Origin of the sequence: Aeromonas sp. FDAARGOS 1402 (assembly GCF_019046925.1) — a bacterium.
In the GTDB taxonomy this organism is placed as follows: Bacteria; Pseudomonadota; Gammaproteobacteria; order Enterobacterales; family Aeromonadaceae; genus Aeromonas; species Aeromonas caviae.
The window spans coordinates 3694780-3925465 of the sequence record NZ_CP077201.1 but is presented as its reverse complement, the minus strand read 5'-3'; the positions used below and the strand labels follow the sequence as shown (position 1 = coordinate 3925465).

The window sequence follows — 230686 nt, the reverse complement described above, 5'->3', positions numbered from 1 at the left end:
TTCCTGAATGACGGCGTCACCATCGGGGCTGGCCAGAATGCCGTTGCGGCGAATGCGCTCCACATAGCAGCCTGTGTGGGGATAGATGCCGGTTTCGCGCAGGGTGCGACCGCCGATCCAGGCGGCGAGCTCCGGGCCGACCCGATAGGCGCGGATGATGGGCAGATAGGTCTTGCGGCTCTCGCTGTCGGAGAGCCCCCGCTCGCGGGCGATCTTCTGGGCCTCGGTGTTGAGATCCAGCCTGGCCAGGGAAGGAAGGTAGCGTACCACCAGCATCAGGCCCACCAGTCCCACCAGGTAGGTCAGGGCGTAGCCTATCCCCATGTTGTCGAGCACCGACTGCATGTCGGTCTGGTGGGGCAGGTTGAGCAATCCGCTTCGCAGGGCGTCCTGGGCTCCCACCAGGGCCGGCGTGGAGGTGAGGGAACCTGCCAGAATGCCGGCGGCCATGCCGGGCCCCAGATTGAAGAACTTGGCGAGCCCCACGGTCAGCAGCAGGGCCGACAGCAGGATCACCAGGGTCAGGGTGATGTAGTGGATGCCGTCGCGAAGGAAGACGCTGAAAAAGTGCGGCCCCGCTTCAATCCCCACGCAGAAGATGAACAGCATGAAGCCGACGTTTTCAGTGGAGGTGGAAAACTGGAATCCCATCTGGCCAAACAGCAGGGCGGTGAAGAGCACGCCTATGGTGTTGCCTATCTGGAAGTTGCCGATGCGTACCTTGCCCAGCAGCAGCCCGAAGGCCAGTACTACGAACAGCAGCAGGGAGTCGCTTTGATGTAGCAGTGTCACGAAATCTATGGTCATGCCCGGAAAAACCGAGGAAAAAAGTGGGGCCGATATTGTGCCGGATCCTGTATCAAGAAAGAAGCGCCAAAGCGGATTAACAGCCAGTTAAGTGCTGGTCTCTTTGGTGAAGGTAGGGATGCGAGGGCGGGCTGGGGAAAACACCTCTATTTTACGCTGCAAGGCCCGCTGTCAATGAGTGAAATATGCTGTCGAGCAGGGAGAGGATTACGCTCCTGTGGACAATTTATTACCTGCTGCATGGGGAGCAAACGGGCACGTTTTTCAGCATTTTCCACTGAGGAAATTGAAGGGTGACAAAAGAGACTCATGACTCATCCGGCAAGGGCTGACCCGCAGGACGCGGCATAGCGAAAAAAAATCTCCCGCAGGCAGCACCGCGAGTCGATTCATCCCATTTAGGGGGGAAGGGAAAAACAGCAGAAAATGGGGAAGAGCGGGGGCAGCCAGCGCAAACCGGGGACAATGGCTGCCAGCCCAGATGAACCGTGGCTTTGGTCAAGTTACCCACAGAAACTGTGGATAACCCTGTTCATGAAACTTGGCGATCAGGCTGAAAGCCGCGCCAATACTGGGCTGCAAGGACTGTTCAAAAAATACCTGCAATAAATTGTTTCTATAAAAATCAAATAGTTATGCGCAGCAGAACAAAACGCTGCTGGTCAGTAACGGGAGATCAAAAGGGAGTCAGGCCGCAGGGAAGGGCTTGTGCATTAAAATAGGAAGAGGAAAGCACTAAAGTGGATAACTTGCACCGAGATGGTGAGGAATTGGCTCCCCCGACTGGACTTGAACCAGTGACATACGGATTAACAGTCCGCCGTTCTACCGACTGAACTACGGGGGAACATCAGGCAAGGAGGTGCATCATACAGAGGTCGTATTTCGGGGTCAATAGCCATCAGGGAGGGTGAGCGGATACCCAGCTCCTTCAACTCGGGGTACACTGCTCCCTTGCCGTTTTTTGCCGGGAGTCGTCATGAGCAAGTTATTCCAGTTGGCCAGCCAGTTTCAACCCGCCGGGGATCAGCCGAGGGCCATCGCCCAGCTGCTTGATGGCATCGAGTCGGGACTGGCCCATCAGACCCTGCTCGGGGTGACCGGTTCGGGCAAGACCTTTACCATGGCCAACGTCATCGCGACCCTCAATCGTCCCACCATGATCCTGGCCCCCAACAAGACCCTGGCGGCTCAGCTTTACGGGGAGATGAAGGAGTTCTTCCCCGACAACGCGGTGGAGTATTTCGTCTCTTATTACGACTACTACCAGCCCGAAGCCTATGTGCCGACCACGGACACCTTCATCGAGAAGGATGCCTCCATCAACGATCACATCGAGCAGATGCGGCTGTCAGCCACCAAGGCGCTGCTGGAGCGGCGTGACGTGGTGATCGTCGCCTCGGTGTCGGCCATCTATGGTCTGGGGGATCCCCAGGCCTACCTCAGCATGATGCTGCACCTCAAAGTGGGGGACGTGATCAATCAGCGGGATATCCTGCGCCGCCTCGCCGAACTGCAGTACACCCGCAACGACATGGCCTTCCAGCGCGGCACCTTCCGGGTGCGGGGGGAGGTGATCGACATCTACCCCGCCGAGTCTGACAAGCTGGCCCTGCGGGTGGAACTGTTTGATGAAGAGGTAGAACGCCTCTCCCTGTTCGATCCCCTGACCGGTGCCATCGAGCAGACGGTGGTGCGCTACACCATCTACCCCAAGACCCACTACGCCACCCCGCGGGAAACCATCCTGGGGGCCATCGATCACATCAAGGAGGAGCTCAAGGGGCGGCGTGAGCAGCTGATGAGCCTCAACAAGCTGGTGGAGGAGCAGCGCATCAGCCAGCGCACCCAGTTCGACATGGAGATGATGCAGGAGCTGGGCTACTGCTCCGGTATCGAGAACTACAGCCGCTACCTCTCCGGTCGCGCGCCGGGTGAGCCGCCGCCCACCCTGTTTGACTACCTGCCGGGGGACGGCCTGCTCATCATCGACGAATCCCACGTCACGGTGCCGCAGATCGGCGCCATGTTCAAAGGGGACAGATCCCGCAAGGAGACCCTGGTGGAGTACGGCTTCCGGCTTCCCTCGGCGCTGGACAACCGGCCCCTCAAGTTCGACGAGTTCGAGGCGCTGATGCCCCAGACGGTGTTCGTCTCGGCGACCCCGGGCCCCTACGAGCTGGAAAAGTCCGGCGGTGACGTGGTGCAGCAGGTGGTGCGTCCCACCGGCCTGCTCGATCCCGAGGTGGAAGTGCGGCCGGTCAGCACCCAGGTGGACGATCTGCTCTCCGAGATCCGCAAGCGGGTCGCCGTGGAGGAGCGGGTGCTGGTCACGACACTGACCAAGCGGATGGCGGAGGACTTGACCGAATACCTGGCGGATCACGAGGTACGGGTGCGCTATCTGCACTCGGACATTGATACCGTGGAGCGGGTGGAGATCATCCGCGACCTGCGCCTTGGCAAGTTCGATGTGCTGGTGGGCATCAACCTGCTGCGCGAAGGCCTCGACATGCCGGAAGTCTCCCTGGTGGCCATTCTGGATGCGGATAAAGAGGGCTTCCTGCGATCCACCCGCTCCCTCATTCAGACCATCGGCCGGGCGGCACGAAACCTCAACGGCAAGGTGATCCTCTACGGCGATACCATCACCAACTCCATGAAGGTCGCGATTGAAGAGACCGAGCGGCGCCGCGCCCTGCAACACGCCCACAACCTGGAACACGGCATCGTGCCGAAGGGGCTCAACAAGGCCATCGGCGATGTGATGGACATGGGGGGCAGCCGCACGGCGGGCAAGGCCGGCAAGGGGAGTCGCAAGGCTGCCGAACCGCAAGGGGAGTACCATGCCCGCTCTGCCAGCGAGATCAGCAAGGAGATCAAGCGGATGGAAGAGCAGATGTTCCAGCATGCGCGGGATCTGGAGTTCGAACAGGCGGCGGCGCTGCGGGATCAGATCCAACGGCTGCGCGGCGAGCTGATCGCGTCATGAGCGCCAGACGCTGGCTCATCTGGCGGCGTTTGCGCCGCCTCTATCAGGGCTTTCGCCACCCAGGCACACCCTGGTGGGCGAAGGGGCTGGTGATCCTTATCCTGCTCTATGGCATCAGCCCGGTGGACGTTGTCCCCGATGTGGTGCCTCTCCTTGGCTGGCTCGACGACGCGACCCTGTTGCTGCTCCTCTTGTGGGGCTGGGAGAAATGCCTGCCCGGCGAGGTGCTGGCCGCTCTGGACAAGGCCGAGTGAGCAGAACCCTACGTTCAGGGAAAGGGGAAAAGAAGGGGGGATTGAATGACTCCCTTCATGGGGTTCGAAAAAGGGGACCATGGGGAGATTGTGAGCCAGGTCTCATTGGCGTAGACTCCACGCCGTTCACTTCATGGGTACCAAAAAATGGATCTGATCCTCTTTGCCATCGACTTTATTCTGCACGTTGACGTACATCTGAAAGAGCTGTTCGAGAACTATGGTGTCTGGGTATACGCCATTCTGTTTCTCATCATCTTCTGCGAGACCGGGCTGGTGGTGACCCCCTTCCTGCCGGGGGACTCCCTGCTGTTTGCGGCAGGTGCCCTCACAGTGGGCAGCGTACTGGACGTGCACACCCTGGCCGCCGTGCTGATCATCGCCGCGGTGCTCGGCAACGTGGTGAACTACACCATAGGCCACTTCTTCGGTGAGCAGCTGTTTCGCAACCCCGATTCCAAAATCTTTCGCCGGGACTATCTGGTCAAGACCCATGCCTTCTATGCCAAGCATGGCGGCAAGACCATCATCATCACCCGCTTCCTGCCCATAGTGCGCACCTTCGCCCCCTTCGTGGCGGGCATGGGGGCCATGACCTATCCCCGCTTCCTGGCGTTCAACCTGGTGGGGGGGCTCTTGTGGGTGCTCTCCTTCGTCTATGCCGGCCACTTCTTTGGCAATCTGCCGGTAGTGCGCCACAACTTTACCCTGCTCATCTTCGGCATCATCGCGGTCTCCTTGTTGCCCATGGTGATCGGCATGGTGAAGGCCAGGAGAAGTGCCAGCAAGGCTACCTCCGAAGGCGCGTGACATCGCCGTGCACGACATGAAAGAAGGGAGCCGATGGCTCCCTTGTTGTTGGTAGGTCGAGTGGCAGGTCGCTGCTGCGCCCTTTGACCCGCTTGTGGCCTGTTACGATGATGCACACCCGCAGGCAGCCACTTCATTTTCATTGGCAGAACAGGTAGAAGGGGACCCGGCCCCCTGGGCATGGGGTCGTGAGGCGATAAAGAGGAGATAAAAAGGGAGCCATGGGCTCCCTTTTTAGGGTCGAGTGACGAACTAGTTGCAGCAGCGCCCTTTTATCAGGTTGCCAGCAGCCACGATGACGAACACCAGCAGGTAGGCGGCAAAGATGACCACGAGCCACTGCGGCATGGAGAAACCGAGGAACTGCCAGCTGATCTCGCTGCAGTCGCCGTCCGGGTAGAACATCCAGGGAACCCATTTATCCAGTGGTGCCCAGGCAGGGAAGTCAACAAACCCTTCGCATACGTTGAAGGGGGAGGGGTTCATCTGGTAATCCACGTGCTTGAGCGCCAGTTTCAGGCCCCAGAAGGCGCTGTAACCCCACAGGAGCATGGCACTCCAGCGCAGGTACCAGCGCTCTGGCGCGACCATGCCGAGGAGCCCGGCGGTGAGCACGCCGAGGAGGGCGATACGTTCATAGATGCACATCACGCAAGGGTGCAAACCCAGCACGTGCTGGAAGAAGAGGGCGCAGAGTTCCAGCGCGAAAGCGGAGGCTGCCAGCAATCCCCAGGCCAGGCGATGACTGGCAATGCGGCGAAGATACTCGATCATCTGATTGATCTCTCAGAGAAAAATAGTGGCTGAATTAGAGCAGAGCCCCATCTGAAAAGAAAGGGGCCGAACAGCCCCTTTCATGATCAGTGTGTGGACGGGGTGGGCAGTGGCAGTGCCCCATGATCCAGCAACCACCCTGCCTGATAGAACCATTCGGTTACAGGACCGAGGAGCAGTTCCACGGAGAAAAAGCCGACAAGCCCCAGCACCAGGGTATAGGGCAGCGCCATCCAGACCATGCGGCCATAAGAGAGGCGCAGCAGGGGAGCGAGGGCCGAGGTGAGCATGAAGAGGAATGCGGCCTGGCCATTGGGGGTGGCGACCGACGGCAGGTTGGTGCCGGTGTTGATGGCCACGGCCAGCAGATCAAAATGCTCGCGGCTGATGGCGCCGTTGATCAGGGCGGTCTTCACCTCGTTGATGTAGACGGTGCCGACGAAGACGTTGTCACTGACCATGGAGAGCAGACCGTTTGCCAGGTAGAAGAGGGCAAGCTGATCCTCCGGCTTGGCCGCCAGTACCCACTGGATCACCGGCTTGAACAGCTGTTGATCGATGATGACCGCCACCACGCTGAAAAAGACGGTGAGCAGGGCGGTGAATGGCAAAGCCTCCTGGAATGCCTTGCCAAGCGCGTGTTCTTCGGTCACGCCGGTGAACGCCGTCGCGAGCACGATGACCGTCAGGCCGATCAGCCCAACTGCAGCCAGATGGAGGGCAAGACCCGTGATAAGCCAGGTGGCAATCAGCGCCTGGACGATCAGCTTGGCCTTGTCCTGCGGGGTACGTTGTGCGTCCTCGTCGCGTTCGTAGGATTCCATGATGTGACGCACGGGCTCGGGCAAGCGGGCGCCATAACCGAACCAGCGGAATTTTTCGACCAGGATGCAGGTCAGCAGGCCGCAGATGAAGACCGGAATGGTGACTGGTGCCATGCGAATGGCAAATTCACCGAAGTGCCACCCGGCCTGTTCACCGATGATGAGGTTCTGGGGTTCGCCGACCAGGGTGCAGACGCCCCCCAGGGCGGTACCGATGGCGGCGTGCATCATCAGGCTGCGCAGGAAGGCACGAAATTCGTTCAGATGCTGGCGGGAGAGCTCGTCAATCTCTTCGTCATCATGATGCAGATTGCCGGACTCATCCCGGGAGGCCACCTTGTGGTAGATGGCGTAGAAGCCGGTTGCGACGCTGATGACCACGGCGATCACGGTCAGGGCATCAAGGAACGCGGAGAGGAATGCAGACACCAGGCAGAAGGCGAGAGAAAGCAACGTTTTGGAGTGGATGCGCACCAGCATCTTGGTAAAGACGTAGAGCAGCAACTGCTTCATGAAGTAGATGCCGGCCACCATGAAGACCAGCAGCAGAAGCACTTCGATATTGGCCACCAGCTCATGTTTTATCTGGTTGGCGGAGGTCATGCCGATGAGCACGGCTTCGATGGCCAGGAGTCCGCCCGGTTGCAGCGGATAGCACTTGAGGGCCATGGCCAGGGTGAAAATAAACTCGACAACCAGCAGCCAGCCGGCCAAGAAGGGATCAACGTAGAAAATGATCGGGTTGATCAGCAGGAATAGAACGATGGCAATTTTGTACCATCGCGGAGCATTGCCCAAAAAGTTCTTTGTAAACGCGCGCCCTAGGCTGATTGGCATAATGATGGTTCTCTGTTCTGTTGTTGATATCTGCGTCTATGCAGTCGAGCCCGACCCGAGCCGAACATCCGGATATTCACCTGTATCAGATTGATTGCACATGATTTTAATCAAGGGAGCGATAACTATAAATAAGGTCGCTGAACTTGCCCAGCGAGCAAACGCTTATATTCCCATCATTTGGTGTTGGTTGACTCCTCACTTGTCGTCGCATACATATTTTTAACAAAAAGATCGGGGTAATGTGAGCAGAGGACCGACCTTCTGCTTGCCAGCATGACCGGCTTTGCTATTATTCGGGGGCCTTTTTACGCACTACAACAGAGTCATTACATGGTCATTAAAGCGCAAAGCCCTGCCGGGTTTGCCGAGGAATACATCATCGAGTCCATCTGGAACAATCGCTTTCCTCCTGGATCCATTCTGCCGGCGGAGCGCGAGCTGTCCGAATTGATCGGCGTGACTCGCACTACCTTGCGTGAAGTGTTGCAGCGCCTTGCCCGTGATGGCTGGCTCACCATCCAGCATGGCAAACCGACCAAGGTCAACAATTTCTGGGAAACCTCCGGTCTCAACATCCTGGAGACCCTGGCGCGTCTCGATCAGGACAAGGTGCCTGATCTGGTGGCACAACTGCTCTCCGCCCGGACCAACATCTGCACCATCTTCATCCGTGGCGCCATTCGCAACAACCCGGAACAGGCCGCCGAGATCTTGCGGGGTGCCGATGATGTGGAGAACACGGCCGAGGCCTATGCGGACTTCGACTACCGTTTGCATCACCAGCTTTCGTTTGCCTCTGGCAACCCCATCTATGCCTTGATCCTCAACGGTTTCAAGGGCTTGTACAGCCGGGTTGGCCGCTACTACTTCTCGGACAAGCAGGCGCGGGAAACCGCAGATGCCTACTACAAGACGCTGCGCAAGCTGGCCGAAACCAAGGATCACGAAGCCGTGTTCATGACGGTACGCCAGTACGGTATCGAGTCTGGCAAGCTTTGGACCCGTCTGCGTCAGGACATGCCAAGCAACCTGTGTGACAATTGATTGCCCTGATCCAAGAAAAACGCGCCTGATGGCGCGTTTTTTTATGCCCGGCACTGACGTCAGGTCATGCTCTTGCGGTCCGGACAACGGCCGATGATATCTGCGGATAGCTCGCCATTGTCCTGCTCCAGCACCACATCGAAGCCCCACAGCTGATGAAGATGCTTTAGCACCTCGTGGCGTGACTCGCCAAGGGGGATGCGGTTGTGGGGAACATAGCGCAGGGTCAGGGAGCGATCGCCTTTCACTGCCACGTTGTAGACCTGAATGTTGGGCTCCAGGTTGCTCAGGTTGTATTGAGCGGACAGGGTGCTACGCACCAGCCGGTAGCCCTCTTCATTGTGAATGGCGGACACCTTGAGGTAGTTCTTCAGATCGTCGTCATCGATGGCAAAGAGCTTCATGTCTCGCATCACCTTGGGACTGAGGAACTGGCTGATGAAGCTTTCGTCCTTGAAGTTCTGCATGGCGAAATGCAATGTCTCGACCCAGTTGGTGCCAGCGTAATCGGGGAACCAGTATCTGTCCTCCTCGGTCGGGTGTTCGCAGATGCGACGCAGGTCCGTGAACATGGCAAAGCCAAGGGCGTAGGGGTTGATCCCCGAGTAATACCGGCTGTTGTAGGGGGGCTGATAGACCACGTTGGTGTGGCTGTGCAGCACCTCCAGCATGAAGCGATCGCTGATTTTTCCCTCGTCATAGAGGTGGTTGAGAATGGTGTAGTGCCAGAAGGTGGCCCAGCCCTCGTTCATCACCTGCGTCTGCTTCTGCGGGTAGAAGTACTGACTGATCTTGCGCACGATACGTACCACCTCGCGCTGCCAGGGCTCGAGCAGGGGGGCATTCTTTTCGATGAAATAGAGGATGTTCTCCTGAGGCTCGGCAGGATAGCGCCTGTCTTCCACCCCGGCAATCTTGTGCTGCTTGGGCAGGGTACGCCACAGCTCATTGACCTGGGTTTGCAGATAATCTTCCCGCGCCTTCTGGCGTCGCTTCTCCTCGGCCAGAGAAATCTTCTGGGGCCGCTTGTAACGATCCACCCCGAAGTTCATCAGGGCATGGCAGGAGTCGAGCAGTTTCTCCACCGCATCGATGCCGTGTTTTTCCTCGCACTCGGTGATGTAGTTCTTGGCAAACAACAGGTAGTCGATGATGGAGGAGGCATCGGTCCAGGCCTTGAACAGATAGTTGTTCTTGAAGAAGGAGTTGTGACCATAGCAGGCGTGGGCCATGACCAGCGCCTGCATCGGCATGGTGTTCTCTTCCATCAGATAGGCGATGCAGGGGTCCGAGTTGATGACGATCTCGTAGGCCAGTCCCATCTGGCCGCGCTTGTAGTTGCGTTCGGTGTGGATAAAGCGCTTGCCGAATGACCAGTGTTGATAACCGATGGGCATGCCCACGCTGGAGTAGGCATCCATCATCTGCTCTGCAGTGATCACCTCGATCTGGTTGGGATAGGTGTCGAGCCGATAGAATTTGGCGACCCGGGCTATCTCCTGGTGATAAAGCTCCAGCAGATCGAAGTTCCAGTCAGGACCATCGTCCAGTGGCGCTATCTTTCTTGCGGTTTCTACCATATGTGATCCCTCAAGCCGCTTGCTTCTTGAACAATTCCCGGAACACCGGATAAATGTCCTCGACCTTGCGAATGTGCTCCATGGCGAAGTGGGCGTATTGCTCTGCCACCGCCTCATATTCGTGCCACAGGGTCTGGTGGGCGCGGGTAGTGATCTCGATGTAGGAGTAGTAACGCACCCGCGGCATGATGTCGCGCATCAGGATCTCCCTGCACTGGGGTGAGTCATCGGCCCAGTTGTCACCATCAGAGGCCTGCGCCGCATAGATGTTCCACTGGTTGGCGGGATAACGTTCGTTGATGATGTCGTTCATCATCTTGAGCGCACTGGAGACGATGGTGCCGCCGGTCTCCTGGGAGTAGAAGAACTCGTGCTCGTCCACCTCCTTGGCCTGGGTGTGGTGGCGAATGTAGACCACCTCGACATTCTTGTAAGTCCGGCTCAGGAATAGATAAAGCAGGATATAGAAACGCTTGGCCATCTCTTTGGTGGCCTGATCCATGGAGCCGGAAACGTCCATCAGGCAGAACATGACCGCCTGGCTCGAGGGGACGGGCCGTTTGACAAAGTTGTTGAATTTGAGGTCGAAGGTGTCGATAAAGGGGACTGCATCGATCCGCCGCTTCAGCTCCCTGATCTCTTTTTCAAGTTGCGCCATTTCGGCGAAATGGTCGTTGGGCTCGCAGGCCAGCCGAGCCAGGCGCTCCTCCAGTTCACGCAACTGACGCTTCTTGCCTGCCTGCAGCGCTATGCGCCGCGCCAGCGAATTTTGCAGGGAGCGCACCACGTTGATGTTGGCAGGCACCCCGTTGGAGGTGTAGCCGGCCCGGTAGGTCTTCATCTCCATCAGCTGGTTGAGCTGGGTCTTTTGCAGCCGCGGCAGCTCCAGATCCTCGAACAGCAAGTCCAGGTACTCGTCCTTGGAGATCTGGAAGACGAAATCATCGACGCCCTCTCCTTGATCCGAGGCCTGGCCCTCGCCACTCCCCTGGCCGCCGCCACCCCCTTTGGGCCGGTCAATCTTGTCACCAGATACGAACTGGTCGTTGCCCGGATGCACCATCTCCCGTTTGCCGCCATGACCCTGATGAAAATGGGGTTCCCCGATGTCCTTGGTCGGGATGCTGATGCTCTCACCCTTGTCCACGTCCTGAATGCTGCGCTTGGAGACAGCATCCGAGACCGCTTGTTTTATCTGCTTCTTGTAGCGGCGGATGAAGCGCTGCCGATTGACAGCGCTTTTGTTTTTGCCGTTGAGCCTGCGGTCGATAAAATGCGCCATAACTCCCCCTTGAACACGGCAGGGTCAGGATGACTTGCGTACCCTGAGATACCATTCGGAGAGCAGTCGCACCTGTTTGCGGGTGTAGCCTTTCTCCATCATCCGTTCGACAAAGTTATCGTGCTTCTTCTGCTCCTCGGCCGAGGTTTTGCTGTTGAAGGAGATAACCGGCAGCAGCTCTTCCGTGTTGGAGAACATCTTCTTCTCGATCACGGTGCGCAGCTTCTCGTAACTGGTCCAGTTGGGGTTACGGCCTGCATTGTTGGCCCGGGCCCGCAGCACGAAGTTGACGATTTCGTTGCGGAAATCTTTCGGGTTGCTGATCCCGGCAGGTTTTTCAATTTTCTCCAGCTCGCTGTTGAGAGACGCTCTGTCAAACAGCTGGCCGGTTTCGGGGTCACGATACTCCTGATCCTGGATCCAGAAGTCGGCGTAGGTGACGTAGCGATCGAAGATGTTCTGACCGTACTCTGAATACGACTCGAGGTAGGCGGTCTGGATCTCCTTGCCGATGAACTCGACGTAGCGCGGAGTCAGGTAACCCTTGATGAACTCCAGATAGCGATCGTGCAGCTCTTGCGGGAACTGCTCGCGCTCTATCTGCTGCTCCAGCACATAGAAGAGGTGCACCGGGTTGGCTGCCACTTCCGCGTGGTCGAAGTTGAAGACACGGGAGAGGATCTTGAACGCGAAACGGGTGGAAAGGCCGTTCATGCCCTCGTCAACCCCCGCATAATCCCGGTACTCCTGATAGCTTTTCGCCTTGGGGTCCGTGTCTTTAAGACTCTCGCCGTCATAGACTCGCATTTTGGAGTAGAGGCTGGAGTTTTCCGGCTCTTTGAGTCGCGACAGCACCGAGAACTGACCCAGCAGCTCCAAAGTACCTGGCGCGCATTTGGCCTCGGTCAGCTCGCTGTTGAACAGCAGTTTTTCGTAGATCTTCACCTCTTCCGACACCCGCAGGCAGTAGGGCACCTTGACGATGTAAACCCGGTCTAGGAAGGCCTCGTTGTTCTTGTTGTTGCGGAACTGCTGCCACTCGGATTCGTTGGAGTGGGCCAGCAGGATGCCGTCGAAGGGGAGGGCGGAGAGTCCCTCGGTACCGTTGTAGTTCCCCTCTTGTGTCGCCGTCAGCAGCGGGTGCAGCACCTTGATGGGGGCCTTGAACATCTCGACGAACTCCATCATCCCCTGGTTTGCCTTGCATAGCGCACCGGAGTAGGAGTAAGCATCGGCATCATCCTGGGCGAAGTGTTCCAGCATGCGGATATCGACCTTGCCGACCAGGGAGGAGATGTCCTGGTTGTTGTCGTCCCCCGGTTCGGTTTTGGCGATGGCGATCTGATCGAGGATGGAGGGGTTCACCTTCTCCACCTTGAATTTGGTGATGTCGCCACCAAACTCGTGAAGGCGCTTGGCGACCCAGGGAGACATGATGGGGCGCAGATAACGGCGAGGGATGCCGTACTCCTTCTCGAGGATTTCGCCATCTTCGTCGATGTCAAACAGGCAGAAGGGGTGATCGTTCACCGGTGAGCCCTTGATGCGATAGATGGGCACTTTTTGCATCAGGGATTTGAGTTTCTCTGCCAGCGAGGATTTACCGCCGCCAACCGGTCCGAGCAGATAGAGGATCTGTTTCTTCTCTTCCAGGCCCTGAGCGGAATGTTTGAGGTAGGAGACAATCTGTTCGATGGCTTCTTCCATGCCATAGAAGTCTTTGAAAGCGGGATAACGCGCGACGACGCGGTTGGAAAAGAGACGGCTGAGACGTGGATTGGTCGAGGTGTCGATCATTTCCGGCTCGCCGATGGCGGTCAGCAGACGTTCGGCGGCAGAGGCGTAGCAGGATTTGTCCTGTTTGCACATATCCAGAAACTCCTGGATGCTGTACTCCTCCTCTCTGGCCTTCTCATACCGCTGTTGATAGTGCTCGAAGATGCCCATAACTTAGCCCTCGTTATAGTCGCTTGCCCTGAAAAAGAGTGGATCACTACTTTTGTTCTGTTTACCTCTTAAGCCTAGTCAACAGCCCCCAGTAATCCATCGCCATCATTGGTTTAAGTTTGTGCGGGAGCTTCCCGATCCTCGTGCGGGAAGAAGCAGTAAGTGACATACCTATGTTACTGACTGTTAAATTATTTTTGCCACGACAGTGATGCAAATGTCAAAGACATAAAAAATAAATCTTTGTGTGCCAGAGGGAGAAAATGGTGACGCTCTGTTTTGTCAGGGGGCGGTGCCAGCAAGGGCAAGGGCGGCAGGGAATCGAGGGCGAAAAGACGTGTCGCTTACGTCAACGTAATGTTATTTTTTTGGTGTTTTTGCTCTAATTTTTACATTGACGCTACATTCTAGCTGCTCTAGATTGGCCCTGTGTCGAGCAGTCATCGCTTTAGCAAGAGAGTGGGTGATTGTGCAGATACTAAGCTCTGTTTAAGCACGTTTCCGTTGGCTTGACCCTCGCATCCGCGAGGGTCTTATTTTTTCAGCGCCTGAACGCGCGCCAAACCTGCAAGCTCAGGATCCGGCGGGATAGAGGGCTGACACCGCCGCCAGCACCTCGGCGAAGGGATGGTCCGCCAACTGGCCAAAACCGGCCAGATCCCTGGCCTTGAGACGGGTCGTCAGCGGGGTGGCGATGCCACACAGGAAACGGGTCAGGATCCTGGGATGGCGCTGATGGCAGAGGGCGATCAGCGGGTCGCACCAGGCGCGCAAACCGTGCTCGTTGGGCAAGCCCGGTGATGGCAACGGCGGCAACACGGCGATCTCTCCCCGGCAGACGGAACAGTGCCCGCACCGCTCGGGGGCCGCGTCGTCGGCAAAATAGCGGGCAAGCTCATGGCTGAGGCAGGTGGTCGAGGTGAAAAAGGCCAGCAGCGCCTGAAGGCGGGCCAGCTCGCTCTGCTCTTTCTTTTCAAACAATCCATGCAGCTCTTCGGCCAGGGTCGCGGTATCGATTTGCTGGCTCAGCACCCGATAGACCTCGGTCATCTGCTTGCTTTCAAGCTCGATCCAACCCTGCTGCTGCAGGTAGTCCAGCGCCGTCGCGGCGCGCTGGCGTTCCCCCTGGTATCCCTGCCACAGCGCTTCGAAGTCCATGGTGCACCAGGTGCGCGCCTGTGGCGCGCAGGCAAAGACCTGCTCCAGGAACTGGCGGCGTTCGGAATTGAAACGAGCGAGGATCGCCTGTTTTTCCAGTACGAACCTGAAACGGTACTCGGCAAAGTAGCTGTAGGCCGGTGCAATGACCCCCGCCATCTCCAGATAGACCAGCAGGGTCTTGAGGGGCAGTTGGCGAATGTTGGTCTCGTTGGAGAGGCGCAGCAGGCTGAATTCCCACTCGGCGCCGCTCTGGCGCACGATATCGAGCAAGTACGCGATGGCGTCCCTGTCCGGTGTATCCCCATAAACGAAGTTTTCCAGTACCGGCAACTGGGCGCGGCTCGCCAGCACGGTGCAGCGGGAGGGAAGCCCGTCACGTCCGGCGCGGCCTATCTCCTGACTGTAGTTCTCGATGGACTTGGGCAGGTCGTAGTGAATGACCCGGCGAATGTCGGCCTTGTCGATGCCCATGCCAAAGGCGATGGTGGCCACGATGCAGTCGAGTCTGCCAGCCATGAAGTCGTGCTGGATCTGGCTGCGCAGGGCGGGAGCGAGCCCCGCATGGTAGGCGCATGCCCGGATGCCGCTGGCCTGTAGCTGCGCGGCGCACTGTTCTGCGCTGTGTTGCAGAGTCACGTAGACGATGGTGGGGGCGGCCGGATCCCGGTGCAGCTCCTCGCGCAGCCAGGTATCGCGGGCACTGCCGGCCAGCGGGAGGACGGCCAGATCCAGATTGGGTCTGTAGAAACCGGTGACCACCAGATCGTCCCGGTCGATGGCAAATTTTGCCTGCATGTCCGCCATGACGGCCGGGGTGGCGGTGGCGGTCAGCAACAGCACCTGGGGAATGGCCAGTTCACGGCGATGATCCGGCAGCTTGAGGTAGTCGGGGCGAAAGTTGTGGCCCCACTCCGAGATGCAGTGGGCCTCGTCCACCACCAGCAGTGACAGGGGGATGTGGGCGATGAAGCGGCGAAAGCGCTCATTTTTGAGGCGCTCCACCGAAATCATCAGGATCTTGAGCTGGCCATCGCTGGCCTGCTGCATCACGCGCCGGCTCTCTTCCGCTGTCTGGCTGGAATCCAGAGTGGCGGCGGCGATCCCCTTGCTGCGCAAAAAGGCGAGCTGATCGTGCATCAGGGCCAGCAGGGGAGAGATGACCAGGGTCAGGTGGGGCAGTGCGAGGGCGGGCAATTGATAACAGAGGGATTTCCCCGCGCCAGTCGGGAAGATGGCTGCGGCGCTCTTGCCGGCCAGCAGACGACTGATCACTGCTTCCTGCCCGGGCCGCAAGCGATCAAAGCCGAAGTGTCGGGTCAATAAAGAGGTGATCATGGCAAGGCTCCCTGAAAAAGGGCGTCATCATATCACTTCTGGCCCAGTGGTGGCCGATGATCGGACTGGTTTGGTGACATTTTGACCGTGGTTGATATTGTGTTATCACATTGTTGTAGATTTTTTGTGAGGTAACCCTGATATTTTTCAGTGATTATGTGGAAAAAAACCATGGCAGATGGGATATTCCTGTCCGCAACCCCACGCGAACGGGACAGATCCACCAGAAGAGCTGCCCACGGCGTCACCGTTAACGGACCGGTGCCAATGCGCGGGGCTGGTTGCCAACAGGACTAATGATTCACGCACCATGAGTGCACAGGGACTACTTGATGACACAACAACACCCCCTCATTCGACTGGTCAACAGCACCAGTCTGGTTAGCCAGATCCTGGTCGGTCTGGTATTCGGTATCCTTCTTGCGATGTTCATGCCCGAGTGGGCCAAGGCGGCGGGTCTGCTCGGCAGCCTGTTCGTCGGCGCCCTGAAGGCCGTGGCGCCGCTGCTGGTCTTCGTGCTGGTGATGTCGGCGATCATCGGCCACAAGCAGGGCCAGAAGACCAACATGAAACCGATCCTGCTGCTCTATGTGCTGGGTACCTTCCTGGCGGCTGCCGTGGCAGTGGTGGCGAGCTTCCTCTTCCCCTCCAACCTGCATCTGGTGGCAGGCGCTACCGAGATCACGCCGCCGGGGGGCATCACGGAAGTGCTGCAGACCCTGCTGTTCAACGTGGTGACCAACCCGGTGAAAGCACTGCTGGAAGCCAACTATATCGGCATCCTGGCCTGGGCCATCGGCCTTGGTATCGCCATGCGTCACGCCAATGAGAGCACCAAATCACTGATTTCCGATGTGTCTCACGGGGTTTCCGCCATCGTCAAGGCCGTGATCCGTTGCGCTCCGCTCGGCATCCTGGGTCTGGTTGCCTCCACCCTGGCTGAAACCGGCTTCGATGCGCTGTTTGGCTATGCCCAGCTGCTGGTGGTACTGATCGGCTGCATGCTGTTCATCGCCTTCGTGGTCAATCCGCTCATCGTCTTCTGGAAGATCAAGCGCAACCCCTATCCCCTGGTGCTGACCTGCCTGAAAGAGAGCGGTGTGACCGCCTTCTTCACCCGCAGCTCCGCCGCCAACATTCCGGTCAACATGGCCCTGGCCGAGAGGCTGCGCCTGCCGGAAGACACCTATGCGGTCTCCATCCCGCTGGGGGCCACCATCAACATGGCCGGCGCCGCCATCACCATTACCGTGCTCTCCATGGCGGCGGTGCATACCCTGGGGATGGAAGTGGACATGGCGACCGCCATTCTGCTCTCCGTCGTCGCCACCATCAGTGCCTGTGGCGCTTCCGGTGTGGCGGGCGGCTCCCTGCTGCTGATCCCGCTGGCGTGCAGCCTGTTCGGTATCAGCAACGACATCGCCATGCAGGTGGTGGCCGTTGGCTTCATCATCGGGGTGTTGCAGGATTCCGCCGAAACGGCCCTCAACAGCTCCACCGACGTGCTGTTCACTGCGGCGGCCTGCATGGCCGAGGATGAGAGCCTGCTGGATGCCGCCCCGGTCCCCAGCCGCGAAGCCTGATCCCCTCAGACGTTCCGCTCTGCACATGCGCCCTCTTCGGAGGGCGCTTTTTATTTGCGCGCGCGTCAGGCGCCCTGCACCTTCTCGCCGTGTCATGGCACTGACAGTGCTCGGATCCCCCTGTGTGATTTCCCGGGAGGGGCCCGTTGGCCGCCTTACGTGTTCTCGCCACCGCCAACAAGCCATTCCCTGTACCCGCGTGCCCGGCACTGCATTCGGCAGGGCATATCGGGCTGTTTGTGCTGTCAGCATGGCGGCCTGTGGCATCCCCTCTGGTGACCGAAGGGGTCATCTGCTCTTCGGACGCTGTACGGGAAGCCCGGTCAAGGCCCTCTCGGCGGTTTGCCTGCGCCCTGTGGCCGGTACTTTCCCTGAGTGCCTCGAAGAAAGGCTCCATTGGGTGGGGGTGTCGGCTCTCTGGGCTAAACCTCGAAGAGAGGGCGTTCCTGGCAAGGACAAGGGCTCTGGTGTTCTGCCTGGCAAGGCCGATGGCGTGCGGCAGATGACGGGATAACGCAGCACGCCTTGGTCGTGTGCCATGGGGAAAGGAATATGAGCGGCAAGCTGTCACCAAGGGGAAAGAGAGTGGGTGAAAGGGCTGTCTCTGATCTGAGGACTCTGATCATCTGAGCTCAGTGCCTGATGATCATAACGAACACAGCCCGGCAGAGAAGATCTGCCGGGCTGTGGGAGGCGTCGGGCCAGATGCTGGTCCGACGGTATCGCAGGAAGGCTTAGCCGACCAGTTGATAGAGGATGGCGGAGATGGCGATGAGGCCCATGGTCGCCACGAAGACGTTGCTGATCTGGCCCTGGTATTTCGCCATGGCCGGAACGCGCTTGATGGCGTACATGGGCATGAGGAACAGGATGGTGGCGATGATGGGGCCACCCAGGGATTCGATCATCCCGAGGATGGAGGGGTTGATCACGGCCACGCCCCACAGGGTCAGGATGAAGAAGGCGATGATGAACAGCTCCACCTTCTTGTGGTTCGGTGCCTTGCCGGAGTTGCGCATGTTCTGGACGATCATCCCTTTCAGACCTTCACGGGCACCCAGATAGTGGCCGAAGAAGGAGGAGACGATGGCCACGAAGGCAACCAGCGGACCGAAGTAGGAGATGATGGGGCTCGCATGCTGGTTGGCCAGGTAGGAGAGCACGGCGATGTTCTGGGACTTGGCTTCTGCCAGCTGGGCCGGCGTCAGGCTCATCACGCAGGAGAAGACGAAGAACATCACGAAGCCCAGCAGGATGATGGCGGTGCGCTTGAGGATGGCGTCGGACTTGGCGACGGCATGCTCACCGTGATCACGGCGCTGGGCCAGGGCGAAGCTGGAGATGGCCGGGCTGTGGTTGAAGGAGAACACCAGCACCGGGATGGTCAGCCACAGGGTGGTGGCGAAGTCCTTGGTGCTCGGCATTTGATTCAGGGCCGCACCGGTCCAGTCCGGGATCAGGTACAGGGAGATGCCCGCCAGAATGGCGATGAGCGGATAGACCAGGAACTCGGTCACTTTCAGCATCAGCTTCTCGCCAGCCAGCATCACGGACATCATGGCCATGATGAGCACGATGGAGAGGATCCAGCGCGGGGGCGGCGTCATCTGCAACTGGTTGACCAGGAAGCTTTCCACCGTGTTGGTGATGCCCACGCCGTAGATCAGCACGATGGGGTAGATGGCGAAGAAGTAGAGCAGGGTGATCAATTTACCGGCACCCACGCCGAAGTGCTCTTCCACCACCTGGGTGATGTCGGCATTGGGCTGCTTGGAGGAAAGCACGAAGCGCGCCAGACCACGGTGGGCCAGGTAGGTCATGGGGCCGACCAGCAGCGCCATCACCACCAGCGGCCAGAAGCCACCCATGCCGGCGTTGATGGGCAGGAACAGGATGCCTGCACCGACGGCGGTACCGAACAGGCTGATCACCCAGGTGGTGTCTTGTTTACTCCAACCGCGAGATTGGACCGAGCTGATTCCTTGCTCCTGTGCGGCTGCAACATCCTGTGCGCCAGTGACAGTATTGGACATGTGTCTCACCCCGAATGTGTGGTTTTAATTAGTCGGCGCAAGAATACTTTCTTTTTAATCAAAAATGTTGATCAAATTCACCTTTGTGCGGCTGAAACCCGTACTTTCTTGTAGAAATGTGATCAAAAGAATAAAAAATCAAAATTTATTTATCAAATGCAGTGTTATTTGAATGTTAACTGGATAATTTCCCACCTCATCATGTTGTCAAAATGTTATGTCGAGATGTGCTGGGCAAGCTGGCGGATCATGCTGGCAGTGGCTCCCCAGATGAAAGATTGCTCCCAAGGGATCCAATAGATGGTGTGACGTCCGTCCGCCCTTGGCAGGCTCAGGGCTATGTGCTGCCCCGGATCCAGCACGTGAGCGAGGGGGACTTCGAAGGCCTGGGCCACCTCGTCCTGGCTCAGGGTCAGCCCGTAGCCTGGGTCGAGCATGGCGAGGACCGGCAGCACATCGTAGCGCGAGACGGTATTGAGAGGGGTGAGGCTGCCGATGATCCGGATCTGGGAGGGGGGAATGCCAAGCTCCTCCTCGGTTTCCCTGAGCGCGGTGTGAATGAGGTCCCGGTCTTCCGGGTCCTGGCGCCCGCCGGGAAAGCTGATCTGTCCCGGGTGGTGGCGCAGGGCGGTGCTGCGGCGCGTCAGCAGCAGATACAGGCCCTCGGGGCGCTCCACAAGGGGGATCAACACGGCGGCAGGTTTGAGCCCGGCCAGTGCCAGGCGATGGGCGGGGGCGGGGCGCTGCAGCAAAAAGCGGGTCAGCAGCTCGGCACTCGTCATCTCCATGGGTCTCCTTGTGTCGGCCCCGCAGGGCCGGATGGGATCAAAGGGTATCGAGCAGTGGCAGGATGCGGGCCACCTTGTCGTAGGTTTCCTGATATTCGGCGTCGGGATCGGAGTCGGCGATGATGCCGCCCCCCGCCCAGCAGTGCAGCTGACCGGCTTCGGCGATCAGGGTACGGATGCAGATGCTGGTATCCATCCTTCCGTGCTGACTCAGATAACCGATGCTGCCGCAGTAGGCATTGCGCCGCACCGGCTCCAGCTCCTCGATGATCTCCATCGCCCGGATCTTGGGAGCCCCTGTGATGGAGCCGCCGGGGAAGCAGGCCCGCAGCAGATCCACTTCTTGCCAGCGCGCATCCAGCTCTCCGTGAATGGTGGAGACCAGGTGATGCACCGCCGGGAAGGATTCCACGGCAAAGAGATGCGGCACAGTGACCGATCCCGGCCGGCTCACCCGGCCGATGTCGTTGCGCAGCAGATCGACGATCATCAGGTTCTCCGATCTGTCCTTGTCGGCGTTGGCGAGTGACTCGGCCACCCTGGCATCCTGGGCGGGATCCGGGTGGCGAGGCCGGGTGCCCTTGATGGGCTTGGTCTCGATATGGCGCTTGTCGAGCAGCAGGAAACGCTCCGGGGAGAGGCTCAGAATGGCGCTGTGCGGCAGGCGGATAAAGGCGGAGAACGGCGCCTTGTTGGCGGCGCTCAGGGCGAGATAGGCGGACCATTCATCCCCCTGATAAGGGGCGCTGAAGCGCTGGGTCAGGTTGATCTGGTAACAATCCCCCGCCGCCAGATAGGCCTGGATACGGGCAAACTTGTCTCCGTATTCGGCCCGCGTCATGTTGCTCTGCCAGGGGCCGGTCAGGCGAAGGGGGAGGGGGGGTCGTTCGCGCTGCGCCATCAGCCAGTCGAGCCTGCGGGCGAGGCCGGCGTCATCACCCCAGTGGGCCAGTTGCCAGTGTCCCGTCGCGACATTTCGCAGCAGCGCCCAGTCGTAGATCCCGACCGCCATGTCGGGCACCTGGATGTCCTGTTGCGCCACTGCGGGTAGACGCTCGAATCGTCGGCCCAGATCGTAGCCAAAGAGTCCCAGGGCACCCCCGATGAACGGCAATCCCGAGTCATCCTCAACGCGCTCCCCAAGCAGGGCTCGCTGGGTCTTGGCGAGCAGGGCGAGGGGATCGCCGTCATGATGGTGCTGGTGGTTATCCCGGGTGAGGCAGGTGCTGGTACCCCGGGTTTCCAGGGTGGCAAGCGGATCGGCGCTGATGATGTCAAAACCGTTGTCAGCCCCCAGGGGGCCGGCGGATTCCAGCAGGATGGCCCAGGGTTGGTGTTGCAGGCAGGCGAACCAGGTGTGGAGCGAGGCCTGCGGGTCGAAATGGTGGATATTCAGTCTTGGTTTCATTTTTTGTTACATAGGCAACAGTTTGCGCCCGGCTCCCTAGCCGGTTCGGGTGGTCAAGCGTATCATGGCCGCCGGCATTTTTAAGAAAAACACCGTTATAAAAACACGCCGCAGTCTGCCGGCTCCAGGTGCATTTGCCACCTGCCGAAGGCCCGGCTCATATGGAAGCCCTTGCTCGCGCAAGCGATAACAAGGACCAGTGAGGATGATATGAGCATCATTAGAAAACAGGACTTTATCGATTCCATTGCTGACGCCCTGCAGTACATCTCCTTCTACCACCCCCTCGATTTCGTGCAGGCCGCCAAGGCCGCCTATGACCGCGAGATCAACCCGGCCGCCAAGGATGCCCTGGCCCAGATCCTGATCAACTCCCGCATGTCTGCCGAAGGTCATCGCCCGCTCTGTCAGGATACCGGTATCGTCACCTGCTTCGTCAAGATCGGCATGCAGGTACAGTGGGACAGCGACATGACGGTCCAGGAGATGGTGGATGAGGGCACCCGCCGCGCCTATACCAATCCGGACAACCCGCTGCGCGCCTCCGTGCTGGCGGATCCGGCCGGCAGCCGCAAGAACACCAAAGACAATGCCCCCGCTGTCGTGCACATCGACATGATCCCGGGCAACAAGGTGGAAGTGAGTATCGCGGCCAAGGGCGGCGGCTCCGAAAACAAATCGAAGATGGTGATGCTCAATCCCTCCGACGACATCGTGGAGTGGGTGCTCAAGACGGTGCCGACCATGGGGGCTGGCTGGTGCCCGCCCGGCATGCTCGGCATCGGCATCGGCGGCACCGCCGAGAAGGCGGCGGTGCTCGCCAAGGAAGCTCTGATGGAGCACATCGACATCCAGGAGCTGATTGCCCGTGGTCCCGAGACCACCGAAGAGAAGCTGAGGGTCGAGCTCTATGACAAGGTCAACAAGCTCGGGATCGGTGCCCAGGGGCTGGGCGGCCTGACCACGGTGCTGGATGTGAAGGTGAAATCCGCACCGACTCACGCCGCCTCCAAGCCCGTGGTGATGATCCCCAACTGCGCCGCCACCCGTCACGTGCATTTCGAACTCGATGGCTCCGGCCCGGCGGAGCTGACACCCCCCAGGCTGGAAGACTGGCCGGAGATCACCCGTGAGTCCGGTGGCAATGTGCGCCGGGTCAACGTGGATGGTATCACCAAGGCAGAGCTTGCCAGCTGGAAGAGCGGCGATACCGTGCTGCTCTCCGGCAAGATCCTGACCGGCCGCGACGCCGCCCACAAGCGCATCGCCGACATGCTGAAAAAAGGTGAAGGACTGCCCGAAGGGGTCGATTTCACCAACCGCTTCATCTATTACGTGGGCCCGGTCGATGCGGTACGTGACGAGGTGGTCGGCCCGGCTGGCCCCACCACGTCCACCCGGATGGACAAATTCACCGACATGATGCTGGGAGAAACCGGCCTCATCGGCATGATCGGCAAGTCCGAGCGCGGCCCCAAGACGGTCGAGAGCATCAAGCAGCACCAGGCTGTCTACCTGATGGCGGTGGGCGGCGCCGCCTATCTGGTGGCGAAAGCCATCAAGAAGGCGCGCGTGGTGGCCTTTGCCGATCTGGGGATGGAGGCCATCTACGAGTTCGAGGTGGAAGACATGCCGGTCACCGTGGCGGTCGATTCCCAGGGCAACAACATCCACGAGACCGGCCCGGCCTACTGGTCCGCCAAGATTGCCGAGCTGGAGACCAAGCTGGCTTGATCAATCGGGCTTCGATGCAAACGCAGAGCGATTAGCCCCCGTACAGCAGCATGTTGAAAGGCGACCCTCGGGTCGCCTTTTTTGCGGGTCCATTTGACGGTCTGGGCCTGAGCAAATTTACTGCTGCTGTGCTGCTGTGCTGCTGTGCTGCTGTGCTGCTGTGCTGCTGTGCTGCTGTGCTGCTGTGCTGCTGTGCTGCTGTGCTGCTGTGCTGCTGTGCTGCTGTGCTGCTTTGTCTTTGTCGTCATGGCATCCCGGGTCGGAAGCCTGGATAACCCGGTGGGCAATGCCGGCGCATTGGCTGTTACGCCGAAGGGGCGATCAGTGGTTCAGGTAGATATCCTGGCCGCCGTAGCTCAGTGCCCCACCCAGAGGGGTTGCGGGCTCGAAGAAGCGGGTCAGGACACCGGCACGCTGGCCCAGGGTGCTCAATGTGCTCCGGTCCAGAGCGACCTGTTCGGGCAGCCAGGTCAGCACGGCGGCACAGTGACCATTCATCAGGCTCTGCTCCAGCAGGCGCTGCCAATTCTTGATCTTGGGGGCGTGCACGACAAGCACCCTGGCAGGATTGATCCCTCTGGCCTGCAATTGCTCGGCGGCGGGCAGACCTGGCGGGGCGACGAGCAGGATCCAGCCACTGTCAGACTGACTCAGTTGCCCCAGGGCATCCAGCAGCGGCGCTTCCTGATGGAGAGGGCCGCGCCGCTGCTCTTGTCCCATCTTGCTCTGATGGCGAGTGGGCCAGGTGGTGATCAGACCGGCAGAGGAGGAAGGGGGGCAAAGATTCAGGGGCTGGCTCATATGTCGTTCCTGTATGAATAACCATGCTGTATGTGTATACAGTAGTTCTGTTCGCAAGGAGTGACAAGTCATTTGTGGCTAAAAATGTGAGCCGATTAACAGGGGATGATTTTAACTACATGATTAAAAAGGATATTTATATCTTCCTTATACAGGGTGTTTTTTAACCTGTAGACAAACTTCGGGTCGGCGCTCATGGTTATACAGTCCTGTATAGGGAGAGGAGGGAGCGAGATGGACGTCAGTACCTTGCAACGACTGGATGCGAACATTCTGCTCGGGATCATCAACGAGAAGCTGCGGTTGGAGTGTGATGGTCTGGAAGAGCTGCTGGCTTACTACGACATGACAGAAGATCAGCTGGCTACCCGTCTGCAACAGATCGGGTATCACTACGACCCCATGAGCAATCAGTTCAAGGCGCATGGTTAATTGAAATCAAAGGGTGCTCCGATTGGGGCATCCTTTTTATTACCTGACGAGGAGGTGTGAATTGAAAACGCTTTCAATTTCTCCCTAGTCGGCGGTTATTTTCACGTATTTTCAGTCACAGGCAATCATTGAAAACCTATTCATAAAACTATCTTTTTTGTTTTCATGTATCACCATGATTTAAAACGAAATTTATATTTCATTCAGACTGGCTCAAGGAAAGGGTTTTCATGGTGAAACTGTCATTTTTATGCGTTAAAGTGTGACTCACGTTAACTTTTAAACCCTTGGCTTTAGCTAGTATGCCCCCGCCGGAGCATATTCTGAGATAACAACAGCGCCGGTCCCCCCGATGGGATGACATTTTTTATTTGTAACGAAGGAAAATGGTTTATGGCTACCAAGAAGAAGACAGACCAGGATCTCCAACTGGATAAAGATCAGCTCAAGGCGAGTATCGTGCGTCACCTGCGTTCTACCTTGGGTACAAGCGAACAGAAAGCCTCTCCGGATGCCTGGTGGAAAGCGACCGCTGCCGCCGTCAATGAACAGGTGTACGAGCGCCTGACCCGTACTCAGCAGACTCACTTCAAGAAAGATACTCGTGCGATTCACTATCTCTCTGCTGAATTTTTGATGGGGCGTTTGACCTCCAACAACCTGCACAACCTCTCCCTCTACAAAGTCTGTGAAGAGGCGCTGGGTGAACTCGGTCTGGAACTGACCGATCTGTGTGAACAAGAGCCTGACATGGCCCTTGGCAACGGCGGCCTGGGTCGTCTGGCTGCCTGTTTCATCGATTCCCTGGCCACTCTGAACTACCCGGCGGTGGGCTATGGCATCCACTACGAGCACGGCCTGTTCCGTCAGGAAATTCAGGATGGCCGTCAGATCGAGCGTCCGGACTCCTGGCGCGAATATGGCAACCCCTGGGAGATCTGCCGCCCGGAATCGGTGCAGGAGATCCCGCTCTACGGCTACGTGGAGACCGTCTTTGGTGACAAGGGTGGCCTGAAGAAGGTGTGGCACGCCGGTCGCAAGATCAAAGGGGTGCCCTGGGACATTCCGGTGGTCGGCTTCGGTGGTCACACCGTCAACATCCTGCGTCTGTGGGAATCCCGCGCCTCCGAGTTCTTCGACTGGGACGTGTTCAACGCCGGTGGTTATATCGACTCCCAGGCCGAAAAGGCCCAGGCCGAGACCATCTCCAAGGTGCTCTACCCGAACGATGAGACCGACGCCGGCAAGGAGCTGCGCCTTATCCAGCAGTACTTCTTCTGCGCCTGCTCCATCAAGGACATCATGCGTCGCTACAAGCGGGTGCATGGCAGTGACTTCAGCAACTTTGCCGCGCAAATCGCCATCCAGCTCAACGATACCCACCCCACCGTGGCCATCCCCGAGCTGATGCGCGTGCTGGTGGACGAAGAGGGGCTGAACTGGGATACCGCCTGGGGCATCTGCTATCAGGTCTTCTCCTACACCAACCACACCCTGCTGCCGGAAGCGCTGGAGAAGTGGTCCGTCAGCCTGTTCGAGAAGGTACTGCCGCGCCATCTCGAGATCATTTACGAAATCAACGCCCGTTTCCTGAACGAGCTGGTGGAGCCCAAGTGGCCGGGCAACGATGCCATCAAGGCCAAGCTCTCCATCATCGAAGAGGGTGACGTGCGCAAGGTGCGCATGGGCAACCTGTGCGTCATCGGCTCCTCCAAGGTGAACGGTGTGGCCGAGATCCACTCCAAGCTGGTAAAGGAAGATCTCTTCCCCGAGTATGCCGAGCTGTGGCCCGAGAAGATGTGCAACGTCACCAACGGCGTGACTCCCCGTCGCTGGCTGCTGGCCTGCAACCCGGAACTGGCCGAACTCTACAACGAGGTGGTGGGCAAGGAGTGGCCGCTGCAACTGGACAAGCTGCGCAGCGTGGTGAAGTTTGCCGACGACAAGGCGTTCCAGCAGCAGTTCATGACCATCAAGCGCCACAACAAAGAGAAGCTGGTCAAGGTCATCAAGGCGGAAACCGGCATCGACGTGAGCGCGGAGGCGATCTTCGACGTCCAGATCAAGCGTCTGCATGAGTACAAGCGCCAGCAGCTGAACCTCATCCACATCATGGCGCTCTACCGTCGCCTGCTGGCGAACCCGGACTATGACATGCATCCGCGGGTGTTCATCTTCGGCTCCAAGGCGGCGCCCGGTTACAAGCTGGCCAAGGACATCATCTACGCCATCAACAAGCTGGCGGAGCGGGTCAACAACGACGCCCGTATCCAGGGCAAGCTGAAAGTGGTGTTCATGCCGAACTACCGCGTGAGCCTTGCCGAGAAGCTGATCCCGGCGGCGGATGTCTCCGAGCAGATCTCCACCGCAGGTTACGAAGCATCCGGTACCGGCAACATGAAGATGGCGCTGAACGGTGCCATCACCATCGGGACGCTGGATGGAGCCAACATCGAGATCGCCGAAGAGGCGGGTGCCGAGAACTGCGCCATCTTCGGTCTGAACGTGGACGAGGTGAAGTCCCTGAAGTCGCGCGGCTACAACCCGTATGACTTCTACTACGCCAACTCCGAACTGAAAGCCGTGCTGGACTGGTTTGATACCGACTACTTCACGCCGGGTCGCCCGGGGGAGCTCTCCTCCATCAAGCGTTCCCTGCTGGAAGGGGGAGACCCTTACCTGACCCTGGCCGATTTCGAGTCCTACTCCGAGGCGCACAAGCTGATCGACGCCTGGTACCGGGATCCGGCCCTGTGGGCGAAGAAAGCCATCATCAACTCGGCCACCATGGGCAAGTTCAACTCCGACCGCTCCATCCAGGATTACGTAGACCGGATCTGGAAATTGACGAGCTGCAACGTCGGCTGATGTCTGCTCCTGTGAAAAACCCCGCGATGCGGGGTTTTTTTTCATCTGTCGGGTTGAGGGAGGCTCAGGGCATGTCGACCACCCGGGTGTCCGCCGGCACCCGTTTCTTGCCGGTGATCATCGCCCTGACGAGATCGCCCCGTACCAGACGATCCAGGGCGATGACGGCCAGTACATGGACGAAGATGGCCACCTGCAGCCCCTTGGCAAAGAACTCGTGGATCTCTTCCATGCGATGGGTGCCGGAGAGCGGCCCGTATTCGGTCATGATCCCGCTGGCGGCGGTGCCGACAAGGCAGGTCAACAGCAGCAGTATCATCAAGGACCCCAAAGGATTGTGACCGGCGTAGTAGGGATGGCGCCCCTTGATCGTCTCCTTGAGATAGGTGATGACGCCGGTCGGTGTCGGCAGCCACTGGGCGAAGCGGGCATGATAGGAGCCGATGAAACCCCATACGATGCGCAGTACCAGCAGTCCGGCCAGCGCATATCCCGCATAGCGGTGGTTGCGCGCTCCCTCTTCAAGGATGAAGAGATTCAGCACGCACAACAGCACAGTGGCCCAGTGAAATCCCCTGACCACCGGATCCCATACCTTGATTTCACGGTTGTTCTGCATCGTCTCACCCATGAGGTGATCCCTTTGTCGTGATGTCCATGATCATCGCCATCGTCAGCCATGGCTGCGTGATGGCCGTTGTCAGCATCATGGAGGCGATTTCTTAAGTGCGAGTTAATGTCGCCGTGATGTCACGGGTAGGGAGAGCGGTGGTGTCGGGGCGAGAAAAAGCCCCGGCGATGCGGGGCTTGGAGGGGCATTAGGGGGCGAACCTCAGTGGAGGATATCCCCCATGAAATAGGCCAGCATGGTCAGGATGACGGTGAACACCAGGTTCAGTACCAGGCCGGCCCGCATCATCTCCCGCTGCTGGATATGGCCGCTGGCGAAGACGATAGCGTTGGGGGGCGTGGCCACCGGCAGCATGAAGGCACAGGAGGCGCCGACGGCGATCAGCACGGAGACCACGATGGGGGAGACCCCCAGTGCCTCGGCCACCCCGGCGAACAGCGGCACCAGCAGCGCGGCGGTGGCGGTGTTGGAGACCAGCTCGGTCAGGAACACCACGAAGGCGGCCAGGCAGAGCAGGATCACGAAGATGGGCATGGAGGAGAGCCCGCTGGAGAGGTGCTCCGCCAGGAAGGCGTTGGCCCCGGTCTGCTTGAGGATGGCGCTCAAGGTGAGACCACCCCCGAACAGCAGCAGCACGCCCCAGTCGGTGTTCTGGTTGATGTCATCCCAGCTGGCGACCCGGCTGACGGCGATGGCCAGGATGGCGCCCATGGCGATCAGGGTATCGAACTGGGGAATGCCGCCCAGTGCCTTGGCAAGAGGCTGGGATCCAATCCACAGCAGCACCGTGGTCAGGAAGATGGCCAGGGTCACTTTGCGCTGACCTGTCCACTCGATGGTGACCTGCTCGGTGCTCACCTGGTGGGAGAGATTGGGACGGGTCACCCAGTAGAGCAGGCCGATGCCCACCGGCATGAAGATGATCACCACGGGGATGCCGAACTCCAGCCAGTCGGTGAAGCCCAAGCCCATCTGGGCGGCGGCGATGGCATTGGGGGGGCTGCCCACCAGTGTGCCGATGCCACCGATGCTGGCGCTATAGGCGACGCCAAGCAGCACGAAGACCAGGGTGCGGCGCTCCTTGTGAACGTCCAGCCCCTTCAGCATGCCGAGGGCCAGCGGCATCATCATGGCCGCGGTGGCGGTGTTGCTGATCCACATGGAGAGGGCGGCCGTGATGGTGAAGAGCACGATGGAAGCCCAGCCCAGGTGTCCCTTGGCGAGCTGCATCACCTTGCCGGCGATCTGGGTGTCGAGTCCCTGCTTGAAGAGGGCTGCCGCGAGGGCAAAGCCGCCAAAAAAGAGGAACAGGACGGGGTTGGCAAAGTCGGTCAGCGACTTGCTCATGTCGAACACCCCGAGCAGGGTGGCGAGCACCGGGATGGAGATGGCGGTGATGGTGATGTTCACCGCCTCGGTCAGCCAGAGGATGGCGATGAAGATCAGGATGGCCAGCCCCTTGTTGACCATGGGGTCAAACGGGAGCCATGCCAGCATGGCGCAGAGCAGGAGCAGATCCAGGATGACGATCCCGGACTTGATGTCCAGCCAGCGTGAGGGGGGAGTCGTAGGTACAGCCGATGTGTGCATAACGTTCTCTCGGTTAATTTATGGTTGTTGTTGTGATGCCGAGGTTACATTTATCCCCCTGTTTGAAACAGGGGGATATGGTCAAATCATGTGGCGACTCACAGAGTCAAGTGAAAATGGATCTTCAATCAAACAGAAATGAAACATTTTGTTTTCATTTGACGGGGGAGGTGAAGGAGAGCAGCCACTCCTTGAACAGGCTCTTGGGCAGGGCGCCGCTGCGCTGTGCCAGGATCTCCCCCCGCTGGAAGACCATGAGGGTAGGAATGCTGCGGATGCCATAGCGACCTGCGATGGCGGCCTCCTGCTCGGTGTCGAGTTTCACGAAGCGAAGGCGGGGCTCAAGCTCCCGGGCGACCTCCTGAAAGACGGGGGCAAACTGCAGGCAGGGGCCACACCAGCTTGCCCAAAAGTCCACCACCACCGGGATGTCGGACTGGATCAGGGCATCGAAGCTGGCCTGACGCCCTGCCACCGGGGTTTGTTCGAAGAGGGCGTGACGGCAGCGGCCGCACTTCGCATTTGAGTCTGCTTTTTCAACAGGCAGGCGGTTGCGGGTAAAGCATTGGCTACAATAGGTGGTGACAAGTGACATAATTGCTTCCTTATTTCATGGCCCGGCAACATCTTTATTGCAATCAGAGCGCCGACTAACGGTAACATAGCACTCAGTGGTTTTTCACAGTTGGCCTCCGGCCGTGACCTGATGTCACCGGATGGCCGACCATGACATGAGAATCGAGACGGGATGAAGAGTGTTGCACGGGCCAATCGTGTTGTCTTTGGCCTTATCATCGTATCGCTGGTGGGCTTTTCTGCCTATTGCTGGCAGTTGCTCAGCCAGCAGCAGCGTGCCTTCGATTTGAGCGTGGCGGCTGAGATGGTGCTCAATCGGGTCAATACCGATACCGTCTATCTGCTGGGGCGCGAGAAGGCCAGCGATGGCAGCGTACAGCAACGCCTGAGCCTGCTTTCCAGTCACCTGGACAGGTTCGTCAGGCTGGTGCACGAGGATCCGGAGTCGGTGGACGACCCCGGCTCCCAGGCGTTGCAGCGGGACATCGACGGTTATCTGCTGGATCTCGCCAGGCTCTACACCATGGAGATGACCATCGAGTATCTGGCTCCCCGCTTCCAGGGCCAGCTCAAGGCGTTGCAAGGCACCCTGCCGGTCGGTGAGGCGCAGTACCGCGACCTGACCGAACTCATGCGCCTGCACCACTACCTCAGACGCAGCTGGGATCAGAACGAGCAGCGGCAACTGTTGCAACTCCAGCAGCACCTGCTTGACCGCTATGGCGAGCAGCCGAGGGTCGCGGCCCTCGTTCGGCTGGGCCAGGAGTTCAATCAGCAGGTGATGGAGTACCATCGCCTGCGCAATCAGGTGGTGGAGATGAAGGGGCTGAGCTCGCTGCCCGCCTGGAAGCAGAGCAAGCTGGAGCGGGCCTCCTCCCTCAAGAGCCGCTTCTACCTGATGGTGCTGGGGGGGGCGCTGCTCTGCTTCTCGCTGGTGGCCGCGACCCTGTGGCGCCGCAACCAGAAGCTGAGCGAGCTCTCACGCCATGCCGCGCTGCTGGCCCAGGCCAAGAGCGACTTCCTGGCCAACATGAGCCACGAGATCCGCACCCCCATGAATGCCATCATCGGCTTCAGCGCCCTGGCACTGCAAACCAGCCTGGATCCCCAGCAGCGGGACTATCTCAACAAGATCAAATCCTCGTCGGATACCTTGCTGCTGCTCATCAACGACATCCTGGATCTCACCAAGGTGGAGTCCGGCAAGCTGACCCTGGAGGAGATCGACTTCGATCTCAGCGAGCAGCTCGACTCCCTCGCCGCCATGTTCGCGGATCTGGCGGAGCGCAAGCACATCGAGGTCATCATCAACAAGTCCCCCGCCGTGCCCGACTTCCTGCGCGGGGATCCGCTGCGCCTCGGTCAGGTACTGGTCAATCTGGTGAACAATGCCATCAAGTTCACCGAGCGGGGCGAGGTGGAGGTGGCCATCACCCTCACCAGCCAGCATCCCATGCGGGTCTGTTTCAGCGTGCGGGATACCGGCATCGGCATCGCCCCGGAGAAACAGGCCCAGCTGTTCCAGCCCTTTACCCAGCTGGAGGCGGGCAATACCCGCAAATATGGCGGCTCCGGGCTTGGCCTCAACATCTCCCAGCGCCTGGTGGGGCTGATGGGCGGGGAGATCACCGTGCAGAGCAAGCCCGGGGTGGGCTCCACCTTCCTGTTCGAGATCCCCATCTCCCAGGCGGTGTACGGGGTCTCGGGGCGCAGGGTCTTCTTCGATCACCAGCCCCTGATCCTGATGATGGATGACAACGAGCTGGTGCTGGAACTGGCCAAGGACATCCTGGGGCGGGCGGGGGCGTCCGTCATCACGGTCAACAGCCTCTCCCGCGCCCGTCAGGTGCTGCGGGAAGAGGGGCATCACATCCGCCTCGCCATCCTCGACTGGCGCATGGGTCAGGAGGATGGCCTGGACTTGGCCCTCGAGATGTACCAGCACAGCCAGTGGCGGCGCCTGCCTGTCCTGATGACCAGCGCCTGGTCCAGGGAGGGGCTGCACGGACGCATGGAGAGCATGGGACTGACCCATTTCCTGGCCAAACCCATGACCGAAAACGCCTTGCTGGCCAAGGTGGACGAACTGCTCAACGGCAGCTCCCATGACAGCAAGGTCCGCCAGGCGGAGGCCCAGGGGGATCAGCAGCAGTTCCGGGAGCTGCTGCGCGGTACCCGGGTGCTGCTGGCCGAGGACAACCGGGTCAACCAGCAGCTCATTCTGGAGTACCTGCGCCGGGTGGAGGCCAAGGTCACCGTGGTGGATAACGGCCGCGAGGCGGTGGAGCAGGTAGCGGAGCAGCCGTTCGACGTCATCCTGATGGATCTGCAGATGCCGGTGCTGGACGGGCTGGATGCCACCCGCCAGATCCGCAAGATGGTGGACAAGCACGATGTGCCCATCATCGCCCTCACCGCCAGCGCCATGCCGGGGGACAGGGAGCGCTGCCTTGGCGTCGGCATGAACGGCTATGTCACCAAGCCGGTGAGCAAGCTTGATCTCTACAACAACCTGCTGCAATGGGTGAAGAGCAGCGGCGGGGAGCCCAAGGTGCCCATCGAGGTCAAGCCACCTGCCCTCATGGGCGTGCTGGATCTGGAGGATGCCCTGCGCCGGCTGGAGCATGACAGGGAGGCGCTGCAGATCCTCTTCAAGCTGTTCCTCTCCGAGCACAAGGACGATCTGTGGGACATCCGCACCGCCCTGCGTCGCCAGCAGCCCGAAGTGGCGTGCCGGTTGCTGCATACCCTGAAGGGGGTCTCGGCCAACATCTCCGCTTCCCGCCTGCAACTGCTGGCCGGGGAGCTGGAGTGGCGGCTGCGGCTGCAGGAGGAGCTGAGCGAGGGGGAGCTCAACCAGTTGCAGCAGGTCTTTACCCAGACCCGGGAGGAAGTCTCCCACTTCCTGCTCACCGGGGAGCAGCAGGAGTCGGTCGCCTTCCCGTTCTCGCCCCCCGACAAGCGGCTCTGAGGGAGGGGAAGATAGCAATCGTTCTCAAGTCACCCGCTTCAGGCTATGATGACCCACTCGTTCGCCCCCGCCAGGGGGCGATTGTATTGAGCTTCTCTTCACGATCACGCGGCAGCGCGCCGCGACCAAGGACTTCTCTGTGAGCGTATTTTTGCGGCTTGGCTGGTTTTTCAAGGATCAGTGGCGGCGTTATCTGGTGGCCATCTCCCTGCTGATGCTGGTGGCCCTGTTGACCGTGATCCCTCCCAAGGTGGTGGGCTGGGTGGTGGATGGCATCGCCAAGGGTGACCTGGACAGCGGCACCCTGACCGGCTATCTGGCGGGGCTTTTTGGCCTGGGACTGCTTATCTACCTGCTGCGCTATGTGTGGCGGGTCATGCTGTTCGGTGCCTCCTACCGGCTCGCCTACGTGCTGCGCAACCGGCTGTTCAGCCACTTCACCCGCATGAGCCCGGATTTCTACCAGCGCCACCGCACCGGTGATCTGATGGCCCACGCCACCAACGACATCCAGGCGGTCGAGATGACCGCAGGGGAAGGGGTGCTGACCCTGGTGGACTCCTTCATCGTCGGCATCCTGGTGCTCTCCATCATGTGCAGCCAGTACTCCTGGCAGCTGACCCTGCTCTCCCTGTTGCCCCTGCCGGTGATGGCCTTCTTCATGAACCGCTTCGGGACCCAGATCTACAAGGAGTTCAAGGCGGCTCAGGGGGCCTTCTCCCGCCTCAACAACAAGACCCAGGAGGCCCTCTCCGGGGTGCGGGTGCTCAAATCCTACGCGGTCGAATCCCTGGAGGACGAGGGCTTTGCCGAGCTGACCCGTCAGGCGGGGGAGCGCAACATGGCGGTGGCCCGCATCGACGCCAAGTTCGACCCCGTGATTTACCTGTGCATCGGCTGCTCCTATTTTCTGGCGGTCGCAGGGGGCAGCGCCCTGGTGCTGCAAGACAAGCTGACTCTGGGGGAGCTCACCAGCTTCACCATGTACCTCGGCCAGCTCATCTGGCCCATGTTCGCCATCGCCTGGCTGTTCAACATCATCGAGCGGGGCAGCGCCGCCTACTCGCGCATCGAAAGCCTGCTGGGGGAGCGCAGCGACATCGAGGAGCCGGCCCATCCCGTGGCGCTGGCCTCGGCCTTTCCCCTGCGGGTGCAGGGGCTGGGCTACCGGCTGGAGCAGCGCACCCTGTTGCAGGGGGTGGATGTCACCCTGCAGGCTGGCGCCATGCTGGGGATAGTGGGACGCACCGGGGCAGGCAAGAGCTCCCTGCTCAAGCTGCTGATGCGCCTGGCCAACCCCACGGCCGGGGAGATCCGCATGGGAGAGGTGCCCATCTCGCAACTGTCGCTGGGTGAGCTGCGCAGCCAGTTTGCCTATGTGCCCCAGGAGCCGTTTCTGTTCTCCACCACCATCGCGGCCAACATCGCCCTGGGCCGCCCCGAGGCGAGTCGGGAGGAGATTGAGCGGGTGGCGCGCATCGCCTGCGTGCACGACGACATCAGTCGCTTCCCCAAAGGGTATGAAACCGAGGTGGGGGAGAAGGGGGTGACCCTCTCCGGCGGTCAGAAGCAGCGTCTGGCCATCGCCCGCGCCCTGCTGCTGGATGCCCCTATCCTGGTGCTGGATGACGCCCTCTCGGCGGTGGATGCCCATACAGAGCAGCAGATCCTGCTGGCCCTCAAGGTCCACAAACGCACCCTGGTGCTGGTGAGCCACCGCATGACGGCGGTGGAGCAGGCGGACGAGATCCTGGTGCTGGAGCAGGGAGCGATCAGCGAGCGGGGCCGTCACGAGGCCCTGATGGCCAGGAACGGCTGGTACGCGGACATGGTCCGCTACCAGCGCCTGGAGCAGGACGTGGAGGAGAGCCTGTGAACAGGATGACAAGACCCCTGGTTTCCTTCACCCCCCGCCCGACTCCCGCGAGCGGAGAGGGGAGCAAAGAGAGTCAATTCCCGTGGAACCTTGCGCTGGAGGCAAGTCTGTGAATCCAACCATCAAACGGCTGCTCGCCTACTGCGCCAGCTACCCCCGCTGGCTGGTGCAGGCGGGCATCTGCCTGCTGCTCGCCACCGGCGCCGAGGTGGCGGGCCCCTTGCTCATCAAGCTCTTCATCGATGACTACCTGGCGCCGCGCCGGCTGGAGTGGGGCATCATTGCCGCCCTTGCCGCCGGTTATCTGGGGTTGCAGGTGTTGTCGGCGGCCGGCTTCTACCTGCAATCCCTGCGCTTCAACCGCATCGCCCAGGCGGTGGTGCAGCGTCTGCGCGAGCAGGTGTTCGCCACCGCCATCCGCCTGCCTGCCCGCTATTTCGACAAGCACCGCTCGGGCTCCCTCATCTCCCGCATCACCAACGACACCGAGGCGATCATGAACCTCTATGTCCAGGTGATAGGGCTCCTGGTGCAAAAAGTGGTGCTCCTGTGCGGCATCCTGCTCTCCATGGCGCTGTTGGACTTGCGCCTGATGCTGGTGTGCGCCACCCTGCTGCCGGCGGTGGGGGCCGTGATGTGGCTCTATCAGAAACTGAGCGTGCCCGTGGTGCGGGCGACCCGATCCTTGCTCTCCGACATCAACAGCCGCCTCAACGAGTCGTTGCAGGGGATGCCGGTGATCCAGGCCATGGTGCAGGAGCGCCACTTCGCCAACGCCTTTGCCGGGGTGAACCAGCAGCACTGGCAGGCGCGGATCAAGAGCCTCAAGATCAACGGCATCCTGCTGCGCCCCCTCATCGATCTCTTCTACATGATGGTGCTCATCGGTCTGCTGGCCCTGTTTGCCCACGAGGGGCTGAGCACGGCGGGGGCCATCCAGGTGGGGGTGCTTTACGCCTTTATCAGCTATCTGGGGCGGATGATCGAGCCCCTCATCGAGATGACCAACCAGCTCAACCAGTTGCAGCAGGCCATGGTGGCGGGGGAGCGGGTGTTCACCCTGCTCGATGAAACCCGCGAGAGCACCGACGGGGAGGTGCGCCCCCTGAAGGGACGGGTACGCTTCGACGGGGTGGGCTTCTCCTACGACGGGGAGCAGCAGGTGCTGCAAGATGTGAGCTTTGCCACCCGGCCGGGCCAGATGCTGGCGCTGGTGGGCCACACCGGTAGCGGCAAGTCCACCATCATCAGCCTGCTGATGGGTTTCTACCCCCTGGATCGGGGGAGCATCCACTTCGATGATCACCCCATGAACGGCCTGGCCCTCTCGGCGGTGCGCCGCAGCATCGGCCTGGTGCAGCAGGATCCTTTCATCTTCGTCGGCACCCTGGCCGAGAACCTGCGCCTTGGGCGTGACGGCATCGAGGATAGCCGGCTCTGGCAGGCTCTGGAGGAGGTGCAGCTGGCCGATTTCGTGCGCCGCCTGCCCGATGGCCTGGCCACCCTGATGGAGGAGGGGGGCAAGAACCTCTCCGCCGGCCAGCGCCAGCTGCTCTCCTTTGCCCGCGCCCTGGTGGGGGATCCGCGCATCCTCATCCTGGACGAGGCGACCGCGAGCGTGGACTCCCAGACCGAGCTCGCCCTCTCCCAGGCGCTCTCGGCGGCGCGCCGTGGCCGCACCACCATCGCCATCGCCCACCGTCTCTCCACCATTGTGGATGCCGATGAAATCCTGTTGCTCTCCCGCGGGTGGGTGAGCGAGCGCGGCACCCACGGCGAGCTGATGGCGCTGGGGGGGCATTATGCCCAGCTGTTCGAGATGCAGAGCCAGGGGGCCTGGCTTGAAGAGAAACGGGCCTGAGGCCCACCTAAAAAAACAGCCGGCATCTGCCGGCTGTTTTTTTGACTGGCGGGGTTACACCGTGACCTTGCTGCGGCTGACCAGCTTGGGCTCCAGGGGCGGGAAGTCATCGTTGAAGAAGGTATCCGCTTCTTCAATTTGTGCCTTGCGCTGCTTCTGGATGAAGCTGTCGAAGTCGCGCTTGATCTCGGGATCCTTGAGCGCCTCGTAGTCGAACACGTTGGCGGCATAGAGGTAGTTGAAGTAGATGTCGACGAACTCGGCGCTGGCACAGGCGGAGGTGAACTTGCTGTTCTGGCGGTCGAAGTTGACGCGGTACTGCTTGATCTTCGGCACATAGACCAGCTCGTTGCCCACCTTGAACACTTCCACCGTGACCCCCACCGTGATGGTCTTGTAGAAGTCCTTGTTGTTCTCCACCCCGAAGCGGATGGCATCCCCCTGCTTTTGCAGGAACTTGTTGAAGCTGGCCAGCGCCGTGGTGCCCTGGCTCACCACCACGTCCATGATGAAGTTGATGAAGTCGGTGGCGATGCTGAGCCCCTTGATGTGGCGGCTGTAGCTCTGCTGATCGATCTTGCTCGGCCCCATCAGAGGGATCTTGGAGAGGGCCCTGGCCCAGAGATCCGCGTCCGTCTTGTACTGCTCGCCATAGGCTTCGGCGTAACGGTTGATGTAGGCGGTGACCACGGAGGTGATGGCGATGAGGTAGGCCTTCTGTTCCGCCAGCTTGGCCATGACGGCGGGATCGTCCAGCAGCTCGTTGGCCACGATGAACTCCACCAGGCCGTCCTTGTCGGCATAGGGATCAGCGCCCACTGCCCGGACGGTGTCGGGCAGATTGACGTCGTTGAAGAAGGCCTCGGCCTCGGCGAACTGATCATGGTTGCTCAGGCGGTTGGCCGGTGCCTCGCGCACCAGCTGGCAGAGCACCAGCTCGGCCTCGTAGTCCGACTCGCGCCACAGGGGGGCCTGCAACTGGTTGCCGAAGGTCTTCTTGTAGGCGAGGTTGAAGTCAAACAGCACCGAACTGCAGCCGCAATCCATGGCGAAGTCGACGGTGTAGCTCAGCGGCCCGGTGGGCAGGGGCTTGCTCATCTTCCCCTTGGCGCTGAGGTTGGCATAGCACTTGAGGTACTCCCGGCCAAACAGCTCGTAGGCACGGTTGTTGTTGAAGTTGAGCTGGAAAGTACCGGCGCTCTCGCCCCCGTTGAACAACTGTTGCACGTGACTCATCTCTCTATCCTTATGGTGAGATTGGTAGACGGGTTGACCCGGTGCCGAGTGGCTACTTCCGGGCCAGCAACAGCCTAGCGAGGGAGTGGGGGTTTGGTTACTGCGAATAATCCCAGTGGCGGGGGCGGGATCCTGGGCTAGCCCCCTGACGGGGAGTATTTCTCGTTGTGTTTCATTCGGATATGGCTGTCATGGTCCCGTCATCCGGGGCGGGACCTTGAAAAAATCCGGAAAAAGGGGAAAGAGAGGGGCGACCCGGGGTCAGGAAAGGTCGGTTTTATCATTTGCCAGGCAAATAGAACCTGCCATTGCATGAATTTTGCAAATACCCTTTGGGGGCCCGCTCACAGGGATGGCACGGGAGGCTTGTCTATCGGGAAGCAGGCTGGCAACATTTGCGTCACATTCACTCATCGGATCAGTTTGCAATGGACCTGCAACGCCTCAAAGCCAACCTCGCCCTGCGTCTGTTCGCCTGGCGCTACATTCCCGTCATTGGTTTTTGTGCCCCCGTCATCGAGCAGATGGACGCCAGGGCGCTGCGCATCCGCATTCCGCTGGGCTGGCGTACCCGCAACCACCTGGGCAGCATGTATTTCGGGGCGCTCGCCACCGGCGCCGACCTGGTGGGAGGGCTCCTGGTCATGGAGAAGGGGCGGGCGCGGCGCAAGAAGGTGCATTTTGCCTTCAAGGATGTGCAGGGAGAGTTTTTGAAGCGCCCGGAGGGGGACGTGCAGTTTGATTGCGCGGCGGGGGAGCTTATCGATGCCATGATCGACGAGTCCCTGGCGAGCGGCCAGCGCATCAACCGTCCCATCCAGGTGGTAGCCACCTGCCCGTCGCGCAACGGCGACGAGGCCATGGCCCGCTTCGTGCTGACCCTCTCCATCAAGGCCAGCTGAAGGCCAGAGGGCGCTTGGCGCCCTTGTTCAAGCCGGGATCAGAGGATCTCGGGGCTGCTCCCTTCCTTCACGACCACCTTCATGCCGTTGAAGTTGACCATCCGCTCGGCCACTGTGCTGGGAAGCGCTTGCGTGGCAGGGCGTCAGGAGCAGAGGATCTCGGGGCTGACGCCTTCTTTCACGACCACCTTCATGCCGTTGAAGTTGACCACCTGCTCGGCCACTGTGCTGGGTAGCGCTTGCGTGGCAGGGCGTCAGGATCAGAGGATCTCGGGGCTGACGCCTTCCTTCACGACTACCTTCATACCGTTGAAGTTGACCACCTGCTCGGCCACTGTGCTGGGTAGCGCTTGCGTGGCAGGGCGTCAGGATCAGAGGATCTCGGGGCTGACGCCTTCCTTCACCACGACCTTCATGCCGTTGAAGTTGACCACCTGCTCGGCGACTATCTTGCAGCGTTTGCGGGTCTCGACCTGACCGTCCACTTCCACCAGGCCCTCGGCGACCAGCGCCTTGGCGGCACCGCCACAATCGGCCCAACCCTGATGCTTGATCAGGTCACACAAGGCAACGAAGGGGTGACCTTCGAGCAGAAACGTCTCCATGGGAAATCCTCTAGCTGGATGAATGGCTGAAACAGCGGGGGCTCATTCTAGGCAGTTAGGCGGGGCAGGGAAAGGGCCCGGGCCGAATTGCCCCGAAAAAGGGGCGAGCACAGGCAAAAAAACCAGCCCGACCGGGCTGGTTGTGTCTCTGGGGGCCACTGGCGCTCAAGGGAGTTTCACCACCGCTTCCCCCGTCACGGCGAGGGCGCCGCCCTGGGTGAAGATGCGGGTGGCCAGGGTGGCGATGGGCTTGTCGCTTCGAAAGGCAATCACCTCCACCTCCGCCGTTACCTCGTCCCCCACGAACACCGGGAGCGTGAAGGAGAGGCTCTGGTCCAGGTAGATGCTCCCTTTCCCGGGCAGTTGCTGCCCGAGCAGCCCGGAGAAGAGGCTCGCCAGCAGCATGCCGTGGACGATGGGGCGCTCGAACACCGTCGTGGCGGCGAAGTCCGGGTCCAGGTGCAGGGGATTGAAATCCTCCGAGAGGCCAGCGAAGGCCGCCACCTCGGCCGGGCCGAAGCGCTTGGTCAGGCTGGCTTTCATGCCCACGGCAAAGGGTTGTGTACTCATGCGGGTTCCTCTTCTTGCTTCCTGACGCCGGCAAACACCGGATTGAGCCGTACCTTGACGTAGCTGCCGGGGGCCGCCTCCAACCCCTCGGCAGGCTGCCGGGCAGGGACGGGCTCTGCCTCGTCACGGTCTTTGATAAAGCGCATAATCTCGGGCCACCAGGAGCCGCCCTGGTGGGTCGCCCCCGCCAGCCACTGCGCCGGGCTGTCCGCCTCGGCCTCGCTCTGCCAGAAGCCGTACTTGTTGGCATCCGGTGGATTGATGATGCCGGCGATGTGCCCGGATTCGGCCAGAATGAAGCGCCGCTCGCCCCCGAACAGCGCCATGCCCTGCCAGGTCCCCTGCCAGAGGGCGATGTGATCGTCCACGGCGGACACCAGCAGCACCGGGGTCTTCACCTTGGCGAGCTCGATGCGGGTGTGGCGGATCCGAAGTTCCCCCTTCACCAGCTGGTTTTCCAGGTAGAGTCGGCGCAGCAGGCTGTTGTGGGTCTTGCCCGCCACGTTGGTGCTGTCGCTGTTCCAGTGCAGCAGATCGAACGCCACCGGGCTCTGGCCCTTGAGGTAGCTGTCGATGTAGTAGTTCCAGTAGAGGCTGTTCTCCCGTAGCAGACTGAAGGAGACCGCCAGCTGGCGCCCGTCCATGATGCCCCTGGCCTCGTTCTGCGCCTCCAGCGCCGCGATGATGGGCTCGTGGATGAAGATGCCAAGCTCCCCGGGCTGGGAGAAGTCCAGCAGGGTGGTGAACAAGGTGGCGCTGCGCACCCGCTGCTTCTGGCGCCGCGCCGCCAGCCAGCCCATGGCGAGTGACAATGCGGTGCCACCGATGCAGTAGCCGATGCCGTGCACCTCCCGCTCGCCGGTGGCCGCCTCCACGGCGTCCAGGGCGGCGATGACCCCGTCCACCACGTAGTCGTCGAGATCGACCTGCCCCTGTGCCACCCCCGGGTTGCGCCAGGAGATCATGAAGACCGTCTGTCCCTGGGCGACCAGCCAGGCCACCAGGGAGTTCTGGGGGCGCATGTCCATGATGTAGTACTTGTTGATGAAGGGGGGCACGACCAGCACCGGGGTCTTGCCCACCGTCGCCGTGGTCGGGCTGTACTGGATGAGCTCAAAGAGCTCGGTGCGCAGCACTACCCGGCCCGGGGTGGTCGCCAGATCCCGGCCGAGCTCGAAGGCGGACTCGTCGGTCAGGCGGATGTTGAGGTGATCGGCGCTGCGCTCCAGATCTTCGGCCAGGAGCGCGAGGCCGCGCACCAGATTCTGGCCGTCGGACTCCAGGGTGAGCTTGAGCAGCTCCGGGTTGGTGGCCAGGAAGTTGCTGGGAGCCATGGCGTTGACGTACTGGCGGGTGAAAAAGCGCAGTCGCTCCCGGCTCTTCTCGGGCACGCCCTCCAGGGCATCTACCGCCGCCAGCAGGTGTCTTGCGGTCAGCAGATAGGATTGCTTGAGGTAGTCATAAAGGGGTTGCTCGCTCCAGGCGTCGGCCTTGAAGCGGCGATCGCTGCGATCCGGGGTGATCACCGGCTCGCTCGGCTGGCCTGCACTCTTGAGCAGGGTGTGCTGCATCAGCTTGAGCTGATCCTGCCACCAGTTCATCTGGGACTGGATCAGCTGCCAGGGCTGCTGGCTGCCCTGCTCCAGCACCTTGCCCAGATCGTCCAGACTGGTCTGCAGCAGGGCCTGGGCGGTGCGCTCTGTCTGGGCTCTGGCCATGGCCAGCAGCTTGTCGTTGTAGTGGGCCAGGGCCTCGAACAGCGGGCCGTAAGATGATTGGCTCATGTGTTCTCCTTCACCCACACCCGGGGCGGGCACTTGCCCGTTCTGTCGAGTCGTGGGGAGATGTGGCTGCCCGCAAGACGGGCAGCCAGGGGTTATCAGGCCTTGCCCGTGCTCTTCTTGATGCCATCTGCGGTCAGGGCATCCAGCTCTTCCTTGAACTGCTGGCCGAGGGCGCTGAGCTTCTGGATGTCATCCAGCATCTGGCGGGAGAGCTGGCTGGCGCTCTCCAGCTGCACGGTGCCGAGGGCCGCCAGGCTCTGGGCATCCTGCACCTTGCCGACGGCCTGCAACTGGTTGAGCCCCAGTTCGGCGTAGGCATTGGCGGACGCCAGTTGCAACCGGGTCAGCTGTTCGATGTTGCTGGCCAGCAGCTGGTTGTAGCGGGTGAGGGGGGCGGCAAAGCCTTGCATCTGCTCGGTAAAGCTCTTGATCACGTCCATATTCATCATGGGTCTCCGGTTCGGCAGAACACTGTTTTTGCGGGTCAATCGACCCTTCTTGCGGGTACAGCACGTCATCCCTGTGTTACGTGTTGTTTGCTCTGTTCAAACACACGTTTGAGCATTCTGCAACCAATCCACCTTTGGTGTAAATGACATAAATGTTAGTTTCTGTTTGAATTTTCCAATCCGCCGAGAGAGCCATCCCCGGATTCAGACGAGAGGTGACGCAGGGAAAGGGCCGAGACCTCGTCCCCTGGCGCCTGCGCTGGTACCCTTGAGCCACACCCTCTTCACAAGGAATCCCCGATGAAACCGTTCGCCCTGCTGCTCGGCTGTGGTGCCCTGACCCTCGCCGGTGTCGCCCAGGCCAGCACGCCGGTCCAGATCTCCCTGCCCGGTGTCAACCTGCCCTCGTCCAATCAGGTGGAAGGAGCACGGGCTTCCTTCCTCTACGGCCGCACCGGCCAGGTAAAGGGGATCGATCTGCCGGTGTTCGCCCTCTCCGATGTGGATCAGTTCACCGGCCTGCAGCTTGGTGTGTTCTTTGGCGCGAGCCGGGTGCGCCACCAGTTTGGCGGGGTCGCCATCAACGCCGTCAACTGGCACGAAGGGCAGGATACCGGCCTCAATCTGGGCTTCGTCAACCTGACCAACAATGTGAAGGGGCTCAACTGGGGGGCGGTCAACATCGCCCAGGGCAATGCCCTGGCCAACGTCGGCTTCGTCAACTATGCCGAACGCACCACCTTCCAGCTGGGGTTCGTCAATGCCACCAAGCACCTGGACGGCTTGCAGATTGGCCTGGCCAACTACGCCGAGAACGGCATCTTCCCCATTCTGCCCCTGATCAACTTCAAGAAATCCTTCTAGGGGCCAACTTGCCCTTGCTTTAGGAGGGGCAGCCATTACCCTGTGCTCCATCAAGGCTGCACAGAGGTAACAGGGGCATGACAACGGAACACATGGACGCCATCGGCATCGGCTGGGATGTGAGGGGTTGGCAGGGCAATGCCCAGGCGGTGGCGGTGGTGGGTTGGCAGGCCCGGGAGTCCCGTCTGCACTGGCTCGGGATCTCCCCCCTGTTTCGGCTGAGCTCCCGGGTCACGCCGGATCTGGATGCCCTGCTGCGCCCGGCCCTGCAAGACGAGGTGGCGCTGATGCAGGTGCTGGCCTGCCCGCGCCTTGCTCTCGGCATCGATGCGCCCCTGGCCTTTCCCCGCGCCCTCGCCGATCTGCTGGCGGGGCGGGGGAGCGGCTTTCCCGTGCCCCAGCGGGAGATTGACAACCCTTACGCCTACCGGGATTGCGAGCGCTGGCTCCATCAGCATTATGGCAAGAAGCCCCTCTCCGCCACCTTCGACAGGCTCGGCAACAACGCCACCCTGGCCCTCTCCATGCTGCCGCGTCTCGGGGATCTGCAACTGGTGCCAAAACAGGCGAGGGCTGCCGGGCGCGCGGTGCTGGAGGTCTATCCCGCCCTGGCCAAAATGGGGGGCAAAGCCTCTGCGGTGCGGCCCGAGCTGCAACCCCACCTGCCGGCGTCCCTCATCCCTGGAACGGATCCCTATGATGCCGCGCTCTGCGCCCTGATGGCCCTGCAATATGCGGCCGAAGGGGCCGTCACCTCGCTGCCTGCCCTGGTGGACCTGCCGGAGGAGATGGCACCGGACGAAGGCTGGGTCTACCACTTCGCCCGGGATTGAGACGCCCAAGGGCACCGCGCTCCCTCTGATGACTGCTGGCGACTTGCTGTCGCCACTTCGTATGGCTTGCCGTTGCCACGGTGTCAGGCAAGGGCAGGCCGCGTTCGTCCTTGTGATCTTCCGACGTCCCCTTGACCCTTGCCCTTGTTGCCTTATTTTGCGACTGCCGACTGCCGACTGCCGACTGCCGACTGCCGACTGCCGACTGGCGCCTTTTCATCGGACCTCATCCTTGATCCCGACTGTTCATGGTTGATTGAAAAACCACCTTGTATGCCATCAGACAAGAGGCGTACAAATACATTTATCACCCCGCAGCCGCGGGCAGATGGCTCCAGGGTTGTGCAGAAACAGGGTAGCGGCGGTCAAATATGCGGCAGGTTAGGCCTGCAGAAGCATAAATAGGGAGTCAGGGCGTTAATTGCTGGAAGAGCCGTCTCTTCATCCGATATATTGCCTCTTTTCCTCAGGTTTCTTGTGCGGTGGTGTCGATGAAACGCATTCTCTCTATCCAGTCCCACGTGGTGTTTGGCTGTGCCGGCAACAGCGCCGCCGTGTTCCCCATGCGCCGTCTCGGCATGGAGGTGTGGCCCATCAATACGGTGCAGTTCTCCAACCACACCCAGTACGAGGCGGGTTGGCAGGGAATGGCAATGCCGGCGGGCCACATTGCCGCCCTGTGCCAGGGGCTTTGCAATATCGAGGTGCTGGCGCGCTGCGATGCGGTGCTGAGCGGCTATCTGGGCTCGGCGGAGCAGGGGGACGAGATCCTGGCGGTGGTGGCGGCGGTGAAACGAGCCAATCCGGCGGCCCTCTATTTCTGCGATCCCGTGATGGGGCATCCGGAGAAGGGGTGTATCGTCGCCCCGGGCGTCACCCGCTTTCTCACCGAGCAGGCCCTGCCGGTGGCGGACATCATGGCCCCCAATCTGCTGGAGCTGGAGACCCTGTGCGATGTCCATCTGACAACCCTGGCCCAGACCCGGGTCGCCGCACACCAGTTGCTGGAGAAGGGGGTGAAGATGGTGCTGGTCAAGCACCTGGGTCGCGCCGCCAGCGTCCCCGGCCGCTTCGAGATGCTGCTTGCCACCCCCGAGGGAGACTATCTGATCGCCCGTCCCCTTTACGATTTCGCGCGCCAACCGGTGGGCGTGGGGGATCTCATCAGCGCCCTGATGCTGGCCAACCTGCAGGCGGGGTATGAGGGGGTGAGTGCCTTCGAGCGCACCAACGCCGCGGTGGATGCGGTGCTGAGACAGACCTGGGAGGCGAATGCCTACGAGCTGCAGCTCATCGCGGCCCAGAGCGCCTTTGCCGATCCGCAGATTGCCCACAGGGCCGAGCGACTGGCCTGACGCCATTGATCAGCCCGTGACGGGACGAGCTGATCAAGGTTCAGCTTGCGGCGCTGATCGGTGTTGCATCCTGAAAATGTTCGACCCTGGGGAAGGGGTCGTAGAAGTGGTGCAGCAGGGCCTTCCACTCCTGGTACTGGGGTGAGCCCCTGAACCCCCGGGTGTGATCTTCCAGCCGCGCCCACTGCACCAGCAGCAGGTAGTGATGGGGATCGTCCAGGGCACGCTGCAACTGGTGGCCCAGGTAGCCGGGCATGGCGCTGATGATGTGCTGGGCCCGGGCGAAGGCCTGCTCGAAGTCAGTGGCCTTGCCGGGAATGATCTGCAGATGGGCGACTTCCAATATCATGATGGCTCCTTGCCGATGAGTCTGATTGAACCAAAAACCTATGTGCGCCGAGCCTTGGAGGGGGCAAGATCGGCACGCTGTCCGGTCTTGCCAGGCCGTCTGCCTCAGAGCTGCTTGTAGAAGAACTGGGTGGCGGCGAGGGTGCCGTCCCCATTGCGGGCGAAGTCCGGGATCTGGCCGGCCTCCTGATAGCCGAGCTGGCGATAGAGGCTGGAGGCAACGTCGCCGACCCGGGTATCCAGCACCAGCAAGGTGCGCCTGGCGTCACGGGCCCCTTGCTCCATGGCGTTCATCAGGGCGCGGCCCACCCCCTTGCCACGGGCCTGGCTGTGGACCATCAGCTTTTCCACTTCGGCCCTGTGGCCCCCGTTGGCCTTGGTGCACAGGGAGAGCTGCAGGGCGCCCACCAGATGGTGCTGATCGAACGCCACCCAGAGCTTGCGCACTCCATCCGCCAGCTCCCCCTCGATGCCTTGCCAGTACGCCAGCCCCTGCTCTTCCTGCAGGGGAGGCAGAAAGCCCACCGAGGCACCACTGGCCACGCAATCTTGCAGCAGGGCGATCAGCGCCGGTTTGATGCCTCTGGTGCTCTCGACCTCAAGGATCTCCATTGAATGTCCTCATCTTCTCTCTTGGCCCACGTGGGGGATTAACGTCTCGGGCGCGGACTCTCCTGCCGGTGCCATCATCATCCGGTCAGGTGCGCCGTCTCTTAATGGATCAGTCCCTGCGCTGCCAGCCACTGGAACAGCAGGCGGGAGACGGGGGAGACCTCGGCCAGGTGGCGGCTGTCCAGCCAGCGCAGCTCGGCGATCTCCGCCGAGGCGACGGGCGTGCCGTCGGCGTCCCCCGTGTAGCAACGCAGATTGACATTCACCCCTTGCGGCTTGCCGTCCGCCTGGGCGCTGAACTCGCAGGTGAACGCCAGGGTGTCGGGTTTCAGGGTGACCGCGAGCTCTTCCTCGATTTCACGAATGAGGGCCGCCTCGTCGCTCTCGCCCGGCTCGCGCTTGCCCCCCGGAATGTAGTAGATGTCCTTGCCGTGGGAGCGGGCGCACAGCAGTTGTCCCTCCTTGAAGGTCAACCAGGCGAGTTTGTCGATCATGGGTAGATTCCTCTTGTTGCCGCTTGTCAAAGGGGGGCTCGCTGCTCGCACAGGGTGCGATAGGAGCGGGTTTCCCGCATCTCGGGCGCCAGTCCCAGCCGGCTAACCAGCGCCAGCAGTTGTGCGCGGTAGGCGGGCAGGGCGGCCTCGTCGTCAGTCATGATGGCGAGCTCGGCAAAATCACCGACGCCTGCCAGGTGATCCACCGTGACGTGGAAGGCCCCCAGAAAATAGATGCTGCGCCGCTTGTCGATGGCCAGCACCGGCTGGTAGCCCAGGGTGCGCACCATGCTGGCCGCCTTGTCCGCATCGGTGATGTTGACCGCCTCGCAGCGATCTGGTCCGGGGCCTTTGACTATCCAGAGCCGGATGCCGCTGGGGGCCATGGTGCGGATGATCAGGCTCTTCTCTGCCCGAGCCAGGGCGCCGTCTGCCGTGTCGAAGTAGCAGTCCTGCTCATGATTGTCCGCCACCATCACCTCGGGGCCGAGGGCCGTGAGGGTATGCACAAAGGCGGCGCTGTCCGTCAGGCGGTATTTGAACTCCACCTCGAAGCGCCCCTGAAAGTGGGTGGTCATGGCCTTGCGACGGCTCCCGAACGGCAAATGAATAGGGCAGCCTAGCAAAAGTGTCGGGCTCTCCCAAGCATCGGGATCACAGCTTCGCATCGACTGCCGACTTTATGACCAGATGGTGAGGGAAAATCCGCCCTGGTGCACAGCTTGTGGCCCGGTGGCTGGGCGCCGTACGGGGGCTGTGCTCTAATAAGCTCCCTCTTTGGCGGTATTGCCGCCCTGAACAACGACAACGAGGCGGCGGCCCCGGCCGCGCCAGTGGAGCCACAGATGCAGATCACCTCACAGACCCCCTTTATCGGACTGGGCGTGGCGGGCAACTTCGCCGGTCACCTGGAACAGGCAGGGGAGGCGGCGGACTTCGTCGCCGTCAAGGTTGACGACAAGGTCGCCCCCAAGGCGCTGTTCCCCTTCTATGTGCCGAATCATCCCGGCCAGCTCGGGGTCTTTCCCCTGAGCGGCGAGGCCATCTTCCTGCCGGAGGCGGCGGTGAGCGGGGACGAAAAGGTGCAGATTGAACCCGAGGTGGCACTGTGGTGCGAGCTGGAGTACGCGGGGGAGCAGGTGGTGGCCATCCATCCCAAGGCGTTTGGCGCCTACAACGACTGCTCCATCCGTCGCCCCAATGCCAACAAGATCAGCGAGAAGAAGAACTGGGGTGAAGAGAGCAAGGGGCTGGCCGCGAACCTGCTGCCCCTGACCCACTTTGCCGCAGGATGCGAGCTCGATGACTACCGCATCGCCTGCTACCTGGAGCGCGGCGGTGAGCTGCATCCCTACGGGATCGACAGCGCGGCGGTGGATTACAGTTATTTCCACGGTCAGTTGCTGGCGTGGGCCATCGACAAGTTCAACCATCAGCAGGACGAAGGCCCGGCCGAGCATATCCAGGGGCTGCTGGCCCAGGCGGGATGCCCGGCCCATGCGCTCATCAGCATTGGCGCCACCCGCTACACCCCCTTTGGCGAGACCCACTTCCTCGCTCCCGGTGATACCGCCTGCGTGGTGGTCTACCCCGCCAGTCGCTACGACGAGCAGGATATCCAGGAGGCCATCCGAGCCCGCCGCTTCGGGCCGGCTGTCTCCGTGCTGCTGCAGGCGGTCAAGACCCGCTAATCCTGTCGTCAGGCCCGCTTCGGCGGGCCTGACTGTTTTTAAGCACAGCGCAGCCCGTTCCCTGTCGGCTTTCTACCCCCTGTTTGCATACCCTCTATACCTACCGCACGCCATGCCAAGCGCATGATGTTCCTCGATCCTGTTCGCGCTCCGCCATCTGCCTCCCGTGCCCTGAACCGTGCACCTCGAAAGCCGATTGCAGTGGCTGGATATAACAGTATGATTTGCCACAAGAAGTCCATTCTGCCTGCAAGGATCCCGAGTATTCATGGTTGAACTCAAGACCCTGGCCCTGTTTCTGGTGACTGCGGTTGCCGAGATCCTGGGCTGTTATCTCCCTTATCTCTGGCTGACCCAGGGCAAGAGCGCCTGGCTGCTGCTGCCCGCGGCCCTGAGCCTGGCCCTGTTCGCCTGGCTGCTCTCATTGCACCCGACCGCCGCTGGCCGCGTCTATGCCGCCTATGGCGGCGTCTACATCTTCGTGGCCATTCTCTGGCTCTGGGCCGTGGATGGCATCAAACCCAGCCTGTGGGATCTGGTGGGGGCCGGGGTGGCCCTGATCGGCATGGCCATCATCATGTTTGCCCCAAGACCCGCCTGATATCGATGCCAAGGGATATCAGCATGATGACGACAGTGGTGATAAGAGAGTGTGAGGCGCAGGACTTGGCCGGGCTGCTGGCCCTTTATCAGGAACTCAGGCCTCAGGACCCCGTGCTCGACGAGCAAGGGGCCCGCGAGGGATTGGCGGCGATGCTTGATCTGCCCCATACCCGCATCATGGTGGCCCTGGTGGAGGGCCAGCTGGCCTCCAGCTGCCAGCTCGGGGTGATCCCGACCCTCACCAACGGCGGCCGACCCTTCGGCATCATAGAGCATGTGATCACGGGTGCAGCGTTTCGCCGCCAGGGGCTCAGCCATCAGTTGCTGGAGCATACCCTGGCGCTGGCCTGGGAGCTGGATTGCTACAAGGTGATGCTGCTCTCAGGGGAGGGGCGGGAGGCCGCTCATCGCCTCTATGAGGGACTCGGTTTCAAGGCCGGTATCGAGAAAGGGTTTGTTATCAAGGCGCCGCAATAAGTCCCATGGACTGCTGCATCATCAAAGGCGTGGGCTGTTATCCGCAACATATTGAGGTAGCGATGAAAATTGACGCCGCACAAAAGTGCGATCACCCAACCCTTATCACCATCTGGGAGGCCTCGGTGCGCGCCAGCCACCACTTCCTGCAAGAAGCCGACATAGCGGCCCTGAGGCCCTTGATCCTGGAGCACTATTTCGATGCCGTGACGCTGAACTGTGCCAGAGTAGACAATGGCGTGATCGTCGGTTTTATCGGGGTGGCTGAGGGCAATATCGAGATGCTATTCATCGCTCCCGAGGCGAGAGGGGGCGGGGTCGGCCGCCAGCTGGTGGACCACGCCATCCGTTGTCTGGGGGCGACTCGCGTGGACGTCAACGAACAGAATGCCCAGGCTGTCGGCTTCTACCAGCACCTGGGCTTCGAGGTGACGGGGCGCTCCCCCCTGGATGGCCAGGGCAAGCCCTATCCCCTGCTGCACATGGCCTTGGCCGCCGGTTAAGGGCGCCAGAGCATAAAAAAAGGTTCATCGCGGCTTTCCGGGGAAGGCCGCCTTGATTTTCAGAAAAAAGTATTCTGAGTCCCTAAATCCATATGCCATACGCTTTATCACTTTGATCTTGTTGTTCACCCCTTCCAGCACACTCGTGTGCATCGGGTAGTTTGCACTCGCCAGGATCCCCCGCATATATTTCGATAAATTTCGACCAAATCGTTGCAGCGGCGCTAGCCCGCTTTCCTTCACCTGCCGCATCCAGCTCCGCCATCGTCGCCATCCTTCCCACACGCTCGGCGCATACCAGATGCCCTTCAACGCCTCTTTCAGCACGTACACCATCGCCAGCGGTTGATTCGCCGCCAACAGCTCCTGCAACTTCACATCCTGTTTTTCACTCAGCTTCGCCCGATTACGTAGCAGCAACCAACGCGCACTTTTGACCACTTTTCGCGCCGGTTTATCGCTTTTCAGTGCATTCGCCTGCTCCACTCGCACCCGGTCCACCACCTCTCGGCCATAGCGAGCCACCACGTGGAACAGGTCGTAGACCACCTCCGCCTGCGGGCAGTGTTGCTTCACCTCCAGGTCGAACGCCGTGTTCATGTCCATCGCCACCGCCTCAATCTGCTGGCATCGCTCGCCGAGCTGCTCGAAGAAGGGACGGATAGCGGCCCGGCTGTTGCCGTGCCCCACCCACAGGACGCGGGTTCGCTCGGCATCCATGATCACGGTGGCATAGCGGTGTCCCTTGTGCAGGGCAAACTCATCCATCACCAGCCGCCGCACCTCCCCAAGTTCGATGGTGCCCACACTGGTCTGCAAACGGCGCTTGTCGATCTCCTTGATGGTGTGCCAACCGACCCCGGTGAGCTGGCTGACATGGCGGATGGGGAGGTACTGAACGAGCGCTTCAATCCAGCACTGCATGCGCCGGGTGAGGCGGGAGCCAGAGGGGAGCCAGTCGATATGTTCACTGACGCGACCACAGCGCAGACAGTCGACGCGGCGAACAGGCAGTTGTAACCAGACTTGTCGGTCAAATAGGTCTCGCTCACGCACCCGGCGGATACGTTGGTCGTGGATCAATGGCGTGGGTTGCAGGCATCGGCGACAACGGGGCAACAGGTCGGCGCGAGGCTCAAGGGTAAACAGGGTGTGATGGTTGGCAGAAAGCGCTTGGGCGATGACGGTATAACCTGGCCAGAAGGAGGCAATATCAATATGATGCACGGCGACAGCAGGGTGATGGTGGTGGTGTGTTTGGAGACAGCCAGTTTACCAGCACCCTGTCTGTCAACTTCCACTTCCCCAAGATCCCGCGAAGAACCTAAAAAAACCGCCCTCGGGCGGTTTTTTGTTGTTCAGGACGCAGGGCTCGCACCGTCTCACTCCTCGTTGGAGTTGTCCTGATAGTCGCCCCGCTGGGCCTTGGGCAGACGGCGCATGGGGGCGAAACCGATGTCCTCGCCCACTACTTCCCGCTTGCGGGACTTGTTTTGCGCAGGCTGAGCCGGCTTCTTGGCGCCATCCCCCTTGCCTTTCCCGGCGGCGGGTTTGCCCTTGGCGTTGGCATGGCCACGGGCGCGGGGCGGGTTTTGCACCGGCTTGCTGCCCGGCAGGGTCTGACGACTCGGCTTGCCGCTCGGCTCGTACCCTTCCAGCATCTCCACGGTCAGGGATTGGCCGATCAGCGCCTCGATCTCCTTGAGCTGACCCAGCTCGTCCTGGCTCACCAGGGAGATGGCCTCGCCGCCGCGCCCGGCACGGCCGGTGCGGCCGATGCGGTGGATGTAATCCTCCGCCATCTGGGGCAGCTCGAAGTTGATCACGTGGGGCAGCTGATCGATGTCCAGACCCCGTGCGGCGATATCGGTGGCAACCAGCACCCGCACCTTGCCTTCACGAAAATCCGCCAGCGCCCGGTTGCGGGCCCCCTGGCTCTTGTCACCGTGGATGGCGACCGTATCCAGGCCATCTTTCTGCATCTGCTGGGCGAGCCTGTCGGCAATCTGCTTGGTGCGCACGAACACCAGCACCCGCTGCCAGTTGCCACGGCCAATCATGTGGGAGAGCATCTCCCGGCGGCGCTCCCGATCGACCTGGATGATGCGCTGGCTTACCTGCTCGGCGGCGGTGTTGCTGGGATCCACCTCGATGAGGGTGGGATCCTTGAGCAGATCGTCCGCCAGCGCCTTGATGTCATTGGAGAAGGTGGCGGAGAAGAGCAGGGTCTGACGCTCCTCCGGCAGGGCCTTCATGATGCGGCGAATGTCGGTGATGAACCCCATGTCGAGCATTCTGTCCGCTTCATCCAGCACCAGCACCTCGAGGGCGCTCAGGGTCAGGGCGCCCTGGGTCAGCAGATCCAGCAGGCGGCCCGGGGTGGCGACCAGGATGTCGACCCCGAGCTTGATGGCGTCCAGGTTCGGCTTGATGCTGACGCCGCCATAGGCGATCAGGGTACGAAACGGCAGGTGGTGGGCATATTTGATGATGCTTTCGCCCACCTGGGCGGCCAGCTCCCGGGTCGGGGTCAGCACCAGGGCTCGCACCTGGCGGCGACCGCCACGACCGTGGTTGGCCAGCAGCCGATGAAGCATGGGCAGGGTGAAACCGGCCGTCTTGCCCGTGCCTGTCTGGGCGCCGCCCAGCACGTCCTGCCCGGCCAGGATGGCGGGAATGGCTTGCTGCTGGATGGGGGTGGGTTGTTCGTAACCCAGCTCCTTGACGGCCCGCAGGATGTGCGGTGACAGACCCAGTTCATTGAATGACATGTTCGAGGGACACTCCGAGCCTTGGGCTCAACGGGTGACGGCAGCCTTGGTCCGTCACGACATGGAAAATAGGGTGGGCCGCCATCGAGGCTGGGCCTGAGCCCGGCAAAGCGACCGCACAAGAGACAGTGGGCGCGTAATATAGCAGATGCGAGGCGCACGCGCAGCAGCCGTGTCGCGAGCAGGGTTGCCACGGCCATCCCGGCAGGGAAAGGCCAGGGGGGCGCTAAGAGGGGCCCGCTTCGCCTCGGCGCACACCCGTCAGAGCAGTCCCTCGATGGCCTGCACCAGATCCTCCGGCCTGGTCTGGGGGGCGAAGCGGTCCACCACCCGGCCTTCACGGTCAATCAGGAACTTGGTGAAGTTCCACTTGATGGCCTCGCTGCCAAGGAGTCCGGGCTTTTGCTCCTTGAGCCAGCGATAGAGGGGGTGGGCACCGACGCCGTTGACCTCGCACTTGGCCATCAGGGGGAAGCTGACCGGGTAGTCGAGCGAGCAGAAGCGGGCGATCTCCTCGGCATCGCCCGGCTCCTGATGGCCGAACTGATCGCAGGGAAAGCCCAGGATCTCGAAGCCTTGGGGGCCGAACTGGCGATAGAGTGCCTCAAGCCCAGTGTATTGGGGGGTAAAACCGCAGCGGCTTGCCACGTTGACCACCAGCACGACACGGCCCTGCAGATCGGCGGTGGACCAGGGCGTGCCATCGAGTCGTTGCAGGGGGATGAGGGGCAGGGGCATGGTTTCTCCTGATGCAAGAGGGGCGACAAGGCGCCCGGGGACAATCCTTGCACGTTAACGGGCCGAGGGCCGGGGAGCAAGGGGGAGGGCGTCTGTGCCCCCCATACTCCTATTGATGGCGGGACTTCTCAAGAGAAGCAATCCGGTTTGTGCCGATGGTCCGAAGTCGCTACAAAGCGCACTCTCTCCCCTCGCTGCGAGCCTATCTTGGACTATCAAGCCGTCATGGATGCCATCTACACCCGGGGTTGGGTGATAGTGGATGATTTTTTAACCGCCGCCGAGGTGGATGCCCTCAAGGCCTGCCTGCCGGATGAGTGGCGACCGGCGGGGATCGGGCGCGAGACCCTGCATCAGGACAACCGCGATATCCGTCGGGATCAGATCCACTGGCTCGACGCCTCCCTCGGCGCCCCGGTGGCCGACTATCTGGCGAGGATGGAGGCACTGCGGCTGGCCGCCAACCAGATGTTGATGCTGGGGCTGTTCGACTACGAGGCCCACTTTGCCCGCTACCGTCAGGGGGACTTCTACGCCACCCATCGCGACGCCTTCGCCGGGCGATCCAACCGCCGCCTCACCTCGGTGTTCTACCTGAACAACGACTGGCAGCCAGAGGCGGGGGGAATATTGCGGGTCTATGACGACAGCGAGCAGTTTCTGATGGATGTCTCCCCCCGGGGCGGGCGGCTGGTGCTCTTCCTGTCTGAAGAGTTTCCCCACGAGGTGCTGCCCGCAAGCCGGGAGCGCTACAGCATTGCCGGCTGGTTTCGGGTCAACGGCAATGGCGCCGGGCGGGTCGATCCCCCCCGCTGAGCGCATTTCATCCTGTTTCTGACACAGGAAGAGACTTTTATCTGCCCGGGCAGGGGGAGGTGCGCCCCATCGGCTGACAAGGCTTCCCCTCCCTTGCTACACTGCCCGCACTTATGTTCGTTTCTGGCTTCGTCCGGTTTTCATGCGGTTGGGTTTGCCATGGTGATGACGAAGCCGCTTCTCCCAAGGGATCACATCTAATGAAGAACATGCATGTCTTGCTGCTGTGCGGCGGTGGCGGCTCCGAGCACGAAGTCTCGCTGCGCAGCGCCAATTTCCTCGAAAAACAGCTCGGGCTCCTGCCCGGTATCGAAGTGACCCGGGTCGAGATGTTTGCCGACCGCTGGCTCTCCGCCGACGGTCGCGAGTGCAAGCTGGGGCTGGACAAGCTGCTCTCGTTCGACAGCGTGGCCCGTCCGGTGGACTACGTGGTGCCCTGCATCCACGGCTATCCCGGTGAGACCGGCGATCTGCAATCCTTCCTCGAGCTGGCCGGCCTGCCTTATCTGGGTTGTGACGCCGAGGCGAGCAAGGTGTGCTTCAACAAGATCACCACCAAGCTGTGGCTCACCGCCATCGGCATCCCCAATACCCCCTACCTGTTCCTGACCGAGCAGGACGAGGCGAGCCTGATCGAGGCAAAAGCGGCGCTGGCCAAGTGGGGCAAGGTCTTCATCAAGGCGGCCTCCCAGGGCTCTTCCGTGGGTTGCTACTCCGCCAGCAACGAGTCAGACCTGGTGAAGGGCATTGCCGATGCCTTCGGTTACTCCGAGCAGGTATTGATCGAAAAAGCGGTCAAGCCCCGTGAGCTGGAAGTGGCGGTCTACCAGTATGGTGACGAGCTGGTGGCCACCTATCCGGGGGAGATCTGCGTACCCCAGGACAAGTTCTACACCTATGAAGAGAAGTACAGCAGCGCCAGTCACACCGAGACCGCGCTCAAGGCCGAGGGACTGACTCAGGCGCAGGCTGACGCCATTCACGAGTACGCGCTCAAGGCGTTCCGTCAGCTCAAGCTGACCCACCTGTCGCGCATCGACTTCTTCCTGACCGAAGAGGGGGAGATTTTGCTCAACGAGATCAACACCTTCCCGGGCATGACCTCCATCTCCATGTTCCCGAAACTGCTGGAGCACCATGGCCACAGCTTCGCGCACTATCTGGAGCAGATCCTGCGAAAGGCGGTCTGACATCGCCAGACCCGGTTGCAACGGATGGTGAGTAGGGGCCTCAGGGCCCCTTTTTCATGGGGGCGAGGCGGGCAGAATGCGGGGAGGGAAGGGGGCAGGGCGCCGCCCGGCAAGCCTTGCCGCCAGGAGGGCGCGCCGTTACAATCAGCCCCCTTTTGTCCCGCCACAGGCACCGTCAGAGCCGCGTTTCATGAAGCCCATCCCCGATCACGCCGTCAACCGCCTGCGCATCTGGCGCAAGAGCGTCTCGACCCGACCCTTTCTTGCCCGTGGCGGCAGCGTGCCACGCTGCGATGCCTGCCAGCTGCGCCACGACTGGTGTGCCTGCGACTGGCGCCCGGCGCTCAAGGCCGAGGCCGGGTTCTGCCTCATGATGTATGACAGCGAGCCCATGAAGCCCTCCAACACCGGGCGCCTCATCGCCGACGTGCTGCCGGACTCCACCTGGGCCTTTCTCTGGTCGCGTACCGAACCCCATCCCGAGCTGCTGGCCCTGCTGGCGGATCCCGCCTGGCAGCCCTACGTGGTCTTTCCCGCCTGCGAGAAAGCGCCCGACCGCCTGACCGGCGAGGTGGTACTGGCTCCCGGCAAGAAGCCGCTGTTCATCCTGCTGGACGGCACCTGGCCCGAGGCGCGCAAGATGTTCAACAAGAGTCCCTATCTGGACGGCTTCCCGGTGCTCGCCATCAAGCCGGATGCGCTCTCTACCTACGGCATGCGCGTTGCCCACAGCGACGAGCACCTGTGCACCGCCGAGGTGGCCGCCTGCGTGCTGGAAGTGGCCGGGGAGCTGCGGGCGGGACAGGCGCTGCAGCTCTGGTTCAATCTCTTCAGCAGCCGCTACATGGCTGGTCGAGTGAGCCGTGCGCCCGGCGAGGATGAAGCGCCCCTGCTGGAGGGGCTGGAGGCCATCAAGGGCCAGAACCGCGCTCTGGATTAATCCTCATCAGCAGCCGCTACATGGCTGGCCGGGTGAGCCGTGCACCCGGCGAGGATGAAGCGCCTCTGCTGGAGGGACTGGAGGCCATCAAGGGCCTGAGCCGCGCTCTGGATTAATCCTCATCAGCAGCCGCTAGATGGCTGGCCGGGTAAGCCGTGCTCCCGGCGCTGATGAAGCACCCCTGCTGCAGGGGCTGGCAGTTATCAAAGCACAGCCCCTCTCGCACGCTGATTGATGAAAATAAGGAATCAGTTGGCTGCCATTGTTTCGTTGGCTTCATGAGCCCGCCCTCGCTAGGATAGCGACCTGTTGACTCCTTCAGGCTCCAGGCCATGCCGGGCGCCGCCAATCACACGAGGTCTATGGATGGAACTGGAACTGCTCACCCTGGTTGCCCTGTTCGGGGTGGCCCTCATCGCCGGCTTTATCGACGCCATCGCCGGGGGCGGAGGGCTCTTGACGGTGCCGGCCCTGCTGGCCACCGGCATGCCGCCAGCCCTGGTGCTTGGCACCAACAAGTTGCAGAGCAGTTTCGGTTCTTTCTCCGCCACCTGGTTCTATGCCCGCAAGGGGCTCCTTGAGTGGGCCATCATCTGGCCGGCGGTCATCTGCACCTTCATCGGGGCGGCCATCGGCACCCTGGCGGTGCAGACCATCGATGCCGCCATTCTGGAGCGACTGCTCCCCTTCCTGCTGATGGCGTTTGCCTGCTATTTCTACTTCTCCCCCAGGGTGAGCGATGCGGAGAGCCAGCGCCGCCTCACCCCCATGGCGTTTGCCCTGCTGGTGGGCGGGGGCGTGGGCTTTTATGACGGCTTCTTCGGGCCGGGCACGGGGTCGTTTTTTGCCATCGGTTTCGTGGCCCTGGCGGGCTTTGGCATGGCGCGGGCCACCGCCCACACCAAGCTGCTCAACTTCACCTCCAACATCGCTTCCCTGCTCTTCTTCACCCTGGGGGGCAAGGTGGTGTGGAGCGTGGGGCTGTGCATGGCGCTGGGGCAGTTCATCGGGGCGCGCATGGGCTCCAAGCTGGTGCTCAAAAAAGGGGTGAAGCTCATCAAGCCGCTGCTGGTGACCGTCTCCCTGGTGATGTCCGCCAAGCTGGTGTGGAGCCAGTACCCCGAGCTCTTTGCCTGGCTGGGTTGAGCCGGTACCCCCCATGACGAGGGCCCGATCGCAGATCGGGCCCTCTTGCGTTTCAGCCCAGTGCCGTCAGTTGCCGGAAATGGGCTTGCAGCGCCTGCACCAGGCGGGCAATGCGATCGCGCTTGAGGCTGTTTGGCCGATAGACCAGGTGGAGCGGGCGGCCCAGTCCCGGCAGGGGGCGTGCCTGTGTCCCCTGCTCACCCACCAGCGCCAGCAGGCCGGCGGGCAGGAGCACGGGACCAATGCCTGCCTTGGCCAGTTCGATCCGCGCCAGGTAGGAGTCGAGCTCCATGGCGGGGATAAGCCCGAGGGCGGCCAGGGGCTCGCGCAGATAGCGGTTGGAGGGGTTCTCCAGATCCATGGTCAGGATCTTGCGCACCTTGCCCTGCATCCCCTTACTCACGTCGCCTTCAGTCAGTTGCTTGCTGGTCACAGTTTCTTGCAAGGCGCTCTGGTGATCCGGCTGCGCCGCCTCATCCAGAGCGTCCCCCACCAGATAGAAGGGCTCCTCCAACAGCCGTTCGGCACACAGCCCATGGCCCGGCGGCAGGCGACCGGCGCAGATCCCGAGCAGGGCGTCGCCGCCGCGCACCCGGGCCAGAATGACCGGGGTGTGGTGGGTAGAGAGGGCAATGTGGGGATCCCGTTCAAGGTAGGCGTGCATGAAACGGGAGAGGTAGCCCGCCAGCAGGGTTTCGGAGCAGGCGATGGACAGAGGGGTCTGATCCGTTAGGATCTGGCTGTCCGCCAGCACCCCCTTCATTTCGGCGAGGCTCGGGGCTACCCGGGCGAGCAGTTCACGGGCCTGGGGAGTGAGGCGGATATGACGGCCATCCGGCTCGATGAGCTTCTTGCCAAGGCGCTGCTCCAGCTGGGCGATGCGCTTGCTGACCGCCGACTGACTGATATAGAGGCGGCTTGCAACTTTGGCCATGGTGCCCTCGCTTGCCAGCAGGCAGAGTGTCTCCAGCCCTTCCAGTAACATGCGTCCTCCCTCCTCGTGTGTTGGACGCGGTTACCTTAGGGGCTGGTGGCATCAGGGGCAAGTACCGTTTGCGGCCCTTGATAGCGGCCAGCGCCACGCCTTGACGGGGGGAGCGAAGATCACCAGGTTGCCGATGAGGCTCACCACCACGCCGACGATGGAGACCGTCTGCCAGACAAAGCCTTCATAGAAGGTGGAGAGGGTGAGGGCCACCAAGGGGAAGAGCACGGTGGCGTAGGCCGCCTTGCTGGCACCGATGCGCCCCACCAGGGTGAGGTAGGCGGTGAAGGCGATGACGGAGCCGAAGATGGCCAGATAGACCATGGCGGCGAGGTAGCGCGGGTCGGTGGGCAGGGTGAGTGACTGACCGAGTACCGTGACCCAGCCCAGCAGCAGCGCCACGCCGTAGACCATGCCCCAGGGTACCATCTGCAATACGTGATAGCCCTGGCGCTGTCCCCGGGCGGAGACCAGGTTGCCCAGGGAGAAGCAGAGGGTGCCGGCGCAGGCAAAGAGCAAGCCCTTCCAGCCGTTTGCACCCAGTTGCGCATCCGCCAGCACCGGCCAGAAGAGCAGCAGGGTGCCAAGCAGCCCCAGCAACGATCCTTGCAGCCAGCGCAGGCCCGGTCGTTTACCCTCGAACAGCCAGAGATTGAGGCCGTTGAAGATGCTGGCGCTGGCGAAAATCACCGCCGACAGACCGCTCGGGATATAGAGGGTGGCGTGGTAGAAACAGAGGAAGTTGGTGGAAAAGAGCAACGCGCCGAGCAGGGCAGCATAACGCTGGCCCGCCCAGGGCAGGCGCGGAAACTTGCCGCTCACCGTGAGCAGGGCGAACAGGGCCAGGGCCGCCAGGGCGAAACGATAGAGCACCGAGACCTCGATGGGGATGGGGCCGAGCTGCCAGGCGATGGCAATCCAGGTGCTGCCCCAGATGAGGACGGTGGAAACATAGAGCATCAGATTCATGGTGTGATCCCATCAAGAGAAGATGATGTGATCAGCATGAACCGTGAGGCGGGGGGCCGGCTTGCACCATCTTGCGGTTTTTTCAACGGAGGCGCAGCCTTTGACCATGAGGCGCGATAAGATGGCGACAGGAAAGGGGCGGCAAGTGCCAGAGAGGGACGCAAGCGTGCAGCATGCCATGCAGCAGACAAGACAGGCGGGGGTCTTTGATGCCCTGGTGAGCACCGGTGCCAGACTGGAGGACTCCTGCTGGCTGGAGCCCGGGCTCGGGGTGGCGAGCTGGTGCAACCGCTACGATCAGACCCGCTACCACAAGCCGGGCAACCACACCATCAGCGTCTACCTGCAGGGGGGCGAGCAGACTGAGCGGCTGGACGGCCCCGGTGGCCATGGCGGTGCGGGCAAGGTGTGCATCATGCCGGATCACCACAGATCCGAGTGGCTGGTGCGCGAGGAGTTTCGCTTCTTCCACCTCTACTTCACCCCCGCCCACTTCACCCGTATCGCCGAGCAGGCGTGTGACAAGGAGGGGCGTCATCTGCAACTGGAAGACAAGACCTTCATCGACGATCCCCAGGCGGCGGCCCTGGTGCAGGGGCAATTGATGAAGCTGGACTGGCAGCACGGCATCGATCGCATGGCGCTCTCCCACGGTGCCTGGATGCTGATGCTGCACGCCTATCGCCATCACACCCGCGAGGCCCCGGTGCTGCCGGAGGTGCGCGGCGGTCTGGCACCCGCCGTGGTGCGCCGGGTACAGGAGTATCTGCAGGCTCACCTGGCCGAGCCGGTCACCCTGGGAGAGCTCGCCCGGGAGGCGGGTCTGAGCGAATACCACTTCGCCCGGATGTTCGGGCAGAGCCTGGGCTGTCCGCCCCACCGCTACCTGCTCGGGCTGCGGCTCAAGCGGGCCAAGCAGTTGCTGGCGGGAAGCGAGCCTCTGGCCAGCATCGCCGCCCAGTGCGGCTTCTCCTCCCAGGCCCATTTTGGCAACCGCTTTCGGGAGGCGTTCGGCCTGAGCCCGGGCCAGTGGCGAGCCCAGTTGTCATTCTCCTGTCACAGATAACCCTGAGACTCTGGGCAAAAGAGGTGTACCCTCTGTCTCTTGTCCATTGAAAGGAATGCCCATTGAATCATCGCAAACGTCAGACCCGTACTCGCCATCTCTGGTTCAACCACTGGAATGCCCCCCTCTATCGCGTCACCCAGCCGACGCCGCCCGAACCGCTCGTTCCTCACAGTTCCCGCTGAAAACGCCGTAACCCGATAGGATTTTTCCGGCAACTTTGCCACTATTGCGCCATCAGGATGGACTGGATATGGCCGCATGTTTCTGGAACGCATTGAAGTCAAAGGTTTTCGCGGAATAAATCGCCTCTCCCTCGGGCTGGACAACACCACTGTGCTCATCGGCGAAAACGCCTGGGGCAAATCCAGCCTGCTGCGGGCCCTCTGGTGCCTGCTGGGGGATGCCGAGCCCTATCAATTTGGTCAGGATGATTTTCACCGGCCCGAAGATCCCGAGCTCGAACCCTCGCGCACGCTGCAACTGGTGCTCACCTTCAGCGAGTATCGTCCCCAGATGTGCCAGCACTCCCGCCGTCTGGCCCGCCTCGGGGCGGCCTGGATCCCCCACAAGGACAAGTTCCACCGGGTGCATTATCGTGCCAGTGCCGAGTTGCAGGACGATGGCAGCGTGCTCACCACCCACGACTTTCTCGACGGTATCGGCAAGAGCCTGGCCATCGACAACAATGAAGCGCTGGTGCGTCTGCTCATTACCATGAACCCGGTGTTCAGGCTGCGGGATGCCCGTACCGCCCGGGATGGCATCGAGCGGCTGCCCTGGGGGGATCTGTGCGAGCAGCGGCTGGACGAGCTGGCCGGCAAGCTCACCGACGAGCCCCAGCGCATCGGCGAGCCTGAACTCAAGGAGGCGCTGCAGGCGGTGCAGCAGTTGATGGAGCACTACTTCAGCGCCCTGGCGCCCATCAAGCACAAGCCGCGCAGCCAGCGGGACATCGTCAATCGCCCCATGACCCTGCGCAATCCCGGCAACCTGCAGGTGCTGCTGCGCAATGCGGACAACCGGGCGCTGCAACTGGCCATGGCGGGCATGGCGGCCATGCTGCTCCACGCCCGGGGCAACCGGGAGCTGGAGGAGGGGGCCAGACCCATATTGATGCTGGAAGACCCAGAGAGCCGCCTGCATCCCACCATGCTGGCCCTGGCCTGGGGTCTGCTGGAGCAGTTGCCCGGCCAGAAGCTGCTCACCACCAACTCGGGGGACCTGCTCTCCTCCTTGCCCCTCAATCAGGTGCGTCGTCTGGTGCGCCGCCAGCAGGACATCCTCTGCCATCAGTTGGGAGGGGAGCGCTACAGCAGCGACGATCTGCGCAAGATTGCCTTCCATGTGCGCATCAACAGGCCCATGTCGATGTTTGCTCGCTGCTGGCTGCTGGTGGAAGGGGAGACCGAGATCTGGCTGCTCTCGGAGCTGGCCCAGATCTGCGGCTACAGCCTGCGGGCAGAGGGGGTGCGCATCATCGAGTTCGCCCAGTGCGGCCAGGCTCCTCTCATCAAGGTGGCCCGGGACTTTGGCATAGAGTGGCACCTGCTCACCGACGGTGACGAGGCGGGTGCCAAGTATGCGAGCTCCGCCCGCTCCCTGCTCAAGGGGGAGCGCGAGCGGGATCGGCTGACCCAGTTGCCGGCGGCAGACATAGAGCACTACCTCTACCAGAACGGGTTCGAGGGGGTGTTCCGGCGCGAGGCGGGGGTCGGGGGGCGCTCCACCCTCAACGCCGGGCGCATCATCGCCAAGGCGATCCACCATCGCAGCAAGCCAGGCATGGCCCTGGCGGTGGTGGAGGAGGCGGAGCGCCTCGGCAGCGAGCACATTCCCCCTGTGCTCAAGCAGATGTTTGCCCGGGTGGTTGCCCTTGCCCGGGGACAAAGCTGACCGGCGACGTTGGGAAGACGGGGGAGTTTGGATATACTCCCTGCCTCTTGTCCTTCCTTACCCTGTGACGGGTGCACCCGCACCCGGACTGCTGCCGGAGACCCTATGTTCGTCCAACTTCCTTTTTGGCTCTTTCCCCTGACCGGTCTGATGGCCCTGGGGGCCCTGATCGCCGTGGGGCTCGTCCTGTGGCGCGGGGATCTCTGCCCGGGCCAGCGCTCGCGGATCACTACCCAGCTCTTCTCGGTCTGGGTGATCACCGGGCTCTCTCTGATGCTGGCGGTGGAGGCCAAGGTTGCGGGCTGGCTCATCTGGAGCGGGGGGGCCGCCCTGGTGCTCGGTATCGTGCTCTCCCTGGTCCAGTCTCGCCTGGAGGGCAAGCGCGCCATCCCCGCCACCCTGCTGTGGTTGCCCGCGATGCCGCTCGCCCTCTACGGGCTGGGTCTGATGCAGATCCAGGGCTGGCTCGGCGGCCTGCTGCAGATGGTGCTGCTGGGGTCGGCCTTTGCCCACCTGATGCTGCTGCGTGCCCGCCACCGCCTGCAAGCCTTCAATCTGCTGCTGCCCCTGGCGGGGCTGGTCTCCGCCATCCTGAGTCTTATCTGGCTGGCGGTGCTGGTGGGTTGGCAGGGGAGCAGCGCAGGGCTCGACCCGCTGATCCCTGCAGTCTTGACCCAGGCCGGCCTGCTGGTCGCAGCCCTGCTGCTCTGGTTCAGCCCCATCTACCGTCAGCAGGAGACGGCCCCCGTGGTGGTCTCCGTGACCCTGTGCGGCCTCATCATCGCCCAGATTGCGGCGACCAGCGTGTTGCACCAGCTGGCCTGATCCCGGCGCATCCTCCCGCCCGCACCTTGTTGTGCGGGCTTTTTTTAGGTTCTTCGCGGGATCTTGGGGAAGTGGAAGTTGACAGACAGGGTGCTGGTAAACTGGCTGTCTCCAAACACACCACCACCATCACCCTGCTGTCGCCGTGCATCATATTGATATTGCCTCCTTCTGGCCAGGTTATACCGTCATCGCCCAAGCGCTTTCTGCCAACCATCACACCCTGTTTACCCTTGAGCCTCGCGCCGACCTGTTGCCCCGTTGTCGCCGATGCCTGCAACCCACGCCATTGATCCACGACCAACGTATCCGCCGGGTGCGTGAGCGAGACCTATTTGACCGACAAGTCTGGTTACAACTGCCTGTTCGCCGCGTCGACTGTCTGCGCTGTGGTCGCGTCAGTGAACATATCGACTGGCTCCCCTCTGGCTCCCGCCTCACCCGGCGCATGCAGTGCTGGATTGAAGCGCTCGTTCAGTACCTCCCCATCCGCCATGTCAGCCAGCTCACCGGGGTCGGTTGGCACACCATCAAGGAGATCGACAAGCGCCGTTTGCAGACCAGTGTGGGCACCATCGAACTTGGGGAGGTGCGGCGGCTGGTGATGGATGAGTTTGCCCTGCACAAGGGACACCGCTATGCCACCGTGATCATGGATGCCGAGCGAACCCGCGTCCTGTGGGTGGGGCACGGCAACAGCCGGGCCGCTATCCGTCCCTTCTTCGAGCAGCTCGGCGAGCGATGCCAGCAGATTGAGGCGGTGGCGATGGACATGAACACGGCGTTCGACCTGGAGGTGAAGCAACACTGCCCGCAGGCGGAGGTGGTCTACGACCTGTTCCACGTGGTGGCTCGCTATGGCCGAGAGGTGGTGGACCGGGTGCGAGTGGAGCAGGCGAATGCACTGAAAAGCGATAAACCGGCGCGAAAAGTGGTCAAAAGTGCGCGTTGGTTGCTGCTACGTAATCGGGCGAAGCTGAGTGAAAAACAGGATGTGAAGTTGCAGGAGCTGTTGGCGGCGAATCAACCGCTGGCGATGGTGTACGTGCTGAAAGAGGCGTTGAAGGGCATCTGGTATGCGCCGAGCGTGTGGGAAGGATGGCGACGATGGCGGAGCTGGATGCGGCAGGTGAAGGAAAGCGGGCTAGCGCCGCTGCAACGATTTGGTCGAAATTTATCGAAATATATGCGGGGGATCCTGGCGAGTGCAAACTACCCGATGCACACGAGTGTGCTGGAAGGGGTGAACAACAAGATCAAAGTGATAAAGCGTATGGCATATGGATTTAGGGACTCAGAATACTTTTTTCTGAAAATCAAGGCGGCCTTCCCCGGAAAGCCGCGATGAACCTTTTTTTATGGCAAATAGGGGCAAGTCGGGGGGCGCGCGGGGAGGGGCCTGAGGGGCGAGAGATCGCTAGCTGCCTGAAAAAACTGCGATTTGTTGCAAAAGAGCGCAGTATGTGACGGTTTAATCCCCGAATAAACTTTTTTTAGGATATTTACTTGCAATCTCAGCGTTGGCGCCTATTATGGGCGACCTCGGACGCGGGGTGGAGCAGCTCGGTAGCTCGTCGGGCTCATAACCCGAAGGTCGTCGGTTCAAATCCGGCCCCCGCAACCAACTATTTGTGTCCATGGCAAGCGCATAGCGCTGCGGTGGAGACGAAGACAGCAAGAAGCAACTGCTCTGCTTTTTGTGGTGGCAATACAATTCGGACGCGGGGTGGAGCAGCTCGGTAGCTCGTCGGGCTCATAACCCGAAGGTCGTCGGTTCAAATCCGGCCCCCGCAACCAACTATTTGTGTCCATGGCAAGCGCATAGCGCTGCGGTGGAGACGAAGACAGCAAGAAGCAACTGCTCTGCTTTTTGTGGTGGCAATACAATTCGGACGCGGGGTGGAGCAGCTCGGTAGCTCGTCGGGCTCATAACCCGAAGGTCGTCGGTTCAAATCCGGCCCCCGCAACCAACTATTTGTGTTCATGGCAAGCGCATAGCGCTGCGGTGGAGACGAAGACAGCAAGAAGCAACTGCTCTGCTTTTTGTGGTGGCAATACAATTCGGACGCGGGGTGGAGCAGCTCGGTAGCTCGTCGGGCTCATAACCCGAAGGTCGTCGGTTCAAATCCGGCCCCCGCAACCAACCATTTTATCCATGGCAAGCGCTAGCGCCTGTGGTGGAGACGAAGACAGCAAGAAGCAACTGCTCTGCTTTTTGTGGTGGCAATACAATTCGGACGCGGGGTGGAGCAGCTCGGTAGCTCGTCGGGCTCATAACCCGAAGGTCGTCGGTTCAAATCCGGCCCCCGCAACCAACTATTTGTGTCCATGGCAAGCGCATAGCGCTGCGGTGGAGACGAAGACAGCAAGAAGCAACTGCTCTGCTTTTTGTGGTGGCAATACAATTCGGACGCGGGGTGGAGCAGCTCGGTAGCTCGTCGGGCTCATAACCCGAAGGTCGTCGGTTCAAATCCGGCCCCCGCAACCAACTATTTGTATCCATGGCAAGCGCTAGCGCCTGTGGTGGAGACGAAGACAGCAAGAAGCAACTGCTCTGCTTTTTGTGGTGGCAATACAATTCGGACGCGGGGTGGAGCAGCTCGGTAGCTCGTCGGGCTCATAACCCGAAGGTCGTCGGTTCAAATCCGGCCCCCGCAACCAACTTCTGACTTATTTTCTTCTGCATTACCTCTCTGATCCCCTCCAGCATCTGTTGCTTGCACACAATAATGTGTGTTTTTCCGATCCCTCTCGCCATTTGTTCGGTATCATCCTGCTTTCTGTTCATGGATGAGGCCGCACCCTGTGATGACCCCTTTTAGCTATTCTTCTCCCCAAATCACGATGCAGAGCACCTCCCTCGCCGAAGTAATGGCAGGGCCGGCTGCCGTCAAACTCCTGCTCATTGCCGACTCAGCGCGCGATACCCTGCTGGCGACGCCTCCCTTTGCCGCCGTGGCAACCCAGATAGCCCTGGGTCAGAAGGCCCCCTATTCCCTTGACGACAGTCAGGGGCTGCAACGGGTGATCTTCATGGATGCCCGCCCGGCCCTGGATCATCGGCTCTACAAGCAGGTGCGCAGCTGGGTGGGCTCGCTGGCGGGCCTCAAGGCGACGCACCTGGCGCTCCATCTGGAGGGCTTTGACGATGAGCATCGCGCGCAACTGGCAAGGGTGGTGCTCGCCTGCCTGCTCGCCGCCGATGTGACCCTGCCGACCCAGAAACGGAGTGAGGCGACAAGACCGGGTTATCAGCAGTTGCAACTTTCCCCCCCTTGCGAGCTGGACATGGCCCGCCTGAGCGCAGAAACCGAAGGCAATGGTCTGGCTCGCCACCTGGCAGTGCTGCCAGCGTCCGAGCTCAATGCCCGTCATTACCGGGCCTATGCCCGGGAGCTGGCGCAGCAGGAGGGGTGGCAGTGGCAGGAGTTTGATGAGACGACCCTGGCACGGATGGGGGCTGGCGCCTTCCTGGCGGTGGCCCGTGGTTCGGCGGACGGTCAGGCCGCCATCGTCAGGCTCAGTTACTGTCCGGCCAACCCGCTGCGCCGCGTCGCGCTGGTGGGCAAGGGGATCTGCCACGACTCCGGTGGCTACAACCTGAAAGTCGGTGGCAGCATGTATGGCATGCACCTGGACATGGGGGGCAGCGCGGTGGCCCTTGGCACGCTGCTGGCCATCAGCCGGGCGAAACTCCCCGTTGAGGTGCATTGCTGGCTCGCCATCGCCGAGAACCACATCGGCCCGCAGGCCTTCCGGCCCGGTGAGGTGGTGACCGCCCTCAACGGCACCACCATCGAAGTGGTGGACACCGACGCCGAGGGTCGCATGGTGCTGGCGGATGCCCTGACCCTGGCGGCCGGGGACAAACCCGACTTGCTGATCGACTACGCCACCCTGACCGGCGCCTGCAAACGGGCGCTCGGCAGCCGTTACAGCGGCGCCTTCACCAACCGCCCCGAGTGGCTCACCACGCTGATAGCGCTGGGCCAGCAGAGCGGGGAGCGAGTCTGGCCCTTCCCCCTGGACGAGGATTACGATGACAACCTCGATAGCGAGTGGGCCGATCTGTTACAGTGCGCGCCGGGCGCCTCCCCGGATCACATCGATGCCGCCCGTTTTCTCACGCGCTTCGTGCCCGCCGAGCTTCCCTGGTTGCACCTCGACCTGAGTGGTTTTCGCAACAAGGGGGGCAATGGCGTGGTGGGCAGCGAGGTAACCGGCTTTGGTGTCAGGCTGACCCTGACCCTGCTCGACAGCCCTCTGGGGATGGGTGCGCCCGACGCATGACAACGTGGCCAAGCACAATCAATAAGGACAAGCGTGAAACAAACAAGCTATGACTGGGTGCTGTTCGATCTGGACGAAACCCTGCTCGATTTTCCGGTCGCCAGGGCGCTGGAGCGGACCCTGCAGATCTACGGCGTGGCGCCGACTCCCCCCAAGATGGCGGAGTACCATGCCCTCAACCAGCGGCTCTGGCAGCAGTACAACTCAGGGGAGATTGACGCCACCCACCTGCAGCAGACCCGTTTTTCGCTCTTTGCCGAGCAGGTCAACGTAGCACCCATGGCGATGAACGAGACCTTCCTGCAGCAGATCATCGCCCTGAGCGTGCCCCTGGAGGGGGTGGAGGAGACCCTGCAGGCCCTGAAGAGCAAGGTCAGAATGGGGATCATCACCAACGGCTTCAGCCTGCCCCAGCGCGGGCGCCTCGACAAACTGGGTTGGAACAGCTGGTTTGAGCCTCTCGTTATCTCTGACGAGGTGCAGGTGACCAAGCCGGCGGCGGCCATCTTCCAGCATGCCCTGGCGCAGATGGGTCAGCCGAGCCCGGCGCGGGTGTTGATGGTGGGGGACAATCCCAAGACCGACATCGCCGGTGCCGCCGCCCAGGGTCTTGCCACCTGCTGGTACAACCCGGGGCGGGAGACCGGTCCGTGCGAGGCGACCCACGAGATCCACCACTTCGCCCATCTCTGCGCGATCGTGCTGGGAGAGTAGGTCCCCTATGTCCGCAAGGGTGTAAAAAAACAAGGCAGCCCATGGGCTGCCTTGTTTGCATTCGGCGTCTGCTAGCGGCCGAGGCGGGCGAGCAGCCAGGCCTCCAGGAAGGCCACTCCGGGGGCCAGCACGGCTTCGTCGAAGTCGAACTCCGGATGATGGTGGGGGGCCGCGAGGTTGGCTCCCAGGATGAGATAGGCGGCTTCGCCGCCGTGCTGCTGTACCCGCTCGATGAGGAAACCGGCATCCTCGCTGGCCCCGAAGCGGCGGGTGTGGATGGTATCAAGGGAATTCCCCTCTGCGAGAGGCACGATTTCCTCGATGAGGGTTGGGCTGTTCTCGATGCCGATCGCTTCCCCCTGTTTGCGGATGTGGTAGGTCGCGCCCTGCATCAGGGCCGCCCCCTCCACAATCTGTTGCACCTGATTGAACATGTAGTCGTTGAGGGCCGGCGTCGCGCCACGGGTCTCCCCCATCAGGCGGGCATGGCCCGGGATGACGTTGCGTCCACTGCCGCCGTTGAGCTGCCCCACGTTGATGCGGGTCATGCCGTCCCGATGGCGGGGAATGCCGAGCATGGCGGTGGTGGCCATGCAGGCCGCCGCCAGGGCATTGTGGCCCGCGTTGGGCTCGAGCCCCGCATGGGCGGCTTGCCCCATGAACTCCACGTCGAATTTGGTTGAACAGAGAAACTCGGTGGGGTTGACCACCAGCTCACCGCTGCTCGCGTGAATGCCGATGTGCAGTGCCAGCAGGGCGTCCACATCGTCGAGCTGCCCCCCTGCCGCCAGCGCCTTGCCGCCTCGGCAGCCCTCTTCAGCCGGCTGGAAGAAGAGCTTGATGCGGCCAGTGAGGCGATCGGCGAGGGCCGCGATCCGCTCGGCCAGCACCAGCCCGATGGCGGTGTGACCATCGTGGGCACAGGCGTGCATCCAGCCCGGGTTGGCGGAGTGCCAGCCTCCCTGGCCGGGCAGGTGTGACGCCTCCTGGCTCTCTTCGACCTCCACCGCATCGATATCGAAGCGAAACGCCAGGGTGGGGCCGGGGCGCCCGCTCTCCCAGAGTCCCATCACGCCGGTGAGTGCGTCGATCCGCGTCAGCCACTCCGGATGCGCCCCCTGGTGCAGGGCACGGGCCTTCTGGGCCTCGACGTCTATTTCCCGTCCCATGATGAGGGTGCTGGCGAGCAGTTGATCCCCCAGCATGATGGAGAAACCGAGTTCACTGAGGTGTTGGGCGATGAGGGTGGTGGTGCGAAATTCACACCAGGCGGCTTCGGGGTGACGATGAAGGTCGCGGCGCCAGTGGCGCAAGGCATCCTGAGTCATGGTGGTTCCTGCGTGGCAAATCCAGCGGCCATTGTGACGGGCAGGGGGGCAAGAGTAAATCCCGCAGGGGGAGATGCGACAAGGGGAGCCCGGGCTCCCCTTGAAAGATGGCATGGATGTCGACGAGGTCGTTTTGTGTGCGCAGATCGCGCTCAATGATGGCTTGGCATCATCCTTTGCCAGAGCGCGTCAAAAACCCATGTTGCAGTCTTTTTTTTGAACCGCCCCTCTGGGGCAGAGGTGGCAGATGGCTGATTGACCGACTTAGAGCTGTGCCAGCGACGGCATGGAGACGGCAACCAGAGTGAAAAACACGGTGAAAACGGCGGTAACTACGAACTCTTTCATGATTTTATCTCCCTTGGTTGGCTCATGATGGAACCAAGATACCACAACAGAACGATAAAACAACGAAAAATGTAATTATGAGGCAAAAATGGTTTTGTAGTGGAATGCGGCTGCATTTTTCCAAGTTTAAGGGCGTTTTTTGTCCTGGGAAGAGTTTCATGGTGATACCAGTGAAAGGGGATGCATATAAAGTCTTTAAATACATTGAGTTATGTTGATTTTATGACTCTCTCCTTGTGGGTTCCGATTGGATTCTTTGTGGTGATCTCCATTTTTAGTCAGCAAAATGGCCTGCGGGATGCGCCGATTGGTGTCGCCATAGGGAGGTTGGTGGCTGTCAGCCAGGTTTTGTCATCCCATGTCATGTTTTCTCACGACTTGTGTCCCAACCCCAGTCTGCAAGGCTGTTGCCAGCCAGGGTTATCCGATGAAGGCTCAATTTTCTGCTCATCCCAAACAGGATGGGAGCAAAAAGAGTACGGAAAAACGACAAAACGGCCGCCAAAGAAGCATGGAAGGCAAGGGGGAAGGCGGGAAAATGGGGGGGCGATCTTCATGGGGCCTTGTGTGGCCGGAAGCCCCGTTTTTCGCTGTTTTCTTGGGGGGACGAGCCAGTGGGCCCGCGCGCAGGGGAAGCGGGCGATATCGTCGGCCCACCCGGGTGGCTATATGGCGCCAGTGTGATGGGATGAAGGACGGGGGAGGCCTGGCGCAGGGCCGTGGCACTGCGGCACCGAGGCCTTTATCCAGACCCGTCGCGAACAAGGTGAGCAAGCAGAAAAGCGGGGGAAAGAAGTTAAAGGAGAAGGTCGTGGGGTCAGAGGCTCAGGGCCGCCGGGCAAGGGGTAAGACATGGCGACAGTGGCCAGTGGATAGTCGGGCCCCCGTAGGGGGAGGAGGGGGTGAGGAGCCCGCATAAAAAAAGGTTCATCGCGGCTTTCCGGGGAAGGCCGCCTTGATTTTCAGAAAAAAGTATTCTGAGTCCCTAAATCCATATGCCATACGCTTTATCACTTTGATCTTGTTGTTCACCCCTTCCAGCACACTCGTGTGCATCGGGTAGTTTGCACTCGCCAGGATCCCCCGCATATATTTCGATAAATTTCGACCAAATCGTTGCAGCGGCGCTAGCCCGCTTTCCTTCACCTGCCGCATCCAGCTCCGCCATCGTCGCCATCCTTCCCACACGCTCGGCGCATACCAGATGCCCTTCAACGCCTCTTTCAGCACGTACACCATCGCCAGCGGTTGATTCGCCGCCAACAGCTCCTGCAACTTCACATCCTGTTTTTCACTCAGCTTCGCCCGATTACGTAGCAGCAACCAACGCGCACTTTTGACCACTTTTCGCGCCGGTTTATCGCTTTTCAGTGCATTCGCCTGCTCCACTCGCACCCGGTCCACCACCTCTCGGCCATAGCGAGCCACCACGTGGAACAGGTCGTAGACCACCTCCGCCTGCGGGCAGTGTTGCTTCACCTCCAGGTCGAACGCCGTGTTCATGTCCATCGCCACCGCCTCAATCTGCTGGCATCGCTCGCCGAGCTGCTCGAAGAAGGGACGGATAGCGGCCCGGCTGTTGCCGTGCCCCACCCACAGGACGCGGGTTCGCTCGGCATCCATGATCACGGTGGCATAGCGGTGTCCCTTGTGCAGGGCAAACTCATCCATCACCAGCCGCCGCACCTCCCCAAGTTCGATGGTGCCCACACTGGTCTGCAAACGGCGCTTGTCGATCTCCTTGATGGTGTGCCAACCGACCCCGGTGAGCTGGCTGACATGGCGGATGGGGAGGTACTGAACGAGCGCTTCAATCCAGCACTGCATGCGCCGGGTGAGGCGGGAGCCAGAGGGGAGCCAGTCGATATGTTCACTGACGCGACCACAGCGCAGACAGTCGACGCGGCGAACAGGCAGTTGTAACCAGACTTGTCGGTCAAATAGGTCTCGCTCACGCACCCGGCGGATACGTTGGTCGTGGATCAATGGCGTGGGTTGCAGGCATCGGCGACAACGGGGCAACAGGTCGGCGCGAGGCTCAAGGGTAAACAGGGTGTGATGGTTGGCAGAAAGCGCTTGGGCGATGACGGTATAACCTGGCCAGAAGGAGGCAATATCAATATGATGCACGGCGACAGCAGGGTGATGGTGGTGGTGTGTTTGGAGACAGCCAGTTTACCAGCACCCTGTCTGTCAACTTCCACTTCCCCAAGATCCCGCGAAGAACCTAAAAAAACCCTCCAGAGGAGGGTTTTTTGTCAGACCACAGCCTTTAGAACAGGGTGGTGGAGAGATCGTACAGCTCCTGGTTGAACGGGCGCTTCAGGTTCTCGATGCAGTCGATGATGTCGTGGTGCACCATCTCGTTGCCCTGAATGCCGACGCAGCGGCCACCCTGGCCCGCCAGCAGTTGCTCGACGGCGAAGGCACCCATGCGGCTGGACATGATACGGTCACGGGCAGTGGGAGAACCGCCACGCTGGATGTGACCCAGGATGGTGGCGCGGGTTTCGCGGCCGGTCATGGCCTCGATGTCTTTCGCCAGGGCGTTCACGTCGGTGACGTGCTCGCAGATGGTGATGATGGCGTGCTTCTTGCCCTTGGCTTCCCCTTCCTTGATCTGCTGCAGCAGCTTCTCCTTGTCGAAGGCCACTTCCGGCACGATCACGTACTCGGCACCACCGGCAACAGCGGCAGACATGGCCAGATCGCCGCAGTGGCGGCCCATGATCTCGACCACGGAGATGCGGTGGTGGGAGCTGCAGGTGTCGCGCAGGCGGTCAATGGCGTCCACGACCACGTTCAGGGCGGTGTCAAAGCCGATGGTGAAGTCGGTACCGGCGATGTCGTTGTCGATGGTGCCCGGCAGGCCGATGCAGGGGAAGCCCTCTTCGGTCAGCTTCTTGGCACCCATGTAGGAGCCGTCACCGCCGATGACCACCAGGGCATCGATGCCGTGTTTCTTCAGGTTTTCGACCGCTTCGGCACGGACTTTCGGATCCTTGAAGGCGGGGAAACGGGCGGAGCCCAGGAAAGTACCGCCACGGTTCACGACGTCGGAGACGCTGTGACGCTCGAGCTTGACGATACGGTCCTGGTGCAGACCGAGGTAGCCATCATAGATGCCGTAAACTTCCAGGCCATGATGCAGACCGGCGCGCACCACGGCGCGGATGGCTGCGTTCATACCCGGTGCGTCACCACCACTGGTCAAAACACCAATACGTTTGATTTGTTTGGTCATGAGTGCCTCTGGATCTGAGTTGTCGAAAATCAAGATTCTGAAAAATACGGCTGGCCGCTTTTACTATATCGGCTTTCCTATGGCGAGAGGGTCCATAGGAAAGCGATATGCAAAGAGGGGCGGGGCCCCTCTTTGCTTGGCGCTTACTTGGCGGCGCCAGCGATGATCTGGGAGAAGTCGTCCACTTTCAGGGACGCGCCACCCACCAGGCCACCGTCGATGTCCGGCTGGCCGAACAGGTCGGCAGCGGTGGCGCCAGTCACGGAGCCGCCGTACAGGATCTGTACCTTGGCAGCCACGGCTGCATCAAAACCGGCCAGGTATTGACGGATGTGAGCATGCACGGATTGTGCGATCTCCGGGGTGGCTGTCTTGCCGGTGCCGATGGCCCATACCGGCTCGTAAGCGATGACGGCGTTCTCGAAGGAGGCGATGCCGCAGCGATCGATCACGGCCTTGAGCTGGGTCTCGACCACCTGGTTGGTGGTACCGGCTTCGAACTGGGCCAGGGTTTCACCGATGCACAGCACGGGGATCAGGCCTCCCTTCTGAATGGCTTCGTACTTGGCAGCCACCACGTCGTCGGTCTCTGCGTGCAGGGTACGACGCTCGCTGTGACCGACCAGGGAGTAGGTGCAGCCGAAGGCTTTGAGCATGGAGGGGGCGTTTTCGCCGGTGAAGGCGCCGGACTCGTGAACGTCGGCGTTCTGGGCACCGTAGGCGATTTTGCTGCCGGCGGTCAGCTGTTCAACCAGACCCAAAAAGATAACCGGCGGGCAGACGGCCACTTGCACGGAAGGATGAGCGGCAGCGGCCGGGGTCAGTCCTTTGATCAGGGCTTCTACAGAAGCCTTGGTGCCGTTCAGTTTCCAGTTACCCATTACCAGGTGCTGTCTCATCTTCTATATCTCCTAGGCATTTGATTGCGCAACATTATATGAATTGAACCGAGCCCAAGATAGCTGACCCGGCGGCAAATGACGTAATTTTTTTTCGCTTTCCTGATCCAAATCAGGAATGCAAGGCGCGATTGCTCACTCGGTGACCTGCCCACGCAAACGGGCCCACCATACCCCAATCCACTCGTGAATGGCAGCCTCGGAATACATCAGATAACGCCCCTTGGGGAGGTAGCTGTAGAGGGGTTGCGGCTCCTGACTCTGCTTGGCGGTGTAATCGGTGGGAGCCGGCACCGCATCGAGTCCCTGACTGCGATAGAGGGCCATGGCCCGGGGCAGGTGGGTGGCCGAACTCACCAGCGCCACCCGCTTGCCGTTGAGGTGGGCGGCGATGCTGACCGCCTCGTCATGGGTGTCTTTGTTGTTTTCAAACAACGTCATGCGCGCACGCGGGATGCCAAGGCTTTCCGCCATGCGGGCGTTGACCTCGGCGTTCGACAGGGGATCCCCGGCCACGGCGCCGGAGAAAACCAGCTCGGCCTCTGGATAGGCCAGGGCCAGGCGAACCCCTTCCAGGGTGCGCGCCAGGGAGATGTTGTTTTGCCAGGCGCGCTCTGGGATGGCCGGATCGCTCACATGACCGTTGCCCAGCACGACGATGGCCTGGATGTCAGGATGCAGGCTCACCTCGAAGGGGGGATAGGTCTGCTCCAGGCTGCGGGCCAGCTCGTAGCTCACCGGCCGCGTCCCCATCAGGGCAATGATCACCAAGGAGAGGGTCGCCAGCAGCCTGCCGCTTTTTTGAAAGCGGGTGAACCAGAGCAGCACGAGCGCCAGCACCAACAAGGAGAGAGAGAAGGGGAGCGGCATCAGCAGATGGCCCAGCCATTTCTTGATGACAAAGAAGTTGAGCTCGAACACGACAGACACGTCCTTGAGTTTTCAGCAAATTCGGGATGTGACAGAATACCCCTCTTTTTTCCTGTGGCCCAATCCTGTGTGGTTCCTCCTGCGGCCCTCATGGCGGGGCGGTCGAAGATGAGTGTGTCTTGAAGCAAGATCAGAGTTTTGACGGGCGCGCGGACAAGTTCGCTCGCAACATTTACGACTCCACCAAGGGGAGCATTCGCACCACCATTGTCTGGAGTGACATCGAAGCCTGCCTGGCGCGCCTGGGCAACCGGCCGCTGCGTATCCTGGATGCCGGCGGCGGCTTTGGCTACTTCGCCCAGAAACTGGCGGCCATGGGCCACCAGGTGGAGCTGTGCGATTTGTCGGCAGAAATGCTGGATCTGGCCCGGGAGCAGATCGCCCAGAAGGGGTTGGAAGACAGAATTCGTCTCATCCATTGCCCCATTCAGGATCTCAAGCACCACGTGACCGGCACCTTCGATCTGGTGCTCTGTCACGCGGTACTGGAGTGGCTCGCCGAGCCGCGCCAGACCTTGCTGGGTCTGTTCCCTTTCGTCAAGGCTGGGGGCATACTGTCGCTGCTTTTTTACAATCGTCACGGCCTCCTGTTCCAGAGCCTGGTGGTGGGCAATTTCGACTATGTGCGCCTGGGCCTTCGCAAGAAACGCCAGACTGCCCTGACTCCCACCAATCCCCAGTTGCCCGAGCAGGTCTATGACTGGATAGGCCGGGGGGGATTGCGGATCATCGGCAAGACCGGGGTGCGCGTCATCCACGACTACATGCGCCACAAGCAGGATCAGGTCGAGAAGTTCGAGGACCTGCTCGCCATGGAGCAGCAATATTGCCGCCAGGAGCCCTTTGTTTCCCTGGGGCGCTACATCCATGTGATGGCCCAGAAACCGGCCGGTTGAGACACACCGGCGTGAACACGATGCGGGATCCAGCCGCCGGGGCGCCACCGACCCCGGCCTATATCACCACGGCGGGCGAAGACCTGCCGACTATAACAACGAGATGATAACGTCATGATGAGTACATCCCGTACCCTGCCAGAGACGGTGGGATGGGTCAGACAGGAGGGGTTGGCGCTGCACCTCCCCACCGACAGGCTGGCCTTTCTGATAGCGATCAAGACGCTCTCCGAGGACGAGTCTGATCTCTCGGAGGCCGCGCTGCACGATGCCTTTGGCTATGTCAGCAGTGCCTTCGGCCAGATGGACGAGACCCTCACCGGTCGCGCCAACAACGCCATCAACGATCTCATTCGTCAGCAACTGCTGTCGCGTTTCACCACCGACATGGTGGCGGGGGAGAGCCTCTACCGCCTGTCGCGCCTTGGCATGAGCATCGTCGATTTCTTCATGGATCAGCGCCAGGTGGACTCCATCAAGCTCTCCATCCTGCTCGAGCACCTGGCGGCCGAGCTCGACACCGCCCGCAAGGCGGCGCTCGAGACCAACACCCGGGAGCAGTGGGACGCCGAGGTGCTGCCGCGCCTCTCCTTCTCCCTGGAAGAGACGCTCGGGCGCATCGATCTCACCCAGCGCGCCATGGACGAGCAGCAAAACCAGGTCAAGAGCGAGATCGCGGCCCTGCTGACCCAGAACTGGGTCGATGCCATCCACAGCTGCGAGAAGCTCCTGCACGAGACCGGCCAGACCCTGCGCGAGTTGCAGGACACCCTGGACGCCGCCGGCCACCGCCTGCAGGCGGGGCTGCTCAACATTCAGGAAGCGGCCCAGGGGCGTGAGGATCTGTTCCACGTCGAGGAGCTGACCCACGCCCTGCAGGGGCGTCTGGATGTCATCACCGCCTGGGGCCAGCAGTGCATCGAGCTCTGGTCCCGTTATGACAGGCACGTCCACAAGTTCATCCGCAACGCCATCGACATGGACAAGAACCGCGCCTTCAGCCAGCGGCTGCGGGAATCCATCCGCAACTTCGAGCAGCACAGCTGGTTGTTGCGGGTGGCCGAAGAGCCCCGTTTGCTGGAGCTGCGGGATGAAACCATCGCCATCCACGACGAGGAGGTGACCGGCGAGGTGCCCCTCGAGATGGAGTACGTGGAGATGGTGGACATCAACCAGGAGCTGGCGGAGCGCATCGAGCGCTACCTGGCCCGCTACCCGGAGCAGGGAGATCGGCTGGATCTTGCCGACGTGCTGCGGGAATACCTGCTGGATTACCCGGCCCATGCCCACTTCGACGTGGCGCGCCTCCTGATCGATCAGGCCGTGCGTCTCGGCCATGCCAGCGGTGAGCGCGAGCACCACCGCCAACCCGCATGGAAACCCATCAACCAAGCTGGATCCAAGGTTCAGGCCTATGTCATCGATCAATACTGAATTCCCCTTGCCCCTGCGTCTCGCAGAGGCCATCGCCAACCCCTTGTTTCCGCGCATCGACACCGCCCTGCGCTCCGGTCGCCACATCAGTGCCGACGAATTCGAGCAGCACTCGGCCCTGGTGGAGTACCACCAGGAGCTGGAGATCTTCTACGGTCGCTATCAGGTGGAACTCATCAAGGCACCGGAAGGCTTCTTCTACCTGCGTCCGCGCCCGAGCGCCGACATCGGTACAACAGTGTTATCTGAGCTCGATATGCTGGTGGGCAAGGTGCTCTGCTACCTGTTCCTGAGCCCGGACAGGCTCGCCTCTGAAGGGGTGTTCGCCATGGGCGAGCTGCAAGAAGAGGTGCTGAGTCTGGCGGACGAGAAGCAACTGCTGCGCATGGTCAACAGCCGCTCCGGCGGCACGGATCTGGACAAGAAGAAGCTGCTCGAGAAGATCCGCACCTCCATGCGTCGCCTCAAGCGCCTCGGGATGATCACCCCCCTTGGCAACAGCGACAAATTCCGGGTCAACGAGTCCGTGTTCCGCTTCGCCGCCGATGTGCGCTCCGACGAGGATCCCCGCGCGGTGCAACTGCGGATGATCCAGGAAGGGGAGGCCATTTTCCACGATGACGAGATGCCGAGCAGCGATTCCCTGTTCGAGGATATCGAAGAGGATCTGGACGAAGAGCAGCTGGAGCTGGAGGTGGAAGATGATCTGCAACGTTAATGTGCCGGCACTGATGGTGTCTGCCGGTTTGATGGAGAGTGTGGCGTGAGAGGCAAATTCAAATCCCTGACCATGGTCAACTGGAACGGCTTCTTCGCCCGCACCTTCGATCTCGACCAGCTGGTCACGACCCTGTCCGGCGGCAACGGCGCGGGCAAGTCCACCACCATGGCGGCCTTTATCGCGGCCCTCATTCCCGACCAGTCACTGCTCCACTTCCGTAACACCACGGAGGCGGGTTCCAGCAGTGCCTCCCGCGACAAGGGGCTCTACGGCAAGCTGCAGCGTGGCCACTGCTATTCGCTGCTGGAAGTGATGAACAGCCGCGAGCAGCGGATCTGGGTCGGCGTCCACCTCGAACAGGTGGCCAACCGTGACAACAAGGTCAACATCACCCCGTTCGCCCTGGTGGATGTGCCCGAGCACCTGGCGCCCACGGATCTGCTGCTGGAGAAGCTCGACGATGGCAAGGGCCGGGTACGTGCCTTCGCCGATCTGAAGGGGGCGGCAGCGGAGCTTGGCGCCATCAAGGTCGCCAAGTTCAATACGGTGACCGATTATCACAACTTCATGTTCGAGTTCGGCATCACCCCGAAGAAACTGCGGGATCAAAAGGATCGCGGCAAGTTCTATCGCCTGATCGAAGCCTCCCTTTACGGCGGTATTTCGTCTTCCATCAGCCGCTCCTTGCGTGAATACCTGCTGCCGGAGAACTCCGGGGTGCGCAAGGCGTTCCAGGACATGGAGGCGGCCATCTACGAGAACCGCCGCACCCTGGAAGCCATCAAGGAGACCCAGGGTCAGCGGGATCTCTTCAAGAATCTCATCACCGAGACCACCCACTATGTGGCCGCGGAGTATGTGCGGGGCGCCGCCGAGAAGAGCCGTCTCTCCGAGCTGGCCCTCAAGGCACGCTCTGAGCTCGCCGGCAAACGCCGTCTGCTGGCCGAGGAGAAGCAGCGCGCCATCTATCTGGCGGACGAGGTGGATCAGCTCACCAACCGCGAGAAGCTCCTGACCGACGAGCTGGAGTCCGCCGCCGAGCACCTGGCCAAGGTGATGGCGGCCGTGGCCCTGCAAAAGAAGATTGCCCTCTATCGCGCCGATCTGGCGGAGCTCAACGACAAGCTCGAGCAGCAGCAGGCGGTGGTGGAAGAGATCCACGGCCAGTTGCTGGAAGTGGAGGAGCGCAAGGAGCTGGCCCAGGCAGAGGTGGACAGCCTCAAGACCCAGCTCGCCGACTATCAGCAGGCGCTCGATATCCAGCAGACCCGCGCCATCCAGTACCGTCAGGCGGTGCAGGCCCTGGAAAACGCCCGCGAGCAGTGCGAACTGCCGGGGCTCGAGCCTGCGCAGGCGAGCGACACCCTGCACCAGTTCCGCGCAGCCGAGCAGAACCTCACCAGCCGGGTGCTGGGGGCCGAGCAGCAGTTGGCGCTGGCCAAGGCGGCGGTGGCCGAACACGAAGCGGCGCTGGCGCTGCTGCTCAGCATCGCACCCGAGACAGTGCGCGAGGCTGCCTGGCCCACCGCGCAGGCGCTGCTCAAGCGCCACATCGAAGACAAGGCCCGCATTGCCCAGGGGCAGGGTCTGCGCGCCGCCCTGGCTCGCCTCGAGAAAGAGAGCGAAAGCCAGAAGACGCTCTTGCGGCTGCGAGACGAGCTGGCCCAGGCGTCTGGTCAGCACATTGCTAGTCAGGACGAGCTGGAGATCTTCCTCGAAGCCCAGCGCACCCGCCAGGAGGAGCTCTCCGAGCAGCAGGCAGAGGCCAATCAGCGCCGCGCCAGCCTCGAGCATCAGGGCACTCAGCTGGGTCGCGATATCGCGGAACTGACCAAGCTGGCCCCGCGCTGGCTCAAATCCTTTGAAAAACTCGAGCAACTGCGCGAGCAGAGTGGCTTGGCCTTGGCCACCGCCGAAGAACTCTCTTCCGGCATGCAGAGCGTGCTCGACAAGGAGCGGGAGTTTGAGCAGGAGAGCAACCGCATTCAGGGCCAGAAACAGGCGCTGGAGATGCAAATTCGCAACCTGCAGCTGGGTGCCGGCGAGGCGGATCCCCGTCTTGCCCGCATCGCCGAGCAGGTGGGGGGCGTGCTGCTCTCGGACGTATATGACGACATCTCCATCGACGATGCCCCTTACTACTCCGCGCTCTACGGCCCGGCTCGCAGCGCCCTGGTGGTGCTCGACCTCGAAGGCGCCATCGAGCGGCTGAAAAAGCTGGAAGATTGCCCGGAAGATATCTACCTCATTCAGGGCAACCCCGACTCCTTTGACGAGGATCTGGTGGAAGCCGACGAGCTGGGGGACGCCGTGCTGGTGCGCACCAGCAAGCGTCAGGTGCGCTTCTCCCGCTACCCCGAGCTGCCGCTGTTTGGCCGTGCCGCCCGGGAAAAACGCATCGAGCAGCTCGATCTTGAGCGCGAAGGGCTCATCGAGGGCTACGCCAAGGCCGCCTTCGAGCAGCAGAAGTACCACCGTCTCTACGGCCACTTCCGCGACTTTATCGGCCAGCATCTGGACATCGCCTTCCGCCCCGACCCCGAAGCGGAAGTGCAGGCCAAGCAGCACGAGCAGCGCAAGCTGCAAGAAACCATCGCCGAGTGCGACAAGCAGCTGAGTGATGCCAAAGCCGCCGCCGCCCAGCTGACCCGCCATATCCAGCTGGTGCAGGGGATGCTGCCCTTTGCCCACCTGTTTGCCGAGGCAGACCTGGTGGCCCGCCTCGAGGCGGCTCACGCCGACGTGGAGGCGCTTAAAACAGCCGAAGCCTTTATCGCCAAGCACGGCAAGGCGTTGGAAAAACTCGAGACCCAGGTGCAGGTGCTGCGTCAGGATCCGCAGGATCTGGCGGCCCTGCAGGCAGCCTTTGACGAGGTGAGCGACCTGCTGGCCGAGCAGAAGCGCCGTTGCTACGCCCTCGATCAGCTGGTGGCCCGTTTGCCGCACTTTGCCTATCAGGATGCGCAAGATCTGCTGGGCAAGGCGTCCGAGATGAGCGAGCGACTCAAAGAGAAGCTCAAGGCGGCAGAGCTTGCCGCCCGCACCGCCGGTGAGCAGCACAAGCAGATCACCCAGCGCCACACCGAGGCGCTGCAACTGCGCACGGCGCTCGATTCCAGCGCCTCGGCCAAGGGGCAGACCCTGGCGGAGTTCGAGCAGGAGCTGGCGGCCATGGGGCTGACCCTGTCGGATGACATGGAAGAGAAGGCCCGTGCCCACAAGAAAGAGATTGAAGAGCTGCTTATCCGCACCCGGACCCGCCGCACCAGCGCCGAGGCCCAGTTGCAGGTGTGCAAGCGCGAAATCGAGTCCCTTGGCGGTCGTCTCAAGCTCGAAGGCAAGGATTACTACAGCGCCCGCAAATCCCTGGTGGGTCACAAGGCGAGCTGGTCGCGGGTGGTGCGTCTGGCACGGGAGACCGACGTCGAGAAGCGTCTGAACAAGCGCGAGCTGGCTTATCTTGACAGCGACGAGCTGCGCTCCATGTCGGACAAGGCCCTCGGCGCCCTGCGGGTGGCGGTGGCCCACGACGAGGCCCTGCGCGATGCGCTTCGTCTGTCGGAAGGCAACCGCAGCACCGAGCAGAAGGTCGCCTTCTACGTGCAGGTCTACCGTTACCTGAAAGATCGCATCCGCAACGACATCATCCGCTCGGACGATCCGGTGGAAGCCATCGAGGAGATGGAGATCGAGCTGGCGCGCCTCGCCGATGAGCTCAAGCAGCGGGAAACCCATCTGTCCCTCTCCTCCCACGAGGTGGCGGCCAAGATCACCAACATCATCCGCCGGGAGCAGAACCGCATCCGGGTACTGAACCAGGGCCTGCAGAACATCGCCTTCGGTCTGGTGCGCGGGGTGCGTCTCAACGTCAATATCCGCGAGGCCCACACTCGCCTCCTGACCGCTCTCGCCGATCAGAGCGCCATGCACAACGATCTCTTCGCCGACAAGGAGCTCAGCTTCTCCGAGGCCATGGCCAAGCTCTTCCAGCGCCTGAACCCGCAGGTGGAGCAGGGAGAGCGCAACTATCAGGTGATGGGGGACGTGCTGCTGGATTATCGCAACTACCTGGAGCTGGAGATCGAGGTGCAGCGCGGGGCCGACGGCTGGCTGCGTGCCGAGAGCGGCGCCCTCTCCACCGGCGAGGCGATCGGCACCGGTCAGGCCATCCTCTTGATGGTGCTCATCAGCTGGGAGGAGGAGTCCCGCCGTCTGCGCGGCAAGGACATCGCCCCCTGCCGCCTGTTGTTCCTCGACGAAGCGGCGCGGCTTGATGGCAAATCCATCGCCACCCTGTTCGAGCTGTGCGAGCGCCAGGACATGCAGCTCCTCATCGCGGCGCCGGAGAACATCAGCCCCGAGAAGGGCACCACCTACAAGCTCATCCGCAAGGTGCAGGGCAAGCACGAACATGTGCATGTGGTGGGGCTGCGCGGCTTTGGCTTCGCCGACGACAAGCTCATCGCCTGACTCTGATGGGCAAATAGCAAGAGAAAAGGGAGGCATTCGCCTCCCTTTTTATTGGAAAAATATGGCAAAGTAGCGGCGCTGCCTGTGATGGAATAAGGCTACGGATGAACGGGCTTGCCCGGTTCTGGTTAATAAGTATCCCTCTTGTTGTGCTGGGTTGCGGACGCAGATCGGAGGGTGTTTGTGTGCGCGAGTTGGCAAACGCGAGCAGAGAAGTGGCACCTTGATTGTCTCTTGGCTGTAACAGTGGTGATTTAAAGCCTGTGTTTATTGCAACAATCGCGGCGACCACTGCGTTGGCAACTGGGCAGGGCCCCATGATGGCAAGGGGCCGCCTACATTGCGGTGGCTTGCCGGTATGGGGAGAATCTACCCGTTACTGCGACGCGATATGATCAGCCGGGCTATCTATCCGGCAAGGTGAGCGAGGAGAAGTAGATGCGCGGCATCGGGAGAGAAGGAGTGGTGCAATCGGCCTGCAAAGGGGGGCTGTTGCTTGTCTGCCTGCTGCTGGCAGCCTGTAGCAGCCGTTATGACGAGAGCCACGGCGGCAGCTGGCGCGGCTAAAGCGAGACCGGTTACGCCAGCTATTATGCCAACCGTTATCACGGTAAAAAGACCGCCAGCGGCGAGATCTATCTCAATAACCTCAGTAGCGCTGCCCATATGGAATTGCCCTTTGGCTCCATGGTGCGGCGGGTCACCAACCTCGCCAACGGCAAGAGCGTAGTGGTCAAGGTCAATGATCGCGGCGCCTTTAAAAGCGGGCGAATTATCGATCTCTCCAAATCCGCCTTCGGCTCCATCGGCAATATTCGCGAAGGTGTTATCAAGGTAAATGTTGAGGTGTTGTGACCACTTACGATGTCGCAGAGTCTGGTGGAATATGGTGGGCTCTGCAGATCGTAATGTCCTTGCAGCAGATGGCAGCTGGAAACATACACAGGGATGAATAAAGCATGGCTATGGACACTTTCGCGTTTCGCAAACAATGGCGCATGACGAAGGCGCGCATTCAAGCCACCTGGTTCTGGCGTGTGTTCGGCATCCGTGCCATGCAAAAGGGGTGGACCAAATTTCTGGTGGCGGTAGCCATCATGGCCGGCTTCTGGAGCGTGTTTTTTTACGTTGAATTGCTTAACCCCATCCTGCCGCTGGAACAGTTGACGAAAAATGAGGGGGTGCTTGTGCAGGTTTATAAGCCCCTCCGTACTGCACATAACTCCGCGATCAGGATCCTGACGGACTCGGGAGAGGAAATAGCCTATCGAGGTAGTATCTATAACGAAGCAGTGTTGCTTGCCGCAAAAGGAAAGCGGGTCACGGTCTGGAGTCAGCCTTATTACAGATTTTGGTGGCCCTTTTATTTCGAACAGGCGTGGCAGGTGCAGGAAGGTGAGCAGGTCTTGATAAGCTATGAGAATACGTACAAAGGCCGATTGCGATATAGGCTAAACAAAGAATGGCTGGCCCAGCACTTGTTGATATTGACCATCCTCTCCTTAGCTATTGTGGCTTTGGCTTGCCACAAGGGAGCGACAGCAGAGTAATTATTATTTTTAAATCGTTCATCGCCAGTGATGGGGAAATGATCTCTATGAATCACACAATGCTGGGTGAATTTATCCAGTTTTACGGGTAACCAGAGGGCGGTGCAGTTTTATGAGCGCCTTGGTTACAAGGTGGAGGAGGGGGATCAGGGATAAATACAGTATGACTATGGAATTTTTTGAATTACGCAAACAATGGCGCATGACGAAGGCGCGCATTCAAGCCACCTGATTCTGGCGTGTGTTCGGTGTCCGTGCCATGTAAAAGGGGTGGACCAAGTTTCTGGTGGCGGTAGCCATCGTGGCTGGCTTCTGGAGCCTTTTTTCATACGTTCAATCACTTAACCCAGCCTTACCGCTGGAACAGTTGACGAAAAATGAAGGGCTGATTGTGCATGTTTACCAGCCCCTTCGTACTGCACACGGCTCCACGATCAGGAGCCTAGCGGACTCAGGAGAGGTGTACAGATCTCGTTATCACCTGACAGGGGCTGACGGGTGAACACACAAACGGGAGGCCTGGGCCTCCCGTTTTCCATGGGAAATATGAGAGAGTAGGCCCCTGTTAACGGAAGCCAGACTGGCGATGCTGGTCGCTCTGTCCCATCGAGGAAGCAACGCATGACGACGCGACAAAAAGGGCTGCTGGCCTCCCTGTGCCTGCTGCTGGCGGCCTGCAGCAGCCAGCCTGATGCAGGCAGTGCGGGCAACTGGCGAGGCTATACCCAGACGGGGCTCGCCTCCTATTACGCCGATCGCTACCACAACAAGCGCACCGCCAGCGGGGAGCCTTACCAGCGCCACGCCAACACCGCCGCCCACATTGCCCTTCGGCGCCTTGGTCAGGGTCACCAACCTCGCCAACGGCAAGAGCGTGGTGGTGCGGGTCAACGACAGGGGCAATTTCCCCCGCGGGCGCATCATCGATCTCTCCAGGGCTGCGTTCAGCGCCATCGGCAATCCCCGATCTGGGCTTATCAAGGTCAGGATTGAGGTGCTCTAGTCACCGGGTCTGCATGTGCCGGTGCCCCTCCATACCCGGGCCGCTGGAAGAGGGCATTTCCCAGTGATCGCGGGCCATCTTCTTTATTCCATTGGTGAGGTCGCCAACGCGACTTCCCATTTTCCGGTGTGCTATTAAGATAGCCAAACGAAAATCAGGGCGTCTTTACCATCTGGCGGCAACCGGGCATGACATGGTGTGTGAGACACCCCTTCAACCCCCTGCCCATGTTTTGTCGCTAAGGAGCAGGCTATAAAGAGAGACGTCATTCACAGGGAGGATCAGAACATGACTGACAAACGCGCCATTCAGGCAATGGCCATCCCCGAGCACAAGGCAAAGTCCCTCGATCCGGAGCCCTTTGCTTCCCTGGTCAAGCACCGCACCCGGCGCAGGCTGGGGGATCATTTCGGCCTCGCCAATTTCGGGGTCAATCTGACGACCCTGGCACCGGGGGCCATCTCGGCGCTCAAGCACCATCACGGCCTGCAGGACGAGTTCGTCTATGTACTCTCGGGCAATCCCACCCTGCGCCACGGGGAGGAGGAGTACCGGATGTCGCCGGGGGAGTGCATCGGCTTCAAGGGGGGGAGCGGCCTGGCCCACCAGTTGCTCAACCACGGTGAGGTGGACGCCGTCTATCTCGAGGTGGGGGACAGGCAGCCAGGGGACACCGTCGACTATCCCGACGACGATCTGGCCCTGGTACAGGGTGCCGATGGCGCCTGGTCAGCCAGACACAAGGATGGCACCCCCTACTAGGGTGCCTCTTCGGGCAATGAGAGAGACCTCCATGGTGTTCAGCCCCTTTTCTGCTGTCAGGGCAGAGGATTTTCTGCCGCTGCTCAACGACGAGACGCTGCGAAAGCACCTGATCCCTCACCCGCTTTTCGATGTGGCCGGGGTGCGCGACTGGATGGCGTACAAGCTGGGAGTCGACGCCCGGCCAGGTTGTCGCGTGCGCGCCATCTTCCTCGACGGCACCCTGGCGGGGTGGTGCGGCATCCAGCCCGATGACGAGGGGGTGGAGCTTGCCATCGTGCTCGCCAGGGCCAGCTGGGGAAGCGGCGTGGCGATTTTCAACGAGATGATGGGGTGGGCGAGGGAGCTTGGCCATCGGACGATCCTCTTTCACCTGCTGGATACCCGCCCGCCTTATCGATCCCTCGCCAGACGGGCCATCTGGGTGAGGAAAACTCGCCTGGGCGAACACCCTTTCACCACCTATTGCCTTGACGTTGAACGTTGGTCTGCAGGCCCTTAGCCTGGACCAGGGGGCCGCAAGTCGTACCGCCTCCTGGCGGGTCCCGTTGCCACCCTTTGCGCCATGATCCCTCCCGCTCGTTTGTTCCTCCGTGCACGGCGTGGTTATCCACCCCGTTGAACACAGTGTTCATTCTGCCCCCCTATATGGCCTCCACCGTCCTGCCTACACTGGGCAACGTCTGATGGGGGCGCATCCGGCAGTATAAATCGCTGTCCAGGTTGCACTCTCTGGCGTGTTGACGATGTACAACGGAGAAAACTGGATGAAAAAAGAGACAGACAAACTGGTATCGATCGCGGTGCTCAAGGCCCGTGACGGCATGGGAGAGCGCCTTCGCGATGCCCTGCTTGCCTTGATTGGCCCCACTCGCCAGGAGCCGGGCAACCTCGATTACGTGCTGTTCGAGTTGAAGGATGAACCCGGCACCTTCTACATGCGGGAAGCCTTCGTGAGTCAGGCCGCCCTGAATGCCCACTGTGAGACCGCGTATTTCCAGGCTTTCGCTCGCCAGGCGGACGAACTGCTGGCCGAACCCCTTCGGCTTGTCTTCATGGAAGAAGTGAGCCCCTGATCCTTGCCGCAGAGCCCGATGATCCCCTCATCGGGCTTTTTGCCTTCAGCCTCGCTCCCGGCAATCGCATCTACCTGCTCGGCTGCGTGGCCATGGCCCTCAACCCCATCCTGATCAAGCGCTGCTACCGGGGGGAGTCCTTCCTCCACCTGACCGGCTGGACCCTCATCTGCGCCACTGTGCTGCTCACCGGCATGCTGACCGGGGAGACAATACACTGGGAACAGGTAGGCTGGGGGGTAGGGGGTGTGCTGCTGACCATGGTGGTCATGGTGCTGCTGCCCCTTCATGCTGGCAAACGGGGGGCGGTCTGAGGGGCTGCCTGTCGCCCTTATCAACCAGGGAGTGCGTCATGAGAAGAACCCTGATCCTGGTACGCCATGGCAAGTCGAGCTGGGAGGACGCATCTTTGTCTGACCGCGCTCGTCCGCTGGCGGCGCGCGGGCTGCGCGATGCGCCCCTGATGGGGGCTCGTCTGGCGCGCCTGGGGGTGAAGCCCGATCTCATCCTCTCGAGCCCCGCCTGCCGGGCTATGACAACCGCCCGGCTGCTTGCCGCAGAGTTGGGTTATTCCCCGAACCACATCGCCATCGACGAGGGCCTCTACGAGAGCGATGCCGGGACCCTTCTCGGGGTGGTGGGGGCGCCTTCAGATGATCTCGCCTGCGTACTGCTGGTGGGTCATGATCCTGCCTTCACCGACCTGGCTCATGGCTTTTCCTCCGGTATCACTCGCATGCCGACCTGCGCCGTCGCCCGCTTCATCTTCGACGCCCCCTCCTGGTCGGCGCTCCCGTTCTGCTCGCCGGTGGTGGCCGTGCTGGACTTCCCGAAGAAAGGGTAGAGGGGGGGCAAGCAGGCAGAAACGACAAGGGGAGCCGCGGCTCCCCTTGTCGTGATGGTGACGGGGTCATTTGGCCGCGATGGGCCCCTTGGTGCCCGCATCGTTGTCGACCCAGCCATCTTCTCCCTTGAGGCGGCGATCCCCCTGGATGGTGTAGATGACCATGCCCTCCTTGAACACCAGGGCGCCGTCGGATTTCCTGGCACTGACCTGCTTGTCGTTGACCCACACCTGATCCTTGTCATCGATGCGGATGTTCGCGACCGTGGCGCCCGTCTCGGGGAAGGTGGCGACCCAGTTGCCGGTGTAGGGGCTGGCGCTGGCCGCTGCGGGGGCGGCGCCAAATCCGGCGGCGGTGTTCTCGGCCTTGCTCTTGTTGATGTCACAGCCGCTAAGCTCGCTCACCTGGGTACAGCCTGAGCGCTCCAGCTTCTGCTCATAGCTCATGTTCAATCCGCCTTCGTCGGCCGGGGCGGCGGTGCCAAATCCTGCCTTGGCGTTTTCCGCCTTGCTCTTGTGAATATCGCAGCCCTGGGCTTCGGTCACCTGGGTGCAGCCGGAGTGTTCCAGCTGCTCGGCGTATTTGTGGTTGATGGCGTGAACCTGGGCGCTGCCCAACAGGGTGAGGGTCAGGATGAGCGCAGTCTGTCTGAACATGATCAATACCTCTGGCAATGGGTCATTCGGGCTTGCTGCTCCCTGGGCGGCAAGGGGCTTGCGTTGGCGAGCTGCAGCCCTCTCTCACCATAGCTGGAGGGAGCGAAAGACGATGTCTGCGTCAGCTCTGGGGGATGCGGACCCCCTTGTCGAGGTAGAGGCTGCTGTAGTGGGCTCGGTGGGTGACGAACATCACCTGATGGCGACTGCCATCGGAGAGAATGATGAAATCACCGGCCTGGGCCGGGCTTTGCAAGCGGATCTCGTGTTCGGGGGCCGTCAACTTGTCGGCCTCCTCCCGGAAGGTGAGGGTGTAGGAATACATATGGCGCTCCACCGCAGGCTCATATACAGACACGCCTACAACTCTAGCCCCGGTGGCCGGGATCCGCGGCGCCCAAGCGGCGCCGATGGTGCAGATAATGTCAGCAGCGGTGAGGCACAGGGATCAGGGACGACCACTGAGCAGGATGGCGCCGCCCAGGGTGATGAAAAGCCCGCCGGTGATGCGGCCAACGAGGCGCTCGCTGCGACCTGGTTTGAAGTAGCGACCGGCGCGCCTGGCCAGGGCGACATAGCACAGATGCACCAGGCTGACGATGGCGCAGATGGTCAGGTACATGGTGATGAACTGCAGCGTCAGCGGACTCTGGTGATCGAGGAACTGGGGCAGCAGGGCGCAGAGGAAGACGATGGTCTTGGGGTTGCTGGCGGAGACCAGAAAGGCTTCTCGCAACAAGGAGAGGGTGGTTCTGGTGCGTCCCCGAGCGGTGGAGGGAGAGAGCCCTTGGGCATTGGTATTGGCCGCGCGCAGCGCCTTGTAGCCCAGATACACCAGGTAGCCACCCCCCGCCAGCTTGAGGGCGACAAAGAGGGGAGGCAGGGTTTCCAGCAGGGCCCCCACCCCCATGGCGACCAGACCGATGAGGATGGCCTAGCACCCCAGGTTGCCGAGGATGCTGACAAGGGGGGCGCACCAGCCGTGTTGCAGACCGTTCTTGACCACCAGCAGCACATTGGGGCCAGGAGTCAGGGTCGCCAGCAGATAGGCTAGCGCAAACAGCATCCAGGTATTCGGGTTCATGAGCACGTCCTTGGCGTCAAAGCTGGCATGATGCCAGCCTCTTCGACGAGTCGTCCAGCGGCGTCTCCCCCGACCCCGAAGAGGATTCAGGGGAGGGCAATCCGGTGCAGCATGGTCTGCGGCAGGAAATGCAATAGGCAAGGATATGTATAAAAAAACCGCATGAAGGCAGTTTTTGATGATGCCTTCACATCGCAGATAAGCTGTCTTTTTTCTCGCCGGTCAACTAATGGCGTCGCAGCATACTGATTTCACCGATGTCGATGGATTGCCAATCGTAACCGCTGACCATCCTGCCACGAGCTTGTGGACGGGTGACGGTTTGAAAGAGCGACCTTCCTTTGGTGCGAGACAGGTCACGGTTGTGGACAGAAAGATCCCCTCTACTTGGCCATATGGAACCGCAATGAAAGAGGGGGGAGGATGTCACTTTTTGATGAGCGTCGTGTGCAGGATCTCTGTGCCCGCTTGCTGGCAGACACTAATAACCAGGGATATTCACTCGATAGCAAGCATGGCCGCGAGTTGAGAGATCTCCTGCAGGCTGTGGGTGGAGTCAAGCCAGTGGGACGAGGGGCTCGTCATGTGTTGACCGATGCTGGATGGAATTATCTCGCAGCACAGCTGGCACAGGTTGCACCAGTGATGCCGGACAGGCGTGACACGATAAGGGCTCTCGGGGTGGACCTGCCCGCACATCTAAACCAGGCCAGTTTTCATGCCCTCTGGCATGGGGACAGCAAGAGCGGGATAGATCCAGATAATGATGCTATCGACATCACGCTGACACAGGATGAAGTGATTCGACTTCGCACGCTGAGCCCGCTGTCACTCATCGACCAGGACGGACTGCGCCACGACATGAGGGCGCAACTGGCACTATTGGGAGAGCTGGTCTTACCGGAGCGCTGCTTGAGTAAGTTACATGGCATTGAGTGGCAGGGGCGGCAACTGGTCACGGTGGAGAACAAGGGAGCTTTCGTGGATTACCCGCTGCAAGTGGGGGAGTTGTTGCTCTATGTGCCTGGCCGCAATACCAAGTTGGCACGTCAGGTATTCCCGCTGTTGCCGGCTGCCGTACCCTGGGCCCATTTTGGCGATCTGGATCAGCGCGGATTGGATATCGCTAACGAGCTGGCCCATGCCCTTCGTCGTCCGTTGGCTCTTTGGCTACCCGACACCTTGATGGCCTATGTTCATCACTATGCCCGCACTCTGATCCGCCGTCTGGAGGGGCAACCGATCAGCAGAGGCAAGATCCCATGGTAGGAGGTCCCCGTGGTGAGTGAGCATGGCAAGCAACTGGAAGAGGTCCTTATATATCTGATCGAAAAGGGATTGTGGTTGGAACAGGAAGTATTGGTGCTAGCCGGAGGTTGGCAGTCATGGCCACTCGACGCGCCTTGCGGCCAACGCAGTAATGAAAAAACCGCCATCAGGCGGTTTTAATGGTTGTCAGCCCCTATTTCAGGACTTTTTTCAGCTTCTTGATCTTGCCTTCGTGCTTGGCGATTTTCGCCTGGCGGGCGGCGATCTTCTTCTTGATCTCTTTCTTGCTGGCCATGGGGCGGCTCCTTGGTCTCGTGGGCGCCATGGGGATCAGGGTGCCCGGGGTCTTTCCATGCGTGCCGGGAAGGCCCTCTCCATTGGCGCACTGACAGTCAGGGGAGGGGCATACCGCGGAACTGGTTTGCAGGATAGTCCAGTTTCCCGCGGGTGCCACCCGAACGGCAGGAAACAGAGGCAACAAAAAAGCGCCCCTGGGGGCGCTTCTGGCTTGAAGGGTCGGTATCAGGCCTTCTTCAGGTAGGCGGCCACCAGCACGATCTGCATGCCGTTGACCTTGCCCTCGATGTGCAGCGGGTTGTTGGTCAGGCGAATGCCCTTGACCAGGGTGCCGCGCTTGGCGGTGAAGCCGGCGCCCTTGACGTCCAGATCCTTGATCAGGGTGACGGAGTCCCCTTCCACCAGCACGGCGCCATTGGAGTCGACGGTCGGCACGCTGTCGTCATCGTCGCTGGTCACGCCGGCGTCTGCCCAGGCCTTGACCTCGTCTTCCATGTACATCATGTCCAGCATGTCCTGGGCCCAGAGCTCGCCCCGGGCGACGAGGGCCTTCAACTGGCGCCAGGCCATCACCTGCACCGCCGGCACCTGGCTCCACATGCTGTCACCCAGGCAGCGCCAGTGGTTCACCTCCGTGGTGTCCGGCTGCTCCAGCTGGCCGCGGCAGGTGGCGCAGAGGGCCACGCTGTGGTCGTCGTCGCTGGCGGGGGAGTGCGGCACCGGGAAGGCAGTCAGCGCATGTTCTGCGCCACACAGCTCGCATTTGGCATTTGCACGGGCTTGCAGGATGGCATTGATGGTCATGATTGGGTTCCGTTTATAGGGGTAAAGCGGCTCGCCGTGGCGGGCTGCGCGAATGAGGGGGCGGAATATAGCACAAATCCCTGCTTTTTGTCAGGCTACCAGCGCCGCACAGGCGAGTGCTTTTTGACGGCAGATCGCTAGAATGAGCCTCCCTTTTTGCGCCAAAGGACAGGTTCACCGTGCTGGCCCACCGTTTTCGACAACTGGACTGCTTGCTCACCGCCGAGCGACGCTGGTGGCAATACCAGCCCTATCACCACCTGGGGATCGCCTTTGCCCGCGAGGCGCCAGCCCTTGCGAAGTGCCTGGCAGCCCTGACCCTTGACGAGATAGCGCACCTCGACGGGGACATGGATGCGCTCTGCACCCTGCTCGCCCCCTGGATCCCGGCGGGGGCCGAGTTGCAGGCTCTCGGCGAGCTTGCCCCTTTCGCCCCCGAGCCCGTCCAGTGCGCCAGGGCCATGGCGATGTACATGCCGGGACGCAAGCAGGGGCAGATAGAGGCCTTCACCGGCTGCCTGCCCCCCCACCAAGGTCCCTATCTGGAGTGGTGCGCCGGCAAGGGGCATCTGGGGCGCCTGGTGTCGCTGCACCGTGGCGCGGAGATCCTTAGCCTGGAGTGGCAGGGGGCGCTCTGCGAGGAGGGGCGGCGGCTCGCCGCGCGCGACGGCGCCAACATGCGGTTCGTGGAGGCGGATGCCTTTGCCGCCGAGTCCGGGGCCCTCATCGCCCCGCACCATCACGCCATGGCGCTCCATGCCTGCGGCGATCTGCACACCCATCTGTTGACGCGGGTGGCCGAGGGGCGTGCCCAGGGGGTGACCCTCTCCCCGTGTTGCTACCACCTCATCAGAGGAGAGCACTACGCGCCCCTCTCCTGGGCCGCCAGGGCCAGTGCCCTGCGCCTTGGCAAGAGCGATTTGAAGCTGCCGCTGCAGGAGACGGTGACCGGCGGTGCCCGCATCGCCCGGCTGCGGGAGCGGGAGGTGGTGTGGCGCCTCGCCTTCGACTGCCTGCAGCGCCAGGTGCGCGGGGTGGATGAGTACCTGCCGGTGCCCAACCTGCAAAAGAGCCTGCTGACCGGGGGCTTCGAGGATTTCTGCCACTGGGCCGCCGAGCGCAAGGGGATGGGCTTGCCCGCGGGGCTCGACTACGCCGCCTTGCTGGCACAGGGGGAGCGCCGTTTTGGCGATGTCGCCCGCATGGAGCTGGTGCGCCACCTGTTTCGCCGCCCCCTGGAAATCTGGCTGCTGCTCGATCGCGCCCTTTTCCTCGAGGAGCAGGGCTACCGGGTGGAGGTGGGCACTTTCTGTCCCAAACCCATGACCCCGCGCAATCTGCTGATCCGGGCGGTGCGCGCAGGGGGGATCTGAGCAAGCGTCCGCACAGGTCGGATGGCTGCGCCAACAAGACCAGGGGCTGGATCCCCCTGCAAACGAGTGCCATCTGAGTGCAGGGAGGCATGGCTCACAATTTCGCCAAATTCTTAATTCTTGTCGTGAATTTAGTTGCCAGGATGCCTATGCTCGCCCTGACATTTTCAAGACAAGGATGGTTACCCATGTTCATGCTCACGCGCACCGCCTGCCTGGTTGCCCTCGTCTGGGCACTGCCCGGCCAGAGCGCCATGACAATCCAGCCCGATCCCCAGAACAGCGGTGGCTATGTGATGGCGGCGGCGGATCTTGCCAGTGCGGCCCAGGCCAAGACCGCCAACCCCATGTACGGGATCTGGTCCCACGCTCTGGCCACCCGGCCCAACACGGTGGTGGAGGCCATCGTGGCCCGCGCCCCCGGCAACCCGGACAACGTCAAGCGGGTCGAGCGGGTCTTCACCGAATCGGACTGGGAGTTCCTGACCCAGATGGCCGCCCCGGAGTACACCTACGAGCGCTTCCTGCGGGCGGTGGGCAAGTTCCCCGCCTTCTGCGGCGACTACACGGACGGGCGCAATGCGGACGCCATCTGCAAGAAGTCCATCATCACCGCCTTCGCCCACTTTGCCCAGGAGACCGGCGGCCACATTGCCAAGGAGAATGTCTCCGACAACCCCCTTGGGCTGGAGGAGTGGCAACAGGCCCTGGTGCACGTGCGGGAGATGGGTTGGTCTGAGGGGCAGACCGGCTACACCACGGGGTGTGGCCAGAGTGACTGGCAGAACCGGCGCTGGCCCTGCAGCACCGGTCAGGGCTATTTCGGTCGCGGTGCCAAGCAGCTCTCCTACCACTTCAACTACGGCGCCTTCTCCGAGGCCATGTTCGACGGCGACGCCACCGTGCTCCTCAACAACCCCGGGCTGGTGACGGACTCCTGGCTCAACCTCGCCTCCGCCATCTGGTTCTTCCTGACGCCCCAGGCTCCCAAACCCGCCATGCTGCACGTCATCGACCGGACCTGGGTGCCCTCCCAGCGTGAGCTGGCGGCGGGCATCGGCTACGGCTTTGGCACCACCATCAACATCATCAACGGTGGCATCGAGTGCGGCGAGCAGAACAAGAACAAGGGCCAGCCGGTCAACCGTATCCGCTCCTGGGAGGGGCTTGCGGCCCACTACGGGATCCCGCTGCTGGCGGACGAGAAGAACACCTGCTGGCAGCAGACCCCCTATGGCAGCCTCAACCTCAACGGCGCCACCGACGTGCTTTACACCAACTGGGACGGCAACTGGAAATACTACCCGGACAGACCCGGCGGCTACTCCTTCGAGTGCGATCTGGTGGGGTACCAGACCGCCTATTCGGCCCTGGTGCCGGGGGATTACGAGAAGTGCGTGACCAACTTCTACGGCTCCCACGCCAGCTGGCCCAAGGTACGGGTGGTGGCCACGCTGGATCCGGCCCCGGTCGACCCCGGCACGCCGCCGGTGGACGGGGTACCGGCCTGGGAGGCAGGCAAGGTCTACACCGCCGGCAACAAGGTGAGCCACAAGGGCGTGGTGTATCAGGCCAAGTGGTGGACCTAGGGCAACGAGCCGGGCAAGGGCGACCCCTGGGCACCGGTGACCTGAGAGTCAGTACAAGCGCAAGCACCCCGGGGAGGCCGCGCGCCTCCCTTGTTGATCGCAGCGCTGGCTTGTTGCGCCTCTTTTGGCGCTGATAGCCTGCGGGTTCACACCGAGGGAGGATGACCATGAACATCGCCATTCATTTTGAAATTCCGGTACAGGATCTGGAGAGAGCCATTCGCTTCTATGAGGGGGTCTTCGAGACGGTGCTGGAGCGGGTGCAGATCGATGGCAACGAGATGGCGCTCTTTCCCCTGGAAAGTGGCACGGCGGGCTGCTCCGGCGCCCTGGCGAAGGGGGAGAGCTATGTGCCGAGCCTGGATGGCACCCGGATCTATCTGCGGGTGGCTGACATCGAGGGGGCCATGGCCCGGGCACTGGCATCGGGCGGGGCCTGTCTCTATCCCGTCACCCGGGTCGGGGAGAGCCTCCGGGTGGCGGAGTGTCGGGATTGCGAGGGGAATCGCATCGCCTTGCAGGAGGGAACCTGACCATTATTTATCCGGTGCATGGGGTGTGTTGAGTCATTCATACGATGAATAAAGAGGGGGATTTTCCCGCTCCGGGAGCCTCAGCCTCGCGGTAAGGCCCCGGTATGGTCAGTTGTCGCCCCCCGGATCCCGTGCTACTTCATCTGGTGCGGCAAGAAGGCGAGCACCCGTTCGCCCGGTCTGTCGCCCCAACTCTCAGGAGGCATCATGGAAGGACATTGTCTGTGTGGCGGGATCACCGTGTCGAGCGGCGATCACAAGGAGGTCAACCTGTGTCACTGCGCCATGTGCCGGCGCTGGTCAGGGGGGCCCATGTTCGCGGTGCACGGGGGCAAGGGCGTGCGGTTCACCGGGATGGCCCCGGTGGCCTACCGCTCGTCGGAGTGGGCGGAGCGCGGATTCTGCCCCACCTGCGGCACCCATCTTTTCTACCATCTGTTGCCGACGGACGAGTACATCCTCTCCGCCGGCCTGTTTCAGGATCAGGGGTTCGAGCTCACCGGGCAGATCTTCATCGACGAGAAGCCCGACTTCTATGCCCTCAAGAACAACACCCCGACCCTGACCGGACAGCAGGTGTTCGAGCAGTTCGCCCCCAAACCCTGAGCCTGTACTCACCCCGAGGAGAAGCCATCATGGATGAACAACCGAAGGTGAAGGGGCCTGCCTCCTACTTTCCTGCCATCGAGCAGAAATACGGCCAGCCCATCGCCCACTGGCTGACCCTGCTGGCAGGGCGGGAGGAGCGCAAACACATGGCCCTGGTGGCCTGGCTCAAGGACGAACACGCCATGGGCCACGGCCATGCCAATGCCCTGGTGGCCCACTTTTTGGCGCAGCCCGATGCGCCCGGCGTGGCATGACAGTGCCACAGTGCAAAACGTGCAGGAAAGCCAGAGGATCAGAGAGATGAAGATAAGCGTCAGCGTCTGGGTTGCCAGGCCGATTGCCGATGTGTGGCAGGGCTGGAACACCCCCGCCAGCATCATGGCATGGAACGCCGCCTCCCCGCAGTGGCACTGCCCCCAAAGCCGGGTGGATCTGCGGGTGGGTGGGCGTTTTTGCCACCACATGGCGGCGCGGGATGGCAGCACGGGGTTTGATTTCGAGGGGACCTTCACCGAGGTCACAGCGCCGACGGGGCTCGGCTACGTCATGGACGATGGCCGCGAGGTGAGCGTGCGGTTCGTGGCAGAGCAGGGGGGCACCCGGGTGGAGGAGCGGTTCGATGCCGAGTCCCTGCACAGCGGCGAACAGCAGCGGGCGGGGTGGCAGAGCATCCTGGATAACTTCAAGCGACATATGGAAGCCGCCAGCTGACCCCTGTGGGGCGCCATAAAAAAACCACCGCAAGCTGGCGGTGGTTTTTTTATGGCGTTCGCCCGGGGCAAGGCGGGGCGGGGAAGGGGGTCACTCCTCGATGTCCAGCAGCACCAGGATGGCGCTCTCGCCCCCCCACTCCCGCGGCGCCTGGTGAAAGGCGCGCACAGCGGGGTGCTGGGCCAGCCAGCTCGGGATGCGCTGCTTGAGGATGTGCTTGCCGATGCCGTGCATCACCGAAGCGACGTGGATGTTCTCTTTTCGGCACAGGGTGAGCAGGGCCGCCAGCTCCTGCTTGGCCTGGTGCTGGTTCATGCCGTGCAGATCCAGATAAATCTCCGGCGGGTAGCTGCCGCGCTTGAGCTTTTTCAGCTCGAATTTTGACACGTCGTCGCGCACGTAACGGGTCGGCCCGTCCGCCTCGAGATGGGGCTGGTACTCGTCGCTGAAAAAGTAGTCAACCCCAAGCTTTTCGCGGCTCTCGCGCACTTCGCGTTTCTGCTTGACCGGGTTTGAGGAGGCCCTTATGGTATCTTGCTTAATTTTCCGGGTACCTTTGACAGCATCACGAAACAGCAGGCTTTCCTCGTCTGTGAGTGAGGGCGTATTTTTCATCAGGTACTCGTCTTGCTCGCTGTATAAAATTCTCGGGCCGGATATTACTCGACTTGGAGGTGGATTTGGACAAGATATTTATCGATGAGGTGGTTGCCGAAATGCACACCATCCAGGACATGTTGCGCTGGGCCATGAGTCGTTTCAACGACGCCGGGATCTTCTACGGACATGGTACCGACAACGCCTGGGATGAGGCCGTGCAACTGGTGCTGCCCGCGTTACATCTGCCGCCGGACGTGGATCCGGGCATGCGCCACTCCCGCCTGACCACCAGCGAGCGCCACCGCATCGCCGAGCTCATCATCCGCCGCGTGCAGGAGCGCATTCCGGCGCCTTACCTGACCAACAAGGCCTGGTATGCGGGCTGGGAATTCTACGTGGACGAACGGGTGCTCATTCCGCGCTCCCCCATCGCCGAGATGGTGGCCAACCGCTTCGCCCCCTTCCTGAAAGACGAACCGACCCGGATCATGGACCTGTGCACCGGCTCCGGCTGCATCGCCATCATCATGGCCCACGAGTTCCCCCATGCGGAAGTGGATGCCATCGACATCAGCGTCGATGCCCTCAACGTGGCCGAGCGCAACATCAACGATCACGGGCTGGAGCAGCAGGTTATCCCCATTCGCTCCGATCTGTTCCGGGATCTGCCGGCCGGTGACAAGTACGATCTCATCGTCTCCAACCCGCCCTATGTTGACTCCGAGGACATGTCGGATCTGCCGGAGGAGTTTCGCCACGAGCCGGAGCTGGCCCTGGCGTCGGGCTCCGACGGCCTCAAGCTCACCAAACGTCTGCTGGCCAATGCCGCCGACTTCCTGAAAGAGGATGGCGTGCTGGTGGTCGAGGTGGGCAACAGCATGATCCACCTGGAAGCCCAGTTCCCCGAGGTGCCCTTCACCTGGGTCGAGTTCGAAAACGGCGGCCACGGCGTCTTTGTGATGACCCGCGCAGAGCTCGAGCAGCACCAGGCCCATTTCGCCATTTACAAGAACTAAGCAGCAAGGAGCATTCATGGCAGGGAACAGTTTCGGCCAACTCTTTCGGGTCACCACTTTCGGCGAGAGCCACGGTCTGGCGCTGGGCGCCGTGGTCGACGGCTGCCCGCCGGGGCTGGAGATAAGCGAAGACGATTTGCAGGGGGATCTGGACAGGCGCAAGCCCGGTACGTCCCGCTACACCACTCAGCGCCGCGAGGCGGACGAGGTGAAGATCCTCTCCGGGGTGTTCGAGGGCAAGACCACGGGCACCTCCATCGGGCTGCTCATCGAGAACACCGATCAGCGCTCCAAGGACTACTCCGAGATCAAGGATCTGTTCCGTCCGGGTCACGCCGACTACACCTATCACCAGAAGTACGGCCAGCGTGACTACCGTGGCGGCGGCCGCTCCTCGGCCCGCGAGACCGCCATGCGGGTCGCGGCGGGGGCCATCGCCAAGAAGTACCTGAAACAGGTGCACGGCATCGAGATCGTGGGTTTTCTCTCCCAGCTCGGCCCCATCAAGGCGGAAGGGTTCGACGAGAGCCAGATCGAGCAGAACCCCTTCTTCTTCCCCGATGCGGGCAAGCTGGAGGCGCTGGATGAATACATGCGTGCCCTCAAGAAAGAGGGCAACAGCGTGGGGGCCAAGGTGTGTGTCGTGGCACGCAATGTGCCGGTGGGCCTGGGGGAGCCGGTGTTCGACCGCCTCGACGCCGACATCGCCCACGCCATGATGGGCATCAACGCGGTGAAGGGGGTGGAGATCGGTGACGGCTTCGCGGTGGTGGAGCAAAAAGGCTCCGAGCATCGGGACGAGATGACTCCGGCCGGCTTTGCCAGCAATCATGCGGGGGGCATCCTGGGGGGCATTTCGTCGGGTCAGGAGATCGTGGTGAGCATGGCCCTCAAGCCTACCTCCAGCATCACGGTGCCGGGCAAGACCATCACCACCAGCGGTGAGGCCACCGAGATGATCACCAAGGGTCGTCACGACCCCTGCGTCGGCATCCGTGCCGTGCCCATCGCCGAGGCCATGCTGGCCCTGGTGCTGATGGATCACCTGCTGCGCCACCGCGCCCAGAACCAGGGCGTGCACACCCAGACCCCGCAACTGCGCTGATCATGCTGCAGGCAGGGTGAGTGATCACCAAAAACCACAAGGCGACCCCAGGGTCGCCTTTTTCATGGTTTTTTGCCGGCGTCGGCGTCAGGGGGCCGATGGCGTCGAGAGCGATGACAGCCGGGTTGCGTCCAGGCGGCAGCGGGGCGGCGCAAAGGCGGGATCCGGTGAGGGCAGGGCGGCGATGGCGGAATCGATGCGGGCGAGCGAGTCCTCGTTCACGGCCTCTTTGGCAAACATCAGGCGCACCGGCTGCTGGTGCAAGAGCACCTGACACTGGATGGCATCGCTCGCCCCGAGCTGGCCGAGCCGGTAGCGGGCGTACTGCCACTCCATGATGACGCCGTCGAGGCGGCGCGCCAGCAAGAGGGTGAGCAGCCTGTCATCGCTGTTGTATTCGCTCGCCTGCCCGAGGGCGGGGCACTCCTCGCTCATCGGCAGGGGGCGGGTGCCCCGCAGCTTGCCAAGGCGCAGCCCCTTGGCCTGGCACAGGGTTGCCAGCTCCGTGATCTCTCGCCAGCCCTCGGGCTCCCCGGCCTGCGGGCGCTGGCTCAGCAGCACGAAGCTGGCGCGCCGATAGGGGGCGGAGAAGCGGGCGAACCGCTCCCGCTCGGGGGTTTTCAGGGCGCCCATGGCCACGTCCAGCTGCTGGCGCTCCATGAGGTAGAGGGCCCGGGCCCAGGGGAGGTTGCGAAAGGCGGGCTCCACGCCTGCCTTGCCCAGGATCTGGCGGGTCAGGGTCACGTCCAGTCCACCGAGGGTGCCGTCGGCAGCGATTTGACTGAAAGGGGGCCAGTGGCTCCAGGCCACCGACAGGGTCTCCCTGGCGGCGAGGGGCTGGGCGAAGAGCAGGGGCAGGACGAGGCCCAGCATGCGCCGGGCGGTGGGGGTGAACTTCCGTTTCAATCAAAACCTCCTGTTCCGTGTATCGCGCCGTCCCCGGCAGGCTGCGCAGGGGCATTGATACATACGGCGATTCGGGCCATTTTGTCCTGCCTTCGTCCCTATTTCCAGCCGTGCTGGGAGGCGCATCACATTTTCCTCGTCTAAGTGCGCCAACTCCGTTAGACTGCGCCTCTATTCTTTCCCCTTTGCTCTGCTCCCCGGGGAAATCGTTGTTTTCTCTATAGGCCCGGATCCTGTGAGATGGCATCGGCTCAGCAGAGGAGCCCCACCACGATCTTTGGCGCCCCTATCCCTAGCAGGTAACTATGAGTTTTACTTCCCTCGGTCTGGCCGAACCCTTGTTGCGTGCCGTTGCCGAGCAAGGCTACGACACCCCGTCTCCCATTCAGCAACAAGCGATCCCGGCGGTACTGGCTGGCCGTGATCTGATGGCCGCCGCTCAGACCGGGACCGGCAAGACCGCAGGTTTCACCCTGCCGATGCTGCAGCGTCTGATTGAAAGCAAGCGCAAGGTCTCCCCGAACCGCATCCGCGCCCTGGTGCTGACCCCGACCCGCGAGCTGGCCGCCCAGGTGGGCGAGAGCGTGCGCAACTACGGCAAGTACCTGCCGATCCGCAGCCACGTGGTATTTGGCGGCGTGAGCATCAACCCCCAGATGATGGCGACCCGCCGTGGTCTGGACGTGCTGGTGGCCTGCCCGGGCCGCCTGATGGATCTCTACAACCAGAACGCCGTCAAGTTCGACGAAGTGGAGATCCTGGTACTGGACGAAGCGGACCGCATGCTCGACATGGGCTTTATCCGCGACATCCGCCGCATCCTGGCCCTGCTGCCGAAGAAGCGCCAGAACCTGCTCTTCTCCGCCACCTTCGCCGACGAAATTCGCGAGCTGGCCACCGGTCTGCTGGACAACCCGGCGGTGATCGAAGTGACCCCGCGCAACAGCACCGCCGAGCGCATCGAGCAGCTGGTACACCCCTGCGACAAGGCCAACAAGATTGCCCTGCTGAGTCACCTGGTCACCAGCAACGACTGGCAGCAGGTGCTGGTGTTCACCCGTACCAAGCACATGGCCAACCGCGTTGCCGAGACCCTCGACAAGAACGGCGTCAGCGCCGCCGCCATCCACGGCAACAAGAGCCAGGGTGCCCGTACCCGTGCCCTGGCCGGTTTCAAGGATGGCAGCGTCAAGGTGCTGGTGGCGACCGACATCGCCGCCCGTGGCCTGGACATCGACAAACTGCCGCAGGTGGTCAACTTCGAGCTGCCGAACGTGGCGGAAGATTACGTGCACCGTATCGGTCGTACCGGCCGTGCCGGCGCCGCCGGTCACGCCATCTCCTTGGTCGCGGCCGATGAAGGCAAGCTCATCAAGGCCATCGAGCGCCTGACCAAGCAGAACATCCCCTGCGAGCAGGTGGCCGGCTTTGAAGCCTCCCGCGAGACCCTCGACAACATCGCCCGTGGTATCGGTGCGCCGCTTCGCAAAGAGCCGCGGGATCCGAGCGAGCAGCGCCGTGCGCCGCGTCCGCAAGGTCAAGGCCAGCGTCAGGGGGCCGGTCGCTCCGGCAATGGCGGCGGTGGTAACGGCGGTGGCAATCGCACTGGCAACGGCGGCAAGCCCAAGCCTCAGGGTGGTCAGCGTCCGGCTGATGGCGCCGCGAAGCCGGCCCAGGCCCGTCGTCCCCGTCGCGCCAGCCACAACCAGTAAGCGGTCAGGGAGCCAGGCTCCCCCACTGTTCGGTTGATACAAAAAGCCCCGCCAATCTGGCGGGGCTTTTTTTGTCCTGGTAGACGCTATTCACCGTAGAGGCGGATCTCCAGCACATGGGTGATGGCCTCGCCGCTCCAGTGGTACTCCAGATGACGGGCGTGGTCCACACGGCTGACCAGGCGGGGGCGATAGAGCACGTGACAGTCGTGACCGGGGTGGCGCACCGAGCGGTAGTGGATGCCGTCCGCCCCGGCGACCTTCTGCTCCCGGGCGAAGGCCTGGGCGGGGCCGTAATCGGTGGCGTGATAGAGGGGGCCTGGCAGAAACGCCGGGCCCGTGATGTCGATGAGGCTGGCGCTGAACTGCGCCTGGATCACCCGCATCTGCACCTTCTGGGCCGGCTCCCGGGTGTACCCGAAGATCCGCTCCCTGTGGTAGACCGTCTCCTTGATGCCGGTGTCGAGGGAGGGGGCACAATAGTAGCCGCCAAAGTTCCCCGTGGTGAAACGGGCACCCTCGGGATTGAGGTGAGTGAAGGCGGCCATCACATAGCTGCCGCCGGGCAGCCCCACCAGCCAGTCTTCCCTGGGCACCCGCATCAGCTCGCCCGCTTCTTCCCTCAGCCTGTCGTTGGTCAGGGCCTCGACGGCCCAGACCGCCTCCAGCTCGTCGGCGGTAGCGACGTCTTCATAGAGGCAGATGGGGGGAAAGCGGCTCGGAATGATGCGATAGGCGCAGGCATTGTGGAAGGCGCGCAAGGGCGGGGAGGACATCAGGCCATCTCCCCGCGCCAGGCGTGCAGCCGGGTGGCCACTTCGTAGAGATCGGCCACCCGCCCACCCTGCATGACCTCCATGGCGCTGCGCCCGGCAAAGAAGGGGTGGCTGTTGGGTTTGCGCACCCAGCCATAGATGCTCTCATCCAGGCTGAACAGTAGCCGCAGGCTCTTGTGGATGTTGAGCAAATAGCTCATCCGCTCCTGGAGATCGGCGCTCAGCCGAATGCCGCCGCTGGCCTCCTTGTACTTGTTCAGGGTGGAGCGGGAGGTAATGCCAAGCAGCCTGAGCTGTTCATCCGTGCTGCACTGCCATTTGTCCAGGATGCGAAACACCACGGGCAGGGCCTTGCTGGGATCGACGGCGGGCTGTTGCCGGGGAAGAGATGCGGTGGCGACCATGTTGCCTCCCGGGTTGGCGTGCCAGACGGGCACGGGATCATGAGTTGTCTGCTAAGCAGTGTAGGGCAGGGGCGCAGTCATGTACATATCTATACATGGTTGCACTCAAATGTTCATTATTGGATGGATTTCGCGAGGAGGGGCGTGGGTCGGCCAAGTGAGCCCGTGCCAATGAAACGCCCCGCCAACTGGGTTGGCGGGGCGTGTCTCTTTGCGGCGTTTCTGCTTGTCGGGTCGGGGAGATCAGAGGGCGGGCAGCAGCCCCATGCTGACGCTGACCTGCACCCCGACGATCAGTACCCCCATGGCACCGGCCAGACCCAGGGCCAGCACGCCACCCGGGACGCGGTAGTGGTCTGCCTCGGCCTGCTTGCGGCTCTGCCACACCAGGGCCACCGGCAGCAGCACCGCCAGCACCGCCAGCGCAATGGCGGCGTAACCCAGCGCCATGATGAAGCCTTGCGGAAAGTAGAGGGCGAACAGCAGGGGCGGCACGAAGGTGATGAGGCCGGTCTGGGTGCGGCCCTGCCAGTTGTCCTTGCGACGGGTCACCTTGGCCATGAAGTCGAACAGTCCCAGGGTCACCCCGAGGAAGGAGGTGGCGAGCGCAAGATCCGCAAACAGATGCATCGCCTGGTTGAAGGCGGGCCAGCTCACCAGGCCGCCGACGTTGGCCAGCAGGCTGTCCAGGGCGCCGCCGGTCTGGATCAGGGATTGCTGGCCCAGCAGCCCCAGGATGGCGACCTGCCACAGCACGTAGAGCACGAGTGGCAAGGCGGAGCCCCACACGAAGACCCGGCGCAACTGCCTGGGGTTGTCCCCGAGGTAGAGCATGACGCTCGGGATGGAGCCGTGGAAGCCGAAGGAGGTGAAGATGACCGGCAGGCCCGCCAGCAGCAGGCCTTCCCCGAGGGGCATGGAGAGCAGGTGCTGCCCCTGGGCGCGGGGCAGCAGCAGCGCCAGCACCGCCACCATGATCACCAGCTTCACGGTGAACATCAGGCGGTTGAGGTAATCCACCTGCCTGGTGCCGACGCACACCATGCCGCCAAACAGCAGGGTAAAGACCCAGGCCGCCTGCTCCTGGCCGAGGGGAAGGCCGGCATCGGCCAATGCCTGGGCCAGCAGGCTGCTGCCGCCGCTGATGTAGGCGGAGGCCAGGGCGTAGAACAGCATCAGGATGCAGAAGGAGGCGATGCCCTTGCCCCAGGGGCCGAGCAGGTGATCTGCCAGCTGGTGCAGGTACCACTTGCCGGTGCTGAGGCTGGCTTCCACCTGCAGCATGGCGGTGAAGGCCATCAGGGCCCAGAGGCCGATCATCAGCATCAGGGTGGCGGGGCCGCCCAGGGACGAGGAGGCCAGCGGCAGGGCCAGCATGCCGGCGCCTATGGTGGTGCCGGCAATCAACAGGGTACAACCCAGGGTCTTGGTATTCATGTCATCCATCCGAAAGTGAGGGGCGCTGTTGCAAACAAGAGAGAGCCAGTTGGCTGTGTCGGGAGACGCCTCCGGGGAAAAGCCGGAGGCTAGCAATATCGGTGTGGATACATCTGTACCTGAAACCTGTCAGTTGTAAAAATTGGTTGCCAAGTTAGCGGATTGAAATGGCGGAAACAACCCCTTAAAAGCGGATTTTGTGCTGTGGCAAGCCGAAGGGTGGCAATAAAAAGTGACACATTGCGCCATGCGCCGAAAAAATGCGCCCCTCAAGGGGAGGCCGCCCGTCAGGCTGCGTTGCGGGTCGACATCGAGAGCGCCCGCGTTGGCGGCAACAGGGCTTGCAGAGGGTAACACGGGGCCCTGGTGGTGCGACTGGCCTGATATAAGCAAACATCGGGTCATACTCCAAAAAGCCATCATTTTCACTTATATCGAGCCGAGGCGCCGATAAACGGGTCCTGGCGCGGGGTGGCCAACCCTGCCGGCGGGGTTGCCGCCCGGCAGATCACCTCAAAGCCAGAAGGCGCAGGGCAAAAGCTGAGACAACAGGGGAGAACACAAGCAGGTGTGGGGGAGGAGGCTCAGGGGCTGGCACGGCGGGCCGCCCCCGGGGTGGTGCGTCGTGGTCGGGTCAGCGGCGGCGTTTGAGGGTACGGCTCACATAGTGCAGGCCGCTCTGGTAGTCGCCATTGACCGCCTTGAGGGCCAGCGTCAGGGCCTGGCTTGCCAGGGCGTCGTGCTGCTGGGGCAGGGAGTTGATGCCAAAGGGGAGGAAATCGAGCAGGCGGTCATCCCCGAAGGTAGCCATGGCGAGCTGGCTCATGTCAGCCTCCTGCTCCAGCAGGTAGTCGAGCACCCCCTCCATCAGGATGTAGGAGGTGGTGATCAGCGCCTCGGGCAGTTGCCCGAGCTGCTGATGGAGCGTCTTGATCAGGCGATACCCTTCGGTGCGCGAGAAGTGGGCCCCTTCACACAGGTGGCGGGTCGCACTGTGACTGGCAATGGCCTGTTCGAAGCCCGCTTTTCGCTCCTGACTGATCGTCAGTTCCGGCAGTGCAGTGATCAAGGCGATATGACCGATGGCCGGGGTGAGCAGGGAGGTGGTGAGGTCCAGGCTCGCCTTCTGGTTTTCACTCGCCACGGTGACGAAGTGCTCGGTGGCCATGGCACGGTCGATGGCGAGGATCTGCACGCCCCTGGACTGCTGCTCCAGGTAGAAGGGATCCGCCGGGAGGAGGCAGCTTGCCACCAAGAGCGCGTCCACATGGCGGCTCACCAGCATCCGGGCCAGCTCCTTTTCGGTGTCCGGATCGTCCTCCGAGCAGACGATGAGCAACTGATATCCCTGGGTGCGGGCCCCTTGCTCCAGGCGCTTGGCGAGCTTGGCGTAACTGGCGTTTTCGAGGTCGGGCAGGATGAAGCCGAGGGTGCGGGTCTGGCCGCCGCGCAGGGAAGCGGCGCGGCTGTCCGGCTGATAGTTGTGGGCATGGACCACGGCCATCACCTTGTCGCGGGTTGCCTGGCTGATGCGGTATTGATCGGCCTTGCCATTGATCACATAGCTGGCGGTGGTGCGAGAGACACCGGCCAGCGCGGCGATTTCATCCAGTTTCATCATGTTGGCTCTGTTTGAGTTGCAAGGCCCGCGCCGGTTCCTGGTTGGGGCGCCGAAAAGTGTGCGCGGGATCATATCATTGAAACGTACTTTCTGCGGGATCTTGAACAATGCGCTGAAACGATTCAGTCTGAGTGTAAGTGAAACGATTCAGCTTGTCAGTAACGGATGATTATCTGCACTTGGAAATGGGTTCCGGCTCACCAAAGCGAGAGATCACCGTCTATTGTCAGCAGGCAAGTTACCCGAAAATCGAGTTGAGTTGAGCCGGTACGCCGCGAGGCGAAGCCGGACCTGATGGAGAATCTCTATGTTGAAGTTGGCGCGACAGCAAATCCTGCTGGGACAATCGGTGACGACCAAGGCGGACGCCATCGCCCTGCTGGCAAGCAAACTGACCGACGCCGGTCTGGTTGAAGCAGGTTACGTGGACGGCATGCTGGCGCGGGAAGCGCAGCACGCCACCTATCTTGGCAGCGGTATCGCCATTCCCCACGGCACCACGGACACCCGTCATCTGGTGAAGAGCACCGGCGTCATGGTGGCCCAGTTCCCCCACGGCATCGAGTGGGACGAGGGGCAGATTGCCTACGTCGCCATCGGCATCGCCGCCAAGTCCGACGAGCACCTGGGGATCTTGCGCCAGCTCACCCACGTGCTGGGTGACGAGCAGGCCGCAGCCCAGCTCAAGGGGGCGACCGACGAAGAGACCATCATCAATATCCTGACTGGCGCGACTGGTGCCAAAGAGGTGCAATACCTGACCCTGGCGGACTTCCCGGCCGACGACCAGGACCAGTTGCTGCTGGGGGCTGCGGCCCGCGCCAAATCCGCAGGCTGGGGAGACGCCGCCATGGTGAGCGCCCTCCTGGCCAGCCAGCCTGTTCACCTGGGGGAGGGCATCTGGCTGGCCCGTGCGCAAGCGGCCCAGACCGGTTGGGTGCTGGCCACTCCGAGCACCCCGCTGAACGTCGGTGAATTGCCGGTCAGCGCCCTGCTGCTGCTGTGTGCCGCAGATAGCTGCCATTTGCCGCAACTCGAGAATCTGGCCAAGCTGGCCGCCGCCGGCCAGCTGGCCACCCTTTCTGGCAGCGACGGTCTTGCCATGTTGCAGGCGGGTCCGGCGAGCGGGCTGTCCGAGACCTTCACTATCATCAACCCCCACGGTCTGCACGCCCGTCCGGGCGCCATGCTGGTCAAGGTGGCCAAGGAGTATGAATCCGACATCCGCGTTGCCAACCTCGATGGCAGCGGTGAAGCCGTCTCTGCCAAGAGCCTGATGAAGGTGATCGGGCTTGGGGTCAAGTGCGGTCATCGTCTGGCGTTTCGCGCCGAAGGAGCGGATGCCGAAGCAGCCCTCAAGGGCATTGGCGAAGCCATTGCCGCCGGCTTGGGCGAGGGGGCGCACTGATGGACATCGTCACCATCACCCTCAATCCCGCGCTCGATCTCACCACCCGTCTGGAGGCCATGCACCCTGGCGAGGTCAATCTGGTGAGCGAGGCCAACTTGCGCGCAGCGGGCAAGGGGATCAACGTCGCCATGGTCTTGAAAGATCTCGGCCGTGACGTAGGCCTGACCGGCTGGCTCGGTGAGGGCAACCAGCAGAGCTTCGTCTCCCTGTTCGAGGAACGTGCCCTTGCCGATCACTTCGTGCGCGTGGCGGGCGACACCCGGATCAACGTCAAGATCTCCGAACAATCCGGCCGGGTGACCGATCTCAATCTGCCGGGACTCGCCGTGCAGGAAGGCGATGTCAGCGCCCTGGAAGCGGCGCTGGAGCGACTGGCTCCCCACTCCGACTGGTTCGTGCTGGCGGGCAGCCTGCCCAAAGGGGTGGCCCCCGATTACTGCGCGCGCCTCATTCGCCTGCTCAAGGCTAAGGGCAAGCAGGTGATCTTCGATTGCAGCGGCGCGGCGTTGAGCGAAGGGATCAAGGCGGCGCCGACGCTGGTCAAACCCAACCTGGAAGAGCTGAGCCAGTGGGCCGGTCGCCCCGTGAAGACCCTGAGCGAGCAGGCCGAGTGCGCCCGCGCGCTGCAGGCCAGCGGGATCCCCAACGTGGTGATCTCCAATGGTGCCGACGGCCTCATCTGGTTTGCACCGGATGCCACCTGGCAGGCGATTCCGCCGCGCATGGAGGTGGTCAGCACCGTGGGTGCCGGCGACTCCCTGGTGGCGGGCCTGGTCCATGGCATGAGCCTGGACTGGACGCCGGAGCAGACCCTGCGTCTGGCCACCGCCGTCTCGGCACTGGCGGTGAGCCAGGTCGCGGTCGGCTTCAACGATATCAATGTGCTCAAACCGTTACTCGAGCAGGTGCGCGTACAGCGTCTGGATGATCTGGCACCGACTCAACCCCAACCCCATTTGATGGCTAACTCAGGAGATGCCCAATGAAAGCAATTCTGGTTACGGCTTGCCCGGCGGGCATTGCCACCAGCTTTCTCGCTGCAAAACGGATAGAACAGCAGGCCAAACTGGCTGGCTGGGAGCTCACCCTCGACGTCGAGTCCAGCGTGCAGCCCCGTCAGGTTCCCTCGAAAGAGCAGATTGCCGCCGCCGACCTGGTGCTGGTCGTTGCCAGCGCACCGGTGGATCTGGCCGCCTATGACGGCAAGTCGCTCTATCGGGGCGACATGGATCTGGCGCTCCAGGATCCCGCTGCCCTGCTGGAAGCCGCGCGAAGCGGTGCCAGCGTCTATCGCCATGAAGCGGCACCTGTGGTTGCCAAACTGGCCAGCGGTGCCAAGCGCATCGTGGCGGTGACGGCCTGTCCGACCGGGGTGGCCCACACCTTCATGTCGGCCGAGGCCCTGGAGACCATGGCCAAGCAGCTGGGTCACCAGATCCGCGTCGAAACCCAGGGCTCGGTCGGTGCCCAGAATGCCTTGACGGCGGACGAGATTGCCGCCGCCGATCTGGTGTTCCTCGCCACTGACATTGAGGTGGACATGGCGCGCTTTGATGGCAAGCCGGTCTATCGCACCAGCACGGGGGCGGCGCTCAAGAAAACCCGGGCCGAGCTCGACAAGGCCTGGACCGAGGCGAAGGTCTATCGCCACAGCGGCGCGGCTGCGGTCAAGAAAGAGGAAAAGGCGGGCCCCTACAAGCACCTGCTGACCGGTGTCTCCTTCATGCTGCCCATGGTGGTGGCGGGGGGCCTTATCATCGCGCTCTCCTTCATCTTCGGCATTGAAGCGTTCAAGGAAGAGGGGACGCTGGCCGCGGCCCTGATGAAGATCGGTGGCGGCTCCGCCTTCGCCCTGATGATCCCGGTGCTGGCAGGCTACATCGCCTACTCCATCGCCGACCGTCCGGGCCTGGCGCCCGGCATGATCGCCGGTATGCTGGCAAGCTCGCTCGGCGCCGGTTTCCTTGGCGGCATCGTCGGCGGCTTCCTCGCCGGTTACAGCGCCAAGTTCCTGAGTGACAAGGTGCGCCTGCCGGTCACCCTGGAAGCCCTCAAGCCCATCCTCATCATTCCGCTCTTTGCCAGCCTGTTCACCGGTCTGGTGATGATCTACGTGGTGGGTGGCCCGGTGGCGGGCATCATGAACGCCATGACCGAGTTCCTCAATAACATGGGCTCTGCCAACGCCGTGCTGCTGGGTGTCATCATCGGCGCCATGATGTGCTTCGACATGGGTGGCCCGGTCAACAAGGCGGCCTATGCCTTCGGTGTCGGCCTGCTCGCCTCCAAGACCTATGCCCCCATGGCAGCGGTCATGGCCGCCGGCATGGTGCCTGCACTGGGGATGGGGATCGCGACCTTCCTGGCCAGCAGAAAGTTCATCAAGGCGGAGCAGGAAGCGGGCAAGGCCTCCTTCGTGCTGGGTCTGTGCTTCATCTCCGAGGGTGCCATCCCGTTTGCCGCCAAGGATCCCATGCGTGTCATCCCGGCCTGCATGGCGGGCGGCGCCCTGACCGGTGCGCTCTCCATGCTGTTCGGCTGCGAGCTGGTGGCACCCCACGGTGGTCTGTTCGTGCTCTTCATCCCGAACGCCATCAGCCATGTGATGATGTACATCCTGGCGATCGCGGCCGGTTCTCTGGTGACCGGGGTGGCCTACGCCATGCTCAAGCGTGGCGAGGAGCAGGCCAAGCTGGCGACCGCCTGAGGACGTCACGGCGTGACACACCCTTCATGACAAGGCGGCCCTGGGGCCGCCTTTTTTGTTGAGGGGAGGGGCAAAGGGGGATTTAAAAATCCCAGCCCGGCGGGGGCGACGGATCGGCCGCCTCTGCGGCCTGCGCCTTGCGGCGAGCGGCCTCGACCCTGGCCTTGCGGCTGCGGCACAGGCGCATCACCTCCTGCTGCTGGGCAGGGGTCATGGCAAGCCAGTTGAAACGCTCCTCGCGGCTTCGCAGGCATCCCTTGCAATACCCCTTGTTGTTCAGTTCGCAGACCCCGACACAGGGGCTCTGGAGCGGGAAGATTTCGAGCTGTTCCATCCATGACCTCTCACACCTTGTCACCTTGTTATAACCCAGAAGATCACGGCAGGAGAAATCCGTCGTCAGGGGCGTGAAGGCGTTTGCTTTCCCCGGGCAATTTTGGCATCTTCCCCGCCGTGCAAGACACTCGGTGTTATATGAGGACATATGAATAGACATGCGTACTGGTTGGCCGCCGCCGTGGTGGGGCTGGCCGGTTGTGCGGGCAACCCTGAACCGGTCAAGGTGCCCCAGAAGAAGGCGGAATCCGGATGTTTTCTGAACTGCGAGATCCCTGTGAATCTGGGCAAGCAGTATCTGGATGGTGCCCTGCCGGGGGATCTGGTGCGGGTGGAGCGGGTCAACAGCCGCGCCCGCGCCGATTACAGCAAGTTCGGTCCCCAGAGCCGGCTGGTGATGGAACGCTCCGGCCGTATGGCGAGCCGCTATGGGGAGCTCTACCGTCAACTCTCACGCTGGGTCGCCAATGGGGGCAATCCCGCCCATATCACCCAGTACGGCATCAGCCTGGCCCAGCTTGGCGGTGCCGACCGCATGGGCAACGTGCTCTTCACCGGCTACTACTCGCCGGTGCTGGAGGTGCGCCATCGCCCGGACGCCCAGTACAAGTATCCCATCTATGCCATGCCCAACTGCGGCGGTCGCTGCCCGAGCCGGGCCGAGATCCACCGGGGGGCGCTGGCCAACCGGGGGCTGGAGCTGGGCTACAGCAAGTCCCTCATCGACAACTTCCTGATGGACGTGCAGGGTTCCGGTTTCGTTCACTACGGCGATGACGACCGGTTGCAGTACCTCGGTTACAGCGGCAAGAACGGCCACGGCTATGTCAGCATTGGCCGGGTGCTCATCGACCGTGGCGAAGTGCCCAAGGAGCAGATGTCCATGAAGGCCATCAAGGAGTGGGCCAACCGTCAGCCGGAAGAGAGCGTGAAGGAGCTGGTGGAGCAGAACCCCTCCTATGTCTTCTTCGAGCGCCGTCCCACCAACGACGTGGTGGGGGCCGCCGGCATTCCGCTCTTGCCGATGGCGGCGGTGGCTGCCGACAAGACTCTGCTGCCCATGGGCACCCCTATCCTCGCGGAAGTACCGCTGCTGGACAAAGAGGGAAACTGGACCGGCAAGCACCAGCTGCGGCTGCTGATTGCGCTGGATGTGGGGGGCGCGGTGAAGAAGGGCCACCTCGATCTCTACCACGGTATGGGTGAGAAGGCCGGTGTCGCGGCCGGTCACTATAAGCACTTTGGCCGGGTCTGGAAGCTGGGTCTGCACCACGGGCCGACCGCCGCCCCCTGGTTGTAACGCCCCCGGGTTGTAATGTAAGAGGGGCCATGGCCCCTCATTTCCCTCAAGAGACGGGACATTCCCATGAAAAAAGCCGCCGGAGCAATCCGGCGGCTTTTTGTTTGCGGGGCAGATCTGGCGACAAGGGCCGTCAGCCCTTTCGGATATCGAGCTTGATGGCGCCCACCGGCTGGCAGCAGCAGGGGAGGCACTCCCCCTGGGAGACAAAGGCGAGCGGGACGGCGGCGTAGTGAACCTTGCCCGCCAGCAGCGGGGTGCGGCAGGCGCCGCAATAGCCGCTGCGGCACTGGAACTCCACGTGATGGCCGTGGCGCTCCAGGGTCTCCAGCACGCTTTCGCCGGGATGGGGGTGCAGCACACCGTCCAGGGTCTGTACCTGGGGGGCTTGCCCCTCCGGCGCCGTGGTGGTGGTATGCAGGGACGCGTTCAGGGTGGCGGTGGCGTCACTCACGGACGTCGCTCCCCCGCATCATGGTCTGCCAGCAGAGGTCGCCTTGCATCACAGCTCGAAGTCACCCAGATCGTCGGCGTGCACTTCACTGTCGATCTGACCCACCAGATAGGAGCTTACTTCCACTTCCTGGGGCGCCACCTGCACGTTGTCGGAGGAGAGCCAGGTGTTGATCCAGGGGATGGGGTTCTGCTTGGTGCCGGCAAAGGCCGGTTGCAGGCCGACGGCCGCCATGCGCAGGTTGGTGATGTATTCCACGTACTGGCAGAGGATGTCCTTGTTCAGGCCGATCATGGAACCGTCCTGGAACAGGTACTCGGCCCACTCCTTCTCCTGCAGGGCCGCTTCCTTGAACAGCTCGAAGCAGGCCTGCTCGCACTCGACGGCGATCTCTGCCATGTCGGGGTCGTCGTTGCCGCTGCGCATCAGGTTCAGCATGTGCTGGGTGCCGGTCAGGTGCAGCGCTTCGTCACGGGCGATCATCTTGATGATCTTGGCATTGCCCTCCATCAGCTCGCGCTCGGCGAAGGCGAAGGAGCAGGCGAAGCTCACATAGAAGCGGATTGCTTCGAGGGCGTTGACGCTCATCAGGCACAGGTAGAGCTTCTTCTTGAGCTCCCGCAGGCTGATGGTGACTTCGCGATCCCCGATCCGGTGGGTTCCCTCACCGTGCAGGTGATAGACGGAGGTGGCCTCGATGAGATCGTCATAGAAGTGGCTGATGGAGCCGGCGCGCTTCAAGATCTGCTCGTTGGTTACAATGTCGTCGAACACCTGGCCCGGGTTGTTGACGATGTTGCGGATGATGTGGGTGTAGGAGCGAGAGTGGATGGTCTCGGAGAAGGCCCAGGTCTCGATCCAGGTCTCCAGCTCCGGGATGGAGACCAGGGGCAGCAGGGCCACGTTGGGGCTGCGGCCCTGAATGGAATCCAGCAGGGTCTGGTACTTCAGGTTGGAGATGAAGATGTGCTGCTCGTGGGGCGGCAGAGCCTGGAAGTCGATGCGGTCGTGGGAGACGTCCACCTCTTCCGGGCGCCAGAAGAAGGAGAGCTGTTTCTCGATAAGCCGCTCGAAGATGTCGTGCTTTTGCTGATCATAACGGGCCACGTTGACCGACTGGCCGAAGAACATCGGCTCCTTGAGCTGATCGTTTTGGGTCTGGCAAAAAGTAGAGTAAGCCATGGTTCGAATGCCGTGAAATAGGGAAAACAGGAGGGCGGGAGCTTGAAGCTCCCGCCCGGTTTATCAGTGCGTTTCGCGGTTAGATCTTGCAAGCCCCGCCGGCGCAGCCGTCATCTTGCAGATCGGTCTGGGTGTCGTCGGCACCATCACGGGTGTTGTGATAGTAGAGGGTCTTGAGACCGTATTTGTAGGCGGTCAGCAAGTCCTTGAGCAACTGCTTCATCGGCACCTTGTTGCCTTCGAAGCGGGCCGGGTCGTAGTTGGTGTTGGCGGAGATCGCCTGATCCACGAACTTCTGCATGATGCCGACCAGCTGCAGGTAACCGTCGACGCTCGGCTGTTTCCACAGCAGTTCGTACTGATCCTTCAGGCGGTGGTACTCCGGCACCACCTGCTTGAGGATGCCGTCCTTGGAGGCTTTCACCGACACCAGGCCGCGGGGCGGCTCGATGCCGTTGGTGGCGTTGGAGATCTGGCTGGAGGTCTCGCTCGGCATCAGGGCGGTCAGGGTGGAGTTGCGCAGACCCACGGTCTTGATCTCTTCGCGCAAGGTTTCCCAGTCCAGGTGCAGGGGTTCATTGCACAGGGTGTCCAGATCCTTTTTATAGGTATCGATGGGCAGAATACCCTGGGCATAGGTGGTCTCGTTGAAGGCCGGGCAGGGGCCGAACTCGCGGGCCAGTTGCACGGAGGCCTTCAGCAGGTAGTACTGGATCGCCTCGAAGGTGCGGTGGGTCAGGGCCAGACCGGAACCATCGGAGTAGCGGGCACCGTTTTTCGCCAGGTAGTAGGCGTAGTTGATGACGCCGATCCCCAGAGTGCGGCGGTTCATGCTGCCCTTCTTGGCGGCCTTGAGCGGGTAGTCCTGATAGTCGAGCAGGGCGTCCAGAGCGCGCACGGCCAGTTCGGCCATCTCTTCCAGATCTTCCAGCTTCTCGATGGCGCCCAGGTTAAAGGCGGAGAGGGTGCACAGGGCAATCTCGCCGTCCTCGTCATCCACGTTGTTGAGCGGCTTGGTGGGCAGCGCAATCTCGAGGCAGAGGTTGGACTGGCGCACCGGTGCCACGCTCGGGTCGAACGGGCTGTGGGTGTTGCAGTGATCCACGTTCTGGATGTAGATGCGACCGGTACCGGCGCGCTCCTGCATCATCAGGGAGAAGAGATCCACCGCCTTCAGGGTCTTCTTGCGAATGGCCGGATCCTGCTCGTACTTGACGTAGAGCTCTTCGAACTTGTCCTGGTCCGCGAAGAAGGCGTCATAGAGACCTGGTGCATCGGACGGGGAGAACAGGGTGATGTCACCGCCCTTGATGAGGCGCTGGTACATCAGCTTGTTGATCTGCACGCCGTAGTCCATGTGACGGACCCGGTTCTCTTCCACGCCGCGGTTGTTCTTCAGTACCAGCAGGCTCTCCACCTCGGTGTGCCACAGCGGGTAGAACAGGGTGGCCGCACCGCCGCGCACGCCGCCCTGGGAGCAGCACTTCACCGCAGTCTGGAAGTATTTGTAGAAGGGGATGCAGCCGGTGTGGAAGGCTTCGCCGCCACGGATGGGGCTGCCCAGACCACGGATGCGACCAGCGTTGATGCCGATGCCGGCGCGCTGGGAAACGTAGCGCACGATGGCGCTGGCGGTGGCATTGATGGAATCCAGGCTGTCGTCACACTCGATCAGCACGCAGGAGCTGAACTGGCGGGTCGGGGTGCGCACGCCGCTCATGATCGGGGTCGGCAGGGAGATCTTGAAGGTCGAGACCGCATCATAGAAGCGCTTGATGTAGTCCAGACGGGTATCTTTCGGATACTTGGAGAAGAGGCAGGCCGCTACCAGGATGTAGAGGAACTGCGGGCTCTCGTAGATCTCGCCGGTGACGCGGTTCTGTACCAGGTACTTGCCTTCGAGCTGCTTGACCGCCGCGTAGGAGAAGTCCATGTCGCGCCAGTGATCGAGGTAGCCGTTCAGCTCCTCAAATTCCGTCTGGGTGTAGTCTTCCAGCAGGTGCTTGTCGTACTTGCCCATGTCCACCAGTCTGGCGACGTGCTGATACAGGTGGGGCGGCTCGAACTGGCCGTAGGCCTTCTTGCGCAGGTGGAAGATGGCCAGACGGGCAGCCATGTACTGGTAGTCCGGGCTTTGCTCGGAGATGAGGTCAGCTGCAGCCTTGATGATGGTCTCGTGGATGTCGGCGGTACGGATACCGTCATAGAACTGGATGTGGGACTTGAGCTCCACCTGGGAGACCGACACGTTGTCGAGCTTCTCGGCAGCCCAGTCGAGCACACGGTGAATTTTATCCAGATCGATGGGTTCTTTGTGTCCGTTACGCTTCGTCACAAACAAGTTCATTGGCTGATGACCCCTTTCATTGATACCTGCCGGTATCGGTTGATTCCCGAAAAGCCATCGCACAATGGCGCAACCCGGCTCCGTCTGTCGAGGGAAACTGGGCAGGGATTGTGCGATGAATCACAAGATGTAGTGTTATTTTTAATGCGAACTACAAGATAGTGAGGTCGATGCGGTAATGCAATCTGTGGATAACGCATTAGCTGTGGATAAATTGTGGGTGTTGGGACGGGAGTTAGTGGACGCTCACAGCGAACGGGTTTTCATCCGTCCGATCCGTCAAATGCAAGTCCGGCGATCGAAGATGGAAAATTAAAATAACTTTTTTTGCTTGCGAAAGCAGGGTGTTTTTACTAGCAAATCCGGCCTGCTCATCCCTTGTGCAGTCAGGGTCAAAAGGTGTCCTGTTACGCCGTTCGGGGGGTTGCCAAGCCCGTAAAAAGAGGGATCGTCCGGGATCCCTCTGGTGTGCTGCGGGGGGAGCTGCGCGCCGGGGCAGATGCCCACATGGCCATGGGGACAACATCAAAGTTGCCCCGCAGATCCACCTCTATCCGGATGCCTTGTCGGTCATGGGCAATGAACGTGTCAGCTCAGCTCGTAACGCAGCCAGTGGTGCAGGGCCTGCACGGTATCAAAGTGAAGATCGGCGCCCCAGAGGGCGGGATCCTCGTCATCATTGAGATAACCCCAGCCAGCCACCGCGGTACGCATGCCGGCATTGCGGCCGGCCTCGATGTCGCGCACGTGATCCCCCACATAGAGACACTGGCTCGCCGCGATGCCGAGGCGCTCGCAGGCAAAGAACATGGGGGCGGGGTCGGGCTTGCGCACCGGCAGGGTGTCGGCGCTCACGGTCACGCCGCAACTGGCGAGTTCGGGCAGGGCTGCCAGGAGCGGTTCGGTGAGAAAACCCGGCTTGTTGGTGACAATGCCCCAGGGCAGCTTTTTTTCGTCGAGCCACTCGATGAGATCCACCATGCCTTCATAGGGGCGGGTGCCGACGCAGAGGTTGGCGGCGTAGTAGTCGAGCAGGGCGGTGCGAAGGCGGGTGGCCCCCAGCTCCTCCAGCAGCTCGTCCCCAAGACCGGCCCTGAGCAGCCCGAGAGCCCCGTGGGAGGTGGTCTGGCGGATGATGTCGTCAGAGAGCGGGGCAAAGCCTTCGCTTATCAGCACGTGATTGACGGCGGCGCCAAGGTCTGGGGCGGTGTCCAGCAGGGTGCCGTCCAGATCAAACAGCACGCAGCGCAGGGGCATCGGGTGAGGTGTGCTCATCAGCCTTGCTCCGGGCGCTCGAACGCCACCATGTAGTTGACGTCGACATTCTTGCCGAGCTTGAAGCTGTTGGAGAGCGGGGCGTAGTGAACGCCGCTCATGTCCCGCACCAGCAGGCCCGCCGCTTCCCCCATGCGACACAGTTCGGCGGGGGTGATGAACTTCTTGTGATCGTGAGTGCCCTTGGGGACCATCTTCAACAGGTACTCGGCCCCGAGGATCATCATCAGATAGGCTTTGGGGTTGCGGTTGATGGTGGAGACGAACACCTTGCCCCCCGGCCGTACCAGGGTGGCGATGGCGCGCAGCACCGAGGCCGGGTCCGGCACGTGCTCCAGCATCTCCATGCAGGTAACCACGTCATACTGGCCAGGCGCTTCATCGGCGTGGGCTTCGGCGGTGCTCTGGCGGTACTCGAGCTCCACACCTTGTTCCAGCGCGTGCAGGCGGGCGACGCCGAGGGGTTCCTTGCCCATGTCGATGCCGGTGACCCGGGCCCCCCGGCGGGCCATGCTCTCGGAGAGGATGCCGCCACCGCAGCCGATGTCGAGCACGCGCTTGCCAAACAGGCCGCCGCTCTTGTCGGTGATCCAGTCAAGGCGCACCGGGTTGATTTGATGCAGCGGCTTGAATTCGCCCTCCATGTCCCACCAGCGGGAGGCGATGGCTTCAAATTTGGCGATTTCTGTCAGATCGACATTGGCATCACTATTCATGTTTTGATGATCCTGTGGCAAGGCGCGCAGCGGGCTGGGCGCGCGCAATCTATTGTCCTGGCGCGCATTATAACGGACCGACCTCGTCGCACCAGCCCGATGTGCTCATCGGATTTGTGGCTTAATGTATTTGGCTCAGTGTGTTACCATGTCGCGCTGTTTAAGCCAAAGAACAACTAATTAGGGATTAAGGCTTTCTATGAGCGATCTGGCCAGAGAGATCACGCCGGTCAACATCGAAGAAGAGCTCAAGAGTTCCTATCTGGATTACGCCATGAGCGTGATCGTAGGACGAGCTCTGCCGGATGTGCGTGATGGCTTGAAACCGGTTCACCGCCGCGTTCTGTATGCAATGAACGAGCTGGGGAACGACTGGAACAAGCCCTATAAAAAATCGGCCCGTGTGGTCGGTGACGTAATCGGTAAATATCACCCGCATGGCGACATCGCCGTGTATAACACCATCGTCCGGATGGCGCAGGATTTCTCCATGCGCTACATGCTGGTCGACGGTCAGGGCAACTTCGGTTCGGTGGACGGCGACAACGCCGCGGCCATGCGTTACACCGAAGTGCGGATGGCGCGCATCTCCCACGAGCTGCTGGCCGATCTGGACAAAGAGACCGTGGACTGGGTGCCGAACTACGACGGTACCGAGATGATCCCGGCTGTCATGCCCACCAAGGTCCCCACCTTGCTGGTCAACGGCTCCTCCGGTATCGCGGTGGGCATGGCGACCAACATCCCGCCTCACAACCTCACCGAGATTGTCAACGGTTGCCTGGCGCTGATCGAAAACGGCGACCTCACCATTGACGAGCTGATGACCCATGTCACCGGCCCGGATTTCCCCACCGGCGGCATCATCAACGGCCGTTCCGGCATCGTGCAGGCGTACCGTACCGGTCGCGGCTCCGTCTATGTGCGGGCCAAGGCTGAAGTGGAGGTGGACGAGAAGACCAGTCGCGAGACCATCATCGTCCACGAGATCCCCTATCAGGTGAACAAGGCTCGCCTGATCGAAAAGATCGCCGAGCTGGTCAAAGAGAAGAAAATCGAGGGCATCAGCGCCCTGCGCGATGAGTCCGACAAGGACGGCATGCGCATCGTCATCGAGATCAAGCGCGGCGAGTCCGGCGAGATTGTGCTGAACAATCTCTACAAGCACACCCAGATGCAGACCACGTTCGGCATCAACATGGTGGCGCTGGACAACAACCAGCCCAAGGTGATGAACCTCAAAGAGATCCTGGATGCCTTCCTGCTGCACCGCCGTGAAGTGGTGACTCGCCGGACCGTGTTCGAGCTGCGCAAGGCGCGGGATCGGGCGCACATCCTGGAAGGGTTGGCGGTGGCATTGGCCAACATCGACCCCATCATCGAGCTCATTCGCCACAGTGCGACCCCGGCGGATGCGAAAGCCGCCCTGGTAGCCAAGGGCTGGGAGCTCGGCAACGTGGCCGCCATGCTGGAAAAAGCGGGCGACGACGCGGCTCGCCCCGAGTGGCTGGAGCCCGAGTTCGGCATCCGTGAAGGGCAGTACTTCCTGACAGAGATCCAGGCCCAGGCCATCCTTGACCTGCGTCTGCACAAGCTGACCGGCCTCGAGCACGAGAAGATCCTGGAAGAGTACCAATCTCTGCTGGATCTCATCGCCGAGCTGCTGCACATCCTGGCAAGCCCGGAACGCCTGATGGAAGTGATCCGTGACGAGCTGCTGGCCGTGCGCGAGCAGTACGGCGACGAGCGTCGCACCGAGATCAGCATGTCCAGTGCCGAGATCAACATCGAAGATCTGATCACCCCGGAAGACGTGGTCGTTACCTTGTCTCACCAGGGCTATGTGAAGTATCAGCCGCTCTCCGACTACGAGGCCCAGCGCCGCGGTGGTCGTGGCAAGTCGGCCACCCGGATCAAGGAAGAGGACTTTGTGGAGCGTCTGCTGGTGGCCAACACCCACGACACCATTCTGTGCTTCTCCACCCGTGGCAAGGTCTACTGGCTCAAGGTGTATCAGCTACCGGAAGCGTCCCGTGGCGCCCGCGGTCGTCCGATCATCAACCTGCTGCCGCTGGATGAGGGTGAGCGCATCACCGCCATCCTGCCGGTGAAAGAATATGACGCCGACAAGTATGTCTTCTTCGCCACCGCCAACGGCACCGTGAAGAAGACCAGCCTGTCTGACTTCAGCCGTCCGCTCTCCTCCGGTATCCGTGCCATCAACCTCAAAGAGGGTGATGAGCTGATCGGGGTGGACATCACCGATGGCAGCAACGAGATCATGCTCTTCTCCGATGCGGGCAAGGTGGTTCGCTTTGCGGAAGGCAGTGGTCGTGCCGATGCCGATGCCACTGACGAAGTCGACACCGACGACGACGCCGGCAACGACGATGACGGCAGCGACAACGGCGAAGGCACCGAAAGCAAAGGCACCTTCAAGGGCGTACGTCCCATGGGTCGTACCGCTGCCGGTGTGCGCGGCATCAAGCTGGGCGCCGGTGACAAGGTGGTCTCCCTCATCGTGCCCCGTGGTGATGGTGCCATCCTCACCGCCACCGAGAACGGTTACGGCAAGCGTACCGCGCTGGACGAGTACCCGACCAAGAGCCGGGGTACCCAGGGCGTCATCTCCATCAAGGTGGATGAGCGTAACGGCAAGGTGATCGATGCGATCCAGGTCGAAGATACCGACCAGATCATGCTGATCACCAACGGCGGTACCCTGGTTCGTACCCGGGTGTCCGAGGTGAGCGTCATCGGCCGCAACACCGGCGGTGTGCGTCTGATCCGTACCGGTGAAGACGAGACCGTGGTCGGCCTGCAGCGTGTTGCCGAGAGCGACGAAGAGGAAACCGAGGCCCTGGCTGTTGAAGGGGAGGTGTCTGAAGGCACCGACACCGCAGCGGACGCTGGCGCCGTCGATACCGGGGAGGCGAGCGACGAGTAATCGTCCCCCTTTGTCCGGTGCAAAAGAGCGACCTTGATGGTCGCTCTTTTTTTGTCCGCCTCACCGCAGGCTCTCCCCGTCCTTGTGCTTGCCCAGCAGCTCTCTTCTCTGGTGCCCGGCTCCGTCTGCCGTGCATGCAGCCCTGCCTGCCACGGCGTCATATTCCTGATATGCAGGGTTGACCCCATCGCATCAACACGATTCCTTCACTCGGCTGTCATGGCCCTGTCATGACGGCCAGCCATGCTGCCTGCGTTGAATGAGGCCACCACAGAGGCAGGCATCGCTTGCCAGGAGCACTGTTATGACGAGCTGGGTAATGTGGGAGATCTGGTGGAGCCGGATGTGGGGAGGGCAGGAGAAGGCGCGCCTTAGGGTGGATGAGGAGGAGGTGGCGCACGAGCCATCACGCCTGCCTGCGGAGCTGATTGCACAGCGCCACCCAGCGGGGAGCTGCCCGCCGAGAACACGGGGCTGACGGTGCTCAGAACAGACGCAACTGCTCGCCCGGGCGGATGAAGGCGGCTGTATTGAGTGCTATATGGCGCTTGCCCAGTTGCAGCCGCCTGCTGATCAGGCGAAAGCGCTGGGCGAGCAGGTCGGCAAACTGTCCTTCACCTCGCATGCGGCTACCAAAGGTGGCGCTGTTGAGTGCGCCACCCCGGCTTGCCCGCAGCTGGTTGAGGATCGCCTCTTTCTGGCCGGGATAGTACGTATCGAGCCAGTCGCAAAAGAGGGTGGTGAGCTCGTGGGGCAATCGCAGCAAGATGTAATCCGCACAGCCCGCCCCGGCGTCGACGGCGGCCTTGATGATCTGTTCCAGTTCCGGCTCGTTGAGCCTGGGGATCATGGGGGCGGCGAGCACGCCGACCGGCACACCGGCCTTGGCCAGTCGTTCGATCACCTTGATCCGCCCAACCCCCGTGCTGGCCCTGGGCTCCAGCTGTCGCCTCAGCGTCTCATTGAGGGTGGTGACCGACACCATCACCTGGCATAACCCTTCCCGGGCCAGCTCGGTCAGCAGATCGAGGTCGCGCAGGATCATGGCGCTCTTGGTGATGAGCCCTACCGGATGGCGATGAGCCAGCATCACCGTCAGGAGTTCGCGAGTCAGGCGATAGTGGTGCTCGATGGGTTGATAGGGATCGGTATTGGCCCCCAGCACGATGGTTTGTGGCTGATAGGCTGGCTTGGCAAACTCCCGTCGCAGCAGCTCGGCAGCATTGATTTTGGCAAACAGCTTGCTCTCGAAATCCAGCCCGGGGGAGAGCTCAAGGTAGGCGTGGCTGGGTCTGGCATAGCAGTAGATGCAGCCATGCTCGCACCCCTGATAGGGATTGATGGAGCGACCGAAGGGAAGATCCGGCGAATCGTTGTAGCTGATGATGCTGCGGGCGCTGATCTCCGTCACCTCGGTACGGGGAGCGCTGGCGGCAAATGCCGCGTCCCAGTCGCTCTGACTCCAGCCGTCGTCAACGGTTTCGATTTGCGGGCCGCTGAAGCGGTGCTCGACATTGTGGTTCGCGCCTCGTCCTGCCATCACATCACCAATGCACTGTTTATATATACAGTTATTTTGCTGTGTAGCCCGTCAAACTGCAAGTTCGCAAAGAGCGACCCCATGAAAGAGGGTGAACCCGGGTGATCTCCTGCTTGATCTGTTGCTACATTTCGTTTACATAGACGAAATGCGAACCAGATCACGGAAAATGTCATGCAACCTACTACTGCCCGCTGGCTCTTCATCGCCCTCATTGCGCTGGTCATCTGGCGTCTGATCCCGCTCTCCACCGATCAGGAGCTGGCGGCGGCCAACCGCGCCTGGCGGACAGGGCACTTTGATGAGGCGACCCGGATCTGGTCGCCGCTGGCGGAGCAGGGCCAGCCACGGGCACAGGCGCTGATGGGTTGGAGCCATGAAGTGGGGCAGGGGAGCGAGCAGGATATGGATCGCGCCATCCGACTCTATCGTCAGGCTGCGCAGGCGGGGGACGCTTTCGGCCAGTATCGGCTGGGAGAGGTCTATCTGCGCGGGGCCGGGGTGAAGCGGGATCTGCACGAGGCGTTTCGCTGGATGGAGCTGGCAGCCAGGAACGGTGATGTGCCCGCCATGCTGAAGGTGGGCATCCTGCACCTGATGGGGGTCAACGGGCGGGTTGAACTGGCCGAGGCGAAGCAGTGGCTCTATCAGGCCTCGCAAAAGGGCAACAAGATGGCACTCCAGGTGTTGCAGGAGATGGCGCTGGCCGAGGAGGGGCGCAGCGCCTTCGATTTCAATGGCCACTCTTTTCTGAACGCCGGTTAGGGATCAACGGCTGGCGGTGACTTTGCCGGGCGTCACTTCGGTGACATAGAGGGTACTGCGCTCGGCACTGTGGACGATGCTGCATACCTCCCGCTTGCTGCCATCACCCAGGATCACCAGCTCACCGATATGGACGGGACAGTGAGTCGTGAGAAGGTGATCCGGATGAACCAGCTTTTCTGCATGCTCCGGAAATGAAATGTCGTAGGTGTACATCATGCTCTCCTTGCTTTGGCTGACGCCTCAATCTGGTACAGGGTATGGCAGCAGAAGGGCGCCCTCGCAAGTACGACAGATTGACACCCGCGCTTAGGCGGTATGCAAAATCGCCAAGACAGCTTGTCTGGGTTGTCGCGTCTGATACAATCCCCCGCTGTACCTCTCAATGGATGGCCTTGCACACGCCATATGGTGTGCCACTGCCGTGTACCAACCGTATTGTGAACGGTGAAACTCGGGAGTGAACAGCTGGACATGAAAGGGTTTCTCCAACCTGCATGTGGCCTTTGGTAGGGGTCACCACTGTATAAGGAAACACCTAATGCCAATCATTACTCTGCCTGACGGCAGCCAACGTCAATTTGCCCACGCCGTTTCCGTCATGGATGTGGCCGCGGACATTGGTCCCGGTCTCGCCAAGGCGTGCATTGCCGGTCGGGTAAACGGTGAACTGGTGGATGCCTGTGAGCTGATCGAAACCGATGCCTCCCTGGCCATCATCACCGCCAAAGACGAAGAAGGTCTGGACATTCTGCGCCACTCCTGTGCTCACCTGCTGGGTCATGCCATCAAGCAACTCTGGCCCCAGACCAAGATGGCCATCGGTCCCGTCATCGATAACGGTTTCTACTATGACATCGATCTCGACCGCACCCTGACCGACGAAGATCTGGCTGCCCTGGAAGAGCGCATGCTGGCGCTGGCCGCCAAGGATTACGACGTCATCAAGAAGAAGGTCTCCTGGCAGGAAGCACGTGACGTGTTCGAAGCCCGTGGCGAGACCTATAAGGTCGAGATCCTGGATCAGAACATTGCCCGTGATGACCAGCCCGGTCTGTATCATCACGAAGAGTACATCGACATGTGTCGCGGCCCGCACGTGCCCAACATGCGTCATTGCCACCACTTCAAGTTGCAGAAGATGTCCGGCGCCTACTGGCGCGGCGACTCCAACAACAAGATGCTGCAGCGCATCTACGGCACCGCCTGGGCCGACAAGAAGCAGCTCAAGGCCTATTTGCAGCGTCTGGAAGAGGCCGCCAAGCGCGACCACCGCAAGATCGGCAAGCAGCTCGACCTGTACCACATGCAGGAAGAAGCGCCGGGCATGGTGTTCTGGCACAACGACGGCTGGACCATCTTCCGCGAGCTGGAAACTTTCATCCGCGGCAAGCTCAAAGAGTACGACTATCAGGAAGTGAAAGGCCCCTTCATGATGGATCGCGTGCTGTGGGAGCGTTCAGGTCACTGGGAGAAATACGCCCAGGCCATGTTCACCACCCAGTCCGAAAACCGCGAGTACGCCATCAAGCCGATGAACTGCCCGGGTCACGTGCAGATTTTCAACCAGGGTCTGAAATCCTACCGCGATCTGCCCCTGCGCATGGCCGAGTTCGGCTCCTGCCACCGCAACGAGCCGTCAGGCTCCCTGCACGGCCTGATGCGGGTACGGGGCTTCACTCAGGATGACGCCCACATCTTCTGTACCGAAGAGCAGATCATGGAAGAGGTGTCTGCGTGCATCCGCATGGTCTATGACGTCTACGGCACCTTCGGTTTCGAAAACATCGTGGTGAAGCTCTCGACCCGTCCGGAGCAGCGTATCGGCTCTGATGAAGCCTGGGATCGTGCCGAGGCCGCGCTGGCCGAGGCGCTGGAACTCAACGGCCTGAAGTACGACCTGCAACCGGGCGAGGGGGCTTTCTACGGTCCCAAGATCGAGTTTACCCTGCACGATTGCCTTGATCGTGCCTGGCAGTGTGGTACCGTGCAGCTCGACTTTGCCCTGCCGGGCCGTCTTGGCGCCACCTATGTGGGCGAAGATAACGAGCGTCACATCCCCGTGATGATCCACCGCGCCATTCTGGGTTCGCTGGAGCGCTTCATCGGGATCCTGACGGAAGAGTACGCCGGTCTGTTCCCGACCTGGCTGGCGCCGACCCAGGCCGTGGTCATGAATATCACGGATAACCAGGCCGATTATGCTGTGAAAGTTGCCAAGGCATTGAATGATGCGGGCCTTCGCGCAAAAGCGGACTTGAGAAATGAGAAGATTGGCTTTAAAATCCGCGAGCATACTTTGAAGCGGGTACCTTTCATGCTGGTCTGCGGCGACAAAGAAGTAGAAGCCGGCAAGATTGCAGTGCGTACTCGTAAAGGGGCTGACCTGGGCTCTTATCCTGTTGAAGAGCTGATTGCTCTGTTGACCCAGGAAGTTCAGACCCGCGGACAAAAGAAAGTGGAGGAATAAGCTATAAAAGGCGGAAAAAAACTGGGCAAGCAACCGCAAGCCCGCGCTCACCGGATCAATGAAGAGATCCGTCTGAAAGAAGTTCGTCTGACTGGTCTGGATGGTGAAGCCATTGGCATCACCTCCATTCAGGATGCGCTGAACTTGGCCCTTGAGGCTGGAGTGGATCTGGTCGAGATCAGTCCGAACGCTGAGCCGCCCGTTTGCCGGATCATGGATTACGGCAAATTCCTCTACGAAAAGAGCAAGACCACCAAAGAACAGAAGAAAAAGCAGAAAGTCGTCCAGGTCAAGGAAATCAAATTCCGTCCTGGCACCGACGAAGGCGACTATCAGGTAAAACTACGCAACCTGGTTCGCTTTCTGGAAGACGGGGACAAGGCAAAGGTCACCCTGCGCTTCCGTGGTCGTGAAATGGCCCACCAGGATCTTGGTATCAAGGTTCTCGAGCGCGTCAAGAACGATCTGGAAGAGCTGGCCGTAGTCGAATCGTTCCCGAAAGTCGAAGGCCGTCAAGCTGTGATGGTCCTCGCACCCAAGAAGAAATCTTAAGGCCCACAAGAAATTGACTCATGGGGCTGGCCCCATGAGTCGGTTCGCCTTGCGATTTTGTTGTCACTCACAATGCGGAGTATGAAATGCCGAAGATGAAAACCAACCGGGGCGCGGCAAAGCGCTTCAAGAAGACTGGCTCAGGTCGCTTCAAGTGCAAGCACAACCACCTGCGTCACATCCTGACCAAGAAGAGCAGCAAGCGTAAGCGTCAGCTGGGACCGAAGTTCTTTGTTTCCGCTGCCGACCACAAACGTGTTGTCGCTTGTCTGCCGTACGCATAAGGGGGGATGTGAAAAATGCCAAGAGTTAAACGTGGTGTGACCGCTCGCGCTCGTCACAAGAAAGTAATGAAAGCCGCCAAGGGTTACTACGGCGCCCGTTCCCGTGTCTACCGCGTAGCGGTACAAGCGGTAACCAAAGCTGGTCAGTATGCCTACCGTGACCGTCGCCAGAAGAAGCGTCAGTTCCGTCAACTGTGGATTGCACGTATCAACGCTGCAGCCCGTCAGAACGGCCTGTCCTACAGCCGTCTGATCGACGGTCTGAAGAAGGCTTCCATCGAGATCGATCGCAAGATCCTGTCCGATATCGCCGTTCACGACAAGCTGGCTTTCACCGCCCTGGTTGAAAAAGCTAAAGCAGCTCTGGTCTAATCCAGCTCTGTTATAAAAATAAAGGAGGCTCAGGCCTCCTTTTTTGTTGTCTGTTTTTGAGCGTTGGCAGGTAGCATGCTACGTTCATGAATGCTTTATCCTTCCATATGCCAACAAACTAGAACAAACGACGCTTGTCTCAATCCTGTTGCACTTGGCTTGTGGCTTTCTCCATATAACAAAATGATTTGCAGGGAGAAAAGCCCGTCATAACTATGGTCAGCCAAGGGGCTTTTTTTGTATTATTCCCCTCTTGACCTTATTTAGCCTAAAGGCTCCTGTTCCGGGAGTGGTGACGAGGAAGACATGCAACAGCTTGAAGAAGTAGTCGGCCAGGCCAAGGCCGAAATTGAGGGCGTAAGCGACATCGCCGCCCTCGACGAAATCCGGGTCAAATATCTGGGTAAAAAGGGCTTTTTCACCGAGCAGATGAAGGGCCTGGGCGCCCTGTCCGCTGAAGAGCGTCCCGCCGCGGGCGCCGTGATCAACCAGGCCAAACAGCAGGTTCAGGATGCCCTGAACGCGCGTCGTGAAGCCCTCGAAGTCGCCGTGCTGAACCAGAAGCTGGCCGCCGAGACCATCGACGTCAGTCTGCCGGGCCGCCGCATCGAGAATGGCGGTCTGCACCCGGTGACCCGTACCATCGAGCGCATCGAGCGCCTGTTTGGCGAAATGGGCTTCAAGGTTGCCCGTGGTCCCGAGATTGAAGATGGCTTCCACAACTTCGATGCGCTGAATATCCCGGCTCACCACCCGGCGCGTACCGATCACGACACTTTCTACTTCAATCCTGATCTGATGCTGCGTACCCACACCTCCGGTGTGCAAATCCGCACCATGGAACATCAGCAGCCGCCGATCCGCATCATCGCGCCGGGCCGCGTCTATCGTAACGACTACGACATGACCCACACCCCGATGTTCCACCAGGTCGAAGGCCTGCTGGTCGACGAGCATGCCAGCTTCACCGAGCTGAAAGGCATCCTGCACGACTTCCTGCGCAACTACTTCGAGGAAGACTTGACCATTCGCTTCCGTCCTTCCTATTTCCCGTTCACCGAGCCAAGCGCCGAAGTGGACGTGATGGGCAAGAACGGCAAATGGCTGGAAGTGCTGGGCTGTGGCATGGTGCACCCGAACGTGCTGCGTTCGGTCGGCATCGATCCGGAAAAATACTCCGGTTTTGCCTTCGGCATGGGCGTTGAGCGCCTGACCATGCTGCGTTACGGGGTCAACGACCTGCGTGCCTTCTTCGAAAACGACCTGCGCTTCCTCAAGCAGTTCAAGTAAGGGCGAGAGAACATGAAATTCAGTAAATCCTGGGTGATGGAGTGGGTCCGCACCGAGTTGAGTGACAATGCACTGGCCGAGCAGATCACCATGGCCGGTCTGGAAGTGGACGCCGTGGAAGCGGTGGCCGGCCAGTTCAACAATGTGGTCGTGGGTGAAGTGGTCGAGTGCGCCCAGCACCCGGACGCCGACAAGCTGCGGGTGACCAAGGTCAACGTGGGCGAGGCTGAGCTGCTGGACATCGTCTGCGGTGCGCCGAACTGCCGCGCCGGCCTCAAAGTGTGCGTGGCCAAGGTCGGGGCGACCCTGCCGGGTGATTTCACCATCAAGAAAGCCAAGCTGCGCGGCCAGCCGTCCCACGGCATGCTCTGCTCCTTCAGCGAGCTGGGCATCGACGTCGAGGCTGATGGCATCATCGAGCTGCCGCTGGATGCCCCCATCGGGACCGATATCCGTGAATACCTCGCGCTCAACGACGTCAGCATCGATGTGGATCTGACCCCAAACCGTGCCGATTGCCTCGGCATCGCGGGTCTTGCCCGTGAAATCGGCGTGCTCAACAGCGTGGACGTGGTCGAGCCGACCTGGGCGCCGGCTGTTGCCACCTGTGATGCCACCTTCCCGATCCGGGTTGAAGCGCCGGCAGATTGCCCCCGTTATCTGGGCCGTGTCATCAAGGGGCTGAACCTGCACGCCCAGAGCCCGCTCTGGATGCAGGAGAAGCTGCGCCGTGGCGGCATCCGTTCCATCGACGCCATCGTCGACATCACCAACTACCTGCTGCTGGAATACGGTCAGCCGATGCACGCCTTCGATCTGGCGACGCTTGAAGGGGAACTGGTGGTGCGCCGCGCCAAGGCCGACGAGCCGATGACTCTGCTCGATGGCAACGAAGTGAAGCTCAAAGAGACTACTCTGGTGATTGCCGATGCCAAAGGCCCTGCCTGCATGGCCGGCATCTTCGGCGGCGATCGCACCGGTGTCTCCGAGACCACCACCGACATCCTGCTGGAGTGCGCCTTCTTCGCGCCGCTCTCCATCACCGGCCGTGCCCGTGCCTACGGTCTGCATACCGATTCTTCCCACCGCTTCGAGCGCGGGGTGGATCCCGAGCTGCAGGCCAAGGTGATGGATCGTGCCACCCGTCTGCTGCTGGACATCTGCGGCGGTGAAGCGGGTCCGGTCATCGAAGTCAAATCCGATGCCCATCTGCCCAAGGCTGCCCCCATCAAGCTGCGCCGCACCAAGCTCGACAAGGTGATCGGCATCAGCGTGGCGGATGCGCAGGTGGTCGAAATTCTGACTCGTCTGGGCATGCAGGTAACCGTGGATACTGACGGCTGGACCGCGCTGGCTCCCTCCTGGCGTTTCGACATTGCCATCGAGGAAGACCTCATCGAGGAAGTGGCCCGCATCTACGGCTACAACAACATACCGAATCTCAAACCCGCCGCATCCCTCGCGATGGTGGAGCAGGCTGAAGGGCAGGTGACCCTGAAGCGGGTGCGCGACCTGCTGGTTGACCGCGGTTTCCAAGAAGCGATCACCTACAGCTTCGTGGATCCCAAGACCCAGCAAACCCTGTTCCCGCAGAGCGATGCCATCGTGCTGCCGAACCCGATCTCGGTCGAGATGTCCGCCATGCGCGTCTCTCTGTTCCCGGGTCTGGTGCAGGCGGTGGTCTACAACCAGAACCGTCAGCAGCCGCGCGTGCGCCTGTTCGAGCAGGGCCTGCGTTTCATCAAGGACGAGAATGCCGAGAACGGCATCCGTCAGGAGCCCATGCTGGCCGGCATCATCACCGGCAACCAGGGGGACGAGCACTGGGATGTCAAGGCCCGTCCCGTCGACTTCTTCGATCTGAAGGGTGACCTGGAAGCGGTACTGGATCTGACAGCTGAAGGGGCTACCTTCACCTTCGAGCGCACCGAGCACAGTGCCCTGCATCCGGGCCAGAGCGCAGCCATTCTGCGCAATGGCGTCGTGATCGGCCACATCGGCGTGATCCACCCGAGCCTCGAGAAGAAGCTGGGGCTCAAGAGCCGCGCTGTCATGTTCGAGCTGGAGCTGGACAAACTGACGCCGGCCAAGGTGCCGGTTGCTGCCGAAGTATCCAAGTTCCCGGCCAACCGTCGCGATATCGCCGTGGTGGTTGACAGACAGATCCTGGCAGGCGACGTTCTGGCAGTAATTAAAAAAGTTGGCGGAAATCAGTTAGTTGGAATAAACTTGTTCGACGTATACCAGGGCGCTGGTATGGCAGAGGACAAGAAGAGCCTGGCCATCAGCCTGGTGTTGCAAGACACCCAGCGCACCCTGGAGGAGAAAGAGATCGCCGAGACCGTGGACAATGTCGTGCGGGCCCTCGGTGAAGAGTTGAATGCATCCTTGAGGGATTGATCTATGGCGCTTACCAAAGCCGACATTGCAGAGCACCTGTTCACCCAGCTCGGGATGAGCAAGCGTGAAGCCAAAGATATGGTGGAAGCCTTCTTTGAGGAGATCAGACAGGCGCTCGAGCGTGGCGAACAGGTCAAGATTTCCGGCTTCGGTAACTTCGATCTTCGCGAGAAGAACCAGCGTCCCGGACGCAACCCCAAGACGGGGGAGGATATTCCCATCAGCGCCCGTCGTGTGGTGACCTTCCGGCCCGGCCAGAAGCTCAAGGCCAGGGTAGAAAATGTTGAACCCAACGAGTGACAAAAAGCCAGGCAATCGCCTGGCTTTTCCGTTCCGATGATAAAAATCCTTCTGTTGTCCGGCGCGCTGCTGGCCTTGCCACTGCGTGCCGCCATACTCCCGCTGTCACCGGATGCCCAGGCTTATGCCGATTCGCTCACCGGACTGACCTTCTGTTACCCGGCCCTGCAACGTCCTCCCTATCTGGAGGCGGAGGGGGGCCTGCTTATCGATCGCATGACGCGGCTGGCAGAGCTGTTGCCGGTACCGGTGCATGTCGAGAAGCGGCCGAGCTGGGCAGCCGTGACGCAGGATCTGCTGAACGGGCGCTGCGATCTCATTCCTCACGTCGGGCCTGCCCGGTCGAACTCGAGCGATACCGTCTTGAGCCGGGCCATGATGGAAGCGGAGTCCGCCATCCTCTATCGGGGTGAGCTCGATCATGCGCAGTTTCTGGTGTCACCCATCTGGCAGGCCCAGGAGACCCTGAAGCGTCTCTATCCTGGTTCATCCCAGCAACTGCTGACCGATGCCGAGAACTGGTATGGTGCCCTGGTGGCCGGCAAGGGCAGCGCCTATCTCGGCGATTATCTGCAACTGCGCTACCTGATGCGGGAATTCCCGGATGAAGGGCTGCGCCTTCGCCGTCTTCGCAGCGACGATCTGGTCATCAGCTACCGGCTGATGATGCGCAACCAGCCCGAGTTGCTGGAGCTGGTGGATACGGCCATCCGCTATTTGCCGCCGGGCAGTCTCTACCGGGATCTGGGCAAGTATCTGCCTCAGGGTGAGCAAGATGTGAATCCCCTGCATTTTACCGACAAGGAGCAGGCCTGGCTGGTCGGCAAGGCCCACACCATCAAGATGGTGGCGGATCCCGGTTTCATGCCATACAGCGGCGTCAACCAGCAGGGAGAGCTCATTGGCTGGAGTGCGGACGTCTTGCGGGAAGTGAGTCGGCAGACGGGACTGCGCTTCGAGCTGGTGCCCGCCGCTAGCCGGGAGGAGGCGTTGGCATTGCTGCGCAGTGGCGATGCCGCCATGATGGTCGGGCTGATGGAGTCCGCCGCCCTGAACAAGGAGTTCGACTTCACCAGGATGGTGGCGACCAGCCGCTATGCCCTGGTCAGTCGCAGCAAGAGGGGACCTGTCTCCCTCGCGGACGTGAGTGGCAAGGTGGTGGTCCCGAGAATGCTCTATGATCCCGGCCTGCTTGCCCGGTTCGGCCAGCATGAGTGGGAGGTGACAGACAACCTGCTGCAGGGATTGGCGGCGGTGCGGCATGGGGATGCCCAGGCCATGCTGGCGGAGTTGTACCAACTCCAATATCCCATTCGAAACAACCAGTTGAGCGAGCTGACCATCACGGAATTGCCGGAGCGTTTCGGCCTCGGCTTTGCCATCCGGCCGGAACAGACCAGCCTGGTAGGGGTACTGGATCAGAGCCTGATGACCCTCAATGATCGGCAGGTGGACGAGCTGGTGCAACGCTGGCGTCGCCTGGTGGTCAACCAGCAGGAAGGGGTCAGCTACGGTTTCTGGCTTGGCTCCGTGTTGCTGGCACTGCTGATCAGCATGGCGGTGATCTGGTCAGTCTGGCGATCCCGCCAGCAACTGGCCCAGGAGGCCCGCGAGCGTCACAAGGTAGAGCAGGCGCTGGCGCTGGAAAGCAAGTTCAGGGAGTCTCTCTTCCAGGCGCTCCCTGTTCCCGTGTTCTTGCGCAATGACAAAGGGGAGGTGATCAAGCGCAACAAGCGGGCCAAGCGCATGGAGGCGCGCTACGCCGCCGATCTGGTACTGCCCGCTCCCCAGTTGCAGGGCGCCGAAGGGGAGCTGGCGCTGCACGAGCAGGTCTACTCCTATGCCCAGATCCCTTTGCGACTGGGGCCCCAGGCACCGGCAGGGGATCTTATCGCTCTCTCCGACATCAGCGCTCTGCGCGAGCGTACCCGCCTGCTGCGGCAGGCGGAGCGGCGCCTGCGCGCCCTCACCAATACGGTGCCCGGTGTGGTGTTGCAATTCACCCTGCAGGGGGGAGCCATCACCCGTGTGGAGTTTGTGAGCCGGGGCAGTCACGAGCTGCTGGGGCTGGCGAGCCAGCAGATCCGGGTCAATCCCAACGAGACCCTGACCCGCATCTCCCACCAGGACAGGCGCGAGATGCGAGCCCCCATGCTGGCCATGCTGCAAGCCGGACGACCGTTCTCCCATCTGCTGCGCTATCAGCACCCCGCCAAGGGAACCCGCTGGCTGCAATTTTCCGGCAGGGGGCGCCGTCAGGGAGAGGGGTGGCGGATCTACGGGGTGGTGCAGGATGTGACGGCCAGGGTGGAGCAGGAGCACTCCCTGCAACTTTCCCACGAGCAGGCCCAGCAGGCCGTGCTTGCCAAGGGGCGCTTCCTGGCCGCCGTGAGCCACGAGATCCGCACCCCCATGAACGCCATGCTCGGCCTGCTGGAGTGGCTCGAGCAGACCGAACTCAATGCAGAGCAGGCCTCGGTTCTGGCCCATGTCAGGCAGGCGGGCAATGAACTGCTCGGACTGCTCAACGACGTGCTCGACTTCAGCCGCAACGAGACGCGCCAGTTGCGCCTCTCCGTGCAGCCCACGGATCTGGTGGAGCTGTGCGAGCACGTGGCGGCGGTGCACTGGTCCAAGGCGCGATCCCGCCATCTGCAGCTGCGCTTGGCGCTCGACCCGGCGCTGCCCGCCTTGATGGAGCTCGATCCCCACCGGGTGCAACAGGTGCTGCACAACCTGCTCTCCAACGCCATCAAGTTCAGCGAGCGGGGAGAGGTGGTACTCTGGGCCCGGCGGCAAGGGGAGTGGATTTTGTGCGGGGTGGATGACGAGGGGCCCGGGATCAGTGCCGAGCTGTTGCCCCGGTTGTTCCAGCCCTTCGAGCAAGGGGAGGAGCCTGGCCAGCCCAGAGCCCAGGGGACCGGGCTTGGGCTGGCCATCTGCCGCCAGCTGATGGAACAGATGGGGGGCGAGATCCGGGTTGAACCTCTGGCTCGCGGGGGCAGCCGTTTCCTCTGCTCGTTGCCCCTCAGGCATGCGCAGGAGAAGGCGCTCTGGCAACCGCGCGTCAAGACGGTCTCCCTGCAACTGTTGCCCGGGGAACTTGAATATATGCGGGCCTGGCTCTCAGCGTTTGGCGTGGCCGAGGACCCGGCTGCACCTTGCCTTGGGGCCATGCAGGACGATGGGGGCTTGCGCGCCTGGTACTGGCAGGGGGAACCCTGGATCCCGGGCTCCGTGGTCAGCCTGCTGCAACCCAGACTCGTCCGTGGCGCCGAGGAGATCACGGACCTGCCGGGGGCAGGCAGGCGGGTGTTGCTGGTGGAAGATCACGAAGTGAACAGAATGCTGATCAGCATGCAGCTGGGGCAGCTGGGTGCCCGGGTATTGAGCGCGGCCAATGGCCGTCTGGCACTGGAGATCCTGCAATCGGAGTCGGTGGATCTGGTGCTGACGGACCTGCAGATGCCGGTGATGGACGGCGCCGAGCTCTGCAGGCAATTGCACGCCGATGAACGCTGGCAGCATCTGCCCGTCTACGTCATCACCGCGGATCTCAGCGAGCAGGCGGCGCAGCGACTGGCGGAATGCGGCTGTCAGGGCCATCTGGACAAACCCGTCTTGCTCAGGGATCTGGCCGTACTGCTTCGTACCGTCTTTGGCCCCCATGACGGGGGGAAGGCACCGCAGCCAACGGCAGCCCTTTCCCTGCCCGTGTCCCTCAGCCCGGCCCTCGTTGACATCTATCTGGCATCGGTTCACCAGGATCTGGCCGACATTGAGCGGTGTGTCACACAAGGGGACGAGAAGGCCCTCAATACGGCTTTACACAAGATGAAGGGGGCCGCCAAAATGGTGGGGGCTACCCCCCTGGTAGAGGTGATCGACCGTTGGCAGGAGGCCCCCGGACATCCCCTTGGAGCCGCCTTGAGGCAGTGCGTGGAAGAGGTCTGCCGACAACTGGGCGAGAGAGCATGACATGATCATCACAGATGAAGAGTTGATGGCCTTGCTGGAGTCTGATGACAGCCAGGAGCCAACGTTTTACCCGGTCAGCGTCTATGCCCTGGACGCCGTCTCCCATCAGGCGGTCAAGGGGGCGGGCCTGCCGGCCTATGCCAATCTGCACCGCACCCGACCCGATGCCGGCTGGCAATGGGAAGGACTGTTTGCCGCCGGGGCCATCGCCCTGTTTGATCCTGCCTCTCATCAGGGGGCCGACTATCTGCCTCATCTGCTGGCTCCCGGGGCGGGGATCTATCGCCTCAGCGACCCCTGGCTCGAGGGGTTGCAGGCACGGGAACAGGGGTGGCGTGCCTGGCTCGCCCAGTGCCAGATCCTGCTGCTCGAAGATCACCCCTTCCAGGGAGCCTGCATTCAGCAGGAGATCCAGGGACTGGGGTTGCCCTGCCACTGGGTTCAGGATGGCGAAGGGTGCCTCAAGGCGCTGGAAGAGGGGGGCGTGAGATTGCTTATCTGTGATCTCAGCCTGGCGGAGCAGGATGCCATCAGCCTGCTGATGAGCCATCCCCAGTATCGCCACAGCGGTCTGCCCATCATCCTGCTCTCCGCTCATGATCAGACCCTGATAGACGGCGCCCGGCGTCTCCTGCACGATGCGGGTTTCAACGTGCTGGCCGCCCTGGCCAAGCCGCTGCAAAGCGACGATCTGCTGCGTCTGCTCAAGATACTCTATCTTGGCCCCCAGCGTCAGCGCAGGCTGGGCGGGCTCAAGCGCACCGTGCGTAGCTGGCAGGGAGAGGCGAGAGGACAGCTTGGGCTGCTGGCAGATGCGGCTTCCTGCACGCTGCCGATCTGGCTGAGCCTGAGCGGTCTTTCCCCTCACTGGGAGCCGCTCAAGCTCTGGCTCGAGCAGCATGGACGAGAAGCAAGCGAACTCACCCTGGTCATCCACCGACGGGATCACCTGCTGAGCCAGGCGGACCGTTTCGCCCTGGTGCTGCAGGCGAGCCTCGCGGGGGCCAGACTCGCGCTGCTGCTCGATCATGCCCAGCACCTGCCGTTTGATCTCATCGAGCGTCTGCCGTTGCAATCCTTGCTGCTCGGGCAACACCTGCTGCCCGAACTGGAGGCGATGGCTGCCGACTCCTTGCTGGCCCGCTTCATCCAGCGCTCCCGGGAGCTTGGCATCGCGCTCTACCTCGACGACCCCTTCAACCTGCAGGATGCCGCCCAGTGGCAGGATCGCGGCGTGGCAGGGCGCTGGTAAATGGCTCGCTATCTTTGCTGGCCGCTCGATGAGCCGCGCTTGTGGCAGGGAATGTCGGGTTGGACGGCTCCCGCCTCACGGGCCGCCTTGCCGATGACGATGGTGGTGGGGGGGCTGACTTGCCGCTTGCAGGAGCTGGCGGGCAGCGACCCGAAGCGAATAAGCGCGGCCTATGACGCCCTGAGCGAGCAGAGCGTCTATTTGCGCTTCATGCGGGCCAAGCAGCCTGCGACGGCCGAGCAGCTCGCCTTCTTTCTCGACTACCCCAGAGAACCCCAGATAGGATTGCTGCTGACCGACGAGCAGGGGGGGCCGCTTGCCATGGCCCAGTCCGTTCGCCGGCGCCTGCACCCGGACAGGGCCGAGTTCTCCTGCATCGTCGCGGATCATTTTCAGCATCGCGGCGCCGGGCGTCGCATCCTGCTGGCGCTTGCGCGGCTGGCATACGGGGAGGGGATCCGGGAGTGGACGGCGGAAGTGCTCGGCCAGAATCGCCCCATGCTGGCTCTGCTCAAGGGGCTCGGGTTGCCGCTTACCCTGGTGACAGGACGGGAGATGGTCTTTGCCAGGCTGGATCTCGCGCCCATGGCGAGCTTTGTGCTCCCATCGGCCTAAGACCAAGGGCGAATGGGCCGCCTCTTGCTCCTGTGCTAAGGTCAGCCTGTTACCCGTTGGAGGAGAACAACCATGGTGCAGTTAGCCAAACATATCGTGATCCTCACCGGTGCCGGCATCTCGGCCGAATCCGGTATCAAGACCTTCCGGGCCTGTGATGGCCTGTGGGAAGAGCACAGGGTGGAGGACGTGGCCACCCCTGAAGGCTATGCGCGGGATCCCGAACTGGTACAACGTTTCTACAATGCACGGCGCCATCAGTTGCAGCGCGCCGAGATCCACCCCAATCCGGCCCACTATGCATTGGCCCGTCTGGAGCGCCTGCTGCCGGGGCGCGTCACCTTGGTCACCCAGAACATCGACAACCTGCACGAGAGTGCCGGCAGCAAGAACCTCATCCACATGCACGGCGAGTTGCTCAAGGCCCGCTGCCCGGGCTCGGGTCAGGTGATCGAGTGGCGCGGGGATCTCCATCAGGAAGAGCTGTGTTCCTGCTGCCAGTTTCCCCACCCGCTGCGCCCCCATGTGGTCTGGTTCGGGGAGATGCCCCTCGGACTTGACCGCATCTACTCGGCCCTGGCTCAGTGCGATCTCTTCATCTCCATCGGGACCTCCGGGGCGGTCTACCCTGCCGCCGGATTCGTCCATGAGGCCGGCCTGAACGGTGCCCATACGGTGGAGCTCAATCTGGAGCCGAGCGAAGTGGGCAGCCAGTTTGATGAAAAACGTTATGGTCCGGCTTCCTTGCTGGTGCCCGCTTTTGTGGATGAACTCCTGCAAAGTTGCGGAGTGCATCAGCCTCTCTCCGTCGAGGGCCATAACTGGATGGAGATGCGGGGCCCCTAATTATTGATTTTTCACACAGTTGCATTGACCCACTGAAATCGCCACACTGGCACCTAACTTCAAGATGCAGTTGGCACAACATGTCATGAACTTTCCAACGCGCGGGATGGCCTCGCTCCTGCTGGTGCTTTTCTCGTTCGGTACCCAGGCTTCCTCCTCTTCGCTATTGCAACTGATCCTGCCGGACAAGCGGGAAATCACCCTGGATGAGGCGGCGTTGGCAGCCTTGCCACAAGTGGAGTTCGAGACGGCGACGCCCTGGACCCTCGGCACTCACCGCTATCGTGGACCGACCCTGAAGAGCGTGCTGGCGGCGCAGCAGGTGGATAGTGCCAGCGCCATCGATGTCGCCGCACTCAATGGCTACCAGCAGCGGGTCGATCTCTCCCTGTTTGCCAAGGTGCCGCTGACCCTGGTGCGTTACCAGGATGACAAACCGCTCACCCGTCGCAATAAAGGGCCGCTCTGGCTGCTGGTCCCCCTCTCGGCCCATCCCGACATGGATGTGTCCGCCATCCACAACAACATGGTCTGGCAGGTGATCCGCATCGAGGTTGTCCCGTGACGCGACGACAGCGAGATAACCTGCTGCTTGCAGCCATTTCCCTGCTGTTTCTCTTCTCGTCCCTCTGGGGGCTGCTGCTGCAGAGTCGGCACGAGCAGCTCGTTGACATGTTCTACCGCAACACCCACTGGAACATCAGCCAGGTAATGCAGGAGTCCCAGCGATTTCTCTATGATGTGCACCTCTACCGTGCCGGGGCGCTCGACATGGCGGCCCTGAGCCTGGATTACGACCTGCTGTGGAACCGGCTGGATGTGTTCCTGATCAGTACCGAGACCGCCGATGCGCGGGCGAGGCATGGGCTGGGGGAGGTGCTTGAACGGCTCTTTGACGAACTCAAGGGGCTGGATCCCCAGATGCAGTCCGGGGAGCTGAAGAGGGGGAAAGCCCTCGATCTTGCCCTCGTCCGGCTGACCGGCTTGACCCATCAGGTGGAGCAGATTGGGGATCAGATCCTCTCCGGCCAGGAGCGGGAAGCCTCCCTCAACCAGTTGCGCCAGAGCCTGTTCTGGATCCAGATCTGGCAGTTGATCCTGCTGGTGATGGGCTGTGTGCTGGTATTTGCCCTCATTCGGACCAATCTGCAGAATCGTCGCCTCTCCCTGCTCGATCCCATGACCCGGCTTGGCAACCGCCGGGCCTTGCAGGGACAGCTCAGGCAATCCCTGCTGCAAGATCGAGTCCAGGCGCTGGCGGTGCTGGATCTGAAGCGGTTCAAGCAGGTCAATGATCTGCTCGGATACCAGGTTGGTGATCGCCTGTTGCAGGCCGTTGCGGCCCGGTTGCGTCAGGCATGCCCCGGTCGTGCGTACCGGCTGGGGGGCGATGAGTTCGCCGTGGTGCTGGACGACGAAGAGGGAGATCTCGATGCCCGCATGGCCGCCCTTCTGCTGCTTGCTGGCACTTAAACTGGTTTGCTGTTCGGTGAGGAAAAGGGAGCGCAGGAGTGTCTGATCACCAGGTCCGGATCCACGGTGATCATGCGGTTTGCGATGGGCTCGCCGTTAATGCGCGCCAGCAGCCGGGTGACGGCGAGGCGGCCCAGCTCCTCTTTCGGTTGATTGACCGTGGTGAGCGGGGGGGACATGAACTGGGCCAGCGCCACGTTGTCATAGCCGACGATGGAGAGATCGCGGGGGATCTCCAGCCCCGCCTGATGGGCGGCACTGATGACCCCCATGGCCATCATGTCGTTGCAGACAAACAGCGCGGTGGGACGCTCTGGCAGTGCCAGCAGGCGGGTCATGGCGGCGGCACCGCTGGCGCAGTCAAAGTCTCCCTCCTGGATCCAGCCCGGATTGACGGTGAGCCCGGCCTCCTGCATTGCCTGCTCGAAACCCGCCTGGCGCTGGTTGGCCGGGGCGCGGCTGTGGGGCCCCGTGATGCAACCGATGGCAGTGTGACCCAGCCCCAGCAGGTGGCGGGTTGCCAGGTAGCCGCCGCGATGGGAGTTGTCGGCGATGAGATCCACCTCGCCGTTCTCCATGCCCCAGTCCATCACCACGACTGGCAGGCTCTTGAGCCAGTCGAGCTGGTTGAACACCTCCTGCTGCCCTTCACTACACATGATGAGCAGGCCGTCGACCCGTTTCCTGAGCATCATCTTGAGGTAGGAGAGCGCGGTCTCGGCCTGTCCTTCGGTGTTGCCCAGCATCAGGTTGTAACCCTGCTCGAAGCAGTAGCGCTCCACCCCGCGCACCACCTCGGCGAAGAAGGGGTTGCTGGAGGTGGTAACCAGCATGCCGATGCTGTTGGTCTCCTTTACCTTGAGGCTGCGGGCCACCAGGCTCGGGGCATAGTTGAGATCGCGCATGGCGGCGAAGACCCGCTCCCGGGTCTCTTCGGCCACGAAGCGGGTCTCGTTGATGACGTGGGAGACGGTGGTGGTCGACACCCCCGCCAGCGCGGCCACCTCCTTGATATTGGCCATCAGTGCCCCTGCGCAGTCTGTTCAAGGAGGAAGGTATCGACCTCCTGCTTGCTCGGGATGGAGCTCTGGGCACCAAACCGAGTGACGGAGAGTGCCGCCGCCCCGTGGGCAAAGCGTACGGCTGCGTCAAAGTCGGCGCCGGCGAGCTCGGCCGCCAGGAAGGCGCCGTTGAAGGTATCCCCGGCCGCCGTGGTATCCACTGCCTTGACCCGGAAACCCGGCATGAGCGCCTGTTGCTGCCCCTTGCTGCAATAGACCCCTTGAGACCCCAGGGTGATCATCACCTCACCGATGCCCATCTGGTGGAAGCGGGCTGCAGCCTCACGGGCGCTCGCTTCGTCCGTCACCTTGACGCCGGTCAGCAGCTCGGCCTCGGTCTGGTTGGGGGTGATGAGGTCCACCAGCGCCAGCAGATCCCTTGAGAGCGGGCGCGCGGGGGCGGGGTTGAGCACCACCCGGGTGCCGTGGGCACGAGCCAGACGGGCCGCTTCCTGCACGCTCTCCAGCGGCACTTCCAGTTGCAGCAGCAGGGTGTGGGCGGCGGCGATCATTGCCTCGTGACCTTGCACTACGGCCGGGGTGAGGGCGCCATTGGCTTCGGCGGAGATGCCGATGCTGTTCTCCCCCTCGTCGCTCACATAGATGATGGCGATGCCGGTGGGGAGCCTGGGGTCGAGTTCGACGGCGCTGACATCGATGCCGTCGTTGGCAAACCCGGTTTTCATCTGGTGGCCGATGGCATCATCACCGATGCGGGCGATGAAGGAGACAGGGGCGCCGAGGCGGGCGGCGGCCACCGCCTGATTGGCGCCCTTGCCGCCGGGAACGACCTGATAGCTGTGGCCGGTCAGGGTTTCACCGGGGCGGGGAAAGTGGGGGACGCGCAGCACATGATCCGCATTCACGCTGCCGAGGACTACGAGACGATTCATTCCTATCACCCTTGGTTGAGTACATCCTGGTCTGGGTGGACCCAGACCAGGCGGCACTGGCGGAAAAAGAGAGGGGAGGCGAACCTCCCCCCGTCAACTTACTTGTTGACGATTTGCAGCGGTACCGGGATGGATTTTTCCACCGGTTGACCCTTGAGCACCTTGTCGGCGGTTTCCACGCCGATGGCGCCGATGAGGGCAGGCTGCTGGGCCACGGTGGCGGCCAGTTTACCCTTGGCCACGGCGGCTTTGCCATCGTCGGTGCCGTCAAAGCCCACGATCATCACCTCTTTGCCAGCGGCCTGCACGGCGCGGATGGCACCCAGCGCCATCTCGTCGTTCTGGGCGAACACTGCCTGCACGGTCGGATGGGCGGCCAGCAGGTTCTCCATGACGTTCAGACCCTTGGTGCGATCAAAGTCGGCGGGCTGGGAGGCCAGCACCTGCAGCTTGTTGGCGGTGACTGCCAGGGCGAAGCCTTCGCCGCGATCACGGGCGGCGGAGGTACCTGCGATCCCTTCCAGCTGGATCACTTTGGCACCGCTGCCCAGCTTCTCGGCGATGAAGTCGCCAGCCAGCTTGCCACCGGCCACGTTGTCGGAGGCGATGTGGGCCTTGACGTCACCCTGGGCTGCGCCGCGGTCCAGGGTCAGCACCGGGATGTTCGCCTTGTTGGCCAGGCGAATGGCGTTGCCCACCGCTTCGGAGTCGGTCGGGTTGATCAGGATGGCGTTCACCTTGCGCACGGTGAGATCTTCCACGTTGGAGAGCTCCTTGGCCGGGTCGTTCTGGGAGTCCAGCACCACCAGCTCGTAGCCAAGCTCCTTGGCCTTGGCTTCGGCGCCCTCCTTCATGGTGACGAAGAAGGGGTTGTTGAGGGTGGAGACCACCATCGCCAGGGTGTGATCCGCGGCCTGGGCGGTGCCCAGCACGGACATGATGGCGGCAGCGAGCAGGGTATTGAGCTTTTTCATCATTTCATTCCTTGTGTGTGGCGTGGCTTGTTAACGGTTGCTTTTGTTATCGATCATCACGGCAAGCAAAATCACGCTGGCCTTGGCGATCATCTGGTAATAGGACGAGACGTCGAGCAGGTTGAGGGCATTGTTGAGGAAGCCGATGATGAGGGCACCGATCAGGGTACCCATGATACGGCCCTTGCCCCCCATCAGGCTGGTGCCCCCCAGCACCACGGCGGCGATGGCATCCAGCTCGTACCCCATGCCGGCGGTGGGCTGGGCGGAGGAGAGGCGGGATGTGACGATGAGCCCGGCCAGTGCCGACAGCATGCCGCACAGACCATACACCGCGAGCTTGACCCGATCCACATTGATACCGGAGAGGCGGGTAGCCGATTCGTTGCCGCCGAGGGCATAGATGTAGCGGCCCAGGCGAGTGTGGTTGAGCAGGTACCAGGCCAGCAGGAAGACGATGGCCATCAGCCAGATGGGCACCGGCAGACCCAGCAGGTAGCCGGTACCCAGCCAGGCGAAGTGATCGGCGCCGTCACTGAAGCCGGTGGAAATGGGGCGCCCCTCGGTGTAGACCATGGTGACGCCGCGCAGGGCGGTCATGGTGACCAGGGTGGCGATGAAGGCCTGTACCTTGCCCTTGGCGATGATGAGGCCGCTGACGCTGCCAAGCAGGGCGCCGGCCCCCAGGGTGAGGGGGATCACCAGGCCGATGGGCAGCTCCATGGCCACCATGGTGGCGGCCAGGGCGCCGCACAGGGCCAGTACAGAGCCGACCGACAGATCGATGCCGGCGGTGAGGATGACCAGCGTCATGCCGACCGCCATGATGGCGTTGACCGATGTCTGGCGCAGGATGTTGAGCAGGTTGTCGGCGGTGAAGAAGTTGGGGCTCAGGAAAGAGACCACGCCGATCAGCACCAGCAGCGCGACCAGGGACTTGTTCTCGATCCACCAGGCCTTGCTCATGACGCCGCGGCGGGAAAGGGTTTGGGTTGTCATTGTGCTGCCTCTTGCTCTGCTTGCCATTGTTTACCGACTGCCGCTGCCATCAGCTTCTCCTGATTGGCATCGCGGGTGTTGAATTCTGCGCTGATGCGCCCTTCGTGCATCACCATGATGCGATCACTCATGCCGAGCACTTCCGGCATTTCGGAGGAAACCAGGATGATGCTCATCCCCTCCTTCTTGAACTGGTTGATGAGCTGATAGATCTCCTTCTTGGCGCCGACATCGACGCCGCGGGTCGGCTCATCCAGGATCAGCACCTTGGGCCGGGTCAGCAGCCCCTTGGCGATGGCCACCTTCTGCTGGTTGCCGCCGGAGAGGAGCTTGATCAGCTGATCCTGACTCGGGGTCTTGATGTTGAACAGACGCACATAGTCCCCTACCGCCTGGCGCTCGGCCTTGCCGTCAATCTTGCCGCCACGAATGAACTCGCCGAGGGCGCACAGGCTCATGTTTTCGCGCACCGACAGCTCCAGCACCAGGCCGTCGCCTTTGCGATCCTCGGAGATATAGGCGATGCCGGCGGCCAGACCATCGGCCGGGCTTCTGGGTACCAGGGCGTGGCCATCCACCGTCACCTGGCCAGCGCTGATGGGGCTGGCGCCATAGATAAGCTTCATCAGCTCGGTGCGGCCGGAGCCCATCAGGCCGCTGAAGCCCAGAATTTCCCCCTGACGCAGGGAGAAGCTCACCCCGCGCACGCCGGGGCCAGCCAGATCCTTCACCTGCAGGCTGACCGGGCCGAGCTCGCGCACCAGGCGCGGGTACTGCTCTTCCAGCCGGCGGCCCACCATCATCTCGATGATCCTGTCTTCATCGAGATCGCTCACCGCCTGCTCGCCGATCCACTTGCCGTCCCGCAGCACGGTGACCCGATCGCAGATCTCGAAGATCTCTTTCAGGCGGTGGGAGATGTAGACGATGCCGCAGCCCTGCTCGCGCAGTTCGCGAATGACGGTGAAGAGCTGCTCGGTCTCGGTGTCGGTGAGGGCATCGGTGGGCTCGTCCATGATGATGACGCTGGCATCGAACGACAGCGCCTTGGCTATCTCCACCATCTGTTGCTCGCCGATGGAGAGACTTCCGAGTCGGGTATCCGGGCCGTGCTTGACGCCAAGCCGTGCCAGCAGACCGCTGGCACGCTCACGCAACTGCTTGTGGTCGATGCTGCCAAAACGGGTACGGGGTTCGCGGCCGAGGAAGATGTTGGCGGCAATCGACAATTCCGGCAGCAGGTTCAGCTCCTGGTGGATGATGCTGATCCCCTGATCCTGGGAGTCGCGGGGGCCCTTGAAGTGAACCGGCTGGCCGCGATAGCTGACGCTGCCCGAATCGGCCTGGTAGATGCCGGTCAGCACCTTCATCAGGGTCGACTTGCCAGCGCCATTTTCGCCGAGCAGGGCCATCACCTGGCCCGGATAGACCCGAAGACCCGCTTCGTCGAGGGCGCGTACCCCGGGGAAGGTCTTGACGATCCCGGTCAGCTCCAGAATGGGTGAGAGGGGGGAGGTTGTGCTCATTTGCAGCTTCCTTGAAGAGGCCTTCTTTGAAGAATTCAGAACGCCACACCGGCGCAGAGGATCAGGTTGGCGTAGGGAGTCACCTCGCCGCTGCGCACGATAGCCTTGCTCTGGTGGGAGCGAGCCTTGAACGCTTCGTGCAGGCAGTACTCGATGGCGATGGGCTTGCCTTGAGCCGCGGCGTGCGCCTCCAGCTGATCCACCAGCGCCTGATGGGTGGCGGGGCTGATCGCCTTGATCTCGCTTGCCATGATCACCTTCTCCACCACCAGGTCGGTGAGCAGGGCGGCCAGTACGGTTTCAAGGCTCGGCGTGCCCGCCATCAGCGCCAGATCGATGCGCTCGGGGCCTGCCGGAATGGGCAGGCCCGCATCGCAGACGGTGATCTCGTCGGTGTGGCCCATCTTCGCGACCAGCGCGCTTAAGGGAGCATTGAGCAGCTTGCCTCGTTTCATACAGCACCTCGGCGGCCTGGGACCGCATATGGATATTGAGTTGGGCAATCGGTTACGCAACCGGTTGCGTCATTAGGGCGAAAGATAGGTGTTAACCGTTAACGGGTCTAGGCAGTGATGACGAAAATGTGAAAACGATCTCAGTGACAGGGCAATTTCAGAAGAAACGGGTGCCAGAAGAGCACCCGTCTGAGAGGCGTCGCCGGATGTTGCCCGTACAAAAAGGCGTAACCGGCGCGAGGAGATCAGAGGGCGAGCGCCGCCTGCACTGCGGGGCGGGCCAGCATGCGCTGATAGTGATCCGCCACCTTGGGAAACTCGCTGATGGCTACCCCGTCGCTCTCGAGCCAGCCTGCAATCACGAAGAGGTAGATGTCGGCCAGGCTGAAGCGCTCCCCCAGTACCCAGGGGCCGGCCAGATAGTGGCGCTCAATCTGGTCAAAGCCATCGCGCATGTTCTGGGGCATCTTGGCCTGCATGGCAGCCATGGCCTGTTCATCGTTGGCCCAGCGGCCGGGACGGCGTCCGTGGGCATGGGCGACATGGACGGTGGAGACGAGGAAACTGTGTACCTCCTGCATCCTGGCCAGGAGGAAGGGGTCATCCAATGGGGCCAGCCCGGCGTTAGGAAAACGCTGGGCCACGTAGAGCAGCAGGGCTGGTGTTTCGGTCAGCACGCCATGCTCCGTCACCAGTGCCGGGACTCGCCCCTTGGGATTGATGGCGAGGTAGTCGGGGCTGCGCTGTTCACCAGCGGCCAGATCCAGGCGCTTGACAAGGTGAGGGGCACCGGCCTCCACCAGAGCGATGCGTACCGCCATGGCACAGGTACCCGGGGCAAGATAGAGCGTCAGTTCGGACATGACCGTTTTCCTTGTGTGAGAGAGAAGAGCCAGTGGACATCTCGTCCGCCAGCGCACGCCATCATCCTACTCCCGTTGGCCAGAGGGGCCAAGGGTGAGGGGAACCTCATCAAGAAGGGCTGCAAGGCCTTTGGTATCAATGGCTTTCTGAACGGAAGATAACAGGAAAAACGGCTACGCATGCCGGTTCAAACCGCTATAATGTGCCACCTTGGATCAGTCGTCAGTGAATGTTGGACAGTCAATTGAGTAATAGAATGCGGATCGGTGGAACCCTCGAACAGTCCCTCAGCCAGGGATATCGTCTGGACCTGCAAGGGGTGTTGAAAGAGGGGTGGCAACAGACTCGTCGCACCGGTTTCGGATTGGCGCTGGCCATCGCCGGGGTCATGGCAATCTGGATCCTGCTGAGCAATACCTTGCTGACGCCCTATGTCGCCCGTGAAGGAGGGGACATGGATATGGCCCTGATCCTGAGCCTGCTGGTCACGGTGATCATGTCACCCATGACCTCCTCCCTCGACATGCTGGGGTTGCAGCAGTCGGTGGGGGTGCGCGCCCGGCCGAGCCAGGTATTCGACTTCTTCCGCCACTTCCTGCGCCTGGGCAGCCTGAGTCTGCTCGGCAGCCTCATCACCAGCCTGTTTGGCCCCCTGTTCGAGCTGCTGGGCGTGCCGGTGATGCTGGCCTTCATCCCTTCCGCCCTGGTGGGCATGGGGCTGGTGTTTACCGTACCTCTGGTGCTGGAGCGCGGTCTTTCCCCGGCTCAGGCCATTCTGGTCTCCCTCAAGCTCTTTGCCCGGGGCTGGCCCAGCATAGTGCTGCTGCACGGGGTCATGCTGGCACTCTTCTTCCTGGCGCTCATCCCCATGGGGCTGGGACTTATCTGGGTGGCGCCGCTCTACTTCAACTGCAAGGGCATTCTCTACCGGGATCTGTGTGGGGTGGCAGTCGAAGTGACCGAGGTTGCCAGTGGCAACGACGGGCAGGGCCCGGATCATTTCAACGCATAACGGGATACCAGGGGTCAGCCGGTGTCGACCCGCCCGGAGCATGATGCAAAAGGATGGCATATGAACAAGCGATACGGGATGGCGGCGCTCCTGCTGGTACCCATGCTGGGACAGGCTGAGCCGTCCCTTGAACTTGACTACGGCACCTTCTACAGCCAGATGAAGACCTTCGCCAAGGGGGAATTTGGCCACGCCAGACTGGGCTTTTATCTGGCCAGTCAACAGAACGGTCGGCGATGCGGGCTCACCTCGGCCCGGGTCTCGACCCCGGACAGGGATGTGCCCGCCGAGGTCACGGTGGATGGCGAACTGCGTCTGCCCTATGACGATGATCTCAACCTCGACAAGGCGATCGTGGTGGTGGGGCTCACCGAGGCCCACGCTGCCTGCGATCTGTCGGTACAGGTGATGGCTGACGCCCCCGCCACACCCGAGGTGCCGCTGGCTGAGCTCGTCTCGCGCCAGCAGCAGATGCAGCGATTGCTCGACAAGATGGCCGGCATGGTCGGCCAGTATTTCCTGCCCAAGATGGAAGGGGTGAGGATCTCCATGGTGGCGCCCACAGGCACTGCCTACCTTGTGGAGGGTGCCCGTCAGGAGGCCGTCTCCTGGCAGCAGGGGCAACTGCTGCTCAGCAATGCGCAGCTGAAGGGGTTTGCCCAGGGCAAGCTGCAACTGCAAGGGGAGAGCCTGCGCCTGACCCCCTGGCTGCACAAGGAGTAGCGACCCGAGTCCGCAGATTGCCAGAATGAAAAAAGGAGCGCCTGGCGCTCCTTTTTTGTGGGTGACGGGGCTTAGCGCACCTCAATCACGTCCAGCATGTCCATCTCGTCGATGTCCAGCAGCGGCGCCTTGGGCAGCTCTGGCGGATCAAATGCCTTGTCGCCACCGTCGATGATGCCGGAGTCGCGGTTGATGCTCTTGAAGTCAAACAGTTGGTGATCGAGCAGGTGGCTCGGGATCACGTCCTGAATGGCGGTGAACATGGTTTCGAGACGACCCGGGAAGCGGCGATCCCACTCCTGCATCATCTGTTTGATGGCCTGGCGCTGCAGGTTCTCCTGGGAGCCGCACAGGTTGCAGGGGATGATGGGGAAGGCCTTGACCTCGGCATAGCGCACCAGATCTTTCTCCTTGCAGTAGGCCAGGGGGCGGATCACCACGTTCTTGCCATCGTCGCTCACCAGCTTGGGGGGCATGGATTTGAGCTTGCCACCGTAGAACATGTTGAGGAACAGAGTCTCGAGGATGTCGTCACGGTGATGGCCAAGGGCGATCTTGGTGCAACCCAGCTCCTGGGCGGTGCGATACAGAATGCCGCGGCGCAGGCGGGAGCAGAGCGCGCAGGTGGTCTTGCCCTCCGGTACCTTCTCCTTGACGATGGAGTAGGTATCTTCTTCCACGATCTTGAAGTCGATGCCGAGGGTGCTCAGGTATTCGGGCAGCACGTGCTCGGGGAAGCCGGGTTGCTTCTGATCCAGGTTGACGGCCACCAGATCGAAATGGATGGGGGCGCTGGCCTTCAGGCTCCTCAGGATGTCGAGCATGGCAAAGCTGTCCTTGCCGCCAGACAGGCAGACCATGATCTTGTCACCCTCTTCAATCATGTTGAAGTCGGCGATGGCCTGGCCCACGTTGCGCCGCAGGCGTTTCTGCAGCTTGTTGAAACTGTATTTCTCTTTGGCGTTAAGCTCTTCTAGCATGGCCTCAAACCCGGGACAAAAATAAGCGGCTTATTATAGCCATGTCCCGGGGGAGGGCAAGAAACGCTTATGCAGGATGACGCCTGTCATCCACAGGGCAGCTGTAATCGTCGGGTTTGAGGATGAGAATGTCGCAGTTGAGCCTGTCCACCACGTGCTCGGCGGTGTTGCCAAGCAGGGCGGCAGAGAGGCCGGTACGGCCGACGCATCCCATGATCATCAGGGTGGCATTCAGATCGTCCGCCATGTCCGGCAGCACCTCCTCCGGCAAGCCTTCCGCCACCTTGGTCCACATGTGGTTGATGCCGAACTGATCGGCATGTTCCCGCAGCAGATCTTCATGGTGTTTGCGAATGGCATCGTTGTAGGCGTTGGGATCGAACTCTGGCAATTCGATGGCGACATTGACCGGGGTGCCCGGGTAGGTGTTGACCAGATAGAGACTGGCACCAAGCAGCTCGGCGATGGCGATCCCCTCGCGGGTGATCCGCTCGTTGAGCACCTTCTGCTCCTTGTCATCGCTCGAGCAGTTGATGGCGGCAATCAGGTTGCCCCCCCGTTGCCAGTGCCCTTCTTTTACCAGCAGAACCGGACAGGGGCATTTGCGCAGCAGGTGCCAGTCGGTGGGGGTGAAGATGAAGGTTTGCAGGAAGGAGTGCTTGTGAGTCGCCTTGACGACCAGATCGTGACGCTGCTCCAGCACTTCCTGAATGACGCACTCGAAGGGACGGTTGTGCCAGAGCACTTTCACTTCGCATTCCAGCCCTCTGGCCCGATAGGGAGTGAGGATCTCGTCGAGCCACTCCCGACGTTGGGCGATGACACCATGGCGCATCTCTTCCCGCTCGTCTGCCGAGAGCATGGCGGTCATCTCGTAAGAGAAGTCGTAAATCGTCAGGAGCAGGGTCAGCTGGGCGCCCTCATCCAGCTCGGCGACCTTGACCGCGCGCTCGAGCGCGATCTGGCGCTCCTCCTCGGGATTGATCACCACCAGAATGTTTCGGTACTTGACCATGTTCTCCTCCTTGGCAAAAAGGCCAATGATGGCAACTCTTTAGCTATTACAGCTTAGTCCAAGGGGGGAGGCGGGAAGGTGTGCCGGATCAAATTTCAGGGTGCTCCGATCCGGCAAAAGAGGAAATAAACGGGGATTAACCGCAGGGAGGACGAGTGGCTCCGGCCATGACGCCCAAGGCAACGTTGTCCAGTACAGTAATGTATTTGCCTTTGACGCTGATAAGACCGGATTTCTGGAAACGGCCCAGCAGGCGGCTGATGGTCTCGACGGTGAGACCGAGGTAGTTGCCGATGTCCCCACGGGTCATGGAGAGGCGGAACTCCTTGGCGGAGAAGCCGCGCTCGGAGAAACGAACCGAGAGATTGTGCAGGAAGGCAGCGAGGCGCTCTTCGGCGTTCTTTTTGGAGAGCAGCAGTATCATCTCCTGGTCGCCCATGATCTCGTTGCTCATCAGCCGCATGATCTGCTGGCGCAGTTTGGGCATCTTGCCAGAGAGGTCGTCGAGCACATCGAACGGGATCTCGCACACCATGGCGGTTTCCAGCGCCTGGGCGAAGGAGGGGTGGGCCTGCTTGTGGATGGCGTCGAAACCGACCAGATCACCGGCGAGGTGGAAGGCGGTGATCTGTTCGTCACCCTGTTCGGTGATGGTGTATGACTTGATGGTCCCGGAACGTATGGCATAGAGCGACTTGAGCTCATCGCCGGCCTTGAACAACTCTTCACCCTTCTGGATCGGCTTTTTGCGCTCGATAATGCTGTCGAGCTGATCGAGCTCGTTGTCGTTCAGGGTGAAGGGGATGCAGAGCTGGCTGATGCTGCAATCCTGGCAATGAATTGCACAGCCACCGCTCTGAATACGTCTGCCAGGTTTCTTGTCCGGGATCATAGGCTCAAATGAATAATTGATTTATATCAAACAAGTTTACCACCATCTCATCCGTTTTGGATAGGGTTTCAAAAGGACGCCATCCCGATCCAGAGGGTGTGGATCCCGTAGGCAATAAGCAGCAAGGCGCCCCCAAGGCGCAGGCTGCGCAGGGTGAGCCAGTAGCGCAATCGGTCTGCCAGCCCCCCCAGCGCAAACAGGGTCGGCAGGGTGCCGAGGCCGAAAAAGAGCATGATGAGTGCCCCGCCACTTGCGGAGCCTGCGGCAGCGCTCCAGGTCAGCATGGAGTAGACGAGGCCGCAAGGGAGCCAGCCCCAGACCATGCCAAAGGGGAGGGCCTGCCAGGCTGATGTAAACGGGAGAAACCTGCCTGCCAGCGGCTTGATGAGATGCCAGAACTTCGCACCGATGCGCTCGAGCAGCAAGACGCCATGCCACCAGCCAGCCAAGTAGAGGCCGAGCGCTATCATCAGCAGGGCGGCGATGAAGCGAAGCCCTGCCAAGGCGTGTTTGCCAGCGCCTATCTCCGTGGTGGTGGCGAGCAAACCACCCACCAGCGCGCCCGCCAGCACATAGCTCAGGATGCGCCCCAGGTTGTAGTTGAGCAGATAACCGAGTCGGCCCCAAAAATGCTGCTTCTCGGCAGGTATGGCCATGGAGAGCGCTGCGGACACGCCGCCGCACATGCCGATACAGTGGCCGGCACCGGCAAGCCCGACCAGCAGGGCGCCCATGAGGTCAAGGCTGCTGGTCATGAGGCTTGCTTTCCTGTTCTGCTTGTTGTTCAGGGGGGGGCAAGGGGCGCTGCTCCTCGTCAAACAGGATGTTGGAGCCCTGCCTGTCGAGATCCTCGAACTGCTCGGAGCGGATGGCCCAGAAGAAGACGGCCCCCGCGATGATGACGAACAGGATGGCGATGGGGATCAGGACAAAAATGATGTTCATGGAAGCTACCTTGCATTCATCCGTGGCAATCGACCCCTATGGTAACCCTGTTCGAGCAGGGGACCAGCCGCTATCAGTGAAATATGTGGCCTGCATCGGTGGCAGGCCACATGTTCAGCGTTTTCCCCGCTTGCTCATCGATTGAGCCGCATGGAGTTGGTGACCACGATGAGGGAGCTCAGGGACATGCCAGCAGCCGCCAGATAAGGGGGGAGCCAGCCACTTGCCGCCAGCGGCAGCACAAGCAGGTTGTAGCCGATGGACCAGGCAAAGTTCTCCTTGATGATCTTGCGAGTGCGCAGGGCCAGGGCCCGGGCGGCCAGCAGACGGGAGAGATCGTCGGCCAGCAGGATGGCGTCGGCACTGTTCTTGGCCAGATCCGTGCCCCCCGCCATGGCAAAGGACGCGTGGGCGCCGGCCAGCACAGGGGCGTCGTTGATGCCATCTCCCACCATTATGCTGATATCCCCGGCCGCTTCCCGGGCCTTGAGATAGGCCAGCTTGCCGTCCGGGGTGACCCCTTTTACCAGCTCATCGACCCCCAGCTCGCGGGCCAGCATGTCCGCCTGGTCCGAACCGTCGCCGGTGAGAATGGTGGTTTGCAGACCTGCCTCCTTGAAGGCCTGGATCAGTGCACCGGCATCGGGGCGCAGCGTGTCGGCCAGGATGAAACGGGCCAGCAGTCCGTGTTCATCGGCCAGATAGATGGCCAGTCCTTGAGCGGCATTCTCTTCTTGCGCCAGTTCGAGCCAGCGTGCACTGCCGATGCGGTAATGTTTGCCCTCAATCACCCCCTGCACGCCGTGGCCGATGACGGGGGTGACGTCGCTGGCGGTGAGCTGCACCCCGTCCGCCAGTGGTTTGCTTCGAAACGCACGGGCGATGGGATGCTCGGAGTAGGTTTCCAGGGCCTGGGCGAGTGCGAGGCAGCGGGTTGCGTCGAGCTCGCCGAGGGGTTGGATGCTCATCAGGCTGATGTTGCCCGTGGTCAGAGTCCCCGTCTTGTCCATCACGATGCGGTTGGCCCGGGTCAGAATGTCCAGCACGTTGCCGCGGCGCAGCAGGATGCCGCTGCGGGTCAGGTTGGCAGTGGCCGAGGTCAGTGCGGTCGGGGTGGCCAGCGAGAGGGCGCAGGGACAGGTCGCCACCAGCACCGCCAGGGTGACCCAGAAGGCCCGTTCGGGCTGATGAAAATGCCAGAAGGTCCAGACCGCGGCCGCAATGATCAGGAGCACCAGGATAAAGTGGCGCGACAGCACGTCCGCTAGTTGGGCGATGGCGGGCTTGTCGTCCAGAGCATGATCCTGCAGGCGCATGATCTGGGCCAGACGCGACTCTTCAATGGGATGGCTGACCCGGATCTCCAGGGGGGCATCGGTATTGATGGTGCCTGCATAGACGGGATCCCCGGCCTGCTTGAGCAGAGGCAACTGTTCGCCAGTCAGCATGGATTCGTTGAGGCTGGCCTGGCCCAAGGTGACGATGCCGTCTGCCGGCAGGGTGGCCCCCGCGAGTACCCGCACCCTGTCTCCGACTCGCAGCGTCTTGGCGGCCACCTCGTGTTCGCCGTCATCATCGATGCGGGTCGCCATGATGGGCACCAGACGCGCCAGGTTGGAGCTCGACTCCGACGCCTTGCGCCTCGCTCGCAGTTCCAGCAGACGGCCCAACAGCAGGAAAAAGACGAACATGGTGATGGAGTCGTAATAGACCTCACCCGTGTTGAAGACCGTGGCCCAGATGGAGGCGACGAAGGCGCCGATCAGTGCCAGCGACACCGACACATCCATGGAGAGGTGCCCCTGCTTCAGGCTGCGCCATGCCCCCACGTAAAAAGGCTGGGCCGAGTAGATCATGATGGGGGTGGAGAGCAGAAGGCTTATCCACTTGAAGTAGATCATGAACTCCTCTTCCACGCTGATGAAGAGGTCCATGTAGAGTGCCACGGCGCACATCATCACCTGCATGGAGCCAAGGCCGGCCAGCGCCATGCGGAACATGTAGCTGCGCACCTCTTTGGCGTAGAGCGCTTCCTGCTGATGAGTCTGGAAGGGATAGGCGCGATAGCCGACCCTGGCAAAGCCCTTGAGAATGTCGCTCAAAGAGAGCTGGGCCGGATCCCACTTGATGCGGGCGCGATGGGTGGTGGTATTGACGTTGATGTAACGCAGACCGCGCAGGGTCATCAGGTGCCGCTCGATGAGCCAGGCACAGGCGGCGCAGGTCAAACCTTCCACTGTCAGTTGGATCTCGCGCGTCGTTTCGCGACCCGTACCGGTGTCGGTGACGAACTCCTGCTGCACCTCCGCCAGATCGTAGTGGGTGAGGGCGGCGAGCTCTTCGGGCACCAGTTCCCCCTTGATGCCGGGAGCGGTGCGGTGTTCGTAATAACTGGCGAGGCCGCATTCGAGAATGGTCTGTGCCACGGCCTGACAGCCAGGGCAACACATCGGCTGAACGATGCCTTTGATCTCGAGAGTAAAGTTACTGCCAGTGGGAACCGGTTCACCACAGTGAAAACAGCCGGTCATGGTGATCATCCCTCTTTGATGCAGCCCTGCAGGCCGGGTCGGGGAGAAGGGCGGCTGACCGGCGTGCCGATCACCCTGCCTTCGTGATTCAACGTCCCTTGGGATCGAGCTCAATCGCTGCCTGAGTCGGCAGTTGTGCCGTCTCCTGGAGGCGCCATTCATGGTTGAAGGCATCGACCCGCACGTGCCACTTGCCGGTGAGGGGCTTGTCGAGCATCAGGCGATAGACTCCCTTGCCATCGGCCGTCAGCAGATGTTCGCTGTCCAGGCCCGCCAACGTGGGATGAAACAGGGAGAGGTGCAGTGCTTGTCCTGGTGGGATCTTCCCTGCCAGGGGAGTCAAGGTCAGCTCTTTGTCGCTGGCATTGAGGGCGATACGGATGCCGAGCGCCTCGGCGCGATCGAACTTGCTGAGATCCTGGTTAATCTCCTTACCCTGCTTGTAGTAGTCCTCCGCCACCAGGTTGACCCCATCCTTGCTGGCAATGATGGCGGTGGCGATGCTGCCTACCACGGCGGCGCAGGGGAGGGCGATGATGAACCAGGGCCAGAATTGGCGATACCAGGGTTGAGTCATGATGCTACCGAAACAAATGGTTAACGAAATGGCGGTAATTCAGCCAACACAAGATAACAAAAAGCCTCGAAGAGTCGAGGCTTTTTGCTGATTAATCACGTGCTTATCACATGTTACTGCTGATTTTGCCGATCGTTGTGGGACAAGCTGTAAACGTAGGAAGCGAGCAGATGTACCTTGTCTTCCCCCAGAATGTCCTTCCAGGCCGGCATCACGCCGTGGCGCCCGTGGGTGATGGTCTGTTCGACCACCTGACGGGAGCCGCCATAGAGCCAGATGTTGTTGGTGAGATCCGGTGCGCCGAAGGCGATGCCGCCCTTGGCATCCGGACCGTGGCAGGCGGCGCACATGGCAAAGCGTGCTTCCCCTTTCTTGGCTTCCACCAGATCAACCTTGCGACCGGAGAGGCTCAGCACATAGGAGGCCACCTCCTTCACCCCGTCCTGACCCAGGATCTCGCCCCAGGCTGCCATGATCCCCTGACGACCCCCCATGATGGTGGTCTTGATCTGGTCGGGTGCGCCGCCCCACTGCCATTCGCTGTCGGTCAGGTTCGGGAAACCGCGGCCACCGCGGGCATCGGAGCCATGACACTGGGAACAGTTTTGCAGGAACAGGCGCTGACCCACCTTCAAGGCTTCCGGATCCTTGGCGATCTCGGTGATCTCCTTGTAGCTCTTGCCGTCAGCCTGATAGGTCAGCTCGCGGAACTTGGCGCCGTAGATCTCGTCGGCCTTGGCGAGTTCCCGGTCGTATTCCACCGCGCGTCCTTCGGCCTTGGCAGACTCGGCCGCCGCCTTGGACTCGGCCAGGGAACGCACATCCTGGTTGGAGCTCTGCCAGCCCAGCAGACCCTTGAAGTTGCCAAGGCCCGGGAAGGCGAGCAGGTAGATGAGCCCGGTGACGATGAAGAAGAGGAACATATAGGACCACCACTTCGGCAGGGGATTGTTGATCTCCTCGATGCCGTCGAAGGTGTGACCCATGGGTTTGCCCTCTTCGGCCCCCATCTTGTCCTTCATGCACCAGGCCAGCAGCAGGAAGCAGCCGAGAATGGTGCCAAGGCTTATGACGGTCACAAAAATGCTAAACAGAGTGCTCATTATTGCTTCGCTCCTGCGTTCTTGTTATCAGCACTGGGTTGCTCGTCATCGGCAAAAACCAGGTTGGCGGCCTCGTCGAAAGAAGCCTTGCGGCGCTTGCTGTAGGCCCAGACGATGATGCCAATCATGATGACCATCAGCAGCAGGGTGTACAGGCCGCGAAATGTGCCGTAATCCATATCCCGACTCCTTATTTCAGGGCATGGCCCAGTGATTGCAGATAGGCGATCAGCGCATCCAGCTCGGTCTTGCCCTTGACGGCCTCACCGGCGCCAGCGATGTCGGCATCGGTATAGGGCACGCCGAAGTGATCCCGGAACAGAGCCAGCTTCTTGCCAGTCAGCTCGCCGCTCAGCACATTGGTCTCGAGCCAGGGGAAGGCCGGCATGTTGGACTCGGGCACCACGTCACGCGGGTTGATGAGGTGGGCGCGATGCCAGTCATCGGAGTAGCGGCCGCCGACCCGGGCCAGATCCGGGCCGGTACGCTTGGAGCCCCACAGGAAGGGGTGCTCCCACACGCTCTCGCCGGCAACCGAGTAGTGGCCGTAGCGTTCGGTCTCGGCGCGGAACGGGCGGATCATCTGGCTGTGGCAGACAGTGCAGCCTTCGCGGATGTAGATGTCGCGTCCTTCCATCTGCAGGGCGGTGTAGGGCTTGAGGCCCTCCACCGGCTCGTTGGTCTGCTTCTGGAAGAACAGGGGGGTGATTTCCACCAGGCCCCCCAGGCTGATGGCGAAGATGATGCCAATGACCAGCATGGGGACGCTTTTTTCAAAAATCTCGTGACGGTTGTTGTTGCTCATGCTTTAAACCCCTTCAAATCAGGCTGGCTGTGCGACGGGTTCCAGGGAACCCTTGGGCGCAGTGACGGTGCGGTAGGCGTTGTAGGCCATCAGCAGCATGCCGGTGACGAAGAAGCAGCCACCCAGGAAGCGCACGAAGTAGAAGGGATAGGAAGCTTGCAGCGCCTCCACGAAGCTGTAGGTCAGAGTGCCGTCATCGTTGACCGCACGCCACATCAGGCCCTGCATCACACCGGAAATCCACATGGCGACGATATAGAGCACGGTGCCCACGGTGGCCAGCCAGAAGTGGACGTTGATGAGCTTGATGCTGTACATGCGCCCCTGCCCGAACAGGTTCGGGATCAGATGGTAGACGGCACCGATGGACACCATGGCAACCCAGCCCAGGGCACCGGAGTGAACGTGACCGATAGTCCAGTCGGTGTAGTGGGAGAGGGCGTTGACGGTTTTGATCGCCATCATAGGGCCTTCGAAGGTCGACATACCGTAGAACGACAGGGAGACGATCAGGAAGCGCAGGATGGGGTCATAACGCAGCTTGTGCCAGGCACCCGAGAGGGTCATGATGCCGTTGATCATGCCGCCCCAGGAGGGCACGAACAGGATAAGGGACATCACCATGCCCAGCGACTGGGCCCAGTCAGGCAGGGCGGTATAGTGCAGGTGGTGCGGACCGGCCCAGATATAGAGGGAGATCAGCGCCCAGAAGTGCACGATGGAGAGGCGGTAGGAGTAGACGGGGCGACCCGCCTGCTTGGGCACGAAATAGTACATCATGCCAAGGAAGCCCGCTGTCAGCAGGAAGCCCACCGCGTTGTGGCCATACCACCACTGCACCATGGCATCCATGGCACCGGAGTACATGGAGTAGGACTTCATGCCGGAGAGCGGCACTTCCATGTTGTTGACGATGTGCAGTACGGCCACCGTGATGATGAAGGCACCGAAGAACCAGTTCGCCACATAGATGTGGGAGGTGGTGCGCTTGACCAGGGTGCCGAAGAAGACGATGGCATAGCTCACCCAGACCACGGCGATGGCGATGTCGATGGGCCACTCCAGCTCGGCGTACTCTTTGGAGGTGGTGTACCCCAGCGGCAGCGAGATGGCTGCAGACAGAATGATCGCTTGCCAGCCCCAGAACACGAAGGAGGCGAGGGGACCACCAAACAGTCGGACCTGGCAGGTGCGCTGCACCACGTAGAAGGAGGTGGCCATCAGGGCGCTGCAACCAAATGCGAAGATGACCGCATTGGTATGCAGGGGACGCAGACGGCTGTACGTCAGCCAGGGGGTGTCGAAGTTGAGGGCAGGCCAGATCAGCTGGGCTGCAATCAATACACCCACCGACATGCCGACGATACCCCAAACAATCGTCATGACGGTGAACTGGCGCACAACGGTGTAGTTGTACTCAGGGTGGTTTGTTGTATGGCTCATCGTTGTATTCCGCTTCCGATGCTGTTGTTTGTGTTGCCCGGTGTCCTGGGCCATTTTCACCCCGGTTTTGCAAAATCCTCTCGTTAACATCTGTTAATAAAAGGAAAAGCAAAAGGTGGTTAAATGAAAATCCATTGAGAATGATACTGAAATGACCGGTAAAATAACAGTACAAACAGTGATATATTTGGCTCCAGCGGGTCTCATGTCCGCCAGTTTTTACCTTGCGCCAGATCACGAAAATTACATTTTCAAAGTACCTTACAGAGCTGTTTTTTCATGAAAGAGAGACTCACTTCACGCAAAATCGTCCACCTGTCCATGGTGCTGGTCATTTTGCTCTCCCTGATGGCCTATCGAACCTGGTTTTCAGGCGCAGGAAGCGACCATGCAGAGGGCACCAATGTTCAGATTTGTGATCTGTCCCACAGCCCCTGCCGCCTCATCGTCGGGGATCGCCCGCTGACGGTCAGCATCGATGGCTTGCCGATCCGCCCTGAACATGACTTTGTCCTGCGCCTTCAAGGGGGTGTGCCGGCCATCACGCCGGTCAAGGCCTGGCTCGAGGGCAAGGAGATGTTCATGGGGCTCATCCCCGTGCTGTTTGAACCCAACCAAACGGGGTGGCGAGGGGTGATCCAGGTGGGAAGTTGTACGACCGAGGCGATGGACTGGCTCCTGACCATCGAGTGGAGCAATGGCCAGCGCCATCAACTGACGTTGGGCGCGGCACGTTGAACGGACTCTCATCGAGCCCCAGGAGGGGGGATAATTGAAAATTGATTTGAAATTTTCAGGCAGGACGGTACCTTGCATTGATTATCAAGGAGTGAAGTTCATTTAATCATGATTGAAAAACAAGCATTTTATCGCACGCTCAACCAGCAGGCCCAGGCATTGCTGGAGGGCGAACCCGACATGATCGCCACCCTGGCAAACCTGTCTGCCCTGCTCAATCAGGAACTGGCTGACATCAACTGGGTTGGTTTCTACCTGCTGCAGGGCGAGACCCTGGTGCTCGGCCCGTTCCAGGGCAAGCCGGCCTGTGTGCGCATCCCGATCGGGCGCGGCGTCTGTGGCACTGCGGTTGCCGAGGGCAAGACCCAGCTGGTGGACGACGTGCACCAGTTCGCGGGGCACATTGCGTGCGACGGTGCCAGCAACTCGGAAATCGTGATCCCGCTGCGCCGTGGCGGGGAGATCATCGGGGTGCTGGACATCGACAGTCCAATCTTTAACCGCTTTGACGAGCAGGACCGGATTGGCCTCGAAGAAACGGTGCAAATTTTGGAAAGCATGCTCTAAGTCATTGCTAGATGGTTCGCAAAAGGTCCCAAGCTCTCTATAATGGGGCCTTTGTTGTGTTCGGGCATGCCCGTGCGTCTATATGAAAGCCAAGGTTATACATGGAAAACACTGAAAAGCTGAAGAACAGTAAAGAGATCGTCGCCTACCTGGTCGAGAAATTCCCGGCCTGCTTCATCGCTGAAGGAGAGGCCAAGCCACTCAAGATTGGCATCTTCCAGGATCTGGCCGCGCGTCTTGCTGATGACGAGAGAGTCTCCAAGACCATGCTGCGCTCTGCTCTGCGTCAATACACCTCCAGCTGGCGTTACCTGCATGGCCTCAAGGCTGGCCAGGCCCGTGTCGATCTGGACGGCAACCCGGGCGAGCTGCTCACCGAAGAGCACATCGAGCATGCCAAACAGGCGCTCAAGGAGAGCAAGGAACGTGTCTTTGCCAGCCGCCGCACCAACACCAAGGAGAAGGAAGACAAGCCCAAGCAGCCGCGTCGCAACGCGCCGCGCAAGGCTGACGCTCCCCGCTCCGACAAGCCCAAGTCCGCCCCTGCTCCCAAGGCTGCACCGGTCGCCGATGCGCCGCTGGTGAAAGTGGATGCCGCTACTCTGAAAGTCGAGCAGGGCGTGCGCGTCGTGCTGGGCAAGTCCCCCGTGCCTGCGACCATCAAGGAAGTGACCAAGGATGACGTACAGGTTCAATTGCAGACCGGCATGATGTTGCGGGTCAAGTTCGAGCATCTGGTTCTCTAAGGAGACGAATGTTGAAGCATGGCGTGATTCGTTTTTCACTCGTTGCCTGTAGCCTGGCGCTTGCCGGGCTCGCACAGGCCATCGAGCCGGTGCTCAAGGAAAGTGATTTGCCTGTGTTGGCTCAAGAGAGCCAACATGCTACGGCCAGCAAGCGAATTGCCAATCTGTTTACCCGCTCCCACTACAAACAGTTCAAGCTGGACGACGCCTTTTCCTCCGTGATCTTTGACAAGTATCTGGAGAATCTGGACTACAGCCGCAACCTGTTTCTGGCCTCTGACATCAGCCGTTTTGAGAAATATCGTACCGGTTTTGACACCGACCTCGAGCGAGGGCGACTGGCTCCGGCCTACGAGATGTTCAACCTGAGTCAGCAGCGGCGGTACGAGCGGTTCGAATACGCCCTCAAACTGCTCGACACTCCCTTCGATTTTACCCAGAAAGACAATTACGTCTTCGATCGGGAAGGGGCTCCCTGGCCCAAGGATGAAGCCGAGCTCAACGAGCTGTGGCGTCAGCGGGTCAAGTTCGATGCCCTGAGCCTCAAGCTCAGCGGCAAGGAGTGGCCCGAGATCAAGGAGCTGCTTGGCAAGCGTTACAACAACGCCATCAAGCGGATGTCCCAGACCGAGAGCGAGGACGTGTTCCAGCTCTTCATGAACTCCTTCGCCCGCGCCATCGAACCGCACACCAGCTATCTGTCTCCGCGCAGCGCCGATCGGTTCAACACCGAGATGAACCTCTCGCTGGAGGGGATTGGTGCCGTGTTGCAGGCGGAAGATGACTTTACCGTCATCCGCTCCCTGGTGCCAGGCGGCCCGGCGGCCAAGTCCAATCACCTGAAACCCGATGACAAGATCACCGGGGTGGGGCAGGACGACGGCAAGATTGTGGATGTCATAGGTTGGCGTCTTGACGACGTGGTCGAGCTCATCAAGGGGCCCAAGGGCAGCAAAGTGAAGCTGGAGATCCAGCGTGGCAAGGGCGCGACCGCCAAGACCGAGCTGGTGGAGCTGGTGCGTGACAAGGTGCGTCTGGAAGACAGAGCCGCCAAGTCCAAGGTGATCACCGCCGAGGGCAAGAAGATCGGCGTGCTCGAGATCCCGAGCTTCTACGTCAACCTGCACGACGACGTGATCAAGGAGATCTCCAGCCTCAACAAGCAGAAGATCGACGGCCTCATCGTCGATCTGCGCGGCAACGGTGGCGGTGCCCTGACGGAAGCTTCCGCCCTGAGCGGTCTCTTCTTTGCCAGCGGCCCCGTGGTGCAGATCCGTGATCACATGGGTCGCATCACCGTCAATGGCGACGACGACGGCAATGTCTACTACGGTGGCCCCATGTCGGTGATGATCGACCGCTACAGCGCCTCGGCCTCCGAGATCTTCGCCGCCGCCATGCAGGACTATGGTCGTGCGCTGATCCTCGGCGAAAACTCGTTCGGCAAGGGGACGGTGCAGCAGCATCGCAGCCTCGCAAAGGTCTATGACTTTTACGAGCAGCCGCTGGGTCACGTGCAGTACACCATCGCCAAGTTCTACCGTATCGATGGCGGCAGCACCCAGAACAAGGGGGTTGCACCCGATATCGCCTTCCCGACCGCAGTGGCGCCGGGTGAGACGGGGGAGAGCCGCGAGTTCAACGCCTTGCCTTGGGACAAGATTGCCTCGGCCAGCTACGAGCGACTGGGGGACTTCTCCAGCCTGCTGCCCAAGCTGAAAGCGGCCCACGAGGCACGGATCACCAAGGATCCGGAATTTGCCTATGTGCTGCAGGACATCAAGGAGTATCAGGCGGACAAGGACAAGAAGTCGGTCTCCCTGAACGAAGCCGAGCGGCTGGGTGAACAGGCCAAACAGGACGAGAAGGCGCTGGCGCGAGCCAACGAGCGGCTGACCCGTCTTGGCAAGCCGACGGTGAAGAGCCTGGATGAACTGCCGACCGATTTCGAGGCACCTGACGAATACCAGGTGGAAGCGGCCAACATCACGGCGGATCTGGCCACCCTCAGCAAGAAGAGCTGATGCTGGCAACGGAATGACAAGGGCGACTCGGGTCGCCCTTTCTTTTGCCTGAATGCAAACTATTTGACCCTGTCCGAGCCTTGTGACAGCCTCTGACACGTCAATAACAAAGCGTGGAAGCACACAATAATGACTGAACAACCTCAGGCCATGACGGCCAAATATCGCCAGGATTACCAGGCTCCCCTCTATTGGTGTGACAGCCTGGATCTCGATTTTCAGCTGCAAGAGCCCCTGACCCGGGTCACCGCCATCTCCCGTTTGCGTCGCAGCGGCGATCACAACGAACCCCTGGTGCTGGACGGCGAGGGGCTTGACCTTGTCAGCGTCAGTGTGGATGGCGTGCCCTATCAGCAATACGAGCAGGGAGAGAGCTGCCTGACCCTGTTCAACCTGCCGGCCGAGTGCGTGCTGACCGTGGTCACCGACATTGATCCCGCCGCCAACACGGCGCTGGAGGGGCTCTACAAATCCGGCGATGCCTATTGCACCCAGTGCGAGGCCGAGGGCTTTCGTCGTATCACCTATTACATGGACAGGCCGGACATCCTGGCCCGTTACAGTACCCGCATCACCGCCGACAAGGCCAAGTACCCCTATCTGCTCTCCAATGGCAACAAGGTCGCGAGCGGCGATCTGGACGACGGTCGCCACTTCGTGCAGTGGCAGGATCCCTTCCCCAAACCGAGTTACCTGTTTGCCCTGGTGGCCGGTGACTTCGATGTGGAACGCAACCACTTCATTACCAAAAGCGGCCGCCAGGTGGCGCTCGAGATCTTCGTGGACAAGGGCAACCTGGACCGCGCCGGTTTCGCCATGGAGAGCCTCATCAACTCCATGCGCTGGGACGAGCAGCGTTTCGGCCTCGAGTATGACCTCGACATCTACATGATCGTGGCGGTGGACTTCTTCAACATGGGGGCCATGGAGAACAAGGGGCTCAACATTTTCAACTCCAAGTTCGTGCTGGCCAACCCGGCCACTGCCACCGATGCGGACTACCACGGCATCGAGCGGGTGATCGGTCACGAATACTTCCACAACTGGACCGGCAACCGCGTCACCTGCCGCGACTGGTTCCAGTTAAGCCTCAAAGAGGGGCTGACGGTGTTCCGGGATCAGGAGTTCTCCTCCGATCTGGGGTCGCGCGGCGTCAACCGCATCAACAACGTGCGCACCGTGCGTGGTCCGCAGTTTGCCGAAGATGCCGGCCCCATGGCCCACCCCATCCGCCCGGATGTGGTGATCGAGATGAACAACTTCTACACCCTGACCGTCTACGAGAAGGGCTCTGAAGTGATCCGAATGATGCACACCCTGCTGGGGGAGGACGTCTTCCAGGCGGGCATGCGACTCTACTTCGAGCGTCACGACGGCTCTGCCGCCACCTGTGACGACTTCGTGCAGGCGATGGAGGATGCCTCCGGGGTGGATCTCGCTCGCTTCCGCCGCTGGTACAGCCAGTCCGGCACCCCCGAGCTCACCGTGACCGACGAGTACGATGCCGAAAGTGGTGTTTATCGTCTGCACGTGAGCCAGCACACGCCGCCGACCCAGGATCAGCCACAAAAGCTGCCGCTGCATATCCCCCTCGACATCGAGCTCTACGATGAGCAGGGTGCCGTTATTGCGCTGCAATACCAGGGCAAGGCCATTGGCAATGTGCTGGACGTGCTGGAAGCACAGCAGACTTTCGAATTCGATCGGGTGCCGGTCAGACCGGTACCTTCCCTGCTGCGGGACTTCTCCGCCCCGGTCAAGCTGCACTATGACTACAGCGACGAGGCCCTGGCCTTCCTGATGCGCCATGCCCGCAACGAGTTTGCCCGCTGGGACGCCGCCCAGATGCTGATCAACAAGGCGGTGATCGACGGGGTTGCCCGGGTCCAGCACGGGCAGGGGATTGAACTCTCCCACACCCTGCTGGCGGCCTTTGTCGCCATTCTGGACGAGGCTGCACTGGATCCCGCCCTCAAGGCAGAGATCCTGGCCCTGCCGGGGGAGGCGACCCTGGCCGAGCTGTTCGAGGTGGCCGACATCGACGCTATCCACCAGGTGCGCAACGGCATTCAGACTGCTCTGGCCCACGCCTTTGGTGACCGCCTGCTGGCGTGCTACGAGAGCCTGCGTCTGCCTGCTTATCAGGTGGTCCATGCCGACATGGCCAAGCGGGCCCTCAAGGGTGTGGTGCTGGGTTATCTGGCGGCGCTGGATGCCGCGAAGGCCGATACTCTGGTGCGCGAGCAGTACGGGGCTGCCGACAACATGACCGACACCCTGGCGGCGCTCCAGGTGGCCAACAGCCATCTGCTGCCGTGCCGCGCCGCGCTCTTGGCCGACTTCGAAGGCAAATGGGCCCATGATGGCCTGGTACTGGACAACTGGCTGCGGCTGGTGGGGGCCAAGCCGGCCAAAGATGTGCTCCATGACGTGAAGCAGGCGATGGCGCACCCGACCTTCAGCATCCGCAACCCGAACCGGCTGCGGGCGCTCATCGGCAGCTTCGCCATGAACAACCAGGTGCAGTTCCACGCCGCCGATGGCAGCGGCTATCGCTTCCTGACCGATCTCTTGATCGAGCTCAACGAGGTCAATCCCCAGGTGGCGTCCCGCCTCATCACCCCGCTTATCCAGTTCAAGCGGCTCGATGAGGGGCGCAAGGCGCTGGTTCGCGCCGAGCTGACCCGCCTGGCCAACCTGGACGGGCTGGCGCGGGATCTGTTCGAGAAGGTGAGCAAGGCGCTGGCACAGTAAGCGCCACGACGGCGGGCAGGGGAGCCTGGCTCTCCTGCCCGTTTTTCATGGATGACCAGGAGGTGACATGAGGCAATACACTTTTCGGCTCTCCCTTGGCCGCGACGAGATCATGCTGATGTACCAGGGACAGGTGAGCCGCCTGGTGGTACGTACCGAGCAGGGTCTGACTCTGGAGCTGGGGTTGGAGAAAATCCGGCGTTTTGTGTCGGAGAGCGGTGTTCACGGCTACTTTCGACTGAAAACCCAGGACGATCATCGCTTCATTTCCCTGGAACGCATAAATTAACAAAACTTGAACATCAATCCGGGTAAATATCTGCTTTAAGTCACTATCTATCCGGTAAATGGCGCGGCATCCAGTGCGATTTTCTGAATTTTGCCAACTTGGCAAAATTTATCACAACCCAAGCCGTGATCTGCCCCTTGTTTTTAACATCCCGTTATCACCTTTGCTCGCCTTCCTTGATCCAAGCCATTACACTTCGCTGCAACTCTGTACCGGTGGGCATCCTGGGTGGATGTCGCCGTGTCTGTGATGTCGTCCGATAAGGAAACTAGCAATGGCATTGAAAGACGCCCCTACCTCCGTTCTGCTCGAAAACGTTCTCAGTCTGATCCACCAGAAATTGCCGAAAAACAGTGCCTCCCTGGTCGAATGTTTCGTTGCCAAGTTCTACGGCAACATGGCCAGCACTGATCTGCATGACCGCAATGACAGCGATCTCTATGGCGCCGCCCTCAGTCTGTGGAATGCCCTCAACCACCGGACCGGCATCGAGCCCTATATCCGGGTCTACAACCCCGAGCTGACCCGCCACGGATGGCAGTCTCCCCATACCATCGTCGAGATCATCCTGCAGGATTCCCCCTTCCTGGTGGACTCCATCCGCATGGCGCTCAAGCGTCTCAATATCACCGCCCACATGATGCTGCACCAGCCGCTGCACCTGATCCGCGGCGAAGGCAGCAAGATTGGCGCCATCCTGGATCTGGACAACACCGCAGAGCAGACCTCGGTGGAAACCGCCTTCCTCATCGAAATCGATCACCTGACCGGTGAAGAGGAGATGGACGCCCTGACTGCCGAGCTCAACTCGGTGGCGCGGGAAGTGGCCCTGGCGGTGGGAGACTGGCAGCCCATGCTGACGCGCCTGAACGAGATCATCGAGGAGCTGCCCAAACGCAAGAACCCGGTCAGCCAGGCCGAGGTGGACTCCTGCGTCGCCTTCCTCAAATGGGTGGCCGCCCACAACTTCACCCTGATGGGTTATCGTCGCTACGACGTCAAAGCGGTGGAGGGGGATCACGAGATCCTGCCGCAGCCCGAGTCCAGCCTGGGGCTGATGAAGAACTCCATTAAGGACGAAGGCCAGCGCCTCGGCACCATGCCCGCCAGCGCCCGTCACGCGGCCCTCAGTTCCGACTTGCTGATCCTCACCAAGTCCAACAGCAAGTCCCGGGTGCATCGTCCGGCCTATGTGGACTACATCGGCATCAAGCGTTTCGACGAACACGGCAAGGTGGTGGGAGAGGATCGCTTCATCGGCCTGTATGCCTCCTCCATCTACAACACCAGTGCGACCCAGATCCCCCTCATCAGCCACCGCCTCGAGCGCATCATGGCCGCCTCCGGCTTTGAATCGGGCTCCCATGCCTACAAGGCGCTGCTGAACGTACTGGAAACCTACCCGCGCGACGAGCTGATCCAGGCCCGTGAAGAGGAGCTGCTGGCCACCGGTCTCGGGGTGCTGGAGATGCAGGAGCGGGACATGCTGCGCCTGTTCGTGCGCCGCGACGTCTACGGCCGCTTCTTCTCCTGCATGGTCTATGTCACCAAGGAGCGCTACAACACGGCGCTGCGAGTCAAGACCCAGCAGATTTTGCAGAAATATTTTGGCAGCAGCATCGATGTGGAGTTCAACGTCTACTTCACCGAGGGTGTGCTGGCACGGACCCACTACATAGTGCGGGTCAACAACAACAACGTGGATGTGGATGTGAACGAAGTACAGAACAACCTGATTGAAGCGGCCCGCAGCTGGGATGACCGCCTGGATTCCGTGCTGCTTTCCCACTATGGCGAGGCCCGCGGCAACGAGCTGCGCCGCCGTTTCAGCACCGCCTTCCCCCGCGCCTACAAGGAAGATGTGCTGCCGGGCTCTGCCGTCGCGGACATCATGGCCCTGGATGGATTGAGCGAGGCCGAGCCGCTTGGCATGCTGTTCTACCGCGCCCAGGAGGAGGAGAACGATCGCCGGGTACGCCTCAAGCTGTTCCACCGAAGCGAACCCATCCACCTCTCCGACGTCCTGCCCATGCTCGAAAACATGGGGCTGCGCGTCATCGGCGAGACCCCGTATCAGGTACGGACCCCCACCGGCGAGGTGTTCTGGATCCTCGATTTCTCCATGCTGCTGCGCGGTGAGCAACCGTTCGATCTGGAGCAGAGCCAGCAGCGCTTCCAGCAGGCCTTCGCCGCCATCTGGAGCAAGACCCTGGAAGATGACGGCTTCAACCGTCTGGTGCTGGGGGCCGGCCTCACCGGTCGTCAGGTATCCGTGCTGCGGGCCTATGCCAAATACATGCGCCAGACCGGCGTCTCCTTCAGCCAGTCCTACATCGAGGAGACCCTGACCCGTTATCCGGATATCGCAGAGCTGCTGTTCACCCTGTTCGAACAGCGCCTGGATCCGGCCATCAAGCAGGATGCCAAGGTGCAGGCCAAGCTGCACGAGGAGCTTGCGGCCAAGCTGGATCAGGTCGCCAACCTGGATGACGATCGCATCATTCGCCGCTATGTGGAGATGATCGACGCTACCCTGCGCACCAACTACTACCAGCTAGACAAGGCGGGCAACATCAAGCCCTACATCTCCTTCAAGCTGGCCCCCTCCAGCATCACCGATATGCCGCTGCCTCTGCCGAAGTTCGAGATCTTCGTCTACTCCCCGCGAGTGGAAGGGGTACACCTGCGCTGGGGCAAGGTGGCGCGTGGCGGCCTGCGCTGGTCCGATCGCAAAGAGGACTTCCGCACCGAAGTGCTGGGTCTGGTGAAAGCCCAGCAGGTGAAGAACACCGTCATCGTGCCGGTGGGCGCCAAGGGCGGCTTCTATTGCAAGCAGATGCCGGCGGGAGCGCCCCGTGCCGTCATCCAGGAGGAGGGCAAGGCCTGCTACCGTCTGTTCATCCGCGGCCTGCTCGACGTGACCGACAACATCATTCAGGGGGAGGTGATCCCGCCAAAATCCGTGGTGCGTCACGACGAGGATGACTACTACCTAGTAGTGGCCGCCGACAAGGGCACCGCCACCTTCTCCGACATCGCCAACGAAATCAGCCTCGAGTACGGCCACTGGCTCGGCGATGCGTTTGCCTCCGGCGGCTCGGTCGGCTATGACCACAAGAAGATGGGCATCACCGCCCGCGGCGCCTGGGAATCGGTCAAGCGCCACTTCCGTGAGATTGGCATCAACTGCCAGACCACCGACTTCACCTGCGTGGGGATAGGCGACATGGCCGGCGACGTGTTCGGCAACGGCATGCTGCTCTCCGAGCACATCCAGCTGGTGGGCGCTTTCAACCACATGCACATCTTCGTCGACCCGACCCCGGATGCGGCCGGGAGCTTCGTCGAGCGCAAGCGCCTGTTCGAGCTGCCCGGCTCCAGCTGGGATGACTACAACCGTGAGCTCATCTCCAAGGGGGGCGGCATCTTCCTGCGCTCTGCCAAGTCCATCAAGCTGAGCCCGGAAATGCAGACCCTGCTCGGCACCGACAAGAGCGGCATGGCCCCGAACGAGCTGATCAAGGCGCTGCTCTGCCTGAACGTCGACCTGCTCTGGAACGGCGGCATCGGCACCTATGTGAAGAGTGCCCGCGAGAGCGACGCCGACGTCGGGGATCGCAGCAACGACGTGCTGCGGGTCAATGGTCGTGACCTGCGTGCCCGCATCGTGGGCGAGGGTGGCAACCTGGGCTTCACCCAGCTTGGCCGGGTGGAGTACGCCAGTCAGGGTGGTCGCATCAACACCGACTTCACCGACAACGTGGGCGGGGTGGATTGCTCCGACAACGAGGTCAACATCAAGATCCTGCTCAACCAACTGGTGGCGGCCGGTGACCTGACCCTCAAGCAGCGCAACCAGATGCTCTACGAGATGACGGATGCGGTGGCCCAGGTGGTCATCACCAACGCCTACCGCCAGTCACAGTCCATCTCGGTGACCGCCTTCCGTGGTGCCGAGCAGCTGAAAGAGCAGCAGCGCTTCATCCAGGGGCTGGAGCGGGAAGGCAAGCTGGACCGGGCGCTCGAGTTCCTCCCCTCCGACGAGGAGCTCTCCGAGCGGATGGCGGCAGGGCAGGGGCTGACCCGACCCGAGCTGGCGGTGCTGGTGGCTTACGGCAAGATGGTGCTCAAAGAGCAGCTCAACTGCCCGGAAGTGACCGACGAGCCCTTCCTCGCCAACATGCTGGTCACCAGCTTCCCGACCCAGTTGCAGCAGCAATTTGGTGCGGCCCTGGCCCAGCACCCGCTGCGAGGCGAGATCATCGCGACCCGGGTGGCCAACATGCTGGTCAACGACATGGGGCTCAACTTCGCCAGCCGGATGAAGGACGAGACCGGTGCCTCGGTGGCGGAAGTGGCCTGCTGCTTCGCTATGGCCCGGGAAGTGTTCGGCCTCGGCGCCCTGTGGCGTGACATCGAAGGGTGTGACAACGGGGTGGATGCCCAGACCCAGCTCGAGCTGATGTTCTACAGCCGCCGCATCGTGCGCCGCGCCACCCGCTGGTTCCTGCGCGCCCGCAACCGCAGCTGGAGCATCGGCGAGAACATCGCCTTCTTCCGCCCGGCCTTCGAGACCCTGAGTCAGCACCTTTATGAGGTAATGGACGAGAGCGAAGTGGCCGAACACCGCCAGGCTGTCGCCGCCCTGATGGAGAAACAGGTGCCGGAGGCCATCGCCCGTCGCGTGGCCCACATGAGCAGCCTCTTCTCCTGCCTGGATCTGGCGCAGATTGCCGCGGAGCACAAGACCGACATCCTGCGGGTTGCCAACGTCTACTATCGCCTGGGCGCCAAGCTGGATCTGCACTGGTTCCTCGAGCAGATCAACCATCAGCCGGTGGGCAACCACTGGCAGGCGATGGCGCGGGCTTCCTTCCGCGAAGATCTGGACTGGCAGCAACGCAGCCTCACCTCCGTGGTACTGGAAGGGTGCAAAGAGCAGGGGGAATGCGCTACCATACTGGCCGACTGGATTTCGGAGCATGAGCAACTCTTGTCCCGTTGGACCCACATGTTGGCCGACTTCAAGACCACGAGCACGCACGAGTTCGCCAAGTTCTCGGTGGCCTTGCGAGAGTTGAACCTGCTCCAGTTGAATTGCCGAACCTCGGCATAACCCCAAAAGCCCCGGCCAGTTGCCGGGGCTTTTTTTAAGGAGCAAGCATGCTGTACCCACTCGCCAGGCATTTCCTGTTCAAACTCAATCCGGAGCAGGCTCACGATCTCTCCATCAAATATTTGCCCCGCCTTCTCGGTACCCCGCTTGATTGTTTCTTCCGCCATTCTCTGCCCAAACGCCCCGTCACCGTCATGGGGCTTAATTTTGCCAATCCGGTGGGGTTGGCCGCCGGTCTGGATAAAGACGGGGAGTGCATCGATGCCTTCGGCGCCATGGGGTTCGGTTTCATCGAGGTCGGTACCGTGACCCCCAGACCCCAGAGCGGCAATGACAAGCCTCGTCTCTTCCGGGTGATCCCGGCCGAGGGGATCATCAATCGCATGGGCTTCAACAACAAGGGCGTCGATCACCTGGTGGCCAAGGTGAAAGAGGCCAAATATCAGGGGGTGATCGGCATCAATATCGGCAAGAACAAGGACACCCCCATCGAGCAGGGCAAGGATGATTACCTTCTCTGCATGGACAAGGTGTATGACCACGCCGGTTATATTGCGGTCAATATTTCCTCACCAAACACCCCGGGTCTGCGTCAATTGCAATATGGCGATGCACTGGATGAACTGCTGGCCGCATTGAAACAGCGTCAACAGGAGCTGGCCGAGAAATATAAAAAGTATGTGCCGCTGGCCGTGAAAATTGCCCCGGATCTGTCACTCGATGAAATAGATCAGGTAGCCGCCTCTTTGATCAAGAACCGTATTGATGGTGTCATCGCCACCAATACCACTCTGGAGCGGGAGATGATATATGACATGCCCCATGCCGCAGAGGCTGGCGGGCTTAGCGGTCGTCCGCTCCAGCACAAGAGCACCGAGGTGATCCGCCACCTGGCCAAGGCCCTCGACGGCGCCCTGCCCATTATCGGTGTGGGTGGTATCGACAGCGCCATGGCGGCTCGGGAAAAACTGGCGGCGGGTGCCAGTCTTGTCCAGATTTACAGCGGCTTTATTTATAAAGGGCCGAGTCTGGTCAAAGAGATCGTTACCCATATTTAAAAAATAACCGGTTGCCCTTATTTAACGTTGCTCAAATTCTCGACATGGAATAAAGTCGAGGGACGGCTTAGATAAGGGCACCACCATGTGTATTCAACCCAATGACAATTGGCAGTGGCATTATGACGCTCAGGATGAGCGCCTGATGCTGGATTTGTCCGATCGCATGATATTTGCCACCGAATATAAAGGTCGGCAACTTGTTCCCTGTTCTTTCACCACCCAGCCTTTTTGTGTGGATGATGCCGCCCTCTATTACCAGTTGATGGACAAGGCCGCTGAACTCGACTGGAGTACGCCCCACCAGGTCCAGCTGGTCCTCAATGCCATCGCCGTCAGCCGTTTTTATAAACCCCTGATGCCGCAAAGCTGGTTCTTTCATGAACAGCAGGCTCATGTTATTCCGGAGATGGGATCCCTGGTGTGGATGGATACGCCCCACGGTCGGGGGGAATTCATGGTCATCGAAGCCGGCGATCAGGCGAGCGTTTGCCTGAACCTGACCGACGAACTGGTGCTGACCAACAGCAAGACGCTGCCGCGCTTTGCAGTGATCAAGGTGATGAATAACCGGATGCAAGCCAGAGTCCGGGCACAGACACAATATCGGGAAGTGGGCTGACGATGAGGCCGTTATATGGCGACGAATAAGTCCGTTATAGGCCTGCTATATTGGTCTGATATTTAAGCGCTCAGTCTCTCTCTTGTTCCATTATTTGTCTTTTTCCTTCGTCTGGTCGTCACGACCATTTTCTGCCTGGTCCGGGCAAGATTTTCGAATTCTTTACGAATGTGATGGTAGACAACTGCCAGCCAGGAGCGGGATCCTGTCGCCCGCAAGGGGGAGGGGAGCGTTTGCCGCGCCTCTTGCCGTTTATATGGCGCCTTTGTCCAAGGTTCGAGTGCCGAGCGCGGGCCGATAAGGTATAATGCGGCACTATTTTTATGGCATCCCCGTGAGCGTGATGAAAGAATTTTTTGCAACCTGCCCCAAAGGGCTGGAAAACCTGCTGGCCGTCGAGCTGACCAATCTGGGTGCGGAGCAGGTCCGTGAGACCGTGGCCGGCGTCCACTTCAAGGGCGAACTGGCCATCGGTTACAAGGCCTGTCTGTGGAGCCGCTTTGCCTCCCGAATCGTGCTGGTGCTCTCCGAGTTCCAGATGAACGATGATCTGGACCTCTACCTCGGGGCCCATACCATTCCCTGGGAAGAGCACTTCTCCGGTACCGCCACCATCGCGGTGGACTTTACCGGTACCAACGCCTCCATTCGCAATACCCAGTACGGCGCCCTGAAGATCAAGGACGCCATCGTTGATCGCTTCACCAAGCGCGGTCACGTGCGCCCGGATGTGGACAAGAAGTCCCCGGACATTCGCATCATGGCGCACCTTGGCAAAGGCAAGGCCAATATCACGCTGGACTTGTCAGGCCCGGCGCTGCACCAGCGCTTCTATCGCCAGGGCACCGGCGAGGCGCCCCTCAAAGAGAACCTGGCTGCGGCCATGATTGCCCGCAGCGGCTGGGCCGGCGAGCCCATGATGGACCCCATGTGCGGCTCCGGTACCCTGCTGATTGAAGCGGCCTTCATCGCTGCCGACATGGCGCCTGCGCTGCGCCGTGAGCGCTTCGGTTTCGATCGCTGGCTGCAACACGATGGTGAACTGTGGCAGAGCCTGATGATGGAAGCCCAGGTGCGAGCCAAGCGCGGCATGCAGCGCTGCGAGGTGAAGCTGTTCGGTTGCGATGCGGATACCCGGGTCCTGATGAAGGCCCGTGACAACGCCAAGGCCGCCGGCGTGGCCCATCTCATCACCTTCAAGCAGGCCGATGTCACCAAGCTGGAAAACCCGCTGCCGATGCCGGCTGTGGAAGGGGAGAGTCGTCAGGTCGGCATGCTCATCTCCAACCCGCCCTATGGCGAGCGTCTTGGGGAGTTCCCGGCCCTGCTGGAAGTGCATCAGGCCCTTGGCGATGCCCTGCGCCGCGGCTTCCAGGGGTGGAAGGTCACCATTCTCTCCGCCTCTCCCGAACTCCTGAGCTGCCTGCGCCTGCGTGCCGACAAGCAGTATCGCCTGTTCAACGGCGCCCTCGAGTGCCAGCTGCGCAACTATCAGATCGCCCTCGATGCCGTCGCTTCCCAGAAAGAGGTGGCCCAGGACTTTGCCAACCGTCTGCGCAAGAATCTGAAGACCCTCGAGAAATGGGCGAGCAAGGAGAACCTCGATTGCTACCGCCTCTATGACGCGGACTTGCCGGAGTACAACGCTGCCATCGACCGCTATCAGGATTATCTGGTGGTACAGGAGTACGCGGCGCCCAAGGACATTCCCGCCCAGAAGACCCGCCAGCGTCTGCTGGACATGGTGCAGGCCGCCATCAAGGTGACCAGCATGGACGGCGAGAAGGTGATCCTGAAGGTGCGCGAGCGCCAGGAAGGCAAACAGCAGTACCAGAAGCTCTCCGAAGAGCAGCACCGGATGGAGGTGCAGGAGTACGGTGCACGCCTCTGGGTCAACCTCTACGACTATCTGGACACCGGCCTCTTCCTCGACCACCGCCAGACCCGCCGCATGCTGGGCCAGATGGCTCGGGGCAAGCGCTTCCTGAACCTCTTTGCCTACACCGGCAGTGCCACCGTGCACGCGGGGCTCGGCGGCGCCCGCGAAACCACCACGGTGGACATGTCGCGCACCTACCTCAACTGGGCCCAGGACAACATGCGCCTCAACTCGCTGGTGGGCCGCGAGCACAAGTTCGTGCAGGCGGATTGTCTGAAGTGGTTGTCGGAAGCCGACGAGCAGTACGACCTCATCTTCATCGATCCGCCCACCTTCTCCAACTCCAAGCGGATGGACGAGAGCTTCGACGTGCAGCGGGATCACCTGCTGTTGATGCAGCACCTCAAGCGCCTGCTCGCGGCGGACGGCACCCTGGTCTTCTCCAACAACAAGCGCCACTTCAAGATGGACTTGGCCGGCCTTGACGCCATCGGTCTCAAGGCGCAGAACATCACGAACAAGACCCGGCCCAAGGACTTCGAGCGCAACCAGCATATCCACAACTGCTGGATCATCACCCACGCCGAGGCACAAGGCTGATGCTGACCCTGTTTCACACCGACGGCTGCCACCTGTGCGAACAGGCGTGGGCGCTGGTGGAACAGGCCGGGATGGCCACGCAGACCCGCCGCTGCGACATCCTGGAGGAGGAGGCCTGGCTCGAGGCTTACCGGGTGCGCATCCCGGTGCTGCAAGACAGTGCCGGCCGGGAGCTGGGCTGGCCCTTCACCCTGGGAGAGCTGCAAGGCTGGCTGGCACAGGGGTGAGCAGGATTTGACGACAAAACGGGGGCAGACTCACGCTGCCGCCCGTTTTTTCATAAGCAACAAGGAACAAACATGGCTCTTTTGACATTGCACGGCGCGTCCCTGTCGTTCAGTGATTTTCCGCTGCTCGACCATGCCGAGCTCACCATAGAGCGGGGCGAGCGCCTCTGTCTGGTGGGTCGCAACGGGGCGGGCAAGTCTACCCTGATGAAGGTGATTGCCAGCGAACTGCCGCTGGACGACGGCCGTCTGGTGTTGCAACAAGATTTGAAAGTGACCCGCCTCGAGCAGGATCCGCCCGCCTCGAGCGAGATCACCGTGTTCGATTACGCCGCAGAAGGGTTGGCCGGGGTAGGGGAGCTGCTCAAGCAGTACCACCATGTCTCCCACGCCCTGGCGCACGACCCTTCCGATGCCAACATTCGCACCATGAGCCAGTTGCAGGAGCAGCTCGACTATCAGAACGGCTGGCAGTACGAGACCCGCATCAATCAGGTGCTGACCCTGCTTGATCTCGACCCTGATGTGACGCTCGACAGTCTGTCTGGCGGCTGGCTGCGCAAGGTGGCTCTGGCCCGCGCCCTGGCGTGTGACCCGGATCTGTTGCTGCTGGACGAGCCGACCAACCACCTGGACATCGATGCCATCAACTGGCTGGAAGAGTTCCTCAAGGACTTTCGCGGCGCCATCGTCTTCATCTCCCACGATCGGGAGTTCATCCACAAGCTGGCGACCCGGATCATCGATCTCGATCGCGGCGTGATCACCTCCTGGCCCGGCAACTACGACGAATATCTGCAGGGCAAGGAGGAGTGGCTGCGGGTCGAGGAGCTGAAAAATGCCGAGTTCGACCGCAAGCTGGCCCAGGAAGAGGTATGGGTGCGCCAGGGTATCAAGGCGCGTCGTACCCGCAACGAGGGACGGGTGCGGGCCCTCAAGGCGATGCGCATGGAGCGCACCCAGCGCCGGGAGCTGCAGGGCAAGGCCAAGCTGCAACTGGACGAGGCGGGCCGCTCCGGCAAGCTGGTGTTCGAGACCGAGGGGCTGGGGCTGGACTTTGGTGATCGCACCCTGTTCCAGGGACTGGATCTGCAGGTGCTGCGCGGGGACAAGATTGCTCTGGTGGGCCCCAACGGCTGCGGCAAGTCGACCCTGATCAAGCTGCTGATGGGTCAGCTCGAGGCGAGCCGTGGCTCGGTGCGCCAGGGGACCAACCTGGAAGTGGCCTACTTCGATCAATATCGTGAGCAGCTCGACCCCGAGAAGACGGTGGTGGACAACGTGGGGGAGGGCAAGCAGGAGGTGATGGTTCGCGGCCGCTCCCGCCACATCCTCGGCTACCTGCAGGACTTCCTGTTCGAGCCCAAGCGGGCGCGCACCCCGGTCAAGGCCTTGTCAGGGGGCGAGAAAAACCGTCTACTGTTGGCCAAACTCTTCCTCAAGCCCAGTAACTTGTTGATTCTGGATGAACCAACCAACGACCTGGATGTCGAAACGCTGGAATTGCTGGAAGAGCTGCTCACCGATTACCCGGGCACCCTGCTGCTGGTCAGCCACGATCGCCGTTTTATCGACAATACCGTGACCGGCTGCTGGCTGTTTGAAGGGGATGGACGGATCAGCGATTATGTCGGGGGCTACGCCGACATGATGGCCACACGAGCCCTGCAGGTCGCCCAACAGACGGCCAAGCCGGCCCCGGTCAAGGTGGCAGAGCCTGTCGCATCGGCAGCGGAGCCTGCGAAAAAAACACGAAAACTCTCTTACAAGTTGCAACTGGAGCTGGATAATCTGCCAGCCCGGCTGGAACAGTTGGAAATGGAACTCGATGCCCTGCAGGCCGAGATTAACCACCCCGGTTTCTTCTCCCTGCCAGCAGAGCAGACCCAGCCCAAACTGGATGCATTGAATGCGGCAGAGGCCGCATTGGAACACGCCTTCTCCCGTTGGGAGGAGTTGGAAGCGTTGAAACATCAAGACTAAGGAAGTAGATGAAAAAGCAATTATCCATGCTGGCCATCCTGGTCGGCGCCAGCCTCAACGCGCAGGCGGCACAAAGCTCCTTTTTCACCATCGTCGATGACGAAGTCAAAGGCTATGCCAGCGGGATCAGCGGCGATGCCAACGGCCTCATCGGGCTCAACACCAAGAACAACATGGCGGAATACTTCTCCACCGTGCGGTTTGCCGACTTCCTGGTGGATCGTTTCCGTTTCGAGCAGGGTTGCATGCTCTCCAACTCGGTCTGCAACTCCTTCTGGAGCGACAACTCGGGCTTTGCCTACCAGTGGCGTCGCGACTTCCTGGACAAGGTGGATCAACGCAGCAACCTGGGCTACGTGACCAGCTCCGAGGTCGATGGCCTGGTGACGGCCCTCGGGGATGTTCCGGAGGATCGTGTCGGTTACAAGATGAATGGCAAGCTGCGCACCGCCTTTGCCGTGGTCAATGACGGCAACCCGGTCGAGCTCAAGGATGCGGCCAGCACCCACGGCCTGAGCGTCCCCACCTCCATCAAGAAGCTGGACAACGGTCAGTATCTGGTGACCGGTACCGCGGCCAGCGACAAGTATCGCCACAAGGTGGGCGGTGACTTCTACAAGTGGTGTTTCGAGACGGGCAATGACAGCCAGTACGGTGACTTCCGCTACTGCCCCGGGGTCGATACCCAGGCGAGCTTCTGGCTGCTCAACAGCTCGGGCGGGTTCAACAAGCTGATGCAGGCCGGTACCTATGGCCATCAGCGTGACGAGGTGCTGCAAACCGCCTCTGCACTGGGCGTGGCCAAGTACAACGGCACCCTCTACGGCGTGGGCTACAGCTCCACCGGCGAGGTGGGCACCGGTGATCTGGATGGTCGCAACCTCGCCAGCTACTGGACCCTGGATACGGCTGCCGGCACCGTGGGCACCACCAAGATCATCCCGCTGCCGGATGGCGAGCCTGGCAAGGACGATGCCAAGCTGCAACACAGCTGGGCCGTGGCCGTCAACGACAACGGCTATGTGATCGGCAACCAGCGCTATCGCATCAACAAGGGCCAGAACCGCCCGGTGGAGATGTTCCTGTTCAACCTGAGCAAGCCGGGTACGGCGGCCAGCCTTCCTCTCCAGGACAAGCCGGTCTCGGGGGCAGGCTCGGAAGCAGCCGCCATCAACGAGCACAACATGGTGGTTGGCTGGCGCGACTCCCGTCACCAGACCCAACCGGTGGTCAATGGCACCAACCGCATGCAGGAAGCCTTCCTGCTGAACGCGGCCGCCCCGGCCAACAGCTGGTATCTGAACGATCTCATCTGTGGCAAGGATGACGCCGGCAACAAGCAGTGTGCCCAGAACGGCAAGTACTATCACATCGCTTATGCCAGCGGCATCAGCAGCGACGGCACCATTGCCGCGACGGCGTATCGCTATGACAGCGAGAGCGACCTCAACAAACGCGCCAATGCCACCGTGGTCGCCGTCAAACTGACGCCGGCCGTGGCGGATTATCAGGGCAATGCCCCGGCCAGCTATGTGGTCAGCAATGCGCCGGTCAACAACCAGACCGGTCAGGATGGCGGCGAGGGTGGTGGCGGCAGCCTGTTCTGGTTGACTCTGCTGGCGCTGCCCTTTGCCTGGCTGCGTCGCTATCAGCGATAAATAAGTGTCATCAAAAATTAATGCAGTTCAGTATCTTGTGTCACAACCCCTGAATAGCATGGAATTTTTTGTTTGACCCTGCCTCCCCCCTGGGGTAAAGATGAAGGCGACCGGTGAAAAACTGGTCGCTTTTTTTGTTCCACGAAGAGGGTCGTAGATGATGAAGAGACAGAAACGGGACCGTCTGGAGAGAGCTCGCGCTCGTGGTTATCAGGCTGGCGTAGTCGGCAAACAGAAAGAAGCGTGTCCGTACCAGTGCCTGGATGCCAGGGGCCATTGGCTTGGTGGTTGGCGCGATGCCATGGAAGGGCGAGGCTCAGGCCTCTTCATGAAGTAACCGATACTTCATCACTCATTACAAAAGGAAAGGGGCCATCGTGGCCCCTTTACGTTGTCTCTGCTCACCAGGAGCAGGATCAGAATGCGGTGGTGTCTTTGAACAGGCCCACTTTCAGATCGGTGGCGCTGTAGATGGGGCGACCATCCACTTCCACGACGCCATCGGCAATGCCCATGACCAGTTTGCGGTTGATGACGCGCTTGAAGGTGATCTTGTAGGTGACCTTCTTGGCCGTCGGCAGGATCTGGCCGGTGAACTTGACTTCACCGACACCCAGCGCACGTCCTTTGCCAGGACCCCCTTTCCAGCCCAGGAAGAAGCCGACCAGTTGCCACATGGCATCCAGGCCCAGGCAGCCGGGCATGACGGGATCGCCGGGGAAGTGGCAGTCGAAGAACCAGAGATCCGGCGTGATATCGAGTTCAGCCAGGATTTCACCCTTGCCGTGCTCGCCGCCATGGTCGTTGATCTTGACGATGCGATCCATCATCAGCATGTTGGGGGCGGGCAGCTGGCTGTTACCTTCACCAAATAATTCGCCACGGCTGCAGGCAAGCAGCTCTTCACGGGTAAAGGACTCTTTGCCTTGTTCGCACAGGGAGAGGCGGGGATCAGTGGTGTCGTTATCTAGGGTCACGCTGTTTATCCTTCATATGGGTCAAAGCCGGGCCAATTTAGCTTACAGATGTTCGCTAAACAACTCCGATCACTTCATTTAACGGCCAAGCAGCCGATCCAGCACACTGCGCAGCAGGCCGCCACTCTTGGTAGCCGTGCCATTGAGTTCGTCCAGTCTCTCCTGGATGCGACCAAACAGGGTATCCGGCATGTCCGGTTCGCCAGCGACGCAGCCGGTGAGCAGCTCGATAGCCTCTTCCACGTGATCCACCGGGTGGATGTGGAACTGGCCAGCCTCTACTGCCGCGATCACTTCATCAGAAAGGTTGAGCTGCTGGGCGTTGGTGCCTGGCAGCAGAATGCCTTGCTTGCCGGTGAGGCCGTGGATCTTGCACACCCGGAAGAAGCCTTCGATCTTCTCGTTCACGCCACCAACTGCCTGCACATTGCCGAACTGGTCGACCGCACCGGTCACGGCAAAGTGCTGATAGATGGGCTGGCGGGCGAGGGCGGAGAGCAGGGCACACAGGCCGGTCAGGGAGGCGCTGTCACCATCGATCTCGTGGTATGACTGCTCGAACACCAGGTTGGCCGAGAGCGGCGAGGGGTTCTCTGCGCCGAACTTGTTGGAGAGGTAGCCGTGGATGATCATCATGGCTTTGGCGTGAATGTGCCCGGCGAGCTCCGCCTTGCGCTCGATGTCAGCCACATCGCCATCCCCGAGGTGGACGGTCGCGGTGAGGCGTACCGGCTCCCCGAAGTCATAGGGATGGCCGGCCACCTGGATGACGGAAAGGCCGTTGATCTGGCCAACCTCTTCACCGTCGGTCTGCAGCAGGATCTGGCCGTCGATGACACCCTGATCCGATTGCTCCACCAGATAGTTGAGGCGGTAATCCTGCTCTTCCAGGGCGAGCAGGATATGTTCGTCAGTGACGCAGGTCGCTTCCAGCTCGCGGGCCAGGCTGTCGGCCATGCGCATGATGGCGCCGAGCTGTACCTCGGAGAGGGATAGCCACTCCTGGTGGTCACACAGGCGGCTGGCATGGCGACAGAGGGCGAGGAGGGCACTTGGGGTGAAATCCAGCAGCGCCCAGCGCGCTCGCAGCCAGGCGAGATATTGCAGGAAGGCGGGGAGATCTTCCTCTATGTTCACTTCGGAGACCAGATCGGCACGCAGGAAGATGCGCTCCGCCATGTCCCTGTCCAGCATCTGGAATTCCGCCACGTCCAGCCTGTCACCGACCAGGATCAACTTGAACCGGATGGGGGTCGCCTCCGGGGTGAAGAAGGGCGTCAGCGTCTTGCCTTCCTGATAGGCATTCCAGTCCAGCTCGCCTTTTTGCATGGCGTTCTTGAGCTTGAACCAGAGATGAGGCTGATCCAGCAGCTCATCAAGCTGAAGTATCAGGTAACCACCGTTGGCTTCCCGCAGCAGACCGGGTTCCAAAAGGTGCTGGTTGGCGTAAACGGAGCCTTGTTCCGTCTGATAGTTGATGGAGCCGAACAAGGTATCCCAGTTCAGGTCGCGGCCGTAGACGACCGGGGCTTGCTGATCCTCATGATGGATCAGCAGGTTGATGAGCACCGGGTGCTGGAACTCGAGGCCCTGAGCGACATGGGCGGCCAGGTCGGAGAGGAAATCTACGATCTTGGGGTCGTTGTTCTGTTTGCGGATGATCCGGGTGACCAGCCGCTCGGCGTCGAGGTGGTGGCTCATCAGCTTGAGCAGCTCGCCGACCATTTCGCAGAACTCGAAACCCGAGCCCGGTTGCAGGCGCAGCCAGATGGGTTTGAAAGGGTTGTTGAGATTCTCGGTATAACAGAGATCGAACAGGTCGCCATCCTTGCCATTCGAAGAGGCGATCAGGGTCTGGCAGACATTCTCGTAATCTGCACCGGGGAAACCGTTGAGGATCATGACCGGGCAGTCACCATCAAAACTGGCCAGCCGTTTGATACCCGAAATCGCTCTGGGTTGCAGGGCGGCAAACGGAATGGGGTCGAGTTCGCCAAGTGTGGGGAACTGCTCAATCGAGAAAGCGGGTTTTAATTGTTCTGATGTTAATTCAGCCACTTAAGACATCCGGTCGGGGATAGGATCAATTGCCACCATTATACACAGTTCGGTTGAGGGTGACAGAATACCAAGATATTAAATTTAACATAATATACATTATGCGCGGTTAGATTGGGCTCATTTTGAGGGGCCGCCATCATCGTCCAGCCCAGTATCAGAGCGGCTGCGGAGGCCCCGCAATACTTTTTTAGAATGTCGTACCATTCCTTTTTGGCTTCATCTGACTTCGCTCTTACCGCGTGAAGCGAAATCATCACTTCGGCGGGATCCAGTCCTGCTTCCTTTGCCATGTAAATTGCTGTTTCGTCAGTGAATTGCTTGTAGCCTTTATTTATGTCGGTCATGTAAGAACTGGAAAAACCAAGGCTCTCGGCAACTTCCTTAAGCTGAGTCAGGTTTTTTGCTCTCATGTACGCCTGAATTAGGGTTTTAGAGTCCATTTGTCTTTCCTCTTTAACGGTTGTTTTCATTTTAACACAAGAGCCCATTACGATTATCCGCCGTCTTGCGTACTGATTTTTCCAAGCTAATACTCGCTCCATTACGATAATCCGCCGTTAGGTGAATCGATATGGAACGCCAAACCCTACAGCAAGAAGCCCCTGTTTACCACGTCTGCCAGCAATGCGGCGGCGAAGGCTGCCCGGCCTGTTCTGACCTGTGCATCTTGGAAGGTGACATCGAACTTGACCCTTATGAGTGCCGTTATTGTGGATGGATTGGTGGGCACGTTGATGGTTGTGTTTTCGTTGATCCAGACCTCGATTCATCGCCGATAAATGGGGTTATCGGCACCATCCCTGGTGATTACTCATCCATTGAGTCCCGTCTTGCCCATATGAACAAGCTTGCGGCCCATTTCCCGTATAGCGCCAAAAATGCCGGATTGAATCGTGATGTGCTCTGTGACGGTGCCGATTCTGTTCCCAAGGCTGACCCTGTTTGTCCCAAGTGTGGCAAATCCCGTTTCGATTCGGCCTATGGCTGCCTTGCTCCACAGGTCTATTCCCCCGCGGCTGGTGATTGGGTATGCGGCAAAAAGACCGCTGCCCCCTCCCCCAAGTCTACCCCCAAACACGACATCAGTTTTGATGACCGGAATATGTATCAGCGCCGCGAAGATGACCTTCGCCTTGCTGGTGAGTGGGAGGTTTAAGCCATGCCTAATGAGTATTGCTTCTTCATTGCTCTTGGTTCCCTCGTCTTCGTGGTCTCTATCCTTCTCGACATGTGGGGTTCCTTCAAATGATCCGCTTCCCCTCCTACTCCGCTCAAAAGGACCTCAACAATGGACGTACTGTCATCAATGGACGACCTGCCGTCGATGCTGTCTTACATCGTTCTCTGGGTCTTCGTCATTCCAGGGATCTTTCTCACCTTGGTTTGTCTGCTCATGAAAGTTACCTCTACCAATTACGCTCTTCTGAGCCGTATCTGGCGATGCTCCGGCAGCAGTGGGCGGAAGACCAAGCAGCCGCCCTCCCCTTAGACCTCAAGGCCCACTACGCCGACAAAGAGACCCATCATATTCAGGTAGGTTCGTTCGCCTACCTCGATGACAGAGCCTTACTCAAGTATGGCGACATCAACGCCCCCGAGCACTGCCAGCACCGTCATGACATGACCGTGCGCAATCACTACCTCCTGCCCTGGTTCCGTTCTGCCTACACCCAAGCCCTTGAGTACGCCGATTTGCTCACTGCGAACCAGCGTATCAAAGAGCTTTTCGACCTCATGAACGTGTCCGGTGATTGCGGCACCCTCTCCCTCACCTCTGACGATGAAGGGTTCGAGGCATTTGCGGAGCGTCTGGCCAAGCACGTGATGACCCTGCGGAGGGATTATTTCGATGGAGATGAAGAAGAATACCCGGCGTTTCGCGCTGCTCACGCCTTACTCGTTGGATACGATTTTCGAGACCCCGATTTTGACTACGATTTCGAAAATCCCGTCGCTCCTCGCCCGTGCCATTGGCTCAATCGTTGGGTTGACCCTGTTCATTTGGTTCGGCTTATACGTCGTGTTGCTGCTCGCCGTCTCTTTGACGCCTCACGACTTTCTGGAATTGTTCATAAAAACGGACAGCCCTATTCACCCGATTATCTTGTCTCTCGCCGGCTACACCGTACTCGCAAGAATAGAGCCACTCTTTCAGGTCTTGCTGCTGTCAGTCTTGCTGATGGCCTTCATGGATGTCCTCTCACTGATGCTATAGATGCCTCCGTCTCCAATCCCGAGGTTCAACGTGCTGAGCTGATGGCCCGCCTCAAGGGCTTTGAGCAGGTCGCCAAACAGGAGCGCCATGCCGCTCTGTTCCTCACCCTTACCTGCCCTTCCCGTTTCCATCCTACCAGTGGCGGCAAGCCCAATCTCAACTGGTTGGATGCTGGTCGTCCTACCGTCAAAGATGGGCAAGCTTATCTCAATGGCGTATGGCGCAATATTGGCCGTCGCTGCGCTGACAAGGGCACCGACGCCAACCCCAAAGAGCCGATTTCTGTTTACGGATTTCGATTCGCTGAGCCTCATGCTGATGGCACCCCCCACTGGCACGCCATCATCTTCGTCCCTTACAAGCAGGCCAATGAGTTCCGCACCATCTGCCGCCGTGAGTGCTTCAAAGACTCCCCTGATGAGCCGGGTGCCCGCAAACATCGCTTTACCTGCAAACCGTTATCTCTCAAGCGCGGCTCTGCTGTTGGCTACTGCTCCAAGTACATCGCCAAGAACGTTGACGGCTTCGCTGTTGGTGAGGATTACGAAACGGGTACGGCTGCCCTTCAAACCGTCCAGCGCGTTCTTGCCTGGAAGGGAGCCAACAACATCCGCCAGTTTCAGCAGATAGGCGGCCCCACTGTCACCTCATGGCGTGAGCTGCGCCGCATGTCTACACAGGATTACGATATGCCCGGATTTGAATCCCTTTCCCAAGCTGATTGGCTGCTCCTTGAGGCCTGCCGGCGCTCTGCCGATGCTGGCGACTGGGCCGAGTTCTGCGTTGCCATGGGCGGCATTTTCTGCCCCCGTGACCAGCAGGCCCTGCGCCCTGCTTATTCCACCCCTCGCGCCTTCACCCGTCTCAATGCTGGCAACGTGGGTCGCCCATACCACCAGAACGCCGAGGATTTCGAACTCCTCATCAGCCCCGAGGGGCGCATCACCCAGTATGGCGACAAGGCCCGCGCCACCATTGATGGCCTTCTGTTCAACCAGATCCACATCGCCACCCGCCTCAAGCGTTACCAGATCAAGAGCCTGGAAGCGTGGGAGGCCCAGAAGAAGAAAATCCTTGAAGCTGTTCGCGATTACTTCATCACGGCCACTGAGACAGGCGAATACCTCCACATGGCTGATGAGTTGTATCAGGAGGGGCGGCAGAAGCTCTTGGAAGACCTTGATAACTCCCAGCTCCTCGCCCTGGACTGGGCCGACTGGCAGGAGTGGGCAGCGCGCAGCGCTGGCGACTCCTGTCCAGTCGCGCCTCCGGTCCCCTTGGACCCGTGTCAATAACTGCCCGAAGCACTCAACCACCAACTACACAACTCAACGAATCGAGGTAAGAACATGAAAATCATCGCCCAAATCCTGTCGGCCACTGACATCACCACCACAACCAAACCCCGTGATGGCCGCACTGTCACCACTGGCCAGGTCAAGCTGCTCTGTACTGACCCCAGTCAGATCATTGATGTGGCCATCACCGAAGAGCAGGTGGCCGCCGGGTATCACTCATCGCTTAAGACCATCGTCGGCAAAGGCCCGACCGAATTCATGGTTGAGTATCGCTCCGGTTCGTTCGGTGATGACAACAACCGTCACCGCTCTTACAACGGGTTCCGCCTCGTGGATCTCCCTGCCAGCGTCCAGGCAAAGGTGTAAGCCGTGGACGTTGATTACTCCCAACTGATAGTGGCCGCCTCTTACATGCTGCTATTCGCTGTTGGGTTCATGGGAGGGAATCAACGCTGATGGACTCAACAATCGCACTGTATATCGCTGGCGGGTTGCTTGTTTGGCTCGTCGGATATGGTTCTGGCACGGTGTTTCGACACACTCGCCAGATTTTTGAAAAGGCCTCTCGCGGGTCTTGATAGTGGTAAACGCTTATCAATTCTCTGATAAGTGAAACAGTAATCAAAAGGAAACTGATTATGAAAATTCGCAATATGGTTCGTAAGTACGCCGCTCCCGTTCTGGTTGCTGGCTCTGCCCTGGTCTCCGGTATCGCATCCGCTGAAATCGATGCTGCTGCCGTGACTGCCGTCAAGACTGCCGTCATCGCTGACGCTGGCACCGCTTCTGCGGCTGGCTTCGCCATCATGGCCGTCGTTCTGTCCCTGTCCATCGGCTTCGGTCTGCTCCAGACCTTCGCCCGTAAGGGTGCACAAGGCTGATCAACCTCGGGGCTTTGCCCCTGTACTGTCGGGGGGCTCTGCCCCCCTTTTTTATGGGGGATATATGCGCCCGTTCATCATACTCTTTACAGCCTTATTGACCTTCAGCGGCGGCGTGGCTGCTTTTTCCATGTCGTCAGTCATCAAACAGGCTGAAGTAATTCGTGTCAATGCCGTTACCGCTGCCACTAATACCGCCATAACTGTCAGCACAACTATTCGTGGCTTTGCTGCCAATGACCCTTATCAAATTAAAAAGATAGATGTTCCCAAAGCAACCTATATGACTCGTTTTAAAGCGGGTATGGGTGAAACTGGCGGTCTTAAGGGTTTGTTAAAACGTAATGCATGGTACGCTGGTTGGGCTGCTACTATGTTTGCCGCTGGTTGGGCAATGGACGAATTATCAAATCAGCTTGTTTCTGTTAATGGCGTTTCTATTTCTGGGGCTGGTTATTGTCAGATTTTAAATTCTAGCGGGACAGTTTTTATTAACATCTCTAACTTTCAGTCATCTGATGAATGCATTGCTTATGTAAAAACCATGCCTTATACAAATGCCGGTGTTACTTATCAGGGGGCTTTTGCTAACGCTCAAGGTAATTTTACTTATTACAATACCTCTGGCGGTCTTAAATATTACCGTGCATCATTTCAAGGAAAATACCCTGTCCCATATCCATATTATGTCTCTTATAGGGTTTCTTCTGGCGTTGAAAAGCCTAATTTTATCTCTGTATCTGACGATGCTTTATATAATTCACTTATTTCTAAAATGCTGGATGACCCAAATGCGGCCTCTCAGGCCTTTATGGTTCCTGACCCCTGGCCTTATCCCTATCCTGAGGTTCTACCTGACACGGTTCCTTATATCCCGGGTGTTACGCAATCAGATCAAGAGCTGCTTGATTTGTATGCTCAAGGTTTACTCCAGTCCACTAACCCAAACGCCGCTCACTATGTCACTCCTGAGAAGCTTGCTGAGATAGCCGCTTTGGCAGGCCAGTTACAACAGGGCTTAAATCCCGAGGCTGCCGTTGATGCGGCTAACCAAGCCGCTCAATCCCCTGTCACACAAGCCCAACTTGAGGAGTTGATGAAGAAACAAGAGGCTGCTGAGGCTAAGGCTGATGCCGCTGCTGTTACACAAGCCGCCTCCGCTCTGGCTCCTGCCGCCACTGCCCTTGATAAGCTCAATGATGAAAAAGCGGACTTAGAAGGGATGATAACGGATGCCCCTACAGCGCAACCGCCTTCCACCATGCCAAATATATTCAAGTGGACCCTTCCTACTGGTAATTGTCAGCCCTACCCTTTTACGTTCACCATTCAAGCAGGTTCCGCCCATGCTGATGATAATGGGGCTTTTTGCCAAACATATAATGAAGTTGTCCACCCTCTTATATTCTGGTTTTTAAATATGCTCACCGCCATTTACATATTTTCTATATGGTCCCGTACTATGACATCTGTTGTTGGAGGTAGGTAATGAAACTTTTAATTGCTTTTTTGATAGAAAAGATTGGCGAGTTGTTCGCTAAAATAGTTTCTTTCTTTTCACGCAAGGCGGCTGTTGCTGCCTTGATTCTTGCAATGACTACCATGGTTGTTACGTTTACATCAGCCATCAATGGACTGCTTGCAGGTATTTCAACATCTAGTGTTGCCAATGGTTATATCCTCTTTGGCCTCGGACTGCTTCCATCTAACACTGCTGCTTGTATTGCTGCCATAGGTGTTGCCAAGGCTGCCCAATGGCTCTTTATCTGGCAGATGGCACTTGCCCGCTCTGCCTTTGATGGCAAATAAGGGGGTTCAATGAAAGCGCCTTATTTCGTCACGGGGCCTGTTGGCGCGGGTAAGACCGTTAATATGGTCAATATTATGGTCGGGTATCTTAATGAGGGCCGTCCTGTTGCCACTAATATTGATGTTTATCCTGAGCACATGCCCCTCAATGAAATCGGTAAACAGACCCCTATCATCCGGCTTCCCGAAGAGCCACGTTCGTCCGATCTTGAAAACCTCGGCTATGCCTATGAGCGCCCCAAGAAAACCGCCCTTTGGTCTGCCGAAGAACAGCTCTATGACGAATCCAAAAATGGCTGCCTCGCCCTGGACGAAACCGCCTTCTTCATGAATACCCGTGACTGGAACAACCCGGATCGTGCCCAGCTTATCAAGTGGCTTCGGCTTGTTCGAAAGCGCGGCTGGAATGCGTTCCTCGGTGTCCAGGATATCGAGTCTATCGACAAACAGATCGTCAATGCCCTTTGCCGCACTGTCTGCTGGTGCTACAGCACCGACACCATGTTCAGCGCTTCCATGGGGGCCAAGGGTTTCCTTGTCTACCCGCTGATCTGGTTCGCCCGTCTCTTCATCCGGTTTGTGCTTCGAGTTCCCCGTGTTCACGTTGCCAGCTACTTCAAGGGCAAGAGCAAGACCACGGGATCCCCCTGTGGCACCAAATACGCCTGGGGCCGCTGGCTCTACAAGGCCTATGACACCGCCCAGGAATTTGACGATGGCAAAGAGCTGTTTGATTTTCCGATACGAGATTCAAAGGGGCTGATTAAGTGCCGTATCCGGCTTGGTAATGGCGAGTACAAAGAGGCCTATTTGCACCCGTCAGCCATTGATGCCACCCCCGACTGTGAGCGCATCACAGAACCTCGTTTCGTTGATATGCGGGCCTGCTATACCATCCTCCCGGCCAAGTACATCCATCAGTGGTATGGTGCAAAAGACCAGGCGAAATCCCCTTCATCGGATGCGCCTCAAATCCGATTCCCGATCACCAACCCCTTTCAGATCCCCCGTTGGGCTATCATGCGGTTTGCCGACCACGTTGCTCGCCGTCAGAACATCCCCATGATTCTTGTTTTGCTCCGCTGGGGCATCGTCAACCATGCTACAGCGTTGCGTCATCCCGAGTTCGGCAAGGTTGTTCGCCGTAATTACTGGCTGCGCAAGTATGGCCTTAAAGCCCGTCTCAACTACTACGGGCAGCTCACCCTTACCCGATCTCTCCAATACCATCAGGGCTATACTCTGACCCCCTCTGTTTGATCCCTGATAAAGTATGTGAAGGGCGCGCGCGCTTCACCCCCCTCCCCCTTCAGATGCAAGCTGTAGGGGGCGTGGTTGGGTCGAGTGAGCGCCTTTTTCTTTTGCAGTTATCCACGGCTCGGAACCCCTTATCCATCAGGCAGTCCCCCGGTCTCCCCAACGGGGAGATGTCCCCGCTGTTGGGGGCCTTCGCCTTGGAACAAGGCGCGTATAGCCTCCCGATAACCACCGGAGTCCAAGTTTCCGCCCTGCGGCCGTAGGCCGCCCTGAGCGAAGCGAAGGCAAGAAACAACTACCCCGAGTGGGCATGGGGAGGCCCTACGCCCTGAAAAACAAAAACAAAGAGAGCTTATTTAACCTGCGGACTGTGGCCCTGACTGCGGGGGCAAGGGGGGCTCGCCTGTGGAGAAGGGGTTCCGAGCGGTGGGTAACTGCGGGTGCTTGCGAGACACTGCCGCGCCCCCGCCCAAAGCTTGCATTGTGATAACCGGACATCGTACCGTGTGCGTTCCTGCACATACCTCGGCCAGTTCTTCAATTTTCAAACAGGCGGGGTTTTTTAACACTGCGTAATGGCTTTTTTATGTTCAATAGCAGTCAGCGGAACCGCATTTTCAGGGGCTTTAGCCCCTACAAGCCGCCCACTGATGTATATATTTCCACCAATCGGCGGGCGGCGGAACACGCCCATTTAGCCCTGAGACTGGATCACCCCCTTCCCTGCTAAACCGGCTTTTAAGGCTTTCAGCGTTCAGAGGTAGATAAACGCCTTAGCGCGGCATTGTCTTTCAGCGCCTTCAAGTCTTCAGACCCATAGGATTCGATGATTTCCAGACGCTGGCGCGATAGATAGGTGCCAGCAGGGGTTATCAGGTGATGGCCATTCATTCGCCAGCCATCCCAGTAGCGGGTAAAGATGGTTGGCAGCTCCCGTCCAACTGCCATCCTCATGACTCGTTTGCATACGTCAGGGATCTTTTTACCGCCATCCCATAGTGTGACCTCTGTCACAGAAACAAAACAAAGTTTTGCTGTTTCCTCTTCACTTAAACCGCATTCAAACCACCGAAATATAAAGTTTTTTGTGATATTACGTTGCATCCGTTCATTCTCGTCCGAAACTGACAACATCGTCAGCGGGGACGGAATCGGCCCTTTAAACGTAATCATGAATTATGCGCGGTGTTGTATTTATGAGTCCCAGGGCATGGTCAATCAAGGATTGCCTTTAGGTCCAACATGTTGGTTATGAGTGCAGTTTTATTGTTCACCACTGGTTATCAATCATATGTTCGGTCCTGGTCGAGCAAGTGATCCAGCGGCTTGCGGCTGGCACTCTCGTGACGTTCCCGGTTACCGGTGTGCAGGTACTTGGAGGTGGTGTCGATGCTGTCGTGTCCCGCATCGGCTTGTACGTGGGATAAAGGCCGGCCGTGCAGATTGATGTCATGGGTGATACCGGTGTGGCGAATGGAGTGCGGCGTCAGGGTTCGCATTTCAGCGGCATCCTGATCAAAACCGTCTTGTTCGGCAAGGCTTGCGGCCTGTTCAAATACCGCCATTACCAGGTCTCGTAGCTGGCGGATACCCAGATTGGCATTGAGTTCGCCTTGTTCGCGGCCATGGGCCGCCGCCTTGTGGCGTACGAACAGCGGTGTCTGCTCTCCGGGGGCCGGCAGTGGCGAAAGTCCAAGAAAGGTACGATAGCGAGCCAGGGCTTCGAGCAGAGCCTGAGAAACGGCCACGGTGCGACGTTTACCGCCTTTGCTGCGGGGAATGTCATAACCCCAGACGCCCGTTTTGGCGTCACGTCGAAACTGGCCCATGACGGGGCTGAAACCCGGCCTGGCCGCCACCTCGGAAATCCGCAGATAACAGGCATACATCAGACAGATGAGAAAGCGGCTGCGCTCATGTTGTGCCGGGCATTCGGCAGCGAGCTGTTCGGCGGCTTGCATCACATAGGACCATTGCAGCTCGGTGAAGGATTGCGCATCTTCACCAGCCTCCTGGGGGCCCGCACGTTTAACCCGCTGCAGCAGGAGAGCCGGATTGCGATCCATGTACTCCTCCTGGATGAGAAACTGGAAGAAGGCGGACAAAATGGCGAGTTTTGTCTTCATCGCCTGCTCACTCAGTCGATACGGCAGCTCCCGGCCCAGTTCCCGCTTGCCCAGAAACGGACGCCACAGGGGGTTTGGCAACCGTTCCCCCCACTCCTTGTCGAGCACGAACTGGGCGACGTTGCGGTAGGCAATCAGTCCGGACGGTGGCGCCTGGCAATAGTCGAGATAGCGCATCATGATGCGTCTGGTGAGATCCCTGGGGCTGATGGCCACCTCGCAAAAACACCAGTGCAAAAAAGTGGTCAGCTCACTGCGATAGGTCTTGTAGTTGTTTTCGCTGTGGCGCTGCTCCAGCAGCCAGTCGACGGCCAGCTCATAGACGATCCCCGCGTCGGGGACCTTGCCAAGACTCAGGGTGGCGAGGTACTGGTTGACCTGGGGATTGCCCGCCTCAAGGTGGTCCACGCTATCGAACAGCGGCATGGCGGGTGGAAGTGCTGGCTGAGTCATGATGGTGTGTGATGTCGGTTGAATGTTTTGAACGTGGCCGCACCCCCCTGATGCCGATAAATGGGGTTATCGGCATCAGGGCTTGCAGTGCGCCTTGGGGGCAACGACCTGAGGCATCTTGCTGTGATACCCCATGATGACGAGCAATCGGCATATTCAATGAATATGCAGTGTGGTTGGAAAATCCTCGGGGAAAATAGTCGTGGCAATGACTTAAGTTGCATTTTTCATGAATGAGATAGCGGGTTCTGCCTCACATCCCCTTCCCCGCCCTTTCGTCTCAAGCCACGTTCTTCAGGGGCTTCCCCTTTGGCAGTTCAGTATCCAGCTTGTCTTCTTTGGGGGGATTCCCCTGCCCTTTTCCACCGCGCAATACCTGCTGCAACTGATCCCGCTGCTCGGCCAGATAAAAGGCCAGACTCTCCTGCTGCTCCGGTGCAAGCGCGACCGGCGCACCCGCCAGCAGTGTCATCAGCTCATCGGCGGTGTCCAGCAGTTTGTCATAGGCATCCGCCTCTTTCTTGCTGGCAAAGGTCATCTTCTCCACTCCCCCACGTACCACAACATACTTGATCTCAACGGCCATCGCGGCGCCCTCCTGATGATAGTGATTGCAAGTATATGTACGTATATACAGTATTGCAAATACCCTCAGCATGTCGGCTTGCATCGCCAGCCCCTGCTTGGCTGGCGGCGGCCAGTTCACAGCGGAAAACACGTCTTTTCAAAGGGGGCTGTGCAGCGCGGCAAGACAGGGCTGGCGTTTTAAGGTAAATTTCATCAATTCCTTCAACAGGTTGAATCGTATGTCGGATCCGCACTCGGTGATTGTCTGTCCGGCCTGTGACTTGCTGATCGAACGCAAGTTGCTGCCGCTGCGCCGTCACGCCCATTGCCCCCGCTGTCATCAGCATCTGTATGGGCGCTATGCCTTTCGCCCTTCCCAGTTGATGGCGCTGACCATCACCGGATTCCTGTTGCTGCCTTCCGCGTTTTTTGAGCCTTTGATCTATCTTCGTCTGGCGGGCGTGAACTCGGACGCCAACCTGATCAAGGGAATTATGATGCTGTATGCCGAGAGCGAGCTCTGGGTGGCAACACTGGTGCTCTGGTGCGCCGTGCTGGCGCCGACAGGGCTGCTGCTCGGGATCTTTGCCCTCGCCTCCGGCCTGGCCAAGCGCTGGCATCTGCTGGCGTGGACCCTCAAAGCGGTCGAGGTATTTCGCCACTGGGCCATGCTGGAGGTGTACATCGTCAGCCTGCTGGTCGCCCTGTTCAAGCTTATCGACATCGCCGACGTGCGCCTGGGAGGTGGTCTGCTGAGCCTGGGTTGTCTGATGCTGCTCAACATGACGCTGCTGATCCTCTTTGATCCTGCCCCTTACTGGGAGCGGATTCCGCTGCAACATGCCTCCCGGGAGCCGGACCATGTCCCCGATCAGCGCCCGTGAACTGGGGCTTTGCCGCTGCCATACCTGCGGGTTGCTGGTGCGCCATCAACACGGCATGAGCTGCCCTCGTTGTCATACCCCCTTGCAGATGCGCATCCCCCATTCCCTCGCCTGGTCATGGGGCCTGCTGGCGCTGGCCACCTTCATGTTGTTGCCTGCAAACCTGCTGCCCATCACTCACTTCTACAACAAGGGATTATTGCAGTCCGATACCATTTTCAGCGGTATCATGGCGCTCTATCGCAGCAAGATGTCCGGCATCGCCACCATAGTACTGACGGCTAGCATCATCGTGCCCATCGGCAAGATCCTGGGTCTTGGCTGGATCTGCTGGCAGTTGCAGCGCAGCAAGCCGGTGCGCCGCAAACGCCAGCTCGTCATGTACCGCATCATCGATTTCATCGGACGCTGGTCCATGCTGGACCTGTTCGTCATCTCGCTGATGGTGGCCCTGGTGGATCGCGGCGTGCTGCTCAACGTGCGTGCCGGCCCCGGGGCGACGGCATTCGCCGGCGTGGTGGTGCTCACCATGATGTCGGCCAGGATGCTCGATACCCGCCTGTTGTGGGACAAGGCGGCCCGTTAATGTTTTTTGTGTCGAACGCGCTGTGCATCACAGCCAATGTAAGGAGTCGGTATGGTCGGGGCTGAGCCCGTCATTGAGAAGCACCGCTGGTTATCCCCGGTCTGGTTGCTGCCCTTCATCGCCCTCTTGCTGGCGGGAGGCTTTCTCTACCAGCAGTGGACGAGCAGTGGTCAACTCATTCGCATCAACTTTGCCCAGGGCAACGGTATCTTGCCGGGCAAGACCCAGTTGCGCTATCAGGGGGTCGCCATCGGCGTGGTCCAGGAGCTGGAACTGGCACAGGATGGTCGCAAGATTGCGGTGCTGGCCAAGGTGGACAGCCGTGCCCGCACCCTCATACGCAAGGGCTCCGACTTCTGGCTGGTGAGTCCCAAGGCGTCACTGACCGAGATCTCCGGCCTGGACACCCTGGTGTCCGGCAACTACATCAACCTGCAACCCGGACGGGAGAACAACCCGCTGGAGGATGAGTTCGATGCCCTGGATGGCCCTCCCCCCGGTTATCAGGCCCAAGGGCGAACCCTGCACCTGACAGCCGATTCTCTGGGGTCGGTGGGCATCGGCGCCAAGATCTATTTCCGCGGGCTGGAGGTGGGCAGTGTCATCAACACCCGTCTTGGGGAAGAGAACCAGAACGTGATCCTGGATCTGGTGATCGAGCCGCGCTTCGAGCACCTCGTCAAGGCGGATACCCGCTTCTGGAACATCAGCGGTATCAAGGGCTCCTTCAGCCTGGCTGGCGTCAGCGTGGAGGCGGGCAGTCTCACCTCCATCCTGAGCGGCGGCATTGCGTTTGACTCCCCCAAGGATTCTCCCGTGGCGCAAAAGGGGGTCAACTTCACCCTCTACAAGGGGCTGGCCGAGGCCGCCCGGGGTGAGCGCATCACCATCCAGGCGGGGACTCTGCCCATCAAGGAAGGGATGCCCATCCTCTATGAGGGCATCGAGATTGGACGCATCGACCCCATTCGCCTCACCGAACAGGGGCGGAGCGTGACGGCCCTCATCAACCCCGAGCAGGCGTTCCGGGTGACCGGCAAGAGTCGTCTGGTGTGGGAGACGGTCTCTCTCTCCCCTGCCGGGATCAAGCATGCGGATCGTCTGCTGGCCGGGCCCGCCATTCGTCTGGACTATGAACCCGGTGAACGGGTCAACACCATGACCCTGGAGAGCCAGGCACAGCGCGGCGGCATCAAGCTGACCCTGCAGGCAGAGGATCTCGCCGGTTTGAGCGAAGGGGCTCCGCTCTGGTTCAAGGGGTTGCAGATAGGTCAGCTCGGGGCACTGACCCTGGATGCCGGCGGCAATGCCAGTGTCGAGTTGCTGGTGAACGAGCGTTATCGCCATCTGCTGCAACGGGCTCGCTTCTATCGCGCCGCCCCCTTGCAGGTGGAGGCGGACCTCAGCGGTATCAAGGTGGAGACCAGCCCGGCCAGTGCCTGGTTGGCGGGGGGCATCAAGCTGGTACAGGCTGCGAAGGGTGACAGGATTGACCGCCTCTACCCCAGCCAGGAGCTGGCCCTGCTTGGGAGCCGCCATGCCAAAGCGGTCAGCTGGACGCTGCGTGCCGCTCAGGCTGATGGTATCGGTGTGGGCTCCCCCGTCTTCTACCTGGGACTGGAAGCGGGCAAGGTCAAGGCGCTGGATGCCGATGATCGCGGTGTGGCCATCACCCTGGAGATCGATGCCATCTATGCTCCTTTGCTCAAGCAGCAACCCCAGTTCTGGAAGAAGGCCGCCATCGACGGCAAGATCCGGCTCGACGGCGTGCAGGTCAAGATGGGGAACCTCGCCACCCTGCTGCGTGGCGCCATCGAATTCGACAAGCTGGGGACAGGTCGCAGCAGTCATCAGCTCTTTGACAGCAAGGAGCAGGCAAGCTCCCAGGTGCGCACCCTCACCCTCACGGCGGATCACAACCCGGGTCTCGGGGTCGGCAGCCCCATCCGCTATCGCGGAGTGGACATCGGCAAGGTGGAGCAGGTGGAACTGGATCCGACCCTGGGCCAGGTAAGCTTCAAGGCCGAGCTGAATGAGCAATATGCCGCGCGCTTCCTGCAATCCGGGGCGCGCTATGCCCTGGTGCAGGCCAAGGTCGGGCTGGGGGGGGTTGCCCACCTCGATACCCTGATCAAGGGGGCCTTTGTGGAGGCGACGCCGGGCCGGGGGGCTGGCAAGGAGACCTTCCCCTTGAGCCAGAGTGGCCCCGCCGGTCTTGCCCTGACCCTCAAGAGCCCCTCCGTCGATGGCATCAGCGTGGGCAGCCCCCTGCTGTTTCGCAAGATGGTGGTGGGCAGCGTCACCGGCGTGACCCTGGCCCGGGATGGCAGCGAGGTACTGATCGATGTGAATGTGGATGGACAGTACGCCCATCTGATACGCGCCAACAGCCGCTTCTGGAATGTCTCCGGGGTTAAGGCCGATATCGGGCTGACCGGTGGCACCATTGAGGTCGAAACGGTGCAAAGCCTGCTGGCGGGCGGGATTGCCTTCAATACGCCGGAGCGGGAGATGGGCGCGACCGTCAAGGCGGGCCATCGTTATCCGCTCCATGCCAAGGCGGAAAAAGAGTGGCTGGAGTGGAGTCCCCGCATCTTGCCCTGAGTTATTCCCCTGCTCGTCAAAAACCGGCCTTGTGCCGGTTTTTTTATGGCCTCATGGACTCTCCCATCAAGAAGGGCGGCGCACTGTGGTAAGATGTCGCCCCTCATTTTGGGTCAGCGAGATTGCGCCGTGCACGACAACACCTACCTCCCCGATCACTTCCTGCGTCACATTGCGGAGTTCATGCCATCCCATCTCTCCATGGAGGCATTCGTGGCGAGTTGCCGGCAGCCGCTGCGGCGCAGCATCCGGGTCAACACCCTCAAGGTCACGGTATCCGAGTTTGTCGCCCGCATGGCGCCGCTTGGCTGGCAGCTGGATCCCGTGCCCTGGTGTGAAACCGGCTTCTGGCTCACCCGCAGTGATGAGAGCGTTCCCCTTGGCAACACGGCCGAGCATCTGTGCGGCCTCTTCTATATTCAGGAAGCGAGCTCCATGTTGCCGGTGACGGCGCTCTTTGCCAGTGAGCAAACCAGAGGGGATGGCATGTTGCTGGACGCGGCCGCCGCCCCTGGCTCCAAGACTACCCAGATCGCGGCGCTGATGGAGAACCGCGGCATGCTGATCGCCAACGAGTTTTCCAGCAGCAGGCTGAAAGTGCTGAGCGCCAATATCCAGCGCTGCAGTGTGACCAACGTCGGCATGACCCATTTCGATGCCAAGGTCTTTGGCCAATGGCTGCCGGAAACCTTCGACGCCATCCTGCTCGACGCCCCCTGCTCCGGCGAGGGGACGGTGCGAAAAGATGAAGACGCACTGCGCAACTGGAGCCTGGAGAGCATCGAGGAGATCGCCGCGGTGCAGCGTGGCCTGCTGGAGAGTGCTTTTCACGCCCTCAAACCCGGCGGCGTACTGGTCTACTCCACCTGCACCCTGAGCCTGCAAGAGAACCAGGACGTCTGCCAGTCACTGCAAGAGAAGTTCGGCGATGCCTTCAGCTTTGACTCGTTGGCCGATCTCTTTCCGGGAGCGGAGAAAGCCTGTACGCCGGAGGGATACCTGCATGTGTGGCCCCAGATCTTCGACAGTGAGGGCTTTTTCGTTGCCCGGTTGCACAAGCATCACTCCGTGCCCAACACCATGTTCAAACCTGGCAAGCTCGGCAAGTTCCCCTTCTCACCGCTGCCAGAGAAAGAGGCCGGCCCCATGCTGCGGGAGATTGAAGGGAATTTTGGCATCGTGCCCCATGGCCAATTGTTTGGCCGCAATGACGAGATCTGGCTCTTCCCTCACGCCTTCGAGCAGGTACAGGGGAAGCTGCGTTTCGATCGCATCGGCATCAAGCTGGCTGAAACCTTCAAGAAGGGATATCGATTGACCCATGAATGGGCTCTGGCTTACGGCCATGAGGCGAGCAAGGGATGCGTCGAGCTGGATGCCGCCAATGCCCGTGAATTCATGATGGGACGAGATGTCTGGCCAGAGCAGGATGCCGGGAGTGGGGAAGTGATCGTTCGTTACCAGGGGCACCCGCTCGGCATGGGGAAATGGGTGGGGAGTCGCATCAAGAATGCCCTGCCCCGGGAGCTGGTACGGGACAACAACCTGTTCTATGCGTGAGAGTGGGGTTGCTCGAGCAAAAACAGCGCCTGTTCGAGTCTGAAAAACCCCCACTCTGGTTGAACTTTTATCCGGTTCTTGAAATGCCTAGAGCCTTGTCTAAGCTTAAGGCTATCCGCATACCAGTTAGCGCACGGCTCTGCAAGGAGCCAATTCCCCTATGCCAGGTACAAGGAATTCGTACCTGGCTTTTTTTGTCTTCCTTTTTCAACCATGCCGGCACGATACCATCGTCTATTCGAGCATGTCTGCCGACTCGGGGAGATCGCTCTGCTGCGCGTTGGTCGTTTGTTGCAGCTCGTGCTGATAGAGCAGATCGATCGCCTGCTCGATGATGGAGGCCTGACTGTCTTCCAGTTGTTGCCCCAGCATGGCCAACCGCTCTGCATGACGATTGCTTATCCAGCATTGCAACCGGCTGTGGGTTTCCTGCTTGCGCTTCACGTGCTGGCGCTGCCGTTCGGCATTCTCTTGCGCAGCGCTTTTTTTCAATTCCTGGCTGCCATGACCCTCTGACACATCATTGTCGCGAATGTTATCTCTCATTTTTCGTTGGCATCTTCTACGAAAGTAAATCGGATTACGACTCCCCCACCGTCATGATGTCTGTGGAGGACGGATTGAATATACCATCAGATCAACAGGATATCATTTAACATAAAAAAGGCATAAGCGCGGTTTGGGTGCCAGCCAGACTACTCGCCCCTATCGTCATCAACCCCACTGCCAGCGCGGTCCCTGTGCTGGCGCAGTACTTTTTTAGGGCGTCGTACCAAGCGGCTTTCACACCTGGAGTCTTTGCTCTGACCGCTTGCAGCGAAATCATGACTTCTAAAGGGTCTAGTCCTGCCCCTTCAGCAAGAAAAATTGCTGTTTCATCAGTGAATTGTGCTCGACCTTTATTTATGCCAGCGATGTAAGCACTGCTAAAACCGAGGTCTTGGCACACTTGTGCATAACTGGTGTAGTTTTTGGCCCTCATGTAGGCCTCCATCAGCGTTTTCGAGTCCATTTATCTACCCTCATTTTTATTCAAATCGATCTTATCACAGCATCTTACGCTCTCATTCCGCACGTTGTAATAAGTTAGCGCCTCACATATAAGTCATTCGAACTTACTACTTAGTGAGCGTGTGACATGGAACGCCAGACCCTACAGCAAGAACCCCCTGTTTACCACGTCTGCCAGCAATGCGGCGGCGATGGCTGCGAGGCATGTTCTGACCTCTGCATTCTGGAAGGTGAAATCGAGCTCGACCCTGAATTGGATGACGAGCTTCCTTCCGTTACGCCGATAAATGGGGTTATCGGCATCAAGTCAAAGCCCCGTTTCTTTGGCCCCGGCGCCATTGATGACCGTTCCCTCGCTCAAATCGCTCATGACGACATGGTCATGCGCGGTGACTTCGAGGTGTAGACATGAGCCTCCACGTCTTGTCCTACTTCGGCCTCCTCGCCATCGCTGTCCTGGCTCACTTCTTCATTGAGTGGTACCGGAGGCAAAGATGAGCACCTTCCCTTCCTACGCCGCCCAGCGCAGCCTCGACGGCTCCCGCAAGGCTGTCATCTCTCACTCTAGCCGCTCCCCTGCCCTCGCGGGGCTCAAGGGCGAAGAGTATTACATGGCCCTGCGTAGCACCCCAGCCTACATGGCCATGCTCCGCGAGCAGTGGGCACAAGAAAACAACGTGCAACTTGATGTTGCAACCAAGTGGTGGAAAGTCCAGGCGGCCGAGGAGCCCGCCCCCGTTCTGCGTGCCTCCCCTGCCCCGTTCAGCCCCGAAGCCCAAGCCGACAAGTTCGCAGCCTTGCCCATCGGCACTGCCGAGGATGCCAAGTTGCGCGAGCGCGTCGTGCTCCGTCATCCCTCATGCGTAGGATGGTTCACCCATGTCTATCAATCGCGTAATGCGTTACTGGGCGTACAAGCTGCTAACGAGGCAGCACGCCGACTGGACCAGTCTCTGTCTGTTCATGGTGAGCTGGGCGAGTTTCGTTATTCTGCCGATGATGACGGCGTGGATACCTTTGCCACACGATTCGCTGAGCATACCGGTCGACTGGTTGCTACAAGATCTCATGTGGTTGCTCTCCGCTTGGTTGTGGCACTGGCTCATGAGTACGGGCTTAACCCTGTGGCTACAGTCACCCAGGAACAGGAAGATGACCCCTATCCGACCCTTAATCGCTGGGCCGATATGGCATGGGTTCGTCGCCGCCTTCGTGCTGTGTCAGCTCGCCGTTTATACGATGCCGCTCGGGAACATGCCCTTATCAGCGCAAGACTGGCGGCATATACAACTGATCTCTCTGTTGCTCGGCGTGCTTACCGGCTCGCTCGCAATGATGAAACCCTGTCTGCGCTGGTTGCGCACAATGCGGACGATGTATTCGACGCGGTAGGCATGAAAGAGGCCGTCGACGCCAGCACCAGCAACCGTACCAACCGCCGCGCCGAGCTGATGACCCGCCTCCGTGGTTTCGAAGAGTGCGCCAAAGAGCAACGTCATGTTGCAATCTTCCTGACCTTTACGTGTCCCAGCCGCTTCCACTCCGTGCACCGCAACGGCACCAGTAACCAGAACTGGATCGATGCAGGTCGCCCGACCGTCAGGGCCGCCCAAGGCTGGCTTATCAACGCCTGGAACAACATCCGCAAGCGCGCCAATGAGGCCGACATCAAGCCTTACGGCTTTCGGTTCGCCGAGCCCCACCACGACGGCACTCCGCACTGGCACGCCGTCCTGTTCATGTCTATCCGTGACGCCAAGGACTACCTCAAAATCTGCCGCGAGCAGATGCTCGCTGACTCCGGCAACGAGCCGGGCGCAAAGCAACACCGCTTCAAGGTCGTGTTCATCGACCCGCGCAAGGGCTCGGCCTGTGGCTACTGCTCCAAGTACGTGGCCAAGAATATCGACGGCTATGCCGTGGGCAAAGACCATGAGGCCGGCAAGCGTGCCAAGGCCATCGACACCGCCTCCCGCGTCGATGCGTGGAAATCCGACAACCGTATCCGCCAGTTCCAGCAAATCGGCGGCCCCTCAGTCACTGCGTGGCGCGAGTTCCGCCGCCTGCGCACCGAACTCGACCAGGAAAATCCGATGTTCAATGACCTGACCCCCGAGCAGCACTTCGCGCTCGAAAACGTCCGCAAAGCCGCCGATGCCGGAGATTGGGCCGCCTTCTGCTGCGCCATGGGTGGCGTCCAGGTGCGCCGCGCTGACCAGACCGTGAAGGTTCAGTACGGCATTCCCGAGGCCATGATGATGCTCTGCGACGAGGATGGGGTGCTGATGCATACCCCACGCAAGAGCAAGACCCAGTACGGCGACAAGGCCGCCCTGCGGGCCATGGGTCTGATGTACTGCGACGTCTTCCTGCTTACCCGCGCCAAGGACTGGCTTATCACCTCGAAGGAGAAGTGGGAGGCCGCCTGCAAGAAGACCATGGAGGGTATCGCCGAGCAGTTCGACACCCTGCACGACGAGAAGGTCTACCAGTTCATGGAATATGAGGCCTATGAAGCGATGCGGCAGGTGGCCATTTGTGATCACCAGTCCCGTGTCTGGCTCCTGTATCCCGACACCGACCGCCTCGCGGGGCCCCCTCCGGGGTGCGAGCCGGACGGTGTCGGCTTGGACCCGTGTCATTAACTGTCCTGTCTTTACCAAAACCCAATAACCGGAGAAGCGAAAATGGAAATTGTTGGAAACATCATGGATGCCGACGACATCGTGCTGAGTACCCGTAACCGAAACGGCACCGATGTGCAGGTCGGTTCGTTCAAGTTCATGACCACCAAGCCCACCTCGGTGATTGAGGTCGGCCTGAGCGAGGAACAGGTCAAGGGCAACATGCACGTCGAACTCAAGGCGTTGGTCGGTAGCCGTATCACCCTCCAGCTCGAATACGTCGACAGCGCCTACGCCGGTGCTCAGGGCCAGCACAAGCAGTTCAACGGCTTCCGCCTGTTCGCCCTGCCCAACAACGCGAAGAAGGCCTAACCCATGCGCTGCGTCCAGGTTACCGCCGAAGGCTTCCTGCAAGCCGTTGATGTGGCACTCGACCAGTGCCAAGGCGCGTATCTGGTCGAGCAACAAGACATAGCTTCCATGGTCGCGTGGCTCGACCCTGCAACCGTGGGCTATGGCACTTTGGCGGCCCTTCTGGGTGCCGCTTTTACGGGCGTGATAACGGTCTACTACTCCTCGTGGGCGTGGGCTCGTGTCCGCTCAATCATCCTGATGAGATAAGGAAAGTCACATGAACAACTTCAACATGAAGAAGCTGACCATCATCGCCGCCATGCTGCTGTCTGCTGGTGCTGCCAATGCCGCTGGTGAAGGCAGTATCGACCTGGCCGGCGTTCAGACCGCCTTCCTGGCCACCATCGCCGCCATCACCGTGTTCGTGGGTGCGGCGGGTCTGGGTAAGGCCGGACTGGGCGCGGTGATCTGGGGCTGGCGTAAGGCGGTGTCTGTCGTCAGCGGACGGTAACACCATGTTGCACCCCAAAGGGGCGGCTCACGCCGTCCCTTTTTTATTGGAGAGGACGCCATGGTTTGGGCTCCCATAATGTTTATCACAGGGTTGGTGCTGGCGTATGCGTACATATCAGGAAGTAATTCGCGCCATTAGTGTGCGCTGGTTAATCAAGAATGCCCTCAGGATGGTCATATATTTCCTCAATCCGTTCAGATTGATTAAGTGGTTTATTTATATTGCACTGGGAGCCGTATTTCTCGGTGTGCTCACCCTTGTTGTCGGCAATTATGTTCATGCGGCTGAGTGGGTTCCTGCCAAAACAACCATGTTATATAGCTGTGATATCCCATCCTATTCAGTGAGTCTTTCAGGTCAGTCAAATCAGCTTGCTTGCCCTCAAGCTGCTGTCAGTGCTCTTGCTCAAAAATATAATTGCAAGCCTGCGGCAGAGGTAATTTATATTTTTTACATGTCTACGGGAAACCAAGAAACATGGCAGGTTAAGGCTAAGTATCCAGCTCAATGCACTAATTATGTTGCCCTTACATTTGTGCAGTATAAAAATTCCGGATATGTTTGCCCTCCTGATGGTAATCCAGACTTTACTATGGGGCCAATAGTTAATAACCATGGGACGGTCTGTGAGAAGAAGCCTATTCAATGTCTTATTGGCTCTGTTAAGGAAACAAACATAATTACTGGGAAGGAGTTTTGCCGCCCTATCTGCGAAGGCATAGCAGGTAATACTCTCCAAAACGTCTCTTATTTCCAATCAAACTTTGGTTCTGTTCAAATCCAGTGTTATGGGCAGTGCTCTATTCAACCATCTGGTGTGTCTGTCAGTTCTGGCCAGACCCCGAACATCTACACCGGTGATATCAAGTTCACAGGTCAGAACTGTCCAGTTCAGACAAACGGACAAACGGACACGGTTGACCAGGCGGGAGAAATTCAGCCTCCTACCTCTTCAGATGCAACCAATGCCGCTCAGAACCAACTCCAGAATGCAGCAAGCAATGCTACATCTTCACAGGTTGCGGGTGCACAAGGAACGGCTGATCTCAATCAGGTCGTCGATAAGCTTGCAGAGACTCATAACAAGTCAGAGAAGAGCAAGGCCGAGCAGAACGCCGCCTTGGGTAAGGTCATTCAGAACACCGGCAAAGATATTCAGGCATCTATCAAAGAGGCCCAATTGTCAGCCTCACAAGGAAGCGCTGGCGCCAGTCTTGGCCAGGCTCAGACGGCCAATGCCATCAAGGACGGTAACGCCCAGTTGGGTACCAAGCTGGACGCCATCAAGGATGCTATCGAGGCGGGGAATGGTGAGGAAGGTGAGGAGGAGCCAGACCCTACCCTCCCTCCAGGTGATACCCAAATCAGCGTTGACCCCAATGACGTCAATCCTCACCCGAATGACTGGTCAACACGTAATTACGGCACCGTCATGCAACATCACGTTGCAGCCATGAACGAACTGCCTTTGTTCACCAGTATGGGCCAGTTCTTCCAGATCAATATGAGCGGTGGTTCATGCCCCACGTTCAGTCTCAGTTTGCCAGAGATAGGCGGCGTGGGCGGTAATACGCTTCTGTTCGACGTGTTCTGTAGTGAGGAGTTCAGGCAGTTGTTTGTGATTATTGCGCTCTGCGTGAAACTGCTCGGCTTGGCTGCGGGCTTTAGAATCGCCTTCTTGGATTAAGGAGTCGGATATGGAATTGCTCAGATCATTCAGGGATTGGCTCAGGGATATGATTGAAAGTGTCATCCTCTGGGTTGTGGGTCTGTTTCAAGCTGTGTTCAAGTGGTTTGAGGATATTCTTCTCACCACTGTTGAGAAGATATTGGAAGGCATCCGGTTTGTTATTGCCCACATCCCGATGCCAGACATTCTTCAATATTCGCTGCAAGACCTGTTCAATATCATTCCGAGCGATGTTATCTACCTCCTGAATATGTCGGGTATATCCGAGGCGATGATGTTTATATCACTCGGTTTCGCCTTCCGAATGGTTCGCAAGGTTGCCACGTTGTTCCAATGGTAATGGAATTGCGTGACGGTATTAATATGTTAAATAGGGGCCTAACATGCTGATATTTCATGAGGGATTGCCGGGCAGTGGCAAAAGCTATGAGGCACTTGTGTCCCATATTATCCCGAGGCTTAAAGATGGTCGGACGGTCGATGCGTACATCGAGGGCCTGAATTTTGAGAAGATAGCCGAGCTGTGTGAAATCACCCTCGAAGAGTGTCAGGAGCGCTTGAAGCAAATCACCAGGGAACAGGTGTTCAATATTCATGAGCATGTGCGTGACAAGAGCCTCGTTATCATCGACGAGGCCCAGAACTTCTGGCCTACTGGACGGACTCGATTGCCTGACCCGATCATCCAATTTGTCACCGAACACCGCCACCGTGGCCTTGATGTGGTCCTGATGGGGCAGAACCTCAATGACGTACACAGCATGTGGCGAAATCGCATAGACAAGAAGTTTGTCTTTATGAAGCTGGATGCTGTGGGTCAGGACAAACGTTATTCCTGGACGTCTTACAAAGGCTCCCTGCGTGGCAGTGGCCAGCGTACCCGCATCGAGTTCGAGAAGCTGACCGGAGGCTTCAAAGTCTATGACCCCAAATACTTCGGCAGCTACGCCAGCACCACCACTGAAGACAATGAAATGGGGTCATATAAAGATGACCGTACCAATATATTCAAGTCTGCCAAGTTCAAGTTCGGGATGCCCATATCGTTGCTGCTCTTCATCGGCGGCTTGTGGTTCTGCCTGGATTTGCTCTTCAACTTCACCGAGAAGACAGGGGTTGAGCAGACCATGAAGGAGCAAGAGCAACCTCATGTTGCATCAGCGTCCCCTCCCCCTGCGCAACCGGCATCGCCTTCTCCTCCGCCACCGCCCAAGGTGGATGACCTCTTCATCCAGTCGATAGACGGTTTCAAGCCGGTGCTCACCTCGCAGACGGTCGTCAATGGCATTCTGCTCGATGCCTGGATCGAGGTGTGGGATGACAAGGACAACTCTGTCGGCATGTGGCGTTCGTCTGACCTGACCCAGCTTGGCTGGACGGTTGCCATGAAGACCTACGGCTTGGTGATCACCAAGGGCAAGGTCACCATGCTCATCCGAGAGCGCAACACCGTGCCGGATACCAAGCGGGATAGCATCACCGCCTCCGCATCCGGCGTCGTGGAGAAGGCTCTTTAGTGATTCCTGTCTCGTGCGTTGCGTCCAAAGCGTCCCTTGGCGTCTCCGCTCGCCGGTGTAGGTGTGCAGCAGGCGCCCTCCCCTGAGCCCAATCGGCGGGTGGGGTTGCCGGTTGAGTAGAGGCCTTGCACTGGCAGTTATCCACGGTGCGGCGTGACTTATCCATCAGGCAGTCCCCCGATCTTGCGAAGCAAGAAGTCCCTGTAGTTGAAGCCCCCGCCACCGAAGGGGGCGTGTTTTTTCCAACACAGCACCCGAGGCGTAACAGGCAATCAACCCCCGCGGCCGAAGGCCGCCCCCGCGCCTGCGCGGGGATTGATCCCCCCTGGTACAACGAAAGGGGGTGTGTCTCTCCTCCCTGAAAAACACACCAAAAGAGGAGGAAACCTGCTGCGCTAAGGGCTGACTACGGGGGCTAGGGGGGCTCGCCTGTGGAGAAGTCACGCCGCGCGGTGGGTAACTGCGGGCCTCTGCGAAACCTGCTTCCCCACCCGCCGGTTGGGCGATGCTTGCGGGCGCGTCTTCTGCTGAACAACAACACCAGGCGTCTTGGGTAGCTTTGTTCCCGGCTTGTAGCCAGCACAAATCCCTGAAAGAAAATGCAACATGATGTTGCATGTTGGTGGGGGTGTTCTACACTGATGGTATGCAACATGATGTTGCACCGATAAGGAGGAAAGCATGGATGACTTGAACCTGACAGCCGAAGAGCTGAGGGATTTCCGCCGCGTGCTGGGCTGGTCACAGCAGAAACTGGCCGATGAACTGGCCGTGGCCAGGAACACCGTTGTTCGTATGGAGAATGGGCAGATGGCCGTTGAGCGCCGCACTGCGCTGGCAGTCCGCTATCTGGCGTGGCACTACAACAAGATCGAGAAGGTCACGAACAGGGAAACGGTTCAGCAGCATCGGGAGCCGGTGCCGCAAACCCCGCTCGAACGAGCCTGGGCTGTGCATGCTCCCGAACTCTCGCGCAAGCAAGGTTTTGAGAAGTTGCGTGAAAATCTGTTTGAACTGGCGAAGATTGATGTTTCCCTCGCAGACTCAGTTGCCAACTATGATTTTTGGCTGCGGGTCATACTGCATTTGGAACAACATCATTCAGGTGGTCAAATTCCGATGGAGTGGTGTCATTACAGCATGTTGCGCGACTACGTGCTGAATGAACAAGACGCCTTTTGGCTGAAACACCATGCTTAGCAACATGGTGTTGCCTTCAGGGGCGCCAGCCCCTACAAGCCGCCCACTGCTGGTTATTGAGACACTATGCGGTAGGCGGCGGAACACGCCCATCTAGACCAGAGGCGGGGCCCCCCTCCTCCTGCTAAACCGGCTTTTGAGGTTGTCAGCGTTCAGAGGTAGACAAACGCCTTAGCGCTCCAGGTTGTTACCTGTAAAACCGGTATTTCTTCCTTGGCGACTGCCACCGCTTATAGTGCTCTGCGCCCATAATATCGATCAACTCCAGCCGTTGCCGTGTCATTTGTGAGCCTGCGGGGGTGATTAGGTGATAGCCTGACATACGCCACCCCTCCCAGTATCGCTCGAAAATAGACGGTAGTTCCCTGCCTGTGGCCATTCTCATTACCCTTTTGCATACGTCGGGTATCTTCTTCCCCTCATCCCATAATGTGACCTCTGTCACAGATACAAAACAAAGTTTCGCCGTTTCTTCCTTGTTTAAACCGCACTCAAACCATCGAAAAATGAAATTTTTAGTCAGATTACGTTCCATGTCATTCAAACCGTCATAACTGGCATATTCCAGCGGCGCTTAGTTTGAGTCCACATTTAACGTAATCTGTGCAGGGGCGCGGTTTTCTATAACAACCCATCCAGGGCGTGATCGGAGAACTTGTGGGCATCGTCGAAATATTCCTGCAAGGTGCGCATGTCCTTGTGTCGGGTCACCTCGATGATCTTGTTCATCGGTTTGCCCGCCGTCACCGCCGAGGTGATGAACCCCCGCCGCAAACTGTGGCCACTGACGTGGAGATCGTCGATGGCCTGACCGGTTCGCCGCTTGATCATCAGGTTGATACCTTGCGGCCCCAGGGGGTCTGCCATCAGCTGTCCCCAGCGATTCATCCGGCGAAACAGGGGGCCCTCAGCAATCCGGCTTCTTTTCAGCCATTGTTGCAGTGCAGACACTGGGCAATACCGGGTGCCCGGAATGAGTGCTATCTCCGATTCATGGAGCTGATGTTTGCTTGGTTTGAGACGAAGGCGTATCCCCTGCCCCACAAACTGCACGTCATCCACCTCGATCCTGGCCGCTTCCGATCGGCGCAAGGCGCCACTGAACATCAGCAGCAACAGGGTGTAATCCCGAAGTCCCGCCAGGTTGCTGGTATCTATCTCGTCCAGCACGCAGGCCAATGGTTTCAGGGTCAGCGCCCCCGTTTTGCGTTTGCGGTTATCACCGAGCCGTACTATGCCCCGCATCATCTCCTTTATCTCCGCATGCTCGGTCGGCATGGGGTGGATCCCCTTCTGCTTGAAGGCATAGCGAATGCCGGCAAGCCGTCTTACCAGGGTGGCCGGTTTGCGAGGTTCCCCGTTGCGAAGCTCCCCCTTCCCTTCTTCTTTGCCCAGCCAGACCCAGTTGGCCAGGATGCCGTCGGCCTGATCCGCCAGAAAATTCATGATGTCGTGGTGTGTCGTCTGCAAGGGATCCAGCCCGTGGAGCTGGCACCAGGAGACAAAGATACGGGTATCTGCCTGATAGGCATTGAGGGTGGAGTCGGCTTTGGCGCTGCGCAGGAAGCGTCTTGCCCGGCTGTTCAGCTGAGGATCGAAGACGCTTTGCAAGGATTGCTGAACTGGGTTTTGAAGGCGTGGGTAGTTCACTTAACTCTATGATTTAAAGCGGAGTTTCGGTGGATCTTACAGGATCATTCAGATCTATCAAGTATCGATAATGAATATTATCGATACTTATGAAGAGTGCTTTTAACCCATTTCAGCCCCTCATTTATTCCTCAAGCATTCTGTCATCCCTGCTCTGTTTTATCAGGTGCTGGCGATTTGATCTCGTCAGCATCCACTATACAAAGCGAGAGATAACAACCTGGCATGATTGTTTTTGGATGGGTAATGATAGTGCTGATTGTCATAGTAAAACGCCCCGCTATGCGGGGCGTTGTCTGTTATCGCTTTGCCAACTTGAACAATTCGAAGAAATTGTGGCTGGTGGCCTCCGCCAATTCAGCGAGCGGAATCTGGCGAAGATCCGCGATAAATTGGGCAACGTCGCGAACAAAGGCCGGCTCGTTCTCCCTCCCCCGGTGCGGAACCGGTGCCAGATAGGGAGAGTCGGTTTCAACCAGCAGTCGCTCCAGGGGCAACGCCTTGACCACGGCCTGTAGGGCTGAGGCGTTCTTGAAGGTGGCTATCCCCGAGATGGAAATATAGAACCCCATGGCCATCGCGGCCTCGGCCATTTCGAGGGACTCGGTGAAGCAGTGCAGCACTCCGCCCACCTGTTCGGCCCCCTCCTCTCGCATGATCCGCAGCGTGTCTTCCTGGGCATCCCGGGTGTGGATGATGAGCGGTTTGTTCAGTGCCCGGGCTACCCGGATATGTTCGCGGAAAGAGGCTTGCTGTACATCCTTGTTTTCCGGTGAATAGAAGTAGTCGAGCCCGGTTTCGCCGATGGCCACCACTCTCTCATCGGCCGCCTGAGTCAGCAGCAAGGCAGCATCCACCCCGGGATCCTGATTGAGCGGGTGAACACCGCAGGAGGCAAACACCTGGGGATAGGGAGCGATTGCCTCCATCATGGTCGGGAACTGGGCCTGGGTCACACTCACGCAGAGAAAATATCCCACGCTCTGCTGCGCCGCCTTGGCCAGTACATCGGCCATGTCGGTCTGCTTGGAGCCATAACTCAAGCGATCGAGATGGCAATGGGAATCAACGAGTAACATAGACAACCTTGTTTATAACCAGCGATTGAGCCAGTTCATCAAATGGATGGTGGGATTGGAAAGCTGCCCTGGCTGACAAGCCTCTTTCAGCACAACCAGCTGCTGTTCAGCTTCCAGGAGCCGTTCGCTGGAGTGTCTCTCAGCCAGTTGCTGGCTGAGTGATGCAAGATCCGGCATCGCCAGTTGATGATGACCGCAGCCAGCCTGAAGCTTGAGGGCATCGCACAGGAAGAGCTGCAACCAGTGCAGCCGGACCTGATTATCCTCGGCCAACTGGGCGCAGACATTCGCCGCACGGGTGGGGGCCGATGCCAGCGAGACAAATCCGTCGAGCAATGCCCGTCTGGCATCATCTTGCTGTGCTTCGATGTAGCTCAGCACCCGCAGCGGCGCACCCTGGCAGATCCGCACCTGGGCCTGGGTGGCCTGATGGCCCTGCTCGGCGAGCCAGGCAAGGGTCTCCCCCTCAGAGGGGAGCTGGCAGACATGTTTGTGACAACGGCTCAAGATGGTGGGGAGCAGGCGAGATACCCGGGATGCGATAAGCAGCAACAGACTGTCGCCAGCCGGCTCTTCCAGTGTCTTCAGCAAAGCATTGGCGGCAGACTCTGTCATGCGCTCCGCCTCCTGAATGATCACCACCTTGCCGCGACCGAGCTGGGACGTGCTCTGGAGGCGGCTGCAAATCTCCCGGATGGCTTCGACACCGATGGTCTTGCCCTCGGGCCCCAGGGTGCCAAGATCCGGGTGATGCCCCTTCTCAAACAGTTGGCAGGAGTGGCACTGACCGCAGGGCTCACCTCGTTGTGGATGCTGACACAGGTGCAGTCGCGCCAGTCGTTCTGCAAGCTGCTCCTTGCCAAGCCCGGGATCCCCGAGCAGCAACCAGGCGTGGCCGAGCCGTCCGGCCCGGGCCGTCTCGCTCAAGGCATGCCAATCCGGGATCAGCCAGGGATACATAGCCCCTCGCTTGCCAGATAATGCTCAAGGGCTGCCTCGATGGCGGCTTTGACTTGCGCCGGGGGCAACCCGGCATCGATGACCTGGATGGAATCATCGGCGGCCGCCAACTCGAGGTAACGCTGGCGGGTACGTTCAAAGAAGCCGATCTGCTCCAGCTCAATCCTGTCCAGCTCGCCGCGATGGCGGGCCCGCTGCAGGCCGATGGCAGGATCAATGTCGAGATAGAGCGTCAGATCCGGCTTGAAATCCCCGAGGACCGCCCGTTTGATGGCGCCGATGAGGTTCGCATCGATGCCGCGGCCCCCCCCCTGATAGGCCTGAGAGGAAAGATCGTGGCGATCGCCCACTACCCAGATGCCGTCTGCCAGGGCCGGCTTGATCCGGGTCTCCACCAGTTGTACCCGGGAGGCGTACATCAACAGCAGCTCGGCCTCGACGGTCAGGCGCTCGTCGTGTACTTCCTTGACGATGGCCCGCATGCGTTCCGCCAGCGGCGTGCCGCCCGGCTCCCGGGTGCACTCGATCCGCGCCACTCCGTGGGCTTGCAGATAGTCGGTGACATAGCGCACCGCAGAGCTCTTCCCTGCCCCTTCCAATCCTTCAATCACGATAAATTTAGACATTAGGGTTTCTTCAATATGTATTCACGCACCGCCCGATTGTGTTCATCGAGGGTCTTGGAGAAGTAGTGGGCACCGCCCCCCTTGGCAACGAAGTAGAGATAGTCGGTCGATTTGGGGTTGAGCGCCGCCTCGATGGAGGCCTTGCCCGGCATGGCGATGGGCGTCGGAGGCAGACCGTCGATCACATAGGTGTTGTAGGGGTTCACGTCGGTCAGATCGCTGCGGCGAATGTTGCCATCGTACCTGTCCTTCACCCCGTAGATGACGGTAGGGTCGGTCTGCAACTTCATGCCAAGGCGTAGACGATTGACGAACACAGAGGCAATCTGGGCTCGTTCATCCGGTTGGCCCGTCTCTTTTTCGATGATGGAGGCCATGATGAGCGCCTCATAGGGTGTCTTGTAGGGCAGATTGGCCTGACGCTTCTCCCAGGAAGCCTCCAGGAACGTTTTCATGTCCTGATAGGCGCGGCGCAGGATGGAAAGATCGCTGGCATGAGTGGTATAGGCGTAGGTTTCCGGCAGGAACCACCCCTCCAGCTTGCCATTTTCGATGCCGAGTTCCTGAGCCAGCTCGGTTTCGCTCTGCTCCAGAGTCAGGCGCTCCAGATAGGGGGCGCTGGAAAGTTGCTTCAGCCAATCCTCAAAACGGGATCCCTCGACAAAGGTCAGGCTGAAGTGAAACTCCTTGCCGGAAGCAAAGAGAGAGAGAGTCTCCTTGAGCGGCGCCCCTTCCTTGATTTCATAGGTGCCGGACTTGATGGCCACCAGTTCGGGATGACCGCGCAACCAGAGGCGCACCGCCCAGGGGCTGGTTTCCCCCTCCCCCAGTTCGGCAATCAGGCGCGCCGCATGGGCGCCTTTTTCGACGGTAAAGAGGCGGGTTGGCCCCTTGTTGGTGAGCGTCTCCACCTGTTGCCACTTGTGATACACGTACCCTCCGGCAACGGCGACAGAGAGTGCCGCCCCCGCGAGCAGGGTGTAAAGCCGATTAAACTTCAATGACCAAGCGCTCCTGTAAACGGCGGATCAATACCGGGCTGGGATAGTGCATATCCCCGATGCGGGTGACCGGGACTATGCCCATCAGGGTATTGGTCAGCCAGACCTCTTCCGCCTGCCAGAGTGACTCCAATGGAGCCTCTACGACACGCAGTTCAATGCCCATCTGTTTAAGCATCGTCATCACGCGCTTGCGCATGATGCCATCGATCCCGGCGCGGGTGAGATCCGGTGTGAACACCGTCCTGCCGCGACGCCAAAACAGATTGGCGCTGACCCCTTCTACCAGAAATCCCCGGCTGTTCAAGACTATACCTTCGACCCCGCCGCGCGCAGCAAGTTCGCGCTTCAGCATCACTTGTTCGAGGCGCCCCAGCGTCTTGAGACCAGCGAGCATGGGACTGTCCCCAAGCTGCTGCTGGCATACCAGGGCATTGATGCCGGTTTGCTGCCAATCATGATAATGCTCAGGATAAGGTGCCAAAGAGACGATGCGAGTGGGCGTGTCACAGCCTGCGCCGTCATATCCCCGCCCACCTGCGCCCCGGGTCAGCATTATCTTGACGACAGCCTGTGCCTGTCCAGAAGCCAACTGCGCCGCCTCGTCGGCAAGCAGGTCCCAGGAGTGCTCGCCAAAACCAAGCCGGGCGTTGGCATGTTGCAGCCGGGCCAGATGGTCCTGCCACCAGAGTACCTTCCCTTCCCTCACCAGCATGGTGGTGAAATGACCATCACCGTATGCCAGTCCACGATCCCTGGCTGACAGTGTTTCTGTGGGTATTCCATTAATCAGCAAGGGGATCCCTCCGATAAAAAAGGCCCGATACTGCCGTATCGGGCCTTATCATTCGCCCAGAGCGAATTATACGCGTTTGAAGATCAGGGAGCCATTGGTGCCGCCAAAACCGAAGGAATTGGAGAGGGCATATTCGAAGCTGCCGGCCTTGGCAACGTGCGGCACCAGATCCAGGTCGCACTCATCATCCGGGTTGTCCAGGTTGATGGTGGGAGGCACCATCTGGTCACGCAGAGAGAGCACGGTGATGATCGCCTCGATGGCGCCAGCCGCACCCAACAGGTGGCCTGTCATGGACTTGGTGGAGCTGACCATCAGGGCGCTGGCATGTTCACCAAACACCTTCTTCATGCCGCGCAGTTCTGCCACATCCCCAAGGGGGGTGGAGGTACCGTGGGCATTGATGTAACCGATCTGCTCGGGTGCGATGCCAGCATCCTTGATGGCGTTCTTCATGGCGCGTGCGCCACCATCGCCGTCCGAGGGAGGGGCCGTCATATGATAGGCATCCCCGCTCATGCCAAAGCCGACCAGCTCGGCATAGATCTTGGCGCCACGGGCCTTGGCATGTTCATACTCTTCCAGCACCAGTACGCCGGCACCGTCGCCCAGCACGAAACCGTCGCGATCCTTGTCCCAGGGGCGGCTCGCCTTCTGCGGTTCGTCATTGCGGGTGGAGAGCGCCTTGGCAGCGGCAAAGCCACCCATGCCCATGGGGGTGGAGGCTTTCTCGGCACCACCGGCGACCATCACGTCCGCATCGCCATAGGCGATCATCCGGCCAGCCATGCCGATGGCATGGGTACCCGTGGTACAGGCGGTAGTCACGGCGATGTTCGGGCCCTGCATGCCTTTCATGATGGAAAGATGACCGGACACCATATTGATGATGGTGGACGGAACGAAGAAAGGGCTCAGCTTGCGGGGGCCGCCATTGATGAGGCTGCTGTGGTTCTGCTCAATCAGACCCAGACCACCGATACCAGAGCCGATGGCAACGCCTACCCGCTCCGCGTTCTCTTCGTTGATGATCAGGCCGGAATCTTCCAGGGCCTGAACACCCGCCGCCACGCCATACTGGATGAAGAGATCCATCTTGCGGGCTTCTTTGCGGTTGATGCCGAACTCTTCGGGGTCGAAATCCTTGACCAGGCCTGCGAAACGGGTTGCGAACTCGCTTGCATCAAAGTGGTCGATGAGGGAAATGCCGCTCTGCCCGTTGAGCAGGGCTTGCCAGCTGGATTCGGCAGTGTTGCCTACCGGGGAAAGCATCCCCAAGCCGGTCACCACGACTCTGCGTTTTGACACTGAGGTAGTCTCCGAGAGGTGTTTTGAAAGGGGTAAACATAAAAGAAGCGGCCCTTGGGCCGCTTCTTTCAGAACAGGAACTTATTCCTGATTAGCGGTGATGTAGTCGATAGCCGCTTGAACAGTGGTGATCTTCTCGGCTTCTTCATCAGGAATTTCGGTATCGAATTCTTCTTCCAGCGCCATTACCAGTTCAACGGTATCCAAAGAGTCAGCGCCCAGGTCGTCGACGAAGGAGGCAGCGTTCTTCACGTCTTCTTCTTTAACACCCAGTTGTTCGATGATGATTTTCTTTACGCGTTCTTCGATGTTGCTCATGACCTGAATTTTCCTTTAAAAATACGCTATTGCGTCTGGTTGGGGTAGTGTATTCAATTGACGTGAGTTTGCAAGTGACTTGCCGCTGGTCAAACCACGAAATTCGCCAAACTTCGGCGTATTATCGCAAATTTGAACAGAACTCACGACAAATTGATTACACCATGTACATCCCGCCATTAACATGCAGGGTTTCGCCGGTAATATAGGCGGCATCATCCGATGCCAAGAATACCACAGCGGCAGCAATTTCTTTCGGATCGCCCAAACGGGCGGCAGGAACCTGATTCATGATGCCGGCGCGCTGCTCTTCATTGAGCGCCTTGGTCATGTCGGTCTCGATGAAACCGGGAGCAACCGCATTCACCGTGATGCCACGGGATGCCACTTCACGGGCCAGCGACTTGGTAAAGCCAACCAGACCAGCCTTGGCAGCAGCATAGTTGACCTGACCGGCGTTGCCCATGGTGCCGACCACGGAACCGATGCTGATGATGCGACCGTTACGCTTCTTCATCATGGCACGCAATACCGGCTTGCTCAGACGGTACAGGGAGGTGAGATTGGTGTCGATGATCTCGTTCCACTCGTCATCCTTCATCCGCATCAGCAGGTTGTCGCGGGTGATGCCGGCGTTGTTGATCAGGATGTCGATGTCGCCAAAACGCGCCTTGATGGCTGCGAAGACGGTTTCGATGGATTCCTGACTGGTCACGTTCAGTGCCATGCCGCAGCCTTGCTCACCCAGGTAAGCACTGATCGCTTCGGCACCGCTCTCGCTGGTCGCGGTACCCACGACTTTGGCGCCACGAGCAGCAAACGTCTCCGCAATCGCACGACCAATGCCACGGCTGGCGCCAGTGACCAACACAACCTTATCGGTAAAACTCATGACTTGCTCCTGTTTACTTGATCTGGGCCAGCGCCTGCTCGAACGAGGCGACGTCGTTGGCGTGAATACCTTCCACTCGCGCATCGATACGCTTGGCCAGGCCGGTCAATACCTTGCCCGGGCCCATCTCGATTTCGAGGGTAACACCGTCGTTTGCCATGCGCTCTACCGTTTCAGTCCAGCGAACCGGGCTGAACAGCTGACGCACCAGGGCTTGCTTGATGGCGGCCGGATCCTGCTCACAAGAGACGTCGACATTATTGATGACGGCGATGGCAGGAACCTTGATCTCGATCCCATCCAGGGCGGCGGCCAGCTTTTCTGCGGCCGGTTTCATCAGGGCGCAGTGGGAGGGCACGGAGACCGGCAGCGGCAGGGCACGTTTGGCGCCTGACTCTTTCATCAGCACGTTGGCACGCTCGACCGCCTCTTTGTGGCCGGCGATGACCACCTGGCCCGGAGAGTTGAAGTTGACCGGAGAGACCACCTGCCCCTGGGCCGCTTTCTCACAGTTGGCAGCGATGCTTTCGTTGTCCAGACCGATGATGGCAGCCATGGCGCCAGTGCCTTCCGGTACGGCTTCCTGCATGGCCAAACCACGCAGCTCGACCAGTTTGACGGCATCGGCAAACGCCAGCGCGCCGCTGCACACCAGGGCGGAGTATTCCCCCAGGCTGTGGCCGGCCATCACGGCAGGGGTTGCCCCGCCTTGTTGTTGCCACAGGCGCCACAGCGCGACGGAGGCGGTCAACAGCGCTGGCTGGGTACGCCAGGTCTTGTTGAGATCCTCGGCCGGGCCTGCCATCACCAGGGCAAACAGGTCATAACCCAGCACCTGGCTCGCCTCGGCGAAGGTCTCTTTAATCACGGCGTGTTGCTCGGCCAGCTCGGCCAGCATGCCGACGCTCTGGGAGCCTTGTCCCGGGAAGGCAATGGCAAATCGGGTCATCATTGATTCCTTTAAGGTAAGACGAATTCGGTAAGCGGGCGCCCGAGGACCGGGCACCGCTCGGTATCAGAGGCGAACCAGCGCAGAGCCCCAGGCAAAACCGCCGCCGAAGGCTTCCAGCAGGACCAGCTGGCCGGGTTTGATGCGACCATCGCGCACCCCTTCATCGAAGGCGATGGGCACGGAGGCCGCGGAGGTATTGCCATGACGATCCAGGGTCAGGATCACCTTGTCGAGCCCCATGCCGAGTTTCTTGGCGGTGGCATTGATGATGCGGAAGTTGGCTTGATGGGGCACCAGCCAGTCCAGCTCGCTCGGCTCGACGTTGGCCGCAGCCAGGGTTTCGGTCACGATCTCGCTAAGGCGTGTCACCGCCACCTTGAAGACATCGTTGCCCTTCATGTACATGTAGGCTTCGAGCTCGGCACCCGGCATGCCGCGACGGGGCTGCGGCAGTTTGAGCAGCTCGCCATAACGGCCATCGGCATGCAGATGGGTGGAGAGGATGCCAGGAGTGTCGCTGGCACCGATGACCACGGCCCCTGCCCCATCCCCGAACAGGATGATGGTGCCGCGATCCTCGGGATCGCACATACGTGACAGCACGTCCGCACCGACAACCAGCACGTGGCGAGCAGCGCCGGATTTGACGAACTGATCGGCGATGGCGAGAGCATATGTAAAGCCGGCACAGGCGGCGGCTACGTCAAACGCCGGGATACCCGGTACGTCAAGCAGCCCCTGCAGTTCACAGGCAGCAGCTGGGAAGGCATTCTCTGCGCTGGTGGTGGCCAGCACTATCATGTCCAGATCGGCGGCAGTCAGACCTGCCGCATCAAGCGCACGCAAGGCCGCCTGATGAGAAAGGGTCGCGACGGTTTCGTCGGCTCCGGCGATACGGCGTTCACGGATCCCGGTGCGTTCCACGATCCATTCGTCACTGGTTTCAACCATCTGTTCAAGATCGGCGTTGGTACGAACCGAACTCGGCAGATAACTGCCAGTACCCAGAATTTTGCTATGCATAGAGTTTTATAAATCCCTGTCGAAAAAGACAGATTCAAGGCGATCTGCAATTTGCAATGGAAGTTGATGTCTGGCTTCTTGTGCGGCCAGCAGAATCGCATGACACAGAGCGCGGCGCTCGGCCCGCCCATGGCTTTTTACCACAATGCCGCGCAATCCTAACAGACTCGCGCCATTATACTGGTCGGGGTTCAGGTAAGAGAAACGCCGTTTGAACATAAATCCGGCGAGTCGACCAAGAAAACTGCGTTTTTTGCGCGGATATCCGGCCAGTTCGGCCATCATCCGCACCACCCCCTCTGCGGTCTTGAGCGCCACGTTGCCCACGAAACCGTCGCAGACGATCACGTCGCACTCGCCGCTGAAGATCCTGTCCCCCTCAATGAAACCGACAAAATTCAGGGCGGAGCATTGGCGCAGCAACTCGGCGCTGTGGCGCACCAGGTCGTTGCCCTTGATCTCCTCCTCCCCTACGTTGAGCAGTGCCACTCTGGGTGAAGGTATCCCCTCCACCTTCTCTGCGACTACGGCGCCCATCACGGCAAATTGCAGCAGGGTGTCGGCATCGCAGCTCACGTTCGCACCCAGATCCAGCATCACGGTCCGCTTTCCACTCAATGTGGGCAGCGCCTTGATGAGGGCTGGCCGGTCAACACCGGGCAAGGATTTGAGCACGCACTTGGCCATGGCCATCAAGGCACCGGTGTTGCCTGCACTGACACAGGCATCGGCAGCGCCGCTCTTGACCAGATCCAGGGTCACGCGCATGGAGGAGTCTTTCAGGGTACGCAGCGCCACGATAGGCTTTTCGCCCATGCCCACGACCTGGGAGGCATGCACGAGACGAACGCGAGGGTGGTTGAGCAAGCCATGTTGCTGCAGAAGAGGGGCGGTCTGGTATTGATCACCGACCAGAACAAGTTTTAGCTGGGGTAGAAGAGACAGTGCCTGCACGGCGGCAGGCACTGTTTCCGAGGGGCCGATATCTCCCCCCATTATGTCTAGCGCGACAGTTTGCGTAGACAAAGGCAATCCTTAAGCGATTACCTTTTTACCGCGGTAGAAACCATCGGCAGTCACGTGGTGACGACGATGAATTTCGCCACTGGTCTGATCAACAGTCAGGGCAGCGGTGGTCAGCGCATCGTGGGAACGACGCATGCCACGCTTGGCGCGGGTTTTACGGTTCTGTTGTACGGCCATGGTAGGCTAACTCCTAAAATTCACTTACGTTTGAGCGCTTCAAGAACTGCAAAGGGATTCGGCCGCTCATCAGCAGGTTCGATTTCACCCCAGGTCATCTCCATGTTTCCTCTGGGACACACATCCACCGGATGCATGGCTACTTGAGGCAACGAGAGGATGAGTTCATCCTCCAGGATTTGATGAAGATCTATCTCGCCGTTTTCGTCCAACTCAATGGGCTCATAAGCTTCCGGCAGTTCTTCCTCGTTTGTTCTTTCGAACAGCGGAGTGTAAATAAAACTAGCTTCACAAAGGTGTTCAAACGTCTCACCACAACGCTGGCAAACCAGGTCGACCTTGGCATGGGCAGTGCCTTTCATAACGGTCAACTTCTGGACATCTTTGCCAAAGTGCAGTGTGACATCCACATCACTTCGCAAGCCTTCGGTTGATTCCTCCAGCCTGGGCATCTGCGACTTTTCCACTATCCCGACATAATCGAGTAGCTTCAAGGCATTACGGACTGGATCAACCTTAACGGGCAACTTCACCTTTTGCATAGGGCGCGAATATTATAGGTCCAACAAGGGATAGTCAAAGGAAAAAGTCCTTACCGCCGATGATTTTACCTTCACAGGCCCCTGCAAGAGGAACTTGTGCTCATCGGTGGCCGATTATGCCATATCGTGCAGGATCTGGCACAGGATCCTGTTCCCCTCCCCTGTCTGTCCACCGGATGTGCTCCTTGGTGTCTCATCAGGTGGCAGAACAGCGCGGGTCGCTCCCCAGCAGGCCTGGTGTCGCAGCCACTCTGGGCTCGGCTTCCATCAGTCGGCGTATGGCTTTGAAACTGCCCACGGCAGCCTTGATGGCAATGGGATTGACCAGCCAGCCCGGCAAGTTGTTGCCCGGGTTGGTATAGGTTTCGAGCCGAACGAGTGTGCTGCCATCCCGTTGGGGTAGCGCCTCCCACCGTCCGGCGCTTTCCTGGATCCGGAACAGCCCTGCATGCAATGGCAGGGCATTCGGCTCTGCCAACACCTCGAGAATCAGGCCGCAATCGATGCGTCGACTCAGATGGGAGCGGGTGATGAGCTCCCTGTCTTGCACCGGCCAGGGAGACGCCAGGCGGGTATAGACCAGATCATCGTCGGGACCCGATCTGGCCAGCACCCTAACTTCACGGCTCTGGGGCAACCACTCTTTATGGCGCGCCGTGTTGCGCAGCACCGTGATCAGCGCGCCAGGATCGGCATTCACGCGCATCTCCAGACGTAAGGCCTGAAAAGAGGTCGGAGAATGTGGCTGGGTCCAAAGCATCACCCCCTCATCCCCTTGGCGAAGTTGCCATGTCCCTGCCCAGCTGGCGAAGGAGATCAGTGCCATGACCAAGGCCGCATATCGTGTCATCACGCTCAATTCCGATCTCTTGTGTTTGTGCTGTGGTTCCATCAGCATGCATGCTTCCCGCTAATTAGGCGAGTCCCGCTGTAGACATCTCCTGTTTGCGTGGCCCCATCTGCACAGATAGAATCAACCAATTGATTTATAAATGGATATCATCAAAACATGCAGCCTTCCTTGATCCTCGCGTCCACCTCGTCCTACCGCAAGACCTTGCTGGAAAAACTCGGTCAGCCGTTTCACTGTACCGCGCCTCAAGTCGATGAGACGGCGCAACACGGGGAAACCGCGGAAGCCCTGGTCAGCAGATTGGCGTTTGCCAAGGCGAGTGCGGTTGCTGCTGATCGTGATCAAGGATTGATCATCGGTTCAGATCAGGTGTGCGTCTGTGACGGGCAGATCCTCGGCAAGCCAGGCACGGTGGAGAAGGCGGTCGAGCAGTTGCTGCAGGCCCAAGGCAAGCGCGTCATCTTTTACACCGGGCTGTGCGTGATCAATGCTGCAAATGGCCATGCCGAGCAGCTCGTCGAGCCTTTCACCGTGCATTTTCGTTCGCTCGATGAAGCCGCCATCCGTCGCTATGTGGAGGCCGAACGTCCTCTGGATTGTGCCGGCAGCTTTAAGTGCGAGGGAATGGGCATCGTCTTGTTCAAGGCGCTGGAGGGGCGCGATCCCAACGCCCTTGTCGGTCTTCCCCTGATAGGCTTGGTTGATCTCCTGGGTCGCCACGGCCTGGCTCTCCCATAACAAGAACTCTGCCATGAAAAACGGGAGCCTTGGCTCCCGTTTTTCATGGCTGTCAGCGTGGCAGCTTGGCGAGGAACGCCTCAAGCTCCGGTGACAATGGCGCTTCCACCTGCATCTCCCGCTCATCTACCGGATGAGTAAAGGTGAGCTTCCAGGCGTGCAGGAACAGACGCTTTAGCCCCTGCCCCCGCATTTTTTCATCAAACCCGGCCTCACCATATTTGTCATCGCAGGCGATGGGATGGCCGGCGTGCTGGGTGTGGACACGGATCTGGTGGGTACGGCCAGTGATGGGGCTGCACTCGACCAGAGTGGCTTCGGCAAATTGACGGGCAATCCGGAACCGGGTCTCGGAGGGTTTGCCATCGCTGCTGACCCGCACCACCCGCTCGCCGGATTGCAGATCATTTTTGCGAAGTGGCGCATTGACCACCTTGACGTGGGGTTGCCACTGGCCGCGCACCAGCGCCAGATACTGCTTGCGCATGGTCTTGACCCGCAGCTGCTCGTGCAGGCTGCGCAGGGCACTGCGCTTCTTGGCAACCAGCAGCACGCCGGAGGTGTCGCGATCCAGCCGGTGCACCAGTTCGAGGAAACGGGCTTCGGGGCGCAGGGCACGCAGCCCTTCTATAACGCCAAAGCTGAGGCCGCTGCCGCCGTGCACTGCCATGCCGGACGGCTTGTTGAGCACTATCATGGCATCGTCTTCAAACAGGATCTGGCTCTCCAGACGCTGGATGCTGCCGAGGTTGGCAGAAGGCAACTCATTCTTCTCGGCCACACGCACGGGGGGCACCCGCACCTCGTCACCGGCACAAAGCTTGTATTCCGGTTTGATGCGCTTCTTGTTGACCCGCACCTCCCCTTTTCGAAGGATGCGATAAATCAGGCTCTTGGGGACGCCCTTTAACTGAGTCTTGAGAAAATTGTCGATGCGCTGCCCGTCATGCTCAGCTTCGATGGTGAGCAGCTGCACTTGTTGATGTATCTGTGTCATGGCGCGGATTTTAACACCGCCGACAGCCCTTGGCTCCATGCTTTGTTAAAAAATGGCGTCTTGCTATAAAAGTGGTTTAAATGGGATAATAAACAAGGTTTTGTCATTGTGTTCAAGCCTTGTACTAAGTGGCCAAAATGTATGCCACCCAATCCCGAAACACCGTGTATACAAGAACATGACGGTTCCCGGGTGCGAGGTACAACGCATGGAGAACACAAACAGAACCGACGTAAATTGTCTCCACATCGGTATCCTTAATTCACGCCCTCTCGAGAAGGCTGAACCAGAGTGCCCTTAGTTTGCGCCTCATGCATACCCCAACCGGGAGGTTGCCCCAGCATGCTGAAGACCCGAGGCCGGCGCCGGCAGGACCCAGTGGAGGAATCAAAATGACAAAATAATGAGAACTCAATGAAAAGAATGCTAATCAACGCGACTCAGGAAGAGGAGTTGCGCGTAGCGCTGGTTGACGGACAACAGCTCTACGATTTGGATATTGAAAGTCCGGGACACGAGCAGAAAAAAGCGAACATTTACAAGGGCAAAATCACCCGAGTAGAACCCAGTCTCGAAGCTGCTTTTGTTGACTATGGCGCCGAACGCCACGGTTTCCTGCCGTTAAAGGAAATCGCCCGCAATTACTTCCCCTCCGGTTACTCCTATCAGGGTCGTCCCAACATCAAAGAAGTGGTCCGCGAAGGCCAGGAAGTGATTGTCCAGATCGACAAGGAAGAGCGTGGTACCAAGGGTGCAGCCCTCACCACCTTCATCAGTCTGGCTGGCAGCTACCTGGTGCTGATGCCGAACAACCCCCGTGCCGGCGGCATCTCCCGTCGCATCGAGGGTGACGAGCGGACCGAGCTGAAGGAAGCTCTGAGCGGACTGACCGTGCCGGACGGCATGGGCCTCATCGTGCGCACCGCCGGTGTGGGCAAGTCCCCGGAAGAACTGGAGTGGGATCTGAACGTTCTGCTCAATCACTGGGACTCCATCCACAAGGCGTCACAACAACGTTCCGCTCCGGTGCTCATTCACCAGGAGAGCAACGTCATCGTGCGCGCCATCCGTGACTATCTGCGTCGCGATGTGGGCGAGATCCTGATCGACAACCCGGTCATCTTCGAACGCGCCAAGTCGCATATCGAGCTGGTCCGTCCCGATTTCCTCAATCGCGTGAAGCTGTACAAGGGTGATGTCGCCCTGTTCAACCACTTCCAGATCGAGAGCCAGATCGAATCGGCCTTCCAGCGCGAAGTGCGCCTGCCCTCCGGCGGCAGCATCGTCATCGATCCGACCGAAGCACTGACCTCCATCGATATCAACTCCTCCCGCGCCACCAAGGGCGGCGATATCGAAGAGACCGCCCTGCAGACCAACCTGGAAGCGGCCGATGAGATCGCTCGCCAGCTGCGCCTGCGTGACCTGGGTGGCCTGATTGTCATCGACTTCATCGACATGACCCCTGTTCGCCATCAACGCGAAGTGGAAAACCGTCTGCGTGAAGCGGTGCATCAGGACCGTGCCCGTATCCAGCTGGGCCGTATCTCCCGTTTCGGTCTGCTGGAGATGTCTCGCCAGCGTCTGCGTCCCTCCCTCAACGAGTCCAGCAGCCATATCTGCCCCCGTTGCCAGGGTCAGGGGGTCATCCGTGACAACGAATCCCTCGCCCTGTCCATCCTGCGTCTCATCGAAGAAGAGGCCATGAAGGACAACACCGAGCAGGTGCATGCCCAGGTGCCGGTCGATGTGGCCGCCTATCTGCTCAACGAGAAGCGTACCTCCATCGCCAATCTGGAACAGCGCAATGATGTGCGAGTCTACATCATTCCGAACCAGCATCTGGAAACCCCGCACTACGAAGTGACCCGCATCCGTCAGAACGAGATCCCGGAAGCGGCCAGCTACGAGCTCAAAACCGAGATTGCCAAGCCGGTCTACCAGCCGCGCCAGGCTCAGGTAGTCGAGCGCGAACAGCCGCTGCTGCAAGGGTTTGCCCCGGCTCCCCAGCCGGTTGCGCCCGCCGCCCCGGCTCCTGTTGCGACTCCCGCTCCGGTTGCAGAACAAGTCGGCTTCTTTGGCAAGCTGGCCAAGGCCTTCTCCGGCCTGTTCGGTGCCTCCTCCGATGCGGCTCCGGCCGAGGTGAAGGCGCCTGCCGACAAACCGGCCGCCCAGCGCGAAGCTCGCAAAGATGACGGGCACCGTCACCAGCGCGATGAATCCCGCAGCCGTGGTCAACGTGGCCGTCGTGACGACAACCGCAGCAATCGCAACGCCGAGAGCGGTGACAAGCGTGAAGGTGCGGCAAACCGCGATGGCGCAGAGAACCGCAATCGTCGCCCGCGCAAAGAGCGTGAGCCGCGCCAGGAACGGGAACCCCGTGGTGACGTGCGCACCGAACAGCGCATGGAGCGTGAGCCTCGCGAACCCCGCCAGGAGCGCGAACCTCGTGCCCCGCGTCCGGCTCGTGAACCTCGCGTCCCCCGCGAACCCCGTGCCGAGGTGATCGTCGAGGCGGTTGATACCGTTGATACTGCGGTCGCCAGCGCTGAACCGCGTCAGGAAAAAGAGCAAAAAGTGGCTGAGCGCCGTGAACGTCGCCAACTGCGCAAGCAGATCCGTGTCGATGTCGCCGCAACCGACACCCCTGCCCTGCCGACTGACGAGCAAATCACCGATGTCGCCGACGTGCAAGCCGCCGCTGAGCAGCAAGAAGAGCAAGGCGAAGGTCAGCGTCGCTCCCGCCGTACCCCGCGCAATCAGCGCATCGAAGGGCAACGTCGCAAGCGCATCAACGAAGAGGCTCGTGGCCAGCGTGAAGACGAAGCACAAGGTGAAGTGCAGCTGACTACCGCGGCCCAGGCCGATGCGGCTCAGGTGAAGGTGGAAGAACCGGTTGTGCCTGTCATCACCATTCCGAGCGCAGAAGCGGTTGCTGCCGCCCTGCAGGCCTCCGCCGCACTGACCGAACACGTGGTGGCTGAAGCCGTTGCTGAGGAAGCGGCAGAGCAAGCACTGGCAGCCCAGGCAGTGGACGCGCCCTCCACTGACGAAGTTGAACAGGCTGCGCAAGCAGACGCTGAACCCGTCGCCGAAGTGGCAGTTGTCGAACCCGAGATGGTCGAACCTATCGTCGACACCGCCTCTCATGACGAACCTGTAGCCGTGATCGACGCTGTCGAGCAGACCCAGCAAGTGGAGGCCATCCCAGAAGAGGTTGCACCGGTTGCTGAAGCGGCACCTGTCGTGATCGCTGATGAGGAGACGGCCACCGCCGAGGCGGAGGTCGTCGAGATGCCGGCTGCCGTGGTGCAAACCGAGCCAGCAACCAGCCCCGAAGTGAAGGTCAGCAAGGGTGCCGGTGTATTGGCCCGTGCCCGCAAGGCCTATGCCCCCATGGCAACGCCGGCTGCGGCTCCTGCCCCGACCCCCCGTGAACCCGTGGAGTACGCTCCCCTGGTACGCAGCGAAGTCGTGACCTCCGGTCGCCACGGTGGCAGCACCGCTGCCAGCAACGTGGCAACCAGCCCGGCCGGTCGCCCCTGAGCAGACTCGTTAGTCTGAATAAAGAGCCACACATTGTGTGGCTCTTTTTTTGTCTCTTTTTTGGCTGACATCGCCTTGCTCTCCCCTCCTGCCCGTTCGATATCCGCCCCTTTCCCGATGTTCAGCGACCACACACACTCAGTCCAAGCAAGACGTGAATAACACACCAGACAGAGGATTCATCTCTGTCAAAGCATCACGACATGCGCTGCTTTGTCGACAGGGTCCGTGCGTTGACAGCATATGGAGCCATTGGCAAACTGAAGCGCCCCTGGTTTTCTAGACACTTTGTTGCTGAAAAATAAACTGCCTTTCAAACTCTACCGGCGACAGCCCATCATTGGAACCATGACGCCTGATTGGGTTGTAAAACATCTCGATATAATCAAACACATCGCTGCGGGCTTCGTCTCTTGTCGCGTAAATCCTGCGCTTGATCCGCTCCCGTTTGAGCAACTGAAAGAAGCTCTCGGCGACCGCGTTGTCGTGACAGTTACCCCGTCGGCTCATGCTGCAACTCAGGTTGTGGGCCTTCAGAAAGTCTTGCCATTCACCACCGGTAAACTGGCTGCCCTGATCCGAATGCACCAGTACCGGCTGCTTGGGTTTGCGCCGCCAGACGGCCATCAATAACGCATCAACCGCCAAGTCTGCCGTCATGCGTGACTTCATCGCCCAGCCGACGATCTGGCGAGAGAACAGGTCGAGCACCACCGCCAGGTACAGCCACCCTTCTTGAGTGCGAATGTAGGTAATGTCAGTCACCCAGGTGATGTTGGGGGCTGGCACCTTAAACTGACGTGCCAGCGTGTTTGGGGCAGCTTGCGTGCTCTTGCCTCCATAATGCCCCTTGCGGCGTTGATAGCCCGTTTGCGAACGCAGTCCCTCCCGCTTCATTAATTTGGCCACACGGTGCTTGCCGCAGGCTTCCCCTGCGCCACGAAAGTCGCGATGGATCTTGCGATAACCGTAGACAGCACCACTTTCCAGCCAGGATTGCTTGACCAATCCAGTCAGTCGTTCGTCCTCCTGCTGTCGTGGCGATGTGGGCTGTTTCAACCACGCGTAGAAGCCACTTCGGTGAACCCCCAGGGTCTGGCACAGGGTAACGACACTGTACCGGTCGAGTCGGGAGGTTATGAACGCGTACCTTTCCTTGACTCGCTGGCAAAGTACGCGGCGGCCTCCTTTAGAATATTGCGCTCCTCGGTGACCTGGCGCAGTTCAGTTTTCAGGCGGCGGATCTCGGCTTGCAAGGCAGACTCTTCTATCTGCTGGTCAGCAGGCTTACCGTACTGCTTGAGCCATGCATACAGGCTGTGGCTGGATACCCCGATGGCACGTGCAACGTCAGCCACCGGCCGCCCGCGCTCGGTGATTTGTTTAACGGCTTCGATTTTGAATGTTTCTGGATAACGCTGACGGGTCATAACACCTCCAATAGTTGCCTCATTTTAAGGCTGTGAGGTGTCTAGGGAACTGGGGGCGATTCAAACAGTCTGGCAGCGTTCCCCTTTGGTAGCACAGTCGGTGTGTTCAGTGGTGGCTGAGACAACCCAGGTTGAACGGGAATGCCAGACATAGGGCAACCTGTGGCGCTCTTCACTCTCATCATTTCTGGTGAGGATCATAGACCCGTTGGACGCCCTCCCTTCAGCTTCACGTGCAAGTGTCAGCTCGTAACAAGGATGCTGCCCTCACTGTGCACAACAGGGTGGTTCAGGGATGTAGAGAAACAAGGAGGTGATAGATATGGCTGTTCAACTGCTTGTCTGATGGCATATAGCCATCGCTCATTGAACTATTGCCGTATGACGTGATATTCACCAGGCAACAAAAAAGGGCCCGAAGGCCCTTGTTTCATTTCCAATGACTGTCGTGCTTACCCGCCAAAGAGATGGTTGTTCAGCAGGAACAGGCCGCCGGAGAGCAGCATGGTGAGCGGCAATGTCAGCACCCAGGCAAGCAGAATGGTCTTGATGGTCTGGCTCTGCAGGCCGGACTTGTTGGCCACCATGGTCCCCGCCACCGCAGAGGAGAGAATGTGGGTGGTGGACACCGGCATCCCGGTCAGACTCGCAATCCCGATGGACGCGGCGGCCGTGATCTGGGCTGCAATGCCCTGGCTGTAGGTCATGCCGGTGGAACCGATCTTCTCCCCTACCGTGTAGACGATACGACGCCAGCCCACCATGGTGCCGCAACCGAGCGCCAGCGCGATGGACACGATAACCCAGGTCGGCGCATATTCGGCCGTGGCGGTCAGATCCTTGCGCCATTTGGCAAGATCAGTCAGCTCCTTGGCCGGCAGCGGCAATTTGGAGACCTTGCGGGCAGTGTCGTCGATGCACAGCAGCAGGCGACGCACTTCGCGGCGATCCACCAGGTTCATCTCCTCGTAGGTGCGCACCTGGCCCAGACGCTTGTCGAGGGTCGCCATGGCCTGCAGGGCCTCCCCTGCCGCACAGTGGCTCATCAGCTCCTCCTGGGCTTTGGCAGGCACACTGAAGTTCACCAGATGGGAAACCTGATCCTGGTTACGCTGGTAGATCTCCATGATGCGCTGGTTGGCATCCTGAGTTCTGTCCAGATCATAGGAGCGGCTGTTCATGTCCAGCGCAAAATAGGCAGGCGCCATGCAGATCAGCACCAGCATCACCAGACCGATGCCTTTCTGACCATCGTTGGAGCCGTGCACGAAGCTCACCCCCATTGCGGAACAAATCAGTGTGACACGGGCCCAGAACGGTGGATGCTTCTTGCCGTCCACCAGCAGGCGCTCTTCCGGGGTCTTGTGGATCTTGCTGCCAAGCCATACGCGCTTCATGGCGAACAGCAGCAAGGCGGCAATGATGAAGCCCACGGTGGGAGAGATGATGAGAGAGAGCATGATGTCGATGGCTTTGCCGACGTTGATACCCTCTTTCAGGGGTTGATGGCTGATCAGGGCATAGGCACCTCCTACCCCCAGGATGGAACCGATCAGGGTGTGGGAGCTGGATGCCGGAATGCCGAAGTACCAGGTTCCCAGGTTCCAGACGATGGCCGAGAACAGCAGGGAGAACACCATGATCAGACCCTGGGTGGAGTCCATGCCAAGCAGCAGATCGATGGGCAGCAGATGAACGATGGCGTAGGCCACCCCCAATCCACCCAGCATGACACCGGCGAAATTGAACAGACCGGAAGCCACCACCGCCATATGAGCCGGCATCGCCTTGGTATAGATAACCGTTGCTACCGCGTTGGCGGTATCATGAAAGCCGTTGATGAATTCATAGGCCAGCACAAAAAAAACGGCCAATACCAAACCGATTGACCACCACAAACCCAAACCACTAAACATTTCAAACATAAAAACGAACCTGTTTATGAGTTGCGGCGGATTATGCCAGAAGGCTCGATGCGCCATACCCGTTGTTGAAATATTTCAGCAAAAAAAAAAAAGGGCATTCCGTCAGAAAATGTCTTAGGGCCTGTAGGAACGGGGCTTGTCGAGGATTAATTTATGTCCATTCCATTGCTGTGGATAGGCGCCAATCAAAGCCGTAGCAAGGCTCAATGTCCCTAAAAAGGCCGCCTTTCAACCCGCTCGGCACGCCCGTTTCCTTTTGTCAGATAAAAAAGAGGGTGCCTTGGCACCCTCCTCGATAGACAAGCCGCACGGTGCGGAGATCAATCCTGGTTGATCCGGCTGGCCACAGCCCCTTGCTGACTCTTGTATTTGGCATTTTCCCGTTTGTTGTACGGGCGAGCCGCGGTACCTGACAGCATCTCGAAGTTCAGGGCACCGATCTTCATCTTGGGACGCAGGGCCAGAGGCAACTTGCCGCCGTTGTAAAACTCCAGCACGATGCGACCGGACCAGCCCGGATCGATGCGGTGGGCGGTGACGTGTACCATGAGGCCGAGGCGCGCCAGGGAGGAACGACCATCCAGCCAGCCGACGATATCGGCGGGCAAGGTAACCGATTCATAGGTCACCGCCAGCGCCAGCTGACCCGGGTGCAGATAGAAGGCTTCACCGTCCGGCACGTGGATCTCCTCGCTCATCACCCGCTCGATGGCATCGGCCATCTCGGCACTGGTCCCGCCAAGGTCGATATAAGGCGCGGTATGATCGCGAAACACCCGAAACTCGTTGCCCAGCAGCACATCGACGCTGACGCCGCTGATCCGCTCAACACCGGGCCGCGGCTCGATGACGATCTTGCCTTCATCCAGGTGCCGTTCGATATCGGTATCACAAAGACGCATTCTGCGACTCTCCTGACAAAAGATTCATTAAAAAAAGCCGGGCATCACCCGGCTTGTTTTCTCTCAACCAATCAACATATGGCGGATACGCGCCTTGAGCATGTCGATGGCGATACGGTTCTTGCCGCCACGGGGCACGATCACGTCGGCATACTGCTTGGACGGGTCGATGAACTGCATGAACATGGGACGCACAGTCTTCTGATACTGCTTGAGCACGGAGTCCATGGTACGACCGCGCTCCTGCACATCGCGCACCAGACGACGCAGCAAACAGATGTCGAGCGGGGTATCCATGAAGATGGAGGCGTCCATCAGTTCGCGCAGGCGGCTGTCAGTCAACAGCAGTATCCCTTCGAGGATGATGACACGGCGCGGTGCAAAGGTGGTGACCTCGGTCATGCGCGTGTGCTCGGTATAGGAGTACTGGGGGATGTTGACCGCCTCCCCTTGCGTCAGCTGGGTCAGATGCTGCACCAGCAGATCGTGATCCAGGGCATTGGGGTGGTCATAGTTGGTCTTGACCCGCTCTTCCATGGTCAGGTGGGTCTGATCACGGTAGTAGCAATCCTCGGTGATCACACCAATCTGACCCGCTCCCAGCTCGGCCACCAGCTCTTCATAGATGGTTTGGGCGATAAGACTCTTGCCGGACGCGGATGCACCAGCAATACCGATGATCACGCAGGAATGTTGAGTATCAGACATTGAAAATACCTAAAGAGAAGAGCACTGGGGATTGTTTAAACCGATCCATTATATGAAAAAGGGGTGGCCATGCCCACCCCAAATCCGTCCCCCTTGGCCGAACGCCGATTATTCGTCCAGCGCCACCGTGTAGAGCGGGGTCGCAATCGGTTTTGCGCTGAAATATAGCTCGGCCCCTACCCGGCGAGCCAGTTTCAGGTAAGTCTGTGACAGCTCGCCATCCGGCGCACCGAACACGGTGGGGCAGCCGTCATCCATGTGCTGGCGAATGTCGATATGCAGCGGCAACTGACCAAGCAGCGCCACGTGATACTGCTCCGCCATCTTCTGACCACCGCCGGTACCGAACAACGGCTCGTGATGCCCGCAGGCGCTGCAGACGTGGTAACTCATGTTCTCGACGATGCCAAGCACAGGCACATTGACCTTGTTGAACATGGCGATCCCCTTGCGGGCATCTGCCAGCGCCACATCCTGGGGCGTCGTGACGATCACCGCCGCCGTGGTGGGCACCTGCTGGGCCAGCGTCAGCTGGATATCGCCAGTGCCCGGGGGCATGTCCACCACCAGGTAGTCCACCTCGCCCCAGCGGGTCTCGTGCAGGATCTGCCCGAGTGCCTTGCTCGCCATGGGACCGCGCCAGATGGTGGCATCCTGCTCGGCCACCAGATAACCGATGCTGTTGCTCTTGATGCC

Annotated in this window: 206 protein-coding genes, 8 tRNA genes and 9 pseudogenes (2 of these 223 running past the window's edge); 119 read left to right on the top strand and 104 right to left on the bottom strand. The window is 60.5% G+C overall.

Annotated features, from left to right (window positions below; translation table 11 throughout):
- Both I6L32_RS18440 and I6L32_RS18435 read right to left on the bottom strand, forming a co-directional pair.
- Positions 1-807: the 5' end (the start) of an aspartate:alanine antiporter gene (locus tag I6L32_RS18440; protein WP_029314601.1), read on the bottom strand. It extends 879 nt beyond the left edge of the window; the window shows 807 of its 1686 coding nt (coding positions 1-807); the start codon lies at positions 805-807; its stop codon lies off the left edge, out of view.
- Between the two features lie 771 nt (positions 808-1578).
- Positions 1579-1654 (bottom strand) — tRNA-Asn (locus I6L32_RS18435).
- Between the two features lie 132 nt (positions 1655-1786).
- Between I6L32_RS18435 and uvrB the strand changes: the two genes are divergently transcribed.
- From uvrB to I6L32_RS18420, 3 genes are all read left to right on the top strand, one after another.
- A complete protein-coding gene (gene uvrB, locus I6L32_RS18430) occupies positions 1787-3799 on the top strand; it encodes an excinuclease ABC subunit UvrB (protein ID WP_216944315.1) in 2013 nt (670 codons plus the stop codon).
- Entirely contained in the window at positions 3796-4053 is a 258-nt protein-coding gene (locus I6L32_RS18425) for a DUF1232 domain-containing protein (RefSeq protein ID WP_010674910.1), read from the top strand. The genes uvrB and I6L32_RS18425 overlap by 4 nt, the downstream gene beginning before the upstream one ends.
- A gap of 147 nt (positions 4054-4200) precedes the next feature.
- The gene (locus I6L32_RS18420) at positions 4201-4863 is read left to right on the top strand and encodes a DedA family protein (protein WP_010674909.1); all 663 of its coding nucleotides are present in this window, start codon (positions 4201-4203) and stop codon (positions 4861-4863) included.
- A 252-nt stretch (positions 4864-5115) separates the two neighbouring features.
- Here I6L32_RS18420 and dsbB read toward each other — a convergent pair whose 3' ends face one another.
- On the bottom strand, positions 5116-5637 hold the full coding sequence (dsbB, locus tag I6L32_RS18415; protein WP_010674908.1) for a disulfide bond formation protein DsbB: 522 nt from the start codon (positions 5635-5637) through the stop codon (positions 5116-5118).
- A gap of 86 nt (positions 5638-5723) precedes the next feature.
- On the bottom strand, positions 5724-7298 hold the full coding sequence (nhaB, locus tag I6L32_RS18410; protein WP_045524552.1) for a Na(+)/H(+) antiporter NhaB: 1575 nt from the start codon (positions 7296-7298) through the stop codon (positions 5724-5726).
- A gap of 333 nt (positions 7299-7631) precedes the next feature.
- Here nhaB and fadR point away from each other — a divergent pair, with 333 nt between their 5' ends.
- The gene (gene fadR / locus I6L32_RS18405) at positions 7632-8345 is read left to right on the top strand and encodes a fatty acid metabolism transcriptional regulator FadR (RefSeq protein ID WP_010674906.1); all 714 of its coding nucleotides are present in this window, start codon (positions 7632-7634) and stop codon (positions 8343-8345) included.
- 59 nt (positions 8346-8404) lie between these two features.
- Here fadR and I6L32_RS18400 read toward each other — a convergent pair whose 3' ends face one another.
- The 4 genes from I6L32_RS18400 to I6L32_RS18385 form a co-directional block, all read right to left on the bottom strand.
- On the bottom strand, positions 8405-9925 hold the full coding sequence (locus I6L32_RS18400) for a SpoVR family protein (RefSeq protein ID WP_039040868.1): 1521 nt from the start codon (positions 9923-9925) through the stop codon (positions 8405-8407).
- Between the two features lie 10 nt (positions 9926-9935).
- Positions 9936-11207 (bottom strand): YeaH/YhbH family protein, encoded by a 1272-nt coding sequence (locus tag I6L32_RS18395; RefSeq protein WP_216944314.1) that lies wholly within the window; start codon positions 11205-11207, stop codon positions 9936-9938.
- 24 nt (positions 11208-11231) lie between these two features.
- Positions 11232-13154, bottom strand: coding sequence for a PrkA family serine protein kinase (locus tag I6L32_RS18390; protein WP_010674903.1), 1923 nt, complete (start codon positions 13152-13154; stop codon positions 11232-11234).
- A gap of 573 nt (positions 13155-13727) precedes the next feature.
- A complete protein-coding gene (locus I6L32_RS18385) occupies positions 13728-15650 on the bottom strand; it encodes an ATP-dependent DNA helicase RecQ (protein ID WP_216944313.1) in 1923 nt (640 codons plus the stop codon).
- 332 nt (positions 15651-15982) lie between these two features.
- Here I6L32_RS18385 and sstT point away from each other — a divergent pair, with 332 nt between their 5' ends.
- The gene (sstT, locus tag I6L32_RS18380; protein ID WP_010674901.1) at positions 15983-17233 is read left to right on the top strand and encodes a serine/threonine transporter SstT; all 1251 of its coding nucleotides are present in this window, start codon (positions 15983-15985) and stop codon (positions 17231-17233) included.
- 734 nt (positions 17234-17967) lie between these two features.
- On the opposite strand, the gene I6L32_RS18375 is transcribed toward sstT, so the two are convergent.
- The 3 genes from I6L32_RS18375 to pabB form a co-directional block, all read right to left on the bottom strand.
- On the bottom strand, positions 17968-19266 hold the full coding sequence (locus I6L32_RS18375; protein WP_151027678.1) for a serine/threonine transporter: 1299 nt from the start codon (positions 19264-19266) through the stop codon (positions 17968-17970).
- A 215-nt stretch (positions 19267-19481) separates the two neighbouring features.
- Positions 19482-20048, bottom strand: coding sequence for a CoA pyrophosphatase (locus I6L32_RS18370; RefSeq protein ID WP_124244220.1), 567 nt, complete (start codon positions 20046-20048; stop codon positions 19482-19484).
- Positions 20049-20091: 43 nt separating this feature from the next.
- The gene (pabB, locus tag I6L32_RS18365) at positions 20092-21462 is read right to left on the bottom strand and encodes an aminodeoxychorismate synthase component I (protein WP_216944312.1); all 1371 of its coding nucleotides are present in this window, start codon (positions 21460-21462) and stop codon (positions 20092-20094) included.
- Positions 21463-21672: 210 nt separating this feature from the next.
- Between pabB and I6L32_RS18360 the strand changes: the two genes are divergently transcribed.
- Positions 21673-23196: a fumarate hydratase gene (locus tag I6L32_RS18360; RefSeq protein WP_010674897.1), complete on the top strand. Its 1524-nt coding sequence runs from the start codon at positions 21673-21675 to the stop codon at positions 23194-23196.
- 321 nt (positions 23197-23517) lie between these two features.
- On the opposite strand, the gene I6L32_RS18355 is transcribed toward I6L32_RS18360, so the two are convergent.
- Positions 23518-23997 (bottom strand): cell division inhibitor, encoded by a 480-nt coding sequence (locus I6L32_RS18355; protein ID WP_216944311.1) that lies wholly within the window; start codon positions 23995-23997, stop codon positions 23518-23520.
- Between the two features lie 234 nt (positions 23998-24231).
- Between I6L32_RS18355 and I6L32_RS18350 the strand changes: the two genes are divergently transcribed.
- Together I6L32_RS18350 and I6L32_RS18345 are read left to right on the top strand one after the other, a co-directional pair.
- Positions 24232-24429: a DUF4250 domain-containing protein gene (locus tag I6L32_RS18350; RefSeq protein WP_005323525.1), complete on the top strand. Its 198-nt coding sequence runs from the start codon at positions 24232-24234 to the stop codon at positions 24427-24429.
- A 393-nt stretch (positions 24430-24822) separates the two neighbouring features.
- The gene (locus tag I6L32_RS18345; protein ID WP_216944310.1) at positions 24823-27297 is read left to right on the top strand and encodes a glycogen/starch/alpha-glucan phosphorylase; all 2475 of its coding nucleotides are present in this window, start codon (positions 24823-24825) and stop codon (positions 27295-27297) included.
- Between the two features lie 64 nt (positions 27298-27361).
- On the opposite strand, the gene I6L32_RS18340 is transcribed toward I6L32_RS18345, so the two are convergent.
- The 3 genes from I6L32_RS18340 to trxC all read right to left on the bottom strand — a co-directional run bounded on the left by I6L32_RS18340 (position 27362) and on the right by trxC (position 30113).
- Positions 27362-27928, bottom strand: coding sequence for a cytochrome b/b6 domain-containing protein (locus I6L32_RS18340; RefSeq protein WP_254203850.1), 567 nt, complete (start codon positions 27926-27928; stop codon positions 27362-27364).
- A gap of 201 nt (positions 27929-28129) precedes the next feature.
- On the bottom strand, positions 28130-29518 hold the full coding sequence (locus tag I6L32_RS18335; RefSeq protein ID WP_216944309.1) for a DASS family sodium-coupled anion symporter: 1389 nt from the start codon (positions 29516-29518) through the stop codon (positions 28130-28132).
- A 154-nt stretch (positions 29519-29672) separates the two neighbouring features.
- On the bottom strand, positions 29673-30113 hold the full coding sequence (gene trxC, locus I6L32_RS18330; RefSeq protein WP_042879777.1) for a thioredoxin TrxC: 441 nt from the start codon (positions 30111-30113) through the stop codon (positions 29673-29675).
- 153 nt (positions 30114-30266) lie between these two features.
- Here trxC and I6L32_RS18325 point away from each other — a divergent pair, with 153 nt between their 5' ends.
- The 3 genes from I6L32_RS18325 to I6L32_RS18315 all read left to right on the top strand — a co-directional run bounded on the left by I6L32_RS18325 (position 30267) and on the right by I6L32_RS18315 (position 36802).
- Positions 30267-33065 (top strand): response regulator, encoded by a 2799-nt coding sequence (locus I6L32_RS18325; protein ID WP_041211503.1) that lies wholly within the window; start codon positions 30267-30269, stop codon positions 33063-33065.
- Between the two features lie 139 nt (positions 33066-33204).
- Complete coding sequence (locus I6L32_RS18320; protein WP_041215080.1) at positions 33205-34941, top strand: ABC transporter transmembrane domain-containing protein; 1737 nt, start codon at positions 33205-33207, stop codon at positions 34939-34941.
- A 109-nt stretch (positions 34942-35050) separates the two neighbouring features.
- Complete coding sequence (locus tag I6L32_RS18315; protein ID WP_216944308.1) at positions 35051-36802, top strand: ABC transporter transmembrane domain-containing protein; 1752 nt, start codon at positions 35051-35053, stop codon at positions 36800-36802.
- A 54-nt stretch (positions 36803-36856) separates the two neighbouring features.
- Here the strand turns inward: I6L32_RS18315 and I6L32_RS18310 are convergent, their stop codons facing one another.
- On the bottom strand, positions 36857-38038 hold the full coding sequence (locus I6L32_RS18310; RefSeq protein WP_216944307.1) for a hypothetical protein: 1182 nt from the start codon (positions 38036-38038) through the stop codon (positions 36857-36859).
- Positions 38039-38466: 428 nt separating this feature from the next.
- Here I6L32_RS18310 and I6L32_RS18305 point away from each other — a divergent pair, with 428 nt between their 5' ends.
- Positions 38467-38940 (top strand): DUF4442 domain-containing protein, encoded by a 474-nt coding sequence (locus I6L32_RS18305; RefSeq protein ID WP_010674883.1) that lies wholly within the window; start codon positions 38467-38469, stop codon positions 38938-38940.
- A gap of 38 nt (positions 38941-38978) precedes the next feature.
- Here the strand turns inward: I6L32_RS18305 and I6L32_RS23190 are convergent.
- The 7 genes and pseudogenes from I6L32_RS23190 to I6L32_RS18275 form a co-directional block, all read right to left on the bottom strand.
- Positions 38979-39053: pseudogene (locus tag I6L32_RS23190) on the bottom strand (ribosome-associated protein); the annotation flags it as partial.
- A gap of 30 nt (positions 39054-39083) precedes the next feature.
- A pseudogene (locus tag I6L32_RS18300) lies at positions 39084-39164 on the bottom strand (ribosome-associated protein); the annotation flags it as partial.
- Positions 39165-39200: 36 nt separating this feature from the next.
- Positions 39201-39275, bottom strand: a pseudogene (locus tag I6L32_RS18295) (ribosome-associated protein); the annotation flags it as partial.
- 36 nt (positions 39276-39311) lie between these two features.
- A complete protein-coding gene (ybcJ, locus tag I6L32_RS18290) occupies positions 39312-39545 on the bottom strand; it encodes a ribosome-associated protein YbcJ (RefSeq protein WP_010674882.1) in 234 nt (77 codons plus the stop codon).
- Between the two features lie 165 nt (positions 39546-39710).
- Positions 39711-40115 carry a MaoC family dehydratase gene (locus I6L32_RS18285; protein WP_216944306.1) on the bottom strand — a complete coding sequence of 135 codons (405 nt, stop codon included), beginning with the start codon at positions 40113-40115 and terminating at the stop codon, positions 39711-39713.
- Positions 40112-41899 (bottom strand): class I poly(R)-hydroxyalkanoic acid synthase, encoded by a 1788-nt coding sequence (locus tag I6L32_RS18280; RefSeq protein WP_216944305.1) that lies wholly within the window; start codon positions 41897-41899, stop codon positions 40112-40114. The genes I6L32_RS18285 and I6L32_RS18280 overlap by 4 nt, the downstream gene beginning before the upstream one ends.
- A 95-nt stretch (positions 41900-41994) precedes the next feature.
- Entirely contained in the window at positions 41995-42345 is a 351-nt protein-coding gene (locus I6L32_RS18275) for a phasin family protein (RefSeq protein ID WP_039040883.1), read from the bottom strand.
- Between the two features lie 303 nt (positions 42346-42648).
- Between I6L32_RS18275 and I6L32_RS18270 the strand changes: the two genes are divergently transcribed.
- The 3 genes from I6L32_RS18270 to pdxY all read left to right on the top strand — a co-directional run bounded on the left by I6L32_RS18270 (position 42649) and on the right by pdxY (position 45400).
- A complete protein-coding gene (locus I6L32_RS18270) occupies positions 42649-43212 on the top strand; it encodes a hypothetical protein (protein ID WP_010674879.1) in 564 nt (187 codons plus the stop codon).
- Positions 43213-43289: 77 nt separating this feature from the next.
- The gene (locus tag I6L32_RS18265; RefSeq protein ID WP_216944304.1) at positions 43290-44045 is read left to right on the top strand and encodes a DUF429 domain-containing protein; all 756 of its coding nucleotides are present in this window, start codon (positions 43290-43292) and stop codon (positions 44043-44045) included.
- Between the two features lie 491 nt (positions 44046-44536).
- A complete protein-coding gene (pdxY, locus tag I6L32_RS18260) occupies positions 44537-45400 on the top strand; it encodes a pyridoxal kinase PdxY (RefSeq protein WP_216944303.1) in 864 nt (287 codons plus the stop codon).
- 40 nt (positions 45401-45440) lie between these two features.
- Here pdxY and I6L32_RS18255 read toward each other — a convergent pair whose 3' ends face one another.
- The 4 genes from I6L32_RS18255 to I6L32_RS18240 all read right to left on the bottom strand — a co-directional run bounded on the left by I6L32_RS18255 (position 45441) and on the right by I6L32_RS18240 (position 47432).
- Positions 45441-45749 (bottom strand): antibiotic biosynthesis monooxygenase, encoded by a 309-nt coding sequence (locus tag I6L32_RS18255; RefSeq protein WP_053288429.1) that lies wholly within the window; start codon positions 45747-45749, stop codon positions 45441-45443.
- Between the two features lie 104 nt (positions 45750-45853).
- Positions 45854-46360: a GNAT family N-acetyltransferase gene (locus I6L32_RS18250; protein ID WP_010674875.1), complete on the bottom strand. Its 507-nt coding sequence runs from the start codon at positions 46358-46360 to the stop codon at positions 45854-45856.
- A gap of 101 nt (positions 46361-46461) precedes the next feature.
- Positions 46462-46854: an NUDIX domain-containing protein gene (locus I6L32_RS18245; RefSeq protein WP_216944302.1), complete on the bottom strand. Its 393-nt coding sequence runs from the start codon at positions 46852-46854 to the stop codon at positions 46462-46464.
- A gap of 26 nt (positions 46855-46880) precedes the next feature.
- The gene (locus tag I6L32_RS18240; protein WP_216944301.1) at positions 46881-47432 is read right to left on the bottom strand and encodes a class IV adenylate cyclase; all 552 of its coding nucleotides are present in this window, start codon (positions 47430-47432) and stop codon (positions 46881-46883) included.
- A 267-nt stretch (positions 47433-47699) separates the two neighbouring features.
- On the opposite strand from I6L32_RS18240, the gene I6L32_RS18235 reads away from it, so the two are divergent.
- The 4 genes from I6L32_RS18235 to I6L32_RS18220 all read left to right on the top strand — a co-directional run bounded on the left by I6L32_RS18235 (position 47700) and on the right by I6L32_RS18220 (position 50128).
- Positions 47700-48545, top strand: a complete 846-nt coding sequence (locus I6L32_RS18235; RefSeq protein WP_216944300.1) for a DUF5718 family protein — start codon at positions 47700-47702, stop codon at positions 48543-48545.
- A 268-nt stretch (positions 48546-48813) separates the two neighbouring features.
- Entirely contained in the window at positions 48814-49146 is a 333-nt protein-coding gene (locus I6L32_RS18230) for a YnfA family protein (protein ID WP_041211490.1), read from the top strand.
- Between the two features lie 23 nt (positions 49147-49169).
- Complete coding sequence (locus tag I6L32_RS18225) at positions 49170-49625, top strand: GNAT family N-acetyltransferase (protein ID WP_223956621.1); 456 nt, start codon at positions 49170-49172, stop codon at positions 49623-49625.
- Positions 49626-49687: 62 nt separating this feature from the next.
- Positions 49688-50128 carry an acetyltransferase gene (locus I6L32_RS18220; RefSeq protein WP_216944299.1) on the top strand — a complete coding sequence of 147 codons (441 nt, stop codon included), beginning with the start codon at positions 49688-49690 and terminating at the stop codon, positions 50126-50128.
- A 24-nt stretch (positions 50129-50152) separates the two neighbouring features.
- Here I6L32_RS18220 and I6L32_RS18215 read toward each other — a convergent pair whose 3' ends face one another.
- From I6L32_RS18215 to I6L32_RS18205, 3 genes are all read right to left on the bottom strand, one after another.
- Positions 50153-51355, bottom strand: coding sequence for an ISL3-like element ISAeme19 family transposase (locus I6L32_RS18215; protein ID WP_084865641.1), 1203 nt, complete (start codon positions 51353-51355; stop codon positions 50153-50155).
- A gap of 155 nt (positions 51356-51510) precedes the next feature.
- Complete coding sequence (locus I6L32_RS18210; protein WP_216944298.1) at positions 51511-52899, bottom strand: DEAD/DEAH box helicase; 1389 nt, start codon at positions 52897-52899, stop codon at positions 51511-51513.
- A gap of 261 nt (positions 52900-53160) precedes the next feature.
- On the bottom strand, positions 53161-53637 hold the full coding sequence (locus I6L32_RS18205; protein WP_167826383.1) for a glutathione peroxidase: 477 nt from the start codon (positions 53635-53637) through the stop codon (positions 53161-53163).
- A gap of 207 nt (positions 53638-53844) precedes the next feature.
- On the opposite strand from I6L32_RS18205, the gene I6L32_RS18200 reads away from it, so the two are divergent.
- The 6 genes and pseudogenes from I6L32_RS18200 to I6L32_RS18180 all read left to right on the top strand — a co-directional run bounded on the left by I6L32_RS18200 (position 53845) and on the right by I6L32_RS18180 (position 57729).
- Positions 53845-54453 (top strand): 2OG-Fe(II) oxygenase, encoded by a 609-nt coding sequence (locus tag I6L32_RS18200; RefSeq protein ID WP_216944297.1) that lies wholly within the window; start codon positions 53845-53847, stop codon positions 54451-54453.
- Between the two features lie 200 nt (positions 54454-54653).
- Positions 54654-55643, top strand: a complete 990-nt coding sequence (locus I6L32_RS18195; protein ID WP_216944296.1) for a D-alanine--D-alanine ligase — start codon at positions 54654-54656, stop codon at positions 55641-55643.
- Between the two features lie 190 nt (positions 55644-55833).
- The gene (locus tag I6L32_RS18190) at positions 55834-56583 is read left to right on the top strand and encodes a tRNA-uridine aminocarboxypropyltransferase (protein WP_216944295.1); all 750 of its coding nucleotides are present in this window, start codon (positions 55834-55836) and stop codon (positions 56581-56583) included.
- A gap of 2 nt (positions 56584-56585) precedes the next feature.
- Positions 56586-56699, top strand: a pseudogene (locus tag I6L32_RS18185) (DTW domain-containing protein); the annotation flags it as partial.
- A 2-nt stretch (positions 56700-56701) separates the two neighbouring features.
- A pseudogene (locus I6L32_RS23185) lies at positions 56702-56818 on the top strand (DTW domain-containing protein); the annotation flags it as partial.
- A gap of 131 nt (positions 56819-56949) precedes the next feature.
- A complete protein-coding gene (locus I6L32_RS18180) occupies positions 56950-57729 on the top strand; it encodes a TSUP family transporter (RefSeq protein WP_010674863.1) in 780 nt (259 codons plus the stop codon).
- Between the two features lie 52 nt (positions 57730-57781).
- On the opposite strand, the gene I6L32_RS18175 is transcribed toward I6L32_RS18180, so the two are convergent.
- On the bottom strand, positions 57782-58714 hold the full coding sequence (locus I6L32_RS18175; protein WP_216944294.1) for a LysR family transcriptional regulator: 933 nt from the start codon (positions 58712-58714) through the stop codon (positions 57782-57784).
- Between the two features lie 51 nt (positions 58715-58765).
- The gene (locus I6L32_RS18170; RefSeq protein ID WP_041215090.1) at positions 58766-59683 is read right to left on the bottom strand and encodes a DMT family transporter; all 918 of its coding nucleotides are present in this window, start codon (positions 59681-59683) and stop codon (positions 58766-58768) included.
- Positions 59684-59861: 178 nt separating this feature from the next.
- Here I6L32_RS18170 and I6L32_RS18165 point away from each other — a divergent pair, with 178 nt between their 5' ends.
- The 14 genes from I6L32_RS18165 (at position 59862) to yjjG (ending at position 68474) form a co-directional block, all read left to right on the top strand.
- On the top strand, positions 59862-60749 hold the full coding sequence (locus I6L32_RS18165) for a helix-turn-helix domain-containing protein (RefSeq protein WP_134997012.1): 888 nt from the start codon (positions 59862-59864) through the stop codon (positions 60747-60749).
- Positions 60750-60811: 62 nt separating this feature from the next.
- On the top strand, positions 60812-60934 hold the full coding sequence (locus I6L32_RS23545; RefSeq protein ID WP_257692902.1) for a hypothetical protein: 123 nt from the start codon (positions 60812-60814) through the stop codon (positions 60932-60934).
- Positions 60935-61010: 76 nt separating this feature from the next.
- Positions 61011-62645 (top strand): ATP-dependent endonuclease, encoded by a 1635-nt coding sequence (locus I6L32_RS18160; protein ID WP_214004704.1) that lies wholly within the window; start codon positions 61011-61013, stop codon positions 62643-62645.
- 105 nt (positions 62646-62750) lie between these two features.
- Complete coding sequence (locus I6L32_RS18155) at positions 62751-63470, top strand: hypothetical protein (protein ID WP_216944293.1); 720 nt, start codon at positions 62751-62753, stop codon at positions 63468-63470.
- Positions 63471-63615: 145 nt separating this feature from the next.
- Positions 63616-64818, top strand: coding sequence for an ISL3-like element ISAeme19 family transposase (locus I6L32_RS18150; RefSeq protein WP_084865641.1), 1203 nt, complete (start codon positions 63616-63618; stop codon positions 64816-64818).
- 199 nt (positions 64819-65017) lie between these two features.
- A tRNA-Met gene (locus I6L32_RS18145) sits at positions 65018-65094 on the top strand.
- Positions 65095-65190: 96 nt separating this feature from the next.
- Positions 65191-65267: transfer RNA gene (locus I6L32_RS18140), tRNA-Met, on the top strand.
- A 96-nt stretch (positions 65268-65363) separates the two neighbouring features.
- Positions 65364-65440: transfer RNA gene (locus I6L32_RS18135), tRNA-Met, on the top strand.
- A 96-nt stretch (positions 65441-65536) separates the two neighbouring features.
- A tRNA-Met gene (locus tag I6L32_RS18130) sits at positions 65537-65613 on the top strand.
- A 95-nt stretch (positions 65614-65708) separates the two neighbouring features.
- Positions 65709-65785 (top strand) — tRNA-Met (locus I6L32_RS18125).
- A 96-nt stretch (positions 65786-65881) separates the two neighbouring features.
- A tRNA-Met gene (locus I6L32_RS18120) sits at positions 65882-65958 on the top strand.
- A 96-nt stretch (positions 65959-66054) separates the two neighbouring features.
- Positions 66055-66131, top strand: a tRNA-Met gene (locus tag I6L32_RS18115).
- 144 nt (positions 66132-66275) lie between these two features.
- Positions 66276-67760 (top strand): leucyl aminopeptidase family protein, encoded by a 1485-nt coding sequence (locus I6L32_RS18110; RefSeq protein ID WP_216944292.1) that lies wholly within the window; start codon positions 66276-66278, stop codon positions 67758-67760.
- Between the two features lie 33 nt (positions 67761-67793).
- Positions 67794-68474 (top strand): pyrimidine 5'-nucleotidase, encoded by a 681-nt coding sequence (yjjG, locus tag I6L32_RS18105; protein WP_041215092.1) that lies wholly within the window; start codon positions 67794-67796, stop codon positions 68472-68474.
- A 71-nt stretch (positions 68475-68545) separates the two neighbouring features.
- Here yjjG and I6L32_RS18100 read toward each other — a convergent pair whose 3' ends face one another.
- From I6L32_RS18100 to I6L32_RS18080, 5 genes are all read right to left on the bottom strand, one after another.
- Positions 68546-69802 carry an amidohydrolase gene (locus I6L32_RS18100; RefSeq protein WP_216944291.1) on the bottom strand — a complete coding sequence of 419 codons (1257 nt, stop codon included), beginning with the start codon at positions 69800-69802 and terminating at the stop codon, positions 68546-68548.
- Positions 69803-71077: 1275 nt separating this feature from the next.
- On the bottom strand, positions 71078-72280 hold the full coding sequence (locus tag I6L32_RS18095) for an ISL3-like element ISAeme19 family transposase (protein WP_084865641.1): 1203 nt from the start codon (positions 72278-72280) through the stop codon (positions 71078-71080).
- A gap of 142 nt (positions 72281-72422) precedes the next feature.
- Positions 72423-73394 (bottom strand): 6-phosphofructokinase, encoded by a 972-nt coding sequence (pfkA, locus tag I6L32_RS18090; RefSeq protein WP_010674852.1) that lies wholly within the window; start codon positions 73392-73394, stop codon positions 72423-72425.
- Positions 73395-73537: 143 nt separating this feature from the next.
- Entirely contained in the window at positions 73538-74293 is a 756-nt protein-coding gene (gene tpiA, locus I6L32_RS18085; RefSeq protein WP_029314576.1) for a triose-phosphate isomerase, read from the bottom strand.
- Between the two features lie 135 nt (positions 74294-74428).
- Positions 74429-75163 carry an ElyC/SanA/YdcF family protein gene (locus tag I6L32_RS18080; protein ID WP_235713082.1) on the bottom strand — a complete coding sequence of 245 codons (735 nt, stop codon included), beginning with the start codon at positions 75161-75163 and terminating at the stop codon, positions 74429-74431.
- A gap of 179 nt (positions 75164-75342) precedes the next feature.
- On the opposite strand from I6L32_RS18080, the gene cmoM reads away from it, so the two are divergent.
- From cmoM to I6L32_RS18020, 12 genes and pseudogenes are all read left to right on the top strand, one after another.
- A complete protein-coding gene (gene cmoM / locus I6L32_RS18075; protein WP_103857916.1) occupies positions 75343-76119 on the top strand; it encodes a tRNA uridine 5-oxyacetic acid(34) methyltransferase CmoM in 777 nt (258 codons plus the stop codon).
- Positions 76120-76233: 114 nt separating this feature from the next.
- Complete coding sequence (gene mukF, locus I6L32_RS18070; RefSeq protein WP_103857917.1) at positions 76234-77553, top strand: chromosome partition protein MukF; 1320 nt, start codon at positions 76234-76236, stop codon at positions 77551-77553.
- Positions 77534-78271 (top strand): chromosome partition protein MukE, encoded by a 738-nt coding sequence (mukE, locus tag I6L32_RS18065; protein ID WP_029314572.1) that lies wholly within the window; start codon positions 77534-77536, stop codon positions 78269-78271. The genes mukF and mukE overlap by 20 nt, the downstream gene beginning before the upstream one ends.
- 45 nt (positions 78272-78316) lie before the next feature.
- Positions 78317-82744, top strand: coding sequence for a chromosome partition protein MukB (gene mukB / locus I6L32_RS18060; RefSeq protein WP_103857918.1), 4428 nt, complete (start codon positions 78317-78319; stop codon positions 82742-82744).
- 438 nt (positions 82745-83182) lie between these two features.
- Positions 83183-83599: pseudogene (locus I6L32_RS18055) on the top strand (septal ring lytic transglycosylase RlpA family protein).
- 104 nt (positions 83600-83703) lie between these two features.
- Positions 83704-84294 (top strand): hypothetical protein, encoded by a 591-nt coding sequence (locus I6L32_RS18050; RefSeq protein WP_103857919.1) that lies wholly within the window; start codon positions 83704-83706, stop codon positions 84292-84294.
- Positions 84295-84915: 621 nt separating this feature from the next.
- A pseudogene (locus I6L32_RS18045) lies at positions 84916-85297 on the top strand (septal ring lytic transglycosylase RlpA family protein).
- A gap of 288 nt (positions 85298-85585) precedes the next feature.
- Positions 85586-86059, top strand: coding sequence for a cupin domain-containing protein (locus I6L32_RS18040; protein WP_103857921.1), 474 nt, complete (start codon positions 85586-85588; stop codon positions 86057-86059).
- Positions 86060-86075: 16 nt separating this feature from the next.
- Positions 86076-86561, top strand: a complete 486-nt coding sequence (locus I6L32_RS18035) for a GNAT family N-acetyltransferase (protein WP_103857922.1) — start codon at positions 86076-86078, stop codon at positions 86559-86561.
- A gap of 265 nt (positions 86562-86826) precedes the next feature.
- Positions 86827-87135, top strand: a complete 309-nt coding sequence (locus tag I6L32_RS18030; protein ID WP_103857923.1) for a putative quinol monooxygenase — start codon at positions 86827-86829, stop codon at positions 87133-87135.
- A gap of 92 nt (positions 87136-87227) precedes the next feature.
- Positions 87228-87449 (top strand): hypothetical protein, encoded by a 222-nt coding sequence (locus tag I6L32_RS18025; RefSeq protein ID WP_254203849.1) that lies wholly within the window; start codon positions 87228-87230, stop codon positions 87447-87449.
- Positions 87450-87487: 38 nt separating this feature from the next.
- Positions 87488-87979, top strand: coding sequence for a histidine phosphatase family protein (locus I6L32_RS18020; RefSeq protein ID WP_103857924.1), 492 nt, complete (start codon positions 87488-87490; stop codon positions 87977-87979).
- A gap of 66 nt (positions 87980-88045) precedes the next feature.
- Here I6L32_RS18020 and I6L32_RS18015 read toward each other — a convergent pair whose 3' ends face one another.
- The 4 genes from I6L32_RS18015 to I6L32_RS23180 all read right to left on the bottom strand — a co-directional run bounded on the left by I6L32_RS18015 (position 88046) and on the right by I6L32_RS23180 (position 89720).
- The gene (locus I6L32_RS18015) at positions 88046-88636 is read right to left on the bottom strand and encodes a hypothetical protein (RefSeq protein WP_103857936.1); all 591 of its coding nucleotides are present in this window, start codon (positions 88634-88636) and stop codon (positions 88046-88048) included.
- Positions 88637-88757: 121 nt separating this feature from the next.
- A complete protein-coding gene (locus I6L32_RS18010; protein WP_039040737.1) occupies positions 88758-88961 on the bottom strand; it encodes a hypothetical protein in 204 nt (67 codons plus the stop codon).
- 123 nt (positions 88962-89084) lie between these two features.
- Positions 89085-89546, bottom strand: coding sequence for a LysE family translocator (locus tag I6L32_RS18005; RefSeq protein WP_254203848.1), 462 nt, complete (start codon positions 89544-89546; stop codon positions 89085-89087).
- Positions 89547-89570: 24 nt separating this feature from the next.
- Positions 89571-89720, bottom strand: a complete 150-nt coding sequence (locus I6L32_RS23180; RefSeq protein ID WP_234929101.1) for a hypothetical protein — start codon at positions 89718-89720, stop codon at positions 89571-89573.
- Between the two features lie 423 nt (positions 89721-90143).
- On the opposite strand from I6L32_RS23180, the pseudogene I6L32_RS18000 reads away from it, so the two are divergent.
- Positions 90144-91169 (top strand): annotated as a pseudogene (locus I6L32_RS18000) (Wadjet anti-phage system protein JetD domain-containing protein).
- 342 nt (positions 91170-91511) lie between these two features.
- On the opposite strand, the gene I6L32_RS17995 reads toward I6L32_RS18000, so the two are convergent.
- Positions 91512-92090, bottom strand: coding sequence for an alkylphosphonate utilization protein (locus tag I6L32_RS17995; protein WP_039040739.1), 579 nt, complete (start codon positions 92088-92090; stop codon positions 91512-91514).
- Between the two features lie 179 nt (positions 92091-92269).
- Between I6L32_RS17995 and I6L32_RS17990 the strand changes: the two genes are divergently transcribed.
- The 6 genes from I6L32_RS17990 (at position 92270) to I6L32_RS17965 (ending at position 96905) form a co-directional block, all read left to right on the top strand.
- Entirely contained in the window at positions 92270-93463 is a 1194-nt protein-coding gene (locus tag I6L32_RS17990; RefSeq protein WP_103857926.1) for a methyltransferase, read from the top strand.
- Positions 93464-93651: 188 nt separating this feature from the next.
- Complete coding sequence (locus I6L32_RS17985) at positions 93652-95052, top strand: chitinase (protein ID WP_103857927.1); 1401 nt, start codon at positions 93652-93654, stop codon at positions 95050-95052.
- A gap of 167 nt (positions 95053-95219) precedes the next feature.
- Positions 95220-95585, top strand: coding sequence for a VOC family protein (locus tag I6L32_RS17980; RefSeq protein WP_049636770.1), 366 nt, complete (start codon positions 95220-95222; stop codon positions 95583-95585).
- Between the two features lie 207 nt (positions 95586-95792).
- Positions 95793-96191 (top strand): GFA family protein, encoded by a 399-nt coding sequence (locus I6L32_RS17975; protein ID WP_103857928.1) that lies wholly within the window; start codon positions 95793-95795, stop codon positions 96189-96191.
- A 29-nt stretch (positions 96192-96220) separates the two neighbouring features.
- Positions 96221-96448, top strand: a complete 228-nt coding sequence (locus I6L32_RS17970) for a DUF4287 domain-containing protein (RefSeq protein WP_049636768.1) — start codon at positions 96221-96223, stop codon at positions 96446-96448.
- 46 nt (positions 96449-96494) lie between these two features.
- The gene (locus I6L32_RS17965; protein ID WP_041211466.1) at positions 96495-96905 is read left to right on the top strand and encodes an SRPBCC domain-containing protein; all 411 of its coding nucleotides are present in this window, start codon (positions 96495-96497) and stop codon (positions 96903-96905) included.
- Between the two features lie 90 nt (positions 96906-96995).
- Here I6L32_RS17965 and smrB read toward each other — a convergent pair whose 3' ends face one another.
- Positions 96996-97520, bottom strand: a complete 525-nt coding sequence (gene smrB, locus I6L32_RS17960) for an endonuclease SmrB (RefSeq protein WP_103857929.1) — start codon at positions 97518-97520, stop codon at positions 96996-96998.
- Positions 97521-97585: 65 nt separating this feature from the next.
- Here smrB and prmB point away from each other — a divergent pair, with 65 nt between their 5' ends.
- Both prmB and aroC read left to right on the top strand, forming a co-directional pair.
- Entirely contained in the window at positions 97586-98521 is a 936-nt protein-coding gene (gene prmB / locus I6L32_RS17955; RefSeq protein WP_010674830.1) for a 50S ribosomal protein L3 N(5)-glutamine methyltransferase, read from the top strand.
- A 16-nt stretch (positions 98522-98537) separates the two neighbouring features.
- Positions 98538-99626, top strand: a complete 1089-nt coding sequence (gene aroC / locus I6L32_RS17950; protein WP_010674829.1) for a chorismate synthase — start codon at positions 98538-98540, stop codon at positions 99624-99626.
- A gap of 87 nt (positions 99627-99713) precedes the next feature.
- Here the strand turns inward: aroC and I6L32_RS17945 are convergent, their stop codons facing one another.
- Positions 99714-100499 (bottom strand): ABC transporter substrate-binding protein, encoded by a 786-nt coding sequence (locus I6L32_RS17945; RefSeq protein ID WP_181023057.1) that lies wholly within the window; start codon positions 100497-100499, stop codon positions 99714-99716.
- 338 nt (positions 100500-100837) lie between these two features.
- Here I6L32_RS17945 and I6L32_RS17940 point away from each other — a divergent pair, with 338 nt between their 5' ends.
- Positions 100838-102244 (top strand): DEAD/DEAH box helicase, encoded by a 1407-nt coding sequence (locus I6L32_RS17940; RefSeq protein ID WP_103857931.1) that lies wholly within the window; start codon positions 100838-100840, stop codon positions 102242-102244.
- Between the two features lie 86 nt (positions 102245-102330).
- On the opposite strand, the gene I6L32_RS17935 is transcribed toward I6L32_RS17940, so the two are convergent.
- From I6L32_RS17935 to cra, 4 genes are all read right to left on the bottom strand, one after another.
- On the bottom strand, positions 102331-103020 hold the full coding sequence (locus I6L32_RS17935; protein ID WP_103857932.1) for an RES family NAD+ phosphorylase: 690 nt from the start codon (positions 103018-103020) through the stop codon (positions 102331-102333).
- Positions 103020-103424, bottom strand: a complete 405-nt coding sequence (locus tag I6L32_RS17930) for an antitoxin Xre-like helix-turn-helix domain-containing protein (RefSeq protein WP_041211580.1) — start codon at positions 103422-103424, stop codon at positions 103020-103022. Before I6L32_RS17930 ends, I6L32_RS17935 begins: the two co-directional genes overlap by 1 nt.
- Before the next feature lie 243 nt (positions 103425-103667).
- Complete coding sequence (locus I6L32_RS17925; RefSeq protein WP_041211460.1) at positions 103668-104861, bottom strand: aromatic amino acid transport family protein; 1194 nt, start codon at positions 104859-104861, stop codon at positions 103668-103670.
- 634 nt (positions 104862-105495) lie between these two features.
- The gene (gene cra / locus I6L32_RS17920; protein WP_181023056.1) at positions 105496-106482 is read right to left on the bottom strand and encodes a catabolite repressor/activator; all 987 of its coding nucleotides are present in this window, start codon (positions 106480-106482) and stop codon (positions 105496-105498) included.
- A gap of 307 nt (positions 106483-106789) precedes the next feature.
- Here cra and fruB point away from each other — a divergent pair, with 307 nt between their 5' ends.
- Genes fruB through fruA form a run of 3 tightly spaced genes read left to right on the top strand, consistent with a single transcriptional unit; the run spans position 106790 to position 110600 of the window.
- On the top strand, positions 106790-107890 hold the full coding sequence (fruB, locus tag I6L32_RS17915) for a fused PTS fructose transporter subunit IIA/HPr protein (RefSeq protein WP_216944290.1): 1101 nt from the start codon (positions 106790-106792) through the stop codon (positions 107888-107890).
- Positions 107890-108879: a 1-phosphofructokinase gene (gene pfkB, locus I6L32_RS17910; RefSeq protein ID WP_041215117.1), complete on the top strand. Its 990-nt coding sequence runs from the start codon at positions 107890-107892 to the stop codon at positions 108877-108879. Before fruB ends, pfkB begins: the two co-directional genes overlap by 1 nt.
- On the top strand, positions 108876-110600 hold the full coding sequence (gene fruA, locus I6L32_RS17905; RefSeq protein ID WP_216944289.1) for a PTS fructose transporter subunit IIBC: 1725 nt from the start codon (positions 108876-108878) through the stop codon (positions 110598-110600). Before pfkB ends, fruA begins: the two co-directional genes overlap by 4 nt.
- An 82-nt stretch (positions 110601-110682) precedes the next feature.
- On the opposite strand, the gene I6L32_RS17900 is transcribed toward fruA, so the two are convergent.
- Positions 110683-110934, bottom strand: a complete 252-nt coding sequence (locus I6L32_RS17900) for a DUF1289 domain-containing protein (RefSeq protein WP_216944288.1) — start codon at positions 110932-110934, stop codon at positions 110683-110685.
- Positions 110935-111084: 150 nt separating this feature from the next.
- On the opposite strand from I6L32_RS17900, the gene mltA reads away from it, so the two are divergent.
- Positions 111085-112236: a murein transglycosylase A gene (mltA, locus tag I6L32_RS17895; protein WP_114523292.1), complete on the top strand. Its 1152-nt coding sequence runs from the start codon at positions 111085-111087 to the stop codon at positions 112234-112236.
- A gap of 133 nt (positions 112237-112369) precedes the next feature.
- Here the strand turns inward: mltA and yfaE are convergent, their stop codons facing one another.
- The 5 genes from yfaE to ubiG form a co-directional block, all read right to left on the bottom strand.
- Positions 112370-112669 (bottom strand): class I ribonucleotide reductase maintenance protein YfaE, encoded by a 300-nt coding sequence (gene yfaE, locus I6L32_RS17890; RefSeq protein ID WP_302056398.1) that lies wholly within the window; start codon positions 112667-112669, stop codon positions 112370-112372.
- A 69-nt stretch (positions 112670-112738) separates the two neighbouring features.
- Entirely contained in the window at positions 112739-113872 is a 1134-nt protein-coding gene (gene nrdB / locus I6L32_RS17885; RefSeq protein WP_010674816.1) for a class Ia ribonucleoside-diphosphate reductase subunit beta, read from the bottom strand.
- A 79-nt stretch (positions 113873-113951) separates the two neighbouring features.
- Entirely contained in the window at positions 113952-116219 is a 2268-nt protein-coding gene (gene nrdA, locus I6L32_RS17880; protein ID WP_216944287.1) for a class 1a ribonucleoside-diphosphate reductase subunit alpha, read from the bottom strand.
- Positions 116220-116807: 588 nt separating this feature from the next.
- Positions 116808-117494, bottom strand: a complete 687-nt coding sequence (locus I6L32_RS17875) for an HAD family hydrolase (RefSeq protein WP_201872696.1) — start codon at positions 117492-117494, stop codon at positions 116808-116810.
- Complete coding sequence (ubiG, locus tag I6L32_RS17870; protein ID WP_052816220.1) at positions 117494-118210, bottom strand: bifunctional 2-polyprenyl-6-hydroxyphenol methylase/3-demethylubiquinol 3-O-methyltransferase UbiG; 717 nt, start codon at positions 118208-118210, stop codon at positions 117494-117496. The genes I6L32_RS17875 and ubiG overlap by 1 nt, the downstream gene beginning before the upstream one ends.
- Positions 118211-118409: 199 nt before the next feature.
- Here ubiG and gyrA point away from each other — a divergent pair, with 199 nt between their 5' ends.
- Positions 118410-121157, top strand: a complete 2748-nt coding sequence (gene gyrA / locus I6L32_RS17865; protein WP_216944286.1) for a DNA topoisomerase (ATP-hydrolyzing) subunit A — start codon at positions 118410-118412, stop codon at positions 121155-121157.
- Between the two features lie 304 nt (positions 121158-121461).
- Positions 121462-121635 carry a hypothetical protein gene (locus tag I6L32_RS17860; RefSeq protein ID WP_216944285.1) on the top strand — a complete coding sequence of 58 codons (174 nt, stop codon included), beginning with the start codon at positions 121462-121464 and terminating at the stop codon, positions 121633-121635.
- A gap of 6 nt (positions 121636-121641) precedes the next feature.
- Here I6L32_RS17860 and I6L32_RS17855 read toward each other — a convergent pair whose 3' ends face one another.
- The gene (locus tag I6L32_RS17855) at positions 121642-122697 is read right to left on the bottom strand and encodes a PA0069 family radical SAM protein (protein WP_216944284.1); all 1056 of its coding nucleotides are present in this window, start codon (positions 122695-122697) and stop codon (positions 121642-121644) included.
- 174 nt (positions 122698-122871) lie between these two features.
- Here I6L32_RS17855 and I6L32_RS17850 point away from each other — a divergent pair, with 174 nt between their 5' ends.
- Entirely contained in the window at positions 122872-123462 is a 591-nt protein-coding gene (locus tag I6L32_RS17850) for a tetratricopeptide repeat protein (RefSeq protein WP_164882852.1), read from the top strand.
- Between the two features lie 3 nt (positions 123463-123465).
- On the opposite strand, the gene I6L32_RS17845 is transcribed toward I6L32_RS17850, so the two are convergent.
- Entirely contained in the window at positions 123466-123681 is a 216-nt protein-coding gene (locus I6L32_RS17845; RefSeq protein ID WP_216944283.1) for a hypothetical protein, read from the bottom strand.
- Positions 123682-124003: 322 nt separating this feature from the next.
- Between I6L32_RS17845 and thrS the strand changes: the two genes are divergently transcribed.
- The 13 genes and pseudogenes from thrS to I6L32_RS17780 all read left to right on the top strand — a co-directional run.
- Positions 124004-125932 carry a threonine--tRNA ligase gene (thrS, locus tag I6L32_RS17840; protein WP_052815417.1) on the top strand — a complete coding sequence of 643 codons (1929 nt, stop codon included), beginning with the start codon at positions 124004-124006 and terminating at the stop codon, positions 125930-125932.
- A 21-nt stretch (positions 125933-125953) separates the two neighbouring features.
- Positions 125954-126484: a translation initiation factor IF-3 gene (infC, locus tag I6L32_RS17835; RefSeq protein ID WP_185219337.1), complete on the top strand. Its 531-nt coding sequence runs from the start codon at positions 125954-125956 to the stop codon at positions 126482-126484.
- A gap of 86 nt (positions 126485-126570) precedes the next feature.
- A complete protein-coding gene (gene rpmI / locus I6L32_RS17830; RefSeq protein WP_005300673.1) occupies positions 126571-126768 on the top strand; it encodes a 50S ribosomal protein L35 in 198 nt (65 codons plus the stop codon).
- Positions 126769-126783: 15 nt separating this feature from the next.
- Entirely contained in the window at positions 126784-127140 is a 357-nt protein-coding gene (gene rplT / locus I6L32_RS17825; protein ID WP_010674800.1) for a 50S ribosomal protein L20, read from the top strand.
- 306 nt (positions 127141-127446) lie between these two features.
- Positions 127447-128430, top strand: coding sequence for a phenylalanine--tRNA ligase subunit alpha (gene pheS, locus I6L32_RS17820; RefSeq protein WP_041215128.1), 984 nt, complete (start codon positions 127447-127449; stop codon positions 128428-128430).
- 12 nt (positions 128431-128442) lie between these two features.
- Entirely contained in the window at positions 128443-130830 is a 2388-nt protein-coding gene (gene pheT, locus I6L32_RS17815; RefSeq protein ID WP_216944282.1) for a phenylalanine--tRNA ligase subunit beta, read from the top strand.
- 3 nt (positions 130831-130833) lie between these two features.
- Positions 130834-131130, top strand: a complete 297-nt coding sequence (ihfA, locus tag I6L32_RS17810; RefSeq protein WP_005300715.1) for an integration host factor subunit alpha — start codon at positions 130834-130836, stop codon at positions 131128-131130.
- 54 nt (positions 131131-131184) lie between these two features.
- On the top strand, positions 131185-135108 hold the full coding sequence (locus I6L32_RS17805; RefSeq protein WP_216945210.1) for a transporter substrate-binding domain-containing protein: 3924 nt from the start codon (positions 131185-131187) through the stop codon (positions 135106-135108).
- Between the two features lies 1 nt (position 135109).
- Entirely contained in the window at positions 135110-136360 is a 1251-nt protein-coding gene (locus I6L32_RS17800; protein ID WP_216944281.1) for a response regulator, read from the top strand.
- Positions 136361-136975, top strand: coding sequence for a GNAT family N-acetyltransferase (locus I6L32_RS17795; RefSeq protein ID WP_103261891.1), 615 nt, complete (start codon positions 136361-136363; stop codon positions 136973-136975). It abuts the gene before it with no gap.
- A 72-nt stretch (positions 136976-137047) separates the two neighbouring features.
- Positions 137048-137821 carry a Sir2 family NAD+-dependent deacetylase gene (gene cobB / locus I6L32_RS17790; RefSeq protein WP_216944280.1) on the top strand — a complete coding sequence of 258 codons (774 nt, stop codon included), beginning with the start codon at positions 137048-137050 and terminating at the stop codon, positions 137819-137821.
- Between the two features lie 106 nt (positions 137822-137927).
- The gene (locus I6L32_RS17785; RefSeq protein ID WP_010674793.1) at positions 137928-138386 is read left to right on the top strand and encodes a hypothetical protein; all 459 of its coding nucleotides are present in this window, start codon (positions 137928-137930) and stop codon (positions 138384-138386) included.
- Positions 138383-139282, top strand: a pseudogene (locus I6L32_RS17780) (diguanylate cyclase); the annotation flags it as partial. The gene I6L32_RS17785 and the pseudogene I6L32_RS17780, both read left to right, overlap by 4 nt.
- A gap of 8 nt (positions 139283-139290) precedes the next feature.
- On the opposite strand, the gene I6L32_RS17775 reads toward I6L32_RS17780, so the two are convergent.
- The 7 genes from I6L32_RS17775 to I6L32_RS17745 form a co-directional block, all read right to left on the bottom strand.
- Positions 139291-140316 carry a substrate-binding domain-containing protein gene (locus I6L32_RS17775; RefSeq protein WP_216944279.1) on the bottom strand — a complete coding sequence of 342 codons (1026 nt, stop codon included), beginning with the start codon at positions 140314-140316 and terminating at the stop codon, positions 139291-139293.
- Positions 140316-141248 (bottom strand): ribokinase, encoded by a 933-nt coding sequence (rbsK, locus tag I6L32_RS17770; protein WP_216944278.1) that lies wholly within the window; start codon positions 141246-141248, stop codon positions 140316-140318. Before rbsK ends, I6L32_RS17775 begins: the two co-directional genes overlap by 1 nt.
- A 98-nt stretch (positions 141249-141346) precedes the next feature.
- Positions 141347-142222 carry a ribose ABC transporter substrate-binding protein RbsB gene (gene rbsB / locus I6L32_RS17765; protein ID WP_010674790.1) on the bottom strand — a complete coding sequence of 292 codons (876 nt, stop codon included), beginning with the start codon at positions 142220-142222 and terminating at the stop codon, positions 141347-141349.
- A 30-nt stretch (positions 142223-142252) separates the two neighbouring features.
- Entirely contained in the window at positions 142253-143221 is a 969-nt protein-coding gene (gene rbsC / locus I6L32_RS17760) for a ribose ABC transporter permease (RefSeq protein ID WP_042863889.1), read from the bottom strand.
- Entirely contained in the window at positions 143218-144747 is a 1530-nt protein-coding gene (gene rbsA, locus I6L32_RS17755) for a ribose ABC transporter ATP-binding protein RbsA (protein WP_216944277.1), read from the bottom strand. The genes rbsC and rbsA overlap by 4 nt, the downstream gene beginning before the upstream one ends.
- Positions 144748-144782: 35 nt before the next feature.
- Positions 144783-145202, bottom strand: a complete 420-nt coding sequence (gene rbsD / locus I6L32_RS17750; protein WP_216944276.1) for a D-ribose pyranase — start codon at positions 145200-145202, stop codon at positions 144783-144785.
- A 245-nt stretch (positions 145203-145447) separates the two neighbouring features.
- Entirely contained in the window at positions 145448-146065 is a 618-nt protein-coding gene (locus tag I6L32_RS17745) for a glutathione S-transferase family protein (RefSeq protein WP_201890014.1), read from the bottom strand.
- A 257-nt stretch (positions 146066-146322) separates the two neighbouring features.
- Between I6L32_RS17745 and I6L32_RS17740 the strand changes: the two genes are divergently transcribed.
- Positions 146323-147078, top strand: coding sequence for a hypothetical protein (locus tag I6L32_RS17740; protein ID WP_042017089.1), 756 nt, complete (start codon positions 146323-146325; stop codon positions 147076-147078).
- A gap of 60 nt (positions 147079-147138) precedes the next feature.
- Entirely contained in the window at positions 147139-147801 is a 663-nt protein-coding gene (locus tag I6L32_RS17735) for a DUF2987 domain-containing protein (RefSeq protein ID WP_216944275.1), read from the top strand.
- Positions 147802-147872: 71 nt separating this feature from the next.
- Here the strand turns inward: I6L32_RS17735 and ttcA are convergent, their stop codons facing one another.
- From ttcA to ccoN, 11 genes are all read right to left on the bottom strand, one after another.
- On the bottom strand, positions 147873-148781 hold the full coding sequence (gene ttcA / locus I6L32_RS17730; RefSeq protein ID WP_216944274.1) for a tRNA 2-thiocytidine(32) synthetase TtcA: 909 nt from the start codon (positions 148779-148781) through the stop codon (positions 147873-147875).
- A 67-nt stretch (positions 148782-148848) separates the two neighbouring features.
- Positions 148849-149796: a universal stress protein UspE gene (gene uspE, locus I6L32_RS17725; RefSeq protein WP_039040780.1), complete on the bottom strand. Its 948-nt coding sequence runs from the start codon at positions 149794-149796 to the stop codon at positions 148849-148851.
- Between the two features lie 136 nt (positions 149797-149932).
- Complete coding sequence (locus tag I6L32_RS17720) at positions 149933-150688, bottom strand: FNR family transcription factor (RefSeq protein WP_041215139.1); 756 nt, start codon at positions 150686-150688, stop codon at positions 149933-149935.
- Positions 150689-150756: 68 nt separating this feature from the next.
- Positions 150757-151443, bottom strand: coding sequence for a sulfite exporter TauE/SafE family protein (locus I6L32_RS17715; RefSeq protein ID WP_124243798.1), 687 nt, complete (start codon positions 151441-151443; stop codon positions 150757-150759).
- On the bottom strand, positions 151427-151633 hold the full coding sequence (gene ccoS, locus I6L32_RS17710) for a cbb3-type cytochrome oxidase assembly protein CcoS (protein WP_201888749.1): 207 nt from the start codon (positions 151631-151633) through the stop codon (positions 151427-151429). Before ccoS ends, I6L32_RS17715 begins: the two co-directional genes overlap by 17 nt.
- A 134-nt stretch (positions 151634-151767) precedes the next feature.
- Positions 151768-154164, bottom strand: a complete 2397-nt coding sequence (locus I6L32_RS17705; RefSeq protein ID WP_216944273.1) for a heavy metal translocating P-type ATPase — start codon at positions 154162-154164, stop codon at positions 151768-151770.
- Between the two features lie 88 nt (positions 154165-154252).
- On the bottom strand, positions 154253-154741 hold the full coding sequence (locus I6L32_RS17700) for a FixH family protein (protein WP_216944272.1): 489 nt from the start codon (positions 154739-154741) through the stop codon (positions 154253-154255).
- A gap of 113 nt (positions 154742-154854) precedes the next feature.
- Positions 154855-155844, bottom strand: a complete 990-nt coding sequence (gene ccoP / locus I6L32_RS17695; protein WP_039040785.1) for a cytochrome-c oxidase, cbb3-type subunit III — start codon at positions 155842-155844, stop codon at positions 154855-154857.
- Complete coding sequence (locus tag I6L32_RS17690; RefSeq protein WP_010674775.1) at positions 155844-156023, bottom strand: CcoQ/FixQ family Cbb3-type cytochrome c oxidase assembly chaperone; 180 nt, start codon at positions 156021-156023, stop codon at positions 155844-155846. The genes ccoP and I6L32_RS17690 overlap by 1 nt, the downstream gene beginning before the upstream one ends.
- An 11-nt stretch (positions 156024-156034) precedes the next feature.
- Positions 156035-156649 (bottom strand): cytochrome-c oxidase, cbb3-type subunit II, encoded by a 615-nt coding sequence (gene ccoO / locus I6L32_RS17685; protein ID WP_010674774.1) that lies wholly within the window; start codon positions 156647-156649, stop codon positions 156035-156037.
- An 18-nt stretch (positions 156650-156667) separates the two neighbouring features.
- Positions 156668-158092 (bottom strand): cytochrome-c oxidase, cbb3-type subunit I, encoded by a 1425-nt coding sequence (gene ccoN, locus I6L32_RS17680; protein WP_010674773.1) that lies wholly within the window; start codon positions 158090-158092, stop codon positions 156668-156670.
- Between the two features lie 279 nt (positions 158093-158371).
- Here ccoN and I6L32_RS17675 point away from each other — a divergent pair, with 279 nt between their 5' ends.
- The 14 genes from I6L32_RS17675 to rmf all read left to right on the top strand — a co-directional run bounded on the left by I6L32_RS17675 (position 158372) and on the right by rmf (position 178690).
- Positions 158372-158830: a hypothetical protein gene (locus tag I6L32_RS17675; RefSeq protein ID WP_216944271.1), complete on the top strand. Its 459-nt coding sequence runs from the start codon at positions 158372-158374 to the stop codon at positions 158828-158830.
- A gap of 108 nt (positions 158831-158938) precedes the next feature.
- Complete coding sequence (locus I6L32_RS17670) at positions 158939-159397, top strand: GAF domain-containing protein (protein WP_134997857.1); 459 nt, start codon at positions 158939-158941, stop codon at positions 159395-159397.
- 101 nt (positions 159398-159498) lie between these two features.
- Positions 159499-160143 carry an RNA chaperone ProQ gene (gene proQ, locus I6L32_RS17665; protein ID WP_010674770.1) on the top strand — a complete coding sequence of 215 codons (645 nt, stop codon included), beginning with the start codon at positions 159499-159501 and terminating at the stop codon, positions 160141-160143.
- Between the two features lie 8 nt (positions 160144-160151).
- Positions 160152-162167, top strand: a complete 2016-nt coding sequence (gene prc, locus I6L32_RS17660) for a carboxy terminal-processing peptidase (RefSeq protein WP_202014834.1) — start codon at positions 160152-160154, stop codon at positions 162165-162167.
- 129 nt (positions 162168-162296) lie between these two features.
- Positions 162297-164921 carry an aminopeptidase N gene (gene pepN / locus I6L32_RS17655; protein ID WP_216944270.1) on the top strand — a complete coding sequence of 875 codons (2625 nt, stop codon included), beginning with the start codon at positions 162297-162299 and terminating at the stop codon, positions 164919-164921.
- Positions 164922-164988: 67 nt separating this feature from the next.
- Positions 164989-165210 carry a DUF2835 family protein gene (locus I6L32_RS17650; RefSeq protein ID WP_151027405.1) on the top strand — a complete coding sequence of 74 codons (222 nt, stop codon included), beginning with the start codon at positions 164989-164991 and terminating at the stop codon, positions 165208-165210.
- Positions 165211-165484: 274 nt separating this feature from the next.
- The gene (locus tag I6L32_RS17645; protein WP_216944269.1) at positions 165485-170326 is read left to right on the top strand and encodes an NAD-glutamate dehydrogenase; all 4842 of its coding nucleotides are present in this window, start codon (positions 165485-165487) and stop codon (positions 170324-170326) included.
- A gap of 47 nt (positions 170327-170373) precedes the next feature.
- Positions 170374-171384, top strand: a complete 1011-nt coding sequence (pyrD, locus tag I6L32_RS17640; protein ID WP_039040791.1) for a quinone-dependent dihydroorotate dehydrogenase — start codon at positions 170374-170376, stop codon at positions 171382-171384.
- A gap of 85 nt (positions 171385-171469) precedes the next feature.
- Complete coding sequence (locus I6L32_RS17635; RefSeq protein WP_103858455.1) at positions 171470-172006, top strand: cell division protein ZapC; 537 nt, start codon at positions 171470-171472, stop codon at positions 172004-172006.
- 307 nt (positions 172007-172313) lie between these two features.
- Positions 172314-174485, top strand: a complete 2172-nt coding sequence (gene rlmKL / locus I6L32_RS17630; protein ID WP_161648068.1) for a bifunctional 23S rRNA (guanine(2069)-N(7))-methyltransferase RlmK/23S rRNA (guanine(2445)-N(2))-methyltransferase RlmL — start codon at positions 172314-172316, stop codon at positions 174483-174485.
- A complete protein-coding gene (locus I6L32_RS17625) occupies positions 174485-174712 on the top strand; it encodes a glutaredoxin family protein (RefSeq protein WP_103858454.1) in 228 nt (75 codons plus the stop codon). The genes rlmKL and I6L32_RS17625 overlap by 1 nt, the downstream gene beginning before the upstream one ends.
- A gap of 72 nt (positions 174713-174784) precedes the next feature.
- Positions 174785-176695: an ABC transporter ATP-binding protein gene (locus tag I6L32_RS17620; RefSeq protein ID WP_103858453.1), complete on the top strand. Its 1911-nt coding sequence runs from the start codon at positions 174785-174787 to the stop codon at positions 176693-176695.
- An 8-nt stretch (positions 176696-176703) separates the two neighbouring features.
- The gene (locus I6L32_RS17615) at positions 176704-178353 is read left to right on the top strand and encodes a DUF3466 family protein (protein WP_010674760.1); all 1650 of its coding nucleotides are present in this window, start codon (positions 176704-176706) and stop codon (positions 178351-178353) included.
- A 160-nt stretch (positions 178354-178513) separates the two neighbouring features.
- Positions 178514-178690 carry a ribosome modulation factor gene (gene rmf / locus I6L32_RS17610; protein ID WP_010674759.1) on the top strand — a complete coding sequence of 59 codons (177 nt, stop codon included), beginning with the start codon at positions 178514-178516 and terminating at the stop codon, positions 178688-178690.
- Between the two features lie 79 nt (positions 178691-178769).
- On the opposite strand, the gene fabA is transcribed toward rmf, so the two are convergent.
- The 3 genes from fabA to I6L32_RS17595 all read right to left on the bottom strand — a co-directional run bounded on the left by fabA (position 178770) and on the right by I6L32_RS17595 (position 181831).
- A complete protein-coding gene (gene fabA / locus I6L32_RS17605) occupies positions 178770-179330 on the bottom strand; it encodes a 3-hydroxyacyl-[acyl-carrier-protein] dehydratase FabA (RefSeq protein ID WP_010674758.1) in 561 nt (186 codons plus the stop codon).
- Between the two features lie 78 nt (positions 179331-179408).
- The gene (locus I6L32_RS17600) at positions 179409-181388 is read right to left on the bottom strand and encodes a Lon protease family protein (protein WP_103260134.1); all 1980 of its coding nucleotides are present in this window, start codon (positions 181386-181388) and stop codon (positions 179409-179411) included.
- Between the two features lie 38 nt (positions 181389-181426).
- Complete coding sequence (locus tag I6L32_RS17595; RefSeq protein WP_216944268.1) at positions 181427-181831, bottom strand: DUF3693 domain-containing protein; 405 nt, start codon at positions 181829-181831, stop codon at positions 181427-181429.
- 131 nt (positions 181832-181962) lie between these two features.
- Between I6L32_RS17595 and I6L32_RS17590 the strand changes: the two genes are divergently transcribed.
- From I6L32_RS17590 to I6L32_RS17560, 7 genes are all read left to right on the top strand, one after another.
- Complete coding sequence (locus tag I6L32_RS17590; RefSeq protein WP_216944267.1) at positions 181963-182547, top strand: hypothetical protein; 585 nt, start codon at positions 181963-181965, stop codon at positions 182545-182547.
- Positions 182548-182636: 89 nt separating this feature from the next.
- A complete protein-coding gene (locus I6L32_RS17585) occupies positions 182637-184901 on the top strand; it encodes a replication endonuclease (protein WP_216944266.1) in 2265 nt (754 codons plus the stop codon).
- A gap of 54 nt (positions 184902-184955) precedes the next feature.
- Complete coding sequence (locus I6L32_RS17580) at positions 184956-185270, top strand: hypothetical protein (protein ID WP_216944265.1); 315 nt, start codon at positions 184956-184958, stop codon at positions 185268-185270.
- Positions 185271-185542: 272 nt separating this feature from the next.
- Positions 185543-185785 (top strand): hypothetical protein, encoded by a 243-nt coding sequence (locus tag I6L32_RS17575; protein WP_106886770.1) that lies wholly within the window; start codon positions 185543-185545, stop codon positions 185783-185785.
- Between the two features lie 64 nt (positions 185786-185849).
- On the top strand, positions 185850-187274 hold the full coding sequence (locus I6L32_RS17570) for a hypothetical protein (protein ID WP_216944264.1): 1425 nt from the start codon (positions 185850-185852) through the stop codon (positions 187272-187274).
- Positions 187274-187594 (top strand): DUF5455 family protein, encoded by a 321-nt coding sequence (locus I6L32_RS17565; RefSeq protein WP_139736329.1) that lies wholly within the window; start codon positions 187274-187276, stop codon positions 187592-187594. Before I6L32_RS17570 ends, I6L32_RS17565 begins: the two co-directional genes overlap by 1 nt.
- Positions 187595-187603: 9 nt before the next feature.
- A complete protein-coding gene (locus tag I6L32_RS17560; protein ID WP_216944263.1) occupies positions 187604-188854 on the top strand; it encodes a zonular occludens toxin domain-containing protein in 1251 nt (416 codons plus the stop codon).
- Between the two features lie 744 nt (positions 188855-189598).
- Here the strand turns inward: I6L32_RS17560 and I6L32_RS17555 are convergent.
- The 3 genes from I6L32_RS17555 to I6L32_RS17545 all read right to left on the bottom strand — a co-directional run bounded on the left by I6L32_RS17555 (position 189599) and on the right by I6L32_RS17545 (position 192016).
- On the bottom strand, positions 189599-189955 hold the full coding sequence (locus I6L32_RS17555; RefSeq protein WP_216944262.1) for a DUF3653 domain-containing protein: 357 nt from the start codon (positions 189953-189955) through the stop codon (positions 189599-189601).
- A 179-nt stretch (positions 189956-190134) separates the two neighbouring features.
- Positions 190135-191430 (bottom strand): site-specific integrase, encoded by a 1296-nt coding sequence (locus I6L32_RS17550; protein ID WP_183148417.1) that lies wholly within the window; start codon positions 191428-191430, stop codon positions 190135-190137.
- Positions 191431-191710: 280 nt separating this feature from the next.
- Positions 191711-192016 carry a YebG family protein gene (locus I6L32_RS17545; RefSeq protein WP_216944261.1) on the bottom strand — a complete coding sequence of 102 codons (306 nt, stop codon included), beginning with the start codon at positions 192014-192016 and terminating at the stop codon, positions 191711-191713.
- Between the two features lie 220 nt (positions 192017-192236).
- On the opposite strand from I6L32_RS17545, the gene I6L32_RS17540 reads away from it, so the two are divergent.
- The 4 genes from I6L32_RS17540 to rsmF all read left to right on the top strand — a co-directional run bounded on the left by I6L32_RS17540 (position 192237) and on the right by rsmF (position 197631).
- On the top strand, positions 192237-192881 hold the full coding sequence (locus I6L32_RS17540; protein WP_010674754.1) for a paraquat-inducible protein A: 645 nt from the start codon (positions 192237-192239) through the stop codon (positions 192879-192881).
- On the top strand, positions 192859-193467 hold the full coding sequence (locus I6L32_RS17535) for a paraquat-inducible protein A (RefSeq protein WP_010674753.1): 609 nt from the start codon (positions 192859-192861) through the stop codon (positions 193465-193467). Before I6L32_RS17540 ends, I6L32_RS17535 begins: the two co-directional genes overlap by 23 nt.
- A 51-nt stretch (positions 193468-193518) precedes the next feature.
- On the top strand, positions 193519-196071 hold the full coding sequence (locus I6L32_RS17530) for an MlaD family protein (protein ID WP_216944260.1): 2553 nt from the start codon (positions 193519-193521) through the stop codon (positions 196069-196071).
- Positions 196072-196200: 129 nt separating this feature from the next.
- On the top strand, positions 196201-197631 hold the full coding sequence (gene rsmF / locus I6L32_RS17525; RefSeq protein ID WP_216945209.1) for a 16S rRNA (cytosine(1407)-C(5))-methyltransferase RsmF: 1431 nt from the start codon (positions 196201-196203) through the stop codon (positions 197629-197631).
- Positions 197632-197865: 234 nt separating this feature from the next.
- On the opposite strand, the gene I6L32_RS17520 is transcribed toward rsmF, so the two are convergent.
- Together I6L32_RS17520 and I6L32_RS17515 are read right to left on the bottom strand one after the other, a co-directional pair.
- On the bottom strand, positions 197866-198177 hold the full coding sequence (locus I6L32_RS17520; RefSeq protein WP_216944259.1) for a RepB family protein: 312 nt from the start codon (positions 198175-198177) through the stop codon (positions 197866-197868).
- 106 nt (positions 198178-198283) lie between these two features.
- Entirely contained in the window at positions 198284-198643 is a 360-nt protein-coding gene (locus I6L32_RS17515; RefSeq protein WP_216944258.1) for a transcriptional regulator, read from the bottom strand.
- Positions 198644-198769: 126 nt separating this feature from the next.
- Between I6L32_RS17515 and I6L32_RS17510 the strand changes: the two genes are divergently transcribed.
- From I6L32_RS17510 to I6L32_RS17470, 9 genes are all read left to right on the top strand, one after another.
- Positions 198770-199048, top strand: a complete 279-nt coding sequence (locus tag I6L32_RS17510; protein WP_216944257.1) for a hypothetical protein — start codon at positions 198770-198772, stop codon at positions 199046-199048.
- A gap of 88 nt (positions 199049-199136) precedes the next feature.
- On the top strand, positions 199137-201287 hold the full coding sequence (locus tag I6L32_RS17505) for a replication endonuclease (protein WP_216944256.1): 2151 nt from the start codon (positions 199137-199139) through the stop codon (positions 201285-201287).
- A 42-nt stretch (positions 201288-201329) separates the two neighbouring features.
- Positions 201330-201638 (top strand): hypothetical protein, encoded by a 309-nt coding sequence (locus I6L32_RS17500; protein WP_216944255.1) that lies wholly within the window; start codon positions 201330-201332, stop codon positions 201636-201638.
- Between the two features lie 3 nt (positions 201639-201641).
- Positions 201642-201887, top strand: a complete 246-nt coding sequence (locus I6L32_RS17495; RefSeq protein WP_216944254.1) for a hypothetical protein — start codon at positions 201642-201644, stop codon at positions 201885-201887.
- A 10-nt stretch (positions 201888-201897) separates the two neighbouring features.
- Entirely contained in the window at positions 201898-202131 is a 234-nt protein-coding gene (locus tag I6L32_RS17490) for a hypothetical protein (RefSeq protein WP_216944253.1), read from the top strand.
- A 106-nt stretch (positions 202132-202237) separates the two neighbouring features.
- A complete protein-coding gene (locus I6L32_RS17485) occupies positions 202238-203821 on the top strand; it encodes a hypothetical protein (protein ID WP_216944252.1) in 1584 nt (527 codons plus the stop codon).
- Positions 203822-203831: 10 nt separating this feature from the next.
- The gene (locus tag I6L32_RS17480; protein ID WP_216944251.1) at positions 203832-204164 is read left to right on the top strand and encodes a DUF2523 family protein; all 333 of its coding nucleotides are present in this window, start codon (positions 203832-203834) and stop codon (positions 204162-204164) included.
- 43 nt (positions 204165-204207) lie between these two features.
- Positions 204208-205341, top strand: a complete 1134-nt coding sequence (locus I6L32_RS17475) for a zonular occludens toxin family protein (protein ID WP_216944250.1) — start codon at positions 204208-204210, stop codon at positions 205339-205341.
- A gap of 681 nt (positions 205342-206022) precedes the next feature.
- Positions 206023-206541, top strand: coding sequence for a helix-turn-helix transcriptional regulator (locus I6L32_RS17470; RefSeq protein WP_216944249.1), 519 nt, complete (start codon positions 206023-206025; stop codon positions 206539-206541).
- A 187-nt stretch (positions 206542-206728) separates the two neighbouring features.
- On the opposite strand, the gene I6L32_RS23175 is transcribed toward I6L32_RS17470, so the two are convergent.
- The 16 genes from I6L32_RS23175 to I6L32_RS17390 all read right to left on the bottom strand — a co-directional run bounded on the left by I6L32_RS23175 (position 206729) and on the right by I6L32_RS17390 (position 219597).
- Complete coding sequence (locus I6L32_RS23175; protein ID WP_235671640.1) at positions 206729-206863, bottom strand: hypothetical protein; 135 nt, start codon at positions 206861-206863, stop codon at positions 206729-206731.
- A gap of 299 nt (positions 206864-207162) precedes the next feature.
- Positions 207163-208191, bottom strand: coding sequence for a site-specific integrase (locus I6L32_RS17460; protein ID WP_254203847.1), 1029 nt, complete (start codon positions 208189-208191; stop codon positions 207163-207165).
- A gap of 299 nt (positions 208192-208490) precedes the next feature.
- Positions 208491-209270, bottom strand: a complete 780-nt coding sequence (locus tag I6L32_RS17455) for a TatD family hydrolase (protein WP_042863871.1) — start codon at positions 209268-209270, stop codon at positions 208491-208493.
- Positions 209271-209282: 12 nt separating this feature from the next.
- Positions 209283-210230: a DNA polymerase III subunit delta' gene (holB, locus tag I6L32_RS17450; RefSeq protein ID WP_042017644.1), complete on the bottom strand. Its 948-nt coding sequence runs from the start codon at positions 210228-210230 to the stop codon at positions 209283-209285.
- Positions 210215-210856, bottom strand: a complete 642-nt coding sequence (tmk, locus tag I6L32_RS17445; RefSeq protein ID WP_042017643.1) for a dTMP kinase — start codon at positions 210854-210856, stop codon at positions 210215-210217. The genes holB and tmk overlap by 16 nt, the downstream gene beginning before the upstream one ends.
- Positions 210856-211857, bottom strand: a complete 1002-nt coding sequence (gene mltG, locus I6L32_RS17440; RefSeq protein ID WP_042017642.1) for an endolytic transglycosylase MltG — start codon at positions 211855-211857, stop codon at positions 210856-210858. The genes tmk and mltG overlap by 1 nt, the downstream gene beginning before the upstream one ends.
- A complete protein-coding gene (gene pabC, locus I6L32_RS17435; protein ID WP_214004788.1) occupies positions 211847-212653 on the bottom strand; it encodes an aminodeoxychorismate lyase in 807 nt (268 codons plus the stop codon). The genes mltG and pabC overlap by 11 nt, the downstream gene beginning before the upstream one ends.
- 66 nt (positions 212654-212719) lie before the next feature.
- Entirely contained in the window at positions 212720-213961 is a 1242-nt protein-coding gene (gene fabF / locus I6L32_RS17430) for a beta-ketoacyl-ACP synthase II (protein WP_039041168.1), read from the bottom strand.
- 81 nt (positions 213962-214042) lie between these two features.
- Positions 214043-214279: an acyl carrier protein gene (gene acpP, locus I6L32_RS17425; RefSeq protein ID WP_005300909.1), complete on the bottom strand. Its 237-nt coding sequence runs from the start codon at positions 214277-214279 to the stop codon at positions 214043-214045.
- A gap of 157 nt (positions 214280-214436) precedes the next feature.
- A complete protein-coding gene (gene fabG, locus I6L32_RS17420) occupies positions 214437-215171 on the bottom strand; it encodes a 3-oxoacyl-ACP reductase FabG (RefSeq protein WP_039041169.1) in 735 nt (244 codons plus the stop codon).
- Between the two features lie 13 nt (positions 215172-215184).
- A complete protein-coding gene (fabD, locus tag I6L32_RS17415; RefSeq protein ID WP_042863866.1) occupies positions 215185-216120 on the bottom strand; it encodes an ACP S-malonyltransferase in 936 nt (311 codons plus the stop codon).
- 66 nt (positions 216121-216186) lie between these two features.
- Positions 216187-217146, bottom strand: a complete 960-nt coding sequence (locus I6L32_RS17410; protein WP_010674740.1) for a beta-ketoacyl-ACP synthase III — start codon at positions 217144-217146, stop codon at positions 216187-216189.
- Between the two features lie 6 nt (positions 217147-217152).
- Entirely contained in the window at positions 217153-218172 is a 1020-nt protein-coding gene (plsX, locus tag I6L32_RS17405; protein WP_216945207.1) for a phosphate acyltransferase PlsX, read from the bottom strand.
- A 9-nt stretch (positions 218173-218181) separates the two neighbouring features.
- Positions 218182-218349 (bottom strand): 50S ribosomal protein L32, encoded by a 168-nt coding sequence (gene rpmF, locus I6L32_RS17400; RefSeq protein WP_005300935.1) that lies wholly within the window; start codon positions 218347-218349, stop codon positions 218182-218184.
- A 20-nt stretch (positions 218350-218369) separates the two neighbouring features.
- Positions 218370-218891, bottom strand: a complete 522-nt coding sequence (yceD, locus tag I6L32_RS17395; protein WP_029314532.1) for a 23S rRNA accumulation protein YceD — start codon at positions 218889-218891, stop codon at positions 218370-218372.
- Between the two features lie 196 nt (positions 218892-219087).
- Positions 219088-219597 (bottom strand): hypothetical protein, encoded by a 510-nt coding sequence (locus tag I6L32_RS17390; RefSeq protein ID WP_254203846.1) that lies wholly within the window; start codon positions 219595-219597, stop codon positions 219088-219090.
- A gap of 303 nt (positions 219598-219900) precedes the next feature.
- Between I6L32_RS17390 and I6L32_RS17385 the strand changes: the two genes are divergently transcribed.
- On the top strand, positions 219901-220482 hold the full coding sequence (locus I6L32_RS17385; protein ID WP_216944246.1) for a nucleoside triphosphate pyrophosphatase: 582 nt from the start codon (positions 219901-219903) through the stop codon (positions 220480-220482).
- Positions 220483-220534: 52 nt separating this feature from the next.
- Here I6L32_RS17385 and rluC read toward each other — a convergent pair whose 3' ends face one another.
- The gene (rluC, locus tag I6L32_RS17380) at positions 220535-221479 is read right to left on the bottom strand and encodes a 23S rRNA pseudouridine(955/2504/2580) synthase RluC (RefSeq protein WP_201889990.1); all 945 of its coding nucleotides are present in this window, start codon (positions 221477-221479) and stop codon (positions 220535-220537) included.
- A gap of 414 nt (positions 221480-221893) precedes the next feature.
- Between rluC and rne the strand changes: the two genes are divergently transcribed.
- On the top strand, positions 221894-225025 hold the full coding sequence (gene rne, locus I6L32_RS17375) for a ribonuclease E (RefSeq protein WP_216944245.1): 3132 nt from the start codon (positions 221894-221896) through the stop codon (positions 225023-225025).
- 279 nt (positions 225026-225304) lie between these two features.
- On the opposite strand, the gene I6L32_RS17370 is transcribed toward rne, so the two are convergent.
- The 5 genes from I6L32_RS17370 to apbC form a co-directional block, all read right to left on the bottom strand.
- Positions 225305-226455, bottom strand: a protein-coding gene (locus tag I6L32_RS17370) for an IS3 family transposase (protein ID WP_102948979.1) whose coding sequence is annotated in 2 segments (ribosomal slippage) — positions 225305-226218 and positions 226218-226455 — 1152 coding nt in all. Because the reading frame shifts where the segments join, the coding sequence is not laid out codon by codon here.
- Between the two features lie 452 nt (positions 226456-226907).
- The gene (locus I6L32_RS17365) at positions 226908-228380 is read right to left on the bottom strand and encodes an inorganic phosphate transporter (RefSeq protein WP_045524860.1); all 1473 of its coding nucleotides are present in this window, start codon (positions 228378-228380) and stop codon (positions 226908-226910) included.
- A gap of 320 nt (positions 228381-228700) precedes the next feature.
- Entirely contained in the window at positions 228701-229282 is a 582-nt protein-coding gene (gene dcd / locus I6L32_RS17360; protein WP_010674732.1) for a dCTP deaminase, read from the bottom strand.
- 63 nt (positions 229283-229345) lie between these two features.
- Positions 229346-229990, bottom strand: a complete 645-nt coding sequence (gene udk, locus I6L32_RS17355) for a uridine kinase (protein WP_010674731.1) — start codon at positions 229988-229990, stop codon at positions 229346-229348.
- Between the two features lie 108 nt (positions 229991-230098).
- A protein-coding gene (gene apbC / locus I6L32_RS17350) for an iron-sulfur cluster carrier protein ApbC (protein WP_216944244.1) crosses the window boundary here: on the bottom strand, positions 230099-230686 show its 3' portion. The gene runs 495 nt beyond the window's last position; the window shows 588 of its 1083 coding nt (coding positions 496-1083); its start codon lies beyond the right edge, outside the window; the stop codon is at positions 230099-230101.

What these genes read in the sequence shown, in the direction of transcription:
- I6L32_RS18080 (WP_235713082.1), bottom strand. Translation starts at nt 75,163, where the DNA reads ATGCCGCTCCCCTTCTCTCTCTCCTTGTTGGTGCTGGCGCTCGTGCTG.
- I6L32_RS17565 (WP_139736329.1), top strand. Translation starts at nt 187,274, where the DNA reads ATGAAACTTTTAATTGCTTTTTTGATAGAAAAGATTGGCGAGTTGTTC.
- ccoS (WP_201888749.1), bottom strand. Translation starts at nt 151,633, where the DNA reads ATGAACATCATTTTTGTCCTGATCCCCATCGCCATCCTGTTCGTCATC.
- I6L32_RS17775 (WP_216944279.1), bottom strand. Translation starts at nt 140,316, where the DNA reads ATGGCCAATATCAAGGAGGTGGCCGCGCTGGCGGGGGTGTCGACCACC.
- I6L32_RS18255 (WP_053288429.1), bottom strand. Translation starts at nt 45,749, where the DNA reads ATGATATTGGAAGTCGCCCATCTGCAGATCATTCCCGGCAAGGCCACT.
- I6L32_RS17675 (WP_216944271.1), top strand. Translation starts at nt 158,372, where the DNA reads ATGAAAGAGAGACTCACTTCACGCAAAATCGTCCACCTGTCCATGGTG.
- I6L32_RS18205 (WP_167826383.1), bottom strand. Translation starts at nt 53,637, where the DNA reads ATGCCCCTGCCCCTCATCCCCCTGCAACGACTCGATGGCACGCCCTGG.
- I6L32_RS17650 (WP_151027405.1), top strand. Translation starts at nt 164,989, where the DNA reads ATGAGGCAATACACTTTTCGGCTCTCCCTTGGCCGCGACGAGATCATG.
- I6L32_RS18160 (WP_214004704.1), top strand. Translation starts at nt 61,011, where the DNA reads ATGTTTCTGGAACGCATTGAAGTCAAAGGTTTTCGCGGAATAAATCGC.
- I6L32_RS17925 (WP_041211460.1), bottom strand. Translation starts at nt 104,861, where the DNA reads ATGAATACCAAGACCCTGGGTTGTACCCTGTTGATTGCCGGCACCACC.
- I6L32_RS18350 (WP_005323525.1), top strand. Translation starts at nt 24,232, where the DNA reads ATGGACGTCAGTACCTTGCAACGACTGGATGCGAACATTCTGCTCGGG.
- I6L32_RS17845 (WP_216944283.1), bottom strand. Translation starts at nt 123,681, where the DNA reads ATGATGTACACCTACGACATTTCATTTCCGGAGCATGCAGAAAAGCTG.
- I6L32_RS17785 (WP_010674793.1), top strand. Translation starts at nt 137,928, where the DNA reads ATGGCCTCGCTCCTGCTGGTGCTTTTCTCGTTCGGTACCCAGGCTTCC.
- I6L32_RS17625 (WP_103858454.1), top strand. Translation starts at nt 174,485, where the DNA reads ATGCTGACCCTGTTTCACACCGACGGCTGCCACCTGTGCGAACAGGCG.
- I6L32_RS17475 (WP_216944250.1), top strand. Translation starts at nt 204,208, where the DNA reads ATGCTGATATTTCATGAGGGATTGCCGGGCAGTGGCAAAAGCTATGAG.
- I6L32_RS17985 (WP_103857927.1), top strand. Translation starts at nt 93,652, where the DNA reads ATGTTCATGCTCACGCGCACCGCCTGCCTGGTTGCCCTCGTCTGGGCA.
- I6L32_RS18005 (WP_254203848.1), bottom strand. Translation starts at nt 89,546, where the DNA reads ATGGGGGTGGGGGCCCTGCTGGAAACCCTGCCTCCCCTCTTTGTCGCC.
- I6L32_RS18195 (WP_216944296.1), top strand. Translation starts at nt 54,654, where the DNA reads ATGAAGAACATGCATGTCTTGCTGCTGTGCGGCGGTGGCGGCTCCGAG.
- rbsC (WP_042863889.1), bottom strand. Translation starts at nt 143,221, where the DNA reads ATGACAACCCAAACCCTTTCCCGCCGCGGCGTCATGAGCAAGGCCTGG.
- ubiG (WP_052816220.1), bottom strand. Translation starts at nt 118,210, where the DNA reads ATGAATAGTGATGCCAATGTCGATCTGACAGAAATCGCCAAATTTGAA.
- I6L32_RS17385 (WP_216944246.1), top strand. Translation starts at nt 219,901, where the DNA reads ATGCAGCCTTCCTTGATCCTCGCGTCCACCTCGTCCTACCGCAAGACC.
- mltA (WP_114523292.1), top strand. Translation starts at nt 111,085, where the DNA reads ATGAATAGACATGCGTACTGGTTGGCCGCCGCCGTGGTGGGGCTGGCC.
- I6L32_RS18010 (WP_039040737.1), bottom strand. Translation starts at nt 88,961, where the DNA reads ATGTATTCCTACACCCTCACCTTCCGGGAGGAGGCCGACAAGTTGACG.
- I6L32_RS17515 (WP_216944258.1), bottom strand. Translation starts at nt 198,643, where the DNA reads ATGGACTCGAAAACGCTGATGGAGGCCTACATGAGGGCCAAAAACTAC.
- pepN (WP_216944270.1), top strand. Translation starts at nt 162,297, where the DNA reads ATGACTGAACAACCTCAGGCCATGACGGCCAAATATCGCCAGGATTAC.
- I6L32_RS17365 (WP_045524860.1), bottom strand. Translation starts at nt 228,380, where the DNA reads ATGTTTGAAATGTTTAGTGGTTTGGGTTTGTGGTGGTCAATCGGTTTG.
- I6L32_RS17670 (WP_134997857.1), top strand. Translation starts at nt 158,939, where the DNA reads ATGATTGAAAAACAAGCATTTTATCGCACGCTCAACCAGCAGGCCCAG.
- I6L32_RS18390 (WP_010674903.1), bottom strand. Translation starts at nt 13,154, where the DNA reads ATGGGCATCTTCGAGCACTATCAACAGCGGTATGAGAAGGCCAGAGAG.
- rpmI (WP_005300673.1), top strand. Translation starts at nt 126,571, where the DNA reads ATGCCGAAGATGAAAACCAACCGGGGCGCGGCAAAGCGCTTCAAGAAG.
- I6L32_RS17535 (WP_010674753.1), top strand. Translation starts at nt 192,859, where the DNA reads ATGTCCCCGATCAGCGCCCGTGAACTGGGGCTTTGCCGCTGCCATACC.
- tmk (WP_042017643.1), bottom strand. Translation starts at nt 210,856, where the DNA reads ATGTCTAAATTTATCGTGATTGAAGGATTGGAAGGGGCAGGGAAGAGC.
- I6L32_RS18340 (WP_254203850.1), bottom strand. Translation starts at nt 27,928, where the DNA reads ATGGGTGAGACGATGCAGAACAACCGTGAAATCAAGGTATGGGATCCG.
- I6L32_RS23180 (WP_234929101.1), bottom strand. Translation starts at nt 89,720, where the DNA reads ATGAACCCGAATACCTGGATGCTGTTTGCGCTAGCCTATCTGCTGGCG.
- I6L32_RS17875 (WP_201872696.1), bottom strand. Translation starts at nt 117,494, where the DNA reads ATGAGCACACCTCACCCGATGCCCCTGCGCTGCGTGCTGTTTGATCTG.
- yceD (WP_029314532.1), bottom strand. Translation starts at nt 218,891, where the DNA reads ATGCAAAAGGTGAAGTTGCCCGTTAAGGTTGATCCAGTCCGTAATGCC.
- nrdB (WP_010674816.1), bottom strand. Translation starts at nt 113,872, where the DNA reads ATGGCTTACTCTACTTTTTGCCAGACCCAAAACGATCAGCTCAAGGAG.
- I6L32_RS17585 (WP_216944266.1), top strand. Translation starts at nt 182,637, where the DNA reads ATGATCCGCTTCCCCTCCTACTCCGCTCAAAAGGACCTCAACAATGGA.
- rmf (WP_010674759.1), top strand. Translation starts at nt 178,514, where the DNA reads ATGAAGAGACAGAAACGGGACCGTCTGGAGAGAGCTCGCGCTCGTGGT.
- dsbB (WP_010674908.1), bottom strand. Translation starts at nt 5,637, where the DNA reads ATGATCGAGTATCTTCGCCGCATTGCCAGTCATCGCCTGGCCTGGGGA.
- rbsD (WP_216944276.1), bottom strand. Translation starts at nt 145,202, where the DNA reads ATGAAACGAGGCAAGCTGCTCAATGCTCCCTTAAGCGCGCTGGTCGCG.
- I6L32_RS17490 (WP_216944253.1), top strand. Translation starts at nt 201,898, where the DNA reads ATGAACAACTTCAACATGAAGAAGCTGACCATCATCGCCGCCATGCTG.
- ccoO (WP_010674774.1), bottom strand. Translation starts at nt 156,649, where the DNA reads ATGAGCAACAACAACCGTCACGAGATTTTTGAAAAAAGCGTCCCCATG.
- thrS (WP_052815417.1), top strand. Translation starts at nt 124,004, where the DNA reads ATGCCAATCATTACTCTGCCTGACGGCAGCCAACGTCAATTTGCCCAC.
- ttcA (WP_216944274.1), bottom strand. Translation starts at nt 148,781, where the DNA reads ATGCTAGAAGAGCTTAACGCCAAAGAGAAATACAGTTTCAACAAGCTG.
- smrB (WP_103857929.1), bottom strand. Translation starts at nt 97,520, where the DNA reads ATGAAAAATACGCCCTCACTCACAGACGAGGAAAGCCTGCTGTTTCGT.
- fadR (WP_010674906.1), top strand. Translation starts at nt 7,632, where the DNA reads ATGGTCATTAAAGCGCAAAGCCCTGCCGGGTTTGCCGAGGAATACATC.
- I6L32_RS17390 (WP_254203846.1), bottom strand. Translation starts at nt 219,597, where the DNA reads ATGCGCGTGAATGCCGATCCTGGCGCGCTGATCACGGTGCTGCGCAAC.
- I6L32_RS18180 (WP_010674863.1), top strand. Translation starts at nt 56,950, where the DNA reads ATGGAACTGGAACTGCTCACCCTGGTTGCCCTGTTCGGGGTGGCCCTC.
- rbsA (WP_216944277.1), bottom strand. Translation starts at nt 144,747, where the DNA reads ATGAGCACAACCTCCCCCCTCTCACCCATTCTGGAGCTGACCGGGATC.
- gyrA (WP_216944286.1), top strand. Translation starts at nt 118,410, where the DNA reads ATGAGCGATCTGGCCAGAGAGATCACGCCGGTCAACATCGAAGAAGAG.
- I6L32_RS18210 (WP_216944298.1), bottom strand. Translation starts at nt 52,899, where the DNA reads ATGTCATTCAATGAACTGGGTCTGTCACCGCACATCCTGCGGGCCGTC.
- I6L32_RS18235 (WP_216944300.1), top strand. Translation starts at nt 47,700, where the DNA reads ATGCAGATCACCTCACAGACCCCCTTTATCGGACTGGGCGTGGCGGGC.
- I6L32_RS18250 (WP_010674875.1), bottom strand. Translation starts at nt 46,360, where the DNA reads ATGGAGATCCTTGAGGTCGAGAGCACCAGAGGCATCAAACCGGCGCTG.
- I6L32_RS18360 (WP_010674897.1), top strand. Translation starts at nt 21,673, where the DNA reads ATGAGCATCATTAGAAAACAGGACTTTATCGATTCCATTGCTGACGCC.
- rbsB (WP_010674790.1), bottom strand. Translation starts at nt 142,222, where the DNA reads ATGAAAAAGCTCAATACCCTGCTCGCTGCCGCCATCATGTCCGTGCTG.
- I6L32_RS17705 (WP_216944273.1), bottom strand. Translation starts at nt 154,164, where the DNA reads ATGACCGGCTGTTTTCACTGTGGTGAACCGGTTCCCACTGGCAGTAAC.
- ccoP (WP_039040785.1), bottom strand. Translation starts at nt 155,844, where the DNA reads ATGAGCACTCTGTTTAGCATTTTTGTGACCGTCATAAGCCTTGGCACC.
- ihfA (WP_005300715.1), top strand. Translation starts at nt 130,834, where the DNA reads ATGGCGCTTACCAAAGCCGACATTGCAGAGCACCTGTTCACCCAGCTC.
- I6L32_RS17470 (WP_216944249.1), top strand. Translation starts at nt 206,023, where the DNA reads ATGGATGACTTGAACCTGACAGCCGAAGAGCTGAGGGATTTCCGCCGC.
- I6L32_RS17590 (WP_216944267.1), top strand. Translation starts at nt 181,963, where the DNA reads ATGGAACGCCAAACCCTACAGCAAGAAGCCCCTGTTTACCACGTCTGC.
- trxC (WP_042879777.1), bottom strand. Translation starts at nt 30,113, where the DNA reads ATGTCACTTGTCACCACCTATTGTAGCCAATGCTTTACCCGCAACCGC.
- I6L32_RS17480 (WP_216944251.1), top strand. Translation starts at nt 203,832, where the DNA reads ATGGAATTGCTCAGATCATTCAGGGATTGGCTCAGGGATATGATTGAA.
- I6L32_RS17930 (WP_041211580.1), bottom strand. Translation starts at nt 103,424, where the DNA reads ATGGTCGCCACCGCATCTCTTCCCCGGCAACAGCCCGCCGTCGATCCC.
- I6L32_RS18020 (WP_103857924.1), top strand. Translation starts at nt 87,488, where the DNA reads ATGAGAAGAACCCTGATCCTGGTACGCCATGGCAAGTCGAGCTGGGAG.
- mukF (WP_103857917.1), top strand. Translation starts at nt 76,234, where the DNA reads ATGATGAGTACATCCCGTACCCTGCCAGAGACGGTGGGATGGGTCAGA.
- cra (WP_181023056.1), bottom strand. Translation starts at nt 106,482, where the DNA reads ATGATGAAACTGGATGAAATCGCCGCGCTGGCCGGTGTCTCTCGCACC.
- I6L32_RS18040 (WP_103857921.1), top strand. Translation starts at nt 85,586, where the DNA reads ATGACTGACAAACGCGCCATTCAGGCAATGGCCATCCCCGAGCACAAG.
- prc (WP_202014834.1), top strand. Translation starts at nt 160,152, where the DNA reads ATGTTGAAGCATGGCGTGATTCGTTTTTCACTCGTTGCCTGTAGCCTG.
- I6L32_RS23175 (WP_235671640.1), bottom strand. Translation starts at nt 206,863, where the DNA reads ATGTCAGGCTATCACCTAATCACCCCCGCAGGCTCACAAATGACACGG.
- I6L32_RS18310 (WP_216944307.1), bottom strand. Translation starts at nt 38,038, where the DNA reads ATGAGTCACGTGCAACAGTTGTTCAACGGGGGCGAGAGCGCCGGTACT.
- I6L32_RS17945 (WP_181023057.1), bottom strand. Translation starts at nt 100,499, where the DNA reads ATGCTGGGCCTCGTCCTGCCCCTGCTCTTCGCCCAGCCCCTCGCCGCC.
- dcd (WP_010674732.1), bottom strand. Translation starts at nt 229,282, where the DNA reads ATGCGTCTTTGTGATACCGATATCGAACGGCACCTGGATGAAGGCAAG.
- I6L32_RS17940 (WP_103857931.1), top strand. Translation starts at nt 100,838, where the DNA reads ATGAGTTTTACTTCCCTCGGTCTGGCCGAACCCTTGTTGCGTGCCGTT.
- I6L32_RS17965 (WP_041211466.1), top strand. Translation starts at nt 96,495, where the DNA reads ATGAAGATAAGCGTCAGCGTCTGGGTTGCCAGGCCGATTGCCGATGTG.
- pdxY (WP_216944303.1), top strand. Translation starts at nt 44,537, where the DNA reads ATGAAACGCATTCTCTCTATCCAGTCCCACGTGGTGTTTGGCTGTGCC.
- I6L32_RS17715 (WP_124243798.1), bottom strand. Translation starts at nt 151,443, where the DNA reads ATGACCAGCAGCCTTGACCTCATGGGCGCCCTGCTGGTCGGGCTTGCC.
- nhaB (WP_045524552.1), bottom strand. Translation starts at nt 7,298, where the DNA reads ATGCCAATCAGCCTAGGGCGCGCGTTTACAAAGAACTTTTTGGGCAAT.
- I6L32_RS17635 (WP_103858455.1), top strand. Translation starts at nt 171,470, where the DNA reads ATGTGTATTCAACCCAATGACAATTGGCAGTGGCATTATGACGCTCAG.
- I6L32_RS18335 (WP_216944309.1), bottom strand. Translation starts at nt 29,518, where the DNA reads ATGCACACATCGGCTGTACCTACGACTCCCCCCTCACGCTGGCTGGAC.
- I6L32_RS17500 (WP_216944255.1), top strand. Translation starts at nt 201,330, where the DNA reads ATGGAAATTGTTGGAAACATCATGGATGCCGACGACATCGTGCTGAGT.
- I6L32_RS18275 (WP_039040883.1), bottom strand. Translation starts at nt 42,345, where the DNA reads ATGAATATGGACGTGATCAAGAGCTTTACCGAGCAGATGCAAGGCTTT.
- I6L32_RS18285 (WP_216944306.1), bottom strand. Translation starts at nt 40,115, where the DNA reads ATGAGTACACAACCCTTTGCCGTGGGCATGAAAGCCAGCCTGACCAAG.
- I6L32_RS17620 (WP_103858453.1), top strand. Translation starts at nt 174,785, where the DNA reads ATGGCTCTTTTGACATTGCACGGCGCGTCCCTGTCGTTCAGTGATTTT.
- I6L32_RS17900 (WP_216944288.1), bottom strand. Translation starts at nt 110,934, where the DNA reads ATGGAACAGCTCGAAATCTTCCCGCTCCAGAGCCCCTGTGTCGGGGTC.
- rpmF (WP_005300935.1), bottom strand. Translation starts at nt 218,349, where the DNA reads ATGGCCGTACAACAGAACCGTAAAACCCGCGCCAAGCGTGGCATGCGT.
- pfkA (WP_010674852.1), bottom strand. Translation starts at nt 73,394, where the DNA reads ATGACCAAACAAATCAAACGTATTGGTGTTTTGACCAGTGGTGGTGAC.
- uspE (WP_039040780.1), bottom strand. Translation starts at nt 149,796, where the DNA reads ATGGTCAAGTACCGAAACATTCTGGTGGTGATCAATCCCGAGGAGGAG.
- I6L32_RS18270 (WP_010674879.1), top strand. Translation starts at nt 42,649, where the DNA reads ATGAAACCGTTCGCCCTGCTGCTCGGCTGTGGTGCCCTGACCCTCGCC.
- I6L32_RS17645 (WP_216944269.1), top strand. Translation starts at nt 165,485, where the DNA reads ATGGCATTGAAAGACGCCCCTACCTCCGTTCTGCTCGAAAACGTTCTC.
- I6L32_RS18355 (WP_216944311.1), bottom strand. Translation starts at nt 23,997, where the DNA reads ATGAGCCAGCCCCTGAATCTTTGCCCCCCTTCCTCCTCTGCCGGTCTG.
- rbsK (WP_216944278.1), bottom strand. Translation starts at nt 141,248, where the DNA reads ATGAATCGTCTCGTAGTCCTCGGCAGCGTGAATGCGGATCATGTGCTG.
- udk (WP_010674731.1), bottom strand. Translation starts at nt 229,990, where the DNA reads ATGTCTGATACTCAACATTCCTGCGTGATCATCGGTATTGCTGGTGCA.
- I6L32_RS17745 (WP_201890014.1), bottom strand. Translation starts at nt 146,065, where the DNA reads ATGTCCGAACTGACGCTCTATCTTGCCCCGGGTACCTGTGCCATGGCG.
- I6L32_RS18245 (WP_216944302.1), bottom strand. Translation starts at nt 46,854, where the DNA reads ATGATCGACAAACTCGCCTGGTTGACCTTCAAGGAGGGACAACTGCTG.
- fruB (WP_216944290.1), top strand. Translation starts at nt 106,790, where the DNA reads ATGTTGAAGTTGGCGCGACAGCAAATCCTGCTGGGACAATCGGTGACG.
- I6L32_RS17485 (WP_216944252.1), top strand. Translation starts at nt 202,238, where the DNA reads ATGCGTACATATCAGGAAGTAATTCGCGCCATTAGTGTGCGCTGGTTA.
- I6L32_RS17935 (WP_103857932.1), bottom strand. Translation starts at nt 103,020, where the DNA reads ATGTCCTCCCCGCCCTTGCGCGCCTTCCACAATGCCTGCGCCTATCGC.
- I6L32_RS18220 (WP_216944299.1), top strand. Translation starts at nt 49,688, where the DNA reads ATGAAAATTGACGCCGCACAAAAGTGCGATCACCCAACCCTTATCACC.
- pheS (WP_041215128.1), top strand. Translation starts at nt 127,447, where the DNA reads ATGCAACAGCTTGAAGAAGTAGTCGGCCAGGCCAAGGCCGAAATTGAG.
- I6L32_RS18170 (WP_041215090.1), bottom strand. Translation starts at nt 59,683, where the DNA reads ATGAATCTGATGCTCTATGTTTCCACCGTCCTCATCTGGGGCAGCACC.
- fabD (WP_042863866.1), bottom strand. Translation starts at nt 216,120, where the DNA reads ATGACCCGATTTGCCATTGCCTTCCCGGGACAAGGCTCCCAGAGCGTC.
- I6L32_RS17975 (WP_103857928.1), top strand. Translation starts at nt 95,793, where the DNA reads ATGGAAGGACATTGTCTGTGTGGCGGGATCACCGTGTCGAGCGGCGAT.
- I6L32_RS17735 (WP_216944275.1), top strand. Translation starts at nt 147,139, where the DNA reads ATGAACAAGCGATACGGGATGGCGGCGCTCCTGCTGGTACCCATGCTG.
- I6L32_RS18035 (WP_103857922.1), top strand. Translation starts at nt 86,076, where the DNA reads ATGAGAGAGACCTCCATGGTGTTCAGCCCCTTTTCTGCTGTCAGGGCA.
- pfkB (WP_041215117.1), top strand. Translation starts at nt 107,890, where the DNA reads ATGGACATCGTCACCATCACCCTCAATCCCGCGCTCGATCTCACCACC.
- pyrD (WP_039040791.1), top strand. Translation starts at nt 170,374, where the DNA reads ATGCTGTACCCACTCGCCAGGCATTTCCTGTTCAAACTCAATCCGGAG.
- I6L32_RS18240 (WP_216944301.1), bottom strand. Translation starts at nt 47,432, where the DNA reads ATGACCACCCACTTTCAGGGGCGCTTCGAGGTGGAGTTCAAATACCGC.
- rplT (WP_010674800.1), top strand. Translation starts at nt 126,784, where the DNA reads ATGCCAAGAGTTAAACGTGGTGTGACCGCTCGCGCTCGTCACAAGAAA.
- I6L32_RS17615 (WP_010674760.1), top strand. Translation starts at nt 176,704, where the DNA reads ATGAAAAAGCAATTATCCATGCTGGCCATCCTGGTCGGCGCCAGCCTC.
- nrdA (WP_216944287.1), bottom strand. Translation starts at nt 116,219, where the DNA reads ATGAACTTGTTTGTGACGAAGCGTAACGGACACAAAGAACCCATCGAT.
- I6L32_RS17855 (WP_216944284.1), bottom strand. Translation starts at nt 122,697, where the DNA reads ATGGCAGGACGAGGCGCGAACCACAATGTCGAGCACCGCTTCAGCGGC.
- I6L32_RS18225 (WP_223956621.1), top strand. Translation starts at nt 49,170, where the DNA reads ATGATGACGACAGTGGTGATAAGAGAGTGTGAGGCGCAGGACTTGGCC.
- I6L32_RS18425 (WP_010674910.1), top strand. Translation starts at nt 3,796, where the DNA reads ATGAGCGCCAGACGCTGGCTCATCTGGCGGCGTTTGCGCCGCCTCTAT.
- I6L32_RS17520 (WP_216944259.1), bottom strand. Translation starts at nt 198,177, where the DNA reads ATGAGAGATAACATTCGCGACAATGATGTGTCAGAGGGTCATGGCAGC.
- I6L32_RS18420 (WP_010674909.1), top strand. Translation starts at nt 4,201, where the DNA reads ATGGATCTGATCCTCTTTGCCATCGACTTTATTCTGCACGTTGACGTA.
- I6L32_RS17550 (WP_183148417.1), bottom strand. Translation starts at nt 191,430, where the DNA reads ATGACTCAGCCAGCACTTCCACCCGCCATGCCGCTGTTCGATAGCGTG.
- I6L32_RS17455 (WP_042863871.1), bottom strand. Translation starts at nt 209,270, where the DNA reads ATGTTACTCGTTGATTCCCATTGCCATCTCGATCGCTTGAGTTATGGC.
- I6L32_RS18370 (WP_124244220.1), bottom strand. Translation starts at nt 20,048, where the DNA reads ATGACGAGTGCCGAGCTGCTGACCCGCTTTTTGCTGCAGCGCCCCGCC.
- I6L32_RS17690 (WP_010674775.1), bottom strand. Translation starts at nt 156,023, where the DNA reads ATGGATTACGGCACATTTCGCGGCCTGTACACCCTGCTGCTGATGGTC.
- uvrB (WP_216944315.1), top strand. Translation starts at nt 1,787, where the DNA reads ATGAGCAAGTTATTCCAGTTGGCCAGCCAGTTTCAACCCGCCGGGGAT.
- I6L32_RS18375 (WP_151027678.1), bottom strand. Translation starts at nt 19,266, where the DNA reads ATGTCCAATACTGTCACTGGCGCACAGGATGTTGCAGCCGCACAGGAG.
- I6L32_RS18280 (WP_216944305.1), bottom strand. Translation starts at nt 41,899, where the DNA reads ATGAGCCAATCATCTTACGGCCCGCTGTTCGAGGCCCTGGCCCACTAC.
- mukE (WP_029314572.1), top strand. Translation starts at nt 77,534, where the DNA reads ATGTCATCGATCAATACTGAATTCCCCTTGCCCCTGCGTCTCGCAGAG.
- I6L32_RS18100 (WP_216944291.1), bottom strand. Translation starts at nt 69,802, where the DNA reads ATGACTCAGGATGCCTTGCGCCACTGGCGCCGCGACCTTCATCGTCAC.
- I6L32_RS17575 (WP_106886770.1), top strand. Translation starts at nt 185,543, where the DNA reads ATGAAAATTCGCAATATGGTTCGTAAGTACGCCGCTCCCGTTCTGGTT.
- I6L32_RS17555 (WP_216944262.1), bottom strand. Translation starts at nt 189,955, where the DNA reads ATGCAACGTAATATCACAAAAAACTTTATATTTCGGTGGTTTGAATGC.
- aroC (WP_010674829.1), top strand. Translation starts at nt 98,538, where the DNA reads ATGGCAGGGAACAGTTTCGGCCAACTCTTTCGGGTCACCACTTTCGGC.
- I6L32_RS18175 (WP_216944294.1), bottom strand. Translation starts at nt 58,714, where the DNA reads ATGTTACTGGAAGGGCTGGAGACACTCTGCCTGCTGGCAAGCGAGGGC.
- I6L32_RS17980 (WP_049636770.1), top strand. Translation starts at nt 95,220, where the DNA reads ATGAACATCGCCATTCATTTTGAAATTCCGGTACAGGATCTGGAGAGA.
- acpP (WP_005300909.1), bottom strand. Translation starts at nt 214,279, where the DNA reads ATGAGCAACATCGAAGAACGCGTAAAGAAAATCATCATCGAACAACTG.
- rluC (WP_201889990.1), bottom strand. Translation starts at nt 221,479, where the DNA reads ATGACACAGATACATCAACAAGTGCAGCTGCTCACCATCGAAGCTGAG.
- tpiA (WP_029314576.1), bottom strand. Translation starts at nt 74,293, where the DNA reads ATGAGACAGCACCTGGTAATGGGTAACTGGAAACTGAACGGCACCAAG.
- fabG (WP_039041169.1), bottom strand. Translation starts at nt 215,171, where the DNA reads ATGAGTTTTACCGATAAGGTTGTGTTGGTCACTGGCGCCAGCCGTGGC.
- rlmKL (WP_161648068.1), top strand. Translation starts at nt 172,314, where the DNA reads ATGCGGCACTATTTTTATGGCATCCCCGTGAGCGTGATGAAAGAATTT.
- I6L32_RS17540 (WP_010674754.1), top strand. Translation starts at nt 192,237, where the DNA reads ATGTCGGATCCGCACTCGGTGATTGTCTGTCCGGCCTGTGACTTGCTG.
- cobB (WP_216944280.1), top strand. Translation starts at nt 137,048, where the DNA reads ATGGTGCAGTTAGCCAAACATATCGTGATCCTCACCGGTGCCGGCATC.
- I6L32_RS17510 (WP_216944257.1), top strand. Translation starts at nt 198,770, where the DNA reads ATGGAACGCCAGACCCTACAGCAAGAACCCCCTGTTTACCACGTCTGC.
- I6L32_RS17560 (WP_216944263.1), top strand. Translation starts at nt 187,604, where the DNA reads ATGAAAGCGCCTTATTTCGTCACGGGGCCTGTTGGCGCGGGTAAGACC.
- I6L32_RS17850 (WP_164882852.1), top strand. Translation starts at nt 122,872, where the DNA reads ATGCAACCTACTACTGCCCGCTGGCTCTTCATCGCCCTCATTGCGCTG.
- I6L32_RS17995 (WP_039040739.1), bottom strand. Translation starts at nt 92,090, where the DNA reads ATGACCATCAATGCCATCCTGCAAGCCCGTGCAAATGCCAAATGCGAG.
- I6L32_RS18155 (WP_216944293.1), top strand. Translation starts at nt 62,751, where the DNA reads ATGTTCGTCCAACTTCCTTTTTGGCTCTTTCCCCTGACCGGTCTGATG.
- I6L32_RS18050 (WP_103857919.1), top strand. Translation starts at nt 83,704, where the DNA reads ATGGCTATGGACACTTTCGCGTTTCGCAAACAATGGCGCATGACGAAG.
- rne (WP_216944245.1), top strand. Translation starts at nt 221,894, where the DNA reads ATGAAAAGAATGCTAATCAACGCGACTCAGGAAGAGGAGTTGCGCGTA.
- I6L32_RS17720 (WP_041215139.1), bottom strand. Translation starts at nt 150,688, where the DNA reads ATGATCCCGGACAAGAAACCTGGCAGACGTATTCAGAGCGGTGGCTGT.
- I6L32_RS17800 (WP_216944281.1), top strand. Translation starts at nt 135,110, where the DNA reads ATGATCATCACAGATGAAGAGTTGATGGCCTTGCTGGAGTCTGATGAC.
- I6L32_RS18015 (WP_103857936.1), bottom strand. Translation starts at nt 88,636, where the DNA reads ATGTTCAGACAGACTGCGCTCATCCTGACCCTCACCCTGTTGGGCAGC.
- I6L32_RS17595 (WP_216944268.1), bottom strand. Translation starts at nt 181,831, where the DNA reads ATGGACTCTAAAACCCTAATTCAGGCGTACATGAGAGCAAAAAACCTG.
- I6L32_RS18345 (WP_216944310.1), top strand. Translation starts at nt 24,823, where the DNA reads ATGGCTACCAAGAAGAAGACAGACCAGGATCTCCAACTGGATAAAGAT.
- pheT (WP_216944282.1), top strand. Translation starts at nt 128,443, where the DNA reads ATGAAATTCAGTAAATCCTGGGTGATGGAGTGGGTCCGCACCGAGTTG.
- I6L32_RS17570 (WP_216944264.1), top strand. Translation starts at nt 185,850, where the DNA reads ATGCGCCCGTTCATCATACTCTTTACAGCCTTATTGACCTTCAGCGGC.
- I6L32_RS18385 (WP_216944313.1), bottom strand. Translation starts at nt 15,650, where the DNA reads ATGATCACCTCTTTATTGACCCGACACTTCGGCTTTGATCGCTTGCGG.
- sstT (WP_010674901.1), top strand. Translation starts at nt 15,983, where the DNA reads ATGACACAACAACACCCCCTCATTCGACTGGTCAACAGCACCAGTCTG.
- I6L32_RS17700 (WP_216944272.1), bottom strand. Translation starts at nt 154,741, where the DNA reads ATGACTCAACCCTGGTATCGCCAATTCTGGCCCTGGTTCATCATCGCC.
- I6L32_RS18305 (WP_010674883.1), top strand. Translation starts at nt 38,467, where the DNA reads ATGGACCTGCAACGCCTCAAAGCCAACCTCGCCCTGCGTCTGTTCGCC.
- I6L32_RS18165 (WP_134997012.1), top strand. Translation starts at nt 59,862, where the DNA reads ATGCAGCAGACAAGACAGGCGGGGGTCTTTGATGCCCTGGTGAGCACC.
- I6L32_RS17860 (WP_216944285.1), top strand. Translation starts at nt 121,462, where the DNA reads ATGACGAGCTGGGTAATGTGGGAGATCTGGTGGAGCCGGATGTGGGGA.
- proQ (WP_010674770.1), top strand. Translation starts at nt 159,499, where the DNA reads ATGGAAAACACTGAAAAGCTGAAGAACAGTAAAGAGATCGTCGCCTAC.
- I6L32_RS17970 (WP_049636768.1), top strand. Translation starts at nt 96,221, where the DNA reads ATGGATGAACAACCGAAGGTGAAGGGGCCTGCCTCCTACTTTCCTGCC.
- I6L32_RS17495 (WP_216944254.1), top strand. Translation starts at nt 201,642, where the DNA reads ATGCGCTGCGTCCAGGTTACCGCCGAAGGCTTCCTGCAAGCCGTTGAT.
- I6L32_RS18230 (WP_041211490.1), top strand. Translation starts at nt 48,814, where the DNA reads ATGGTTGAACTCAAGACCCTGGCCCTGTTTCTGGTGACTGCGGTTGCC.
- I6L32_RS17740 (WP_042017089.1), top strand. Translation starts at nt 146,323, where the DNA reads ATGCGGATCGGTGGAACCCTCGAACAGTCCCTCAGCCAGGGATATCGT.
- pabB (WP_216944312.1), bottom strand. Translation starts at nt 21,462, where the DNA reads ATGAAACCAAGACTGAATATCCACCATTTCGACCCGCAGGCCTCGCTC.
- fruA (WP_216944289.1), top strand. Translation starts at nt 108,876, where the DNA reads ATGAAAGCAATTCTGGTTACGGCTTGCCCGGCGGGCATTGCCACCAGC.
- ybcJ (WP_010674882.1), bottom strand. Translation starts at nt 39,545, where the DNA reads ATGGAGACGTTTCTGCTCGAAGGTCACCCCTTCGTTGCCTTGTGTGAC.
- holB (WP_042017644.1), bottom strand. Translation starts at nt 210,230, where the DNA reads ATGTATCCCTGGCTGATCCCGGATTGGCATGCCTTGAGCGAGACGGCC.
- I6L32_RS17530 (WP_216944260.1), top strand. Translation starts at nt 193,519, where the DNA reads ATGGTCGGGGCTGAGCCCGTCATTGAGAAGCACCGCTGGTTATCCCCG.
- I6L32_RS18325 (WP_041211503.1), top strand. Translation starts at nt 30,267, where the DNA reads ATGAAGAGTGTTGCACGGGCCAATCGTGTTGTCTTTGGCCTTATCATC.
- I6L32_RS18025 (WP_254203849.1), top strand. Translation starts at nt 87,228, where the DNA reads ATGGCCCTCAACCCCATCCTGATCAAGCGCTGCTACCGGGGGGAGTCC.
- I6L32_RS18400 (WP_039040868.1), bottom strand. Translation starts at nt 9,925, where the DNA reads ATGGTAGAAACCGCAAGAAAGATAGCGCCACTGGACGATGGTCCTGAC.
- I6L32_RS17580 (WP_216944265.1), top strand. Translation starts at nt 184,956, where the DNA reads ATGAAAATCATCGCCCAAATCCTGTCGGCCACTGACATCACCACCACA.
- I6L32_RS17505 (WP_216944256.1), top strand. Translation starts at nt 199,137, where the DNA reads ATGAGCACCTTCCCTTCCTACGCCGCCCAGCGCAGCCTCGACGGCTCC.
- I6L32_RS18395 (WP_216944314.1), bottom strand. Translation starts at nt 11,207, where the DNA reads ATGGCGCATTTTATCGACCGCAGGCTCAACGGCAAAAACAAAAGCGCT.
- I6L32_RS17545 (WP_216944261.1), bottom strand. Translation starts at nt 192,016, where the DNA reads ATGGCCGTTGAGATCAAGTATGTTGTGGTACGTGGGGGAGTGGAGAAG.
- I6L32_RS18265 (WP_216944304.1), top strand. Translation starts at nt 43,290, where the DNA reads ATGACAACGGAACACATGGACGCCATCGGCATCGGCTGGGATGTGAGG.
- I6L32_RS17410 (WP_010674740.1), bottom strand. Translation starts at nt 217,146, where the DNA reads ATGCATAGCAAAATTCTGGGTACTGGCAGTTATCTGCCGAGTTCGGTT.
- I6L32_RS18190 (WP_216944295.1), top strand. Translation starts at nt 55,834, where the DNA reads ATGAAGCCCATCCCCGATCACGCCGTCAACCGCCTGCGCATCTGGCGC.
- I6L32_RS17795 (WP_103261891.1), top strand. Translation starts at nt 136,361, where the DNA reads ATGGCTCGCTATCTTTGCTGGCCGCTCGATGAGCCGCGCTTGTGGCAG.
- I6L32_RS18030 (WP_103857923.1), top strand. Translation starts at nt 86,827, where the DNA reads ATGAAAAAAGAGACAGACAAACTGGTATCGATCGCGGTGCTCAAGGCC.
- ccoN (WP_010674773.1), bottom strand. Translation starts at nt 158,092, where the DNA reads ATGAGCCATACAACAAACCACCCTGAGTACAACTACACCGTTGTGCGC.